The 230,686-nt window shown below is 35.3% G+C and carries 224 protein-coding genes, 4 tRNA genes, 1 other RNA gene and 25 pseudogenes (2 of these 254 only partly in view); 156 read left to right on the top strand and 98 right to left on the bottom strand.

Features of this window, described 5'->3' with window-relative positions; genetic code table 11:
* Positions 1-1,821 carry the 3' portion of a DNA topoisomerase (ATP-hydrolyzing) subunit B gene (gene gyrB, locus AAGD62_RS04980; protein ID WP_155968288.1) on the top strand. 567 nt of this gene lie to the left of the window's left edge, so the window shows 1,821 of its 2,388 coding nt (coding positions 568-2,388); its start codon lies off the left edge, out of view; the stop codon is at positions 1,819-1,821.
* Between the two features lie 458 nt (positions 1,822-2,279).
* Here gyrB and AAGD62_RS04975 read toward each other — a convergent pair.
* Positions 2,280-3,112, bottom strand: a pseudogene (locus AAGD62_RS04975) (IS5 family transposase).
* 51 nt (positions 3,113-3,163) lie between these two features.
* Here AAGD62_RS04975 and terL point away from each other — a divergent pair.
* Positions 3,164-3,619, top strand: a pseudogene (gene terL, locus AAGD62_RS04970) (phage terminase large subunit); the annotation flags it as partial.
* A gap of 449 nt (positions 3,620-4,068) precedes the next feature.
* On the opposite strand, the gene AAGD62_RS04965 reads toward terL, so the two are convergent.
* Positions 4,069-5,118 (bottom strand): class I SAM-dependent methyltransferase, encoded by a 1,050-nt coding sequence (locus AAGD62_RS04965; RefSeq protein WP_007549412.1) that lies wholly within the window; start codon positions 5,116-5,118, stop codon positions 4,069-4,071.
* Between the two features lie 101 nt (positions 5,119-5,219).
* On the opposite strand from AAGD62_RS04965, the gene AAGD62_RS04960 reads away from it, so the two are divergent.
* Both AAGD62_RS04960 and AAGD62_RS04955 read left to right on the top strand, forming a co-directional pair.
* Positions 5,220-5,591 (top strand): hypothetical protein, encoded by a 372-nt coding sequence (locus AAGD62_RS04960; protein WP_155969527.1) that lies wholly within the window; start codon positions 5,220-5,222, stop codon positions 5,589-5,591.
* On the top strand, positions 5,591-5,875 hold the full coding sequence (locus AAGD62_RS04955; RefSeq protein ID WP_010962783.1) for a DUF2610 domain-containing protein: 285 nt from the start codon (positions 5,591-5,593) through the stop codon (positions 5,873-5,875). Before AAGD62_RS04960 ends, AAGD62_RS04955 begins: the two co-directional genes overlap by 1 nt.
* Before the next feature lie 6 nt (positions 5,876-5,881).
* On the opposite strand, the pseudogene dapD reads toward AAGD62_RS04955, so the two are convergent.
* Positions 5,882-6,037, bottom strand: a pseudogene (dapD, locus tag AAGD62_RS04950) (2,3,4,5-tetrahydropyridine-2,6-dicarboxylate N-succinyltransferase); the annotation flags it as partial.
* Positions 6,038-6,092: 55 nt separating this feature from the next.
* Here dapD and AAGD62_RS04945 point away from each other — a divergent pair.
* Positions 6,093-6,440 carry an IS630 transposase-related protein gene (locus AAGD62_RS04945; protein ID WP_155968342.1) on the top strand — a complete coding sequence of 116 codons (348 nt, stop codon included), beginning with the start codon at positions 6,093-6,095 and terminating at the stop codon, positions 6,438-6,440.
* Between the two features lie 19 nt (positions 6,441-6,459).
* Positions 6,460-6,951, top strand: a complete 492-nt coding sequence (locus AAGD62_RS04940) for an IS630 family transposase (protein WP_155968340.1) — start codon at positions 6,460-6,462, stop codon at positions 6,949-6,951.
* 16 nt (positions 6,952-6,967) lie between these two features.
* Here AAGD62_RS04940 and AAGD62_RS04935 read toward each other — a convergent pair.
* Positions 6,968-7,633, bottom strand: a pseudogene (locus AAGD62_RS04935) (2,3,4,5-tetrahydropyridine-2,6-dicarboxylate N-succinyltransferase); the annotation flags it as partial.
* Between the two features lie 74 nt (positions 7,634-7,707).
* Here AAGD62_RS04935 and AAGD62_RS04930 point away from each other — a divergent pair.
* Positions 7,708-8,136, top strand: a complete 429-nt coding sequence (locus AAGD62_RS04930) for an MJ0042-type zinc finger domain-containing protein (RefSeq protein ID WP_155968292.1) — start codon at positions 7,708-7,710, stop codon at positions 8,134-8,136.
* Positions 8,137-8,230: 94 nt separating this feature from the next.
* A complete protein-coding gene (rpe, locus tag AAGD62_RS04925; protein ID WP_155968294.1) occupies positions 8,231-8,911 on the top strand; it encodes a ribulose-phosphate 3-epimerase in 681 nt (226 codons plus the stop codon).
* A 143-nt stretch (positions 8,912-9,054) separates the two neighbouring features.
* On the opposite strand, the pseudogene tnpC reads toward rpe, so the two are convergent.
* From tnpC to AAGD62_RS04910, 3 genes and pseudogenes are all read right to left on the bottom strand, one after another.
* Positions 9,055-10,393 (bottom strand): annotated as a pseudogene (tnpC, locus tag AAGD62_RS04920) (IS66 family transposase).
* A 112-nt stretch (positions 10,394-10,505) separates the two neighbouring features.
* The gene (gene ribD / locus AAGD62_RS04915; protein ID WP_155968296.1) at positions 10,506-11,588 is read right to left on the bottom strand and encodes a bifunctional diaminohydroxyphosphoribosylaminopyrimidine deaminase/5-amino-6-(5-phosphoribosylamino)uracil reductase RibD; all 1,083 of its coding nucleotides are present in this window, start codon (positions 11,586-11,588) and stop codon (positions 10,506-10,508) included.
* Positions 11,588-12,787 (bottom strand): deoxyguanosinetriphosphate triphosphohydrolase, encoded by a 1,200-nt coding sequence (locus tag AAGD62_RS04910; RefSeq protein ID WP_065106726.1) that lies wholly within the window; start codon positions 12,785-12,787, stop codon positions 11,588-11,590. The genes ribD and AAGD62_RS04910 overlap by 1 nt, the downstream gene beginning before the upstream one ends.
* Before the next feature lie 47 nt (positions 12,788-12,834).
* Here AAGD62_RS04910 and AAGD62_RS04905 point away from each other — a divergent pair, with 47 nt between their 5' ends.
* Together AAGD62_RS04905 and AAGD62_RS04900 are read left to right on the top strand one after the other, a co-directional pair.
* Positions 12,835-13,296: a HesB/IscA family protein gene (locus AAGD62_RS04905; RefSeq protein WP_010081891.1), complete on the top strand. Its 462-nt coding sequence runs from the start codon at positions 12,835-12,837 to the stop codon at positions 13,294-13,296.
* A gap of 39 nt (positions 13,297-13,335) precedes the next feature.
* Positions 13,336-14,010 (top strand): ABC transporter ATP-binding protein, encoded by a 675-nt coding sequence (locus tag AAGD62_RS04900; RefSeq protein WP_155968298.1) that lies wholly within the window; start codon positions 13,336-13,338, stop codon positions 14,008-14,010.
* A 238-nt stretch (positions 14,011-14,248) separates the two neighbouring features.
* On the opposite strand, the gene AAGD62_RS04890 is transcribed toward AAGD62_RS04900, so the two are convergent.
* Positions 14,249-14,947, bottom strand: coding sequence for an alpha/beta hydrolase (locus tag AAGD62_RS04890; protein WP_155968300.1), 699 nt, complete (start codon positions 14,945-14,947; stop codon positions 14,249-14,251).
* Positions 14,948-15,102: 155 nt separating this feature from the next.
* Here AAGD62_RS04890 and AAGD62_RS04885 point away from each other — a divergent pair, with 155 nt between their 5' ends.
* The 3 genes from AAGD62_RS04885 (at position 15,103) to tsaD (ending at position 18,966) form a co-directional block, all read left to right on the top strand.
* The gene (locus tag AAGD62_RS04885; protein WP_155968302.1) at positions 15,103-16,239 is read left to right on the top strand and encodes a cysteine desulfurase family protein; all 1,137 of its coding nucleotides are present in this window, start codon (positions 15,103-15,105) and stop codon (positions 16,237-16,239) included.
* A gap of 528 nt (positions 16,240-16,767) precedes the next feature.
* Positions 16,768-17,505, top strand: coding sequence for a hypothetical protein (locus tag AAGD62_RS04880; RefSeq protein WP_213863589.1), 738 nt, complete (start codon positions 16,768-16,770; stop codon positions 17,503-17,505).
* Between the two features lie 453 nt (positions 17,506-17,958).
* The gene (gene tsaD / locus AAGD62_RS04875) at positions 17,959-18,966 is read left to right on the top strand and encodes a tRNA (adenosine(37)-N6)-threonylcarbamoyltransferase complex transferase subunit TsaD (protein WP_155968306.1); all 1,008 of its coding nucleotides are present in this window, start codon (positions 17,959-17,961) and stop codon (positions 18,964-18,966) included.
* Between the two features lie 352 nt (positions 18,967-19,318).
* On the opposite strand, the gene AAGD62_RS04870 is transcribed toward tsaD, so the two are convergent.
* The 3 genes from AAGD62_RS04870 to AAGD62_RS04860 form a co-directional block, all read right to left on the bottom strand.
* Positions 19,319-19,834: a transposase gene (locus AAGD62_RS04870; RefSeq protein WP_155968308.1), complete on the bottom strand. Its 516-nt coding sequence runs from the start codon at positions 19,832-19,834 to the stop codon at positions 19,319-19,321.
* Positions 19,824-20,075: a hypothetical protein gene (locus AAGD62_RS04865; RefSeq protein WP_010081945.1), complete on the bottom strand. Its 252-nt coding sequence runs from the start codon at positions 20,073-20,075 to the stop codon at positions 19,824-19,826. The genes AAGD62_RS04870 and AAGD62_RS04865 overlap by 11 nt, the downstream gene beginning before the upstream one ends.
* A 521-nt stretch (positions 20,076-20,596) precedes the next feature.
* Positions 20,597-22,690: a hypothetical protein gene (locus AAGD62_RS04860; protein ID WP_231115860.1), complete on the bottom strand. Its 2,094-nt coding sequence runs from the start codon at positions 22,688-22,690 to the stop codon at positions 20,597-20,599.
* 138 nt (positions 22,691-22,828) lie between these two features.
* Between AAGD62_RS04860 and AAGD62_RS04855 the strand changes: the two genes are divergently transcribed.
* Positions 22,829-24,184: a phosphomannomutase/phosphoglucomutase gene (locus tag AAGD62_RS04855; RefSeq protein ID WP_155968310.1), complete on the top strand. Its 1,356-nt coding sequence runs from the start codon at positions 22,829-22,831 to the stop codon at positions 24,182-24,184.
* 106 nt (positions 24,185-24,290) lie between these two features.
* Here the strand turns inward: AAGD62_RS04855 and AAGD62_RS04850 are convergent, their stop codons facing one another.
* Positions 24,291-25,142 (bottom strand): Rpn family recombination-promoting nuclease/putative transposase, encoded by an 852-nt coding sequence (locus AAGD62_RS04850; protein WP_155968312.1) that lies wholly within the window; start codon positions 25,140-25,142, stop codon positions 24,291-24,293.
* Between the two features lie 210 nt (positions 25,143-25,352).
* Between AAGD62_RS04850 and ppdK the strand changes: the two genes are divergently transcribed.
* Complete coding sequence (gene ppdK / locus AAGD62_RS04845; RefSeq protein ID WP_196770132.1) at positions 25,353-28,079, top strand: pyruvate, phosphate dikinase; 2,727 nt, start codon at positions 25,353-25,355, stop codon at positions 28,077-28,079.
* A 75-nt stretch (positions 28,080-28,154) separates the two neighbouring features.
* On the opposite strand, the gene AAGD62_RS04840 is transcribed toward ppdK, so the two are convergent.
* Positions 28,155-29,192 carry a hypothetical protein gene (locus AAGD62_RS04840; RefSeq protein ID WP_155968316.1) on the bottom strand — a complete coding sequence of 346 codons (1,038 nt, stop codon included), beginning with the start codon at positions 29,190-29,192 and terminating at the stop codon, positions 28,155-28,157.
* A gap of 128 nt (positions 29,193-29,320) precedes the next feature.
* Here AAGD62_RS04840 and glpX point away from each other — a divergent pair, with 128 nt between their 5' ends.
* Positions 29,321-30,247, top strand: a complete 927-nt coding sequence (gene glpX, locus AAGD62_RS04835; RefSeq protein WP_155969529.1) for a class II fructose-bisphosphatase — start codon at positions 29,321-29,323, stop codon at positions 30,245-30,247.
* Between the two features lie 81 nt (positions 30,248-30,328).
* Positions 30,329-31,696, top strand: a complete 1,368-nt coding sequence (locus AAGD62_RS04830; RefSeq protein WP_155968318.1) for a hypothetical protein — start codon at positions 30,329-30,331, stop codon at positions 31,694-31,696.
* Between the two features lie 420 nt (positions 31,697-32,116).
* On the opposite strand, the gene AAGD62_RS04825 is transcribed toward AAGD62_RS04830, so the two are convergent.
* Complete coding sequence (locus AAGD62_RS04825; protein WP_155968320.1) at positions 32,117-32,611, bottom strand: hypothetical protein; 495 nt, start codon at positions 32,609-32,611, stop codon at positions 32,117-32,119.
* 205 nt (positions 32,612-32,816) lie between these two features.
* Here AAGD62_RS04825 and carA point away from each other — a divergent pair, with 205 nt between their 5' ends.
* The 36 genes from carA (at position 32,817) to AAGD62_RS04645 (ending at position 53,765) form a co-directional block, all read left to right on the top strand.
* Positions 32,817-34,016, top strand: coding sequence for a glutamine-hydrolyzing carbamoyl-phosphate synthase small subunit (gene carA, locus AAGD62_RS04820; RefSeq protein ID WP_010962760.1), 1,200 nt, complete (start codon positions 32,817-32,819; stop codon positions 34,014-34,016).
* A 114-nt stretch (positions 34,017-34,130) separates the two neighbouring features.
* Positions 34,131-34,213, top strand: a tRNA-Tyr gene (locus tag AAGD62_RS04815).
* A gap of 4 nt (positions 34,214-34,217) precedes the next feature.
* A tRNA-Gly gene (locus AAGD62_RS04810) sits at positions 34,218-34,288 on the top strand.
* Between the two features lie 78 nt (positions 34,289-34,366).
* Entirely contained in the window at positions 34,367-35,539 is a 1,173-nt protein-coding gene (gene tuf, locus AAGD62_RS04805; RefSeq protein ID WP_341812695.1) for an elongation factor Tu, read from the top strand.
* A 14-nt stretch (positions 35,540-35,553) separates the two neighbouring features.
* Positions 35,554-35,874, top strand: a complete 321-nt coding sequence (rpsJ, locus tag AAGD62_RS04800; RefSeq protein ID WP_012673184.1) for a 30S ribosomal protein S10 — start codon at positions 35,554-35,556, stop codon at positions 35,872-35,874.
* 9 nt (positions 35,875-35,883) lie between these two features.
* Positions 35,884-36,606 (top strand): 50S ribosomal protein L3, encoded by a 723-nt coding sequence (gene rplC / locus AAGD62_RS04795; protein ID WP_006279218.1) that lies wholly within the window; start codon positions 35,884-35,886, stop codon positions 36,604-36,606.
* A 2-nt stretch (positions 36,607-36,608) separates the two neighbouring features.
* Entirely contained in the window at positions 36,609-37,223 is a 615-nt protein-coding gene (gene rplD, locus AAGD62_RS04790; RefSeq protein WP_012673183.1) for a 50S ribosomal protein L4, read from the top strand.
* Positions 37,220-37,507: a 50S ribosomal protein L23 gene (locus AAGD62_RS04785; protein WP_015589144.1), complete on the top strand. Its 288-nt coding sequence runs from the start codon at positions 37,220-37,222 to the stop codon at positions 37,505-37,507. The genes rplD and AAGD62_RS04785 overlap by 4 nt, the downstream gene beginning before the upstream one ends.
* Position 37,508: 1 nt before the next feature.
* Positions 37,509-38,333: a 50S ribosomal protein L2 gene (gene rplB / locus AAGD62_RS04780; RefSeq protein WP_155968324.1), complete on the top strand. Its 825-nt coding sequence runs from the start codon at positions 37,509-37,511 to the stop codon at positions 38,331-38,333.
* A gap of 3 nt (positions 38,334-38,336) precedes the next feature.
* Complete coding sequence (gene rpsS, locus AAGD62_RS04775; protein WP_006279181.1) at positions 38,337-38,621, top strand: 30S ribosomal protein S19; 285 nt, start codon at positions 38,337-38,339, stop codon at positions 38,619-38,621.
* A gap of 5 nt (positions 38,622-38,626) precedes the next feature.
* Positions 38,627-38,974, top strand: a complete 348-nt coding sequence (gene rplV, locus AAGD62_RS04770) for a 50S ribosomal protein L22 (protein WP_007549821.1) — start codon at positions 38,627-38,629, stop codon at positions 38,972-38,974.
* Between the two features lie 39 nt (positions 38,975-39,013).
* Positions 39,014-39,628 (top strand): 30S ribosomal protein S3, encoded by a 615-nt coding sequence (gene rpsC / locus AAGD62_RS04765; RefSeq protein ID WP_010962753.1) that lies wholly within the window; start codon positions 39,014-39,016, stop codon positions 39,626-39,628.
* Between the two features lie 14 nt (positions 39,629-39,642).
* Positions 39,643-40,056, top strand: a complete 414-nt coding sequence (rplP, locus tag AAGD62_RS04760; RefSeq protein WP_010962752.1) for a 50S ribosomal protein L16 — start codon at positions 39,643-39,645, stop codon at positions 40,054-40,056.
* 11 nt (positions 40,057-40,067) lie between these two features.
* The gene (rpmC, locus tag AAGD62_RS04755; RefSeq protein ID WP_006279350.1) at positions 40,068-40,271 is read left to right on the top strand and encodes a 50S ribosomal protein L29; all 204 of its coding nucleotides are present in this window, start codon (positions 40,068-40,070) and stop codon (positions 40,269-40,271) included.
* Positions 40,264-40,500: a 30S ribosomal protein S17 gene (gene rpsQ / locus AAGD62_RS04750; protein ID WP_007549925.1), complete on the top strand. Its 237-nt coding sequence runs from the start codon at positions 40,264-40,266 to the stop codon at positions 40,498-40,500. Before rpmC ends, rpsQ begins: the two co-directional genes overlap by 8 nt.
* Positions 40,501-40,513: 13 nt before the next feature.
* Positions 40,514-40,873, top strand: coding sequence for a 50S ribosomal protein L14 (rplN, locus tag AAGD62_RS04745; protein WP_006279348.1), 360 nt, complete (start codon positions 40,514-40,516; stop codon positions 40,871-40,873).
* Positions 40,873-41,190 carry a 50S ribosomal protein L24 gene (rplX, locus tag AAGD62_RS04740; RefSeq protein WP_006279347.1) on the top strand — a complete coding sequence of 106 codons (318 nt, stop codon included), beginning with the start codon at positions 40,873-40,875 and terminating at the stop codon, positions 41,188-41,190. Before rplN ends, rplX begins: the two co-directional genes overlap by 1 nt.
* A 6-nt stretch (positions 41,191-41,196) precedes the next feature.
* Positions 41,197-41,730 carry a 50S ribosomal protein L5 gene (rplE, locus tag AAGD62_RS04735; RefSeq protein ID WP_010962750.1) on the top strand — a complete coding sequence of 178 codons (534 nt, stop codon included), beginning with the start codon at positions 41,197-41,199 and terminating at the stop codon, positions 41,728-41,730.
* Between the two features lie 16 nt (positions 41,731-41,746).
* Positions 41,747-42,055 (top strand): 30S ribosomal protein S14, encoded by a 309-nt coding sequence (gene rpsN, locus AAGD62_RS04730; protein ID WP_064124653.1) that lies wholly within the window; start codon positions 41,747-41,749, stop codon positions 42,053-42,055.
* Positions 42,056-42,076: 21 nt separating this feature from the next.
* Entirely contained in the window at positions 42,077-42,472 is a 396-nt protein-coding gene (gene rpsH, locus AAGD62_RS04725; protein ID WP_155968326.1) for a 30S ribosomal protein S8, read from the top strand.
* Between the two features lie 16 nt (positions 42,473-42,488).
* Positions 42,489-43,034: a 50S ribosomal protein L6 gene (gene rplF / locus AAGD62_RS04720; protein WP_007551152.1), complete on the top strand. Its 546-nt coding sequence runs from the start codon at positions 42,489-42,491 to the stop codon at positions 43,032-43,034.
* A 5-nt stretch (positions 43,035-43,039) separates the two neighbouring features.
* Positions 43,040-43,411 carry a 50S ribosomal protein L18 gene (rplR, locus tag AAGD62_RS04715; RefSeq protein WP_006279867.1) on the top strand — a complete coding sequence of 124 codons (372 nt, stop codon included), beginning with the start codon at positions 43,040-43,042 and terminating at the stop codon, positions 43,409-43,411.
* Positions 43,412-43,423: 12 nt separating this feature from the next.
* Positions 43,424-43,936, top strand: coding sequence for a 30S ribosomal protein S5 (gene rpsE, locus AAGD62_RS04710; RefSeq protein WP_010962748.1), 513 nt, complete (start codon positions 43,424-43,426; stop codon positions 43,934-43,936).
* A gap of 3 nt (positions 43,937-43,939) precedes the next feature.
* The gene (gene rplO / locus AAGD62_RS04705) at positions 43,940-44,410 is read left to right on the top strand and encodes a 50S ribosomal protein L15 (protein ID WP_006279863.1); all 471 of its coding nucleotides are present in this window, start codon (positions 43,940-43,942) and stop codon (positions 44,408-44,410) included.
* Between the two features lie 3 nt (positions 44,411-44,413).
* Positions 44,414-45,742 (top strand): preprotein translocase subunit SecY, encoded by a 1,329-nt coding sequence (secY, locus tag AAGD62_RS04700; RefSeq protein ID WP_155968328.1) that lies wholly within the window; start codon positions 44,414-44,416, stop codon positions 45,740-45,742.
* Positions 45,739-46,380: an adenylate kinase family protein gene (locus AAGD62_RS04695; RefSeq protein ID WP_007550178.1), complete on the top strand. Its 642-nt coding sequence runs from the start codon at positions 45,739-45,741 to the stop codon at positions 46,378-46,380. The genes secY and AAGD62_RS04695 overlap by 4 nt, the downstream gene beginning before the upstream one ends.
* A 59-nt stretch (positions 46,381-46,439) precedes the next feature.
* Entirely contained in the window at positions 46,440-46,808 is a 369-nt protein-coding gene (rpsM, locus tag AAGD62_RS04690; RefSeq protein WP_010962745.1) for a 30S ribosomal protein S13, read from the top strand.
* Between the two features lie 24 nt (positions 46,809-46,832).
* Positions 46,833-47,219 carry a 30S ribosomal protein S11 gene (gene rpsK / locus AAGD62_RS04685; protein ID WP_155968330.1) on the top strand — a complete coding sequence of 129 codons (387 nt, stop codon included), beginning with the start codon at positions 46,833-46,835 and terminating at the stop codon, positions 47,217-47,219.
* Positions 47,220-47,240: 21 nt separating this feature from the next.
* Positions 47,241-48,308 (top strand): DNA-directed RNA polymerase subunit alpha, encoded by a 1,068-nt coding sequence (locus AAGD62_RS04680; RefSeq protein ID WP_077188176.1) that lies wholly within the window; start codon positions 47,241-47,243, stop codon positions 48,306-48,308.
* A gap of 7 nt (positions 48,309-48,315) precedes the next feature.
* Entirely contained in the window at positions 48,316-48,744 is a 429-nt protein-coding gene (rplQ, locus tag AAGD62_RS04675) for a 50S ribosomal protein L17 (RefSeq protein ID WP_007550873.1), read from the top strand.
* Positions 48,745-48,767: 23 nt separating this feature from the next.
* Positions 48,768-49,118 carry a YraN family protein gene (locus AAGD62_RS04670; RefSeq protein WP_012673177.1) on the top strand — a complete coding sequence of 117 codons (351 nt, stop codon included), beginning with the start codon at positions 48,768-48,770 and terminating at the stop codon, positions 49,116-49,118.
* Between the two features lie 41 nt (positions 49,119-49,159).
* Complete coding sequence (gene atpH, locus AAGD62_RS04665) at positions 49,160-49,720, top strand: ATP synthase F1 subunit delta (protein ID WP_155968332.1); 561 nt, start codon at positions 49,160-49,162, stop codon at positions 49,718-49,720.
* Positions 49,717-51,258 (top strand): F0F1 ATP synthase subunit alpha, encoded by a 1,542-nt coding sequence (gene atpA, locus AAGD62_RS04660; RefSeq protein ID WP_012673176.1) that lies wholly within the window; start codon positions 49,717-49,719, stop codon positions 51,256-51,258. The genes atpH and atpA overlap by 4 nt, the downstream gene beginning before the upstream one ends.
* Positions 51,259-51,267: 9 nt before the next feature.
* Positions 51,268-51,762 carry a transcription elongation factor GreA gene (greA, locus tag AAGD62_RS04655; RefSeq protein WP_007549342.1) on the top strand — a complete coding sequence of 165 codons (495 nt, stop codon included), beginning with the start codon at positions 51,268-51,270 and terminating at the stop codon, positions 51,760-51,762.
* Between the two features lie 6 nt (positions 51,763-51,768).
* A complete protein-coding gene (ribB, locus tag AAGD62_RS04650) occupies positions 51,769-52,413 on the top strand; it encodes a 3,4-dihydroxy-2-butanone-4-phosphate synthase (protein WP_007549343.1) in 645 nt (214 codons plus the stop codon).
* 71 nt (positions 52,414-52,484) lie between these two features.
* Positions 52,485-53,765 carry a M48 family metalloprotease gene (locus AAGD62_RS04645; protein WP_155968334.1) on the top strand — a complete coding sequence of 427 codons (1,281 nt, stop codon included), beginning with the start codon at positions 52,485-52,487 and terminating at the stop codon, positions 53,763-53,765.
* A 27-nt stretch (positions 53,766-53,792) separates the two neighbouring features.
* On the opposite strand, the gene AAGD62_RS04640 is transcribed toward AAGD62_RS04645, so the two are convergent.
* A complete protein-coding gene (locus AAGD62_RS04640) occupies positions 53,793-54,122 on the bottom strand; it encodes a TrbC/VirB2 family protein (RefSeq protein ID WP_155968336.1) in 330 nt (109 codons plus the stop codon).
* Between the two features lie 88 nt (positions 54,123-54,210).
* Positions 54,211-54,945, bottom strand: coding sequence for a 3-oxoacyl-[acyl-carrier-protein] reductase (fabG, locus tag AAGD62_RS04635; protein ID WP_015589136.1), 735 nt, complete (start codon positions 54,943-54,945; stop codon positions 54,211-54,213).
* A gap of 266 nt (positions 54,946-55,211) precedes the next feature.
* Between fabG and AAGD62_RS04630 the strand changes: the two genes are divergently transcribed.
* From AAGD62_RS04630 to AAGD62_RS04600, 7 genes are all read left to right on the top strand, one after another.
* Positions 55,212-56,732, top strand: coding sequence for an HlyD family type I secretion periplasmic adaptor subunit (locus AAGD62_RS04630; RefSeq protein WP_174516815.1), 1,521 nt, complete (start codon positions 55,212-55,214; stop codon positions 56,730-56,732).
* 142 nt (positions 56,733-56,874) lie between these two features.
* Positions 56,875-57,117 carry a transposase gene (locus tag AAGD62_RS04625; protein WP_155968338.1) on the top strand — a complete coding sequence of 81 codons (243 nt, stop codon included), beginning with the start codon at positions 56,875-56,877 and terminating at the stop codon, positions 57,115-57,117.
* 41 nt (positions 57,118-57,158) lie between these two features.
* Positions 57,159-57,991 (top strand): IS5-like element ISWpi1 family transposase gene (locus AAGD62_RS04620; RefSeq protein ID WP_094189578.1). Its coding sequence is split into 2 segments (ribosomal slippage): positions 57,159-57,528 and positions 57,528-57,991, totalling 834 coding nucleotides; the frame shifts between segments, so codons are not numbered across the junction.
* Between the two features lie 138 nt (positions 57,992-58,129).
* On the top strand, positions 58,130-60,691 hold the full coding sequence (clpB, locus tag AAGD62_RS04615; protein ID WP_155969008.1) for an ATP-dependent chaperone ClpB: 2,562 nt from the start codon (positions 58,130-58,132) through the stop codon (positions 60,689-60,691).
* Between the two features lie 27 nt (positions 60,692-60,718).
* Positions 60,719-65,461, top strand: coding sequence for an NAD-glutamate dehydrogenase (locus AAGD62_RS04610; protein WP_341812782.1), 4,743 nt, complete (start codon positions 60,719-60,721; stop codon positions 65,459-65,461).
* Between the two features lie 4 nt (positions 65,462-65,465).
* A complete protein-coding gene (locus AAGD62_RS04605) occupies positions 65,466-65,762 on the top strand; it encodes a hypothetical protein (RefSeq protein ID WP_341812694.1) in 297 nt (98 codons plus the stop codon).
* Positions 65,734-67,116: a PleD family two-component system response regulator gene (locus tag AAGD62_RS04600; protein ID WP_155969010.1), complete on the top strand. Its 1,383-nt coding sequence runs from the start codon at positions 65,734-65,736 to the stop codon at positions 67,114-67,116. The genes AAGD62_RS04605 and AAGD62_RS04600 overlap by 29 nt, the downstream gene beginning before the upstream one ends.
* A gap of 429 nt (positions 67,117-67,545) precedes the next feature.
* Here the strand turns inward: AAGD62_RS04600 and recO are convergent, their stop codons facing one another.
* Complete coding sequence (gene recO, locus AAGD62_RS04595) at positions 67,546-68,268, bottom strand: DNA repair protein RecO (protein WP_155969012.1); 723 nt, start codon at positions 68,266-68,268, stop codon at positions 67,546-67,548.
* Positions 68,269-68,400: 132 nt separating this feature from the next.
* On the opposite strand from recO, the gene AAGD62_RS04590 reads away from it, so the two are divergent.
* Positions 68,401-68,748 (top strand): IS630 transposase-related protein, encoded by a 348-nt coding sequence (locus AAGD62_RS04590; RefSeq protein WP_155968342.1) that lies wholly within the window; start codon positions 68,401-68,403, stop codon positions 68,746-68,748.
* A gap of 19 nt (positions 68,749-68,767) precedes the next feature.
* Positions 68,768-69,259, top strand: coding sequence for an IS630 family transposase (locus AAGD62_RS04585; RefSeq protein WP_155968340.1), 492 nt, complete (start codon positions 68,768-68,770; stop codon positions 69,257-69,259).
* A 6-nt stretch (positions 69,260-69,265) separates the two neighbouring features.
* On the opposite strand, the pseudogene AAGD62_RS06890 reads toward AAGD62_RS04585, so the two are convergent.
* Positions 69,266-69,356 (bottom strand): annotated as a pseudogene (locus AAGD62_RS06890) (DUF3168 domain-containing protein); the annotation flags it as partial.
* Positions 69,357-69,480: 124 nt separating this feature from the next.
* Between AAGD62_RS06890 and AAGD62_RS04580 the strand changes: the two are divergent.
* Positions 69,481-70,313 (top strand): IS5-like element ISWpi1 family transposase gene (locus AAGD62_RS04580; RefSeq protein ID WP_094189578.1). Its coding sequence is split into 2 segments (ribosomal slippage): positions 69,481-69,850 and positions 69,850-70,313, totalling 834 coding nucleotides; the frame shifts between segments, so codons are not numbered across the junction.
* Here the strand turns inward: AAGD62_RS04580 and AAGD62_RS04575 are convergent.
* The 4 genes and pseudogenes from AAGD62_RS04575 to AAGD62_RS04560 form a co-directional block, all read right to left on the bottom strand.
* Entirely contained in the window at positions 70,293-70,502 is a 210-nt protein-coding gene (locus AAGD62_RS04575) for an ankyrin repeat domain-containing protein (protein WP_341812693.1), read from the bottom strand. The two genes, AAGD62_RS04580 and AAGD62_RS04575, sit on opposite strands and share 21 nt — an antisense overlap.
* 132 nt (positions 70,503-70,634) lie before the next feature.
* Complete coding sequence (locus AAGD62_RS04570; protein ID WP_155969578.1) at positions 70,635-71,798, bottom strand: multidrug effflux MFS transporter; 1,164 nt, start codon at positions 71,796-71,798, stop codon at positions 70,635-70,637.
* Positions 71,799-72,023: 225 nt separating this feature from the next.
* Positions 72,024-73,907: pseudogene (locus AAGD62_RS04565) on the bottom strand (glycoside hydrolase TIM-barrel-like domain-containing protein); the annotation flags it as partial.
* A gap of 8 nt (positions 73,908-73,915) precedes the next feature.
* Positions 73,916-74,296 carry a transposase gene (locus AAGD62_RS04560; RefSeq protein WP_341812781.1) on the bottom strand — a complete coding sequence of 127 codons (381 nt, stop codon included), beginning with the start codon at positions 74,294-74,296 and terminating at the stop codon, positions 73,916-73,918.
* Between the two features lie 99 nt (positions 74,297-74,395).
* On the opposite strand from AAGD62_RS04560, the gene AAGD62_RS04555 reads away from it, so the two are divergent.
* Positions 74,396-74,743 carry an IS630 transposase-related protein gene (locus AAGD62_RS04555; protein WP_155968342.1) on the top strand — a complete coding sequence of 116 codons (348 nt, stop codon included), beginning with the start codon at positions 74,396-74,398 and terminating at the stop codon, positions 74,741-74,743.
* A gap of 19 nt (positions 74,744-74,762) precedes the next feature.
* Positions 74,763-75,254 carry an IS630 family transposase gene (locus tag AAGD62_RS04550; protein WP_155968340.1) on the top strand — a complete coding sequence of 164 codons (492 nt, stop codon included), beginning with the start codon at positions 74,763-74,765 and terminating at the stop codon, positions 75,252-75,254.
* A 35-nt stretch (positions 75,255-75,289) separates the two neighbouring features.
* Here AAGD62_RS04550 and AAGD62_RS04545 read toward each other — a convergent pair.
* The 4 genes and pseudogenes from AAGD62_RS04545 to dcd all read right to left on the bottom strand — a co-directional run bounded on the left by AAGD62_RS04545 (position 75,290) and on the right by dcd (position 78,892).
* Positions 75,290-76,122, bottom strand: a pseudogene (locus AAGD62_RS04545) (IS5 family transposase).
* Positions 76,123-76,265: 143 nt separating this feature from the next.
* Positions 76,266-76,613 carry an IS630 transposase-related protein gene (locus AAGD62_RS04540; protein WP_155968342.1) on the bottom strand — a complete coding sequence of 116 codons (348 nt, stop codon included), beginning with the start codon at positions 76,611-76,613 and terminating at the stop codon, positions 76,266-76,268.
* Positions 76,614-76,661: 48 nt separating this feature from the next.
* Positions 76,662-77,981, bottom strand: coding sequence for a glycoside hydrolase family 113 (locus AAGD62_RS04535; protein ID WP_231115900.1), 1,320 nt, complete (start codon positions 77,979-77,981; stop codon positions 76,662-76,664).
* A gap of 353 nt (positions 77,982-78,334) precedes the next feature.
* Complete coding sequence (gene dcd / locus AAGD62_RS04530; protein WP_006280485.1) at positions 78,335-78,892, bottom strand: dCTP deaminase; 558 nt, start codon at positions 78,890-78,892, stop codon at positions 78,335-78,337.
* A gap of 141 nt (positions 78,893-79,033) precedes the next feature.
* Here dcd and AAGD62_RS04525 point away from each other — a divergent pair, with 141 nt between their 5' ends.
* A complete protein-coding gene (locus tag AAGD62_RS04525; protein WP_155968901.1) occupies positions 79,034-80,050 on the top strand; it encodes a substrate-binding domain-containing protein in 1,017 nt (338 codons plus the stop codon).
* A gap of 76 nt (positions 80,051-80,126) precedes the next feature.
* On the opposite strand, the gene AAGD62_RS04520 is transcribed toward AAGD62_RS04525, so the two are convergent.
* The 6 genes from AAGD62_RS04520 to AAGD62_RS04495 form a co-directional block, all read right to left on the bottom strand.
* Positions 80,127-81,344: a hypothetical protein gene (locus AAGD62_RS04520; protein ID WP_155968902.1), complete on the bottom strand. Its 1,218-nt coding sequence runs from the start codon at positions 81,342-81,344 to the stop codon at positions 80,127-80,129.
* Positions 81,345-81,571: 227 nt separating this feature from the next.
* Positions 81,572-82,564: a DNA polymerase III subunit delta gene (holA, locus tag AAGD62_RS04515; protein WP_155968360.1), complete on the bottom strand. Its 993-nt coding sequence runs from the start codon at positions 82,562-82,564 to the stop codon at positions 81,572-81,574.
* A 5-nt stretch (positions 82,565-82,569) separates the two neighbouring features.
* Positions 82,570-82,749: a hypothetical protein gene (locus AAGD62_RS04510; RefSeq protein ID WP_007548716.1), complete on the bottom strand. Its 180-nt coding sequence runs from the start codon at positions 82,747-82,749 to the stop codon at positions 82,570-82,572.
* 131 nt (positions 82,750-82,880) lie between these two features.
* Entirely contained in the window at positions 82,881-83,690 is an 810-nt protein-coding gene (locus AAGD62_RS04505; RefSeq protein ID WP_049973644.1) for a metal ABC transporter permease, read from the bottom strand.
* A gap of 1 nt (position 83,691) precedes the next feature.
* Entirely contained in the window at positions 83,692-84,048 is a 357-nt protein-coding gene (locus AAGD62_RS04500) for an Mth938-like domain-containing protein (protein WP_155968358.1), read from the bottom strand.
* A gap of 3 nt (positions 84,049-84,051) precedes the next feature.
* Positions 84,052-84,918, bottom strand: coding sequence for a 4-(cytidine 5'-diphospho)-2-C-methyl-D-erythritol kinase (locus tag AAGD62_RS04495; protein ID WP_155968356.1), 867 nt, complete (start codon positions 84,916-84,918; stop codon positions 84,052-84,054).
* 81 nt (positions 84,919-84,999) lie between these two features.
* Here AAGD62_RS04495 and AAGD62_RS04490 point away from each other — a divergent pair, with 81 nt between their 5' ends.
* Positions 85,000-88,350 (top strand): UvrD-helicase domain-containing protein, encoded by a 3,351-nt coding sequence (locus AAGD62_RS04490; RefSeq protein WP_155968354.1) that lies wholly within the window; start codon positions 85,000-85,002, stop codon positions 88,348-88,350.
* 242 nt (positions 88,351-88,592) lie between these two features.
* Here the strand turns inward: AAGD62_RS04490 and AAGD62_RS04485 are convergent, their stop codons facing one another.
* The 5 genes from AAGD62_RS04485 to AAGD62_RS04465 form a co-directional block, all read right to left on the bottom strand.
* Positions 88,593-88,883, bottom strand: coding sequence for a GIY-YIG nuclease family protein (locus tag AAGD62_RS04485; RefSeq protein WP_007549156.1), 291 nt, complete (start codon positions 88,881-88,883; stop codon positions 88,593-88,595).
* Positions 88,884-89,152: 269 nt separating this feature from the next.
* Complete coding sequence (radC, locus tag AAGD62_RS04480) at positions 89,153-89,827, bottom strand: RadC family protein (protein WP_010962534.1); 675 nt, start codon at positions 89,825-89,827, stop codon at positions 89,153-89,155.
* Positions 89,802-89,996: a hypothetical protein gene (locus AAGD62_RS04475; protein WP_155968352.1), complete on the bottom strand. Its 195-nt coding sequence runs from the start codon at positions 89,994-89,996 to the stop codon at positions 89,802-89,804. Before AAGD62_RS04475 ends, radC begins: the two co-directional genes overlap by 26 nt.
* 178 nt (positions 89,997-90,174) lie before the next feature.
* Positions 90,175-90,771 (bottom strand): RDD family protein, encoded by a 597-nt coding sequence (locus tag AAGD62_RS04470; protein WP_155968350.1) that lies wholly within the window; start codon positions 90,769-90,771, stop codon positions 90,175-90,177.
* Between the two features lie 24 nt (positions 90,772-90,795).
* Positions 90,796-90,878 (bottom strand) — tRNA-Leu (locus AAGD62_RS04465).
* A 114-nt stretch (positions 90,879-90,992) separates the two neighbouring features.
* On the opposite strand from AAGD62_RS04465, the gene AAGD62_RS04460 reads away from it, so the two are divergent.
* Both AAGD62_RS04460 and AAGD62_RS04455 read left to right on the top strand, forming a co-directional pair.
* Positions 90,993-92,444, top strand: a complete 1,452-nt coding sequence (locus AAGD62_RS04460) for a replicative DNA helicase (protein ID WP_015589094.1) — start codon at positions 90,993-90,995, stop codon at positions 92,442-92,444.
* Positions 92,445-92,790: 346 nt separating this feature from the next.
* A complete protein-coding gene (locus AAGD62_RS04455) occupies positions 92,791-93,831 on the top strand; it encodes a hypothetical protein (RefSeq protein WP_341812692.1) in 1,041 nt (346 codons plus the stop codon).
* Between the two features lie 73 nt (positions 93,832-93,904).
* Here AAGD62_RS04455 and metG read toward each other — a convergent pair whose 3' ends face one another.
* Positions 93,905-95,542, bottom strand: a complete 1,638-nt coding sequence (gene metG / locus AAGD62_RS04450; RefSeq protein ID WP_155968348.1) for a methionine--tRNA ligase — start codon at positions 95,540-95,542, stop codon at positions 93,905-93,907.
* Between the two features lie 157 nt (positions 95,543-95,699).
* Here metG and AAGD62_RS04445 point away from each other — a divergent pair, with 157 nt between their 5' ends.
* Positions 95,700-96,122 (top strand): TrbC/VirB2 family protein, encoded by a 423-nt coding sequence (locus tag AAGD62_RS04445; protein WP_341812691.1) that lies wholly within the window; start codon positions 95,700-95,702, stop codon positions 96,120-96,122.
* Positions 96,123-96,133: 11 nt separating this feature from the next.
* Here AAGD62_RS04445 and ubiG read toward each other — a convergent pair whose 3' ends face one another.
* Complete coding sequence (gene ubiG / locus AAGD62_RS04440; protein ID WP_015589098.1) at positions 96,134-97,309, bottom strand: bifunctional 2-polyprenyl-6-hydroxyphenol methylase/3-demethylubiquinol 3-O-methyltransferase UbiG; 1,176 nt, start codon at positions 97,307-97,309, stop codon at positions 96,134-96,136.
* Between the two features lie 195 nt (positions 97,310-97,504).
* Here ubiG and AAGD62_RS06885 point away from each other — a divergent pair.
* Positions 97,505-97,591, top strand: a pseudogene (locus tag AAGD62_RS06885) (WPE palindromic element domain-containing protein); the annotation flags it as partial.
* A gap of 617 nt (positions 97,592-98,208) precedes the next feature.
* Entirely contained in the window at positions 98,209-99,948 is a 1,740-nt protein-coding gene (gene dnaG / locus AAGD62_RS04435) for a DNA primase (RefSeq protein ID WP_213863576.1), read from the top strand.
* A 66-nt stretch (positions 99,949-100,014) separates the two neighbouring features.
* On the opposite strand, the gene AAGD62_RS04430 is transcribed toward dnaG, so the two are convergent.
* The 5 genes and pseudogenes from AAGD62_RS04430 to AAGD62_RS04410 all read right to left on the bottom strand — a co-directional run bounded on the left by AAGD62_RS04430 (position 100,015) and on the right by AAGD62_RS04410 (position 104,648).
* On the bottom strand, positions 100,015-100,152 hold the full coding sequence (locus tag AAGD62_RS04430) for a hypothetical protein (RefSeq protein ID WP_341812690.1): 138 nt from the start codon (positions 100,150-100,152) through the stop codon (positions 100,015-100,017).
* Positions 100,145-100,977, bottom strand: a pseudogene (locus AAGD62_RS04425) (IS5 family transposase). The gene AAGD62_RS04430 and the pseudogene AAGD62_RS04425 overlap by 8 nt, the downstream one beginning before the upstream one ends.
* 60 nt (positions 100,978-101,037) lie before the next feature.
* Positions 101,038-101,643, bottom strand: a pseudogene (locus AAGD62_RS04420) (terminase); the annotation flags it as partial.
* 636 nt (positions 101,644-102,279) lie between these two features.
* Positions 102,280-103,854, bottom strand: a complete 1,575-nt coding sequence (locus AAGD62_RS04415) for a penicillin-binding transpeptidase domain-containing protein (protein ID WP_006280388.1) — start codon at positions 103,852-103,854, stop codon at positions 102,280-102,282.
* Positions 103,809-104,648, bottom strand: coding sequence for a polysaccharide deacetylase family protein (locus tag AAGD62_RS04410; RefSeq protein WP_065106681.1), 840 nt, complete (start codon positions 104,646-104,648; stop codon positions 103,809-103,811). Before AAGD62_RS04410 ends, AAGD62_RS04415 begins: the two co-directional genes overlap by 46 nt.
* Before the next feature lie 122 nt (positions 104,649-104,770).
* On the opposite strand from AAGD62_RS04410, the pseudogene AAGD62_RS04405 reads away from it, so the two are divergent.
* From AAGD62_RS04405 to AAGD62_RS04390, 4 genes and pseudogenes are all read left to right on the top strand, one after another.
* Positions 104,771-106,280, top strand: a pseudogene (locus AAGD62_RS04405) (YifB family Mg chelatase-like AAA ATPase).
* Between the two features lie 85 nt (positions 106,281-106,365).
* Complete coding sequence (locus AAGD62_RS04400) at positions 106,366-106,884, top strand: hypothetical protein (RefSeq protein WP_246165607.1); 519 nt, start codon at positions 106,366-106,368, stop codon at positions 106,882-106,884.
* A 245-nt stretch (positions 106,885-107,129) separates the two neighbouring features.
* Entirely contained in the window at positions 107,130-108,326 is a 1,197-nt protein-coding gene (gene ftsZ / locus AAGD62_RS04395) for a cell division protein FtsZ (protein WP_010962790.1), read from the top strand.
* On the top strand, positions 108,326-108,724 hold the full coding sequence (locus AAGD62_RS04390; protein ID WP_077188253.1) for an EVE domain-containing protein: 399 nt from the start codon (positions 108,326-108,328) through the stop codon (positions 108,722-108,724). Before ftsZ ends, AAGD62_RS04390 begins: the two co-directional genes overlap by 1 nt.
* Positions 108,725-108,757: 33 nt before the next feature.
* Here the strand turns inward: AAGD62_RS04390 and AAGD62_RS04385 are convergent, their stop codons facing one another.
* Positions 108,758-108,937 (bottom strand): hypothetical protein, encoded by a 180-nt coding sequence (locus AAGD62_RS04385; RefSeq protein WP_022626337.1) that lies wholly within the window; start codon positions 108,935-108,937, stop codon positions 108,758-108,760.
* A 171-nt stretch (positions 108,938-109,108) separates the two neighbouring features.
* On the opposite strand from AAGD62_RS04385, the gene ybeY reads away from it, so the two are divergent.
* Positions 109,109-109,561 (top strand): rRNA maturation RNase YbeY, encoded by a 453-nt coding sequence (ybeY, locus tag AAGD62_RS04380; protein WP_010082473.1) that lies wholly within the window; start codon positions 109,109-109,111, stop codon positions 109,559-109,561.
* An 86-nt stretch (positions 109,562-109,647) separates the two neighbouring features.
* Entirely contained in the window at positions 109,648-110,436 is a 789-nt protein-coding gene (locus AAGD62_RS04375; RefSeq protein WP_010082472.1) for a succinate dehydrogenase iron-sulfur subunit, read from the top strand.
* Positions 110,437-110,439: 3 nt separating this feature from the next.
* Here AAGD62_RS04375 and AAGD62_RS04370 read toward each other — a convergent pair whose 3' ends face one another.
* From AAGD62_RS04370 to AAGD62_RS04355, 4 genes are read right to left on the bottom strand one after another with little or no spacing between them, the layout of a single operon-like run.
* Positions 110,440-111,576 (bottom strand): hypothetical protein, encoded by a 1,137-nt coding sequence (locus AAGD62_RS04370; RefSeq protein WP_010962793.1) that lies wholly within the window; start codon positions 111,574-111,576, stop codon positions 110,440-110,442.
* Positions 111,577-111,618: 42 nt separating this feature from the next.
* Positions 111,619-112,398, bottom strand: coding sequence for a GNAT family N-acetyltransferase (locus AAGD62_RS04365; RefSeq protein WP_155968998.1), 780 nt, complete (start codon positions 112,396-112,398; stop codon positions 111,619-111,621).
* Complete coding sequence (locus tag AAGD62_RS04360) at positions 112,388-112,870, bottom strand: phosphatidylglycerophosphatase A (protein ID WP_006279290.1); 483 nt, start codon at positions 112,868-112,870, stop codon at positions 112,388-112,390. Before AAGD62_RS04360 ends, AAGD62_RS04365 begins: the two co-directional genes overlap by 11 nt.
* Positions 112,871-112,889: 19 nt before the next feature.
* Entirely contained in the window at positions 112,890-113,873 is a 984-nt protein-coding gene (locus AAGD62_RS04355; protein ID WP_010962796.1) for an NAD(P)H-dependent glycerol-3-phosphate dehydrogenase, read from the bottom strand.
* Between the two features lie 325 nt (positions 113,874-114,198).
* On the opposite strand from AAGD62_RS04355, the gene AAGD62_RS04350 reads away from it, so the two are divergent.
* Positions 114,199-114,969 (top strand): response regulator transcription factor, encoded by a 771-nt coding sequence (locus tag AAGD62_RS04350; protein ID WP_010962797.1) that lies wholly within the window; start codon positions 114,199-114,201, stop codon positions 114,967-114,969.
* Positions 114,970-115,020: 51 nt separating this feature from the next.
* Here the strand turns inward: AAGD62_RS04350 and rnpB are convergent.
* Both rnpB and AAGD62_RS04340 read right to left on the bottom strand, forming a co-directional pair.
* An RNA gene (rnpB, locus tag AAGD62_RS04345) (RNase P RNA component class A) lies at positions 115,021-115,370 on the bottom strand.
* A gap of 157 nt (positions 115,371-115,527) precedes the next feature.
* A complete protein-coding gene (locus AAGD62_RS04340; RefSeq protein WP_231115819.1) occupies positions 115,528-116,118 on the bottom strand; it encodes a hypothetical protein in 591 nt (196 codons plus the stop codon).
* A 166-nt stretch (positions 116,119-116,284) separates the two neighbouring features.
* Between AAGD62_RS04340 and AAGD62_RS04335 the strand changes: the two genes are divergently transcribed.
* The gene (locus AAGD62_RS04335; RefSeq protein ID WP_155968342.1) at positions 116,285-116,632 is read left to right on the top strand and encodes an IS630 transposase-related protein; all 348 of its coding nucleotides are present in this window, start codon (positions 116,285-116,287) and stop codon (positions 116,630-116,632) included.
* 19 nt (positions 116,633-116,651) lie between these two features.
* A complete protein-coding gene (locus tag AAGD62_RS04330) occupies positions 116,652-117,143 on the top strand; it encodes an IS630 family transposase (RefSeq protein ID WP_155968340.1) in 492 nt (163 codons plus the stop codon).
* Positions 117,144-117,178: 35 nt separating this feature from the next.
* Here the strand turns inward: AAGD62_RS04330 and AAGD62_RS04325 are convergent.
* Positions 117,179-118,011, bottom strand: a pseudogene (locus AAGD62_RS04325) (IS5 family transposase).
* Positions 118,012-118,093: 82 nt separating this feature from the next.
* Here AAGD62_RS04325 and AAGD62_RS04320 point away from each other — a divergent pair.
* From AAGD62_RS04320 to AAGD62_RS04280, 9 genes and pseudogenes are all read left to right on the top strand, one after another.
* On the top strand, positions 118,094-119,614 hold the full coding sequence (locus tag AAGD62_RS04320; RefSeq protein WP_341812780.1) for a phage terminase large subunit family protein: 1,521 nt from the start codon (positions 118,094-118,096) through the stop codon (positions 119,612-119,614).
* A gap of 3 nt (positions 119,615-119,617) precedes the next feature.
* Positions 119,618-119,851, top strand: coding sequence for a gpW family head-tail joining protein (locus AAGD62_RS04315; protein WP_010962704.1), 234 nt, complete (start codon positions 119,618-119,620; stop codon positions 119,849-119,851).
* A gap of 40 nt (positions 119,852-119,891) precedes the next feature.
* Positions 119,892-120,152, top strand: a complete 261-nt coding sequence (locus AAGD62_RS04310; RefSeq protein WP_012673197.1) for a hypothetical protein — start codon at positions 119,892-119,894, stop codon at positions 120,150-120,152.
* Complete coding sequence (locus AAGD62_RS04305; protein ID WP_010962706.1) at positions 120,143-120,424, top strand: type II toxin-antitoxin system RelE family toxin; 282 nt, start codon at positions 120,143-120,145, stop codon at positions 120,422-120,424. The genes AAGD62_RS04310 and AAGD62_RS04305 overlap by 10 nt, the downstream gene beginning before the upstream one ends.
* A 102-nt stretch (positions 120,425-120,526) precedes the next feature.
* Positions 120,527-121,069, top strand: a pseudogene (locus AAGD62_RS04300) (phage portal protein); the annotation flags it as partial.
* 52 nt (positions 121,070-121,121) lie between these two features.
* A protein-coding gene (locus tag AAGD62_RS04295; protein WP_094189578.1) for an IS5-like element ISWpi1 family transposase occupies positions 121,122-121,954 on the top strand; the annotation gives its coding sequence in 2 pieces (ribosomal slippage) (positions 121,122-121,491 and positions 121,491-121,954; 834 coding nt in all).
* Between the two features lie 25 nt (positions 121,955-121,979).
* Positions 121,980-122,864 (top strand): annotated as a pseudogene (locus AAGD62_RS04290) (phage portal protein); the annotation flags it as partial.
* Positions 122,861-123,922, top strand: coding sequence for a S49 family peptidase (locus AAGD62_RS04285; protein WP_155968609.1), 1,062 nt, complete (start codon positions 122,861-122,863; stop codon positions 123,920-123,922). The pseudogene AAGD62_RS04290 and the gene AAGD62_RS04285, both read left to right, overlap by 4 nt.
* Positions 123,923-123,996: 74 nt before the next feature.
* Entirely contained in the window at positions 123,997-124,368 is a 372-nt protein-coding gene (locus tag AAGD62_RS04280) for a head decoration protein (RefSeq protein WP_010082142.1), read from the top strand.
* A 107-nt stretch (positions 124,369-124,475) separates the two neighbouring features.
* Here AAGD62_RS04280 and AAGD62_RS04275 read toward each other — a convergent pair whose 3' ends face one another.
* Both AAGD62_RS04275 and AAGD62_RS04270 read right to left on the bottom strand, forming a co-directional pair.
* Positions 124,476-124,958: an IS630 family transposase gene (locus AAGD62_RS04275; RefSeq protein ID WP_231115908.1), complete on the bottom strand. Its 483-nt coding sequence runs from the start codon at positions 124,956-124,958 to the stop codon at positions 124,476-124,478.
* Positions 124,959-124,986: 28 nt separating this feature from the next.
* Positions 124,987-125,334 (bottom strand): IS630 transposase-related protein, encoded by a 348-nt coding sequence (locus AAGD62_RS04270; RefSeq protein ID WP_155968342.1) that lies wholly within the window; start codon positions 125,332-125,334, stop codon positions 124,987-124,989.
* On the opposite strand from AAGD62_RS04270, the gene AAGD62_RS04265 reads away from it, so the two are divergent.
* From AAGD62_RS04265 to AAGD62_RS04225, 9 genes and pseudogenes are all read left to right on the top strand, one after another.
* The gene (locus tag AAGD62_RS04265) at positions 125,333-126,331 is read left to right on the top strand and encodes a major capsid protein (RefSeq protein WP_341812779.1); all 999 of its coding nucleotides are present in this window, start codon (positions 125,333-125,335) and stop codon (positions 126,329-126,331) included. The two genes, AAGD62_RS04270 and AAGD62_RS04265, sit on opposite strands and share 2 nt — an antisense overlap.
* A gap of 97 nt (positions 126,332-126,428) precedes the next feature.
* On the top strand, positions 126,429-126,734 hold the full coding sequence (locus AAGD62_RS04260) for a hypothetical protein (RefSeq protein WP_007550857.1): 306 nt from the start codon (positions 126,429-126,431) through the stop codon (positions 126,732-126,734).
* A 1-nt stretch (position 126,735) separates the two neighbouring features.
* Complete coding sequence (locus AAGD62_RS04255) at positions 126,736-127,257, top strand: phage tail protein (RefSeq protein WP_006280676.1); 522 nt, start codon at positions 126,736-126,738, stop codon at positions 127,255-127,257.
* Positions 127,254-127,730 (top strand): hypothetical protein, encoded by a 477-nt coding sequence (locus AAGD62_RS04250; protein WP_010962732.1) that lies wholly within the window; start codon positions 127,254-127,256, stop codon positions 127,728-127,730. Before AAGD62_RS04255 ends, AAGD62_RS04250 begins: the two co-directional genes overlap by 4 nt.
* Positions 127,717-128,181 (top strand): phage baseplate assembly protein V, encoded by a 465-nt coding sequence (locus tag AAGD62_RS04245; RefSeq protein ID WP_012673195.1) that lies wholly within the window; start codon positions 127,717-127,719, stop codon positions 128,179-128,181. The genes AAGD62_RS04250 and AAGD62_RS04245 overlap by 14 nt, the downstream gene beginning before the upstream one ends.
* 7 nt (positions 128,182-128,188) lie before the next feature.
* Positions 128,189-128,443: a PAAR domain-containing protein gene (locus AAGD62_RS04240; protein ID WP_010082105.1), complete on the top strand. Its 255-nt coding sequence runs from the start codon at positions 128,189-128,191 to the stop codon at positions 128,441-128,443.
* A gap of 2 nt (positions 128,444-128,445) precedes the next feature.
* Positions 128,446-128,781 carry a GPW/gp25 family protein gene (locus AAGD62_RS04235; protein ID WP_007552425.1) on the top strand — a complete coding sequence of 112 codons (336 nt, stop codon included), beginning with the start codon at positions 128,446-128,448 and terminating at the stop codon, positions 128,779-128,781.
* 2 nt (positions 128,782-128,783) lie between these two features.
* On the top strand, positions 128,784-129,575 hold the full coding sequence (locus AAGD62_RS04230) for a baseplate J/gp47 family protein (protein WP_012673194.1): 792 nt from the start codon (positions 128,784-128,786) through the stop codon (positions 129,573-129,575).
* A pseudogene (locus AAGD62_RS04225) lies at positions 129,575-130,531 on the top strand (phage tail protein). The gene AAGD62_RS04230 and the pseudogene AAGD62_RS04225 overlap by 1 nt, the downstream one beginning before the upstream one ends.
* On the opposite strand, the gene AAGD62_RS04220 reads toward AAGD62_RS04225, so the two are convergent.
* The 5 genes and pseudogenes from AAGD62_RS04220 to mutL all read right to left on the bottom strand — a co-directional run bounded on the left by AAGD62_RS04220 (position 130,528) and on the right by mutL (position 134,594).
* Positions 130,528-131,010: an IS630 family transposase gene (locus AAGD62_RS04220; RefSeq protein WP_231115908.1), complete on the bottom strand. Its 483-nt coding sequence runs from the start codon at positions 131,008-131,010 to the stop codon at positions 130,528-130,530. The pseudogene AAGD62_RS04225 and the gene AAGD62_RS04220 overlap by 4 nt on opposite strands.
* 28 nt (positions 131,011-131,038) lie before the next feature.
* Positions 131,039-131,386, bottom strand: coding sequence for an IS630 transposase-related protein (locus AAGD62_RS04215; RefSeq protein ID WP_155968342.1), 348 nt, complete (start codon positions 131,384-131,386; stop codon positions 131,039-131,041).
* A gap of 52 nt (positions 131,387-131,438) precedes the next feature.
* Positions 131,439-131,600: pseudogene (locus AAGD62_RS04210) on the bottom strand (DNA repair protein RadC); the annotation flags it as partial.
* Positions 131,601-131,770: 170 nt separating this feature from the next.
* Complete coding sequence (locus tag AAGD62_RS04205; protein ID WP_213863494.1) at positions 131,771-132,709, bottom strand: helix-turn-helix domain-containing protein; 939 nt, start codon at positions 132,707-132,709, stop codon at positions 131,771-131,773.
* A gap of 67 nt (positions 132,710-132,776) precedes the next feature.
* Positions 132,777-134,594: a DNA mismatch repair endonuclease MutL gene (mutL, locus tag AAGD62_RS04200; protein ID WP_213863493.1), complete on the bottom strand. Its 1,818-nt coding sequence runs from the start codon at positions 134,592-134,594 to the stop codon at positions 132,777-132,779.
* Between the two features lie 664 nt (positions 134,595-135,258).
* Here mutL and ltrA point away from each other — a divergent pair.
* From ltrA to AAGD62_RS04185, 3 genes are all read left to right on the top strand, one after another.
* On the top strand, positions 135,259-136,506 hold the full coding sequence (gene ltrA / locus AAGD62_RS04195) for a group II intron reverse transcriptase/maturase (protein WP_155968744.1): 1,248 nt from the start codon (positions 135,259-135,261) through the stop codon (positions 136,504-136,506).
* Positions 136,507-136,898: 392 nt separating this feature from the next.
* Positions 136,899-139,499, top strand: coding sequence for an ankyrin repeat domain-containing protein (locus tag AAGD62_RS04190; RefSeq protein ID WP_213863490.1), 2,601 nt, complete (start codon positions 136,899-136,901; stop codon positions 139,497-139,499).
* Between the two features lie 95 nt (positions 139,500-139,594).
* Positions 139,595-140,674 carry an ankyrin repeat domain-containing protein gene (locus tag AAGD62_RS04185; protein WP_174516910.1) on the top strand — a complete coding sequence of 360 codons (1,080 nt, stop codon included), beginning with the start codon at positions 139,595-139,597 and terminating at the stop codon, positions 140,672-140,674.
* A gap of 93 nt (positions 140,675-140,767) precedes the next feature.
* Here the strand turns inward: AAGD62_RS04185 and AAGD62_RS04180 are convergent, their stop codons facing one another.
* From AAGD62_RS04180 to AAGD62_RS04170, 3 genes and pseudogenes are all read right to left on the bottom strand, one after another.
* On the bottom strand, positions 140,768-141,250 hold the full coding sequence (locus AAGD62_RS04180) for an IS630 family transposase (protein WP_231115908.1): 483 nt from the start codon (positions 141,248-141,250) through the stop codon (positions 140,768-140,770).
* 28 nt (positions 141,251-141,278) lie between these two features.
* Positions 141,279-141,626 carry an IS630 transposase-related protein gene (locus AAGD62_RS04175; RefSeq protein WP_155968342.1) on the bottom strand — a complete coding sequence of 116 codons (348 nt, stop codon included), beginning with the start codon at positions 141,624-141,626 and terminating at the stop codon, positions 141,279-141,281.
* A gap of 78 nt (positions 141,627-141,704) precedes the next feature.
* Positions 141,705-142,537 (bottom strand): annotated as a pseudogene (locus AAGD62_RS04170) (IS5 family transposase).
* Positions 142,538-142,886: 349 nt separating this feature from the next.
* On the opposite strand from AAGD62_RS04170, the gene AAGD62_RS04165 reads away from it, so the two are divergent.
* From AAGD62_RS04165 to AAGD62_RS04120, 10 genes are all read left to right on the top strand, one after another.
* The gene (locus AAGD62_RS04165) at positions 142,887-150,311 is read left to right on the top strand and encodes an ankyrin repeat domain-containing protein (RefSeq protein ID WP_213863489.1); all 7,425 of its coding nucleotides are present in this window, start codon (positions 142,887-142,889) and stop codon (positions 150,309-150,311) included.
* 120 nt (positions 150,312-150,431) lie between these two features.
* Entirely contained in the window at positions 150,432-151,181 is a 750-nt protein-coding gene (locus tag AAGD62_RS04160) for an NTP transferase domain-containing protein (RefSeq protein WP_213863488.1), read from the top strand.
* Positions 151,182-151,305: 124 nt separating this feature from the next.
* Positions 151,306-152,259: an NAD-dependent epimerase/dehydratase family protein gene (locus AAGD62_RS04155; protein WP_211908264.1), complete on the top strand. Its 954-nt coding sequence runs from the start codon at positions 151,306-151,308 to the stop codon at positions 152,257-152,259.
* The gene (locus AAGD62_RS04150) at positions 152,216-154,543 is read left to right on the top strand and encodes a glycosyltransferase (RefSeq protein WP_213863487.1); all 2,328 of its coding nucleotides are present in this window, start codon (positions 152,216-152,218) and stop codon (positions 154,541-154,543) included. Before AAGD62_RS04155 ends, AAGD62_RS04150 begins: the two co-directional genes overlap by 44 nt.
* Positions 154,504-156,180, top strand: coding sequence for a WG repeat-containing protein (locus AAGD62_RS04145; protein WP_155968452.1), 1,677 nt, complete (start codon positions 154,504-154,506; stop codon positions 156,178-156,180). Before AAGD62_RS04150 ends, AAGD62_RS04145 begins: the two co-directional genes overlap by 40 nt.
* 4 nt (positions 156,181-156,184) lie before the next feature.
* Positions 156,185-157,174 (top strand): phytanoyl-CoA dioxygenase family protein, encoded by a 990-nt coding sequence (locus tag AAGD62_RS04140; RefSeq protein WP_155969548.1) that lies wholly within the window; start codon positions 156,185-156,187, stop codon positions 157,172-157,174.
* Complete coding sequence (locus AAGD62_RS04135; RefSeq protein WP_213863486.1) at positions 157,175-158,968, top strand: ABC transporter ATP-binding protein; 1,794 nt, start codon at positions 157,175-157,177, stop codon at positions 158,966-158,968.
* A complete protein-coding gene (locus tag AAGD62_RS04130; protein WP_265032125.1) occupies positions 158,952-160,001 on the top strand; it encodes a threonine aldolase family protein in 1,050 nt (349 codons plus the stop codon). Before AAGD62_RS04135 ends, AAGD62_RS04130 begins: the two co-directional genes overlap by 17 nt.
* Positions 159,998-161,050: a threonine aldolase family protein gene (locus tag AAGD62_RS04125; protein WP_006280070.1), complete on the top strand. Its 1,053-nt coding sequence runs from the start codon at positions 159,998-160,000 to the stop codon at positions 161,048-161,050. The genes AAGD62_RS04130 and AAGD62_RS04125 overlap by 4 nt, the downstream gene beginning before the upstream one ends.
* A gap of 70 nt (positions 161,051-161,120) precedes the next feature.
* On the top strand, positions 161,121-162,323 hold the full coding sequence (locus AAGD62_RS04120) for an MFS transporter (protein WP_259348915.1): 1,203 nt from the start codon (positions 161,121-161,123) through the stop codon (positions 162,321-162,323).
* A gap of 17 nt (positions 162,324-162,340) precedes the next feature.
* Here the strand turns inward: AAGD62_RS04120 and AAGD62_RS04115 are convergent, their stop codons facing one another.
* The 4 genes from AAGD62_RS04115 to AAGD62_RS04100 form a co-directional block, all read right to left on the bottom strand.
* Positions 162,341-163,597 carry a UDP-glucose/GDP-mannose dehydrogenase family protein gene (locus AAGD62_RS04115; protein WP_341812778.1) on the bottom strand — a complete coding sequence of 419 codons (1,257 nt, stop codon included), beginning with the start codon at positions 163,595-163,597 and terminating at the stop codon, positions 162,341-162,343.
* 98 nt (positions 163,598-163,695) lie between these two features.
* Positions 163,696-164,595 (bottom strand): DMT family transporter, encoded by a 900-nt coding sequence (locus AAGD62_RS04110; RefSeq protein ID WP_155968446.1) that lies wholly within the window; start codon positions 164,593-164,595, stop codon positions 163,696-163,698.
* Positions 164,596-164,865: 270 nt separating this feature from the next.
* On the bottom strand, positions 164,866-166,104 hold the full coding sequence (locus tag AAGD62_RS04105) for an IS256 family transposase (protein WP_341812689.1): 1,239 nt from the start codon (positions 166,102-166,104) through the stop codon (positions 164,866-164,868).
* 147 nt (positions 166,105-166,251) lie between these two features.
* Complete coding sequence (locus AAGD62_RS04100; RefSeq protein ID WP_155968442.1) at positions 166,252-166,449, bottom strand: hypothetical protein; 198 nt, start codon at positions 166,447-166,449, stop codon at positions 166,252-166,254.
* A 775-nt stretch (positions 166,450-167,224) separates the two neighbouring features.
* On the opposite strand from AAGD62_RS04100, the gene AAGD62_RS04095 reads away from it, so the two are divergent.
* The 7 genes from AAGD62_RS04095 to AAGD62_RS04065 all read left to right on the top strand — a co-directional run bounded on the left by AAGD62_RS04095 (position 167,225) and on the right by AAGD62_RS04065 (position 172,606).
* Positions 167,225-167,530 (top strand): hypothetical protein, encoded by a 306-nt coding sequence (locus AAGD62_RS04095; RefSeq protein ID WP_341812688.1) that lies wholly within the window; start codon positions 167,225-167,227, stop codon positions 167,528-167,530.
* A gap of 199 nt (positions 167,531-167,729) precedes the next feature.
* Positions 167,730-168,986 carry a hypothetical protein gene (locus AAGD62_RS04090; RefSeq protein WP_155968440.1) on the top strand — a complete coding sequence of 419 codons (1,257 nt, stop codon included), beginning with the start codon at positions 167,730-167,732 and terminating at the stop codon, positions 168,984-168,986.
* Positions 168,987-169,045: 59 nt separating this feature from the next.
* Entirely contained in the window at positions 169,046-169,552 is a 507-nt protein-coding gene (ppa, locus tag AAGD62_RS04085; protein ID WP_155968438.1) for an inorganic diphosphatase, read from the top strand.
* Positions 169,553-169,951: 399 nt separating this feature from the next.
* Positions 169,952-170,042, top strand: a tRNA-Ser gene (locus tag AAGD62_RS04080).
* Positions 170,043-170,201: 159 nt separating this feature from the next.
* A complete protein-coding gene (locus AAGD62_RS04075; protein ID WP_155968436.1) occupies positions 170,202-171,347 on the top strand; it encodes a SurA N-terminal domain-containing protein in 1,146 nt (381 codons plus the stop codon).
* A 103-nt stretch (positions 171,348-171,450) separates the two neighbouring features.
* Positions 171,451-172,071 (top strand): oxidoreductase, encoded by a 621-nt coding sequence (locus tag AAGD62_RS04070; protein ID WP_155968434.1) that lies wholly within the window; start codon positions 171,451-171,453, stop codon positions 172,069-172,071.
* Positions 172,055-172,606, top strand: a complete 552-nt coding sequence (locus AAGD62_RS04065; protein WP_155968432.1) for a 5-formyltetrahydrofolate cyclo-ligase — start codon at positions 172,055-172,057, stop codon at positions 172,604-172,606. Before AAGD62_RS04070 ends, AAGD62_RS04065 begins: the two co-directional genes overlap by 17 nt.
* A gap of 44 nt (positions 172,607-172,650) precedes the next feature.
* Here the strand turns inward: AAGD62_RS04065 and AAGD62_RS04060 are convergent, their stop codons facing one another.
* A complete protein-coding gene (locus AAGD62_RS04060) occupies positions 172,651-172,830 on the bottom strand; it encodes a hypothetical protein (RefSeq protein ID WP_231115869.1) in 180 nt (59 codons plus the stop codon).
* 70 nt (positions 172,831-172,900) lie between these two features.
* Between AAGD62_RS04060 and AAGD62_RS04055 the strand changes: the two genes are divergently transcribed.
* Genes AAGD62_RS04055 through AAGD62_RS04045 form a run of 3 tightly spaced genes read left to right on the top strand, consistent with a single transcriptional unit; the run spans position 172,901 to position 173,931 of the window.
* Complete coding sequence (locus AAGD62_RS04055; protein WP_155968342.1) at positions 172,901-173,248, top strand: IS630 transposase-related protein; 348 nt, start codon at positions 172,901-172,903, stop codon at positions 173,246-173,248.
* A gap of 19 nt (positions 173,249-173,267) precedes the next feature.
* Positions 173,268-173,759 (top strand): IS630 family transposase, encoded by a 492-nt coding sequence (locus AAGD62_RS04050; RefSeq protein WP_155968340.1) that lies wholly within the window; start codon positions 173,268-173,270, stop codon positions 173,757-173,759.
* 19 nt (positions 173,760-173,778) lie between these two features.
* The gene (locus AAGD62_RS04045) at positions 173,779-173,931 is read left to right on the top strand and encodes a transposase (protein ID WP_341812687.1); all 153 of its coding nucleotides are present in this window, start codon (positions 173,779-173,781) and stop codon (positions 173,929-173,931) included.
* 36 nt (positions 173,932-173,967) lie between these two features.
* Here AAGD62_RS04045 and AAGD62_RS04040 read toward each other — a convergent pair.
* Positions 173,968-174,800, bottom strand: a pseudogene (locus tag AAGD62_RS04040) (IS5 family transposase).
* A gap of 58 nt (positions 174,801-174,858) precedes the next feature.
* On the opposite strand from AAGD62_RS04040, the pseudogene AAGD62_RS04035 reads away from it, so the two are divergent.
* Positions 174,859-175,419, top strand: a pseudogene (locus AAGD62_RS04035) (hypothetical protein); the annotation flags it as partial.
* 51 nt (positions 175,420-175,470) lie between these two features.
* Here the strand turns inward: AAGD62_RS04035 and AAGD62_RS04030 are convergent.
* Positions 175,471-175,887: a GNAT family N-acetyltransferase gene (locus AAGD62_RS04030; protein ID WP_083250453.1), complete on the bottom strand. Its 417-nt coding sequence runs from the start codon at positions 175,885-175,887 to the stop codon at positions 175,471-175,473.
* 8 nt (positions 175,888-175,895) lie between these two features.
* Positions 175,896-176,606 (bottom strand): heme ABC transporter permease CcmC, encoded by a 711-nt coding sequence (gene ccmC / locus AAGD62_RS04025; RefSeq protein ID WP_010962525.1) that lies wholly within the window; start codon positions 176,604-176,606, stop codon positions 175,896-175,898.
* Positions 176,607-176,741: 135 nt separating this feature from the next.
* Here ccmC and AAGD62_RS04020 point away from each other — a divergent pair, with 135 nt between their 5' ends.
* The 7 genes from AAGD62_RS04020 (at position 176,742) to AAGD62_RS03990 (ending at position 179,824) form a co-directional block, all read left to right on the top strand.
* Positions 176,742-177,572: a pyruvate, water dikinase regulatory protein gene (locus tag AAGD62_RS04020; RefSeq protein WP_006280267.1), complete on the top strand. Its 831-nt coding sequence runs from the start codon at positions 176,742-176,744 to the stop codon at positions 177,570-177,572.
* A gap of 49 nt (positions 177,573-177,621) precedes the next feature.
* Entirely contained in the window at positions 177,622-177,750 is a 129-nt protein-coding gene (gene ykgO / locus AAGD62_RS04015; protein ID WP_006279631.1) for a type B 50S ribosomal protein L36, read from the top strand.
* A 49-nt stretch (positions 177,751-177,799) separates the two neighbouring features.
* The gene (locus AAGD62_RS04010) at positions 177,800-178,114 is read left to right on the top strand and encodes an FtsB family cell division protein (RefSeq protein WP_010962526.1); all 315 of its coding nucleotides are present in this window, start codon (positions 177,800-177,802) and stop codon (positions 178,112-178,114) included.
* 79 nt (positions 178,115-178,193) lie between these two features.
* The gene (locus AAGD62_RS04005) at positions 178,194-178,496 is read left to right on the top strand and encodes a transposase (protein WP_213863658.1); all 303 of its coding nucleotides are present in this window, start codon (positions 178,194-178,196) and stop codon (positions 178,494-178,496) included.
* The gene (locus tag AAGD62_RS04000; protein WP_320157090.1) at positions 178,481-178,936 is read left to right on the top strand and encodes an IS3 family transposase; all 456 of its coding nucleotides are present in this window, start codon (positions 178,481-178,483) and stop codon (positions 178,934-178,936) included. Before AAGD62_RS04005 ends, AAGD62_RS04000 begins: the two co-directional genes overlap by 16 nt.
* 29 nt (positions 178,937-178,965) lie before the next feature.
* Entirely contained in the window at positions 178,966-179,313 is a 348-nt protein-coding gene (locus AAGD62_RS03995) for an IS630 transposase-related protein (RefSeq protein ID WP_155968342.1), read from the top strand.
* A 19-nt stretch (positions 179,314-179,332) separates the two neighbouring features.
* Positions 179,333-179,824, top strand: a complete 492-nt coding sequence (locus AAGD62_RS03990; protein ID WP_155968340.1) for an IS630 family transposase — start codon at positions 179,333-179,335, stop codon at positions 179,822-179,824.
* Positions 179,825-179,860: 36 nt separating this feature from the next.
* On the opposite strand, the pseudogene AAGD62_RS03985 reads toward AAGD62_RS03990, so the two are convergent.
* Positions 179,861-180,211 (bottom strand): annotated as a pseudogene (locus AAGD62_RS03985) (IS5-like element ISWpi1 family transposase); the annotation flags it as partial.
* Positions 180,212-180,269: 58 nt separating this feature from the next.
* Between AAGD62_RS03985 and AAGD62_RS03980 the strand changes: the two are divergent.
* From AAGD62_RS03980 to tatC, 5 genes are all read left to right on the top strand, one after another.
* Positions 180,270-181,102 (top strand): IS5-like element ISWpi1 family transposase gene (locus AAGD62_RS03980; RefSeq protein ID WP_094189578.1). Its coding sequence is split into 2 segments (ribosomal slippage): positions 180,270-180,639 and positions 180,639-181,102, totalling 834 coding nucleotides; the frame shifts between segments, so codons are not numbered across the junction.
* On the top strand, positions 181,095-181,235 hold the full coding sequence (locus tag AAGD62_RS03975) for a hypothetical protein (protein WP_341812686.1): 141 nt from the start codon (positions 181,095-181,097) through the stop codon (positions 181,233-181,235). Before AAGD62_RS03980 ends, AAGD62_RS03975 begins: the two co-directional genes overlap by 8 nt.
* Positions 181,232-181,408 carry a hypothetical protein gene (locus AAGD62_RS03970; protein ID WP_155968420.1) on the top strand — a complete coding sequence of 59 codons (177 nt, stop codon included), beginning with the start codon at positions 181,232-181,234 and terminating at the stop codon, positions 181,406-181,408. Before AAGD62_RS03975 ends, AAGD62_RS03970 begins: the two co-directional genes overlap by 4 nt.
* A 367-nt stretch (positions 181,409-181,775) precedes the next feature.
* Positions 181,776-182,864, top strand: coding sequence for a type I glyceraldehyde-3-phosphate dehydrogenase (locus AAGD62_RS03965; protein WP_155969543.1), 1,089 nt, complete (start codon positions 181,776-181,778; stop codon positions 182,862-182,864).
* Entirely contained in the window at positions 182,861-183,622 is a 762-nt protein-coding gene (gene tatC / locus AAGD62_RS03960; RefSeq protein ID WP_012673114.1) for a twin-arginine translocase subunit TatC, read from the top strand. Before AAGD62_RS03965 ends, tatC begins: the two co-directional genes overlap by 4 nt.
* Before the next feature lie 53 nt (positions 183,623-183,675).
* On the opposite strand, the gene AAGD62_RS03955 is transcribed toward tatC, so the two are convergent.
* Entirely contained in the window at positions 183,676-184,122 is a 447-nt protein-coding gene (locus AAGD62_RS03955) for an arginine repressor (protein WP_155968422.1), read from the bottom strand.
* A gap of 125 nt (positions 184,123-184,247) precedes the next feature.
* Here AAGD62_RS03955 and AAGD62_RS03950 point away from each other — a divergent pair, with 125 nt between their 5' ends.
* The 3 genes from AAGD62_RS03950 to AAGD62_RS03940 are packed head-to-tail and all read left to right on the top strand — an operon-like array spanning position 184,248 to position 186,254.
* The gene (locus tag AAGD62_RS03950) at positions 184,248-184,982 is read left to right on the top strand and encodes a substrate-binding periplasmic protein (protein WP_155968424.1); all 735 of its coding nucleotides are present in this window, start codon (positions 184,248-184,250) and stop codon (positions 184,980-184,982) included.
* Positions 184,982-185,629 (top strand): amino acid ABC transporter permease, encoded by a 648-nt coding sequence (locus AAGD62_RS03945; protein WP_155968426.1) that lies wholly within the window; start codon positions 184,982-184,984, stop codon positions 185,627-185,629. The genes AAGD62_RS03950 and AAGD62_RS03945 overlap by 1 nt, the downstream gene beginning before the upstream one ends.
* Positions 185,613-186,254, top strand: a complete 642-nt coding sequence (locus AAGD62_RS03940) for an amino acid ABC transporter ATP-binding protein (RefSeq protein ID WP_065094901.1) — start codon at positions 185,613-185,615, stop codon at positions 186,252-186,254. The genes AAGD62_RS03945 and AAGD62_RS03940 overlap by 17 nt, the downstream gene beginning before the upstream one ends.
* 390 nt (positions 186,255-186,644) lie before the next feature.
* Here the strand turns inward: AAGD62_RS03940 and AAGD62_RS03935 are convergent.
* The 7 genes and pseudogenes from AAGD62_RS03935 to AAGD62_RS03905 all read right to left on the bottom strand — a co-directional run.
* Positions 186,645-187,685: pseudogene (locus AAGD62_RS03935) on the bottom strand (phage major capsid protein); the annotation flags it as partial.
* Positions 187,686-187,695: 10 nt separating this feature from the next.
* Positions 187,696-188,178, bottom strand: a complete 483-nt coding sequence (locus AAGD62_RS03930; protein WP_231115908.1) for an IS630 family transposase — start codon at positions 188,176-188,178, stop codon at positions 187,696-187,698.
* Positions 188,179-188,206: 28 nt separating this feature from the next.
* Positions 188,207-188,554 (bottom strand): IS630 transposase-related protein, encoded by a 348-nt coding sequence (locus AAGD62_RS03925; RefSeq protein WP_155968342.1) that lies wholly within the window; start codon positions 188,552-188,554, stop codon positions 188,207-188,209.
* 52 nt (positions 188,555-188,606) lie between these two features.
* Positions 188,607-188,765 (bottom strand): annotated as a pseudogene (locus tag AAGD62_RS03920) (phage major capsid protein); the annotation flags it as partial.
* A gap of 543 nt (positions 188,766-189,308) precedes the next feature.
* Positions 189,309-190,106, bottom strand: coding sequence for a hypothetical protein (locus tag AAGD62_RS03915; protein ID WP_155968486.1), 798 nt, complete (start codon positions 190,104-190,106; stop codon positions 189,309-189,311).
* Positions 190,107-190,155: 49 nt separating this feature from the next.
* Positions 190,156-190,830, bottom strand: coding sequence for an orotidine-5'-phosphate decarboxylase (gene pyrF, locus AAGD62_RS03910; protein ID WP_155968488.1), 675 nt, complete (start codon positions 190,828-190,830; stop codon positions 190,156-190,158).
* A gap of 30 nt (positions 190,831-190,860) precedes the next feature.
* Entirely contained in the window at positions 190,861-192,117 is a 1,257-nt protein-coding gene (locus AAGD62_RS03905) for a hypothetical protein (RefSeq protein ID WP_341812685.1), read from the bottom strand.
* 109 nt (positions 192,118-192,226) lie between these two features.
* On the opposite strand from AAGD62_RS03905, the gene AAGD62_RS03900 reads away from it, so the two are divergent.
* Together AAGD62_RS03900 and AAGD62_RS03895 are read left to right on the top strand one after the other, a co-directional pair.
* The gene (locus AAGD62_RS03900; RefSeq protein WP_155968342.1) at positions 192,227-192,574 is read left to right on the top strand and encodes an IS630 transposase-related protein; all 348 of its coding nucleotides are present in this window, start codon (positions 192,227-192,229) and stop codon (positions 192,572-192,574) included.
* Positions 192,575-192,593: 19 nt separating this feature from the next.
* On the top strand, positions 192,594-193,085 hold the full coding sequence (locus AAGD62_RS03895) for an IS630 family transposase (RefSeq protein ID WP_155968340.1): 492 nt from the start codon (positions 192,594-192,596) through the stop codon (positions 193,083-193,085).
* Between the two features lie 228 nt (positions 193,086-193,313).
* Here AAGD62_RS03895 and AAGD62_RS03890 read toward each other — a convergent pair whose 3' ends face one another.
* The 3 genes from AAGD62_RS03890 to AAGD62_RS03880 all read right to left on the bottom strand — a co-directional run bounded on the left by AAGD62_RS03890 (position 193,314) and on the right by AAGD62_RS03880 (position 199,196).
* Complete coding sequence (locus AAGD62_RS03890; RefSeq protein WP_341812684.1) at positions 193,314-194,432, bottom strand: hypothetical protein; 1,119 nt, start codon at positions 194,430-194,432, stop codon at positions 193,314-193,316.
* Positions 194,433-194,603: 171 nt separating this feature from the next.
* Positions 194,604-196,580 carry an AAA family ATPase gene (locus AAGD62_RS03885; RefSeq protein WP_341812683.1) on the bottom strand — a complete coding sequence of 659 codons (1,977 nt, stop codon included), beginning with the start codon at positions 196,578-196,580 and terminating at the stop codon, positions 194,604-194,606.
* Between the two features lie 63 nt (positions 196,581-196,643).
* Complete coding sequence (locus AAGD62_RS03880) at positions 196,644-199,196, bottom strand: valine--tRNA ligase (RefSeq protein ID WP_155968495.1); 2,553 nt, start codon at positions 199,194-199,196, stop codon at positions 196,644-196,646.
* Between the two features lie 251 nt (positions 199,197-199,447).
* On the opposite strand from AAGD62_RS03880, the gene AAGD62_RS03875 reads away from it, so the two are divergent.
* Together AAGD62_RS03875 and AAGD62_RS03870 are read left to right on the top strand one after the other, a co-directional pair.
* Entirely contained in the window at positions 199,448-199,741 is a 294-nt protein-coding gene (locus tag AAGD62_RS03875; RefSeq protein ID WP_155968497.1) for a hypothetical protein, read from the top strand.
* A gap of 73 nt (positions 199,742-199,814) precedes the next feature.
* Positions 199,815-200,693: a hypothetical protein gene (locus AAGD62_RS03870; RefSeq protein ID WP_231115876.1), complete on the top strand. Its 879-nt coding sequence runs from the start codon at positions 199,815-199,817 to the stop codon at positions 200,691-200,693.
* A 40-nt stretch (positions 200,694-200,733) separates the two neighbouring features.
* Here AAGD62_RS03870 and AAGD62_RS03865 read toward each other — a convergent pair whose 3' ends face one another.
* Positions 200,734-201,249, bottom strand: coding sequence for a gamma carbonic anhydrase family protein (locus AAGD62_RS03865; protein WP_155968499.1), 516 nt, complete (start codon positions 201,247-201,249; stop codon positions 200,734-200,736).
* A 144-nt stretch (positions 201,250-201,393) separates the two neighbouring features.
* Here AAGD62_RS03865 and secG point away from each other — a divergent pair, with 144 nt between their 5' ends.
* The 4 genes from secG to AAGD62_RS03845 all read left to right on the top strand — a co-directional run bounded on the left by secG (position 201,394) and on the right by AAGD62_RS03845 (position 203,983).
* Complete coding sequence (gene secG / locus AAGD62_RS03860; protein WP_007548880.1) at positions 201,394-201,714, top strand: preprotein translocase subunit SecG; 321 nt, start codon at positions 201,394-201,396, stop codon at positions 201,712-201,714.
* Entirely contained in the window at positions 201,714-203,318 is a 1,605-nt protein-coding gene (locus AAGD62_RS03855) for a CTP synthase (protein ID WP_155968501.1), read from the top strand. The genes secG and AAGD62_RS03855 overlap by 1 nt, the downstream gene beginning before the upstream one ends.
* A gap of 25 nt (positions 203,319-203,343) precedes the next feature.
* Complete coding sequence (locus tag AAGD62_RS03850) at positions 203,344-203,754, top strand: nucleoside deaminase (RefSeq protein ID WP_015588966.1); 411 nt, start codon at positions 203,344-203,346, stop codon at positions 203,752-203,754.
* A gap of 64 nt (positions 203,755-203,818) precedes the next feature.
* Complete coding sequence (locus tag AAGD62_RS03845) at positions 203,819-203,983, top strand: hypothetical protein (protein WP_213863513.1); 165 nt, start codon at positions 203,819-203,821, stop codon at positions 203,981-203,983.
* A 242-nt stretch (positions 203,984-204,225) separates the two neighbouring features.
* Here the strand turns inward: AAGD62_RS03845 and AAGD62_RS03835 are convergent, their stop codons facing one another.
* Positions 204,226-205,431 (bottom strand): MFS transporter, encoded by a 1,206-nt coding sequence (locus AAGD62_RS03835; protein WP_012673120.1) that lies wholly within the window; start codon positions 205,429-205,431, stop codon positions 204,226-204,228.
* Positions 205,432-205,620: 189 nt separating this feature from the next.
* Between AAGD62_RS03835 and AAGD62_RS03830 the strand changes: the two genes are divergently transcribed.
* The 3 genes from AAGD62_RS03830 (at position 205,621) to AAGD62_RS03820 (ending at position 208,904) form a co-directional block, all read left to right on the top strand.
* On the top strand, positions 205,621-206,214 hold the full coding sequence (locus tag AAGD62_RS03830) for a hypothetical protein (RefSeq protein ID WP_155968505.1): 594 nt from the start codon (positions 205,621-205,623) through the stop codon (positions 206,212-206,214).
* A gap of 458 nt (positions 206,215-206,672) precedes the next feature.
* The gene (locus AAGD62_RS03825) at positions 206,673-207,665 is read left to right on the top strand and encodes an ATP-binding protein (protein ID WP_341812682.1); all 993 of its coding nucleotides are present in this window, start codon (positions 206,673-206,675) and stop codon (positions 207,663-207,665) included.
* 240 nt (positions 207,666-207,905) lie between these two features.
* Positions 207,906-208,904 (top strand): pyruvate dehydrogenase complex E1 component subunit beta, encoded by a 999-nt coding sequence (locus AAGD62_RS03820; RefSeq protein ID WP_155968509.1) that lies wholly within the window; start codon positions 207,906-207,908, stop codon positions 208,902-208,904.
* A 48-nt stretch (positions 208,905-208,952) separates the two neighbouring features.
* Here the strand turns inward: AAGD62_RS03820 and AAGD62_RS03815 are convergent.
* Positions 208,953-209,195: pseudogene (locus AAGD62_RS03815) on the bottom strand (TrbC/VirB2 family protein); the annotation flags it as partial.
* Positions 209,196-209,253: 58 nt separating this feature from the next.
* On the opposite strand from AAGD62_RS03815, the gene AAGD62_RS03810 reads away from it, so the two are divergent.
* From AAGD62_RS03810 to AAGD62_RS03800, 3 genes are all read left to right on the top strand, one after another.
* Positions 209,254-210,086 (top strand): IS5-like element ISWpi1 family transposase gene (locus tag AAGD62_RS03810; protein ID WP_094189578.1). Its coding sequence is split into 2 segments (ribosomal slippage): positions 209,254-209,623 and positions 209,623-210,086, totalling 834 coding nucleotides; the frame shifts between segments, so codons are not numbered across the junction.
* Between the two features lie 78 nt (positions 210,087-210,164).
* Positions 210,165-210,512, top strand: coding sequence for an IS630 transposase-related protein (locus AAGD62_RS03805; protein ID WP_155968342.1), 348 nt, complete (start codon positions 210,165-210,167; stop codon positions 210,510-210,512).
* 19 nt (positions 210,513-210,531) lie between these two features.
* Positions 210,532-211,023 (top strand): IS630 family transposase, encoded by a 492-nt coding sequence (locus AAGD62_RS03800; protein ID WP_155968340.1) that lies wholly within the window; start codon positions 210,532-210,534, stop codon positions 211,021-211,023.
* Between the two features lie 536 nt (positions 211,024-211,559).
* Here AAGD62_RS03800 and AAGD62_RS03795 read toward each other — a convergent pair.
* The 9 genes from AAGD62_RS03795 to pgsA all read right to left on the bottom strand — a co-directional run bounded on the left by AAGD62_RS03795 (position 211,560) and on the right by pgsA (position 222,665).
* Positions 211,560-212,273 carry a hypothetical protein gene (locus AAGD62_RS03795; RefSeq protein ID WP_341812681.1) on the bottom strand — a complete coding sequence of 238 codons (714 nt, stop codon included), beginning with the start codon at positions 212,271-212,273 and terminating at the stop codon, positions 211,560-211,562.
* A 652-nt stretch (positions 212,274-212,925) separates the two neighbouring features.
* Positions 212,926-214,722, bottom strand: coding sequence for a translation elongation factor 4 (lepA, locus tag AAGD62_RS03790; RefSeq protein WP_155968515.1), 1,797 nt, complete (start codon positions 214,720-214,722; stop codon positions 212,926-212,928).
* 75 nt (positions 214,723-214,797) lie between these two features.
* Positions 214,798-216,201, bottom strand: a complete 1,404-nt coding sequence (locus AAGD62_RS03785; RefSeq protein ID WP_155968517.1) for a malonyl-CoA decarboxylase — start codon at positions 216,199-216,201, stop codon at positions 214,798-214,800.
* A gap of 1,452 nt (positions 216,202-217,653) precedes the next feature.
* Positions 217,654-218,565 carry an SPFH domain-containing protein gene (locus AAGD62_RS03780; protein ID WP_155969550.1) on the bottom strand — a complete coding sequence of 304 codons (912 nt, stop codon included), beginning with the start codon at positions 218,563-218,565 and terminating at the stop codon, positions 217,654-217,656.
* Between the two features lie 7 nt (positions 218,566-218,572).
* Positions 218,573-219,511 carry a M23 family metallopeptidase gene (locus tag AAGD62_RS03775; RefSeq protein ID WP_155968521.1) on the bottom strand — a complete coding sequence of 313 codons (939 nt, stop codon included), beginning with the start codon at positions 219,509-219,511 and terminating at the stop codon, positions 218,573-218,575.
* Positions 219,508-220,242 carry a YebC/PmpR family DNA-binding transcriptional regulator gene (locus tag AAGD62_RS03770; RefSeq protein ID WP_155968523.1) on the bottom strand — a complete coding sequence of 245 codons (735 nt, stop codon included), beginning with the start codon at positions 220,240-220,242 and terminating at the stop codon, positions 219,508-219,510. The genes AAGD62_RS03775 and AAGD62_RS03770 overlap by 4 nt, the downstream gene beginning before the upstream one ends.
* A 59-nt stretch (positions 220,243-220,301) precedes the next feature.
* Complete coding sequence (locus AAGD62_RS03765) at positions 220,302-221,009, bottom strand: outer membrane protein assembly factor BamD (RefSeq protein WP_155968525.1); 708 nt, start codon at positions 221,007-221,009, stop codon at positions 220,302-220,304.
* 60 nt (positions 221,010-221,069) lie between these two features.
* Positions 221,070-222,011 carry a hypothetical protein gene (locus AAGD62_RS03760; RefSeq protein WP_155968527.1) on the bottom strand — a complete coding sequence of 314 codons (942 nt, stop codon included), beginning with the start codon at positions 222,009-222,011 and terminating at the stop codon, positions 221,070-221,072.
* A gap of 111 nt (positions 222,012-222,122) precedes the next feature.
* Complete coding sequence (pgsA, locus tag AAGD62_RS03755) at positions 222,123-222,665, bottom strand: CDP-diacylglycerol--glycerol-3-phosphate 3-phosphatidyltransferase (protein ID WP_155968529.1); 543 nt, start codon at positions 222,663-222,665, stop codon at positions 222,123-222,125.
* Positions 222,666-222,799: 134 nt separating this feature from the next.
* Here pgsA and AAGD62_RS03750 point away from each other — a divergent pair, with 134 nt between their 5' ends.
* Positions 222,800-224,122 carry a malic enzyme-like NAD(P)-binding protein gene (locus AAGD62_RS03750; RefSeq protein ID WP_155969552.1) on the top strand — a complete coding sequence of 441 codons (1,323 nt, stop codon included), beginning with the start codon at positions 222,800-222,802 and terminating at the stop codon, positions 224,120-224,122.
* A gap of 14 nt (positions 224,123-224,136) precedes the next feature.
* On the opposite strand, the gene AAGD62_RS03745 is transcribed toward AAGD62_RS03750, so the two are convergent.
* Complete coding sequence (locus AAGD62_RS03745; RefSeq protein WP_080717615.1) at positions 224,137-225,009, bottom strand: P44/Msp2 family outer membrane protein; 873 nt, start codon at positions 225,007-225,009, stop codon at positions 224,137-224,139.
* Between the two features lie 164 nt (positions 225,010-225,173).
* Here AAGD62_RS03745 and AAGD62_RS03740 point away from each other — a divergent pair, with 164 nt between their 5' ends.
* Together AAGD62_RS03740 and grxD are read left to right on the top strand one after the other, a co-directional pair.
* Entirely contained in the window at positions 225,174-225,398 is a 225-nt protein-coding gene (locus tag AAGD62_RS03740) for a BolA/IbaG family iron-sulfur metabolism protein (protein ID WP_015588949.1), read from the top strand.
* 9 nt (positions 225,399-225,407) lie between these two features.
* On the top strand, positions 225,408-225,731 hold the full coding sequence (grxD, locus tag AAGD62_RS03735) for a Grx4 family monothiol glutaredoxin (RefSeq protein WP_006280013.1): 324 nt from the start codon (positions 225,408-225,410) through the stop codon (positions 225,729-225,731).
* Between the two features lie 194 nt (positions 225,732-225,925).
* On the opposite strand, the gene fumC is transcribed toward grxD, so the two are convergent.
* The 3 genes and pseudogenes from fumC to AAGD62_RS03720 form a co-directional block, all read right to left on the bottom strand.
* On the bottom strand, positions 225,926-227,320 hold the full coding sequence (gene fumC / locus AAGD62_RS03730) for a class II fumarate hydratase (protein ID WP_155968531.1): 1,395 nt from the start codon (positions 227,318-227,320) through the stop codon (positions 225,926-225,928).
* Positions 227,321-227,477: 157 nt separating this feature from the next.
* Positions 227,478-228,310 (bottom strand): annotated as a pseudogene (locus tag AAGD62_RS03725) (IS5 family transposase).
* A 41-nt stretch (positions 228,311-228,351) separates the two neighbouring features.
* Entirely contained in the window at positions 228,352-229,416 is a 1,065-nt protein-coding gene (locus tag AAGD62_RS03720; RefSeq protein ID WP_246484397.1) for a hypothetical protein, read from the bottom strand.
* Positions 229,417-229,596: 180 nt separating this feature from the next.
* Here AAGD62_RS03720 and AAGD62_RS03715 point away from each other — a divergent pair, with 180 nt between their 5' ends.
* Positions 229,597-230,686: the 5' portion of an adenylosuccinate synthase gene (locus tag AAGD62_RS03715; protein ID WP_155969533.1), read on the top strand. 188 nt of this gene lie beyond the right edge of the window; only the first 1,090 of its 1,278 coding nucleotides appear in the window; it begins with the start codon at positions 229,597-229,599; its stop codon lies beyond the right edge, outside the window.

The following is a 230,686-nucleotide window of genomic DNA, read 5'->3' as shown; positions in this document are numbered from 1 at the left end:
CGTATAAGAGAATTAGCATTTTTAAATTCAAATATCGACATTACTTTACGTGATCTGCGCAATGAACCATATACAGAATCTCATTTCAATCAGAGCAATCAATCTAAAGACAATTTTGGTACAGCAAATTTTGTGCAGTATTTAGATAAGAATAAGACACATGTAACTAAAATTGCCAGTATGAAAGGAGATGCAGAAGATCTTGGCATCAGCTTGGAAATATCGATGGAATGGAATGATTCCTACTATGAGAATATGTTGTGTTTCACTAATAATATACGGCAACGAGATGGTGGTACGCATTTGGCAGGATTTAGATCTGCACTAACTAGATGTATCAATACCTATGCAACTAATGAAGGGTTTTTAAAGAAAGCAAAAGTAAATTTAACTGGAGAGGACGTTAGAGAAGGTTTAACTTGTGTTTTATCTCTTAAGATGCCTGATCCTAAGTTTTCTTCACAAACAAAAGATAAACTAGTTAGTTCTGAAGCACGTGCAGTTGTAGAAAGTATAGTTTCTGATAAATTGAGCACAATCCTTGAAACTGATCCCAAATTGGCAGCAAGCATAGTAGAAAGAGCAATCAGGTCAGCAAAAGGAAGAGAAGCTGCAAGAAAAGCGCGCGAGCTAGTTAAAAGCAAAAACAATATTGATATTGCAACTCTGCCAGGAAAGCTTGCTGATTGCCAGGAAAAAGCCCCTGAGTTATCGGAATTATTTATAGTAGAGGGTAATTCAGCAGGTGGTACTGCAAAGCAGGGGCGTAATCGTAAAACACAAGCAGTGCTTGCCTTAAGAGGAAAAATTCTAAACGTAGAACGTGTAAGTTTAAATCGTATTTTTTCATCTGCAGAAATAGGCTCTTTAATCACTGCAATTGGTGCTGGAATAGGGAGTGAACACTTCGATATTGAAAAAGCTAGATATCATAAAATTATCATCATGACAGATGCAGATGTTGATGGTTCACATATAAGAACTTTGATTCTAACTTTCTTTTTTAGACATATGCGTGAAGTTATTGAAAAAGGTTACTTATACATAGCACAGCCACCCCTCTATAAAGTTACAAAGAATGCCAAAGACACTTATATTAAAGATGACGAAACTTTTGAAGAGTATATAATAAACTCAGCAGTTAAAAGATTAACACTAAGTGGTACAGCTACAGAATTTAACAACTTACGCCTTATTTTGAATAAATGCGTTAGCACTTCTAATATTAGCAAAAATTATGATAGAGAAATACCACAAAATCTCTTAGAGTCATTGCTAATTTTAAGTAAAAAGAATGCTCTATCATCGGCTGATGAGATATTAAAGTATTTGAAGTTAATGTACAGCGAATACACTTGGGAAGTGGAAATAAAAGATGAAGAAAAAGAAATTCATATCTCTAAATTGTTTCAAGGATTGGCAGACAAATATATATTTGCACTTAGTATGCTTGAAGGCAAAGATATGCAAAACATATTAAGTTTGCTTGATGGTATAAGTAATTTATTTAATGGTGATTCATTTTTAAAGTCACAAGAAACTGAAATAAGAATCACTTCTCCAAGTACGCTTGCAAAAATAATAATGGACTATGGTAAAAAAGGTTTAACTCTGCAGAGATTTAAAGGTCTTGGTGAAATGAATGCTGATCAGCTATGGGATACTACGTTAAATCCTGAGGCTAGAACTTTATTAAAGGTTGAAATAAAAGATTGTGAAGAAGCTGATTCCATATTTTCAATATTAATGGGTGATATAGTTGAACCACGCCGTGATTTTATTAATAGCAATGCACTTAATGTGCATGATGTTGATATTTGAACTTTTAGCAAAATGTACGAACGTTACGGGTTTAAGCAAAGACTGTGTCATTCAAGTAGCTGACACTGGTTCCTTTATAACGGTGTCATTCCAGTGCTTGACACTGGAATCCAGGTTGCTCACAAGCAAACTAGCATAGAAAGTGGTTACAACGTTTTCGATGAGATTGCAGAAAGGCTGGATTCCAGTGTCAAGCACTGGAATGAAAGCAGTCCTACGTCATGCCGCGATTCATTCGCGGTATCTCTAGATCCCGCTAACAAGCAGCGGGATGACGGTTGTCAGGGTGTCATCCCACTACCTTCTCCTGTCATCCCAGTGCCTCCCTCCCCTGTCATCCAAGTAGCTTGACACTTGTATCTTTATGATGTGAGGCATTAGAGCTAAAATACCTCACAGGGAGGGTGAAGCTGATGCAACGCTAATGCCATTAAGAGGTTGTCCGGAAACTAGTAAATTCAAGCATATTCCCTCTTTAACATAACCCTACTCATAGCTAGGTATATGAAATTCTCAGTGGATGTTGTGAGTAAATCATACTCCTTCGATAGCCTTCTATTCCTATTAACCCAAGCAAAAGTCCTTTCTACAACCCATCTTCTTGGCTGTACTTTAAACCCTTGTTCTCTTGTTGGTAGTAGCTCAGGTGGCGTATCTTTGTGCACCCAAAATCTACATGGAGGCCTTTTAACAATTTCAATATCTATGTCATATTCTTCCTTTATGTGATTCTTTAAATTTCTTCCTTGGTATCCCATGTCAGCCCACATTTTTTTAACTTTAGTATATTTTGTTCTCATATTGTTTAATGCTATTTTAATACCATCTCTATCATTTTCGTTAGCAGCGCCTACGTAACAACCTAGTATAAAACCCTGAGTGTCTGTAATTATATGCCTTTTTCTACCCTTTACTTTTTTACTTCCATCATAGCCTTTGATCCTCCCTTTTCTGTAGTCTTTACAGATTGACTATCTACTATACAGGCACTCGGCTGCTCATTCCTTCCTATTTTTCTTCTACTATATTTTGTAATTTCATAATTCATTTTCTCAAAAATTCCCTGCTTCTTCCATTGCCTGAACTGCTCATACACAGTCTTCCATAGCGGAAAATCATTTGGTAAATACCGCCATTGACACCCTGTACGCAATACATAGAAAATTGCTTCTAATATTTCTCTTTTGCTATACTTTGGCGGCCTTCCTCCTTTCTTGTATGATACTCTGAAGTGTTTTTCTATTCTTGCCCATTCCCTTTCGCTTAGATCTGTTGGATACTTTTTTCTCATCTTTACCCCGTACTAAAATTTCAGATATTATAGCCTTTTACTTATTTCCGGACAACCTCTAACATGAGCAACTTTAGTGTCTGCACCACCTGGGCAAAAATAGATAATAAATTCTATTTACTCGACGTATATCGCGCAAAGCTTGAGTATCCAAAGCTTAAAGAACAGGTTTTGTCACTAGCTGCAAGATGGACGCCACACGCAATTTTAATCGAAGCAAAAACAAGTGGTCAACAATTGGTGCAAGAGCTAAAGACAAACAGTGATTTACCGATTATTGAAATAGTGCCACATGATGACAAGCTCACTCGATTTCATCAAATTGTTCCGATTATAGAGTCTGGCAAGGTTTTTCTGCCACATCAAGCAGTATGGCTGAACGATTTTGAGTATGAGATTTTAATGTTTCCTGAAACTCGACACGATGATCAAGTAGATAGTACCGTGCAATATCTCCAGTGGGTGAGAAACAGTACCTCCAGGGTTGCAGCTATACGAGCATTGTGATTTGAGTCTACCAGTACTGGGATGACAGCTAGGAGACAACCGTCATCCCGCTACTTATTAGCGGGATCTAGAGATACCGCGGCGGTATGACGTAGGACTGCTGTTATTCCAGTGTCTGGGCACTGCCGTCTTGGATGGAAAGGCTGGATCCAAGTAGTCAGCTACTCGTATGACATCTTTGTGTTTGAGGCAAAACCAGCTATAACATTTCTTCGCGAACAAATGTTCGTACAGTTGTGGGTCGTGCACAACTCTATTCCTATAGTGAGTAGCTCCCTCCTATCTTATTTATATCATATTTTTAACTTACCCAATAACATAAATTACTTTAGCTATGCTATAGCTAAAGTGGCTTAGGTTTACTTACAATTTGAAAAACAACAAATTCGTCATTCCGCTACTCGTTAGCGCTGCGGCGGTATGATGTAGGGAAACCTTTCTTGGGTTAGCTATATCAATAGCATTGCTTTAAAAAGAGTGCCCATATTTTCAGTCAACCTTAGGAATTCACTAAAGATCCTATTCTTTTGTTCATCACTTGCGCTTTTCATTAAAGCCTGGGTTCTTTCTTTTATGCCAAAAAGATATAAAAATTCCCTTTGAGTTAAAATCTCACAATCTACATGCTTTAATGAATCTCTTAACGCTTGAAAGTTCACAAGTGCGGTAATATCACTATTACCAACATTCTCAAGAAAATTAGCATACTTATGTTGTTTTATCGATTGCAAAGTGCTCTTATATGCGGGGTATACATAACCGTAATCTACAATCAAAGCAGCTCCTTTATTATTATATATCTTCTTCTCAAGTTTTTTTAATATTTCAACCCCAACTGAACATATTTCCACCACTGCACCATTAAAAAATTTTCCATTTGTCATCTGAGTAGCTGACACTGGAATCCATGATTCTTTTTTTCTGGATTCCAGTGTCACGCACTGGCATGACACCAAGAGACTGCCATCATCTTGTTTTGTCACCATATTTTCATACCACCCCTCATCATGATATACAAACTGATCTATCGGAAGAGCGTCAAAGAACTCATTTGCTAAAAAAATGGTTGGTTGTTCTGGTAGGTTGTCAATATTTTTGTGCCAATTAACATCTAAGCTTTTTAATTTTTCCTTTTGTATCTTCCGTAAAGTAGGGCTTATTTCAACTAAGTGGATCAACATTGAATTAAAAAAGCTGCTGTATTTTTTAGTGACTCTTATTATATCGTGAATGAGTGTTCCTTTGCCTGGCCCAAGTTCAACTAGAGAAAATTTTGATGGCTTTCCTAATTTTTCCCATGTATGCATTATCCAAACTGCAATTACTTCACCAAATAATTGGCTGATCTCAGGTGCGGTAGTAAAATCACCATCCTTACCAAGCGGTAATTTACTTGTATAATAGCCGTATTTTTCATGGTACAAAACGGCATTCATGAAATCACTGATGGATATTGATCCTTGACTTTTGTCAATTAATTCGTGTATATAAGTGAGCATGTTATTAATAAATGTTTAACTATAGCGTGCCATAATATAAAATAGTAGAGTATTTATATATATAGTATAAACTTAAGTTTGTGAGTAATAGTGCTTCAGTTATGGACGACAAAAACACCGATTATGTTGCCCTTATACCTCAAGATGATAGTATTGAATACAAATTTGAAGAAGCTGTCAATTTTATAGAAAACAAGGTTATAAATGCTGATGGACTAACTTTAGCGGAAGTGTTTCAAGTGCTAGTTCAAATGCTAGATGGTGATCTAGCATTGGTAAAAAAAGTACTAGCATGTGCTAATATTATGGCAAAGCATGGAATGAAGGTAGCAAAAGAGTCGCAATTAAGCAGAGCTGATGTTCGCCGAGCTTTGGAAGGTAGAGAAAGTGTTGTCAATAGACAAGATTTTATAAAGAAACCACCTCTTCCACCTGCTATAAAATCGACCAAAAAGAAAAGTAGAGGTCTTTAATGGCCGAATCTATAAAAAAATTTACTGTACAATGTGACTTCAAAGGGCAAAGTTCACCTTTTGCAATATACATAGGAAATCCAAAAAGTGATGCTCATCCAATTCATCATCAAGATTCCTGGCTTGTAAAAGAACGTGGAGGGAATATTCCTAATAAAGTAAAAGAAAGTCTACAAAAATTATATAAACTATCTCAAGAAAATGGAGTCTCTTTCTCAGAGTTATGCGCGTATGCCATTACTGTGGTTAGTAATAATGATAAAAAAAGTGACGACAAGGAGTAAGATAGTTTAATCCCTCAATATTTCATTTATAGAGATTTTCGATCTCGTCTTTTCATCCACTTTTTTTACTATGACTGCACAATAGGTTGAAATATTATTTTTAGATGGAATAGACCCTGGTACCACTACAGAATAAGGTGGCACTTCGCCGTAAAATACCTTGCTATAGTACTTCCCAAAGTAAATGATAAAGGTATAATAAGCTATTTGAGTTATAATGGCGTATAGTGTGGATTTAAGGGAAAGGGCAGTATCGATGATAGAAAAAGGGAAGTCAAAGGTTGAGGTGGCAGAGCTTTTGGAGATAGGAATAGCAACTCTGTACCGCTGGTTAAGAAAGAAAGCCGCTGGTGAAAGCCTAAGGCCATCGAAAAACGGCAGCTTTATTCGAAAAATAGACCCAAAAATACTCGAAGAATATGTTAAAAAGAATCCAGATCATACGCTGGCAGAGATGAAACAAAATCTTGGATTTGGAATAAATTCAATTTGGTATAGGCTGAAACAGCTAAGAATTACTTTAAAAAAAAGTTACACTATATCAAGAGCGCAATCAAGAAGATAGGCAGCGATTTACCGATAAAATCTCAAAAATAGACCATTCCAGCATCTTATATATAGATGAAGCAGGAGTTGATAATAGGTTATACCGAGAGTATGGACGTGCTCCAATAGGAAAGAAAATTTATGCAGATATTCCAGGAAGAAAACGAGAGAGAATCAGTATAATAGGCGGGTGGATTGGAAAGAGATTTATTGCACCAATGACTTTCAAAGGTGGGTGTGACAAAGAGGTATTCAATACATGGTTAGAGAAGATGTTATTACCTAAATTGCCACATGGTACTACAATAGTTATGGACAATGCCACATTCCATAAAACTCCCAAAACAAAGGAGTTAATAGATAATGCTAGATGCCGTTTGCTCTATCTACCAACATATTCACCAGATTTGAACCCTATAGAGCATTGTTGGAATACCATCAAAAGCCGCCTCAGACCTTTAATGCATAAATATACAGACTTACAACTTTTGGTTGGTAATACCATAATGGAAATTTATCATTCATTTTAGAAAATACTATAGTTTCTCTATCAATAATCTTTGTTGATGCCCCAATAAACACGCCTATGCCAAGGACTGATCCTTCTCTCACTACCACACCCTCGGCCACTTCGCTACGTGCTCCAATAAAGCAATTATCTTCTATAATGACAGGTGAAGCTTGAATAGGCTCAAGAACTCCACCTATTCCCACTCCACCGGAAATATGACAGTTTTTTCCTATTTGCGCACAGCTACCAATCGTTGACCAGGTATCTATCATTGTTCCTGAATCAACATATGCACCAACGTTGATAAAACTTGGCATTAGAACAACATTTGTACCTATATAAGCAGATCGGCGGACAAAACACCCAGGAACTGCTCTAATTTTTAACTGGCGAAATTTCTCCTCATTCCATTCACTAAATTTGTTACCGATCTTGTCAAACCAGCAATTGGTATTGTCTATTATTTTGTTTTCTTCAGTGAGAAAATGTAATAATATTGCTTGCTTTATCCACTTATGTACTACCCATTCTCCACTTGATAGCTTTTCTGCTACTCTAATTTTGCCACTATCAAGGAGCTCAATTACCTCTTTAATTGCTATTCTTGCTGTTTTCTTTAGATTACAGTCATTAAATTTTTCTCTATTTTTCCAAATATCTTCTATCTCACTCTGTGCTTTTTTTAGTTGCAAACCTTCCATTTGTTATATATATATTGATATTAAATTTGTAGCTCGTATCATTTGGGCTTGTTACTACTTTATACGTAAGTACTATGAAAATACAATGTTATAATTGTACTAAGACTTATTTAGTATCTCACGAGCAAATAGGTGCATCTGGAAGAAAGGTAAAATGTACGAACTGCAATCACATATGGTATGAATATCTAGAAGAAGTGTCAAACAAACAGCACTCTGCTAATATACAGGAAAAAAAAGTTAGTGGAAGGAATTTTTTACAAAATCTAGCATTTACCACTCTAGCTTTTGCAACAGCTACAGGGTTATGCGTCGTAATTGCTAACGGCATCTTTCCTAGAGAGATGAACAAAGCATACAAAACGATCAGTTTATACAAGGATTCAATAAGCTATAAATTAGGGTACAAAAAAGAACAAACAGAAAGTCCAAATGTAAAAAAACTTGCTGTAAATAAGTTTTATCAAGACTACCTTTTTTTATCTAATTTAAGATCTAGTTAAATAGGCATACCGATATCGGTCTCTAGCTACTCAGATGGTGCTTAGGGTGACAGAGTTTTAAAAATAAGTTATTTTTTAGCAAAAAAGGCAGCTCATGAGTATTAAAATTGCACCTTCTATACTTTCAGCAGATTTTGCAAAATTAGGGGAAGAAGTAAGAAAAATTAGCGATTTAGGTGTGGATTACATACACATAGACGTTATGGATGGGAATTTCGTTCCAAATATTACAATTGGTCCTAGCGTTGTTTCTGCAATACGTAAATATAGCAATCTTCCTTTTGATGTGCATTTAATGGTCAAATCTCCTGGTAACCACATTGAAAGCTTTATAAATGCTGGTGCTGATATTATCACTGTACATGCAGAAGCAGAGATACACCTTGAGAGGTTGATAAGAAAGATAAAGTCATACAAAAATGTAAACGATGCAAAAAAACCGATTCAAGCTGGAGTCTCAATTGTTCCTTCAACTTCCCCAAGTGTGCTTGAATATATAATACATGAGCTAGATATTGTGCTGATTATGACAGTCAACCCTGGCTTTGGAGGGCAGGAATTTATTCATTCACAGTTGAACAAGATATCTACTATAAAAAAAATGATACAAGAGCGTAACCTTAAAACACAAATTTCAGTAGATGGTGGAATTAACTTTTCTAACGCAGCTGATATAATAAAAGCAGGTGCAGATATTTTAGTTGCGGGATCGGCGATATTCAAGGCTGAAGATATTAAGAAGGCCGTAAACGATCTTAAAAATCTATTGTTGTGACCCTATATAGCTAAAGTGGCTTAGGTTTACCTACAATTTGAAAAACAACAAATTCGTCATTCCGCTACTCGTTAGCGGAATCTATGCTGAGATACCGCGGCGGTATGACGTAGAAAAACCTTTCTTGGGTTGTATCCGTTCAGCTAAGCGGTGTGAGAGATGATAGATAAGAGGTTTTGGAAAGCCCATTTGTTTCCATGTCAAGTATAATGAAATTATCCGTTCAAGTTCCCCACTTCGATTGGGTAAAATATGAATTTTTGCGATAAACGACATAATGCCGTATCTGCTGTTCAGCATGGTTGTTTGTCAGCGGAATGTTTTCTGGGTCATCTAAAAAATTCCACATTATTCTTTCAGATTTCAAAATATTTTTTGCAACTCGAGAAGCTCCAATTGCTTCAGGTAAACGGCTTCAAGTAATACCTTGTACGTTTTTGCAACTTTCTGGCACGTCTGGTAAATCTAAAAACATCTATCTCATTTTTTAGCAAGGCCTTTTTTAGTGCAAATAATTCAGTGGCTACGTTTCTTAAGTAACAGCCCAGAACTTTAACTTCAACTATGTGCTAATCTTTCAAAATCTCTTGATAAATGTGCCCAACAGATTTGCCTGTTCTTATCGGCAAAGTAGTTGTATGCTGCGTACCTGTCGTAAGCTATTGCGATTGCAGAACTTACTATTTTGTAAAACCTTCATTCCTCTTGACTCTGTCAATTTTATAAAACTTGCTGTATTACTGGCAAACATCCAGCACCAACCAAGTTTACCTTTGTTATAATGGCTCGTTTCATCGATATGCAGAACTTCACTTTTACTTACTTCTTGCTCGATTTGCTCATATGCTTCTTGGCATTTTTCTGCAACTCTAGCCTCGCTATTTGACACGCTACCAACACTGATGTCCAGGTTGAAAATATTTTTTATAATATTTGCTACTTCTCTTTTCGAGTTCTTGTAAAATCCGCTCAGCGCCGCAATTGTTGACTTAACTTTTGGACCAAATGTATCCGCAGTAACACCTTCTGGTAGCCTGCTACTTTTTCTTTTTCCACACTTGCAACAGCGGCCATTGGTATTCCACAACATAAGCTGGCAAATCAACTTTTTGATGAATGTATGGCTCTTTCGATATCGCAATTTCTCCTCCGCACTCGCAAGAACTCTATTTTCACCACTTCATCTGCTTCCATTTTGGGGCGATACTTTCCTTCATGCCCAATCTGTGCCCCTATTTTCCTGTCACTTTTTTTCTTTTTCTTCTTTAGCTTGTATAACTCTTTTGAGCTCGGTATCGATGAATTTTGTGAATTCAGACCTAGTCTTTCTTTCAATTCAGCATTTTCGATTCTTAGCGCCTTATTCTCAGATCTAAAATTTTCGTTTTCTATCTCTAACCTCTTTATCTCTGCTTTTAGTTGCTCTATCTCTATTTTAAAGCTTTCACAGAGCTTGAGAAGACTAGCTAGTAGATCAGACATATTTACCACAAATACTACTTGTGATATTATGTTTTTAGCACTCCTTGTCTACTTTTTATTTTACCGCTCCGCTGAACGGATACCTTTTTTTTACTGTTTGAGTATGTAAGGATTATGACGACCTATCCCAAACCTCAACTATATCCTCACTAAACTCTATTATCTTTGTTTTTTTAAACTGATAACAGTTGTTAATGAATTGAATCCCTAAATCTCCTACAAAAGGAGTGGCATCATTGCCTAAAATTTTACCACTGCGGCATATTATCAACCTGTCGATTAAATTACACTTTAATAGTTCTGTGATTAACACTCCTCCACCTTCAACTAATAATCTTGTTATACCAATTTCTGAAACAAGTTTTAATGCCATGTCCTTTAGGCAAACCTTACCTGCGTTGCTTGAATTAACTACTAAGTAGTTAATGTTTTTTATTTTTTTCTCTACTTCTTTATTTGTGATGACCCAAGTTATTACTTTGTCTGCAGTCTTTGCAATGTTATGCTCTTCCTTTAATCTCCCTTGGCTATCTATAATTAGCCTTATTGGCGATCTACTTCCAAGTCCTGGTAATCTGCAAGTTAAGAGTGGATCATCATTAATAAGAGTATTGCTGCCAATCATAATTGCATCATATTTCGTTCTGAGCTCATGCACCCAGTTTCTCGTATTTTCACTTGTTATCCATTTGCTATCGCCTGTAAATGTTGCGATTTTTCCGTCAAGAGTTGTTGCGACTTTGCAAGCTATAAATGGTCTATGTAATTCTTTAGTGGTGAAAAAACCGACATTCAGTTCTTTTGCCTCTTTTTGCATAATACCTTGCTCAACTTCAATTCCTGCTTCTTTCAGAGCTTTCATGCCTCTGCCTGAAACTCTACTATCTGGGTCAATAGTTGCAATTACTACTCTTTTTATGCTAGCTTTTATGATTTTTGCAGTGCAAGGCCCCGTGACTCCGTGATGACAACATGGCTCAAGAGTGATATATATAGTTGCGCCATGAGTTGAATCTTTAGCGTTTTGCAAAGCGACTACCTCCGCATGCGGACGCCCACCAATCCCTGTGTATCCCTCACTAACAATTGTACCATCCTTTACAATAACACACCCGACAGCAGGATTTGGTGCAACATTTCCAAGATTTTTTTCTGCAAGCCTTAATGCAATTGACATGAAATGATCATCATTCATTAGAAAGAAGTCATTTCGTATGAGGTATCAAAAATTCTTCTGTGCTCGTGTATAGCAAATCTATCTGTCATACCTGAGATATAGTCACATATTATTACTGAACGCTGAGATTCACAAGCGAGTTTGCTCCACTCTGTGGGAAGTAATCCTGGGTTTTCATAAAAACATTGAAAGAGTTCCTGTATTATGCGTTTTGCTTTGTTCATCGTTCTACTCAGTTTATAGCTTCTGTATATTTTCTCCATGTTGAATCTTTTCATTTCTTTTGTAGCATTCGCAACTTCTGGTGAAAATGTGACTAGCATTTTATTTAGACTTCTTACGTCTTCTACGCTTTTTATTTTGTGATCTTCAATATTTCTTTCAGTCTGAGAAACAACATCACTTATCATAGTTCCTATAGTTCCACTCAGTGATTCATGTATGAGTTTGCTCTGAGGCAATTCTGAATATCTGCTCCTTATGTCTTTAAACATTTTTTCAATTAAAGGAACATTCAGCAAATCTTCGATGGTTACTAAATTCGCCCTGAGTGCATCATCAAGATCGTGAACACTGTAAGCAATATCATCGGCAATTGAAGCAACTTGCGCTTCAATGCTTGAAAATTCTTCAAGTTTTAGATCATATTTTTTGTTGTATTCTAATAACAGCTGATTACTTGTAGAAGACTCCGCGTTTTGACCAAGCAAGGGACCGTTATGTTTTGCAACTCCTTCAATCACCTCCCAACTTAGATTCATACCATCAAAATCAGCATGTTTTTGTTCAAGATAAGTTAAAATCCTTATAGCTTGAACATTATGATCAAACTCATACTTCTCATTATCAAGATTCAAATCTTGAACTGATTTCTTTAGAGCATCTTCACCTGCATGACCAAATGGAGGATGACCAAGATCATGTGCGAGCGCTATGCATTCAGTGATATCCTCATTTAAGCCAAGTCTACGCGCAATGGACCTTGCAATTTGTGCAACTTCAAGGCTATGAGTAAGCCGAGTGCGATAGTAGTCGTGCTCATAATTGATAAAAACTTGTGTTTTGTACTCCAATTTTCTAAACGCATTAGAGTGAATGATACGGTCCCTATCACGCTGAAAGCAGCTGCGATTCTCATCTTCTGGCTCTTTGAAGTATCTCCCTTTTGTTTTGCTTGGAAAACATGCATAATTTAATAGAAAATTATTGTTTGACATGTAAAATTTCTACTATAATAAGTTATCAATAATAAACGGTGGTTACTATGTCAACAAATTACAACATCAACTTAACTGATAATGCACTAAAAAAAATCCACTCTCTTGCAGAGCAGGAAGGGGATAAGAGTTCCATTTTACGGGTTGCAGTTTCAGGTGGTGGATGTTCTGGCTTCAAATACAATTTTCTTATGGATCAAATGAATAAAAATCTATCTTTGGATGATGAAGACGATGATTACGATGATGAGTTTGATGACGAAGACGAAGATGATGACTATGAAGAAAGTGAGGACTATAGAAGCCACTCCAGTTTTAGCGAAAAAGGTAAAGATATAGTAATTAATGATGAAAATGGAAACCCTGTATTAATGGTTGATAATTGTTCAGCAAAATTTTTAAATAACTCAGTTATAGATTATACTGAGGATCTCAGTGGTTCTGGTTTTCAAATAAAGAATGCCTTTGCTAAGTCTCAATGTGGTTGTGGTAACAGTTTTTCGGTTTAATTATTACTAAAACTTAGATGCCTTCTGGATCTTTTAAACATGGGTGGTAATGTAGCACTAGAACTAACTTCCGTAGATAAAAGCTTCAAGAACAATTCTGCTGTTGTAAAGGATATCAACTTAAGTGTCACAAGAGGGCAAGTAGTAGCGCTGATTGGCGATTCAGGTGCAGGGAAAACAACTATATTGCAAATCGCAGGCTTGTTGGACAAGCCAACTTCAGGTATAGTTACGATAGATGGAATAAATTGCGCACAAGCCAGTAATAAGCATAAAACTCATGTAAGAAGAAATTTTCTTAGTTTTGTTTATCAATTTCACTATTTGTTACAAGAGTTATCGGTGTTGGAAAATATTATGCTTCCTCAACTCATTGCAGGAAAAAGCAAAGCTGAAGCAAAAAAAAATTCGCAAGCAATGTTGGAAAAATTTGGTCTGGAAAACAAAGCAAGTAGCATGGTATCTGAAGTTTCGGGTGGGGAAAGGCAGAGAGTTGCAATTGCAAGAAGCATTGTAAATTCTCCAAAGCTTTTACTTGCAGATGAGCCAACAGGAAACTTAGATCCAACAAATTCTTTTAACGTGTTTTTACTGCTACATTCATACGTAAAGGAAAATAACAGCTCTATGCTTATAGTAACACACAATCATCTCCTTGCAGAAAAGGCAGACTGCATTTTCCAATTGAGAGATCGATCATTAGTGAAGTTGTGAATAGGAAAAATAGCACAATTTCTATGCCTTATACTTATCTAACCAATGATCATTAACAGAGTACAACTCGCATGAAATGCTTTCATTGCTTTTTATACACGGACTTTTTAACTTACGCTGTTTACTTAGGGAACACCCCGATAACATAAACACAGCTAAAACAAAAAATAATAGCTTTTTAAACATAACAAAACCTTTTCATTTATATTACTACACTCATTTCTCTTGTTTGTAAAGATTAGGCATATTCTTTTACCCTTACCTCTTTTTTGACCTTTTGAAAAGAAATAGTTGCACTATTCAAGCGCAGTTTTATATAATTGTCCACGATTTGAGTCACTTCCTCTTCTTTATCCTTTAGAAAGTGATTAGTATCATCTATTATATGGTATTTCATGTGATCACTTCTTACTGAATTTATCAACCTTTTTGCTAATTCTGTTACATCGCTTTCTTCTGAGATTGTATCATTACTGCTTTGTATTATAAGCCCAGAAACTGGACAGGGAGAAAGAAAAGAAAAATCGTACTTAGTTACCGGAAGAGAAAGAGCAATAAAACCCACTATCTCAGGGCGGCGCATTGTTAGCTGCATAGCCACCCATGCTCCAAAAGAAAAACCAGCGATCCAAATTGGAACATTGCTAGGATTATGTTCCTGAAGCCAATCAATGGCTACCGCAGCGTCAGTTAATTCTCCTATACCCTTATCAAAAGTTCCGGTAGATTTTCCCACACCACGAAAGTTAATCTTCAATGCAGAAAAATTGTTATCGATAAAAGACGTATATGTACTATGTACAATTTTACTATCCATATTACCACCATATTGAGGATGATGATGTAAAACCAGCACAACCGGCGCGTTGGCATCTTTGCTTTGGTGGTATTCACCTTCTATCTTTCTTGTTGGATTATTCAAAAAAACTTCAACCATGGTAACCCCTAATAAGAACCCGCTTGACAGGTATTAATGACGTGAGTTATTAATTATGTATTAATTTCGCTGTTTTTGCAATAAATTTTTTATCGTGTTAAAGCTAACGTACATAGTTATGGCTATAGTTGATGGTAAACTTATTTAAGTGACAGATGAGTCCATTCTCTTTAGAAAATAGTGGTTGCGTATATGCTGATTACAATGCAACTGCTCCAATTAGTGAAAATGTAAAAAAAAGTATATTTGAGGTCTTGTTAAAACAAACGCTCAATCCATCATCACTACATAAAAGAGGACAAGAAGCGAGGAAGATTCTTCAGGATGCAAGAGATAACGTACGTGGTGCTATTGGCGTCTCAAGTGATAAAGAAATAGTTTTTACGTCTGGTGCAACTGAAGCGAATAACCTTGTTATGAGAGGAATAGCAGGCTACCTGCATATAATTTCAGCTATAGAGCATCCTTCAATTCTTAATTCTGCATGTAATCCATATATAATACCTGTTAATCAGGAGGGCATTGTTGACTTTTTAGAGCTAGAAAAAATTCTAAGCGAACTTAAAGGAAACAAAGCAATAGTTTCAGTTATGATGGCAAATAACGAAACCGGAGTTATTCAACCTATTGAGGAAATAGCTAAAATAGTACACAAGTTTGGAGCAATTTGCCACACTGACACTGCTCAAAGTGTTGGGAAAATTAAAGTTAATATGGAAGATCTAGGAGTGGATTTACTCACTTTATCCGCCCATAAATTTGGCGGTGTAGCAGGCAGTGGAGTTTTAATATTCAATAAAGAACTTGCGATAGAACCTATTATAATAGGTGGTGGACAAGAGAAGGGATTTCGTGGTGGTACGGAAAATATTGTTGCGATTGCAGGCCTTTCTGCTGCACTGCAAAATATTCCAGACCTTCTATCAAAAATGGATGAAGTAAAGGAGCTACGTGATCAATTAGAGTGTGAATTATTAAATCTTGCCAGTGACATAAGAATCTTCGGTAAAAACTCTAAGAGGCTGCCAAACACAAGTTTTATTTATATGCCAGGAGTAAAGAGTGATGTGCAGCTTATGCATTTTGACTTGAATCATATTGCAGTTAGTAATGGCTCCGCATGTTCTTCTGGAAAAGTTGAGCCTTCCCATGTTTTGCTTGCAATGGGGGCAACAAAAGAGCAAGCAGAGTGTTCAATTAGAATCAGTATAGGTCCAGAAACTAAACCACAAGACATAAAAAAAATAGTGGATTGTTGGTATAATATCTACAAGCAGAACACCTTGGTATAGATAATACGTGGTATCATGCAGGCACTGGCCGAGCATTAGATGTAAAAAATTACTTTACAACCCCGCGGTATCTCTAGATCCCGCTAACAAGCAGCGGGATGACGGTTGTTAGGCTAGCTGTCATCCAAGTAGCTGACACTGGTTCCTTTATGACGGCAGTGCCCCTATGGTGTCATTCCAGTGCCCTGACTACTTGGATCTAGCAAGCTTTGCTTGCAAATAAGTCTAATACGTGTCGCGTTTTATGCCAAAACACAATTGGAGTTATATGCAAAATAGATCCCAGACTGGGATGACAAAAAAAGAGCACTGGAATGACACCATTTGCTGTGCAATTTACCTTCAAAAATGAATGTTCGTACAGCTATGGATTCATTCGCGGTATCTCACCATAGATCCCGCTGACAAGCAGCGGTATGACGGTTATCAGTAAACATGAATTACTTTAGCTATGCAATCAGGCTTCCTAAAAACACTTTGTAGCCAATCAATTCTTGAGTATAAAAAAAATTCCTTTAATAATAAGGTATGCTAATCAGGAATTTAATAAAACAAGCAACTCAAGTAGGAAGCAGTGAAAATGCAATACGGTATGTCGAATATCTCTATCAATTTGAGAAGTTCAGGAACACATTAAACCTCACTTTATCACTAATAAAGCAAAACAGGCTCTCATTTGAAATATACCAAGAGGGATTAGTGGATATGGAAGAGGGAGTGTGTAAGACAATCAGGTCTTCCGGTGTAAATAGATATGTTATTGTGCTAAGAAGGTCAAACCCATATATTATAGTGCATGAACTTTCACATATGGTTGAAAATGAACTGAACTTAAGTTTAGAACAGGAATTTCTCCATAAAGTTTATCAAGATATTGAGCAGAACCTAAAGCAAGCAAATATTCTTGTGCAGAAAATTATCGGCCAAGTTATATTTAAGGAGATACAGGCTTATCAAACTGCAAAATCACGTGCATCTGAATTATTTGCACGCTATTTTGAGCTATTTGCTTGGGCGCAGGAGGTTTACCCTAAAGATAAAGAATACTTAATCCGCACTCAAGACTTAAACAAAGTGTTCCTTGCTACTGGCCAATGGAAAAAGAGCTACCTTGATTCACAAATGATGGAGAGAATAGATAAGGAAATCAAGGAATACAGCAATAAAACTGCCACTAAAGACGTAACCAAAGTGCAAAGCAGTTGGACTAATAAATTTTCTCCTGGGGGCAAAAAAATTAGCTCTATATTTGGAGATGATGATTAGCTTATAGTGCAGGCCAGACGTCATACCGCCGCGAATCGTCATACCGCGATTCATTCCACAACTGTACGAACGTTGTAGTTTGGGAGCAATTCCTACCAGTGGGGTGTCATCCCAGTGCCCAGACACTGGGATCCAGGAATTTTATTAAGTTGGTAAGCATAAAAATAGCCATTTTATGTAAAAATACAACATTTTGATGATTATGAAAAAGCTGGATCCCAGTGTCAAGCACTGGGATAACATCATAGAGGCACTGGAATGACACCTTCCTAGTGGAAATTGCTCTCAAATCACAACGTTCGTACAGTTGTGGATTCATTCGCGGTATAGATCCCGCTAACAAGCAGCGGGATGACGGTTGTCGGTAAATCTTTTAGCTGTAGAAGTTAACTTTGCAGTTAACTTCTACAGCGTTTCAAGATATAGTTTTGATAATAAAGTGCTCGAATATACATGAAAACCATTTTAGCTGTTGAAACAAGCTGCGACGAAACTGCAGTAGCGATTGTAAATAGTGACAAGCAAGTCCTTGCTCACGAAATTCTCTCCCAAGCAGAACACAAAAAACGTGGTGGGGTGATCCCTGAAATAGCTTCACGTGCTCATATGAAGCATTTAAGTGGTCTAATAAAAAGCGCCGTGGAAAAATCTAACCTTAACTTTTGTGACCTCAATGCAATTGCAGCAACATCAGGACCAGGACTCATAGGTGGATTAATAGTTGGTACAATGATGGCTAAAGCAATTGCGCATGTAGCACAAAAACCGTTCATTGCAGTGAATCACTTAGAAGCGCATGCATTGGTTATTAGGTTACTGCATGAGGTAAAATTTCCATTTTTAGTCCTACTAATATCAGGTGGTCACTGTCAATTTTTAATTGCACAGGATGTAGGTAAATACATTAAACTTGGAGAAACGCTCGATGATTCACTAGGAGAAGCATTTGATAAAGTTGCTAAGATGCTGGGTTTAAGCTACCCAGGAGGCCCATTAATTGAAAAGTTGGCTAAAAAAGGCAATGGCACAAGATTCAAACTGCCAAGGGCAATGATAAAACGTTCTGGATGTAACTTTTCGTTTTCTGGGATTAAAACAGCAGTAAAAAACTTAGTACAAGAACTTAAAATGAGCGAGCAAGATGTGTGTGATGTATGTGCTTCGTTTCAAGAGTGTATTAGTGACATACTGCTGGACAGGGTTAGTAATGCGATTATTATGGCCGAATCTTTAAATATCAAAATCAATGACTTTGTGATTACCGGCGGAGTTGCAGCAAATAATTTCTTGAGAGAAAAATTAAAACAACACATAAACTTAAACATATTTTTTCCTCCCAACAACCTATGTACAGATAATGCAATAATGGTTGGATGGGCAGGAATTGAAATGTTACAGAAAAGCTATATAGATTCTCTCAATTTTGCACCAAGACCTAAGTGGGAGTTAGAGAGTTATTAAAAGCTCTCAATTCTGAATTATAGCTAAAGTGACTTAGGTTCTCTAATTGCACATAAGTCAACAATAATTTTCACACAAATCAAAACAGCATATCTTCTCCATAATCCTTGGTAATTTTACATAAGTTAAAAGTAGCATATGGTTCTCTCCGCGGTCTGAGATGACAATAAATTTGTCAAGCCGCATTATACTTGTTAGGCGGAAGTGGACGGCAACATATTTACCACGAAGTCTAACTAAGTTCTTGCTTGTCCCTTCCATCGGCATTGCTATCTTTATTTTCAATAAAATTATTGTCCTATGCTCTTTTGATGTTTATTGATAATAAAATTCTGTTTTATCAACCAACATCCTATGCATAATTACAGCTAATTTTCTTGCTACTGCTACAATTGCTTTTTTCATTCCTTTTTTCTTCGCAACCCCAGTTTTTTAATTTAAATGTCCTCTTGGTAACTGTAAGCATTGTTTGTGCAGCTTCATATAACATACTTCTACATTCCGCTGGTCCCATCTTTGATATGCTGCCATGCCGATCAACTTCTCCAGAAGAATATTGCCTTGGTGTCAACCCTATATATGCTCCAACTGTATCAGATTTCTCAAACCTATGTGGGTTATCAATTGCAGCTTTATACGTCATTGCTACTATAATCCCCACTCCTGGAACAGCAGTTAACAATTTACAATCATCGTCTTTTTCACCTTGTTCTGAAAGCATTTTGTCAAGCTTTCTTAATGACTTTTCTATTGCTTCCAAACTACAAACTAACGCTTCAATTGAACTCCTACTGATTTCATCCAAATTATTTATTGCCTCTTGTATTCTTAAAGCGAAAGTTTCAAATTTTGATCCTTTATCGACCATGTATCTTCAACAACCCTCTTATTGTTCCAATAACCTGCTGTTTGCTACACATTAGCTGTCTTCTGCTTCCAAGCGCTATTTTAATTTGACAACTGATTTTACTAACACTTCTCATCATCTGCGCTATACCCCTCGCATCGTTTTTATCATTCTTATTGATTCTTGCAGACAACGCTGCTGCCATATGCCTTGCATCTACACAAATTACTGGTAATCCAAAACTCCTTAACTCTTTGCACATTGATATTGACAACTATCCACTTTCTATTCCTATGGGTTCGTATTTTTTGCCTTGGCTAATCTGCTATTGCCTTACTTTCGCTTGCAACAACTTCTTCCTTAACAACTTTTCCTTTCTCATCAACGATACTTATAAAAGTTTCTTTTAATGAGATCGCTATAATATTTCATGACCTACTGTAAAAGTTTAAATTATTTTTGAAGAACCAATTCATTGAATTTGTTACTTCGTGCTAAAATAATGGAGTATGTCTCTCCATCATTCAATAGCAATTACAGTATGTTTAGCTATAATTTGAAAAACAAAAATTCGTCATTCCGCTACTAGTTAGCGGGATCTAGAGGTACCGCGGCGGCATGACGTAGGATTGCTGTCATCCCGCTGCTTGTTAGTGGCTAAGAGATACTGTGAATAAATCACGGTATGACGGTTAAGTATCCCGCTACGTGTTAGCGGCTGAGATAACGCGAATAAATCGCGGGATGACGTGTTGCTTGGGTCAGCTATAGAAGCAAAACTCATCATTTTGAAAGAGGAGGAGATTTTTCCGGACCCTCAGCAGGGATTGATTTTGGATCTGATAATTCTGTATTTACCTTGATTGGCTCTAATGGAGTTTTCTGCTCTTCCGGTTTATCATCTGGAATTGGAACAGGCCAATCCATAATGTTTTGCGGTATAACTTCTGCTTCTTTAGCTTCTTTTTGACCTGTTGAAGATGATGCATCAACTCCTGCATTTTTGGTAACTTCTTGTTTTAGTTGTTTATTTTCTTCTTGCAGTTGCTTTAAATTTTTCTTTAACTCGTCAATCTCTCTTATTTTTTGTTTTAATTGTTCAGATATAGTTAGTTTGTCTCTAGTCAATTTTTTGTTTTCTTGTCTTAACCCACTAGCTGTTCTGCTTGAGTTGTTGTTTACAGCTTGTATACCTTGGTCTTGCTGCTGCATGCTTGTTCCTCTACTTTCATATTCAACTTCAGTTTGAGTTGATGTAGCTGCCTGACCTTTTTCCTGCTGTAATATGTTCTGCAGTTGCTCTAGACTCTCTTTGACAGATGCCAGCTCTTCCTGTGTACACGTTAACATCCCTTCCTTTTCCTTAAGTTGATATTGAAGTTTTTCTATTTCCCTCTTCGTATTTTCTTCGCTTAGCTCATCTGCAAGTGATCTTCCAGGTTCAAGTTGTCGAATTTCCCTCTCTAAATCTTCCTTTTCTCTCTGTAATTCATTTAATTCTTTAGACAATTGGCTCGCCGTTTCAGCCAATGTATTGTTTTCCTTTTTTGTTTCCATTAACTGTTCTGCCAACTGCTTTTTATGATCATCCTTTAAACCTTCCACTATTTTCTTCAGGTCATTCTCCAAATTTGCATTCTTTTCCTTTAGTACAGTTAAATTAGCTTCACTTTGCTTCAATTTTCTCTGTAATTCTTTATTTGCCTCATTTGTTTCACCTTCCTTATCTTTCAACTGATCATTTAAGTTCTTTATTACATCATTTTTATCCTGTAGTTCTTCCTCTTGTTCCTTTATTCTTTGACCTCTTTCAAATATCGCTCGCTGTTGTTCATTGACTTTATCTCTCAAGGAGTCACGTTCTAATCTTAGATCCTCAAGCTGCTTTGCCTGCACTGCAAAATATTTAGCAAATGTTTCTTTTTCTTCCTCTAATTCCTCAACTTCATCTTTTAATCCTTCTTGCTCATACTCTTCTTCATCACCAGACATATCATCCTCAAATATTTCATCTTCATCACTAAATTCACTGCTGGTGGATATAGAACTTCTACGTGAAGAAGGTGTGCTAGGAGAGGAATACCCACTGCTGCTTGGTGTAGGTGACTGTGGTGATATATGTAGATCTTTTGTAAATATTTCCTCTGCTGGTACTTGCTGATCGTCTACACTCTTGGATATGCCAGTAAAAGCTTGATACAGAGTTTTTCCGTTGATAAAAACTTCTTTATTTTGTCCAACTAACTTTAATACTTCTTCTGAACTCGTTATTCCTCCAAATTTTGGCTCACCAATAACACTCTGTATACCACCAGAATCCAATTTTACGGTCATGCTACAGTCTATGCTGTTACCTTCAGAATCCTTAGCCTGCCAATTAATGGTCATTTCACATGAGCTTGAACCAGTAAAATCATAGTGCCTTTCGCTGCCTTTTTTGGTTGCAGTTATTTGACTATCTTTCCCTAAAGATATGTTATAAACCTTACCTTCACTGCTAGCTCTTAAAATATTGCTAATTTCTATTGGTTTTTCTTCATTTTCAAATCTAATTTTGAAGTCATCATCTTTTGTTGAATACGCTAAGAAATTTTGATTTGGTAAAGATGCTTCAAATTCTCTATGTGTTTCATTTATTGATTGCTCAAATTTTTGGAACTCCTTTTCCCACTTTAAATTTATCTGTCCTGTAATGTTCTCATCTTTGCGTAAAGGGCCAATAAAATACCAGATTAAATTTTTTTCCTCCAATTGTTTTATAGTCTCTTGAAAGCTGCTACAAGATTCAATCACATCTAAAATATCCTTTTTCTGCTGTTCATCTACATCTAAACTTTGACTTTCAGCTATAAATACATTTTCGTTCTCCCATGGCATAATTTTACATTTTTAGAAAATATACTATAATACTAACAATTTTAATTAAAAAATCAACTAATTATGTGGGTAAATAAAGAAGAAATTTGAACACTTGTCCATTATGTTATATAGTAGTTACTCCTTAAGCAGTGCAGTATGGACAATACCATTATAAGAAAATACGATATTAGAGGTATAATAGGCAAAGACTTGCAGATTAATGATGGGTACGAGATAGGTAGAAAGTTTGGCCAAACCGTAGTTAGTGTTTGTGTCGGCTACGACAGCAGAATAGATTCACCAGGTATAGAAAGAGAATTAATTAGGGGCTTAACTTTATCCGGTGCAAATGTTATACGCGTTGGACTATGCTCTTCACCTATGCTTTACGCTGCAACACAAATCACACAGGCGGATCTTGGTATCATAATAACTGCCTCTCATAACCCCAGCGAATATAATGGCTTTAAATTTTTTAGTAATAAAAAAGTCTTCTCAGATCAAGAAATGAAGGAAATTATAAGCAGTCCAATTAAAAACAGCACAAGAATTGGAAGCTTAATTAACATAAATATATATAGTGAGTACATTAGCATATTGAAAAGTGCAGTGAAGAATAATACTACACAGAAATTAAAAATAGCCTGGGATTGTGGAAATAGTCCAGCAAGTGGAATTATAAGGTATATTGAAAAGATCTTGCCTGGTCATACGCACATCGTAACCAATAACTCTATAGATGGGGCATTTCCACTGCATGATCCAGATCCCATAGAGGAAAAAAATCTTGCTCAATTAATTGACATTGTGAAGGAATATGGATGTGATCTTGGCATTGCGCTAGATGGCGATAGCGATAGGGTGCGCTTAATTGATAATAAAGGCAACGTTGTTTCCAATGACCATTTATTTATAATTTTTGCACGTGAAGTGTTGGAGGAATATCCAGAAAGCAAAGTTATTGCTAACGTAAAAATGAGTATGAAAGTGCATGATTTTGTTAGCAAGTTAGGAGGGCAAGTTATCACCTGTGCTACTGGACATTCACTAGTTAAGAAGAAGATGGTAGAGGAAGAGGCAAAGTTTGCTGGTGAATTAAGCGGGCACTTCTTCTTTTCTGAGCTAAGTTTTGATGATGGGCTATATTCTGCTGTTAAAGCAGTTGACATTTTGCTTAAGAAAAACCAAAGCCTATCTCAGGTGATTGAGGATTTACCGAAGTTATATATCACTCATGAAGTGAAGATTGTAGTGAAAGATGAGAAAAAGTTTCAAATAATTGAGTCAATAAAGAAAACACTGGAGCAGCAAAATATTGTATTTTCAGATCTTGATGGTGTTAAGGTAACCGATAATAAAGGTTGGTGGCTTCTTAGGGTATCAAATACGCAAAACTGCATTACAGCAAGATGCGAAGGAGAGACTTTAGAGGGTTTTGAACTTACTAAAAAGGTTTTGTTCCATTACATTGATGAAGCAAGGTCTTTAAATTGTAGCTACTCACAGAAATAAATTTGATTTATAAAATTGACATGAAAGTATAAAGATAAATAGGCTAAATGTACTTATCATCTGGTCAGGCTGCAGCATTATTTCGTGTAACCGTTTGCGGGTCCACTTAATTCTGCAATTCTTTGATCTCACTCATGGAGAGGCCAGTAAACTTAACAATAGTGGTGACATCAACATTATTAGCTAGCATTGTTTTTGCAACTTCAATTTTTCCTTCCTTTTTAGCATCATCAAGTTTTTGTTCAAGAACAGCCCGTTCATCACGAATACGTTTTATTTCCTGTTCGTAGGCAATAAATTCTTTCTCTGACCAGTTGAATCTATTTAGTTCTTCATATGCCTTTTTAATTATTACATCACTACCTATTATCTTTTCCAATTCTTCTTCGCTAGTTTCATCTGCATATTTAAAATAATAGATCCATTTTTCAACTATACTCTCCAATTGGTCTTCTTTAGTTTTAGGAAATTTTGGTAACTCAATAAATGTAAAATAAAAATCTTTTAAATCATGTTCATAGCTATCTTTGTCTAACATTACATGATCTGACTTATACTCAGATTTATTAGGAAAGAGAATACAATCAGCAATAGCTATAAAAATGATTTCTTTAAGATCCTGATATTGATCACCTTTATCAGCTTGCCTTGAATAAGCTTTAGCAGCGTAATATTGAGCGCGTTTTTCAAAGCCTTTAGTTTTGGCAACTTGCATTTCGACTATTACTTGCACCCCATTTTCATCCCTGCAAAGAACATCAACGATACTTTGTTTTTTAGAGCCAATTTCAGCATCTTGAATAGTGCTGAGGAATTCTATTTCTTTTATTTCATCTTTGCCAGTGAACCCCAAAATATCATTGAGAAAGTGAATGAGGATGTCTTTATTTTTTTCAGTACCAAAAATACGCCGGAACGCAACATCATTCTTGGGGTCGAGAAATTTAGAAAGAGCCATAAAAAAATTTTTAAATGTATCTTTATATTATATATTCTTATTGATAATAATTCAATAATTTGTCATCTTTTTTGTTAACTTTACTGATGTTGCCAGAAGGAACGTTGTTGCCAAATTTTGTAAAATTTATTATCCTAAGGTTTCAAGTTCTCACAGGTTTATTGGAGCTATATGTACAATGTGTTTATCACTGAAAATCCGGAGAAAATGATGGGGGAAAAGTTAATACATTACTTTAGCCAGGGTAAATGCGAAGGCAATGCAGAAATGAAAAATCTGCTGGGAGGAAAGGGGGCAAATTTAGCAGAAATGTGCAATGTTGGCATTCCTGTTCCACCTGGTTTCACAATTTCCACCTCTGCTTGCAAAGTCTATTATCAAGACAATAGATCTTCTGTTATCCAAGTAGCTGACTACTCGGATCCAGAAAAAAATGTGGTCACGCACTGGAATGACATATGTAGTGGAATTAAAAACTACATGACGATGCTCGAAAATGACATCGGTTGTAAATTTGGGGATTTAAATAATCCCTTATTAGTTTCAATACGCTCTGGTAGTGTTAGTTCAATGCCGGGCATGCTTGATACTATTTTAAATGTTGGTCTAAATGATGAAACCGTTGTTGGGCTTGCAAAAAAAAGTGGCGAACGTTTTGCTTACGATAGCTACTGCCGTTTCATCATGATGTACTCCAATGTTGTACTACAGCTTGATCATCACCTATTTCAAGATGTTGTTGATAATAAGCAGCAAAAGAGTGGAGCAAAAAGCTTAGCTGATCTTGATGTTGATGTTTTAAAAGAAATTGTTAACAATTTCAAAAGGATAGTACATGAAAAAATAGGAAAACATTTTCCGCAGAACGTTGAAAAGCAATTGCTCAGCTCAGTGAATGCAGTATTTGCTTCTTGGAAAAATGATAGGGCTGTTTCCTATAGAAAAATACATAATATTCCTGAAAACCTTGGAACAGCGGTCAACGTGCAAGCAATGGTTTTTGGTAATTTAAATGATAATTCTGCAACTGGTGTGATATTTACACGAAATCCTTCAACTGGAGAAAAAAAATACTTTGGTGAATTTCTGATTAATGCTCAGGGTGAGGATGTGGTTTCTGGTGTTTATACTCCTATGCCAATTGACGGAGAGCAAAAAAACACCATGGAGAAGTTGCTGCCAAGTGTCTACCGAGAATTATGTGTGGTATGTGAAAAACTTGAAAGGCATTATAAAGACATGCAGGATATCGAATTTACTGTACAGGACGGTAAATTATGGATTTTGCAGACTAGGTCTGGCAAGCGCACGGCTGAAGCTGCTATTCGCATAATAGTTGATATGGTAAACGAAGGAACGATTACAAAAGAAGAAGGAATATTGAGAATTGATCCAAAAACCTTTGACAATTTATTGCATCCAGTTCTTGACGTTGAGAGTGACCAAAAAGTAATAGGGAAGGGGCTACCTGCTTCTCCAGGTGTTGCTTCTGGATATGTAGTGTTTAGTGCAAGTGATGCTGAAAAAGCTGCAGAGCAGGGTAAAAAAGTGATTTTAGTAAGGTCAGAAACGAGTCCTGAAGATATTAATGGAATGAATGCTGCAAGCGGCATAGTAACAGCACGGGGAGGGATGACCTCGCATGCTGCTGTTGTAACCCGTGGAATGGGTAAGCCATGCATTTGCAGTGTAAGTGGACTTTATATCGATAAAGATGGAATTTTCTTTTCTGTAGGGGATACAAAAGTAAATAAAGGTGAACCAATTACCATCAACGGAGGAACAGGGGAGGTTATGCTTGGCATTCTTCCTACAATTTCGCCTGAATTATCGCAAGAATTCAAAACGATAATCAACTGGATAGATGAAATCAAAACGATCAAAGTGAGAGCGAACGCTGATACTCCAAAAGATGCAAAAATTGCAAAAGAATTCGGTGCAGAAGGTATAGGCTTATGTCGCACAGAACATATGTTTTTCGCTAGTGATAGAATCGAATTCATTCAAAAATTGATAATAGCTGACGATGAAAATGAAAGGGCAAATGCGCTCATTAAACTAGAAGAAATGCAAAAGTCTGATTTCAAAGAAATATTTTCTATTATGGAGGGCAAGGAAGTCACTATACGGTTGCTTGATCCACCTTTGCATGAATTTTTACCCAATGATCAGTCTACTATAGAAAAAATTGCCAAATCACTTAGTAAGTCAGTTGAGTCAGTAAAAAATAAAATAGCACAGTTATCAGAAAAGAACCCAATGCTTGGCCATCGAGGTTGTAGACTTGCTATTTCTCATCCTGAAATATATAGCATGCAGATTAGGGCAATACTTAGTGCTGCAAGTGAATTAAAGAAAGAAAAGAAGATAGAAGTGGAACCTGAAATCATGATTCCTTTTATCATGAGTGAGAAAGAGTTTGTTCTGATATGCGAGCTAGCAAAGAAAGAATCCTCTGTCATCTCACAGATGCAGATTCCAGCGTCACGCGCTGGAATGACATCAGACAAGGCGTACTCAATTGGAACGATGATAGAACTACCAAGAGCAGCACTGATTGCTGATAAGTTAGCAAAACATGCAGAGTTTTTTAGTTTTGGCACTAATGATTTAACGCAAACAACCATGGGACTTTCAAGAGATGATTCAGTTAATTTCCTCGATTCTTATAAGGAAAGCAACATATTTGACAATGATCCATTTGAAGTGCTGGACATCGAAGGGGTAGGGGAGTTAATCAAGATAGCCATTGAAAGAGGCAAAAAAACCCGAAAAGAAATAAAACTGGGTATATGTGGAGAGCATGGAGCAGATCCAAAATCTATAGAGTTTCTCATCGAATCAGGGGTAGATTATGTTTCATGCTCACCCTATAGAGTACCGATTGCAAAGTTAGTGGCAGCACAGTTTAGTGTTAGATCTAAATTTGCTAGGTAAGTATAGTGGCAGTGTTGGCTACTCATATGGTTTGAGCCCACCAGAGGGTGTCATTCCAGCGCGTGACGCTGGAATCTAGTTTTTATTATGACTTCTGGATCCCAGTGTCTGGGCACTGGGATGACATCCTGTTACACGTTCAACTTCATTCTCTCTCATCTCCCTATAACTTGGTAATGTAGAATTTTTTACATGCAACCCGGTATATATTGCAATCAAAGCAGCTATGACACTGCAAACTACTGCACCAGCTACAAATGGAACCATCACAGCAGCAGTAATGAATAATCCTGTAATAACAACTCCAACAACATCTTTTGTCAATGAGGTGTAAAAATCCTTTTTGCTCTCTTTATATTTAGTTTCTTGTTCATTTGGCATAGAAAATTGAGAATTTGTGAAGACATTTTTATTATTATCACAATCTGATATAGTAGTTTTGCCGGTATTTGTTTCTATTGTTAATACAGGCGTTTCATTTTCGTTACTATGACCTGGCTGATCATTAACACTACTTGACACAGGTTGGTTAGCATTTGCTTCTGTTACTATAGGAGGTGCTGGTACTATATTTTCTTCTACATTGGATGTTTCTGGTGTAATAAAATTTAATAGTATCTGAGTAATTTCTTCAACTTGTGTAGTTTGTTCTTTATCCATGGCCACCTTTAAAGCCTTTTGCATGTTTTCATCATTTACATGACCTAACAATAATTTAACTCCCTGGACATACTTTTGAGTAACAGCACAGAGCAAAGCGTTAAATTTTTCTTCTTCATTAAACTTACCACTATCCAGGAGTATTCTTACAACATCAGCTTGCTTAGTCGTTATAGCTTCGCTCAATCCAGCTTTTACATGTTTGAATTGACCAGTATTGCCTTCAGTTTTCAACTCTGTGAGTAATTTAATAATGTGTAGAAATATAGCACGATCATTGGTGTTGTCTGTAATATTAGGTCCCTTTGAATTAACAATATGCCCAAGTAAAGTATAATGATATTTATTTGTTTTTTTTATGTTTATCCTATTTTCTTTGAGCTTCTCACTAAACTCCTCAGCAGTTATATTAGGATTGTTAGTTACAATTTCCTTTATCTTTTCATAAGTCATGTCAAATTTTACCACTATTACTATCTAATTTATTATAGCAACTTTCCCAAAACCAGTCAAGGCATATTGCAGTTTCAAGCAGCATGATATATCATGATACATATTGAATATAGTTCTTAAAGCAAATGATGGAAGATTTAGCCTATAAATTAGTTAAAGTGACCGAAGCTGCAGCACTTGCTGCATATAAACTAGCAGGCTTCGGCGATGAAAAAAAGGCTGATCAGGTTGCAGTTGATGCAATGCGTACAGTATTAAATTCAATGGAAATAAATGGTACTATCGTAATTGGTGAAGGTGAGAGAGATGAAGCGCCGATGCTATATATTGGCGAGAAGGTTGGCACTGGAAATGGTCCTGAAATCGACATTGCCGTTGACCCACTTGAGGGCACTACGATTTGTGCTCATTACAAACCAGGGGCAATGTCTGTTCTTGCTGCAACGAAAAAAGGTAATTTTTTACATGCACCTGATGTTTATATGGAAAAAATAGCGGTAGGAAAAAATCTTCCAGAGGGTGTAGTCTCACTAAAAAATAGCATTGAAAAGAATCTAGACAATTTAGCCAAGGCAAAAAAGTGCAAAGTGAATGATCTCGTGGTAACTGTACTTAAACGTGAAAGGCATAGTGAATTAATAGAGAAAATCAGGAAATTAGGAGCAAAAATTAAACTAATAGATGATGGTGATGTTGCGGCCATAGTTTCACTAGTAAATGGCAATCATGATATGTATATCGGTATAGGAGGAGCACCAGAGGGAGTGCTTGCGGCTGCAGCGCTAAGCTCTATCGACGGACAGATGGAGGGAAGATTAGTACTTGATACGGATCAGTTAAGAGAAAGAGCAAAAAATTTAAATATTGATGACCCAGAAAAAGTCTACGCCGTAAAAGATATGGCAAGAGGTGAATCAGTGTTCATTGCAACTGGAGTAACAAGCGGAGAACTTGTGGATGGAGTTAAATTGAATCATAATACCTATTCAACTAATTCTTTAATAATTCTGCCTAATAGGCTGATAAAGCTGCAAACAATGCAGAACTTATGTTAGCTTTTTTAGTTTCTAATTTTAGCTTTACAACATTTAGCATTAAGATATAATCAAGTTTACTTATAACAATAGAGGTGTGAAATGTTTTCTAGTATTATAAATCTATTTAATGGTTTGTACAAAAATTCGAGTACCAAGGAAAGTGAAGAAAAGTTGACTCTTCTATCTCCTCAAGCAAATCTTCAATTCGATGAGACTCAGGTACAAAGTGTGCTCTCAGATTTTGAGGAATTGGAGTTTAAGGATAATAAGTGTTTTGACAAAATAGCAGACGATTATGAAAAGAAGGGGGAGAGTGCCCTTTTTAACTATGTAATATTGAATAAGCGGAAAGAAATAATCGATATATTAGATAGGAATCTTCCTCTCCTCGAAGAACAGGAGGAGTTTAGAAAGAAATATGGTCAATATGTTCTTCAAATTGACAAAGGAATGAGTTATGGAAAAGAACTTCAAGATGGACTTCGGTCTTTTGAAGATAGGGCAGAAAAAGTATTATCAGATTTTGAAAGATTGAATTTTGATTTTAAGGATAATAAGTGTGAAGATTCTTCTGATTTCGTAAATTATAATAACGGTTGGCCGGCAGATCCATTTGACAAGATAGCAAATTATTATCGAGAGGATGATATTTTCCTTTTCAATTATGTGGTATTGAGTAAGCGAAAAGAAATAATGGGTATATTGGATAAGAAGCTTACTTCTAAAGATCAGGAGGAGTTAAAAGAAAATTTTAAAAAGAGGTTGGGTAGATATCTTATTCGAATTGGTGAAGGAATGAGCGATGGACAAGAATTTCTAAAAACTGGTAGTGCAATTGCTTTCTTTGATGGGTGTTATGTGCCATTTCCATATGCAAACCGTCTTCTTAATCATTATGACCATCTTAATATCAACATTACTAAACCTGAACAAAGTTTAGAAACCAGTCGTCTTTTCACTGAAAAAACTAAAAGAATGGAAGAAGAGAAAAGCGAGGTAAAAAGAGCAAAAATATACAGCAATGGTGAAAGAATAGTAACAATTGAGAAGAATGAGAAACAACAGAGGAACTACTCCTTTACAAAATTTGCAATATGTGACATCGAAATTAGTTGGGGTGCAAAAGATGAATCTGGAAAAGACCTTAACTGTACTGTTGTTCTAAATATAAATTTAGGTCAAGTTAGTATTAAAAAATCAACTATTGACGGTAAAGATGTTGAACCAAAGAAAATTTTAGAGTTAGCTAAGCAAAACGAGGCTGTGCTTATAAAAGGTAAAGCTTTACATGAAGTTTTAGCAGCACATTTCATTAAGCAAACACCATGTGAGGAAAAGAAGGATATGCAATCGCACGAGAATATCGTTGTACCTGGTTCCGGTGCACCTCGCTCTATTAATGAGGAAATAACTGTAGAGCATCCGTTCGGGAAAGCGGCAAATAAAGATAATCATAGAGAAATGTGAGTTTACAACAAATGGTGCCATGAAAGTAGCTGATACATAACTGTACGAACGTTTGTTTGCGAAGAAATGTTATAGCAGGTTTTGCCTCAAACACAAAGGTGTCATTCCAGTGCTTGACACTGGAATCCAGCCCTTTTACGCAGTCCCATTAAAAACGTTGTATTTTAACGTAGGATTAGCTACTTTTATACTCACCAATTTAATCTCTAATCAAAATTCCTGGATCCCAGTGTCTGGGCACTGGGATGACATCCTCCCTAGTGGATTCAAATCACAATATTCGTATAGTAAGCACTGACCACTTTTGCTTCAATATTTGCGATGCCCCTGAACAGATACAATTATTCTATTATCAGGAGGATGCCATTAATCGCTTTATATAATGCTACTTGTAACACTTATGCCCTGAACGGAGACAGTTTAGGCTGTTATGCCTGGCGGCTTTGTTGGAATAAGTTTTTCAACACTGCTAACAATAAAATTGATTGTATCGTCAGCTACCTTATCGAATTTATCATTTATCTCTTTTCCTATTTCTTGATTTTTAACATATTCGTGTAGAGCTAAAGCAGTTATAGCTGCACATGCTGCAATTAAGCCAGTTTGTGCTATAATGAATAGTGATAATCCTCCTACGAATATAGATGTTAATCCAATAGCCAGGTTTATAATTTTACTTTGTGTTGTTTGTTGCGTCGCTTGGCTTTGATCTGCCTGTTTATCCTCTAAAGCATTCGATATTGTTTTTAAGGCAACTTTTATCGCTATTGCTGCAACTGAAACCATAATTAGCCCTATAGCTATTTTTGCTAAAAGAAGAATCGACGGTAGCATCATTACAAATAATAGCGCGCCAATTCCTCCAGCTAACCACTTCTCATTTATTTTTTTTGATTGATTTGTACCAATGTTCATTATTACCCTCCACTTTACTTATGATTTACCTATATCTAATACGAAATATGAAGGTAGTCAACTATATATTTTATATGAAAGATTGTATTAAAAGTTTTTCATGTTATTTTTTGCTGCTTCGTGGTTAAATTTGGAATTTTAGAAAGAGTTACGTATTATTTGAAATTCTTGTATACTGTTTTGAATCAGTTAAATAGATAATGAAGTGCAGGACGCAGTTTTAATTTTACAAGATGGCAAGTGCTTTTGGGGAAAATCAGTAGGTAAAAAAGGCAAGTGCATAGGCGAGGTTTGTTTTACCACTGGTATGACCGGTTATCAGCATACTATAACTGATCCTTCTTTTGCCGATCAAATTATAACGTTCACTTTTCCTCATATTGGTAACATTGGAATAAACCATAAAGATAATGAAGGAAAGAAAATTTTTGCAAGTGGTGTGGTTATGCGTGAACTTTCTTCTATGTCCCACCCTTCTTCATATATCAGTTTAAATGATTGGTTAGAGAAAAATAACGTGATTGGGATATCAGGAGTTGATACTAGAGCTTTAACAAGACATTTGAGAGAACATGGATCTCAAAATGGAATGATATGCTCATCGAGTAAGGCGCATGCATTAGACAAATTGAAGGAATACAAACCTGTAAATGGGATAGAAATAACTAATAAGGTTAGCTTAAATAACAGTTTTGAAAATAATAGACTAGCGGAGCACTTTGTCATCCAAGTAGCTGACTACTCGGATCCAGCAAAAAATATATGGATTCCAGTGTCACGCACTGGAATGACATCAGATAGAGCTATTGACCTTAATGCAAAATATAGGATTGTAATCGTTGATTTTGGCGTAAAAATCAGTATAGTTTCACGCTTAATAGAACTTGGTTGTACAGTTGAATTAATCAGACCAAGCACAGGTTTTGCTCAAAAAGTGTTGAGTATGAATCCAGATGGTATAGTGCTTTCAAATGGTCCTGGTGATCCGCAAGAAATAGGAGAAAGTGTAGTTTCAGAAATAGACATTATTATAAAATCTAAAATACCAATTTTTGGCATATGCATGGGCCATCAATTACTTGCGATTACTTTGGGGGCAAAGACCATCAAGATGGATATAGGTCACCGAGGGAGTAACCATCCAGTTTATGATGTAATTAGTGGAAAAGTTGAGATCACTAGCCAAAATCATGGTTTTGTTGTTGATTCAGCTTCTCTTCCAAGTAATGTTGAAATTACTCACATTTCTCTATTTGATAATAGTGTAGAGGGAATAATGATGAAGGATTACCTAGTCTTTTCTGTGCAATATCATCCAGAAGAAGCGCCAGGTACGCATGATTCGCATTATTTGTTTAGGCGTTTTATTGGCAATATTGTGTTGTATAAAATGAAATCTGCATGATTTTAATCAGGGTAGGTTTTATTGCTTGATTTTTTAATTTTAGGCGTTTAGTATTAAATACAATAAGAGCTTAAGTTAAGATGCTAAAATAGTATTCTCTTAACAAATTTTTGCGGAGGAGTGACCGAGTGGTTAAAGGTAACAGACTGTAAATCTGTCCGCGTGAGCGTACGTAGGTTCGAATCCTACCTCCTCCATTGTGCGGGTATAGCTCAATGGTAGAGCTCTAGCCTTCCAAGCTAGTGACGTGGGTTCGATTCCCACTATCCGCTCTTTTTTTTGTTGTATTTTTATAAAATCAACATATTATTTATTGATGTATTTGTATTTTAGGTAGAAAAGTTTAAATTATGACAGCAATAGTGGAAGCATTTGGAAAGCCGCATGTAAATGTGGGAACAATGGGACATGTGGATCATGGGAAGACAACGTTAACAGCAGCGATAACAAAGCATTATGGAAATTTTGTAGCGTATGATCAGATAGATAAGGCGCCAGAAGAAAGGAAGAGGGGGATAACGATAGCAACAGCGCATGTTGAGTATCAGACGGAAAAAAGGCATTATGCACACGTTGATTGTCCTGGACACGCTGACTATGTAAAGAACATGATAGTAGGTGCAGCACAGATGGATGCGGCGATATTGGTAGTGTCGGGGGTTGATGGGCCAATGCCACAAACGAGAGAGCATATATTGCTGGCGAAGCAGGTAGGTGTTGGATATATCGTGGTGTATATAAATAAAGCTGATGTTGCTGATGCTGATATGATAGATTTAGTAGAAATGGAAGTGAGGGAATTACTGAGTAAATACGGATTTCCAGGGGATGAAGTGCCTGTGGTGGTTGGTTCAGCGCTCAAGGCGCTGGAGGATGACAGCAGCGAATATGGAAAGAAATCAATAGACAAATTGATGGAAAAGTTAGATGAATATGTAGCGATTCCACCAAGGCCTGTGGATTTACCATTTTTATTGCCAATCGAAGATGTATTTTCGATATCGGGGCGAGGAACAGTGGTAACAGGAAGAATAGAGAAGGGAGAGATAAAGACGGGAGAAGAGATAGAGATAATAGGTCTGAAAGCGACGCAAAAGACGATATGCACAGGTGTAGAAATGTTTAAGAAGTTGCTGGATAAGGGAAGTGCAGGACTCAATGTAGGAATATTGTTAAGAGGAACAAAAAGAGAAGAAGTAGAGAGAGGGCAAGTATTGGCAAAACCGGGGACGATAACGCCGCATAGAAAGTTTAAGGCGGAGGTTTATATATTAAAGAAAGAGGAAGGAGGAAGGCATACACCATTTTTTGCGAATTACCAGCCACAGTTTTATTTAAGGACAACGGATGTAACTGGGAGCATAAAATTGCTAGATGGGAAGGAGATGGTAATGCCAGGAGATAATGTGAGTGTAGAAGTAGAATTGCAAGTACCGATAGCAATGGATAAGGGATTGCGTTTTGCGATAAGAGAAGGCGGTAGAACTGTTGGTTCTGGTGTTGTTTCTGAAATTTTGGAGTGAGTGTAGTAACTAAGATGAAGCAAGATATATATATTAACATTAAGGCTTTCGATTGTTCTTTATTGGAGGAGTGTGTTCGAAAATTTGTTGATGAATTAAAGCGGTCCAGTGCAAAATTATCTGGTCCGATTGCGTTGCCAAGGAAAGATTCTAAATTTATTGTTAATAGATCTCCTCACGTTGATAAAAAATCTCGTGAACAGTTTGAAATGAGAACTTCTAGGCGTTTGATTGTTTTACATGATCTTACTCCTACTATGATGCAGATGCTTACAGGTTTATCTTTTTCTGCTGGCGTAGAAGTGGATTTAAAAGTCAAGGAAGTTAAGGTTTAGGAGAAGGAAATGAAGAGAATAAATTCGCTGAGGAGAATTGGTTTACTAATGATGAATATTGGTCATACTGCTATGTATTCTGACAATAGTCGCATGGCTGTAACTTTATTGCATCTCAGCGAAACTTATATTATTGATATAAAAGGACAAGATAAATGTGGCTATAATTCAGTCATTTTAGGCACAGGAGATTTTAAAAATATAGCAAAACCTCAGTTGGAATATTTAAAGAAAAAGGGTATAAATAATAAATGTAAGTTATACGAAAGTAGATTAAATGACCTGTCGGGAATAGAATGTGGTAAAAAAGTGGGAATCAATCATTTTGTGGTTGGTCAATATCTTGATATTACGGGTTATTCTATAGGTAAAGGATTTGCTGGTGTGATGAAGCGGCATAATTTCAGTGGGCTTAGGGCATCTCATGGTGTTTCTATTGCTCACAGATCACAAGGTTCCACTGGCCAATGTCAGGATCCTGGTAGAGTATTCAAAGGAAAGAAAATGGCTGGTCATTTAGGTAACAGCAGGATAACTGCACAAAATATGAAGATATTATCCATTGATCATGAAAATAGTATAATTGCTGTGAAGGGTAATAATGTTCCTGGGTTTAAAAATTCCTATGTTTTTGTAAGAGATGCAGTTAAAAAATCTTTACATAAAGATGTTCCTTTTCCGGTAGGTTTACTGTTAGATGTAAATGATGATGCTAGTAATTTGGTGAGTTAGTTATGGAATGTAATTTAGTTAATCTATCTAATGATAATGTAGGTACTGCTCAGCTTAATCCTTTGATATTTTCTGCTAAGCAAAAATTGAGTATTTTGCATGATATAGTGAGATGGCAATTAGCGAAGAGAAGAGCTGGTACTCATAAAACAAAAGGTATTAGTGATGTCTCTGGTACAACAGCTAAACCTTATGGTCAAAAACGTACCGGTAGGGCAAGACAAGGGAGCTTGCGATCTCCTCAATTTAGAGGTGGTGGGATTATTTTCGGCCCTGTTGTGAGGAGTCATACTTATTCTCTTAATAAGAAGGTACGCAAATTTGGTTTAAAAATTGCTTTATCTCTAAAGTATTTAAATAATCAAGTAATTATTCTGGATAATTTAAATATTGATGTGAAGAAAACGTCTGAAATGTGTAAATGTATTAAAAATTTTAAATTTTCTTCCTTTTTGATAGTTGGTGATTATGGAGATGATTTGTTGCGTGCGGCTAAAAACTTGCACTATGTAGACTTAATCAAACCTATTGGGTTAAATGTTTTTGATATATTGAATCACGAATGCGTGATGTTGACAAAGGATACTTTAAAGCATCTTGAAGGTAGATTGTTATGATCAAATATAATAATATAATAAAATCTCCTATAATTACAGAAAAGGCCTCTTTTTTGAGGGAGAAGTTTAATAAATATTCTTTGTATGTTTTTGTAAATGTAAATAAGCGTCAAATAAAGTTGGCAATAGAGTCTCTATTTGATGTTAAAATTTCTTCTATAAATGTTGTTAGAATTAAGCCTAAATATAGGCGTTTTAGGGGTGTGATTGGTTGTGAAAAACAGAAAAAGAAAGTTTATTTTTCTTTGATGGATGGTCAAAAATTAGATATAATGAGCGTTTAGTATGGGTATGAAATTTTTTAATCCTGTTACTCCGTCTTCTCGTGGGACTGTGTTAGTAAGTAAAGTTGGTTTATCAAAAGATGAGCCAGAAAAGTCTCTTACATCCGGTAAAAAGTCCAGTGGTGGAAGAAATAATCATGGTAGAATTACAACTCGTCATAGGGGTGGTGGTCACAAAAAGAAGTATAGAGTGATAGATTTTAAGCGTAATAGAAGTGGTCAAGGTATAGTTGAAAAAATAGAGTATGACCCAAATAGAAGTGGGTTTTTGGCGTTAATATCATATAAGGAAGATGATATTAAGTCTTATATATTAGCTCCTCAAGGTATGAAGCCAGGTGATGTTGTTACAGCTGGGAATGATGCTGATATTTTGCCAGGGAATTGTTTACTACTCAAGCATATACCTGTTGGTTCTTTCGTTCATAATGTTGAGCTGAAGCCAGGTAATGGTGCTGCGATTGCTAGAGCTGCTGGTTGTTATGCACAAATCGTTGGTCGTGATGGCCAATATATTTTATTACGACTCAGGTCTGGTCAAATTAGGTTGATTTTATCTTCTTGCAAGGCTACTATTGGTGTAGTATCTAACCCTGACCATAAGAATAGAAAGTTGGGTAAAGCTGGGAGAAGTAGGTGGCTTGGGATTAGACCTACTGTACGTGGAGTTGCAATGAATCCGGTTGACCATCCTCATGGAGGCGGGGAAGGAAAAACCTCTGGTGGTCGTCATCCTGTTACTCCTTGGGGTGTTGCAACAAAAGGAAAGAAAACTCGAAGGAGAAATAAATCTAGTGATAAGTATATAAAACAATTGAAAGGTTAGTTTATGAGTAGATCTGCATGGAAGCCTCCTTTTTGTCATCCTTCTATATTAAAGTCGGTGAATAATGCTTTAAATAAGGGGTTTGTTAACATGGCTATAAAAGTTCATTCCAGGGCTTCTGTAATTCTTCCTAATTGTTTAGGTTTAAAGTTTGCTGTTTATAATGGTAAGGATTACATTCCTGTGAATGTTAATGATCAGAATATGATAGGTCATAAGTTTGGTGAGTTTTCACCCACTCGTAAATTTACTGGGCATAGTGGTGATAAAAAGGCGACAAGAAGGTAATTGATATGAAAAACAGAGATGTAATAGTTAAAGCTGGTTCTAGGGTTTTAAAATCAACTCCTCGTAAATTGAATTTGGTTGCTGGTTTAGTACGTAATAAAAAAGTTTCTTTTGCCACTGTGCAATTAAGATTTTGTGAAAAGAAAGCTGCAGGTCTTATAAGGAAGGTATTAAATTCTGCGATTGCTAATGCTCAAAATTATGGATTGGATATCGATAATTTATATATAAAAGAAATTTTAATAGGTAAGTCTCTTACTTTGCGTAGGGTATGTCCAAAAGCTATGGGTAGAGCTAATAGAGTTAGTAAACGTTATAGTAATATAACTGTAAAATTGGGGGAAATTATATGATTCATAAAAATAGAAAATTAATAAGGAAAGTGCAAAAATATGGGAAACGTTAATCCTAAAGGATTTAGGTTAAAAATAATTAATACTTGGTCATCTATTTGGTATGCTGAGAAGGGTTATAAACAAGGGTTGCATCAAGATTTATCTATTCGCAGTTATATAAATGAATCTTTTAAGCATGCTGGTGTTTCTAAAGTAATTATAGAGCGTACGATCGATTTGGTATCTGTAATAATACATTCTTCTAGACCTGGAGTGATAATAGGTAAGAAAGGCTCGGATATTGAGAAGATAAAGCAAAAGATAGCTGAAAAAGTAAAAAATAATGTGGAAGTGAATGTAGTAGGGGTTAAAAGGTCTGAAATAGATGCAGTTTTAATATCAAACAGCATTGCACAGCAGTTAGAAAAAAGGGTTTCATTTAGAAGAGCGATGAAAAAAGCTATTCAAAGTTGTTTGAGGATGGGTGCTAGAGGTATTAAAGTAAGTTGTTCTGGGCGCCTTGGCGGAGCTGAGATAGCTCGTACTGAGTGGTATAAAGAAGGCCGTTTGCCTTTGCATACTTTACGTGCTAATATAGATTATGCTTTTGCTGAAGCAAAAACTATATATGGCATCATAGGAGTTAAGGTCTGGGTTTATATTGGTAACTAATTAGGTATATTGAAATGTTTATTCCTAAAAAAAGTAAATATAAAAAAGTATTTAAAGGACGAATTAAGGGTAACACGAAAGGTGGTAGCACATTATCTTTTGGAGATTATGGTCTAAAGGCTATGGAAGCAGGTAGGATTCAATCTAAGCATATTGAAACTGCAAGGCGTGTAATATCTAGAACATTAAAACGCTCTGGTAAAGTGTGGATAAGAATTTTTCCTGATACCCCTGTTAGTAAAAAGCCGGCGGATGTGCGTATGGGTAAAGGGAAAGGTAGTGTTGAGTTTTGGGTATTTAAAGCTAAGCCCGGTAGAATGTTGTTTGAAATTAGCAGTGATGTTCCCATGCATTTAGCAAGATTGGCGCTTGAAAAGGCAACTGCTAAGCTTCCTATGAAGTGTAAATTTGTATCTAATCATAATTAAATGGAGTTGCAATGGATATAGCTGACATTGAATCGAGGTCCTCGCAAGAATTGCATGAAATTCTTGTGAATTTGAGAAAAGAGTTTGTTAATTTGGTTTTTCAAAAGAAGCTGGGCCAGTGCAACAATATTTCGCGTTTTAGCTTAATAAGAAAGAGCATAGCTCGTATTTTAACTACATTAAATAAAAGAAGAAGAGAGGAAAAGAATGCCTAAAAAGGTTTTTTGTGGTACTGTAACTAAGGCTAAGTGTGATAAGACTGTAAAGGTTTCGGTATTACAAGTGTATAAGGATGAGCTGTATAAAAAGGTTATAAAAAAATACAAGAAGTATACAGCACATGATGAGAATAATAGTTGTAAAGAAGGGGACAAGGTTTTAATACAAGAACACAAGCCTATTTCTACTACTAAAAAATGGGTTATTGTTAATAGCTCACATTGAATAGGATATTTATATGATTCAAAAAAATACATTGTTGGAAGTAGCTGATAATTCTGGCGCGCGTGCAGTGCTTTGTATTGGTTTATTGGGTGGTAGAAAGTCTGCATCTATAGGTGACACAGTTATTGTATCTACTAAATCTATTACTCCAAGAGGGAAAGTTGAGAAGGGAAAAGTATATAGAGCAGTTGTGGTGAGGGTGAAAAGCCCTATTAGAAAATCTGATGGTTCTGTAATTCGTTTTTCTAGCAATGCTGTAGTTTTGATTAACGATCAAGGTGAACCACTTGGCACTCGGGTGTTTGGTCCGGTAAAAAAGTTATCATCTGGTTCTTTTATGAAGATAATGTCATTAGCTGTTGAGGTTTTATAATGAGTGCTAAAATAAAAAGTGGTGACGACGTTATAGTTTTAACTGGTAAAGATAAGGGAAAAATTGGTAAGGTAATCAAAGTTATAGCACGTGATGCTAAAAAGAAAGTAATTGTTTCTGGAGTGAATGTGCATAAGAGACATACTAAACCAAAAGCTGGTAGTAGTGGTGGTATATTAAATAAAGAGTTAGCTATTGATATATCCAACGTTGCAACATTGGACCCTAAATATAAAACTCCAACTAGAGTGGGGTTTAAGGTTATAGACGGTAGAAAAGTGCGTTTTGCAAAAGTTTCTGGAGAAGTGATAGATTAGGTTGATATGTTTAAAGAATTGTATAAAGATAGCATAGTAAAGTCCTTGAAGGATAAGTTTAATTACGGCAATATAATGCAAGTGCCTAAACTTGTCAAGGTGTGTATCAATATGGGCGTTGGAGATGCTGCTACAGATAGTAAAGCAATAAATGAACCACTTGATAGCCTATATTTGATTGCTGGGCAGAAGCCTTTATCAACTTTTGCAAAAAAATCTATTTCTGGCTTCAAGATCAGAAAAGGTGCTACAGTAGGTTGCAAAGTAACTTTGCGTAGAGATAAAATGTATGAGTTTTTAGAAAGATTGATATATATTGCTTTGCCAAGGGAAAAAGATTTTAGAGGATTTAGTGTGAAGCAATTTGACGGTAATGGTAATTTTTCCTTTGGTATAAAGGAACATATCTCGTTTTTAGAAATAGACTATGATAAAATAAGTAAAATTAGAGGTATGGATATTAATATTATAACAAGTGCAGTTAGTGATAAGGAAGCAAAGGAATTATTACTGGCTCTTAAATTTCCTTTTTTTGATTAATTGAGAGGAGAAATATATGGCAAAAAAATCTATGATAGAAAGAAATCTTCGCAGAATAAAGTTGTGCGATCAATATAAAGAAAAAAGAGAAAAATTGAAATCTATAATAAATAATAAGAATTTGTCTATTGTAGAAAGGTTTACAGCTCAAAATAAATTAATTAAAAAATTGCCTAGAAATTCTTCTAAAACCAAAATTAGAAATAGGTGTGCTTTAACTGGGAGACCAAGAGGAGTATATAGAAAATTTGGTTTATGTAGAATTGTTTTGCGTGATTTATGTTCTTTTGGGCAAGTTCCAGGAGTTACAAAGTCTAGTTGGTAAATATAATATAAGGAGTATATTGTGGCGTTATCTGATAGTATTGGTGATTTTTTAACAAGGATACGTAATGCTCAATTGGCAATGCATAGGGCAACAAGGGTACTATTTTCTAAGATGAATTCTTCTATATTGGAGATTTTAAAAGAGGAAGGGTATATCCTTGATTATGAAAAGCAAGTTGTAGGTAATTTACCTTCTTTCATTGTAAAATTGAAGTATTATGAGAAGTTACCTGTAATTAGTGACATAGTTAGGGTGTCAAAGCCTGGTTGTCGTCGTTATTCTAAGTATAAGGACATTTCTAAAGCATATAATGGTCTTGGTATTTTTATTATATCGACACCCAAAGGAGTGATGACTGATTATAATGCACATAAGTTAAAGGTTGGTGGAGAAGTTTTGTGTCGTGTGTTTTAAATAATAGGAGAAATTCATGTCTCGTATAGGTGCTGCTCCTATCAATATTCCTGCTGGTGTTTCAGTTGAATATAATAATGGTAGTATGTTAATAAAGAGTGCTAAGGCTGAAAAGGAAGTTAGCTTGATCAGGGATGTTGTGTGTCAGATTATTGATAATCAGCTATTGCTTTCTGTTGATCAAGATAAAGATAATTATGATAAAATAAAGCCTATGTGGGGCACTTATAGGAGTAATATTAATAATATCATTAACGGCATGGTTGATGGTTTTTCTGTTAATCTTGAGATTAACGGTGTGGGATATAAGGCAGAGTGTGATGGTAAGTATTTGACTTTATATCTTGGTTATAGCCATAATGTTAAATATAAAGTGCCTAAAGATGTTGAGATTAAGTGCATAAAGCCAACTCACTTAGTAGTTAGTGGTATGGATAAGCAGAAGGTCTATATGGTGGCGTCTGATATATGCAAAATTAGAAAATATGATCCTTATAAAGGTAAGGGTGTTGTAATAAAAGGCAAATTTATGCTGCGTAAGGTTGTAAGTAAAAAGAAGTAATAAAAATGAAAAGATCGTATAATTTTTTAAGTAATTCTGAAAAAAGGAAGTTACGTAATAGAGCGAAGCTTGACAAGAGCGCTGAACGTTTACGTATATCCATATTTAAATCTAATAGGCATTTTTATGTCCAGTTAATTAATGATGTAAAAGGAATAACTCTCACTTCAGCTTCTACTTTGGATGCTAAAATTAAGGATGTATGTAAAGGGAAAGTCAACGCTGAAACTATAAAACAGGTTTCTTCTTTAATGGTTGAGCGTCTGTCTGGCATGAAATTAGAGCAGCAGCTTACGTTTGATCGTGGAGCGTATAAATACACAGGATTAGTTTCTCAATTTGCTGAGGCTTTAAGAAGTTCTGGATTTGAATTTTAGAAGGTTTTGAATATGGCTATAAAGAATTTACAAAATAATAATGATTTATCAGAGCTTTTAGTTTCGGTACGAAGAGTGACAACGGTTACCAAAGGTGGTAGAAGATTTTCATTTTCAATTTTGGTTGTTGTTGGCGATGAGAAGGGTAGGGTAGGGTGTGGAATAGGTAAGCACGCAGAAGTTGCTGAAGCAAGAGTCAAAGCTGTAAATGCTGCAAAGAAATCAATGATTAGAGTGTACTTGCGTGAAGGTAGAACTTTGCATCATGATATTAAAGCTAAATTTTGTTCTGGTGAGATAGTTTTAAGAACCGCAAGAGCCGGAACAGGTATTATTGCTGGTGGAGCGATTAGATCAGTTTTTGAGGTGTTAGGTATAAAGGATGTGGTAGCTAAATCCACTAGATCAAATAATCCTCATAACGTTATATGTGCGGTGTTTAAGGCTTTTGATAGTATGTTATCTCCTCGTCAGGTAGCAAGCAAAAGAGGCAAAAAGATTAGCGAGATAGTTGGAAACAGGTAAAGTATGAATAATGCTGTAAAATTAAACTCTATATTTACTAAATTATCTAAGAAAAAGAAGCCTAAGTTGCTGGGTAGAGGTATCGGTTGTGGTAAAGGTAAAACATCCGGTAGAGGGCATAAAGGGCAGAAGGCTAGAAGTGGAGTTTCTATAAATGGTTTTGAGGGTGGACAACAGTCTATATATACTCGTTTGCCTAAAAGAGGTTTTAAGCCTATACGTAGGAGCATATACTCTATAATTAATGTTGGCGATATACAGCGCTTAATGGAAGCTAAAAAAATAGTGAAAGACTCTGTTATAGATAAGGAGAGGCTGTATAAATTAGGTTTTATAAAGTCTATTAAGGATAAAATTAAACTTCTTAATAAAGGTAAGTTGAGCGAAAAATTTGTGTTTCATGTTGATTTTGCGTCAGAAGCTGCAAAAAAATCTGTAGCTTCAGTTGGTGGTAGTGTGGAAATACTATCGTAAGTCATGGGCAATAAATCAGCATTTAATAGCTTGGATCCTACGTTGTTATATAAAGGCGATTTATTAAAGCGTATATTTTTTACGCTAATAGCTTTAATTTGCTATCGCTTGGGTACTTATGTGCCTATTCCTGGAATTAATCTTGATGTAATTAATGATATATTTCCCAAAGATGGCTCAGGCGTTTTTGGAGTATTTAATTTATTTTCTGGTGGTGCATTGGCTAGAATGACAATTCTAGCATTGAACGTTATGCCATATATAATGGCTTCTATCATTATTCAGTTACTTTCTTCTGCGATTAAAGGAATGAAGGAAGTTAAGAATGATGGAGAGTCAGGCCGTAGAAAGATGAATTCTTATATACGCTATCTGACCATAGTAATTTGTGTATTTCAATCAATTCCAATTTTGGTTGGATTGGAAGGGATGAATAGGGAAGGGGTATTGGTTGTAATCGAACCTGGTGTTATGTTTCGTACAATAGGTGTTTTCAGCCTTTTAGGTGGAACTATGCTTTTAATATGGCTTGGTGAACGAATCAGCGCTAGCGGTATAGGCAATGGTATCTCATTAATCATTTTCACGGGTATAATATCAGAGTTACACAGCGCTTTGTCATCTTTGTTAACGTTAAATAAAAACGGTAGCGTATCGTTATTTATTATCCTTTTTGTTTTGGTATTGTTTTTTTTGCTGCTACTCTTAGTCATTTTTGTAGAGTCTTCTTATAGAAAGGTTATTGTTCAACATCCTAAAAAGCAATTTAAAAGATTACATAATGAAGATTTTACTTATATTCCATTGAAGATTAATTTATCTGGTGTAGTACCAACCATTTTTGCTAATGCAATTTTATTGACACCTATTTCAATTGCAAATTTCTATAAGGGGCACGCTTTTTCTGATTTTATTTTGAATTACTTTATGGCAAATAAAGTAGTATATATTGTAGCCTATTTGGTGCTGATAGTATTTTTTAATTTTTTCTATACCAATTTTATATTTAATCCAGAGGAAAACGCAGATTTTCTTAAAAAAAATGGTGGTTTTATACCTGGTAGAAGGCCTGGGAAACATACTTCTGATTACCTTCAAGATATAGTTTTTAAGTTGACATTCATTGGCTCTGCGTATTTGGTAGTCATATGTACTGTACCTGAAGTTATGAGATATTATTATGATATACCATTTATTTTTGGTGGGACGAGCTTACTGATTATAGTGAACGTTATTACTGATACTATTATGCAAATACAATCTTATATTTTTTCAAATAGGTACGACAACTGGATAAAGAAATATGAGTCTAAAACGAGGAAAGTAAGATGATCATTACGATTTTTGGTCCTCCAGGTTCTGGTAAAGGTACTCAGTCAAGCTTGTTAATAGCAAAATATAATTTAAAATTAATTTCAGTAGGGGATTTATTAAGGAATATTATATCTAGCAGTAGTGAGTTAGGTAAAAAAATAAAGGGTACCGTGGAATCTGGTAATTTAATTCAAGATGAAATTATATGTGGATTATTACGTGACCAGCTTGCATTAGTGGATGATAATTGCTTATTAGATGGTTTTCCGAGAAATTTAAACCAGGCTCATTTTTTGACTCAAGTTTTGCAAGAAAAATATAATAGGGATGTTGACATTGTAGTTGAGCTGCAGCTTGACGATAATATTGCAATCGATAGGTTAAAAAATCGTCTCGCGTGTTTGGACTGTAAAAGCATATATAGTGTATCTTCTTTTAAGAGTACTACTTGTGCTAAATGTAAAAGTACGAGGTTAGAGAAAAGAATTGATGATGCTGATATGTCTGCAATTAATAAGAGAATAAGTGAATATCACCTTCAAATGAAAGGTTTACGCGAGTATTATAAAGGCAAATTATTAACAATTGACGCTAATTTGAGTGTTGATGAGGTAACGCAAGAGATTGAAAGTAAAATTTCTTGTAATTTGGTTTGACTCTGAGTTGTTTTATGGTATAAATTAAGAGTTGTTATTAATAAAGTATCGAGGTACCAGTGGCACGTATTGCAGGCATAAATATTCCAGTGAGGAAATGTGTTCCTTTTGCATTAACTTATATATATGGTATAGGTATTGCTACTGCGAATGTAATTTGTCACGCTTGCGAAGTTGATAAGCGCAAACGTGTTTCAGAATTACGAGATGAAGATATAGAAAAGATCAGCGGTTTCATTAGACAAAATTATGTTATAGAAGGTGAGCTCAGAAAAGAAGTGGCTATGAACATAAAATCTTTAGTGGAAATGGGATGCTATAGAGGGGTGAGACATAGAAAAGGTTTACCTGTGAGAGGGCAAAGGACTCATACTAATGCTAAGACTCGTAAAGGTAGATCTCGGTTGCCTATTGCTGGGAAAAAATAAAATTTATTATTATTGTGAGTTTTAATGAAAAAAGTCAAAACGGTTAGTAAGAGTAAGAAGGAGTTTATTACTGGTGTTGTCCATATTCGTGCAACTTTTAATAATACTTTTGTAAATGTAACTGATGTTCATGGTAATACGCTATGTCAAACTTCTGTGGGTGCATGTGGTTTTTCAGGTTCGAGAAAATCCACACCTTATGCTGCAGGTAAGGCTGCGGAGGCTTCTGCGAAGAATGCAATAGAGAGATTTGGTATGAAGGTTGTCTCTGTAATAATTCGTGGTCCTGGCTTTGGTACTGAAGCTGCGGTTAAAGCACTTCAGAGCTGTGGGTTGACTGTGACTTCAATTGCAGATAAAACCGCAATTCCTCATAATGGGTGCAGGTTAAGAAAAAAAAGAAGAGTATAGGATATTTGAAAAGGTTGTTTTATGTATTATAATAATGATGTGTCTCTCTGTAGCAATTTAGATAAATTGATTAAACCTAGTTCAGTTAAGGTAATATCAGATGATTCAAGTGAAAAAAGTGATATAGTGCTAGAACCGTTGGAAAGTGGTTTTGCTTTAACATTAGGTAATGCATTAAGACGTGTAATGTTATCTTCTCTTAAAGGTAGTGCTGTTTATGGAATAAAAATTGAAGGTGTAACTCATGAGTTTACTTCAATTCAAGGGGTGAGAGAAGATGTAACTGATATAGTGTTAAATATGGGCATGTTGAGGTGTAAATTAAATGGTGCTTCTAATAAATGCTTAAATTTAAACGCTAAAGGGCCTTGCCAGGTATTAGCTGGGATGATAGAAACTGATGATCAATGCTCTATTGTTAATAAGGATTTATTAATATGTACGCTGGGGCAAAATGTAGAGCTTAACATGACCATATATGTGGCTAGCGGAAAAGGTTATCTTCCTGTAATTAAGTATAAAGAAAACGAACTTTTGAAGCTTATGAGTGAACAGGATTTAATTGGTTTTATTCCAGTTAATGCTTTGTATAGCCCTGTCAACAGGGTTTCGTACAGGGTAGAGAACAGTCGTGTTGGCCAAGTGACTGATAAGGATAAGCTGATATTGTCAATTGAAACTGATGGTACAATTTCTCCGAGTCAAGCTGTTGACTCTGCTGCAAGAATATTACAGGAGCAACTTCAGCCCTTTATTAGTTCTGATGTAAGTTATAAAAAATCGCAGGTTTCTTCGTCTAGTGGTGCTAAAGATTTGGGTTATGACCCTGTCTTATTGCGTAAGGTAGATGAAATGGAATTATCTGTCAGGTCTCATAACTGTCTGAAAAACGAAAACATCACTTATATAGGTGATCTTGTGCAAAAGACAGAAGGTGAAATGTTAAGAACTGCTAATTTTGGCAGGAAGTCTTTGAATGAGATTAAGGCAGTTTTGACTAATTTTGGCTTATCTTTGGGTATGAATGTGCTAAACTGGCCACCTAAGGATATAGATGAGTTGGCTAAACAACATACTGATGAAGATTAGGTGATATATGAAACATGGAATAAAAAAACGTAAACTATCTCGTTGTACTGAACATAGATTATCGACGTTAAAGAATCTATCTATCTCATTAATTAACCATGAGCAGATTGTAACTACTTTACCAAAAGCTAAGGAACTTCGTCCATATGTCGAAAAGTTTATTACAATTGCTAAGAATAAGAATACTTTACATGGTAGAAGACTTTTGCTTTCACGCCTTCATAATAGTAAGTTAGCAGTTGATAAGTTATTAAACGTCTTAGCCAGCCGTTATCAAGATCGTAAAGGTGGGTATTCTAGAATAATAAAATTTAGCACTCGAAAGGGTGATTGCGCTTCAATGGCAGTGATAGAACTGGTTGATAGGGATATTGCAGCAAGAGGTAAGGTTTATAGTAAAAATAAAGAAGGAGGCAAAGTAGTTACACAAAGTTAATTGTTATCATAATTGTTCTTCTTGTGGTAAGTAGGTTACGCTACTTTGTAGGTTACTTTGGCGAGTTATTAGTTTTAGTATATTTAAAACTGAAATGGTATAATGTTATAAAACGCCGTTACCGTTGTAAGTTCGGTGAAATTGACTTAATTGTATCTAAAAAAAAGGAGCTGATTTTTATAGAAGTTAAAACAAGTTTACTTGGAAAAGAAATACCGATATCTCATCTTCAATGTCAGTCTATTATAAATTCTTCTAAGTATTTCTTAAGTAAAAACCTTAGTTTTTTAGATTATTCAGTCAGATATGATTTATATTTTCTTTCCTTAAAGAGAAGACCTGTTTATATAAAAAATGCTTGGATTGAAGAATGAAAGATTTGTAGCTGAATTAATTTAGATTTACTGGATTTAATATGAAAAAGACCCAATACAATAATTTAGTTTCATCTTACGCTAGAGTGCTATTTCATGTCTCAGGAAGCAGGTTAGGTATTATAAGGAAAGAAGTAGAATTTTTGTTGGCTTTTTTTAAGGATCAACGTGATGTTTTTGTGTACCTATCTCATCCTATGATTTCTTTTGCACACAAAAAAGAAGTGATGCTTTCTATAAATGAGCACTTGAGTGAGAATTTAGTAAAATTTATTATGGTTATATTTGCAAATAAACGCTCTAGTTTATTGATCCTTATATTAGAAAAATTCTTAAGTCTTGCAAGAGAAAATGAAAATGAATTCGAAATTAGTATAAAGTCAGCAGAAACTTTAAAGGAATCTGATATAAAAATAATTACTGAATCTTTGAGCTTTCTTGGTAAAATAATAAAAGTAAGCAATGTGGTTGACCCTTCTATACTAGGTGGCTTCGTAGTTAGGTATGGTTTTAATTTGATCGATGCTTCGCTAAAAAGTTACTTGGATAGGTTAGTTGACTTAAGTAAAATGGAAATATTAAAAGTAAGGAATTTTGTATGAAGAACAGTATGAATGTTTCTGAGATAGCAAGTATAATAAGAGAAAAGGTTGAGACGTTTGATAATCCTATAAAGCGGGAAAATATAGGTGAAGTAATTTCAGTAACAGATGGTATCGCATTGGTTTATGGGCTGGAAAAAGCAAAATTCGGTGAAAAGGTATTTTTTGCAAGTGGTGTAGAAGGAATAGTTCTCGATTTAGATCATGATACGGCTGGAATAGTTGTGCTTGGTAATGACCGTGATGTGAAAGAAGGGGACGTTGTAAAATGTAGTGGTGATGTTGTGCAGGTGCCTGTAGGGCATGAATTGTTAGGGAGAGTTGTAAATGCGTTGGGCCATCCTATGGACGACGGTGGGGAAATTAGAGCCAAAAACAGAATGGATATAGAATCTAAAGCGCCAGGCATTATTGATCGTAAGTCTGTGCATGAGCCACTGCAAACAGGAATTAAAATTATAGATTTGCTAATTCCAATAGGTAGAGGGCAGCGTGAATTAATTATTGGTGATAGACAAATTGGTAAAACTACTATTGCGCTTGATACTATTATCAATCAGAAGAAGATTAACGATGAGGTAAACGAAAATCAAAAAGTTTACTGTGTTTATGTTGCTATTGGGCAAAAAATTTCAACAGTAGCAAAAGTGGTAAATAAGCTGAAAGAAAGCGGAGCATTAGAGTATACAACTGTAGTTGTGGCTAGTGCATCTGACTGCGCGCCTATGCAATTTTTAGCACCTTATGCTGGTTGCACTATTGGGGAATTTTTCCGTGACAATGGAATGCATTGTTTGATTATATATGATGATTTATCTAAGCATGCTGTGGCATATAGGCAGATGTCTTTATTGCTCAGACGTCCTCCTGGTCGTGAAGCTTACCCTGGAGATATATTCTATGTACATTCTCGCTTGCTTGAAAGAGCTGCTAAAATGTCTGATAAAAAAGGGCAGGGTTCTTTAACTGCTTTGCCAATTGTCGAAACTCAAGCTGGTGATGTATCTGCATATGTGCCAACAAATGTTATTTCAATTACCGATGGGCAGATCTTTCTTGAGTCTGAATTATTTTATAAAGGATTTCGACCTGCAGTAAATATAGGTTTGTCAGTTTCACGGGTTGGTTCTGCTGCACAACTAAAGTCTGTGAAGAAAGTTGCTGGTTCTATAAAGCTAAGCTTAGCTCAGTATAGAGAATTAGAAGATTTTGCAAAATTTGGTTCTGATCTTGATGCTAGTGTTCAATTATCCTTGAATAAGGGTAAATATCTTGTCGAGTTATTAAAGCAAAAACAACATTTACCTATGTCAATAGAAGAGCAAGTAGTGCTGATGTATATTTTTTCTAACCTATATAATCAGTTAAGTAAAATACAAATAAGTTACATTAATAAATTTGAACATGATCTTATTAATTATTTTCATACTGTACACCCTGGGGTTTTAAAAAAGTTGTCAAATGACATGAGTGATGATATAAAAGGTGATATTTTTAACATTGTGAGTAATTTCGTTACTCAATTTAATTGCGTTTAGGTGGTGATTATGGCTTCATCCATTATTAATAAATTTCCTATGACGAGGGAAGGTTTTGAGAATATGCAAGCCGAACTTGAAAAATTAAAGGAAGAAAAACCTTCTGTGATACAGGCTATTTCTGATGCTCGTGATCAAGGTGATTTGTCTGAAAACGCAGAGTATCATGCAGCACGGGAAAGGTTAGGTTTTATTGAAGGCCGTATAATGGAGATAGAAAGTAAGCTCTCACATGCGGAAGTAATAGAAGTAAAAAATTTGTCTGGTGATTCAGTAATGTTTGGTGCAACTGTGACATTAAGCATGTTAAGTGATAATAACGGTGAAGTGGAATATGTTTATAAGGTTGTAGGCGAATATGAAGCTGATGTTTCAAAGCAGTTAATATCTACTAGTTCACCACTTGGGAGTGCCTTAATCGGCAAAAAAGTCGGTGAATATGTGGAAGTGACAGTGCCAAATGGAGAGAAATTGTATAAAATAGTTAAGATTGAATTTAAGTAAATTATTATGGTACAGGCCACTTATGCTTCAATGAGTCTACCAGGTATTTCTTCTGTGGAAGATGTATTAGAGGATGCTCGTTCCGGTAAATTATTCATTTTAGTTGATGATGAAAATAGAGAAAATGAAGGCGATTTGATTGTCTTAGCTGAGAAAATAAAGCCGGAACATATGGCTTTTATGGTTAGGTACGGTACAGGGGTTGTTTGCTTAGCAATGACTAAATTTCACATGAAAAGGTTGGGCCTTAATTTCATGGAAAAGAAAAATATTGGTGAAAATCATACCGCATTTACTACATCAATTGATGCACGTTATGGCATTACAACCGGTGTTTCAGCAGAGGATAGAACGAAAACTATACATGCTGCTATCAACAAGGATGGTACTCAGGATGACATCATAACTCCAGGTCATGTTTTTCCTGTAATTGCACATAAAGGTGGGGTGGCACAACGTGCTGGTCATACTGAAGCGAGTGTTGAAATGGCGAAGTTAGTAGGGTTTGATCATTCAGCAGTTATTTGTGAATTAGTGAATGATGATGGCTCTATGATGCGCTTACCTCAGTTACTTAAATTTGCTGAACAACATAAAATTAAGTTAACTACCATCGACAAACTTATCAGTTACGTTAAAAATTTAAACTAGCGTTTATAAATTTGTATAATTTAAGTGTTAAAATATAGAATTTCTATAAATTATACAAGCACAGAATTTTCATGTTTAGAGTTGCTAAGTTTTTGACCTTATTGTTCTTTTTTGCATATTGTAATAATGCTTACTCTATTAACATTATTAGAGATAGTGAAGTGGAAGCAATAGTGAAAGAGCTAGCGCAACCTTTATTTTCTGCTGCGGATATTGATCATGAGCAAATAAAAGTTTTTATAATTAATGACAATTCGATTAATGCTTTTGTAATTAACAATAACAGTATTTTCATTCATTTAGGACTTTTACAATATTCGGCTAAACCTTATGTCCTGCTTGGTATATTAGCACATGAGATTGCTCACATATCTGCTGGTCATATATTGCAAATGAGTAGTGCTATGGGTTATTTTCAATCGATAGCAATGATTAGTTATATGGTAGGATTAGTTTCTAGTATTATCATTAACCCTCAGGTTGCTGGTGCAATTTTGCTTAGTGGTGTAGCGTTTAGTTCAAGGCTATTTTTTAACTATTCTCAAGAGCAAGAAAGTGTAGCAGATAGCTATGCTTTAAGGTATCTTGATGAATCTGGCTATGATAATTCAGGTATGAAAGAGATTTTTGATTATTTTAAAAGTATTGAGCATGAGAACACCGAGGAATATTTCCGCACTCACCCACTTAGTGAGAAACGTATATTTGCTGTACAAAATTATAAGGTTAAAAACAACGTAAAACCAATTTTTGCGGATAAGTTACTAAAGTTTGAGCGTGTGGTTGCCAAGCTAGACTCTTTCTTTGCTCCTATTCATGTGTTATCTAATAAATATGAAAATAATTCTGAGTATGTAAATGCTATAGTTTGCTATAGGCAAGGAAAGATAGAAGAGGCTATTGCTAAAGTTAATTCATTGATTCAAGAGTCACGCAATGACCCATACCTATATGAATTAAAAGCAGAAATGCTATACAAGGCCGGAAATTTAAGTGAAGCAATAAAAATGTATGAGGAATCGCTTAGGTATTTATCTGAGAAAAACAGTTATTTAGTGAAACTTGCATTATCTCATACTTTATTATTACACGGTGATGCAAAAAAGGCGATTTTTTACCTGGAGCAGATTTTGAATGTAGAACCAGATAACGCTTTTTTCTGGAAGTATTTAAGCATTGCATATAAATGTGAAGCTGATACGGCAATGCATTATTTTGCCTTGACAAAAAAGGCTTGTATTGAAGGTGATTTAAAGCAATTTACAAAATATGCTGAGCTAGCTGTTAAAACTTTACCAAAAGATAGCCCTTATTTGTTGCAAGTTGAAGATATGAAGCGGTTTAATGGATAACAAAAAAGCATTTCTGCACTTTTTGGATTATTTTTGTCCACACTTTTCCAACATAGTTTTTGCTTCATCGCTTACGTTGGGCATAATTTTCGTTATGATAGTTTTAGCGCCAAAAAATACACCACAGAACATGCCAAGAGCAAAGAGGGCTGGCCACGGCATCCTGCCAAATATTGCAAGCAAAGCTGCACCAATTATTACTACCGTCATAAGTGGACCGCCTATCCCCCAAACATAACCAATAATATTGCATATTACTTTAGTTGTGTCATCCATATCAGGGTCAGCTGCATAACCTGAGAAAGAGAAAAGCAATACTACGCAAAAAACACTAAAAAATTCCATTATAGAGCTCATTTTTTTGCCTCTAAGTAATAAATTAACCTAAACCTACACATTTTTTATTTTAAAGTAAAAATTATAATTTGTCCATACATAAGTGTTGCTACATAAATAACCCACCATTAATATTGAGCACATGCCCTGTTATATATTTTGCTTCATCACTTGCTAAAAACAAGACCCCTGCTGCTATTTCTTCCCCTGTTCCCATTCTTTTCATTGGAATATTATCTAATATTTTTCCCTTTTGTCCTTCATTTAAAACTTCAGTCATTTTAGTATCTATAAACCCAGGAGCAATACAATTTACTGTTATATTACGACTTGCAACTTCTTTTGCTATGGATTTGCTCATAGCTATTATTCCAGCTTTAGACGCCGCATAATTTGCTTGCCCGGCGTTTCCTGTCAGCCCTATTATTGAGGAAATATTTATAATTCTTCCCCAATTATTCTTAATTAGTTTTCTGCATGCTTCTCTACTCAGCTTAAATGTAGAGCTCAAGTTAATATCAATTACTTTTTGCCATGCTTCATCTGTCATTCTCAATAATAAACTGTCTCGCGTAATACCCGCATTGCATACGAGCCCGTCAAAGCCTTCCATCAGCTCACTTGCTCTATTTATTAGTTGATTTACTTCCTCAGCATTTGATAAATCACAAGGGAGTACATGCATGTTTTTTTCATATTGTTTAGCAACTTCTTCGAGCACTTCTTTTTTTGTGCCAGAAATACATAAAGTTGCTCCGGCTTTGTGCATAATTTTTACAATTGCTTGCCCTATTCCGCCTGATGCGCCAGTAATCAGGAACTTTCTGCTTTCCAATTTAAGCATAATAACTTTATATTATCTTAATTCCTAACAGAATATTGACTAGTTGGCAATAGATTTCTTACATAATATAAGTAACTCAGATATTCACAAAATAAAGAAAAAGTTATAATAAAGTTAAACGTCAAAAAATTTTAAAAACATAGTTGATGCAGGAATTGTTACTAAATAGTTTATTCTGGTGCTCTACAGTCTAAATGGAATGCTTAAATTATAGATTCTTTGTTTTTGTGTGTTATCTTGAGTTAACACAAATTCACAGTAGTATTATGATAAGTAAGTTAAAAAAGCTTAGCGCTGGATTTTCTTTGACAGGCTTGATTGGCCATGGTGATAATATAAATATGCAAGGAGCAAAAAATAAAAAGAAGAAGTACCCAAAATTTTTGGATAAGACGTTTGCATTGATTGATGCAGTGATAAATTTTATTTTAAAACGCGAAAGTAATAACGTAAATGAAGTCCTGAAAGTAACATGGGGACCACTATTTTTTGGTCTGGTAGTAATACTCATCTTTTTTGGGATAGGTGGTATTTGGTCGGCTATAGCTCCAATTGACGGTGCGGTGCATGCAAGTGGAGAAGTTATTGTATCTTCAAATAGAAAAATAGTTCAACACTTGGGCGGAGGAATAATAAGCAAAATTTTAGTAAAAGAGGGTCAAGCAGTTAAAAAAGATGAGCCTCTAGTTTTGTTGAGTGATGTTAACGAGAAGGCGAATTTAAGTATCATCAAAGAGAAGCTCTTATCATTTTTAGCAACAGAAGCAAGGCTTCTTGCAATCAGAGTAGATTTGGACACGCTCGAGTTTCCTGATGAGGTTAAAAAATTATCTCACGATGAACTTGTAAATAAAGCGATAAAGAATCAAGTAAAGTTGTTCAACTCTCAGAGAAAGAGCATATTGGGAAAAACAGACATACTGCAACAACGTATAAAGCAGTTAAATGATGAATTAGCGGGGCTAAACTTTCAACTAAATGCAGCTCATAAGCAATATGACTTGATAACTGAGGAGTTGGAAACAAAAAGACAATTACTTGATAGTGGCCATATAAGCAAACCACACATTTTAGCTTTAGAAAAGCAGTTTGCTGAAATTGAAGGCAGAGTTGGACATTACCGTTCTGCAATATCTCAAGTGCAGCAAAAAATTGGAGAGAACGAATTAGAAATTATAAACGTGAGAAATGATTCTCAAGAAAGAGCAAACGCTGAACTTAAGGAAGTTAGTACGTCTATTGCAGACTTGAAAGAGAGACTGATGGTTGCTGAAGATTCATTAGCACGTACAATAATTAAATCGCCTCAAGATGGGATAGTCACAGATATAAGATACCATACTGAAGGTGGTGTTATACAATCTGGAGTTCCGATCATGAGCGTAGTGCCATCGGATGATGACCTAATAATAGATGCTAAAATTCAGACCAGAAACATAGAAGAGATACTGTCAGCACAAAAGAAAGATAGCAACATAGTCTCTATTGATGGGCTAGAAGGGCTAAAGGTTAAAGTTCGTTTAAGTGCTTACAGTGCACGTCGTTTAAGTTTAATTAATGGTATAGTAAGCAATATTTCTCCCGATGCCCTTGATGATCCAAGGCTAGGGCGTTATTATTCAGTACGTGTAGTGATACCAAAACCAGAGCTTGCTCAGTTTAAAAACGTATACCTATACCCTGGTATGCCAGCAGAAGTGTACATAGTTACTCAATCTCGTACTCTTTTATCATTCTTGTTTACGCCTATAATTGCAACAGTCGATAGGTCTTTTATAGAAAGGTAGCTCACTCGTTAAAGTAGTAGTGAAAGTGCCGTAATAAAATTTAGGTACATAATTAGACAATAGGCTTCTTGACCTTACCCAGAAAAAGTGGAGAGAAAGAAAGGAGTTTTTTCGGGTAAAATAAAATTTTGGAGGATTAGAAATGGCAAGAGAATATACGGCAGAATTCAAATTGGAAGCTGTTAAGCTGGCAAATGAACAAAGAAAGGCAGGTCAAACAATTACAAAAATAGCAAAGGATTTAGGAATAAAGGGTGGTTTATTAGGAAAATGGATAAAGAAACACAACGAAAAAAAGTCAGCGGCAAATGCATTTCCAGATGTAGCACCTTATGACAAAGAGAGATTTGATTTACAGAAAGAGTTAGAGGTTGTCCGGAAATAAGTAAAAGGCTATAATATCTGAAATTTTAGTACGGGGTAAAGATGAGAAAAAAGTATCCAACAGATCTAAGCGAAAGGGAATGGGCAAGAATAGAAAAACACTTCAGAGTATCATACAAGAAAGGAGGAAGGCCGCCAAAGTATAGCAAAAGAGAAATATTAGAAGCAATTTTCTATGTATTGCGTACAGGGTGTCAATGGCGGTATTTACCAAATGATTTTCCGCTATGGAAGACTGTGTATGAGCAGTTCAGGCAATGGAAGAAGCAGGGAATTTTTGAGAAAATGAATTATGAAATTACAAAATATAGTAGAAGAAAAATAGGAAGGAATGAGCAGCCGAGTGCCTGTATAGTAGATAGTCAATCTGTAAAGACTACAGAAAAGGGGGGATCAAAGGCTATGATGGAAGTAAAAAAGTAAAGGGTAGAAAAAGGCATATAATTACAGACACTCAGGGTTTTATACTAGGTTGTTACGTAGGCGCTGCTAACGAAAATGATAGAGATGGTATTAAAATAGCATTAAACAATATGAGAACAAAATATACTAAAGTTAAAAAAATGTGGGCTGACATGGGATACCAAGGAAGAAATTTAAAGAATCACATAAAGGAAGAATATGACATAGATATTGAAATTGTTAAAAGGCCTCCATGTAGATTTTGGGTGCACAAAGATACGCCACCTGAGCTACTACCAACAAGAGAACAAGGGTTTAAAGTACAGCCAAGAAGATGGGTTGTAGAAAGGACTTTTGCTTGGGTTAATAGGAATAGAAGGCTATCGAAGGAGTATGATTTACTCACAACATCCACTGAGAATTTCATATACCTAGCTATGAGTAGGGTTATGTTAAAGAGGGAATATGCTTGAATTTACTAGTTTCCGGACAACCTCTAGTTCCTTTTTTAAGAAAGTTTTAAATTTCATACCTAACAATAAACAACTTTAGGTTTAAATTTATGAAATCAATTGTTATATACATCAGCAAATACGAATTTAACTGGTGTTATGGACTTAAATAAATTTACCGAAAAAGCAAAAAGTCTAATTCAAAGTGCTCAAATGAAAGCGTTGGGAGCTGGGCATCAGATTTTTATGCCTGAGCATTTACTAAAAGTGATGCTTGAAGATGAATCAGGTTTAGTTCAGGATTTGATAAACGCTTGTGGTGGAAGTGTGCAAAGTATTTCTGATGCTGTGGATAGCGCAATAAAAAAGTTGCCAGTAATTGAAGGTCCAGGAAGTGGTGGCCTTCAACTTTCAAGAGAAATAGCAAAAGTTTTTGAAGATTCAATTGGTATTGCAAGAAGAAATAAAGATTCATTTGTTGCTGTTGAGCGTTTACTACAGGGCCTCACTGCACAAAAAGATGATACTGTAGGCAAAATTCTGGCAGAGAATGGTGTGACTCTACAAAAACTGAACTCAGTTATTGCAGAAATGAGAAAGGGCAGCAGTGCGGACTCGCCAAACAGTGAGGAAAAATTAAACGCGGCAAAGAAATATACAAAAGATGTTACAGAGCTTGCTATGCAAGGAAAGCTTGATCCTGTAATTGGTCGTGATGAAGAGATCAGAAGAACTATGCAGGTATCACTGAGGCGGACAAAAAATAATCCAGTGCTGATCGGTGAACCTGGTGTTGGAAAAACTGCAATAGTTGAGGGGCTTGCAAATAGAATTGTTGCAAACGATGTGCCACTTGGTTTGCATGATGCAAAGGTCTTAGCTTTGGATCTTGGAGCACTAATTGCTGGCACTAAGTTTAGAGGAGAGTTTGAGGAAAGGTTAAAAGCAGTGATTAATGAGATTTCGAGAGCGGAGGGAAAAATTATATTATTCATCGATGAATTGCACACTTTAGTTGGAGCAGGAGCAACAAGTGGTGCAATGGATGCCTCGAATCTGCTGAAGCCTGCTCTTGCGCGTGGAGAAATTCGCTGTATAGGAGCCACAACTTTAGATGAATATCGTCAGCATATAGAAAAAGATCCTGCACTTGCAAGGCGTTTTCAGCCTGTGTTTATCTCTCAACCAACTGAAACTGATACCATTTCAATACTCAGGGGTTTGAAGGAAAGATATGAGGTGCATCATGGTATAAGAATTACAGATGGTGCAATAATTGCTGCTGCAACGTTGTCCAATAGATATATAACAGATAGGTTTTTACCTGATAAAGCAATTGATTTGATTGATGAAGCAGCAAGCAGGGTGAGAATTGAAATGGATAGCAAGCCTGAAGTTATTGATGAACTTGAGAGAAAGGTTATACAGCTAAAGATTGAAGCAGAGGCTTTAAAAAAAGAAAGTGATGAAAATTCTAAACAGCGTTTAAAAAAGATAAATGAAGAGATCGAAAATCTAAATAGTAAATTTGCTGACTTGAACAGCAAATGGCAGATGGAAAAGAATAAAATAGCTAGAATACAAGAAACAGCCGAAAAATTAGATAACGCTAGAAAAGAGTTGGAATTAGTTCAGCGTAGTGGGAATTTGGGAAGAGCAGGAGAGCTGATGTATGGTGTGATTCCTCAGCTTGAGAATGAATTAAAAAATCAGGAAAAGGTTACTGATAGTTTCTTAAAGAAAGAAGTGACTGGAGATGATATTGCAAACATTGTTTCAAAGTGGACAGGAATTCCAGTTGATAACATGATGCACAGCGAAAAGGAAAAACTTCTCAACATGGAGAATGAAATAGGAAGAAGAGTAATAGGGCAGAAAGATGCAATAGAAGCGATAAGTAATGCAGTTAGGCGCTCTCGCTCTGGTGTGCAAGATACTAATCGACCTTTTGGTTCATTCTTATTCTTGGGTCCAACCGGAGTTGGAAAAACAGAATTGGCAAAAGCCCTTGCTGAATTTCTGTTTGACGATCAATCAGCGCTTTTGCGTTTTGATATGTCAGAATATATGGAAAAACATTCTGTTTCAAAGTTAATTGGCGCGCCTCCAGGGTATGTTGGCTATGAACAAGGTGGCAGATTAACTGAAGCAGTGAGGAGAAGACCATATCAGGTAATCTTATTTGATGAGATAGAAAAGGCAAATCCAGATATATTTAATCTATTGCTGCAAATCTTGGATGAGGGGAGACTCACTGATAGTCATGGCAAATTGATTGATTTTCGCAATACCATACTGATTTTAACTTCTAATCTTGGTGCTGAGATAATGCTAAAGGGGATTGCTGAGTCTGTAAAAGATGAGGTAATGCAGATAATTAAATCAACATTTCGTCCAGAATTTTTAAACAGACTGGATGAAATTATTATATTTCACAGTTTAACCAGAAATGACATCTATAAAATTATAGATGTTCAATTTTCTTATTTACAAAAAACACTTGCTAAGCGTAAACTGAGTATAAGTTTGTCGCAGGAAGCTAAAGAACTAATAGCACAAACTGGCTATGACCCTGAATATGGAGCAAGGCCCCTAAAAAGGGTGATACAAGAGTGTATTCAAAATAATTTAGCTAAATTAGTTTTATCGGGGGAAGTAGTAGAAAATGATGAACTAATAGTGTACGCTCTTGATAATGAAATCTTAGTTAAAAAGGTTTAAGTTCACTGTGTATTTTTGTTAAAAAAAATGTGTATAGATCATAATGTTGACACTGAGTCTTTATTTAAGTTAGCTGATCAAGAAAATCAGCAAGATAAAGAAAAAATTAAAAAATTTATTAAGTATTTTTATAGTTTTGTTTATAAAAGCGACCTAAAAGCCAATGATAAGTTTTTGCTATATATTGTAAACGATGCTTACAATTTTGTTTCTCAAAAAGAGAAAGATGAAAGTAAGTTAGTAGTAAGTAATATAGATGATATACCAGGAATAGAAGGCGATTTTACCACGATTAAGATAACAAACGATGATATGCCATTTTTGGTTGACTCCGTTATTACAACTATTAAGTCGCACGATTTAACCATATGCTATTACAGCAACAGCATAATTAACATTAAAAGAAAAGATGGCCTAATAGATGAGATTTACCCTTTGGAAGAAAGTAATGGAATAAAAGAGTCAGTTATATATGTAATTATCAAAGGTATAAGTGACAGTTTTGTTGATACATTAAAAGAATCTCTACAAAAAACGCTGAAAGCAGTTAATTGTGTTGTGAAAGATTGGCACTTAATGCTTAAGAAACTTGATGAGGCAAGTCTTTCTGTCATCCCAGCTGGGATCCAGGAAAAGGACACGTGGATTCCAGTGTCACGCACTGGAATGACACCAGACCGAAATCAAGAGCAAAAAGATTTTCTAGTTTGGTTAAAGAATAATAATTTTGTATTTCTAGGTTATCAAGAATATATTGCTGGTAAAGATGAAAAACTCGTCTGTGATGGCAAAAAGGACCTTGGCCTGATGAGAGTAGGTCAAAGTACGTTGATTCCTTCTGCAAACCTTGATTCCCTATACATATTGAGATCAGATCTAATCTCAATAGTCCATCGGCGTACATACATGAATTGTATAGGAGTAAAAGAATTTGATGACCAGGGTAATGTAGTAAAGGAACGGCGTTTTTTCGGGCTATTTACTTCTGTAGCGGAGGTCCAAGATATTCGAACTATTCCAATAATAAAAGATAAAGTTAAAGTTATAGAAAAAAATGCAGGATTTGTAACCGGGGGCCACAACAATAAAGCTTTGATTTCTATTTTGCAAGTGTTCTCTTGTGATGAATTATTCCAATCAAATGAAGACGAATTATTTAAAATTTGCATTTCGATCATGTCTCTTGCGATTAGGCCAAGGGTCAGATTATTTTTAAGAAGAGTCGGGGATTTTATTAGTTGCATAGTGCTGATACCGATGCGTTATGCTAGCGCTAGGCTAATGTTCAAGATACGTGACATATTGAAGGATGAGACAAGTGCAGGAAGTTCAGATATTTATAACAATCACATTATCAATGAATATGATTTGATGAAATTGCATGTAGTGCTAAAGACCAAAAATGCTAGCGTTCTTGATGATGAAGTTTTGCGTATCGAAAACAAATTAAGAAACATTACAGAAAAGTGGGAAGATCGTTTTATAGACAATTTATACAATACTTTTAGCACTGTTGAGGATATATTCATCCGTTATTGCAAGGCATTTCCAATAAGCTATCAAGAGAGTTTCGAACCTCATGACGCATATTACGATATGAAAAAATTGGAGATAGTGAGGAAGAAAGGAGTTAGCGAGGTCGATTTAAGACTTACTCGTGATAATCTTAATTATCAATTAAAGGTTTATACTCCAAACAATGGAGGCCTTGAATTATCGAAGATATTAAGGATCACTAAGAATTTGGGAGCTAAAATTCTATCTCATAATGGCTATTACATAGAAATTAACGGTGGAATATGGATACACCATTTTGTGTTGTCAAGAGTCGATGAATTAATAGACAACATTACTCTAAAAGAGCAATTTGAAATAACACTTGCGAAAGTGTTTAGCAAGGAAATTAAAAATGACTATTTCAATAGTTTGATCATTATTGCTGGGCTCAAGTGGAAGGAAGTGCTTCTGATTAGAGCGCTAAGTGCCTATCTAAAGCAGACGTCATTTAACTACAACCCAGAATATATCCAAAAGGTAGTCTCAGAGTATCCAAAAGTAGTAAAGTATTTGATACAACTATTTCATACAAGATTTGATCCTAACATAGACATTGATAGAGCAGAAACTACGGACATTGTCAGAGAAAAAATTGAGGAACTTCTAAAAGAGATCAGCAATGTTTCACATGATTACGTTTTGCGCTCGATATTTAACTTGATAATGGCTATTTTAAGGACCAGTTATTATCAAGACGATAAACCATATTTATCTACAAAATTTGACTCAAGTAAAATAAATGGTTTGCCTGATCCTCGTCCGTATCGCGAATTGTATATTTATTCAAACCTTTTTGAGGGAATACATCTAAGAGGAGGGAAATTAGCCCGTGGTGGCTTAAGGTGGTCGGATAGGACGGAAGATTTTCGCACTGAAGTTTTGGGGCTCATGAAAGCTCAGATGACAAAAAATGCGGTTATTGTCCCTGTTGGCGCAAAGGGTGGGTTTGTAATTAAGCAAGTTTATAAAGACAAAGATACTTTAAGAGAGAAAAGTGTTGAGTGCTATAAGAGTTTTATTAGAGGAATGCTTGATATTACTGATAACGTGGTTGATGGTGAAATAATTCCACCAGAGAATGTGATTAGGTATGATGAAGACGATCCATACTTGGTAGTTGCAGCAGATAAAGGCACTGCTTCATTTTCTGATTATGCCAACCAGATAGCCTCTGAATACAATTTTTGGCTTGGCGATGCATTTGCATCTGGTGGATCAGCAGGTTATGATCACAAAAAAATGGGTATTACAGCCAGAGGTGCATGGATTGCAGCACAGAGGCATTTTTGGAAAATGAATAAGGATATTTACCAGGATACAACTGTTATTGGAATTGGAGATATGGCTGGCGATCTATTTGGAAACGGTATGCTGCTTTCAAAAAATATACATTTAATCGGCGCATTTAACCATATGCATATTTTTGTTGACCCAAACCCTGATGCAGAAAAGAGTTTCACAGAGCGTAAACGTCTCTTTGAGTTACCATTTTCAACTTGGATGGATTATAATAAAGATTTGATTTCTAAGGGTGGAGGAGTATTTGAGCGTAGCAGTAAGCAAGTAAACATTTCTCAAGAAATAAAAAAGTGCTTTGATATAACAGAAGATATGCTACCTCCAAGTGATTTGATTAGATATCTATTGAAAGCAAAAGTGGACTTCATATGGAATGGAGGAATCGGCACGTTTGTTAAGGCAAAGAGTGAAAATCATAGCATGGTCAGTGACAAAGCAAACGATGAGTTAAGAGTGAATGGTAAAGATATTAGAGCTTCTATGTTTATAGAGGGTGGAAATCTTGGTTGTACACAGTTTGGAAGAATAGAATATGCTGAAAAAGGTGGATATATCAATGCAGACTTTGTTGATAATTCAGCCGGAGTGATATGTTCGGACCTTGAAGTTAACATTAAGATTGCATTTGTTTCAGCTATGAAAGCAGGGGGTATTTCTTTAGAAAAAAGGAATGAAATACTGGCAAGTATGGTGGATGAAGTTGCATCCAAAGTGCTTGAGAACCACAACAAAATTGAAACAAAAGCATTACTTCTTGAGTGTTTGCAAGCTAAAGAGAGATTGGAGCAGCACCACAGGTTACTGCTCAGTTTAGAAAAATCTGGGCTGTTAAACCGAAGCGTAGAATTTCTTCCAACTGAAGAAGAGATAGCAAGGATGTTAACTGGTGCAGAAGGTTTCAGTTCTCCTCAGCTCTCTGTTCTAATGTCTTATGCTAGAACAGCAATAAAAAATGAAATTATACATTCCGATCTGTCTGAAAAAGATCTTATATCTCATGACTACTTGCTAGGTTATTTTCCTAAAAAGATGGTAACAAAGTTTAAGGATTTCATATTAAAACACCAACTTCGTAGAGAAATTATCTCTACTTGCATTGCAAATGATGTAGTGAATAGAATGGGCTGTATATTCATCAATAATTTGGCTGAGAACACTGGAATTAAGATACAAGAAGCGGTTAACATATATATTGTTGTTAACCACCTGTATGATTTAAACAGCCTGTGGCAGAAAATTGATGAATTGGATGGAAAAATTGATGTTAACTCATACTTACAAATAGTGAGGAACGTGCAGAAATTTATTGGCAGAGTATCATTTTGGCTAGTGAAAAATCTTGGCAAGCTTAGCTTTGTAGAATTGGATGATGTTACAAAATTTAAAGATGCAATTGAAACTTTAGGCCAGAACTTAACTGATGTTTTAGATGAACACCTATTAAAGATCTATAGCCATGGATCAACTTCTTTAGTAGAACTTAATATAAATAAAGATCTAGCAAAAAAAGTTGCTGATCTATGCGTTCTTGCTTATGCACTGGACATTATATCTGTTGCTGAACAGACATCTTTGTCCATTCTTGATGCTGGTAAAATATACTTTGAGTTAAAGTCGCTGTTAAGATTCGATCTGATTAGAACAATTGCCATCAAGATGAAAAGCCGCTCTTCTTATTGGGATCGCAGCTTAGTTAATGATTTATTGGACGATTTAAGCAATTACCATCACAAGCTAGCTGTTAAAGTCATAAAAGCTACTGATAACCCCGAAGATAAGGTTCAAACCTGGGCTTGTGATGATAAGGACTACATAGAACGTTATAATAGTTTTTTAGATGAGATGGTTGCTTCTAAACTTGATTTAAGCAAATTAATATTTATAATCAGAAGGATTAAAGTACTTGCTTCATAGGAAAATGTTCAATATAGGTCTTTCAGAAATTTTAGTTGTAGCTTTAGTGAGCATAATTGTTCTTGATAAAAATAAGGTACCTGTATTTATTGATTTTATTAAGACTATATATAGGTATTTTACAATTGTAAGGTTAAAAGCCAGAAGGTTATTGAAGGATGCCGGAATTGAAGACTTATATAAAGAGTGTAATACTGAGAAAGTAAATTACATAGTTGGTAAAAATGGTAAGCTTTATCCTACTTACGATATAGATAATACACCTAAAGATAATGACAGCGAAGATTCTGGTAGTAGATGATGTACTATCTAATGTCAAGCTTTTAGAAGCTCGACTAAAAGCAGAGTACTATACGGTTATCGTAGCTCATGATGGTGAAGAAGCTATAGATTTAGTAGCAAAGCAGCAGCCTGATATTATATTACTTGATATCATGATGCCAAAGATGAATGGCTTTGAAGTTTGTAAGGAGCTAAAGAGTGATCCCTTGACAACCCATATTCCAATAATTATGGTAACTGCGCTGCATGATACTCATGATAGAGTGCAAGGTATTAATGCTGGCGCGGATGATTTTCTGACTAAACCAATAAACGAAACTGCTTTATCTGCACGAATTAAGTCTCTCACACGCTTAAAGATGATTATCGATGAATTGCGTTTGAGAGGAGAAACTAACGCTGAGATTGGTGGAGTCGCAGGAAACAGTATTATGGATTATTCCAATCAGATTTTTGATGCTAACATACTTGTTATAGATGAGGATGTTCATCAAGCAGAGCAGATATATAATATATTAAAGCAACGCTTTAGGTCAATTAAAATACTGAGTGATCCAATGGAAGCATTGAAGGTTGGTATTGAGAATGGTTACGACCTGATCATTTCTGATATGCAATTTTCAAAAACTGACGGCTTGCGTTTGTGTTCTGAGTTTCGTAGTAAGGTGGAAACACGTTATACACCAATTCTGATTCTTTCTGAGGATTATGATAAAAACAATTTAGTAAAAGCACTTGATGTAGGTGCTAATGATTATTTAACAGTACCTTTGGATGAGGGTGAGCTAATAGCAAGGGTTAATTCGCAAGTAAAACGCAAAAGATATCAAGATGCCTTGAGAATGAATTTATTTAATAATGCGGAAATGTCTATAAAGGACCCATTAACTAACTGTTATAATAGAAGATATTTTGATGCACACTTAAGAAACATTGTTAAGGACTCTGTGGAAAAGGATAGAAGGTTGTCTCTTATGATACTTGATATAGACTATTTTAAGATGGTGAACGACAGTTTTGGGCATAGTGCTGGAGATGAACTTTTAAAGCAAATACAGAGAAGAATTTCTGAAAATATTAGAGTGACAGATTTGTTAGCTAGATTTGGTGGTGAGGAATTTGTTGTTGTAATGCCAGATACCGATACATCAGATGCGTATACTATTGCGGAAAGAATACGCAAAATTATTGCTAAAAAACCTTTTATACTTGCGGATAAAAATACAACCCACGATGTAACTGTGAGCATTGGAATTGCAGAAATGCAAGAATCTGACCTTGACAATATTAAAGAATTTATAGTACGTGCCGACAAATATTTATATAAAGCAAAAAACAGTGGTAGAAATAGAGTGGTTACTGGCTATAGCTAAAGTGGCTTAAGTTTGCCGACAACCGTCATTCCGCTACTAGTTAGCGGAATCTATGCTGAGATACCGCGAATGAATCGCGGTATGACGGTTCGCGGCAGCATGACGATAAGGTTTATACCTTGTCATTCCAGTGCTTGACACTGGAATCCAGTTTTCCATATAATCTCATCGAAAACGTTGTAACCACTTTCCATGCTAGTTTGCTTGTTCACAAGCAAACTTTTCTGGATCCCAGTGTCTGGGCACTGGGATGACACCCTGACAACCGTCGTCCCGCTGCTTGTTAGCTGGATCTATGCTAAGAGATACCGTGACGGTATGACGGTTCGCGGTGGCATGACGATAAGTTCATCATCCCGCTACTTGTTAGCGGGATCTATGCTAAGAGATACCGCGAATGAATTGCGGTATGACGTAGGACTGCTAAGATTAAAGCGACAACATGAGGTTTCTCAGCTCTGGAAATTTCACGTTTAACTGCAAAAATAGATACTTATTTAAAAAATATCCTGTGACTTTCAGTCCTAACTGAAATTCTTGGAATGAGTAGCTGTTTTGTAGGTTATTATTGTATACATCATGTAATATTTGTGGAAAAGGTAGGAGTTTATCTGCATAATAATCTCCTGCTTTTTTTGACACTGCTCTACCAGTTTTTGGAGAAATAAATTGTAAATTTTCCTTAACACCTGTTACAGCGCATTTGGATAAGTCTAACTTGAATCCCAATTGCGTAAGAAGCAGAAGCTCTAAGTTAAGATAATGGCTTTGCCAAGACTGATTGTTGTGTTTAATTACATCGATGAAATATCGAAAATTGTCATACAGCATGGCACAGGGTTCACTTTCTGGAAGCACTTTTTCTAAAATAGAGGAGAAAGAAACAATAGTAATGCTTTTTAACCTATCTTGAAAGAAATGATGGAATGGAGATTCGATTAATTCGCACTTAAAAAAACCTAGATTTTCAGGTAACTTAGCACTCCATTCTGCATGTAATAGATTACTTATCTGAAACTTATAATTGCTATTGTTTGTTAGCTTAGTTAATCCCCTGCGCTTTCCATGATTTTTTGTAAACAGAGAAAGAATTAAGTTTTTATCGCCGTATTTTTTAGCAGCTATAATGATGCCTTCATCTTTCCATCTCATTTAGAGTATATTGACCGTATGATATTATAGGATAGTACACCTAGAGCTTGTAATCCATAAAAATCACTTACTCCGTTACTATAGTACTTCCCAAAGTAAATGATAAAGGTATAATAAGCTATTTGAGTTATAATGGCGTATAGTGTGGATTTAAGGGAAAGGGCAGTATCGATGATAGAAAAAGGGAAGTCAAAGGTTGAGGTGGCAGAGCTTTTGGAGATAGGAATAGCAACTCTGTACCGCTGGTTAAGAAAGAAAGCCGCTGGTGAAAGCCTAAGGCCATCGAAAAACGGCAGCTTTATTCGAAAAATAGACCCAAAAATACTCGAAGAATATGTTAAAAAGAATCCAGATCATACGCTGGCAGAGATGAAACAAAATCTTGGATTTGGAATAAATTCAATTTGGTATAGGCTGAAACAGCTAAGAATTACTTTAAAAAAAAGTTACACTATATCAAGAGCGCAATCAAGAAGATAGGCAGCGATTTACCGATAAAATCTCAAAAATAGACCATTCCAGCATCTTATATATAGATGAAGCAGGAGTTGATAATAGGTTATACCGAGAGTATGGACGTGCTCCAATAGGAAAGAAAATTTATGCAGATATTCCAGGAAGAAAACGAGAGAGAATCAGTATAATAGGCGGGTGGATTGGAAAGAGATTTATTGCACCAATGACTTTCAAAGGTGGGTGTGACAAAGAGGTATTCAATACATGGTTAGAGAAGATGTTATTACCTAAATTGCCACATGGTACTACAATAGTTATGGACAATGCCACATTCCATAAAACTCCCAAAACAAAGGAGTTAATAGATAATGCTAGATGCCGTTTGCTCTATCTACCAACATATTCACCAGATTTGAACCCTATAGAGCATTGTTGGAATACCATCAAAAGCCGCCTCAGACCTTTAATGCATAAATATACAGACTTACAACTTTTGGTTGGTAATACCATAATGGAAATTTATCATTCATTTTAGAAAATACTATAGTAACATATTTCCTTAAATCAGAGTTTGCTTTTAGTGCTTCATAAATGCTACTGTACAACTCGTTTATAGCTTGAATTTTTTTCATAATTAACCCTCGAAAGATATATAGAAACTCGTCATCCCGCTGCTTGTTAGCGGGATCTATGTTAAGAGGTTGTCCGGAAATAAGTAAAAGGCTATAATATCTGAAATTTTAGTACGGGGTAAAGATGAGAAAAAAGTATCCAACAGATCTAAGCGAAAGGGAATGGGCAAGAATAGAAAAACACTTCAGAGTATCATACAAGAAAGGAGGAAGGCCGCCAAAGTATAGCAAAAGAGAAATATTAGAAGCAATTTTCTATGTATTGCGTACAGGGTGTCAATGGCGGTATTTACCAAATGATTTTCCGCTATGGAAGACTGTGTATGAGCAGTTCAGGCAATGGAAGAAGCAGGGAATTTTTGAGAAAATGAATTATGAAATTACAAAATATAGTAGAAGAAAAATAGGAAGGAATGAGCAGCCGAGTGCCTGTATAGTAGATAGTCAATCTGTAAAGACTACAGAAAAGGGGGGATCAAAGGCTATGATGGAAGTAAAAAAGTAAAGGGTAGAAAAAGGCATATAATTACAGACACTCAGGGTTTTATACTAGGTTGTTACGTAGGCGCTGCTAACGAAAATGATAGAGATGGTATTAAAATAGCATTAAACAATATGAGAACAAAATATACTAAAGTTAAAAAAATGTGGGCTGACATGGGATACCAAGGAAGAAATTTAAAGAATCACATAAAGGAAGAATATGACATAGATATTGAAATTGTTAAAAGGCCTCCATGTAGATTTTGGGTGCACAAAGATACGCCACCTGAGCTACTACCAACAAGAGAACAAGGGTTTAAAGTACAGCCAAGAAGATGGGTTGTAGAAAGGACTTTTGCTTGGGTTAATAGGAATAGAAGGCTATCGAAGGAGTATGATTTACTCACAACATCCACTGAGAATTTCATATACCTAGCTATGAGTAGGGTTATGTTAAAGAGGGAATATGCTTGAATTTACTAGTTTCCGGACAACCTCTATCTCTGCATCGCCATTCGTAGCAGCATAATGTAAAGGAGTGTTGTTATATTCATCTACTGCATTAACCTTAGCTCCTTCACTTATTAGACGCTTTACTTTATTAGTATTACCTTTTATAACAGCAGAAAACCAATCATTATTTATACTTTGTAAATTACTCATCCCATACCTCCTGTAAAACTATATTGTTATGATAAAGTCGTTAATAATCTATGAGCTCTCACCCCCTGTAAAATTATATTATCATGATAAAGTCATTAATAACCCATGAGCTCTGGATCACGCAAATAATGGTTATTCCCTGTGTTTTTCAGTACATTTGAGCTGGCTGTACATAAGAATTGCAATTGTAGAGCATGCTATTGTTAATAGTAAATTTGGTAAAATACCATAGCGAAAAAATTTTCCTACTATATATATTCCAATAGCCCCAAACATCATATTGCAGAATGAGAGGACTGCACTACCAAGCCCTATACCTTTGATCGTTTCTAAAGCAGAAGTTACGTTATTGCTTATTATTAATGCAAGTCCGATATTGGCTGGAATCCAAGCAGTTTGAAGAATGAATATATTCAACTTGTCCGCGAAATAAAAATATACCAATAAACTATCGGATATTATCGGTAACACCAAACCTATTATTAGCATTTTGCTAACCCCTACTTTTGGTACATACCTTCTATTAATTAAAGTTCCAATTATGTAAAATATGACTATGATCGATATGAGGTAGCCAAAATACTGTACTTCAATGCCCATTGATTCAAATATGAAAGGATAGTTAGCAACGTATGCCCAAAGCCACATGAAAGTTAATCCATGAATGGCTGAAAACCCAAGGAAACGATAATTTCTAAATATTGATATATATTGCTTGAAGATATTAGTAGTTATGTTAGTTATACTGGTTTCATTTTTATTTATAGTGAGTGTTTCTTGTAACTTAAAGTAAATAAAAATAAGCATAGCAATTGCCGCGAGTGACATAATAAAAAACAAAAATTTCCAATGATAACCATGTGAAATTATATAACTGCCCACCACTGGAGCTATCCCAGGTGAGAGTGCCACAACCATATTTAATTTTGAAATTACTCTCGAGTATTCACTACCCGAGTACATATCCCTTATTGCTGCATACCCAACAACACCTGCAACACCAGCCCCTGTTCCTTGTATGAAGCGAATTAGTATCAAGAGCGCAATGCTGTCGGCTATATAACACATGACACTTGCCAAAGTAAAAATTGTCATACCAATCAGCATCATTGGACGCCTACCATAATGGTCCGATAATGGACCATAAATTAATCCAGATACCGCAAATCCAACTAGATTCAAGCTAATTGTAAGCTGCACTACACTGCCTTCTACTTTAAAATAATTGGCAATGCTTGGTAGTGCAACTGAGTATAGGTCAGTTGCCATATCGACAATTGCTACAGACAATATCATAATAAGAGAAATGATATTTTGCGAAAGAGCTGTTTTCACTTAATGATTTACTGGATTAAATATACTTAATTATAATGTATTTTTTTCATTAGTATAAGTACAATGTTACATAGTAAACGATGTCATTCGAGTAGCGGACACTGAAATCTTAAGCTAAAATCATGAAAAGCACGAATTTCAATACCTTATCTTCAATTATTCACTTTAAGCTTTAAATATTGAGCATCAATTGTTTAGGACCTTCGCCTCCGTATTGTCCAATGAATCACCGTAAGTCACTGCTTTTAGGTAAAACTTTTTTCCCCTTTGCACTTCGAAAGATATTATTGAATCATCAAGTAGAACAAATTTTTCACCTGTGGCATCTTTAGTGCCCTCTTGCCCTCTAATTAGGTTGCTAAGCTTATATTTATTTTTATCTATAAGTTCAGCACTCTGGAATTTCACTATCTCTTTTCCGATTAATGCTGAATTTGAATCGATAATTCCTCGCAGCTTACCAAAACGCAACACTACTGTAATTCCCTCATTTGTTAATTCCATTACATATCCGTAAGTAGACTGCTTATTTGTGCTTGCGATAGGCTTATAATCCTTATCGTTGTACGAAACAAAGAGTGTTGCTCCCTTCCAATTCCTTTCCTCAACAATTAAAGTAAAGCTTGCAATATTATCTTTAACATGCGGTAAATCTATCATTTCTACGATGGTTTTGCTGATATGAGAAGGAGGGTATTCCTTCAGCATAAGTGATCTTGTTGAAGGAAAAGAAAGCTTATATATAGAGTGATCATAACCAACGCCAATTGCTTGAATGGACATGCTTTCAAATTTTGTTTTTATAATTCTCACCGTATGCTTTTTCTCACCGTCTAAAATCGTTATTACATCACTTGGCACAAGCCACGCATATTTTATCGGCAGCTTGAAATTGTATATATTTCTCTCTTGCCACGAAGAATAAAGTAAAACCTCAGCTATATTTTGCGCCTCTCCCTCCTCCATAATGAGCGGTATTTCAACTGTTATAGCAGTGCCTTGCTTTGGCAACTCAGCATATTTAACATCAATTGGATAGCCAAAATTGCGGTTAAAGTAAACGATGTTAACTTTATTGTTTAAATCCAGTTGACTGATATTAGCAAGTTTTGAATTGTTACTGAAAACCGTTTCACCAATTGGCATTACAGTTGTAACTCCCCTGCCCTTTTGGACAAATTTCAGTTTAGAGTCCTGTTCAACCACATCAAAAAAATAGCAACTTTGCAGCATTTTAATAATTGAACGTACGGGTTGCTGGTCGTTTATCACATATCCAGACAATAACCCTTTGACGCCACCTGTATCAAACTGATCGCTTTTTAAACCTGCTTTTTGTAATAGATCCGATAAAACATCGGAAATATTAAGCTGTGAAAGCTTTCCCTGAATCCAATGGCCTGTCTGCCAATTATGGCAGTCAGTCCACATATTACACAAATTGGGGAAATAAGGAAATGGCCTTGCATCCCACGCCCAGAGAAACATTTTTTCTACCATTTCCGAGCTTTGCCACTTCTTTAGCGTTCCTTCAATTGCAATTTTTTGCGAAAGAAAGCTCACCTCTCCGTTTGAATATCGTGGATATTTGCTCTCTATGCTGCCTTTGTCAACAAACACATTTGGCTCATTAGTGCAGCCGTTCATACTGGGAAATCCATACTCAGTAAACCATATTTTTTTCATTTTTGGTTGCCATTTCGTTTTACTACCACCTGGATTTATGTGAGTTTCACTCCACCATTTTGCTATGTTTTTCCACGCATACCTGCTGTCGTTATACTTTACTCTTTCAGGCTCACCCTTTGAGTAATCATAGAAATAATCATACCCCACTCCACTGCTCCAACCACCCATTACATCTTCCGCGGAATAACCAAAAGGAGGCTCTGGACCATCAGTCAGTGGAAAATAAGCATCTATGCCAACAACGTCGATGTACTCTGAAGACCACAGTTCATCCATATTATACCAACCATCATATGAATGGTATTCACTCCAATCAGCAGCGTAAGTTACCGTTACTTCTTTTCCAAGCTGAAGTTTTATTCGCTTTGCAAGCTTAACTATAGTATTTTCTAAAATGAATGATAAATTTCCATTATGGTATTACCAACCAAAAGTTGTAAGTCTGTATATTTATGCATTAAAGGTCTGAGGCGGCTTTTGATGGTATTCCAACAATGCTCTATAGGGTTCAAATCTGGTGAATATGTTGGTAGATAGAGCAAACGGCATCTAGCATTATCTATTAACTCCTTTGTTTTGGGAGTTTTATGGAATGTGGCATTGTCCATAACTATTGTAGTACCATGTGGCAATTTAGGTAATAACATCTTCTCTAACCATGTATTGAATACCTCTTTGTCACACCCACCTTTGAAAGTCATTGGTGCAATAAATCTCTTTCCAATCCACCCGCCTATTATACTGATTCTCTCTCGTTTTCTTCCTGGAATATCTGCATAAATTTTCTTTCCTATTGGAGCACGTCCATACTCTCGGTATAGTACTTCCCAAAGTAAATGATAAAGGTATAATAAGCTATTTGAGTTATAATGGCGTATAGTGTGGATTTAAGGGAAAGGGCAGTATCGATGATAGAAAAAGGGAAGTCAAAGGTTGAGGTGGCAGAGCTTTTGGAGATAGGAATAGCAACTCTGTACCGCTGGTTAAGAAAGAAAGCCGCTGGTGAAAGCCTAAGGCCATCGAAAAACGGCAGCTTTATTCGAAAAATAGACCCAAAAATACTCGAAGAATATGTTAAAAAGAATCCAGATCATACGCTGGCAGAGATGAAACAAAATCTTGGATTTGGAATAAATTCAATTTGGTATAGGCTGAAACAGCTAAGAATTACTTTAAAAAAAAGTTACACTATATCAAGAGCGCAATCAAGAAGATAGGCAGCGATTTACCGATAAAATCTCAAAAATAGACCATTCCAGCATCTTATATATAGATGAAGCAGGAGTTGATAATAGGTTATACCGAGAGTATGGACGTGCTCCAATAGGAAAGAAAATTTATGCAGATATTCCAGGAAGAAAACGAGAGAGAATCAGTATAATAGGCGGGTGGATTGGAAAGAGATTTATTGCACCAATGACTTTCAAAGGTGGGTGTGACAAAGAGGTATTCAATACATGGTTAGAGAAGATGTTATTACCTAAATTGCCACATGGTACTACAATAGTTATGGACAATGCCACATTCCATAAAACTCCCAAAACAAAGGAGTTAATAGATAATGCTAGATGCCGTTTGCTCTATCTACCAACATATTCACCAGATTTGAACCCTATAGAGCATTGTTGGAATACCATCAAAAGCCGCCTCAGACCTTTAATGCATAAATATACAGACTTACAACTTTTGGTTGGTAATACCATAATGGAAATTTATCATTCATTTTAGAAAATACTATAGAGGTTGTCCGGAAACTAGTAAATTCAAGCATATTCCCTCTTTAACATAACCCTACTCATAGCTAGGTATATGAAATTCTCAGTGGATGTTGTGAGTAAATCATACTCCTTCGATAGCCTTCTATTCCTATTAACCCAAGCAAAAGTCCTTTCTACAACCCATCTTCTTGGCTGTACTTTAAACCCTTGTTCTCTTGTTGGTAGTAGCTCAGGTGGCGTATCTTTGTGCACCCAAAATCTACATGGAGGCCTTTTAACAATTTCAATATCTATGTCATATTCTTCCTTTATGTGATTCTTTAAATTTCTTCCTTGGTATCCCATGTCAGCCCACATTTTTTTAACTTTAGTATATTTTGTTCTCATATTGTTTAATGCTATTTTAATACCATCTCTATCATTTTCGTTAGCAGCGCCTACGTAACAACCTAGTATAAAACCCTGAGTGTCTGTAATTATATGCCTTTTTCTACCCTTTACTTTTTTACTTCCATCATAGCCTTTGATCCTCCCTTTTCTGTAGTCTTTACAGATTGACTATCTACTATACAGGCACTCGGCTGCTCATTCCTTCCTATTTTTCTTCTACTATATTTTGTAATTTCATAATTCATTTTCTCAAAAATTCCCTGCTTCTTCCATTGCCTGAACTGCTCATACACAGTCTTCCATAGCGGAAAATCATTTGGTAAATACCGCCATTGACACCCTGTACGCAATACATAGAAAATTGCTTCTAATATTTCTCTTTTGCTATACTTTGGCGGCCTTCCTCCTTTCTTGTATGATACTCTGAAGTGTTTTTCTATTCTTGCCCATTCCCTTTCGCTTAGATCTGTTGGATACTTTTTTCTCATCTTTACCCCGTACTAAAATTTCAGATATTATAGCCTTTTACTTATTTCCGGACAACCTCTATAACCTATTATCAACTCCTGCTTCATCTATATATAAGATGCTGGAATGGTCTATTTTTGAGATTTTATCGGTAAATCGCTGCCTATCTTCTTGATTGCGCTCTTGATATAGTGTAACTTTTTTTTAAAGTAATTCTTAGCTGTTTCAGCCTATACCAAATTGAATTTATTCCAAATCCAAGATTTTGTTTCATCTCTGCCAGCGTATGATCTGGATTCTTTTTAACATATTCTTCGAGTATTTTTGGGTCTATTTTTCGAATAAAGCTGCCGTTTTTCGATGGCCTTAGGCTTTCACCAGCGGCTTTCTTTCTTAACCAGCGGTACAGAGTTGCTATTCCTATCTCCAAAAGCTCTGCCACCTCAACCTTTGACTTCCCTTTTTCTATCATCGATACTGCCCTTTCCCTTAAATCCACACTATACGCCATTATAACTCAAATAGCTTATTATACCTTTATCATTTACTTTGGGAAGTACTATAGCTCTATAACGGCAGGGTAATTACCTTGTTCATCTCTAATTTTGGTAAGCCGCACAAGTTCAGAACCGATGATAAACCCTTCCACTTTAGTTTGTTTGGCAATGCTTGCATAATGCTCTATAAATTTGTTATATTGATTCTCAAAAAAATCACTTATATCCCCAGGAGTCGCGCTCAATTTTCCTCGCCACTCTTTGTTCTTTGTGTCAAGCAAGGGCATTGGATAGAGCATCACCTTGTAGCCTCTGCTGTGTAGCTCTTCTATATATCTTATTAGCGCTGCATCACTAACTGTGCCACCATACCTTGGGTTTCCACTCGCATCTTTTGAAATTAGCTGAGCATTATCTCTGGTTACACCCCCTACTTGCCAATCATCAGGTAATATTGCGGAATCATCTTGAAATTCAACTGCAGGATATATTTTACAATCTTTAATGTTCAGATCATTCACAAACCAATTGACTACTACCGATACCCACTCAACATTTGGTAAATCTCCCTTTAATTGATCCAAAGAAAGCACTGCATCGCTCTTTTTAGTGTGGTTGTTATGATTTACCCTTTGTGCCAGCCCATATGGGATATATTGGTTGCTGCTTATTTTCTCTTGCGCGATTTTCTTCTGTATTTTTGTATCATATACAAACTCTCCTGAGCCTGGTATTATATTGATATTCCGAATATTTTCTGCTATTGAAAATCCACTGGGTTTTAATGCAGTTCGCACTTCAAATGTAAATATCGGGACGCGATTGTTATAGTCTGCTAAAGGAAAATTCTTGATAACTATGTAAGATATTCCCCTATAAGCCGGCACATTCCCCTCTCCTTCAATTGATGACATAAATGGATCAGGATTTTGGTCTTCTCTGCCGCTGTAAAAAGTATAATCTATTTCATCAAAGCTAAGTGATGTTGTATCTGCCCAGATTCTGTTTAATTTTTCTACTTTCCCCTTGCAGATCGCAATTGCAAGCGTTGCGTAGTAATTATATGTAACGTTCATACCTCTTCCAATTTTGCTTTTGGTGGTTATCGCCTCTTCTTTTATTGGCTGTGACCAAATAATGTTCCCTGCAACACGAGCAGTGCCATAGATAATTGGAATCGTTCTGCCGTAGGTTGAGGTTTGAACTTGCAGATTTTTTAGTCTCGCACCATGCGTTACTTTTTGCTCAGCATCAAGGCTAAACATCGCACCATCAAGCTGCGCACCAAGAAGAGCACCGAGCTCTGAACCGATAATCCGGCCAATTGGCCCAAAAATGCTGCCTGCTTGACCAAAAATTGATGATAAAATTATTGTAGACATAATGATCCTCCTTTTTGTTTCTATAGCTAATGTAGGCTCTACGTCATGCCGCAGCGGATAGATCCCGCTAACAAGCAGCGGGATGACGAGCTTATCGTTATGCCGCCGCGAACCGTCATACCGCGATTCATTCGCGGTATCTCTTAGCATAGATTCCGCTAACTAGTAGCGGAATGACGAATTTGTTATTTTACAGCCACTTGGATGACAATTTGCTACTAAATAGTAGCAAATTCAATAATTTACAATAAATAATTGAAGTTTTTAATTAAGAAAAGCACATGATGTAGCTATAATTATTGTAAGCAACAATGAAAAAGTACGGAAGTGAAAAATTACCACTCTCATGGCAATCACTTCACCAGCGGCAAAGTGATACCATGCTGATTCATATATTTTCCTTTCATATCATCATATGATTTCTCGCATTCACTTTCGCCGCTTAAAAATACGAATTGGCATGCGCCTTCATTAGCGTAAATTTTCGCAGGAAGCGGAGTGGTGTTTGAGAATTCGAGTGTGACATGACCTTCCCATCCAGGTTCTAAGGGAGTAACGTTTACTATAATTCCACATCTTGCGTAAGTTGATTTACCAACACAAATGACCAGTACATTCCTTGGTATACGAAAATATTCCACTGTGCTTGCAAGTACGAAACTATTTGGTGGAATTATGCATACATCTGTTTCCTTATCTATAAAACTATTCTCAGAAAAATTTTTAGGGTCCACGATAGCTGAATTAACGTTAGTAAAAATTTTAAATTTATTATCCACTCTTGCATCGTAACCATAAGATGATAGTCCGAAAGATATAACACCTTTGCTGCTTTTGTGGTTCACAAAAGGTTCTATCATTCCAAAATTTTCAGCTTTTTCTCTTATCCATTTATCTGGCATAACTGCCATAATTGCCCCTTAAAGTTGTGTAATACTTACAATAATATAAAATAAAATTTAAATGTAAACTGTAGCTTTTGTCATGCAATTAAAGCTTTTCAGTTTGATTTTTTGTTACAATAATTAGATTTATGTTCTTAACTAAAAATAATGCTTAGAAACTTTCTCCTGATTTTTGTATTCGTATTATTCATGCCGCTGTCAAATGCTGATGCCAGGAAATACATCAGAATTGTTGGGTCTTCAACTGTTTTTCCTTTTATCTCATTTATAGCCGAGGAGTTCAATCGTGTATTCTCCTTTAAGACTCCAGTTGTGGAATCGATAGGAAGTGGATCAGGATTCAAAATGTTTTGCTCAGGAATAGGGGAAGACACTCCAGACATCACCACTTCATCTCGCCCTATGAAGGAAGTAGAAAGAGAACTATGTAAAAGAAATAAAATTAATGAAGTGATAGAGATCATCATTGGCTATGATGGAATTGTCATTGCAAATTCAAATCAAAGCCATAGATTTGATTTCACAAAGAAGGACTTATTTGAAACTTTATCTGTATATTCTCAAGAAAATGATAAATTAGTAAAAAATAATAAGAAGTTTTGGTCTGATGTAAATCAAGCCTTACCAAAAACAGAAATTGAAATTTATGGTCCACATCAAAATACAGGCACATACGAAACTTTGGTTAATTCTATTATGCTTGATCAATATTCATGTATGAACTCGAAAATTTTTAAAGAGAATTATAAAGATCAGGAAGAAAGAAAGAAAGCATGTGGTAATATAAGGGATGATGGAAGGTATATAGAAGTTGGAATTAATGAAAATATAATAATACAAAAATTGAAAAGTAACAAGAACGCCTTAGGGATATTTAGTTTCAGCTTTTTAATGAGGAATCAAGATAAAATACAAGGGAGCACAATTGCAGGAATTGAGCCAACTTACGAAAATATATCATCGGGAAAATATATATTAGCAAGACCTCTATACCTTTACATAAAGAGGGAACACTTGGATACTGTTGATGGATTAAGAGAATTCGTAAAAGAAATTATAGATTCAATCGGTATTGAAGGTGGGTACCTATCTAGGCTTGGTCTAATTCCACTTTCAAGTGAAGATATAAAGAAAGCTTCAGCAAAAGTTTATGATATAACGTGACGGCAACACTTCTTTTATATTCTTTGTTCTAGCGTAGTCAGACCCAGCACGGCGCGCTGGGATGACATTATTAACGTTATGCTTTTTGTTGTTGTGTAAACGTTTTTTCTACACTTGGATCTTCTAAAACCTTAGCAATACCAGCACCCATTAATATAACTGCTGCCAAAACTGTTAAAGCCAGTGCAACTACAGGATACGCTAGCATATAGGCTGCAACAGCACCAGCTACGCATAGTCCAGTAACGCCTAGAGCGATCTTCCCTTTGTGTTCACTCCAGAAGTTTGTATCGTTTTTTTCTGGGGTTTTGTTGTCTGCAGTTGGTGCAGAGTTTACGGTGTTTTGATCTAGATCAGTGTCATCTATAAAGTTAAGATCATCATTCTCAGACGGATCCTGATTGATTTCTTGTGAAAATCGAGTCGCATACTCTTTATCCCATGCTATCTGATCATCAGTCTTGGCATTATCTAGTTCATTTTTACTAAGTTTTTCCTCAAATTCTTGAATCAAATCTTGAAAGCATTGCTCACCTACTCCAGGTATTTTAGCAAAACGTTTTTGTGCACATGTAAGTTTATCCATTACATAGTTATTTTCATTGGGCTCGAACCCAAGGAGCCCTGGAGAAGCAGCATCAAACATTAATTTAAAGCTTTCTTTTATCTTTTCCACATCTTCTTGGTTCAATTCTCTATCATAGTTAACCAGCAGAGGATAAACTAAAAGGGCATCTACGCTTCCATCATCCCAATATACACATCGCTCTAAAACCCTTGCTGCATCTGCACCACAATTCTCTAATACTGCTTTAACTCGATTAACATCAAGGTCTTCTATTGCTTCTTGTAAGTTGGAATCAAGACCCATTACCCTCTTGTGCTCTTCCATTTCTTGAATAACTTCTCCAAGAACAAATCCGTTATTAGAATCGTTGGTCCTTCCTTGCCCTTGCAGGTCTCTAAGCATATTTATTGTGCTAACACTACCACCTTCTGCTGAATCGTATTCTGCACTACACAAAAAATCACGAGTTCTTTGATCAGCTTTCTGCCAAATTAGTTCAATGATCTCTATAGCTTTCTCTTGATCTTGAATGTTATAAGAGTCAATAGCAACCCTTAAAACGGTATTTCTGAGTTCATTAGAAATCCACTCAAGTCTCAAAATTTTTTGTATATTACTATCTTCACTATCTTTGAACATGTTCTGGACTTCTAGAAGATTGCCACACAAGATTGCTTGTATTAATGAGTTTTGAATGTTTGTTTGTATATCAGTTAATTCAACCATATCTTACCTCTAATTTTAACATTTCAGGTGTTATTACAATTTTTGAAATGTCAAACATATCTGTATTTTTATCTAGTTATATTCAATTATATTCGAAAATATCCTATTAGCAAAGAATACTTGTGAGACACACACTAAAGAATGAATTTTGGTAGGCATAAAAGCAGCTATTTTATGTTAAAATACAACATTTTGATGAAATTATAAGAAAGGCTGGATCCGAGTAGTCAGCTACCCGTCAGTGCATGTTGAAAAATCATTTTATGATCTAAATCAGTTTTTTTACAGGTAACTTCTAAGCTTATCAATTTTTCCAAGATCTTCTTAAGTTCTGAAAGTTGCAAACTTTTCAAATGAGATTTAAAACTCTGCAATTGTTTAAAAAACAATGGAGGGCTTAGCTGATCAATCGCAGCCTGCTCACTCATTCCACCTTGCACTGACAGCAAAACGTTTTCAAGGCGTAGGAAATAATTTGATATAATGCGAATTAGTGCTATCGGTGAAAAATTTTCTTGCGATATCAATGCATCAGAAATTCTAATGAAACGCGACATATCTTTACTTGCTATGGCAGAGCATAGATCATCAAGTGTAGCATAGTCGTTGCCGGAAGTTGAAAAGCATAATTCTATATCAGTAAGTTTTAGGTCTTTTCTCTCCCCTAAGTATAAAACTAACTTCTCAAGTTCTGAACATATAGGCAGCTTGCTATGATTAAAGTAAGATTGCAAATGGTAGATTATCTCATTTGTGCATTTTATATCATTTTGTTTTAAGTAACTTGATATAATATCATAAAGATTGCTGTTGCTGTCTTTATAGCAAGCAATCACACCAAAAATTTTTGAACTCTCCATATAACTTTTAGTCGCAGAATTATATGGAAGATCATTTGCTACCATCATTACATAATGACCACTTGCGTTATAATCCAATACATTTTTTAACTCCTTGGATATACCTCCACTCACATTTATCAGCTTAATTAATTTTTTGCTGGTAAACATCGAAACGTTTGCCAATTCAGAAAACAGTAAACTGGGTGACTTATTCACTATTGCAAAATCCATCACCTGAACTGAATACTCACCCAAATTAGCAATTATTTCTTGTACATAAAAATCAACCCTACTGTTATCACTTCCATGAATTAACACACCACGTAAAGCATCAGGTTTCTCTAGGAATCTTTTAACTTTGGATGGTGTAACCCTCATGCCACCTATATGATATCATTCTCATTTGATTGTACATGAGTGTCCAAAGACTCTGAGCTTTCTTGTACAATATCATCTGCCGTACTCTGCACATTATCCGACTCTTCTGTTTTTCCTGTAATATAATTATAAAATTTTTTCACAGGTTGAGATATATATTTGGAAAAAAATCCTTCTTCGCTCATATTGCTTACTCCATAAAATTAACAACTTATCATTAGCATATAAATAATAGTATAGCAAAAACTATTTTGTGCTAAAATAGTGATATTTTATAATGAGTATATTACAAAATTATTAACATTCGAGATCAAAATTAAGCCAACCTGCTTAATACTAGCCTTATAAAATAAGCGATAATTAAATATACCGCTGCAACAAGTATAATTGCAGGTCCAGTTAACAAATCAAAACTTGCAGATAACATGAGACCTGATATCCCAGAGATCACAGAAAAAACTGTTGCAACAATAATCATCTGCATTGGAGTTTTCGAAATGAGCCTTGCAGATGCTGCTGGTATTAGCAAAAATGCAGCAATGAGTAATATTCCTATTAGTTGGGCAGCAATTGCTATAAATATAGCAAGAGTGATTAAAAATTCTAGTCTAACAAAGGTAACATTAATTTTTTCAACTACTGCTAAATCTTGATTAATTGAAATCATTAACCAATAACGCCATCTAAATATTAATATCAAAGTAACTACTGCAGAGGTTAAAAAAATCAATACTATATCACTTTGATCGAGCGTTAATATATCACCAAACAGTGAGCTAATAATACTATTATTGCCAGATGGAAGAAAAGACATAAGTATTAAACTCGATGATAAAACTACATTGGTAACAATGTTCAATATCGTATCAGCAGAATATAATCTGTTAAAATTAAGAGAAAGTAGTATAGCAAATGTAATTGCAATGAGCATTATGCTAAGCGATGGGCTAATCTTAAAGATTAAAGCAAGTGCAACACCAAGCAACGAAGAATGGGACAAACTATCACCAAGATAAGATAACCTTTGCCATATCATAAACGATCCTAAAGCGCCTGTTACTAGGCTAATTACAACTACTGCAACTAGACTATTGATGAAAAAGTCCTGGGTAAACATTTCAAACATGCTATATGGCTATTAGATAACTGACAACAAATCTATCTTCGGATATTAAAACGTTATGGGTTCTGCATGCTGCACCGGTTGTCATAAATTCAAAATTTAAACCTTTTTGTTCCATAAGATAGGACTTCACTGAAGAACTTGGTATATTGCGTGTTTTACCAGTACCTATTATCAAAATTTCTATTTCCTCTGTTAAAAAAGATTTAAAATGTTCCTTGCTATTTATATCACTTTCTTTCAATTTAATCACCTTTTCAGGAAAAATTATAATTGAGCCGCAATATTCTCTATTATTCACCAAAAATTTTCCTTCCCTGTAACCATTTATAAGATTTTTATTCTCGGAAATTAAGGGCATAAGTCAAACTATTAATTGAGTGTCACATACCCACCATTCTGGTTGCTTTTTTCCGATATTAACTGCAGCAGCTTTTGCATTTTCCTCACTATCGAATATTCCAAAACATGATACACCACTGCCTGACATGCGAGAAAGTATAGAGCCTTCTTGTGACTCAAGTGTTGATATCACATCCTTAATTTCAGGTACAAAGCTTATTGCTATTTCTTGAAGATCGTTTCTCGTCTCTTTAAGAAGCTTCAACAAATCCTTTTCAGCGTCATCGCTCCATTTAATTGGCTCAGAAAATTTTCCTTCATGTTTGGAAAATACCTCTGGTGTACTCAAAAACCTTTTTTTCGGTTTCACAAGCACCACATTTGTAGGTAAAGAGAATTTTTTAATGTGGCATAATTCTTCGCCAATACCTCTAACAAAAACTGGCTTGCTATCTACGCTTGCGGGAACATCAGCACCAACGTTTAAGGCTATTTCATTTAAAATCGTCCTATCAATCTCCCACAGCTTCCCTAGCGTACGTACCACAGCTCCAGCATCTGAGGATCCGCTACCAAGTCCTGCAGCAATTGATATGTTTTTTACAACCTTTACAGTGACTTTAGTGCGTACAGGAGCATGCCTAAGCAGCAGATTAACCGCTTTCATTACAGTGTTATATTGGTTATTTATTTTAGACTCGGAGTTTATAAATTCAACTGTAGAGTTATCGTATCTAGAATCCTTCTCACCTACTTTTATTTCCAAAAAATTAGAGAGATTAGCAAAGACAAATAAACCTTCAATCAAGTGATACCCTGTTTCTTTTTTGTCTACAACATGCAAAAAAAGATTGATTTTTGCAGGCGCCTTTACACAAAAACTTTTCATTATATATCTTCACTAACACTATTTTTACATTATATGTATAATGCTATTCTAGTCAACTTTTATAAGGTTCTCGCACTTCTGATGAGATCAAATGCCATAAATCCTAATTTCTCTGTGTGGGTAAATGCGTCCGCTGGTACAGGCAAAACAAAAATCTTAATAGACAGAGTATTGAGACTTTTATTAGAAAACAAAAGAAATATTCTTTGCTTAACATTCACCAATGCTGCAGCAAACGAAATGGAGAATCGCATTCACAGCATACTCAGTAAGTGGGCAATATGCTCAGAGAGTGAATTAATAATGGATCTGGAACAACTAGACCTCTTGCATTTAAGTGAGGAATCGGTGTCATTCCAGCGCGTGACGCTGGAATCCAGAAAAAAGGAAGAATGGATCCCAGTGTCAAGCACTGGGATGACAAAGGAGAGTGCTGGGATAACGGAGGGATCCAGAAAAAATGAAGCACTTGATCGTCACTTAACAAGAGCAAGAAGGCTTTTCTCTGAACTGGAAAATCTTGGTCTAACTATACAAACCATACACGCTTTCTGTTACAAATTAATCTCCAGCTTTCCTATAGAAGCTGGCATTGCTCCAAATTGTACACTGAGTGAATGTAAAGAATTACATTCCATCATATTCAATAAAGTGCTTCATAACGAAACTGTGCAGGATGATATCAATCTTATTGCAACTGAAATTGATGAAAATAAATTACGCGATTTGCTTTATACTTTATGTGTAAAAAGATCAGCGTCAGCAAATGATTCGAAATATATCAAAGATAAATTGAGCGCCCCAGATGAAATTCATGACTTACAGAGTGAAACAATTGAGCACGTGGAAAGACTAGCCGAGATATTAAGTGAAGGCAGTAAAAGAGATCAGAGTTATAGTGCAATACTTTATTCTACTGTCATTCCAGTGCTTGACACTGGAATCCAGAAAAAAAGAACCAGTGTCAGCTACTCGGATGACACCGGAATAAAGTGGAATGACACCAAAATAGAAAACCTAGCCAAGGTATTTCTAAAATCAGAATCGCACGAAAAAAAGAGCATATCATCCATTGCAACAAAAAGTATTTTGGAGAAATTCAAAGATGCAGAGCAAATAATAGAGAGCGTTCAGAATGTAGTATTTACCCATATAAGAGACATGAACTCTTATCAAATATTCAAGAGAACCAGTAGCTTACTTGGTATATTTAAAGTATATGTTGATCTATACAGTAGCGAAAAATCAAAAAATGCACTGCTTGACTACAATGATATAATTGGCTTAGCAACAAATCTTCTCAGCAATCCAAACTATAAAGATTGGATATTGTTTAACTTGGATCAAAAAATAGATCACATCCTTGTTGATGAGGCACAAGACAATAGCATCAGCCAGTGGAAAATTATAACAAATCTCTGCGATGAATTTTTTGCCGGTAATGATGAAAAGCGAACCTTATTTGTAGTTGGTGACGTAAAACAATCCATATACAGATTTCAAGGAGCAAATCCCCATCTATTCAACTATATGCAACAATACTTTCATACGAAAACTGGTGGCAGAGATTGGGTATCATGCCAACTTGAAAAGTCATTTCGTTCAACTCCAGAAGTTTTGATGCTTGTAGATAGAATATTTAACAACTTCCGCGCAGAAATATCTTTTGTTGATAATGAAATAAAACATGTTCCACATAGAGAAAATGATCAAGGATATATTGAAATTTGGCCAGCGTTACCAAAGTGTAAAGAGGAAGAACAGCAAGCTTTACAAATTCCTCTAACATGCAAGGAAGGTTATACAATAGCAGATCGATTACTTGCTCAAACAATAGCCAACAGAATTCACAATTGGTTAAACGAAGGGCGGATTTTAGTCGCTAAAGATCGCCATATAGAGCCAAGAGACATTATGGTTCTGGTACGACAACGAAACGTGTTAGTTGATTACATAATAAGCGAACTTAAAAAAGCAAACGTGCCAGTTGTAGGCCGAGATTATTTTAGAATTATGGACTATATAGCCGTGCAGGACTTAATAGCTTTGGCTGAGTTTTTGCTCCTTCCAGCAAATGATTTAGCTCTTGCAAATGCTTTAAAATCACCGTTATTCAATTTTACCGAGGATGATTTATTTAACATTGCATACGACCGTAAAGAGCATTCACTATGGGAAAGAATTCAGGATTATTCTGTGGTTATCTATAGTGAATTAAACTATCTCATTAACTTATCTCGCATAGAGTCTCCTCTTGCACTATTTACACATATATTGCGCACAGGTAAGAAGAAATTTGCTGCAAGGCTAGGTCTTGAGTGCTTTGAGGTCCTAGACGAATTTATGAACCTCGTGTTGCAATTTGAAAACCCATCTCTTCAAGCGTTTGTTCAATGGATCAAGGAGAATAATCCGGAGATTAAGAATGATATGCAATCAGAACGCAATGCTGTGCGAATAATGACAATTCACAAATCAAAAGGTCTGCAAGCTCCCATAGTATTTTTGGTTGATACAAACACAGTGCCAAGAAACAGTGAAAGCATTATCTTTGATGGAACGGAAGCACCATTTTGGTGTGGAAAAAACAACAACGCTTATTGCGATCAAGTAAAAAGAGAGAAAAAACTAGAGGATTATAATGAATATTTGCGTTTATTATACGTAGCACTCACGCGTGCTGAAGATGAGTTATACATCTTAAGTAAAGAGCCAGTGCAAAAGGGCTCTTGGTATGATCTAATCACTAAGTATGGAGAACCATATGAAAAGAAACAAAGGGGTTTACGGCCAATATTTAAAGAAAAAGTTGAAGTATTATGCGTGAATGCAAACTACCCTTACATTTATAAAAAACGTGATTACTTTGACGTTCCGGTCATTTCCCTTCCACCAGCTTTAGCCCACTCTTCGGTGTCATCCCAGCGCGTGACGCTGGAATCCAGTGAAAAAGAAGGAGCAGAATGGATCCCAGTGTCAGCTACTTGGATGACAGATGGTTATACAAGAGGCCTAATAATTCACAGCATATTGCAGTATATGCCCAAGATAGAAAAAGAAAGGAGAAAAAATTGGGTCAGAAAATACCTTGATAACATCAGCGAAGATAAGGATGAAATTTACAGTAAAATATTAGCCTTTAATGAAAAATATGGCTATTTGTTTGACTTGGAAGGCAAATCAGAGATTACACTGAGTGGAACAATTGATGGCAAGTCAGTATTAGTACGACTAGATAGGCTATGCATAACGCAAGATAAAGCAATCATAATTGACTACAAATCACACCGTAACGTTTCTGTTTCCTTATTAAATGAAATAAAAAAACAGATGTTAATCTATAAAACCTTAGTACAAGAAATATATCCAAACAAGCAAGTAGAGTGCGTGGTTATTTGGGTGGAAGATTTAACCATTCAATCTGACTTTTAACGAAACTTGATTGCAAGAAATAGCTACTACGTCATACCACCGCGAACCGTCATACCGCCACTCCTTTCTCGTCATCCCGCTACGTGTTAGCGGGATCTCAGCATAGCTATCTTAAAGCTAAGTAATATAAGTCAACCCAGCTAGGATTCTTTTGGACGAGCTTATCGTCATGCCGCCGCGAACCGTCATACCGCCACTCCTTTCTCGTCATCCCGCTACGTGTTAGCGGGATCTCAGCATAGCTATCTTAAAGCTAAGTAATATAAGTCAACCCAGCTAGGATTCTTTTGATTGATCAAATTAATTTTCCACTGCCTTGGCCATTCTTTCAGGCGCCTTTCTCTTGCAATAGCTAAACTTATATCTTCAAACTCTTCAAAATATACAAGTTTATTTACATTATATCTTGATGTAAAACCTGAAACAATTTTGTTTTTGTGTTCCCAAATCCTCTTGATCAAATTTGCAGTTACACCAATATATAATGTGCTATTAGCTTTATTTGTAAGTATATAGATATATGATAACTTCATCTTAATCGTTTATAGCTAAAGTAACTGAGGTTTATCAACATTATACTACACCATCATGCCACAATAAATCTTACCGTCATACCACCGCGCCGCTAACACGTAGCGGGATGACGAGTTACTATACCGCGGCGGTATCTCAGCCGCTAACAAGCAGCGGGATGACAGCAATCTACGTCATACCGCGATTCATTCACGGTATCTCTTAGCCGCTAACACGTAGCGGAATGACGATTGTCGGTAAATCTAAGTTACTGTAGCTATAAAGGCTTTCACAACAACCTATTTTCCTTGAAACTAAAATAGCTACTGAATGTAATAATAATGTGGTCTATTAATTCTATTCCTATACTTTGGCAAGCTTCTGCTAGTTGTCTAGTGAGAGATATATCGCTATTTGAAGGTTGTGTATCTCCGCTTGGATGATTGTGAGATATTACAATGGATGTTGAACCAATCAAAAGTGCGCGCTTGATGATCTCTCTGACATAAAGAGGAGTTTGATCTACTGTACCAATATTTTGCAGGTCTTCCGCTATTAGACGATACTTTTTATTCATATAGATGACACGAAAATTTTCCTTATTGAGGCTTCCTATACTTATTCTTAAATAATCAAGCAATTTTTCCCAGTTATCGATTACAGGCAGGTTTTTTATTTCTTCTCTTGCAGAACGAACAAAGGCTTGTTTTACACAAAAGATGGCAGATATCGCTGCATTGCTGACATCATCAACGTTTTGCAGCGCTTCCAGGTCAGCATTAAAAACTTTATTTAAGCTGCCAAAACTTTCTATCAAACTCTTTGCCACCGGTTTTACATCAATTCTACTATATGCTGAATATAAAATGTGCTCTAAAACTTCATAATCAAGTAATGATTGTCCATTATCTAAAATAATTTTCTCTCTTAGGCGCTTTCTATGCCCCTTTTTGTAATTTTTCATCATCAATGAATTGCTTATCTCTTGTATAATAAGAAATTAGATTTTTAAGTAAAATATTTAATAAAGCGCATGACGCACAATTGTAAGAACATTCATTTTTAAAGACAGCAAATGGTGTCATGAAAGTAGCTGAGACACTGTCCTCCTTTGTCATACGAGTAGCTGACACTGGTTCCTTTACGACGGCAGTGCCCAGAGGTGTCATCCCAGTGCATGCACATAGTGCAAAAAATTAAAAATAAGACGCCAATACGTAATACTGTTGTCGTTTAATCTGCACAGATTGAAGATAAATGAATACCTTCAGTATCATGATAAAGGGGCTGGCGAAGGGTGTCAAGTAGTTTTTAGCTCTGCCTTCTAAGGCTTTTACTCGTGACAACCACTGTGCCTGCGATCTTATCGTGCCAAGTTTGACAGCGTTTGTTGAAATTTGACCATAAAAAGCCCAAGAACAATGGTGCAATTGACAATATAAAGGAAAAAAATCTCTTTGTTGCTTGTTTTAGGGTCATCTTTTCGAAAGTTTGTGCATCCACAACTCTAAGCCCAAATAATAGTTTTCCAGGTGTAGTAGCAAACTTTACCCACATATATGTAACATAGCAAAAGAGCATAATAAATTGGACTATTTGATTTAGGATCCATAGTTTACCAAGTCTACTCTGCGTTGTCTTTTCTTCTATAGACAGTGGCACTTGCATTTGGTATTTTGCAGCAATTTGACTTAATATTTTGCTATCCTCTGAGTTCATAAAGAGCTGATTTAAGGCTTGGCTGCAAAACTGCAAGAACAAAACGATAATAATCAAATCAAGCAATACTGATATATAGCGCCTGAGGCCCGTTACATAACATATCCCATTTTCATCTTTCTTTACCTTTTGAATAACATTTATAGAAGAAAAAATAGAAAATAAACGATTAAAAAATTTATGTAACATATATATACTTTCCAATATTTAACGTGCCCCTGGCCGGACTTGAACCAGCATGCTTTTGCAAGCAACAGATTTTGAGTCTGCCGTGTCTACCATTCCACCACAGGGGCATTAAGTTTTAATGCTATAGGCAACACGGAATTAGTCAAATTTTTTTGCCTTTACATCTTTCAAATGAGGACTAAATATTCTACAATAATCAACAGTTACTCTCAAAACTTAAAATGAATGAATTAGCCAATCTCCTCAGTTCAAGAAGTGTAGACAAGGAAATATGTAAATTACCGCATAATCTAGAAGCTGAACAGATGCTTATTGGTGCAATGATTCGTGATAATAGAATCTGTGATGCAGTTGAAGACACAATTACAGCAGAAAATTTCTATGATCCACTGCATCAAAGTATTTTTACGCAAATATCTAAAACCAGGAAACACGGTATAGTTGCCAATGAACTGAGCCTCAAAATGTTTTTTGAGAACGACCAAGCGTTTACCGAATGTGGTGGGGTAGAGTACTTAGCAAAGCTTGCAGCGAAGGCAAGTATTGCACTTGATATTTATAGTTTGACTAGAATAATCCGTGATACTTACTTAAGGAGATGTTTAATCAAGCTCGGGCAAGAAATAGTTGGTGATAGCTACAACTACGATATTGAAAATCCTGCACAGGCGCAAATTGAACAAGCAATGACAAAATTGTTCAATTTGGCAGTAAAAAAACAAGGTGAGAAAACATATATAAAACTTGCAAGTTCAATTAAAGATGTAGTTGAGAAGATCAGCACACTGAAAAATAATCCAGAAGCGCTAGGCGTTACAACCGGACTTCAAGATCTAAATCAGCTTCTTGGTGGTCTACAAAAATCTGATTTATTAATTTTAGCTGCAAGGCCTTCTATGGGTAAAACAGCATTGGCGCTAAACATCGCACTTAATGCTTGTAAGATGTTGCAAAAAAGAGCAGATAAGCAACACTATGTAGCGTTTTTCTCGCTTGAAATGTCAGCAGAGCAATTAACTGCAAGGCTGATCACTATAGATTCAGGAATTAGTTATTATAAGGCATTAACCGGGAGAATTAGTGATTTTGAATTGCATGAATTTATCAATACTAGTACAGAATTATCTGAACTGCCTTTCATCATAGATGACACCCCTGCGCTATCAATTAGTGCCCTTCGCACCAGAATACGCTTGCTGTATCAATTATATAATGTAGAAGTGGTATTCATTGATTATTTGCAGCTAATCAGAGGAACAACAAAAAGGAGTAATGAAAATAGAGTGCAAGAAATCTCGGAAGTGACGCAGGGTTTGAAAGCAATTGCAAAGGAGCTAAATATTCCCATTGTTGCACTATCTCAGCTCTCTCGTTCTGTTGAGCAGAGGGATGATAAAAAACCACAACTTTCTGATTTACGTGATTCAGGGAGCATAGAGCAAGACGCAGATATAGTAATGTTTCTCTATAGAGAAGAGTATTATGAACTAAGAAAACAGCCAAATGAAGGAAACAATAAACATCGGGAATGGCAAGAGAAAATGGAAAAAATTAGAAACATTGCAGAGCTCATTATTGCAAAGCAGAGAAATGGACCAATTGGCAGTGTGAAGCTATATTTTGACTCTAACAGAGGTGCATTTAAAGATTACACGGAAAGGCATAGTTCATAGCTTGGCAGCAATCTTCTTGTTCCCAAGTTTATCAAATTTTTTTTATGTAAAGATAGCTTGACAACTTCTTAAAAATCCTTTTATAATGGTATTATATTTTATAATACGTGAGATGATGAATAAAAACAATGTACCCTATTATATAGCTGGAACTCTGGCTACTTTCACTTTATTAGCATCTGGAGTGTTTGCTGCAGCTCCTTATATTGGTTTCTTAGCTCCAGTTGCAGCATTAAGTGTTGGCCTTCCATTTATTATTGGTGGTGCTGTATTTTCTGCTGTAGCTATTGCACTTTCGTATGCAGCAGTTAGTAAGAACAAAACTATTTCTGAGTTAAAAAATGAAATGAAAGCTCAAGAGCAGGAAATTTCTGAGTTAAAAAATCAAGTACAAACTCAAAAGCAGGAAATTTCTGAGTTAAAAAATGAAGTAAAAGCTCAAAAGCAAACAATTTCTAAGAAAGATGATCAACTCGCTAAGCAAGTGGAAGAGATAAAAGGTAAAGGCAAAACTATTGTTGAGCAAAAAAAACTTATCACAGAAAAAGATAAAAAGATAGAAGAAGACGCATTAAAAGTAGCGGTTGTTGATAATGCTGTACATGGTTTGAACACTGCTGGGAACGCATCGTATCGGCTTGTAAAAGAAACAGTTAATGGTGTTTTGTATTCTAGCAAATATATTTACAATCATATACCATCAACTAAGTCAGTGAAAGAAAAGCTTAGTAATGCTTCTAATGCTGTTGGAAATAGCTTAAAAGGTGTTTATAATGCTATGCCATCAACTAGAATAGGATTTTCATGGGTTTCAGAAAAATTTTCATCATACTGGGATAGTGCTAAAAACTTGATGTTTGGTAATAAGGCAGATCAAGCAAGTGGTGCTAGTCAACTTTCAAGTGAATCTCAAGGTAATGGTATTGTTATTCCAGAGGGGGCAAAGCTAGAGCTTTCTCCAATATTATTTGATTTTTTGTTTAGAGAAAAACAGAAGATGGTAAGGCAATTTTTAAGAGAGCAAACTGATGAAAAAAAGAATGTGGCTACACAAGAAAATTTAAAAACTGAGACTCCTAGCCAGGAAAATCAGATGAATATTGATAACGTTCCTAAGCAACCTGATCATTTAAATGTTGATGCTGCTAAAAGGTATTTAATGAGTCTTTCTGAGGATCAGGATGTATTTTATGATGCAGAATCTGGTGATGAAAAAGGTACTGAGATTTCTAGCCCAGAAAGTCAGCCAACTAAAGAAGAAAATGGTCAAGGCTGGTTTGCATGGAGCCTAGGAAAGGTTAAGTCGGCAATTACTGAAGTAGTAGTGATAGGTGCTGATGTTACTAAACCATATTGTGCTAAAGTAACTAAGGCACTTGCCACCTAACTTGAATATGTAGACAGCGGTGTGCACCGTTGTTAACTAAAGATAATCCCATCCAGGAGAAATAGTTTTTACACTATTTCTCCTCTTTAGCATCAACCCTCAAAAAAACCGGCGTAGGTTTAGGCAGCGTAATGCCTAAGCTTACGCATGCGTTGCACAGAGATTTTAAATCTCGTTGTTCTTTCGGAATTTGCAGTTGATCAAGTATCATTTCCGCTGACCTCGGGACAATTGGCTGCAATAAAATGCCTATTATCCTGATATATTCCAGTAACTTGTAAATTACTAAATTCATGCGCTCTCTGTCAGTTTTGCTTAGTGTCCAGGGTGCACTTTTGTCTATGTAGGCATTTGCTTCAGAAGAGATGTTGATGATTAGAAGTATGATATGGTTAAATTCATACTTTGATAGGTGATTCATCACTTGATCGAGTATAGCTTTGCAACCTGGAAGACTTTCTTCACCTTTAAGTAGGCTTTGATCGATTGTTGGTACAATTCCAGAACATTGCTTGTGTAAAAATGAAATTGTTCTTTGCACTAAATTGCCTATGTTGTTTGCCAGTTCTGAATTTATCCGGCTGATCATATTTTTCTTACTAAAGTTGCCATCTTGGCCGAAGCTTGCTTCCCTGAGGAGAAAATAGCGTAGCTGATCAACACCAAACTCTTGAGCGAGGCCAATTGGATCTATGACATTACCAAGGGACTTGGATATTTTCTCTCCCTCGTTCAACCACCAACCATGAACTGCAATTTGTTTTGGCAGTGGCAGGTCTGCTGCAAGGAGAATCGCTGGCCAATATACAGCATGAAAGCGCAATATGTCTTTACCGATTACATGAACGTTGAAAGAGTTGTCAGCTAGGTTTGCAGCGCTTGACACTGGAATCTGCGTTTTCCCTTGGTTTGGTGTCATTCCAGTGCTTGACACTGGAATCTGTGTTTCTGGTTCTGCCCAAAACCTCTTATATTCCTCACCTTCAGTACTAGGGAAACCTATTGATGTAAGATAATTGGTTAATGCATCTATCCAGACATAGATTACGTGTTTGTCATTACCTGGTACTTTTATTCCCCAGTTAAAACTAGTACGAGAGATTGAGAGGTCAATGAGCCCTGATCTTACAAACGATATCACTTCATTTCTTCTGCTCTCAGGAAAGATAAAACTTGGCTGATTTTTATAGAGTTCCAGTAATTTGTCTTGCCAGTTTGACAAGCGAAAAAAGTAGCTCTCTTCTTTTATCCACTGAACTTCTGCGCCTGTTGGTGCTTTGCCATCTATCAGCTCTGATTCCTGATAAAATGCTTCATCACGAACTGAATACCAACCCGAATAGGAATCCAAATATATTTGCCCTCTCTCTTCAAGTCTATTCCATAAAGCTATAACTGCTTTTTTGTGACGTTCCTCCGTAGTGCGAATAAAATCGTCATACTCAAAATTCATGAACTTAGCCAATTCTTTAAATGAAACGCTCACTTCATCTGTAAATTCTTTTGGCTGCATTTCCTTTGCTTTAGCTGCTTTTTCTATTTTTTGTCCATGTTCATCTGTACCGGTGGTAAATTTGACATTTTTCCCAGCTAGTTTCATGAACCTTGCCACCACGTCACACAAGAGAGAAGTGTATGCATGACCAATATGCGGCTTATCGTTTACGTAATATACTGGCGTGGTGATGTAAAAGTTCTCGAATTGTTCCATGGTTTAGCATTTTGATAAAAATCAACTGAGTTAATTATAGTATTAAAAAGGCAGTAATAAATAAATATTGATTGGGTTAAGCATAATTTTTGAAAAAAGCTATTTACTGAAATTTTATTAAAATAAGAAACAATCAGGCATGATTATTGAAAGAACAATGGGAAATTTTCTTGTAATTCTATTTATAGTTTTCTATGCATTTGATGCACACGCTGATGGAGCAACAGATGTAATGTGTAATGTAATAGGTTACGTTCATGGAATAGGTGGACCAATGATTACAGTGGTAATAATTGGTTCAAGCTTACTTGCAATATTTGGCAGAATGCCTTGGCCTGCACTTTTCGCACTGGGTATGTTTGTTGCTGTGTTTTTTGGTGCTCCTCAAATTGTAACAAAGGTAACAGAAAAAGAAGTTTGTTGTCTTTTTAAAGGTCAAACCTTGGAGAATGGAAAGTGTGTTGCTGCTCCTGGATATGAACGTGTAGGTACAGGTTATGCTTATCGTTCCGGTTGGGCGCTAACTAATAAAGGCTACTGTATAAAAGCTGGCCAAGATCCTTCAAAGTATTGGAAGTGAAAATGGTGCTTTTATAGAGTTAAATCTAACAAACCGCAGAGTATATAATTAACATCCACGCCTTTAGTTAGATTCCACTCACGCTTTATTACGTTGTACTCCATGCCAGCCATGTTTTGCAGCGTTACATTATTTTCTCTTAAGTGATTTGCAATTTCTGACGGCTTGAGAAATTTATTCCAGTTATGTGTACCTTTTGGCAGCCAATTTAATATGTACTCTGCACCAATTATTGCAAGACAAAAGGATTTAATAGTTCTATTTATTGTGGATATAAAGATTAACCCCTCCGGTTTTAGCAGTTCTATCGCTTTTTTCATGAAAAGCTCTAAATTATCCACATGTTCAACTACTTCCATCAACAGAACCACGTCGTACTTCTTGTCATTGCTTAGCTCTTCAATGCTGGTGTGTATATATTCTATATTTAACCCTACTTTTTTTGCATGTGAATGCGCTACTTTTATGTTTTCTTCACATACATCTATTCCCACAACGTTAATGCCAACGCGTGCCATTGACTCTGACAAAATGCCACCACCGCATCCAACATCAAGCAATGATAATTCTTTCAAATTGCATTTTTTTAACTCTTTTATTTTCTCAATAATGTAAGATACTCTAACAGGATTCATCATGTGCAATGGTTTGAATTTGCCGTTCTCATCCCACCACTGGCCTGCCATTTTAGCGAATTTTGATATTTCATCTTCGTTATAAGTTTTTGTTTTTTTTTTCTTAGAGGTTATATTGCTGAGTTTATCAAGGCGTTTTTTATGTCTGCTTTCTTTTGAAAATTCTGTTTCGAGGAATTGTTTGACTATGTCTTTTGCTAATCCACTCGCAGTAAATCCTGCACCAAGACACAGTACATTTGCGTTGCCATGCTCGCGAGCTAATTTTGCGATTTCAACACTATTACACAAAGCAGCGTAGATTCCTTCAAAACGATTTGCCACAGTACTCATGCCCAAACCTGTACCACAAATTAATATCCCATAATTTGCTTTTTTGCTTGTTATATCTTCTACAACTTTAACAGCATAGTTTGGGTAATCTACACACTTTTGCTTAGCAGTGCAGCCTTGATCTACTACTCTGTAACCTAGGGCTTCCAGGTAAGGTTTTATTTCTGATTTTAATTCATAACCAGCATGATCTGAGGCAATTGATACTATACCTAACATATAAGAAATAAGGACATTTTATATGGGTTTGAACTTTCTGTCAAGTCATTCAATGCTTCTGACCTTTTGGGAGTTCTAAAGCTATAGCTAAGGTTTTCCTACGTCATACCGCAATTCATTCCACAACTGTACGAACATTGTGATTTGAGAATAATCTCCGCCAGGAAGGGTGTCATCCCAGTGCTTTGGCACTGAGATCCAGAAAACTTAATTTTAAATAAGTACACCAGATAGCTGTATAATAAGAACTGGATTCCAGTGTCAAGCACTGGAATGACACCTTCTGTATAAATATTAAGAAATTTACCAAACGAAAAAAAAGGCAAAAGAAGCCCCGTGGTTGGCTAATTACTTACATTATACTTTCAAGTATGGCGTTTTTTTATTCTAAACACTTAATAACCGCGATTTAGCTGCTTTTAAGCCGCAACTAATCTAAATTATAAACGTTAAGAAATTTACTAAACAGAAAAAAAGGCAAAAGAAACCCTAGGGTAGCTAGTTATTCACTATCCATTTTTTAAGTTGGCGTTTTTTAATGTTTTAAATGCTTTATAAGCGTATTTCAGCTTGTGTAGGTAAAAACCCAGAAATTTGATAAAGACATAGAGTACACATAGTGCAAAAAATTAAACATGAGACGCCAGATACGTGAGTTTTTTTGTCATTTAATCTGTACAGAGAAGATAAATAAATAGCTTCAGTTTCATGATAAGGGCGCTGGCGAGGTTTGTCAAGGAAGTTTTTTGTTTCTGTGGGCTACCTGGATGACAGGATTGCTCTTGAATTTGTATAGCTACATTGTCGGTAAATCTAAATTGCTTTAGTTATAGAAATAAATTTCGAGTCAGATGTGTATAAATTCTATATAATTTTTATCCTACTACTAATTTAACAAGATGGATCATATAGATATTATAAAATCAAAATTATTATTATCCGACCTAGTAGGTAAAAAAGTCAGATTAATAAAAAGAGGAGATAGTTTTGTTGGGCTCTGTCCATTTCATAACGAAAAAACCCCATCTTTTTCGGTGAGCAATACTAAGGGGTTATATTACTGTTTTGGTTGCTTAGCTAGTGGTGATGCATTTGAATTTATTTCACAAACTGAAGGATTAAGCTTTAAAGAAGCATTGGAAAGATTAGCATCGGTTACAGGTGTTGAACTGCCCAAAAGTCTTAGTATTACAAAAGAGAACAATAAACTATTTTTAGCGCTTGATTTAGCTGCAAATTGGTTTGCACAAAAAAATCAAAGTGTTGTAGATTATTTAAAGCAGCGTAAGATTTCACCTAAAATCATAGATAAATTTAAGATAGGTTATGCACCAAGCTCTGGTTTGAAAGAGTATTTAAACTCTTCAGGTATTGAAGACAAAATTTTAATTGATATTGGATTAGTAAACAAAAATTTTCATGATTATTTTTATGACCGGCTGATATTTCCTATACAGAGCATTGCAGGGAGAGTTATTGGTTTTGGCGGACGTGCGCTAAGTTCTGAGCAACAGCCGAAATATTTAAACAGTCCAGAGAGTCAGCTCTTCAAGAAGAGGGAGAATTTATACGGATTAAACTTTGCTTTAAGCGAAATACGTAAAAAACAGCACATACTCGTTGTTGAAGGATATATGGACGCTATAGCGCTACATCAAGCAGGAATTAGTAATGCAGTTGCTCCGCTTGGTACCGCAATTTCTGCAGAGCAGATAAAAAATCTATGGAGATTTGCTAAAGAAATCTCCATCTGTATGGATGGCGATAGTGCTGGACGTCATGCTGCTACTCGAGTTGCAGAACTTGCTCTGCCAATATTAGAGCCTGGATACACGTTAAAATTTGTGACTTTGCCGAGTAATAAAGATCCATACGATATATGTAACGAACTGGAATACAAGAAAGAAGACGTATTGACTGCTCTTGACCATTCAACAAAACTGCATTCTGAATATTTATGGCATCACATAATCGATAGCAATTTGCAAAATTATGAAAAACTTGCTCCGGAAAAATATTCAATTCTTGAGCACAAGTTCATGGAATATGTAAATACTATTAGCAACAGCAGTATTAGAAGGTATTACAGAGATTATTTTTACAATAAGGCTAGTGAACTAAGAAGTAGCTTCAAAAAACAGATTTTTAATAGTAAAACTGGAGCAACAAAAGGTGAGTATCTTCATAACAAATCTCCAGAGCTAATTGAAGCAGAGCAAAATCAGGCCGTAATTTTGCGTATAGCCGTAGAATTTCCTGAAATCTTGAACCGTCCTATATTTTTTGAGCAATTTTCTCATTTTGAATTTACTAATGAGATGAAAAGATTACAACAGCGTATAATTGATGTAATAAGTAACAAAAGCAAACTCGATAAAGAGCAAGAATTAAAACAGTGTAACGTTATAAAGTATGTATTTGAAAAAACTAGTGTACTAAATAGCCAACTGAACGAGAGAAAATCTGCAGAAATTGTGTGGAATAATATAGTGTTACTAAAAGAGTTAAATGCATTACGAAAAGAAAGAACCGAAGCGAGGCTGAGCGGTAATCTTGACTTAGAAGAAAGGTTAATAGAACAAATAGAGCAAATAGAAAGTAGTATACAAGAAATGCAAATGGAGTTTATTGAAAAGTAGATATCGTCTCGTTAGTCAACAAGAAAATTACAAAATAAGACAATATTTTACATAAGATTGAAATTTTTAACTAATTAAGCCTTCCTCTAACAGCTTTGCCCTGTAGTTTTTGATATGGTTAGGATCACTTGAAAATGTATAATTTTTGTAGTTAGCTCTGCTATGCATATAAGAGGTTGTCCGGAAACTAGTAAATTCAAGCATATTCCCTCTTTAACATAACCCTACTCATAGCTAGGTATATGAAATTCTCAGTGGATGTTGTGAGTAAATCATACTCCTTCGATAGCCTTCTATTCCTATTAACCCAAGCAAAAGTCCTTTCTACAACCCATCTTCTTGGCTGTACTTTAAACCCTTGTTCTCTTGTTGGTAGTAGCTCAGGTGGCGTATCTTTGTGCACCCAAAATCTACATGGAGGCCTTTTAACAATTTCAATATCTATGTCATATTCTTCCTTTATGTGATTCTTTAAATTTCTTCCTTGGTATCCCATGTCAGCCCACATTTTTTTAACTTTAGTATATTTTGTTCTCATATTGTTTAATGCTATTTTAATACCATCTCTATCATTTTCGTTAGCAGCGCCTACGTAACAACCTAGTATAAAACCCTGAGTGTCTGTAATTATATGCCTTTTTCTACCCTTTACTTTTTTACTTCCATCATAGCCTTTGATCCCCCCTTTTCTGTAGTCTTTACAGATTGACTATCTACTATACAGGCACTCGGCTGCTCATTCCTTCCTATTTTTCTTCTACTATATTTTGTAATTTCATAATTCATTTTCTCAAAAATTCCCTGCTTCTTCCATTGCCTGAACTGCTCATACACAGTCTTCCATAGCGGAAAATCATTTGGTAAATACCGCCATTGACACCCTGTACGCAATACATAGAAAATTGCTTCTAATATTTCTCTTTTGCTATACTTTGGCGGCCTTCCTCCTTTCTTGTATGATACTCTGAAGTGTTTTTCTATTCTTGCCCATTCCCTTTCGCTTAGATCTGTTGGATACTTTTTTCTCATCTTTACCCCGTACTAAAATTTCAGATATTATAGCCTTTTACTTATTTCCGGACAACCTCTAAGAAGGTGTCCAGTTAAGTCCTCCTGGTGTAGCCTGTGCATTACAAGAACGATGACTCCTTTTTTTCTATCGTTCAGCCTGGTTACTAAAGTCTGATCAAACCAGTTTGTGGCACGCTTTCTAAGCGTTTCACTCAAAGCTTGAGCAGAACTGAGCGGATCGTCCACAATGATAAAATCACCACCTTCACCAGTTAGTGTTCCACCAACTGATGTTGCGATTCTGTATCCTCTCTGCACTGTTTGAAATTTATATTTTGTATTCTGGTCTTTGGATAGTTCTATCTCTGGAAATAGCGCTCTATACCAACTAGACTGCATCACGCACCTGGTGTCGAGCGAGTGCTTTTCGCTGAGCCGCTGAGAATAACTTGCAACTATTATTCTCGCAGTTGGTTGGTTTCCCAGTATCCATGCGGGCCACGCAACGCTTATGCACATGGACTTCATCGAGCGCGGAGGCATATTGAATATTATTCGTTTCACTTCACCAGCGCTCGCCGCTTCCAGCCTATCTGCTATGACTTTTATATACTGATAATCGTTATACTCACACCCCGGCACTACCGTTTGAAAGCACAGTTCAATGAATTTTAGAAAGTTCATGATATAATGTTGAAACCAGCGCGTGACGCTGGGATGACAAAAAAAGGAGCACTGGAATGACACCCTACTTAACCGTCATACCGCCGCGGTATCTCTTAGCCGCTAACACGTAGCGGGATGACGGTTGTTGTTTAGCTATAAATATTAAGAAATTTACCAAATAAAAAAAAAGGCAAAAGAAGCCCCGTGGTTATTATCCGCTTTAAAATATTGGCGTTTTTTATGTTTTAAACGCTTGACAAGCGAGATTCAGCCGCTTTTAATTGCAACTAACCTACGCTGCAAACGTTTAAGAAATTTACTAAGCAGAAAAAAAGACAAAGAATCCCCGAGTTAGCTAGTCTTTTACTATCTCTGTCGAGTATTGGCATTTTTTGATGTCTTGTAACGCTTTATAAGCGCGTTCAGCTTATTTAGATAAAAATCTAGATGTAGATGAAGTTTTGTAAAGACATACAGTATCTATATACTGCAAAAAATTGAACATAAGACGCCGATACATTAAGTAATCCTTACCTTTTAATCTGCAGATTGGCGAAAGCAAATACAATAGCTTCAGTTTCATGATAGGGGGGCTGGCGGAGTTTGTCAAGTAAGTTTTTTCGTTTCTATTTCCAATAAAAGTTCGTTATATGGTTATGCAAGAAGTTTAATACTCATAGTTTCAAGCATATACTGAAATATCTCATTAGCAATTGCAACATCTTGGCGTGGGGCTTTGCCGTGTTCTATAAACACAGAGATTGCATAGCGCGGGTTATGGTAAGGGCCATAGGCGATAAATAACTTATGACTTTCGCCCTTAGAGTTTATTTCTGGTGTACCGGTTTTGCCAGCAATTTGTATACCGCTTAGCCCTTTCTTATAGGTTCCAGTTTTAGAATTCACCACATCAAACATAGCTTTTCGAACTATGCTAAGATGCTCACAATCCACATCAATATCGGGAAAATCTTGTATCGTTTCATTCATCTTAATGCGGGGAATTACCTCTTTTCCTGTTGCAATCCTCGCTGCAAGAACTGCAAGCTGTAGTGGTGTTGTAAGCATATACCCTTGTCCTATAACTAAGTTGATAGTGTCACCTAAATACCACTGCGAATATAGCTTTCGTGTACGCCAATCTCTATCTGGCAACAACCCTGGAGCTTCTTCTTTAAACGTTCCAATCAGTGGCCCACTTCCAATACCAAATTTTCTGGCCATTTCTACTAGAGAGTCTACACTTATTTTTTTCCCTATATTATAAAAGTAAGTGTTGCATGATAATGCCATTGCTTCATTTAAAGATACATATCCATGGACTTTGCTTTTCAGGCAACGAAATTTCCGCTCACCTATTTTCATATAGCCCTTACACGAGAATTTTTCTTCTGGTGTGATTATTCCGTCTTTTAAACCCGCAAGCGCAACTATTACTTTAAATATTGAACCAGGTGGAATTTGATATGATAACGCACGATTCACGAGCGGCAATGAAGGAGCATTCAAGCTCTCCCAAGTCTCATTTGATAGCCTGCTAGCAAAAAGATTATTATCGTAAGAAGGTGAATTATATAATGCTAAAATTTCTCCATTATTTACATCAATTACCACTGCGGAGCCTTGGTGATCTTTAAATACCTCTGCGGTTTTCTCTTGCAGATTAATATCAATTGTCAGTTGTACATCTTGTCCGTCTTGTTGTGGTATGCTTGATAATTCTTTTATGACGCGTTTTTTAGAATTTATTTCCTGCTCAGATTTTCCTGACTTGCCTTTCAATATATGATCATATGTATATTCAATACCGCTGATTCCTACTTCGCTTATGCCTTGCTGTCTTTTTGTATATCCGATTACATGAGAACACATTGAACCAAACGGGTAATAACGTTTATAAAGAGCAGTTATTTTTTCTGACGATTTTGCTATCTTAGACTCGACTTCTGATAATGTCTGCAAATCAACTTCCTTACCAGAACCATCAAACAAAACAACGTACGAAATTTTGTTTACCGCAAGTTCAATGCTATTCCTATCTAAAATTTTGCCCCGCTTAGGCATAATAGTAGCAACTCTTATTCTATTACTATTAGATAGTGCTTCGTACTTTTGTCTGTTTCGTATTTGTAAATTATATAACCTGCAACTAAAAACCGCAGAAATGGTAAGCTGAATACCACCTAATATGAATGCTCTGCGGTTAAAGACTTTGTTTTTTGTCCACATAACATTCCTTCAAAACACACTTTTTTCCCCTCTTTTATTGTTACACTTCTGGCTTTTACCGTATTACAAACCCTTTTTTCCCACTCACTTAAGGTCACAAACTTATAACCTGATTTTTTTAGTATTTTAATAATATGAGGTAAAGCTTCAATTGTGTTTGACCTGTTATTGTGATCATGAAACAGTATAACTGCTCCATTATGTACATTACTTAAAACTCTTTCAACTAAAGTTTCTGGCTTATCACCTTGCCAATCTAGCGAATCAACTGTCCATAATATTGAATACATATTTAATTGATCAGTATTTTCAATCAGATTATCGTCATAACATCCATATGGCGGACGAAACCATTTTACATCTTGTTTTATTGCATTTTTAATTGCTGTATTTGTCTTTTCCAATTCTTGCAATTGTTCCTCACTTGAAAGTGATGTCAACTTCCTATGCGACCAAGAGTGATTGCCTAACTCATGACCTGATTCATGAATTTTCTTTACTATTTCAGACGTTTTTTCATTTATACGTTCACCAAGCACAAAAAATGTTGCTTTTGCTTCATAGCTTTCCAGAACATTAATAATATCGTTTATTCTATTGTTGGAAGGTCCATCATCAAACGTAAGCGCAACAAACTTATCGTCGTTATTCAATAATTTTTTTATATTACTTAAATTTCTATATGATAGATCTAGATTACAACTGAGCCCACAGTATGGTAAATTAAAATTACAATCACTACAAAAAGCCGTACTTGAATATAGTAAGAAAAAAGTGATTATCCTTATAAACATTTGTAATCAGCAAAGTGATAGAATACTACACTTTTTTGCTAAGTTAAGCCATCTTTAATTGCTGTAGCCTTTACTTCATCGCTTCTTTAATATATTGTATTAACAATTTTATATAATATATTATGATTGCAAATATAAATACCGTTGCGCTTCAGGGAATTAGCACAGTAAATGTCAATGCACAAATTCATATGGCAAATGGTATTCCAGCTTTTAATATTGTTGGCTTGCCGGATAAAACTGTTGCAGAATCCAGAGAGCGCATCAGAGCAGCGTTAAATTCAATCAATCTACTACTACCTCCAAAAAGAATTACAGTTAATCTCTCCCCTGCGGATTTGCTGAAAGAAGGCAGTCATTATGACTTGGCTATTGCTATTGGACTACTTGTTGTAATGAATGTGATACCAGTTGAAAAAGTTCAGTCTTATATAATCATGGGTGAACTGGCTCTTGATAGCAGAGTTATTCCAGTTTTAGGTGTGCTGCCAACAGCAATTAATGCAAAAAAGGACAATATAAGGAGTAATTTGCCCGAGAGGAAATGGTGTAGAAGCTGTATGGGTGAAGAATGTTTCAATTCTGGCTATAGAGAAATTAACTGATATTATCAGACACTTTAAGGGTGAGCAATTAATTCAGCCAGTAATTTTTAATTATAGTGATGCACCCAAAGAAAAAAGATTGGTTCCCGATATGAAGGATATCAAAGGCCAAGTTGTTGCAAAAAGAGCAGCTGAAATTGCAGCAGCAGGTGGGCATAATATGCTTCTTGTTGGCCCTCCTGGTACTGGAAAGTCAATGCTTGCTAAACGCTTTATAGGGTTGCTGCCTGATTTGACCGAACAGGAGATGATTGATGTTAATATTATTTCCAGCATAACAAAAACTGGTAACGAAATATTCAAAGTAACTCGTCCCTTTCGTGAACCTCATCACTCATGCTCTATGCCAGCAATGATAGGGGGAGGAAAGAATGCAAAACCTGGAGAAATTACCATGGCTCACAATGGCGTGTTGTTTCTTGATGAGTTACCTGAATTTCCAAGACTCGTGCTTGATTCTCTGCGCCAACCACTTGAAGATAGAAAAGTTACCGTTGCAAGGGCAAATGCTCACATAACCTACCCTGCCAATTTTCAACTGATAGCTGCAATGAACCCTTGCAGGTGCGGTTATTTAGGTGATGCAAGCAGATCGTGCAACAAAGCTCCAAAGTGTGGCACAGATTACAAAAACAAAATATCAGGCCCATTGCTTGATAGAATAGACATATGCATTGAAATGCCAAACGTTAGCATACTCTCTCCTGAAATCTCTGTGGAGGGAGAAAGTACTAAAATCATAAGAGGAAGGGTGATAGCAGCGAGAAAAATTCAAACTGAGCGTTATAGTAAATTGAATGTTCGTTGTAACGCAGAAGTAAGCGGTGAAGCATTTAATAAATTTACTGAACCAGATCAGGCAGGGTTAGAATTGCTAAAATACGTACTGAAAGAAAATTACATTTCCAATCGAGGCTATACACGTGTATTAAAAGTTGCAAGAACCATTGCAGATCTTGCAAAAACTGAAAAAGTAAAAAGAGCACACATTGCTGAAGCGCTGAATTACAGAATCAGATTATACTAATAAATTAAATTACTTGACAGGCAGCTTTTTTTTACTATATATTATTCTTAATGAAATTTTAATATTCTATTTAAGGAGTAGAGTTATGGCAAGAATTGAAGTAATAAAACAGAAATATAGTCAAGAGGGCCTTTGGTCAGCAACTAAAGAAGTTCCTGTGCAAGGTTGGAATCTTGTAAAAGAAAATCCATACAAAACGGCCGCGACTTTTGTAGCAATTGCAGCAGCAATTTCGCTTACAGCTGCTTATTTTTTGAGCCCAGCTTATGCGGCTTTCGTTGGTACAGTTGGAACAAAAGCTGCAACACTCGTTAGTCCTGCTATTACTGCAATGTCTACATTTGCAGTTGCTCATCCGCTAGTTGCTAGTTTGATAGTTGTTGCTGCGGTGGCGGCTTTAATAGCTGCACCTGTGTATGCATATAAGAATAGTAGTAAGGCAAATCAAATTGATGCAGTGAAAGAAGAGATTCTTAAGGTCTGTGAAAAAGATGGTGATAAGCCTAAAATTGATAATGATAAGCTAAAATTTATTGTTAGTGATGTATCAACATCCTTGAATGATGTTGCGGTAGCAGTTGGATTGGTACCAGCAAAAGCATAATAAAGTAGCTTAAACAGAATAAAAAGGGATAGTCTCTGTCCCTTTTTATAAACATTTTCTATTTTTTTGCATCAGTAGAATGATACCTTCTAAAAATATAAAGTTATTATCTGTTATTTTAAATGTTATTAAGAATAAGTAAATCCCGTTTACTGTTTACGCCTATAGAAGTGAAAAGTATTTGCATATTATTAAAAAAGCAGTAACTTATTATCAAGTGAATTCGCTAAATTTGAGTAATTTAAATGTCTATTGATCTTAGTCTGCCGGAGTTACCTATATTACACCCAAGGATTACCGTTGTGGGAGTGGGTGGTGCTGGTGGAAATGCTGTGAATAACATGATCCAATCTAATTTGCAAGGAGTGAATTTTGTTGTCGCAAATACCGACGCTCAAGCACTAGAAAAGTCGTTATGTGATAAAAAAATTCAGCTTGGCATTAATTTAACTAAGGGTCTTGGTGCTGGTGCTTTGCCTGATGTTGGCAAAGGTGCAGCAGAAGAATCAATTGATGAGATTATGGAGCATATAAAAGATAGTCATATGCTTTTCATCACAGCAGGAATGGGCGGTGGTACTGGAACCGGTGCTGCACCGGTAATTGCAAAAGCAGCCAGAGAAGCAAGAGCCGCAGTTAAGGATAGAGCGCCAAAAGAAAAAAAGATATTGACTGTTGGAGTTGTAACTAAACCGTTCGGTTTTGAAGGTGTGCGCCGTATGCGCATTGCAGAGCTTGGACTTGAAGAACTGCAAAAATACGTGGATACACTTATTGTCATTCCAAATCAGAATTTATTTAGAATTGCAAATGAAAAAACTACATTTTCTGATGCATTTAAACTTGCTGACAATGTTCTGCATATTGGCATCAGAGGAGTAACTGACTTGATGGTCATGCCAGGGCTTATTAATCTTGACTTCGCTGATATAGAAACAGTAATGAGCGAGATGGGCAAAGCGATGATTGGCACCGGAGAGGCAGAAGGAGAAGATAGAGCAATTAGTGCTGCAGAAGCTGCAATATCCAATCCATTGCTTGACAATGTATCAATGAAAGGTGCGCAAGGAATATTAATTAACATTACTGGTGGCGGAGATATGACTCTGTTTGAAGTTGATGCTGCAGCCAATAGAGTGCGTGAAGAAGTAGATGAAAATGCAAATATAATATTTGGTGCTACTTTTGATCAAGCGATGGAGGGAAGAGTTAGAGTTTCTGTTCTTGCAACTGGCATTGATGGTCGCAATAATAAATCAGAAACTTCACCTATAAGTCAGAGCGAAGACTCAGAGAAAGAGAAATTTAAGTGGCCATATAGTCAAAGTGAAAGTACGCAAGACAAAACACTGGAAACAAAACCAGCTGAACAGGTAAGCGAAGGAGCTAAGTGGGGCAGCAATATCTATGATATACCAGCTTACTTAAGAAGAAAAAAATAATGCAATTTTGGCTACTCAAGTCAGAGCCAAGTGAATACTCATGGCAAAAAATGGAAAAGGATCAGGTAGTTGAGTGGGATGGTGTGCGCAATTATCAAGCTCAAAATTACATGAAAATTATGAAAGCAAGCGATCTTGCGTTTTTTTATCATACAGGTAAAGAGAAAGCAATACTTGGAATCGTTGAAGTATTTAAAGAGTATTATCATGTTAATGATCCCAAGTTCGGATTAGTGAATGTAAAGTTTTTGAAACCTTTAAATAACCAAGTAACGTTAAATAATATAAAACAAAACCCACTTTTGAAAAATATGACTATATTAAAACAACCACGTTTATCAATTGCCCCAGTTTCGGAAATTGAATGGAATGAAATAATAAGGATGAGTGATGTGTAATACCTGTCATTTCAGTTCCTAAATGATGTCATCTCAGCACACAACGCACAGCTGTATGAATATTTGTCTCGAAGGCAGTGCATTAAACGTTATAGCCGATTTTGCATCAAACACAAAGGTGTCATTCCAGTGCTTGACACTGGAATCCAGCCTTAATGCAACCACATTAAAGCCGTTGTGTTTTAATATAAGATTAGCTACTTTTATATTCACTAACTTGATGTCTAATCAAAATTCCTGGATCCCAGTGTCTAGGCACTGGGATGACATCCTTCTAGTGTACAATATTCGTACAGTTGTGTACATGACACAAGGGTCTATAACTCTTCTTTTTTGGATTCCAGTGTCAGCTATTTGCATGACACCCTTACTGATGTGTCACTCATGTTAGAAGTAAATATTCTTGACAAGAAATGGTGCAGCATTATAGAAAATCCTAAAAATTTTGTATTAGGTGTCATCAATGCTTCTCTAAAAGAATTAAAAATAGACCACTATAAACCAAATATATCAATAGCTCTGGCTGATGATGACTTGCTACATCAACTTAATTTAAAATTTAGAGAAATGGATAAGCCAACTAACGTACTATCATTTCCGTATGAACAATTGTCTAATGAGTGCGATTTAGGAGACATAGCAATTTCAATAGACACAATAAAAAGAGAATCGCATGAGTATTATATACCCATTCTTGCTCACATTGCACACATGTTAGTGCATGGATTACTGCATTTACTTGGTTATGATCACCAAAAAAAAGATGAAGAAATTATAATGAAAAATCTAGAAAGAGAGATTTTAGCTTCGCTTGGCTACAATATGTGTGCGATTTAAAAGGAATTTAATAAAAATATAGTAGATGATAATAAAATATGTTATCTACAAAGGGTTTTAGCTATAAACAATAAAAGGTAAGTGATATGGTTCAGTTTTCTTTGCCAAAGAATTCTAAAATTAATCAAAAGGGCAAAATTTATCCTATTCCTGCTAGAGCAAAAAACATCAGAAGATTTCAAATTTACCGTTGGTCTGCTGATGACGAGAAAAACCCTAGAATAGACACATTTTTTATTGATATGGATAGTTGTGGCCCTATGGTACTTGATGCATTAATAAAAATAAAGGATGAAATAGATTCGACTTTAACTTTCAGACGTTCTTGTAGAGAAGGCATATGTGGATCTTGTGCCATGAATATTGACGGAACCAATACTCTTGCATGTACTAGATCTATACATGATATAAAAGGTGACGTAAAAATATATCCATTACCTCACATGTATGTAATAAAGGACCTAGTCTCGGATTTGAGCCAATTTTATGAGCAATACAAATCAATTAAACCTTGGTTACAAGCAGATAAGCCTGCCCTACCAAATAAAGAATACTCTCAATCTTCTGAAGATAGAAAAAAATTAGATGGCTTGTCCGACTGTATATTATGTGCTTGCTGTTCGACTGGTTGCCCAAGCTACTGGTGGAATAGTGATAAATTTTTAGGACCAGCAATACTATTACAAGCTTACAGATGGATTGCTGACAGCCGTGATAATAAGACAGGTGAAAGACTTGATGTTTTAAACGACCCATTCAAGTTGTATCGTTGTCATACAATAATGAATTGCACAAAAACTTGTCCTAAAGGACTTAATCCAGCAAGAGCAATAGCGAAAGTAAAACAGCTCATGGTAGAGAGAGAAGGAGTTTAAGTATTATCTTTTGCATTCTTCGTAAGAGAACAGCAAACCTTCCGAAGCGTAGGGTATTGTTAATACCCTGAACGCTTTTCCGTTTGTGAAGTGCATCGTATCATCGTACGATTCAAATAATTTTTTGAACAACTCATGTCTTTGGTTACTAATAGTTTGAAAATCCTCTTTTTCTAAAAGCTTTTTAGATTCGAAGAGGTAAAGCATAACTTCGTGATAAGTTGGGTAAGATGCCAAAAATTTTGGGTCAAATTGAAAGGTTTTTATAAAAGCATTATTATAAAATTTTAGCTTTTGATTCTTACTATATATTACTATAGCAACCGGTAACCTCTCAAGCAAATTTTTCTGTGTAGCTAAATAACTGTTTAATTCAGTATATAATTTCTCTGCATCACTAACATCTTTCCCATACATTACTATGCTACCAGAACCTTGTATTGGAATTTTAACAAAATCGAAAACCTTAGGTTCGTTCTTATAAGTTATGACATGTCTTCCTGGTTTTGTGCTATGAGCGCTACCGGTAATAGCAAATTTCTTAGAACCATCTACATATTTATCATAAAACAAGTTATAAAATTCCACCTTTCTACTCTTGTTATATCTTAGTATTGGAAACGGTAAAGAGTTGAAAACGTTTTTATAGCTCTCCACTTCCTGTGTAAGCTTACTATTTTCTAACTCAAGTCCGTTAGCCTTTATCTTACAGTCTGAGACATTCCTTATCCATAACAGCACACCTATCACATTGTTAGAATCATCTATTATGCTTCTACCGTAACATATGCAATAAACCTCACTGTCTTTTGACTTTAAATCTAGAGTAAAAGATTTATTTATTTCCTTTGCCTCAACAAAATTTTTGATTAAGCTTTCTGATTGCTCAAAAAAATTCACAAACTCATTAAATGAGTAAAAAACAGTATTAAGCAAAATTAGTAAATTGGGAGAGAACTTTTCTATACGTTTTTTTGCATCCCAAATATAAAACCCATCATTCACAGTATCAATTAAATTATTTATGATAACATTTTGATGCTGTAAGTTCTTAATCTTATTACTAATTTTTAATTTAGAATAAGAGAGAAAGAATAATATTAGAATCAATATTAAAACCACTTCATACAAAAAAAACATAGCACTTTTAAAACAAATGTAAAAATTTGTAACCGCTCAGAATTATGCTGAAGAGGTATATAAGTAAAGATTGCCTAACATTTGAAAGCCCAATCTCTTATAAAGGTTCACAGAAGATTTCATACAATGTGCTACTATATATTTGCATTCAAGCTGTTTAGCTATCTTTATTCTTTCTAAAACCATTTGGGTACCTATTCCACGATTCCTGTAAATTGGTAAAACTCCATCACTATAAAAACCAGCTACGCTATCTTGAACATAAAGACCGCATGTCCCAATAATTTCATTATTTAGTGTTACAAGAAAAAATCTTAATCTTGAGTTCTTATCATCATAATTTGATAATCCGCGAAAAAATGTGCTGACAATTCCAACGCCATGATAAAAAATTTTAGAAGTGTGTAGATCTAACTGTTCTAAGAGGTTGCTACCATTCACAGCATTTAACCTCAAGTTTGGAATAACATCAGCAGGTAAAAAGTAATTTTTCATATTAAGTAAAGCTTTTTTTGGTGTGCTAACGTGTTTTATTTCACACTTTTCTAAAATCTCTCTTATTTTCATATGTGAATTTATTACCCATGTTGCTTCTATATCTCTTGTTCTGAGATAATCTAGAGTTTTTTGTATAGAAAGCTCGGTACATTGATCTCCACAGAACACAAAATTAAATAATGACTCCCTGGTACCATTTATTGTAAATATGATGTTATCAAATTCATCGTGTACTTCCCACTCAGATAAATTCGCTGTGTACAGTATATAATCCTTTAGATTTTGAACAATTAAGCTTGAATAATAAATTTTTTTATCCTGCATACACCAACAATAAACAATAAAAGGCTCCTATAAGAACACAGGCTAAAATTGCAGCTATAACGTCATCTAGCATAATACCTAAAGGACCTTTGGTATTTTTATCGATTAAATTTATAGGCCACGTTTTTATTATATCAAAAAACCTAAAAGAAAAAAAGCACAACAACAATGAAGAACAATTCATCTCTTGGCTTAACAATATCGAAACTAAAAGTATCGTCAGCAATTGACCAACCACTTCGTCAATTACTACCTCTTTTGGATCACATGAAGTCTTGTAATGTTTTATATAATTACCTGTAGACCATAATCCAATTAAGAATAAAAAAGAAATAATTGCTGCACCTAAAATTTTGTTGCTCAGGATTACAGGAACAAGCGGAAAAGAAGCCAAACTACCCACAGTACCTGGCATTTTTTTTACTGTTCCAGACAGCCACCACGTTGATATTAATTTATATAAAAATTTCACAATATATCCAAATACAAAATTAACTTATAAGAACAGAAAGAGTATCCTCTATAGAGGCGCTTTCATACAATAATCTATAGACCGCTTCACATATAGGCATTTTTATCTTTAGCTTTCCTGCTAAATTAAATATGGACTCAGCAGTGCTAAAACCTTCAATCACTGACTTGCCTTCTGACAAAATCTGCTGAACATTAAAGCCATTGTCACTATTACCTATTTTAAACCCAAAAGATAAGTTTCTTGAATTCAAGGATGTGCATGTCATAATTAGGTCACCCAGACATGCTGGCCCAAGTAGTGTATTTATATCCACACTACCGTCACCAATTTTTGCTGAGTATAAAGCCTTAATTTCGCTCATACTTTTCGTAATCAATGCTGCATGAGCATTAAACCCAAGTTTACTACCTAGAACAATCCCACACGCTATAGCAAAAACGTTCTTTAACGCTGCACAAATCTGTACTCCTATAATGTCGTTACTAAACTCCAATTTAACATTTTCTTGTTGCAGCTCTGATACTAGCTTTGAACCTAATGTGTTATTTTGGCATGCAAGAACCATTGAATAGGGTAATTTTCTTGCAACTTCTACAGCAAAGCTAGGACCTGAAAAAATAGCAATAGGATTGTTAGGTAAAATTTCATTTACTATTTCACTAGGTAATTTTAATGTAGACTTTTCTATTCCCTTACAAGCTAAAATTATTGCTACATCTTTTTTCAGATTACAATTATGCAATTGCTGACATACCTTCCTCAGAGACTGAGTGGGAACAGCGAGGATTGTTACTGAAGCATTAATTATGTCTTCAATAGCCAATTTTACTGACACATTATCAGAAATTCGACAACCGGGTAGCTTGTCACTTTCTCTTTTCCCGTTGATTGATTCAAATGTAGTTTCATTGTGAGTCCACAAAATCACATCTTTCTTACTACCTAATGAAATTGCGATTGCTGTACCCCATGCACCAGCACCTAAAATTGATATTGCCACACAATATTCCTGAAAATATTACTTATACTTTAAAATAGTAGGATAAGTAAATTAAAAATATAACACAGACATATAGAATAGTTAAATATTTATTAACCGAAGTATTCTTTTAATAATAGTAACTTTAATTCAATATTTACTAAAAATATTATTACTATCATGGTATGTCTATTATATTTTAGATCTATTTATATAACTTTGGAACAATATATTTACTATTAATTAATAAGTGTAATTTTGATCATTTGTTAATAAAAATTTGATTTATTACTTTCCTTAGTTATATATATTACTAAAATTATAAATTATTTATGGGGTGTAAAATATGCGTATATTATTAATTGAAGATGATCAAGTAAGTGCAAAGACTGTAGTTAACGCCTTAACTTCTGATGGACACTTCTGTGACGTTGTTACTTCTGCACAAGATTATAACAATAATATGGTTTCCTCAAACGGAGATTACTATGACCTAGTTATTTTAGATATACACTTACCTGGTGATATTGACGGATATGATATATTGTTAAGACTAAGAAGTGCAAAAATCAAAGTTCCTGTCTTAATACTTTCATGCATATCCGCTGTCAATCACAAAGCTAAAGGACTCGGGTATGGTGCCGATGATTACTTAACCAAGCCATTTCATAAAAGCGAGTTATTAGCTCGAATTAAGGCCATAGTGCGTCGTACTAAAGGCCATCCTGAATCGGTGATAAAGATTGGTAATATAAATATCAATTTTGATCACAGGGTTGTTGAGGTGAAAGGTAAAACGGTTCACCTTACTAATAAAGAGTATTCTATGATAGAATTGCTAGCACTGCGTAAAGGAACAGTACTAACAAAAGAAATGTTCTTAAATCATCTTTACAATGGCTTGGATGAACCTTCAGATAACAAGATAGTTGATGTTTTTATGTGCAAATTACGTAAGAAACTTGAAAGTGCAAATGATGGAAAAAGCCACATAGAAACCGTTTGGGGCAGAGGGTATGTTCTGAAGGAGTATATTGATGATGATGAATATTCTAATGTTAATGTAGGCGAAAGTAGTGATGGCTATCAAGCAGAACAAGTGAAGGACAACGCATGAAATGCCTACACATTTAAATATAGCATGGCTTATATCGCACGTATCATGTGAACGCCTAGGTGAAATATAAGCCGAGTTCTGTTTATGTAGCTATTTATCTGGAGTAAATGTTACCATTTACCGCATGCGATTTACCCGAGTAGATATGAGGAAAACATAAAATCTACTTCTATTTAATCTTGCTCCTAGTGTTGGTTACTCGACTACCAATGTTGCCATTGCCATGGTGTGCTCTTACCACACCTTTTCACCCTTACCTAAAAATATTTTAGGCGGTAATTTTCTGTAGCCCTATAACTGGAGTTACCTCCGGCGGGCATTACCCGTCACTATTTTTCCTTGGAGCCCGGACTTTCCTCTGCTATGTTTATCACACAACAGCAGCTACTTATTTCACCTAGGAATTATACTTTAACATGAAAATCACAAAAGCAAAAGACAATTTCCTAACAGTCTACATATTAAAAACATTTAGACAAATAGCTAAAGGTGATATTCCGGCACATCATCACTATCCCAAGATAAGCTTTTTTCACTTTTAGACTCCGCTTCAGTTAGTCAAGAGCCTGGTCCACCGCTTGAAGACGATGAGCTACTTCTTGATCGACTACTACTTTCTACTGATATACTATTTAGCACTGTTTCAGATTGATATATAGTTCGCATTCTGTTACCAGTGGTAAAAATTTCTTCATCGCTACTTGAAGATGATCGCCTTCTATAACCCAAATCAGTTAGTTCTAATACAGGAGCAGCATTACGACCCTTAACATATCTATATGCTATGAATCCTATAATTCCAACAATACCTATTGCTCCAACCAAAGATCCCCCTATCATTCCTGCCTTATTAGACCCTATAGCAAGTTGAGTAGGTTGTGGTGAAGAAGTAGACTGAGGAAGTAAAGTCGTGGTGAATATAGGAGTTGTTGACTCTTTTGTTCTAGTACTTGGTATACTAAATACTGTTTGTGTAGTTTTCTCTGAGCTTGTTGTTGGCGCAGTTGGTTCCACTGTTACTGTGCTTGTTTGAGTCGTTGACTCTGTTGAAGGTTTATTCGTTGTAGAAGTAGGTGCAACGGCTTCTGTTGTTGGCTTCACTGTTACTGTACTTGTTTGAGTCGTTGACTCTGTTGAAGGTTTACTCATCGTAGAAGTCGACGCACCAGTCGCTGCTGTAGGTTTTACAGTACTTGTCTCAGTCCCTGAAGTTACTATCGGCACACTAGTTGACGTTGTAGCAACCGTGGTCGCTTGTGAAGTATAGTACTTCCCAAAGTAAATGATAAAGGTATAATAAGCTATTTGAGTTATAATGGCGTATAGTGTGGATTTAAGGGAAAGGGCAGTATCGATGATAGAAAAAGGGAAGTCAAAGGTTGAGGTGGCAGAGCTTTTGGAGATAGGAATAGCAACTCTGTACCGCTGGTTAAGAAAGAAAGCCGCTGGTGAAAGCCTAAGGCCATCGAAAAACGGCAGCTTTATTCGAAAAATAGACCCAAAAATACTCGAAGAATATGTTAAAAAGAATCCAGATCATACGCTGGCAGAGATGAAACAAAATCTTGGATTTGGAATAAATTCAATTTGGTATAGGCTGAAACAGCTAAGAATTACTTTAAAAAAAAGTTACACTATATCAAGAGCGCAATCAAGAAGATAGGCAGCGATTTACCGATAAAATCTCAAAAATAGACCATTCCAGCATCTTATATATAGATGAAGCAGGAGTTGATAATAGGTTATACCGAGAGTATGGACGTGCTCCAATAGGAAAGAAAATTTATGCAGATATTCCAGGAAGAAAACGAGAGAGAATCAGTATAATAGGCGGGTGGATTGGAAAGAGATTTATTGCACCAATGACTTTCAAAGGTGGGTGTGACAAAGAGGTATTCAATACATGGTTAGAGAAGATGTTATTACCTAAATTGCCACATGGTACTACAATAGTTATGGACAATGCCACATTCCATAAAACTCCCAAAACAAAGGAGTTAATAGATAATGCTAGATGCCGTTTGCTCTATCTACCAACATATTCACCAGATTTGAACCCTATAGAGCATTGTTGGAATACCATCAAAAGCCGCCTCAGACCTTTAATGCATAAATATACAGACTTACAACTTTTGGTTGGTAATACCATAATGGAAATTTATCATTCATTTTAGAAAATACTATAGAGGTTGTCCGGAAACTAGTAAATTCAAGCATATTCCCTCTTTAACATAACCCTACTCATAGCTAGGTATATGAAATTCTCAGTGGATGTTGTGAGTAAATCATACTCCTTCGATAGCCTTCTATTCCTATTAACCCAAGCAAAAGTCCTTTCTACAACCCATCTTCTTGGCTGTACTTTAAACCCTTGTTCTCTTGTTGGTAGTAGCTCAGGTGGCGTATCTTTGTGCACCCAAAATCTACATGGAGGCCTTTTAACAATTTCAATATCTATGTCATATTCTTCCTTTATGTGATTCTTTAAATTTCTTCCTTGGTATCCCATGTCAGCCCACATTTTTTTAACTTTAGTATATTTTGTTCTCATATTGTTTAATGCTATTTTAATACCATCTCTATCATTTTCGTTAGCAGCGCCTACGTAACAACCTAGTATAAAACCCTGAGTGTCTGTAATTATATGCCTTTTTCTACCCTTTACTTTTTTACTTCCATCATAGCCTTTGATCCTCCCTTTTCTGTAGTCTTTACAGATTGACTATCTACTATACAGGCACTCGGCTGCTCATTCCTTCCTATTTTTCTTCTACTATATTTTGTAATTTCATAATTCATTTTCTCAAAAATTCCCTGCTTCTTCCATTGCCTGAACTGCTCATACACAGTCTTCCATAGCGGAAAATCATTTGGTAAATACCGCCATTGACACCCTGTACGCAATACATAGAAAATTGCTTCTAATATTTCTCTTTTGCTATACTTTGGCGGCCTTCCTCCTTTCTTGTATGATACTCTGAAGTGTTTTTCTATTCTTGCCCATTCCCTTTCGCTTAGATCTGTTGGATACTTTTTTCTCATCTTTACCCCGTACTAAAATTTCAGATATTATAGCCTTTTACTTATTTCCGGACAACCTCTAGTTGTGCAGCCAACAGTTGAAATGGGAAAGCGTTGGTCAAAAGGAAGATTTGCGCCGTTAATAGAGAGTACGCCATGTTTAAAGAGTAAAGTAAAAGACCCAAGGTCAAGAGACTCAGGCAATACTGTACAAAGTAAGGAATTTCCAGGTGGAATAGTAGTAATAACTGGAGCAAACAGCAGTGTAGGACTGAGGTCTATGCCAGTAAAATATCTCTTTCTTGATGAAATAGACGCCTATCCAGGAGATTCAGGTGGTGAAGGAGATCCAGTGCTGCTCAGTATTGCTCGAACTAATACATTTGCACGGCGAAAGATTTTTTTAGTATCAACACCAACGATTCATGGAATAAGCAGAATTGAGAAAGAATTTGAAGCAACAGATAAGCAGTACTTTTTTGTACCATGTCCGTATTGTAATTACTATCAAGTTCTAAAATGGTCACAAATTAAATGGGAAAACAACGACTCAAGAACAGCACATTATGTCTGCACTGAATGTAGCGGCAAAATAGAAAATCATCAAAAGACAGAGATGCTTGAGCGTGGAGAATGGAGACCTACTAATAGAGTAAAAGGTGAGAAAAAAGGATTTCATCTTTCAAGTCTTTATAGTCCAGTAGGCTGGTATAGCTGGACTCAAGCAGTAGAAGATTTTCTTCATGCAAAAGAAAGTGAACAATTACTAAAAGTATGGATAAATACTACGCTTGGAGAAACCTGGGTAGACAAAGGAGAAGTACCAGATTGGAAGCAATTATTTAACAGGAGAGAATTTTTTCCCGTAGGCACAGTACCTAGGAGAGAAGTGGTGCTTACTGCAGGAGTAGATGTCCAAAAAGATCGTTTAGAAGTAGAAGTTGTAGCATGGGGAAAAAGCCGCGAAAGTTGGTCAATAGAATACCGAGTATTTGAAGGTGATACTGGAAGAGGAGAAGTATGGGGAAAACTCTCTGAGCTCTTAAATCATCATTTTATCGGTGAAAATGGTCTTGAATACATGATAAGTATGATGGCGGTTGATGCTGGGTATGCGACACAAGAAGTATACAATTGGGTAAGAGGTCATCAAGGCTCTGGAAGAGTAATGGCAGTGAAAGGTGTAAATAAAGCTCTAGTACCACTTAGCAGCCCAAGTAGAGTAGATATAACAGTTGGTGGTCAAAAGCTAAAAAGAGGAATAAAGCTCTGGCCAGTGGGAGTATCGATTTTAAAGTCAGAACTTTTTCAATTACTTAATGTTTTAAAGGACGGTGAAGAAGCTCCAGCAGGATACTGTCATTTTCCCGAGTATGCACCTGAATATTTTAAGCAGCTAACGGCAGAGCAATTAGTCAGCAAAGTAGTAAAAGGTTATACCAAACAAGAGTGGCAAAAGGTAAGAGAAAGAAATGAAGTATTAGACTGTAGGATTTATGCAAGAGCAGCATCGATAGCACTGGGAATAGATAGATGGCCAGAGAGTAAATGGAATAGTTTAAGTGAAAAACCAGAAAGTAAAAAATCAAAGAAAATAGTGAAAAGCAAATGGATCAGCGAGTAGTAAATGTATAACGAAGATTATCTAATTCAAGTCGAAGAAGCGATAAAGAAACTACAAAACGGAGAGCGAGTAGTATCAATTGCATATGGTGACCATGTTGTAAGATATGCTGAAGTAGATATAAATGATTTACTAAGCTTAAGACAACGTATTAAGGCTGAATTGAAAATTGCAGGTATGAAGCCAAAGAGAAAAATTGTTTTTTCAACAAATAAAGGGGTTGACAAAATTATGTAAAAATGTTATAGTTTAGAGTTGATATCTTACAGTGAATAATATGGATCAAAGTCAAGGAAGGCTTAATGTTAATGTAAATTTTGAGGGGGAATTTGCTCAGTATCTTACAGAAATGGCAAAAGTTCAAAATAGAACTATTGAAGAAATTGTAAAAGATCTAGTAGAAGAAGAACTTGAGGTAAGTAAACTATCTGAAGGTGACGAAATGGATGAAGGAGAAATAGCTCTACTTGAACTTGCTGCTAAACGTAATGTTCCTGGAGCAAAAATAATTAGACATGAAGATATCAAGTGGGAATAATTTACCAAATTGGTTATTTAGAAGGTGTAGATACCGAAGATCTTCCTTCTCTTCCGAAAACAATACGGTTAAGGGTGCAAAAAGCTATAGAAAAACGTCTCACAATTATTCCTGATAAAGTAGGTGAGGCTTTATCGCATAAATGGGTAGGCTACTTTAGGTTGCGTGTTGGCGATTATCGAGTCATATACTTAATAGATAACTCAGAGCACATGGTCAAAATTGCAGCAATAGGACATCGAAAAGAAATTTATAAACGTAGTCCAGAGTAATGACTCTCTACATACAATCTGTTGACCAAATTCTCTAGCAACTTGCTATAATTTTTCAATGTCAAATTGTGCAACAACTTGTTGCATAATCAAAGAGGCAAAATGTTATTAAAATCATTCAAACAACTATTTAACAAACCAAAGATAAAAAGCTCAGCCTGGGATGCTGCAGGCTCAGGAAGAAGATTTTTTCACTTTCAACCAGAGTTAGGAAGTATAAACAATTTGCTGTCTCAAAACCTTGAAACTTTACGTAGTAGATCACGTGATATGGTGAGAAAAAATCCATATGCAGCAAATATTATTGATACAATAGTAAGTAACTCTATTGGAACAGGAATAAAACCGCAATCAAAAGCAAGGGATGGGGAATTTCGAAAGAGGGTGCAAGAATTATGGCTAAGATGGACAGATGAAGCAGACAGTAACGGAGTAAGTGATTTTTATGGATTACAAGCTCTAGTATGCAGAAGTATGATAGAGGGAGGAGAATGTTTTGTACGTTTAAGAACGAGAAAGCTGGAAGATAGATTTTCTGTGCCATTACAACTGCAAGTACTTGAGTCTGAACATTTAGATAATAAAACAAATCAAACTTTAGGAAATGGTAATGTAATAAGAAACGGGATTGAGTTTAAGAGGTTGTCCGGAAATAAGTAAAAGGCTATAATATCTGAAATTTTAGTACGGGGTAAAGATGAGAAAAAAGTATCCAACAGATCTAAGCGAAAGGGAATGGGCAAGAATAGAAAAACACTTCAGAGTATCATACAAGAAAGGAGGAAGGCCGCCAAAGTATAGCAAAAGAGAAATATTAGAAGCAATTTTCTATGTATTGCGTACAGGGTGTCAATGGCGGTATTTACCAAATGATTTTCCGCTATGGAAGACTGTGTATGAGCAGTTCAGGCAATGGAAGAAGCAGGGAATTTTTGAGAAAATGAATTATGAAATTACAAAATATAGTAGAAGAAAAATAGGAAGGAATGAGCAGCCGAGTGCCTGTATAGTAGATAGTCAATCTGTAAAGACTACAGAAAAGGGAGGATCAAAGGCTATGATGGAAGTAAAAAAGTAAAGGGTAGAAAAAGGCATATAATTACAGACACTCAGGGTTTTATACTAGGTTGTTACGTAGGCGCTGCTAACGAAAATGATAGAGATGGTATTAAAATAGCATTAAACAATATGAGAACAAAATATACTAAAGTTAAAAAAATGTGGGCTGACATGGGATACCAAGGAAGAAATTTAAAGAATCACATAAAGGAAGAATATGACATAGATATTGAAATTGTTAAAAGGCCTCCATGTAGATTTTGGGTGCACAAAGATACGCCACCTGAGCTACTACCAACAAGAGAACAAGGGTTTAAAGTACAGCCAAGAAGATGGGTTGTAGAAAGGACTTTTGCTTGGGTTAATAGGAATAGAAGGCTATCGAAGGAGTATGATTTACTCACAACATCCACTGAGAATTTCATATACCTAGCTATGAGTAGGGTTATGTTAAAGAGGGAATATGCTTGAATTTACTAGTTTCCGGACAACCTCTAACAAGCTTGGGCAAAGAGAGGCATATTACTTATTTAGAGAACATCCAGGAGAAGGTTCGTTTGGAGAGTCAGTGAGAGTACCAGCAAACGATGTTTTACATATCTATAGACCACTAAGACCTGGGCAAATTAGAGGGGAGCCTTGGCTTTCGAGTATACTTCTGAAACTTTATGAGCTTGATCAATACGATGATGCAGAATTAGTGAGAAAAAAGACAGCAGCAATGTTTGCAGGGTTTATTACAAGACTTGATCCTGAGGCAAATATTTTAGGAGAAGGCGAAGCGAATGAGCAAGGAGTAGCATTATCAGGTTTAGAGCCAGGAACAATGCAGCTTTTAGACCCAGGAGAAGACATAAAATTTTCAGAACCGTCAGATGTTGGAGGAAGTTATGAAGCGTTTATAAGACAGCAACTGAGGGCAATAGCAATAGGAACAGGAATAACATACGAGCAACTAACAGGAGATTTAACCGGCGTTAATTATTCATCCATTCGAGCAGGGCTGATAGAGTTTCGCAGAAGGTGTGCAATGTTACAGCATAACGTGATAGTGTTCCAGTTTTGTAGACCTATTTGGAATAGATGGCTAGAATTAGCAGTACTCTGTGGAGAACTGAGTATAGATAAAAAAGTAGCAAAAGCAGCGAAAGAAGAAGTAAAATGGATACCACAGGGATTTGATTGGGTGGATCCTTTAAAAGACCAGCAAGCACAACAAATGGCAGTAAGAAATGGATTTAAGAGTCGATCAGAAGTGGTTTCAGAGCTAGGTTATGATGTAGAAGAAATAGACCAAGAAATTGCAGAAGATCAAAGACGTGCTAGTTCCTTGGGTTTAAGTTTTGATTCCGACGTTACTACTAATCAAGAGATAATATGAAAAACCAAGCGATATGGCTAAACAGATGTGTAATGGTAGAACCAAGGAGTTTTGAATTACTGTCACTACAAACAGGAAAGCAGCCTATCTTTAAAAATATAAAACATGCGGTAAGAAATAGTGAAAGAGGAATAATACCAATACATGGAATCTTGACGAAAAAGTCAGAAGTTTTTGATGATGTATTTGGGATGACATCGTATGAGAAGATAAGTGAAGAGATAGAAGAAGCTTTAATAGATAAAGAAGTAGAAACAATAATTTTGGACATAGACAGCCCCGGAGGAGAAGTAAACGGTTTATTCGACCTTTCCGACTTTATTTACCAAGCAAGGAGAAAAAAGAGGATTGTGGCAATAGCAAATGATGATGCGTATTCTGCGGCGTATGCAATTGCATCAAGTGCTGAAAAAGTATTGGTAACTAGAACTTCAGGAGTTGGAAGCATAGGAGTAATAGCAAGTCATATAGATCAAAGTGGGTTTGATGAAAAACAGGGAATAAAATATACGACAGTATTTGCAGGAAGTAGAAAAAATGATTTAAATCCACATGAGCCAATAACTTCTGAGAGTTTAGAAAGCCTAAAAAGCGAAGTGAATCGTTTATATGGAATGCTGGTTGAGCTAATAGCACGCAATAGAAACCTTTCTGTAGAGGCAATAAAATCAACAGAAGCAGGGCTATATTTTGGCGAGAAAGCAGTAGAAATAGGTCTTGCAGATGGAATTACAATTCTTTCAGAGTTTAAATCTATTAATAAAAAAGGGGATATTACTATGAATGAAAAAACTACAAATGACCTAGAAACTGACAATTTAACTAAGTATCGTACTGAAGTTCTTGAATTAATACGTTTATGTAACTTATCACGAATGCCAGAAAAGATAGGAGAATTTATTGAGCAAAGCGTAAGTGTTGAGCAAGCCAGGGAAGTTTTAATGGAGTTACTTGCAGAGCGAACGAAGAAGACAGAAATACTAAGTGCAATACCACAGAATTCAGGAGAAGAGTTGATGATGCAGGTAGCGAAAAGTCGTGCGCAATCAAACATTTAAAGTATGTGTATAACCGCCGTGTATAACAACCACAAATATGGCGGTAAAAAAATAAAAAAAGGAGAGAAAAAGACATGATAAGTATAACTGAAGGAAATAATTTAGGCGATCTTCTGAAATATGAAGTGTCCAACCTATATTCAAGAGATCAAATAACAGTAGCCAAGGGACAAAATCTAAAGCTGGGAAAAGTAGTTGGTTATGATACTAAAGATGGTTTTATTAAAGCTTTAAATCCAACTGCCACAGATGGGACACAAACGGCTATAGGAGTGATAGCAAGCGATGTAAACGCAAAGGAAAATAGTAAAGGAGTAATTATTGCTCGTGGTGCAATACTAGCAGATCATGCAGTTGTATGGCCAGCAAATATCATTGAAGAGCAGAAAACTGCAGCAATAAAGCACCTTGAAGGACGAGGGATCATTATCCGCAAGGGAGCTTAAAAAAACTATTAAAAATACAAAAGGGGGAAAAGAAAAAATGCAAAATCCATTTACAAATACAGCATTTAGCATGACGGCACTAACAAATGCGATAAATATAGTATTTTCTAAAATGAATGATAAATTTCCATTATGGTATTACCAACCAAAAGTTGTAAGTCTGTATATTTATGCATTAAAGGTCTGAGGCGGCTTTTGATGGTATTCCAACAATGCTCTATAGGGTTCAAATCTGGTGAATATGTTGGTAGATAGAGCAAACGGCATCTAGCATTATCTATTAACTCCTTTGTTTTGGGAGTTTTATGGAATGTGGCATTGTCCATAACTATTGTAGTACCATGTGGCAATTTAGGTAATAACATCTTCTCTAACCATGTATTGAATACCTCTTTGTCACACCCACCTTTGAAAGTCATTGGTGCAATAAATCTCTTTCCAATCCACCCGCCTATTATACTGATTCTCTCTCGTTTTCTTCCTGGAATATCTGCATAAATTTTCTTTCCTATTGGAGCACGTCCATACTCTCGGTATAACCTATTATCAACTCCTGCTTCATCTATATATAAGATGCTGGAATGGTCTATTTTTGAGATTTTATCGGTAAATCGCTGCCTATCTTCTTGATTGCGCTCTTGATATAGTGTAACTTTTTTTTAAAGTAATTCTTAGCTGTTTCAGCCTATACCAAATTGAATTTATTCCAAATCCAAGATTTTGTTTCATCTCTGCCAGCGTATGATCTGGATTCTTTTTAACATATTCTTCGAGTATTTTTGGGTCTATTTTTCGAATAAAGCTGCCGTTTTTCGATGGCCTTAGGCTTTCACCAGCGGCTTTCTTTCTTAACCAGCGGTACAGAGTTGCTATTCCTATCTCCAAAAGCTCTGCCACCTCAACCTTTGACTTCCCTTTTTCTATCATCGATACTGCCCTTTCCCTTAAATCCACACTATACGCCATTATAACTCAAATAGCTTATTATACCTTTATCATTTACTTTGGGAAGTACTATATATTGCCGATAAATTATGGACGAGTTGAAAATTTAAATTTGTTTCCAAGTAGGTCAGTAAGATTTAGACATATTACGATAGAAGAACACAACGGAGTGTTAAGTTTACTACCAACGCAAGTACCCGGAGCACCAGCAACAGTAGGAAAAAGAGGAAAAAGAAAGGTAAGAACATTTACGATTCCGCACATTCCGCATGATGATGTAGTGCTGCCAGAAGAAGTACAAGGAATAAGGGCATTTGGATCAGAGAGTGAACTGAAAGCATTGGCAGATGTAATAACTGATCATTTGCAGCTAATGAGAAATAAACACGCAATAACGTTAGAACATTTGAGAATGGGAGCGCTGAAGGGAATCATTCTTGATGCTGATGGGTCGGAGTTATTAAACCTTTACAACGAATTTGAAATTACACCAAAAGTAGTAAATTTTGCATTGGGGACTGCGACAACCGATGTAAAGCGTAAGTGTCTGGAGGTATTGCGCCATGTTGAGGACAATTTAAGTGGTGAATATATGACGGGGATTCATGCACTGGTAAGTCCAGAGTTTTTTGATGCACTAATTTCGCATAGTAAAGTGAAAGAGGCATATGAAAGATGGCAAGAAGGAGCAGCGCTGAGGAATGACATGAGATCAGGATTTACGTTCTGTGGAATAACATTTGAAGAGTATAGAGGGCAAGCAACCGACCCTGAAGGAACCGTAAGAAGATTTATAGAAAGAGAAAGTGGAAACTGTTTTCCACTAGGAACAGCGAGCACATTTACAACGTATTTTGCACCAGCAGACTTTAATGAGACAGTAAATACTCTTGGACAGCCACTTTACGCGAAACAAGAGCCAAGAAGATTTGATAGAGGGACCGATTTACATACTCAGTCAAATTCTCTGCCAATGTGCCATAGACCGGGAGTATTAGTAAAAGTCGTTGTAACATAACAACACAGGTAGAGCAACTATAAAGTGGTGAGGCAGAAGAATGCTTTACCTGTGTGCCCCTTCTTAGCATGTAAAGGTTAGTATATAGCAGAAAAATATGCAAGAAAATATTAAGAGATTATTGCAAGATTGTTTTGCCCATTTAGGAAAAGTAGCTTTGTATGAATCAAAGGATAAGTCATATATGGTACAAGTACTAAAGCAACAGCCAGATAAATTATACGAGATTGGTGAAGGACAATTTGTAGGAGAAATTTTATTGTTGGAAGTAAGTGTGTTTGATGTATTAAAGCCAATGGTAGGAGATACTTTTTCCATAGGTAGTTGTAGATACAGAGTACACACACCACCACTTAGAGATAATTCAGGAATGGTATGGAAAATTCAAGCATCGGGGGTGTAAAATGTCTATTAATATAGAAGTTACCGATAATATTAATAAGGTAATTGAAAATGTAAATGCTGAAAGGAAAAAAGTGGAAAAAGCAGCGGTGAGGGCATTGAACAAAACAGCACTATGGTTAAAAACGCAAGCAGCTAAGGAAATTAGTGAGGAAAAGAAGATAAAATTAACGGTAATGAGAAAAAGGCTAAGAATTTTTAAGGCTAAGACAAGTAGGTTAGATGTATTAATGAGAGCAAATTTATATGATATTAGGGTATCAGCAATTGGCAAGATGAGACAAACAAGAAAAGGAGCGAAAGTAGGAAAACATAAGTTTATAGGAGGATTTATGGCAACAATGCCAAGAGGAAATAGTGGTGTTTTTAGGCGTGAAGGAAGAACAGCTTTGCCAATACAAGAGGTAAAATTAGGACTGGAACCAGAAGCATCAAAAATAATAAAGGAGCTAGTTAATTATGAAACAGAAGGGATATTTGAGAAATATTTTGAGCGTGAATTAAACTATATTGTAAAAGTATGATTTTAATTGAGTTGCACAAAGCAATTTGCAGAATGTTGAAGAAAGAAATACCAGCGATACAGACATGTGAAATATATCCAATGATAAGAAGGGAAATAGTAGCACCAGCGGTATTTGTGGAATTGTCAAGTTTAGAGCAAGGAAAAGATTCAGGAACAGAAGAATTAGCCCTGAAAGCAAGATTTGAGGCACGAATTGTGATTGATAGCACAATAGAGAATGCAGCTATTATTGTCAGAGAATTAGCTGCTGAGGTTGCGAGAGTAGTAAATAAAAATACTTGGAACGTAAAAAATGTTTCGCCAGGTGAATTTATATCAGCAGAAATTGACGGATTTAGGCCAGAATTAGACGCGTATTTAGTGTGGATGGTAGACTGGGTGCATGAAGTACACTTGGGTCGATCTATTTGGGAAGAGGGAAAATTTATGCCACACAAAATAGAAATCGGTGAAATAAATGTTGGAAAGTAATTTTGCTATTTCAGAGTTGCAAAGAAAGTTAGCTAACATTGTACGTATTGGGCTTGTGAAAGAAGTAGATTATGAAAAAGCGAGAGTAAAAGTGCAAATAGGGGAATTTTTAACAGATTGGTTGCCATGGATAACAAGTAAAGCAGGAAAAGATAGAAATTGGTCTCCTCCAGATATCGATGAACAGGTTATTATACTTTCTGCGCTAGGAGAACTATCATTAGGGGTGGTATTAGCAGGAATATATCAGGAAAAATACCCTGCACCAGAGAATAAAAAAGAAATAAATAGTGTAAAAATTCAAGATGGGACAAGATTGTTATATGATAAAGAGAAGCATCATTTAGAGATTGAAGTAGTGGACAAAATAACATTGAAAGCTGGGGAATCAAGTATAGAGATGACAAGGAGCGAAATAAAACTGAAAGCAGATAGAATAGAACTTAATTAATTGGAAAATGAATAAATCAGTTGTGCGAGTAGGAGATTATTGTGGAGAAGCAACACCACATTTTTGCATTAGCGGCAGTAATAATGTTTTTGTAAATGATTTCCCAGTCTGTAGGAAAGGAGACAATTTTAACGAAGGAAAAGTAATGATTCAAGGATCAAAAACAGTGTTTGCAAATGGTCATGGTGTAGGAAGAGTAGGGGATTCAGTATCTTGTGGGTTAAAAGTAATAAAAGGCAGTAAAAGCGTCTTTGCAAAATAGAAATGAAGGGTATGGATGGTAAAACAGGAAAAGCGTTAGAAGGAATAGAGCACTTAAAGCAATCAATAATTGATATACTTACGACTCCTATAGGATCACGAATTATGATGAGGAATTACGGGTCTAGGCTATTTGAATTATTGGATAAGCCAGTTAATCGTGATTTAACACTAGAAATTTACGCAGCAACTGCAGAAGCTTTGGAAAAATGGGAAAAAAGGTTTAAATTAGAAAAAGTAAAAATGACAGAAGTAAAAGAGGGAAAAGTAACGCTTGACCTGGAAGGGTTGTACGTACCAATGGGGAAAAAGATTCGCTTCGATGAGGTTGTAGTATAAAGATGCAGCAGACTAACATTATTGAGCCACTGAACTTCGAAGAAATCTTTTCACGTATGAAAGAAGAATTAATAAGTCGAGATGAAAGTTTTACGGCATTAGTAGAAAGTGACTCAGCGATGAAGGTATTAGAAGTAGCAGCCTGGAGAGAGCTTTTGCTGAGACAAAGGATAAACGAAGCAGTAAAGAGTAATTTACTTAAGTTTGCGACAGGAGAAGATCTTGATAATTTAGCTGAATTTTATGGAGTGGAGAGGCAGAAAGAAGAAGATGACGAACGTTTTAGAAAAATAATTAAAGCAAAGATAATAGGCTGGAGCACGGGAGGAAGTAAAGAACACTATCGATATCATGCACTGTCAGCAGATAGTAGAGTAAAGGATGCATTAGTAGAATCACCTATACCAGGGAAAGTACAAGTTTCAATCTTATCCACAGAATTATCCACACTGCAAGAAGAATTACTAGAAATTGTCAAAAATCAGCTAAACAGGGAGGATGTGAGGATTTTAACAGATACAGTTGAAGTGGTAAGTTGCAATATGATAGAAATAGATATCCACAGTAAAATTAGCATTAAAAGACCAGATATTATTGAAACGGTGAAGAAGAAATTTATCGAAAAATTTGGAACAACGAAAAGATTAGGATGGAAGGTAACAAGATCATGGATAATAGCCAATTTGTTTATGGAAGGAGTAGAAAACGTGGAATTAATAGAGCCAAGAGAAGACATAGTTGTGAAAGGAAATGAGTGCGCTTTCTTAAAAAGTTTAAATGTTGAGTTAAATTAATGCTATTACCGCCAAACGCAACAAAAAAGGAAAAATCGCTGGTTGATGCAATAGATTACAAAGTAGATCCTGGTTGTATCAGAGGGTTTAAATTTAGCCAAGGGGAAAAAGTGTTGCCATGGATAATAGAGGAATATGGGCTAGGAGAAATCCTACATTGGGTAAAAGACAAAAGAAAGGCGATAAAAAAAGGGATAAAATTTCAGCGTTTAAGAGGAACACCTGCTTCACTGAAAATAGCACTAAAATGGGCAAATATAGAAGATATTACAATTATCGAAGAACCATCTGGCAAGCACTTCTTTGAACTGCAGATAGGGATAAAAGATGTTCCGAATGACTTCTTCGTTGATGCAGTAGTAGAACTAGCAAAACTATCATTGCCTGCAAGATCGAGGCTAATGAGGATTTTTAACGATTATTACAACATTAGCAGGTTCATATTGGATGAGAGTTTTTTCGGAAGTTTATTATCGGATTATTCCGGGGTAAAAATAGAAAAAGATGGGCCAGTTTTATCATTTGGAAGAGTAAATTTTTTCAGGTCTCATGGTCCGGTTATTAGGATTGTAGAAAACTATCTACGCGATCATTATGAATGAGCTTTAAGCAATGACATATATCGCTTGGATGTAGCAATACTTGGAGAAACCGAGCCTCATACTAAGAACTACAACGGTATTTATGAACGAAATCATGTGTGGTATAACTTCAAAGCGCTATATCCGCTACCACAGAGCTTATTACCTAAGATTAAGTTTGCTAAAGCGCAGATAGTATTATCAGATAGCTGGAACTTAGGAGAAATAAACGCGTGTTTTCCGGTTACGAGTGGAGAAGAGAAAGGAAGTAAATTTTTACTAGGAAGTGATAAACTATCTGAACAACTGTGGAATTTAAAACACAAGCCAATTTTAGAAAGGTTTAGCGTTACTCACCACTATAGTATTTTCTAAAATGAATGATAAATTTCCATTATGGTATTACCAACCAAAAGTTGTAAGTCTGTATATTTATGCATTAAAGGTCTGAGGCGGCTTTTGATGGTATTCCAACAATGCTCTATAGGGTTCAAATCTGGTGAATATGTTGGTAGATAGAGCAAACGGCATCTAGCATTATCTATTAACTCCTTTGTTTTGGGAGTTTTATGGAATGTGGCATTGTCCATAACTATTGTAGTACCATGTGGCAATTTAGGTAATAACATCTTCTCTAACCATGTATTGAATACCTCTTTGTCACACCCACCTTTGAAAGTCATTGGTGCAATAAATCTCTTTCCAATCCACCCGCCTATTATACTGATTCTCTCTCGTTTTCTTCCTGGAATATCTGCATAAATTTTCTTTCCTATTGGAGCACGTCCATACTCTCGGTATAACCTATTATCAACTCCTGCTTCATCTATATATAAGATGCTGGAATGGTCTATTTTTGAGATTTTATCGGTAAATCGCTGCCTATCTTCTTGATTGCGCTCTTGATATAGTGTAACTTTTTTTTAAAGTAATTCTTAGCTGTTTCAGCCTATACCAAATTGAATTTATTCCAAATCCAAGATTTTGTTTCATCTCTGCCAGCGTATGATCTGGATTCTTTTTAACATATTCTTCGAGTATTTTTGGGTCTATTTTTCGAATAAAGCTGCCGTTTTTCGATGGCCTTAGGCTTTCACCAGCGGCTTTCTTTCTTAACCAGCGGTACAGAGTTGCTATTCCTATCTCCAAAAGCTCTGCCACCTCAACCTTTGACTTCCCTTTTTCTATCATCGATACTGCCCTTTCCCTTAAATCCACACTATACGCCATTATAACTCAAATAGCTTATTATACCTTTATCATTTACTTTGGGAAGTACTATATCTATTAGCTTTCTAGCAATAATTCGAGCTTCTTCCCTGTCATGCACTGCACTTAGAAACGTTTCTATTACTTCACGATCAAGTAGTGCTTTACCGTTGCTTTCTAATGCTCTGAATTCTATTTCTTCTCTACGATCTTTACTGTTTTCCTTATTATTCATAAAAATTACCCTTCACTAATAACAAAATGTTTTTATATATTTACTGCTGTTTTTTTGTCAGCATTGGCATAAGGCCATAGCTTTTGAGTGAAGTCAAATCAATTTTTCAATCTTTTTTACTTATTTTTTCATCAAAAAGTAAAGATATTAATAGATAATGATTTTTTATTTTAAATTTGTTGAATTTCGTCCAAAGAGATGTCTACTGTTTTTAAAATAATATTGATAGAAATTCCTTCCTTAACTAAATTCTTTGTAATTTTCATCTTTTCTACTCTCTTCACTTTCTCTTTGCAAACTTGTATGCTTTCAAACAGAGATTTTATTAGTACATTACGTAGTTCTTGGCTTTTAATCTTTTTGTATTCTTCTATTAACCTTGATAGTTCCACTTCACTATTCTCATTTTCTGTTGTTTCTGGAAGTAGGTCTGTAATACTAATTAATAGTACCTTTGCTATTTCATCTAACATTTCAAGTGAAACACCAGCTCGTCCTTGTTCATATTCATATATTCTTTGATTTATTATACCCACTTTACTTGCTAAATCTTCTTGAGTGTATCCTCTTCTCAACCTCCATTCTTTTATTCTTTGACCTACTTTATACGGAATGGAAATTTTTTTCTCATCATTATCATATTCATCAATAGATAAACTGGTCGTTTGAGAGATAACATGAGCAGAAACTCCTTCCTTAACCAAACCCTTTGCTACTTCTATTTTTACCGCCTTTCCACTTTCTTCCTCACTAATACGGATGAATTTAGTTAATAAATAAAACGTTTCACGTAATTCTTGATCCTTAATCTCTCTATGTCTTCTTACTAGATTTAATACCTCTTCTCCCTCATACCTTCCCTCATTTGATACTTCTTGTACGCAAGCTAGATCTCTAGCAGTTGTTGATAATGCTTCTGCTAATTCATATAACTTCTTAATTGAAATTCTGCGTGTTCCTTTTTCATATTGCAGTATTACCTGATATGTTGTATCGATTTTTTTTGCTAAATCTTTTTGAGTATATCCCTTTGCTAACCTACGATTTCTTACTTCCTGTCCTATTACTTTGTAATCTAAAAAATTAGAGCATTTATTCTCTTTTTTCACATTTTATACTCATAATCAGAAGAGCCGTTACGTATACTTAATTGGGAACCTTTTTGACAAACTGAACTCATCTCCTTTCAAACAATTTTTCTATATCACTTAGTTTCATTTCTATATACGTTGGTCTTCCGTGATTGCATTGCCCAGCATACGGTGTTTCCTCCATTTGTCTCATCAACTCATTCATCTCCTCCAACTTCATTTCCCTTCCAGCTCTAATTGACCCATGGCACGCAATGGTAGCTAGTATCTTGTTCACTTTTTCTTCTATAGGTAGCGTATCTCCTATCTCCATTAATCTATCAACTATATTCATCACCATCTCTTTCACATTTATTGTTCCTAAAATTGCAGGTATTTCTTTCACCCTTACTTTATCTTCTGATTCTATTTCAATACCAAAACCCATTTCGAAAAGCTTATCTTTATACATTTCAACCATCTCCATTCCTGCTTGGTTTTTAATCTCAACTATTTCAGGAAGAAGAAGCTTTTGCCTTTTTATGCTTGATTTTTGTTTTAAGCACTCATAGATCAACCTCTCATGAGCTGCGTGCTGGTCTACTATAATTAATTTGCCTTTAGCCTCAGCAATAATGTAAGTATTGTAGACCTGACAGCGTGAATATCCCAGAGGATAATCCTCTATTAAATCAATTTGCTTCCTTTCTAAAACCATCGTTCCCTTTTGGGGTGGAGATTCTCCATATTTAAACGTTTCTGGTAAGCTTTGCCTTCTTTCATCTGGTGCATTGAATTCTTTCATTAGACGATTTTCTAAAAGACTTGGTCTCTTTTCATAAAACTCTTTTTGATCTTTTTTCTCTTGACTATCAACCTGCTCTTGGCTTTTACTATCATTAAAAATTAGCTCCTCTTCAATACCTTGATCACCCGCTGCAAATCTCGTTGATAGTGTTTTTATTATCCCTCTTCTCACTATTTCATATATTAGCCTTTTATTCTGAAATCTTACTTCCGATTTATTTGGATGCACATTTACATCTACTTGGTCATATGGTACTTCTAAATGCAACACTGCAAAAGGATACCTATTGTTTGGAATAAAATCGTGATACGCATATCTAATTGCACCAACAAGTAGATTGTCTTTTATTGGCCTTCCATTAACAAACGTATAAATCTGAGTTGAGTTGCCACGATTGACATTAGGTTTACAGATGTGTCCCTTAAGTTTGATGCCTTCTTCTTCCTCTTTAACTTCCAGTGAATTGCTTTGAAATTCTTCTTCTATTTCACATAATCTGTTGAACAGCGAAGTTTGCTTAACATATTTTAAGAGCTTTTTATTACCAGAAGTGAGAGTAAACCCAATACTATAATTAATCATCGCTAAGTTATTCACAATATCAACAATACTTTGTGTTTCTGCCCTTTCGGTTTTTAGAAACTTTAGTCTATTTGGTGTAGCAAAAAATAAGTCACGAACTTCAATATATGTACCTTGCAACAAAGAACAAGGGGTAATCTCTCTTATTTTTTCTCCTCCCTCATACCTTATAGACCATGATTCCTTTGCTCCACTTGCCTTAGACGATAATTTCATTCTGCTTACTGCTGCAATTGAAGGTAAAGCTTCTCCCCTAAACCCAAGGTGCTTGATTTCTATTAACTCACTATCGCTTAATTTTGAAGTGGCATGCCTCATAAATGCTAGTTCTAAGTCGTCCTTTTCTATTCCATTTCCATCATCTGTCACAGTTATAAGGTTACGTCCACCACTTTCTATTTTGATCTCTATCTCTGAACTTCCAGCATCTATTGCATTTTCTACTAATTCCTTTACTACACTCGCTGGCCTTTCTATTACCTCTCCCGCTGCTATACGATTTATAGTTTTTGTGTCTAAAAGAATTATTGCCATATTTTCAACTCTCAGTCTGATCAGTTTAATATCAATTAAAATCAGATTGTCTATTAAATTCTATTCTAAGCCCTTTCATGAAGATCATTAGAATTATGTATAATTATTAATGCTTTTTGTGTGCCGTAGAGATACAAGGAATGTTCAGGAAAGAGCAAACTAAGTGCGAAAGCTGCACAATAGATGAGGGTGGACCCCTCGGAGCCGGTTTACAAGAGCAGGCTTCAAACAACCATAAGCTGCTTTGGTAAAGAGCCAAGGTAGTGAGCGTTATGGAAAAGGCGTAATTATGCGTCATGTGTGAAATAGAGAGATGAACGCAAGTGAACCACTGATTACACGTCGAAAGGTAATGCGATGATGTCAAAACCAGGGGAGAAAAAGTAACTTGGGATAAGCCTATCGGGAACTTGTCTACTGGGTAGGTGGCATCCGGCATATAGGTGGCATGAACCTATTTCAGGCTATTGTGTGGAACTACGGGAACCTGTCGTTTCGATGATAAGGGAGAAGTCCAAGGAGCTGAACTCTAAGGAAGAGAGTACTGATGCGAAAAACAGGGGCGGATTAGCTTGTAGTAGTGAAGAAGTTTTTGTAATGGAAATGGAGCGAAGGGGCTGAGTTATTTAGTTTTAATTATTTATCAACCGAAAGGGAAGAGTTAATGAATAAAACAAAATCTTTTGACATACCAAAGCAACTGATTTGGAAAGCTTATAAACAAGTATCCAAAAACAGAGGTGCGGCAGGTGTAGATGAGGTCTCGATAACAAAGTTTGAAGAAAATCTAAAAGATAATCTATACAAACTGTGGAATCGGATGTCATCCGGAAGTTATTTTCCAGAATCAGTAAAAGCTGTTGCGATACCAAAAGATACAGGAGGACAAAGAACTTTATGTGTTCCTTCAGTATTCGACAGGATAGGGCAAACAGCAGCTACTATGTATCTCGAACCGTTAGTAGAGCCGGAATTTCACGAAGATTCATATGGTTATAGACCAAACAAGTCTGCACTGGATGCGGTAAGTACAGCGTGTAAGAGATGTTGGAGAAGTGATTGGACGATAGATCTTGATATTTCTGGATTTTTCGACAATCTGGATCATGTGTTAGCACTGCAAACTATCAAGAAGCATACAGATTGCAAGTGGGTCATACTGTACGTGGAAAGGTGGATGAAAGCCCCGATTCAACTAGCAGATGGCAGTAAGGTAGTTAGGAATAAGGGAGTTCCACAAGGAGGTTCTGTAAGCCCAATCATTTCTAACATATTTATGCATCATGCATTTGATATGTGGATGAGGCAAAACTACCCAACAATACCGTTTGAGAGATATGTAGATGATGCAATGGTGCACTGTAAAACCCAGAAACAGGCAAAATTCATAAAAGACAAGATCGAAGAAAGATTGGCTGAGTTTAAGCTAAAATTACATCCTGAAAAGACACAAATAGTGTACTGTAAGGATGACAATAGGAGAGATGAGTTTCCAATACAGAGCTTTGACTTTCTGGGTTACACGTTCAGACCTAGACTGGCAAAGAACAATAAAATAGGAAACTATTTTGTCTCATTTCTACCTGCAATTAGCAACAAAGCCAAGAAGAAGATCAACCAAACCATAAGGTCATGGAAAATACGTAGGCAAACATATACAACACTAGAGAAAATATCAAAGAAAATAAATCCTATAGTCCGAGGCTGGTATCAGTACTATGGCAGGTTTTATAAATCAGAGATGTATCCATCTCTCAGAAATGTAGAGTGGCACCTAGTAGGATGGGTCAGAGCCAAATATAAGAAACTTCGAAATCATAGAAGACTAGCAAAGCAATTTCTAGCAAAAGTGAGAAAGAGGTCTCCAAATATTTTCTATCACTGGACACTAGGATTGGGATCAAAAGGCTGAATAACGGGAGCTGTATAAATTGAGAGGTTTACGTACAGTTCTGCGAGAGACTGGTGGGGAAGCTCCGCCGGTCTACTCTCCAAGTGGATTTCCTATTGTTCTTTCTAAGTTCCTTGGTGCACGTAACGATTATTCTTTAAAAAGAATATTGGCTACTGAGAAGAATGAAGACATCTTCATCAGAAAAAAAAGGGGCAAAAACAGAGAAAATTGACGTAGCTACTTAAGGCAGGTGTCTCTATTGCAGCTGAGACAACTGATCTACTCATGATCAAATGAAAAAGTTATAAGCATACAGATTGGATTACAGTATCTTTTTTAAGAAGAAGATTTATCTTGCTTAAAAACTTGTAGATACTATATTTTACATACATTCTTCATGCGAGGCCTTTATGTTTACTAATAGAATATCTAATAATCTGGATCAGCTGCAATTTTTTGTAGAGTTTTTAAATGAAAATTATGAAATTCAGAAACATCTTAGTCTTACACCACTACATTTAGCAGCAGGAAATGGTCAGTTGGATTTAGTCAACACTTTATTAGGAGAAGGTTTAGATATTAATTCAGAGATTAAGTACGATGGCTTTACGCCACTGTATTTTTCAATTGCAAAAAATCGCTTAGAGATGGTTAACTTTCTTATTGCTCATGGAGCAGATGTAAACCATAAGACCATTCTAGGCTTTACACCTTTAAGTTTTGCATCCCAGCAAGGATATTTAGATATAGTCAACACCTTGATTGCAAATGGAGCAGATCTTAGTACTAAAACAGATAAACTTAATACACCTTTACACCTAGCAGCAGAGAATGGTCATCTAGATATAGTAAATGTTTTTATTGAAAAGGGATTAGATGTTAATGCTGTAAATAATGATCGAGCAAGACCTTTGCATTCTGCAGTACAAAATGGTAACCTCGAAGTAGTTAAAGCTCTTATTTCACAAGGGTCTAATATTAACGCTGGATCTTCAGGCATAGGTAATCATAAAGTTGATGCAAACATTACACCCTTACATCTGGGAACACAAACTGGTAGGTTAGATATAGTTAAAGTTCTGCTTGAAGCGGGAGCAAACGTTAATGCAAAAACAGATGATAAGATTACACCTCTACATTTAGCGTCTCAAAATGGCTTTTTAGAGTTAGTAGACATTTTACTAAAAGCAAAATCTAATGTTAATGCTAAGGATTATGAGAATCTTACACCTCTACATTTAGCAGCAGAACGTAATCACTTTGGAGTAGTTAAGTCTCTTCTTCTCGTAAGGGGAATTGATGTTAATGCTAAGGACCACGATAATTCCACAGCTTTACATATAGGATCTCAGAATGGTCACTTAGAAGTAGTGAAGCTACTAATAGAGAAAAAAGCCAATGTTAATGCTAAAAAAAACGAAGGTTTTACACCTTTGCATCTAGCAATTCAGCAAAGTCATTTCGAGGTGAGTGATTTTTTAATTAAAAATGGAGCAAACATTAACACCGTGGATGATCAGAATTGGACTCCTTTACATAATGCAGCATATAATGGTTTTTCTTTAAAAATAGTAGAGAGCTTAATTGCAAAAGGAGCAAATATAAATGCAAAGATGGATGATGGTAGAAGAGCTCTACATTTGGCAGCAGAACATAATCGCTTGGAAATAATGAATTTCTTGATTGAAAATGGAGCAGATATTAATGCTCTAGATAACAGAAGTTGGACTCCTCTACATTGTGCAGCATATGATGGTAATTTAGAAGTTGCTAAATCTTTGCTTGATAAAGGAGCAGACATTAATGCTAAAACAGTTAAAAGTACTACACCTCTACACTTTGCAGTAGACCATGATCATTTAGAGGTGGTTGAATTGCTCTTAGAAAAGGAAGCAGATATTAATGCTTTAGATCACACAAATTGGACTCCTTTACATTTTGCAGCAGAAAAAGGTTATGATCAGATAGCAACCGTTCTATTGAAACATGGTGCTGATGTAAATGTAAAAGAAAATCAAAATAAAGGCACAGCCCTACATCTTGCAGCTCAATATGGTCATCCTAAGGTAGTTAAAACTCTTATTATAAATGGAGCGGATGTTAATGCAAAAATGGATAAAAATGCTACGCCTTTACACTTAGGGGCACAAATTGGTAATTTAGATATAGTTAGGTCTCTACTTATGAGCGGAGCATACTTTAATGCTAGAGCTGAAGGAGGTAGATATGTTTTACCATTACACTTTGCGGAAAGAAGAGGAAACCCAGAAGTAATAAAATTACTAAAATTGGTTGAGAAGTTATTTAAGGCTATAGAAGATAATAATTATTTAGGAATTGAGAGTTCCATTAGAGATGGAGCAATCATTGATTCGAAGAACGTGGATGGAAGAACGCCATTACATTATGCTGTTAATAATGGGCACATAAAAGTTGTAAATATCTTGCTAGCAAATGGAGCTGATGCTACTAAAGTTACTAACAAGGGTAATACACCATTACACACTGCTGCTTCCAAAGGTCATAAAGAAATTATTGAAGCTTTGTTACAACGTGTAAGCCACAATAAATTGAGTGATTTTATTAATGCTAAAACAATAGTTAAAGGCACTACATCGTTGCATGTTGCTACTGAAAATAGCTTTTTCGAAGCTGTAAAATCTTTGTTGAAACATGGTGCAATTTATAACATCAAGAATAAAGAAGGTAAAACACCACTTGATCTTTCTCGAGACCAGAATATTACTAACCTATTGAAATTAGTAGAAGAGCTATTTGAAAATGCAAAAAATGGTAATGTTGAAATTATCAGTAAGCTGAGAGCAATAAAACCCGATGAGCGCGTAGCTGTAACAAATGCTCGTGATGATCAAGGCAAGTCATTAGTCCAGGTTGCAGTAATCAATAAACACTCAAACCTTGCAAGTAGATTATTAGAAATATTAAAAAGTCCAGATCAGAGTTTACAAGATGTCAGCGTAGAAAATCGAGTAAAGAGTTTAAAGTTATAGCTCTCTTAAATGAAACTCTAATGAGGGTGCCAAGGTCTAGAAAATATACAAAAATTTTGTTACAAAATAGTGAAATTTAGGAGGATTTTAAAAATATGCTAAATAATAATATTAACAAAGAATTAGAAAAAGCAGTCTATGAACGAAACTTAGAAAAAGTTAAAGCTCTTTTGTCTGCAGGTGCTAATGCTAACCTTAGAGTAGAAAGGAATAGAGATACGTTACTTCATACTACTAGTAGTGTAGAAATTACTAAAGAGCTTTTGTTAGGTGGTGCGGAAGTCAATTCAAGAAACATGTATAGTGAAACTCCACTACATTCTGCTATAACACTGGGGAAGGAATTAGAATTAGTTAGAGAACTTCTGAAACATGGTGCTGATGTAAATGCAACAAACCGTAAAGGCAATACTGCACTGAACCATGCTGTAAAAAAAAGTGGTAAAAATCTGGAAGTAGTTAAAGAACTATTAGAATATGGAGCTGATATTAATATAAGAAATCGTGAACGACGGCTTTATGATAATTGTTCCACATCTTTAGATAACGCTGTAAGTGATCTAGCATGCGCTAAATTGTTGATTAAATTTACTTTAGTAAGGAACTTCAATAAGGATTACGGAAAAATTATTGACTTATCTCCTTATAAAGGATGCAGTAATTACAGTAAATTATCAAGTTATCTAGATGACTGTGTTTGTGAAATTCTTCAAATGAAAACAGATGAAATAAAAGATAGCCTTCCACTATATGAATTTGTTACAAATAACTTCAACATACATGTACTATATAATAATCAATTATCTGTAAGACTAGCAAAAATTGATTATTCCATACGCTATCCTATATATAATGATATCATATTAGATAAGGTAAAACCTTTTTTAGAAAGAGCAGATTTGTTAAATAAGTTAAGTAAGATACAATTTTATACTAAATTAGATGTGGCAGATCAAGATGCCAAAGAAAAGAAAATTATTCTGGATCATGATTCTACATATAATATAACTGAATATCTATCTAATGATAACTTGTTAAACTTTATAGTAGCGTTTGATGATTCCAATAAACGTACTTTTCAATCTTTAAGTTCCTTAAATAATCTCGTAGAGCCTGGTACAAGACTTTATGAAACTTCTATAAGTAATGATACCAAACGTGCAAGATTAGAATAAATACATTTTTTGTCAGTACTAGAGTTTTTTATGAACAACAATTAGTCGTATGGTTCCAGAGAGGTGATACATAAGAGATTGCTATAGTATTTTCTAAAATGAATGATAAATTTCCATTATGGTATTACCAACCAAAAGTTGTAAGTCTGTATATTTATGCATTAAAGGTCTGAGGCGGCTTTTGATGGTATTCCAACAATGCTCTATAGGGTTCAAATCTGGTGAATATGTTGGTAGATAGAGCAAACGGCATCTAGCATTATCTATTAACTCCTTTGTTTTGGGAGTTTTATGGAATGTGGCATTGTCCATAACTATTGTAGTACCATGTGGCAATTTAGGTAATAACATCTTCTCTAACCATGTATTGAATACCTCTTTGTCACACCCACCTTTGAAAGTCATTGGTGCAATAAATCTCTTTCCAATCCACCCGCCTATTATACTGATTCTCTCTCGTTTTCTTCCTGGAATATCTGCATAAATTTTCTTTCCTATTGGAGCACGTCCATACTCTCGGTATAACCTATTATCAACTCCTGCTTCATCTATATATAAGATGCTGGAATGGTCTATTTTTGAGATTTTATCGGTAAATCGCTGCCTATCTTCTTGATTGCGCTCTTGATATAGTGTAACTTTTTTTTAAAGTAATTCTTAGCTGTTTCAGCCTATACCAAATTGAATTTATTCCAAATCCAAGATTTTGTTTCATCTCTGCCAGCGTATGATCTGGATTCTTTTTAACATATTCTTCGAGTATTTTTGGGTCTATTTTTCGAATAAAGCTGCCGTTTTTCGATGGCCTTAGGCTTTCACCAGCGGCTTTCTTTCTTAACCAGCGGTACAGAGTTGCTATTCCTATCTCCAAAAGCTCTGCCACCTCAACCTTTGACTTCCCTTTTTCTATCATCGATACTGCCCTTTCCCTTAAATCCACACTATACGCCATTATAACTCAAATAGCTTATTATACCTTTATCATTTACTTTGGGAAGTACTATATGAGGTTGTCCGGAAACTAGTAAATTCAAGCATATTCCCTCTTTAACATAACCCTACTCATAGCTAGGTATATGAAATTCTCAGTGGATGTTGTGAGTAAATCATACTCCTTCGATAGCCTTCTATTCCTATTAACCCAAGCAAAAGTCCTTTCTACAACCCATCTTCTTGGCTGTACTTTAAACCCTTGTTCTCTTGTTGGTAGTAGCTCAGGTGGCGTATCTTTGTGCACCCAAAATCTACATGGAGGCCTTTTAACAATTTCAATATCTATGTCATATTCTTCCTTTATGTGATTCTTTAAATTTCTTCCTTGGTATCCCATGTCAGCCCACATTTTTTTAACTTTAGTATATTTTGTTCTCATATTGTTTAATGCTATTTTAATACCATCTCTATCATTTTCGTTAGCAGCGCCTACGTAACAACCTAGTATAAAACCCTGAGTGTCTGTAATTATATGCCTTTTTCTACCCTTTACTTTTTTACTTCCATCATAGCCTTTGATCCTCCCTTTTCTGTAGTCTTTACAGATTGACTATCTACTATACAGGCACTCGGCTGCTCATTCCTTCCTATTTTTCTTCTACTATATTTTGTAATTTCATAATTCATTTTCTCAAAAATTCCCTGCTTCTTCCATTGCCTGAACTGCTCATACACAGTCTTCCATAGCGGAAAATCATTTGGTAAATACCGCCATTGACACCCTGTACGCAATACATAGAAAATTGCTTCTAATATTTCTCTTTTGCTATACTTTGGCGGCCTTCCTCCTTTCTTGTATGATACTCTGAAGTGTTTTTCTATTCTTGCCCATTCCCTTTCGCTTAGATCTGTTGGATACTTTTTTCTCATCTTTACCCCGTACTAAAATTTCAGATATTATAGCCTTTTACTTATTTCCGGACAACCTCTATAATGCCAAAACACTAAACTTAGTGCTTTTTTATGTAAGTTGATCATCATTTCTCTTTGTTGTTTTCAAACGGGTTATTATTAGTAGGTGTTACTAAAAATTTAAACAACCAACACATTTCCCACACCCAAAATCAAATGTTGTGAAGGCTTTTCGTCCTGAAATTGCAGGATTAGTAGATATTCTCTCAAAAATATTTTATTAACAAAAGATGCTATTTTAATTTTTGCCATATTAAGTAAACTTTGCTATTCTAATAATGGTGTAAATATATCTCAGAGAGGGTTTATGCATGTACCTAAACAACAAACCAGTTTTTATCAAGAAGATAAACAGTTTTTATCACGTTCTTACACATCAAAAGAGGAGTTTATTAGAGAATATAAAAAGCTCTACCGCAGAAAAGCAAAAGCTGAAGAACTTTATCTCCTGGTTTTAACTGAACTCGAAGAGGCAATATCAGATGGTAATGTCGACAGCTTAAAAAAATTAAGCAATTTTATTGATTACATAAGTGATGCAGAAGATCAAGTAACTTTGAGAGACTATTATGATAATGCTAACAATCCTGTTAAGAGTACTAACTTAGTTATCTTAGCTTGTAAACACAATAAGGTAAAGATTTTAGAATACCTACTTGGCAATAATAGTAAAATTCTCAGTAATTTATCTGTTGGCATCAGAGAAACTACTATATTACCAGATGATGAGGATGAAACATGCCATAATGCGTTTTATTATGCTATACGTTCAGGTAATGTTGAACTTCTTGATACACTCATTAATAAATGGCTAGGTAATTATTTTGCTGTTCATTTCAGGGAATTAGATGAAATTCTTTCACGAGCTTATGAGGAATTAAAACTAAAGAACGTATTCTTGTCAGAAGAGATAGAAATTTTTGTTGAAAATAAGTTGATAAACCTCCGTTTTTTCTCTAGTGCTTCTGGACAAGATCAGAATGTGAAGAGTTATCTTAATAACATAAGAGAGCGGATTGAGTTAGTACTTCAAAATATTAGCCTGTTAAAGGCAGAGTATTCAAACACAGAAAAAGTAGATGAAAAGTTTTTATTCATAGCAAAATTTATTGCACAAAATATTCATATATTAAAGCGGCAGTTGAAATCAACCTACGATAGACTACCTTGGGAAGAAATGGAATTTTGTTTGATCAGTTTTGTTTCTTCTCACATAAAACGACAGGAAATGAATCTATTCTATAATGCCACATTGAATAAAAGTAAAATACTAGACCACTTGGAAAATTTTGCAAAGAAACTTAAAGAAGAAAAAGATATTATAGAAGGTGTGGACATTGGTAAATTTGCTGATCTCCCGAAGTTAAAACGTGAGAGGGTTGTTGCAGAGATCGTTAGCAATTATCCTCAATTTGGAGAGTTGTATAGCGATTATCAACAAATTAGGGATATTCATTCTTTAGAGAAAATAAGTGATTATATAAAGTTGGCATTATCAGCTAATCCTAAAGAAAGGGAAGGACAGTTAATTATTACAAGGGTTTTACAGGTTATTGGTGAATATTTAAAAAACACTCTAGAATCTCCCAAGTTATCTAGCACTACAAGCGAGCTTCTTCTACTATCATTACCAAAGAACACAAGAGAAGTCATTATAGATTTACGTAATTCACTATCACATGCTTACTCGCTCTCTAAAAGAACAGAGATTGAGGAAAATACAGATGTTAACTTTTTTATTGGTGTTCAAAATGATACTAAAAGAATCGATAATGTAATTACTGATATTCTTTACAATAACAAGATTAAAATAGTCATAATGTTGCTAAAGAAAATTACCAGTAGTGAAAACTTAGACGAGATAAAAGAAGTTGCTGGAATATTTAGTAACGTTGAATTAGATGAAATGATTACAGAGAGTTTTAAAGTGATGGAACATGATAAGCTTGAAAAACTCATAAAAGAATTAAGCAATAATATAACTGAAAAGACGAATTATGAAAAGGAGCTGTTTAATAAAATTGATAACATAATCAATTTTGCAAAAACTAAATCAAAAAATATCAGAACTGATTATGTTACGGCGTTTATATCATTAAAGAGCTTAGATGTTGGTTTGAATGACAATAAGATTGACCATAATGTTATTAGAGGAATAAAATTCTTTGCTAATAAAACACTAGAGAATATTCCTTCCCAAATAGAGTCTCACAATCTTAAAGAAATAGCCGAACTATCAATGAAAATTTCTCATAGTGTTAGGTCAAGAATACAGGATGACAACCTTGATAAAGTAAATAGATTAACTTGTGAGATTTTTTACATTGCTGAACTTGGAACAGGTGACCTTAAATGGATTGAGGAATTAAGAAACAAGTTGAATGAGAAAGGTTCGTTTATTCCTATACATAAACAAAGGAAGGCTTACAACATAACAGAAGAAAAATACAATAACCAGCTTGAACTGAAGTTATCTGAACTGAAAAGTATTTTGAGGAATAACGCATTAAGTGGCAAGTTAACTGAAAAGCTTCCTTCCTACAAGAGGAATAAAAAGTTGCAAGCAGTAGTAGAAATGCTTGTTCTGGATATAATGTCAATTTTAGGTAGATCAGAGAAGCATCTAGAAAACAATCTACTTTTTTTAGATGATAACACTCCTTTATTAACTGGAAAATGTTTGCGTAATCATTTAGCACATGATAATACCTTAGTTGATGTATTGTTATCTGATCCCTCAATAGCAGTTATCTTGAATGCTAAAAAACTTATTTCAGAAAATGTAATAAAAAGTAAGAAGAAAATTGGCAAGTCGGTAAGAGATGATCCTTCCAAGCTGAAAGATAAATACGATCAAAACCTTATCACTATTACTAATCAGGAAAAAATGTTTGCTGCGTTGGAAGAAGGAAATCTTGAAGACTTAAAGAGTTATCTCAAAAAAGGAGCAGACATCAATGCTAGAAGTATTAACTCATGGACTACATTACATTTTGCTGCTAAGGGACCTAGTCTTGAAATTATAAAATTTGTTCTTGATCAAAATTTAGACGTTAATGTTAAAGATATTAATGGTCAAAGCCCACTACATATTGCTGCTGCATATGGAAGGAAAAATATTGTGGAATTTTTTATAGGAAAAACAGGTGTATATGTTGATGATCTAGATAATAGTGGCAAAACATCACTACATATTGCAGCTAAAAATGGTCACAAAGATGCTGTTGAAATTCTACTAAAAAATAATGCTAATACTAATACCAAAGATATAGCTGGTTTTTCACCTTTACACTATGCAATAAAAAACAATCATATTGATGTTGCTAAGATTATGCTGGAAAAAGAAGCGAATGTTGACATCAACGAAACTATGGGTGGCTTTACTTCACTACATATAGCTGCAGAAAGTGGTTATCTAGGGCTAGTTAATTTTTTACTGAAAAATGAGGCAAATGTTAATGCAAGAAACGATAAGGAGGGAATACCATTACATACAGCAGCACTAAATGGCCACCTAGAAGTAGTGAATGCTTTAATTCTCAAAGGAGCCGATGTTAACTCCAGAGTTATAGATGGTTGTACACCATTACACTATGCAATAGAAAACGGTCATGAAAAGATAGCTAATATTTTATTGAAGCATGGAGCTAATGTTAATGTTGTTGACAAAACCTATAATAACACACCTTTGCACTATGCAGCAAAAGATGGACATGAGAAAATTGTTAAGGCTTTACTGACAAATAAGGCAAATGCTAGTATTGCCACTGTGGAAGGTATAACCCCACTACATTTTGCAGTGCAGAGTGGCCACTTGAAGATAGTTGTTGCTCTTCTCGAGCATGGGGTTAACGTTCGCGCTAAAGATAAAAATAATGCTACGCCATTACACTATGCAGCAGAGAGTGGTCATAAGGCAGTTGCTGAGCTTTTAATAAAAAATGGAGTAGAAATCAATGATAAAGCCAATAATAATCTAACACCATTACATGTAGCTGCTCTGAAAGGTCACAAAGATATTATTGAACTCCTAATAAGAAATAAAGCTGAAGTTAGAGCTCAAGACATTAAGGGTAGTACACCATTACATGCAGCTGCGATGAATGGTAGCAAAGATATTATTGATCTTCTAATAAAAAATAAAGCTGAAGTTGATGCTAGAACTAATGATGGCATGACGCCATTGCATGTAGCTGCTCTAAGTGGACATAAAGACGCTATTGCTTTTCTAATCAAAAGTAAAGCTGAAGTCAATACTAGTGCTAATTATGGTCTTACACCTTTACATGCAGCTATTGTAGGGGGTCACAAAGATATTGTGAACCTTTTAATAAAAAATGAAGCCAAAGTTAATATGGAAGGTATTGCAGGTAGTACACCATTACATGTAGCTGTGGAGGAAGGTTATAAAGAAATCGTTGGAATTTTGGTAGCAAATAGAGCCAATGTTAATGTTAAGAGTAACAACCTAACACCATTGCTTTCTGCTATTAAGCATAATCATAAGGAAATCGTTGAAGTTCTTGTAGAAAATGGAGCTAGTGTTAATGTAGAAGGTGGTGAACCTTTATTACTCGCAGTTCTTGCTGGCTACAGAGATATTGTAGAGATTTTGCTAAGAAATAAAGCTTATGTTAACACAAAAGGTCCTGAAAATACTACACTATTGCATTTGGCTGCTAAAAGAGGTCATAAGGAGATAGTAAATGCTCTGATAACAAAAGGAGCTAATGTTGATGCTATGACTATTAATGGTACAACACCGTTATATCTTGCAGCACAAGAAGGTCATGGGGAAATTGCTGAAACTTTGATAGCAAATAGGGCTAATGTTAACATTGTAAATGTTGAAGGTGCTCCGCTACATATAGCTGCAGGACACGGCCATGATAATGTTGTTGAAGTCCTATTAAGTAATGGAGCAAAAATTAATGTTAAAGACAATAAGAGTAGAACATCTTTAGAATTAGCAGTGTCACATGGTCATTTGCAAGTGGTTAAAATGTTACTGCAGTATAAAAAAGTAGATATGAATGCTAAAGGCAATGATGATTGGACTATACTGCACATTGCTTCACAGGAAAGTAACTTGGAAATGGTAAAATGTCTAGTAGATGAAGGGTCTAATATTAATGCTAAAAATGCCTCTGGATCAAAGCCTATACACATTGCAGCTAGAGAAGGTTATAAAGATACCGTAGAGTTTTTCCTTAGCAAGGGGTTGAGTATTAATGAGCTTGGTACAGCTAACCAGACATTACTACACTATGCTGCAATGAAAGGTCGGTTAGAAGTTGTAAAGTATTTGATAGCACAAGGTGCTGACGTTAATGCTAAAGATACTAATGGCTTAACCCCTATGCATATTGCTGCTAATTTTGGTTATAAAGACGTTATTGAAGTTTTATTAAAAAATGGTGCAGTTTATAACGCTGTTGACAAGCTTTGTAGAAGACCATTAGAAATGACTAACGATAAAGACGTTATCAATCTATTAGCATCAACTGAGAAATTATTTGAGGCTGTAAAACGTAATAGCTCTTCAGAGATTGAGAATTACATTAAAGCAGGAGCGTTTGTTAATGCCAAAAATGCTGATAGTGTAACACCATTATATTATGCTGCATGGAAGGGCTATGATGGAGTTGTCAATATTCTATTACAAAATAAAGCTAATCCTAATGTGGTTGGTAACAAGGGGTTTACTCCTCTGCATTATGCTGCTAAGTTCTCTCACTTAAAAGTTGTAAAGGCCCTATTGTCTAATGGTGCAGTATACAATGCTGTCTCTGACAGTGGGAAAACACCATCAGATTTTACTGTGGATAAAAGTATAACTAGCTTATTTAAACTAGTCAGTGAATCATTTAAAAAGGTTAAAGATGGTAATGCTCAAGTTATTAATGACCTAAATAAGATAAAGGATATTGATACAGTAAAAGCAGTGATGAGTGCTCGTAATAGAGAGAACAAAACGTTAGTAGTTGCTGCAGTACATAGTAACTTTTCAAAAGTCGAGCAGTTGAAGCAGATATCGCAAAGTGACGTATCCGCTCAGATTGATACAGCTTTAGTGCTCTTGAATCAAGGCAATTACCAAAAAGCCTTAAGTATTTTCAGAAGCGCATTTGAAAGAAGAAAAGAAATACTAGGAACAGACAATCCTGGTACTTTAGATATTCAGACATATATAGCCAAAGTGCTATATAAGCAAGGAATTTACCAAGAAGCTTTAAATATGCTTGAAGAGATTTTTCAGAAACAAAAAGAAATGCTGGGTTTAAACGATAAGGATACTTTAAGTACAAGAAGTACAATCGCTTTAGTGCTGCATAGACAGGGGAAAGATGAAGAAGCTTTTAATATTTATCAAGAAGTCTATCAGAGACAAAAGGAAATACTAGGGTCAAATCATTCAGATACCTTAAATACTCAGTTTCACATGGCATTAGTATTAGATAAACAGGGAAAATATGAAGAAGCGTTAAATATCAATAGGGCAGTTTTTGAAAAGAGGAAAGAAACACTAGGTACACATGATCTAGCCACTGTGAGTGCCAAAAATAATATAGCAATGGTACTAGCTAACCAAGGTAAATACGAAGAGTCCTTAAAAATCTATAAAGAGGTTTTTGAAAAGAAGAAAATAATTTTAGGTATTAATCATGCTGATACCTTGAGAACGTTACATAACATTGCTGGGGTACTCTTCAATCAAAATAAATATCATGAAGCCTTGAAAGCTTTTCAAGAGGTTTTAAATATACAGAAAAAAGCTTTACAACAAAATCACCCAGAAGCCTTGAATACTCAATACAACATAGCAAATGTACTTTTTGCTCAAGGGAAATGGATCAGCGCACTTAAAGTCTACAGAGAAAGTTTTGATCAAAGAAAAGCTGTTTTTGGACCAAGTCATCCGAGTGTTTTAGACATTTTAAAAAAGATAGAGATGATTAATTTTAGATTTAAGCTTGAGGGTAGCGAAGCATCAGAGGTTCTCCAGCATCTGCAGAAAGATATCAACATTGCTGCTAGTAAAGGTGATATACGAACTGTTCAGCGTCTGTTAAAAGATGGAGCTGATGCCAACGATAAAGATATTGATGGAAGAACACCGTTGCATTACGCTGTTAGCAATGGACACATAGATATTGTAAACATCTTACTAACAAATGGAGCTAATGTTAGTCAAGTTACTAATAAAGGTAATACACCATTACACACTGCTACTTCCAAATGTTACAAAGAAATTGTTGAGGTTCTGTTACAACATATCAGTCGTGATAAATTAAATGACTTTGTTAATGCTAAAACTACTTCTAGTGGTACTACATCACTTCATGTTGCAGCTAAAGGTGGCTCCTTGGAAGTTGTAAAATCTTTATTAAAACATGGTGCAATTTATAACATCAAGAATAAAGAAGGTAAAGCACCACTTGATCTTTCTCGAGACCAAAATATTACTAACCTATTGAAATTAGTAGAAGAGCTGTTTGAGAATGCAAAAAATGGTAATGTTGAAATTATCAGTAAGCTGAAAGCAATAAAACCCGATGAGCGCGTAGCTGTAACAAATGCTCGTGATGATCAAGGCAAGTCGTTAGTCCAGGTTGCAGTAATCAATAAACACTCAAACCTTGCAAGTAGATTATTAGAAATATTAAAAAGTCCAGATCAGAGTTTACAAGATGTCAGCGTAGAAAATCGAGTAAAGAGTTTGAAGTTATAGCTCTCTTAAATGAAACTCTAATGAGGGTGCCAAGATCTAGATCATTTAGAAAATTATAGTGGGCTTTACATCTTATTAATTATAAATTAACTTACTATCTAATCAATCCCTAAGTCATGTATGAGTAACATTTTGATAATATTAGCAGCAGGAAAGAGCAGTAGAATGAATTCTGAATATTCAAAAGCGTTGCACCAAGTGGGAAATCTTACTCTTTTAGAACATATAATTTCTAATGCAAAATTGCTGAGTCTAAAAAGCTTATCAATTGTTGTTAACAACTCCATTCTAAAAGATTTAGAAAACTTTGATACCCTAAAAAGTATAATCGATCAATACAATATAAAACTAATAATGCAAGAAGATATTACAGGTACTGGCACTGCAGTTAAAATTGCTCTAGAAAATCTGGAGGAGTTATCTGATCAAGACATAGTTTTAATACAGTATGGAGACACTCCTTTTATATCTAGCGATACAGTTATGAAAATGACTGATTGTTTAAAGTATAATAATTTAGTTCTTCTTGGATTCAATAGTCAAGATGAACAATATGGAAGATTAGTAATTGATAATTACGGAAATGTTCAAAAAATCCTAAAAAATGGAGATAAAATGCTTCTTGCAAACTCTGGAATAATGGTTTCATATGCTAAAGATCTCTTTACCTTAGTAAAAGAAATAAAATTTAATAATTCGACCAATGAATATTGTCTTAATGATATAGTGCCCATTGCAGCAACCAATAACTTGAGTGTAGGTTATGTAGTTTCTGATGAAAGAGAAGCAATGGGAGTAAATAATAAGGAGGATTTGATTAAAGCCGAACACTATTTTCAAGAAAGAAGGCAGCCAACTTTTCTTTCATAACTACATTTTTTTATTCATTAATTTAAGTTGACATTTGTTTTATACTGGTTTTATAATACCCTTTAATTCTTACTTGTAAGATAATTGGTATGACAAATTTTCCTAGTTGTAGTAGAGGGTATACATGGGGATATTAATAACAGGTGCTGCAGGTTTGATAGGGTCAACCTTGGTGAAAAAGTTAGAAAACCAAGGCCATGAAGTAATAAGCTGCGATATTAGGTTTCGCGATAATCCACTCAGTTTTTTTTCAGAAGATATAGTACCACTACTTGCTCAGTGTACAGGAATCATTCATCTGGCTGCAATTTCTAGAGTTATACATGGTGAACTTTATCCTACACTGTGTCAAAAAATTAATGTTGATGGTACAATGCGGTTTTTAGGGTTATGTAAGTCACTTCCAAATAAACCATGGTTTATATATGCAAGTAGTAGGGAAGTCTATGGAGAGCAGAAGGAACTGCCAGTTACAGAATCTGCTAGTATCGATCCAATAAATAATTATGCAAAAGGTAAAGCATTTATTGAGGAACAAATAACAAGTTCAAAAGATTTTAATGTAGCAATATTACGCTTTTCAAATGTATACGGTGGTTTACTAGATCATAACAGTAGAGTAATTCCTGCACTCTGTATTAATGCATTAAGAGGTGATCCAATTAAAATAGAAGGTAAAGAATGTGTTTTTGATTTTACCTATTTGGATGATGTTATAGAGGGTATATGCTTAACTGTTAAATATTTACAAAGCGAAAAATCTTCTCTTCCTGCTATTCATCTTACTACTAATAGCCCATGTACTTTAGAAAACTTAGCAAAAACAATATTAAAAGTCACGAAAAGTGATTCTAGAATTGATTTTTATCCTCCAAGAAATTTTGATGTAACTAAGTTTCATGGTGATTTTACTAGAGCTAAAGAGCTACTTGGTTGGTCTCCAAAACATTCATTAGAAGTAGGATTAAGTAAATTTATAAAAAGTCTACAAAACAATACACAAGAATATCCTAACAATATAGATATGGTAATATATGAAAATATTAAAAGTTATTCATGGTTACCCTCCTTATTATAGTGCTGGTTCAGAGGTTTATAGCCAAACTCTTGCTCATGAACTAGCAAATAACAATGAGGTACAAGTATTTACTAGGTATGAAAATAGCTTTTTACCTGATTTTTATTACACTACAGTCCTAGATAGTAGTGACTCTCGAATCTTACTGCATTTAATTAATATACCCACAGCTAAATATCGTTACAAATTTATCAATGAAGAAGTAGATATACAATTTAAAAGAGTAATAGATAACTTTCAGCCAGATCTTATACATTTTGGTCATCTTAATCATCTATCAATTACTTTACCAGAAATTGCTTTTAAAGAAAATATACCTACAATTTTTACGCTACATGACTTTTGGTTAATGTGTCCAAGAGGAAGGTTTATTCAACGCAATTCTGAAGATTTGTTACGGCTTTGTGATGGACAAAAGGATCAAAAATGTGCAACTCAATGTTACAAAGGATATTTTACAGGAGATGAAGAATTCCTGAATTTAGACATAAATTATTGGGAACAATGGGTTGCAACTAGAATGAAGCACACAAGGAAAATAATAGACTATATAGATTACTTTATTTCCCCATCGAAATTCTTGATGGATAAATTTACTCAGGATTTTTATGTTCCGATAAACAAAATTTCTTATCTTGATTATGGTTTTGATCTCAATCGTCTTAAGAATAGAAATAGAGCACAAGAAAAAGAGTTTATTTTCGGTTATATTGGTACTCATACTCCCGAAAAAGGTGTTAATCTATTATTGAAAGCTTTTTCTCACTTATCATCTAAAGCAAAACTTAGAATTTGGGGAGCAGCAAGAGAAGAAACTAAAGCTTTAAAAGCGATTGCCGATCAGTTTTCACCTGTTGTTAAAGAAAGAATAGAGTGGATGGGAAGTTATGATAATAAGAATATAGTTACTGACGTATTTAATAAAGTTGATGCAATAGTCGTTCCTTCAATTTGGGGTGAAAATTCACCATTAGTAATACATGAAGCACAGCAACTTAGAATACCAGTTATAACAGCCGATTATGGTGGTATGGCAGAATATGTAAGAGATGGACTATTATTTAAGCACAGAGATGCAAGTAGTTTGTCAGAAAAAATGCAAGTCCTATCTACAAATCAGGAATTATACAATAAACTTACCCAAAAAGGCTATCCTTATACTGAAAATGGGAATATACCTTCTATGAGTGAGCATATTGAGAAACTTAACAAGATTTACCGTAATGCTATTGAAAAGAAAGGCAAATCAGTAGCTGTGAAACCCGGTCCTTGGAGAATTACTTTTGATACTAATCCAGATTACTGCAATTTTGCTTGTATAATGTGCGAATGTTTTTCACCATACAGCAAAGTTAAAGAAGAAAAGAAAGCTAAAGGAATAAAACCTAAGATACTGTCGATAGAAACTATCAGAAAAGTAATTAAGGAAGCAGCTGGAACACCTTTAAGGGAAATCATTCCTTCTACTATGGGTGAGCCTTTAATGTATAAAAGCTTTGATGAAATAATCAATTTGTGCCATGAGTTCGGTCTTAAGCTTAACCTCACAACCAATGGTTCTTTTCCCATTAAAGGAGCTAGAAAATGGGCTGAACTATTGGTACCAATTTTATCTGATGTTAAGATTTCCTGGAATGGGGCAACTAAAGAAACTCATGAAAGAATCATGAAAGGTTCAAAATGGGAAGTAGTGACAGAAAATTTAAAAACTTTCCTTGAAGTTAGAGATAAATACTTTAGCGATACAGGTGAAAGGTGTACCGTTACTTTACAATTAACATTTTTGGAAAGTAATTTACATGAACTCTATGACATAGTTAAGATGGCCATAAAAAACGGCATAGATAGAGTTAAAGGACATCATCTTTGGGCACATTTTGAGGAAATTAAGGATCTATCTATGAGAAGAGATGAGTTAGCAATTAGTAGATGGAACACGGAGGTGAGAAGGTTATACGAACTTAGAGATAATATTCTATTGCCAAATGGTAAAAAGATAAAATTAGAAAATTTCACAATCCTTTCTCAAGAAGGTATTAAGGATTTGGCTCCAGGTGGTCAATGCCCATTTTTAGGTAAAGAAGCATGGATAAACAATAAAGGAAAGTTTAGTCCTTGCTGTGCTCCAGATGAACTCCGTAAGACATTAGGAAATTTTGGTAATGTTAATGAGATTAAACTCGAGGAAATATGGCAGAGTAGTGAGTACCTAAGCTTACAAAAGAATTATTTAAATTATAAATTATGCAAAACATGCAACATGAGAAAACCTTTGATCAATTAATCAAAGATAATCTTAAATCTATTAAAATTTCACCGTGTGAGAGGTTTCACGAGTTGCTAGGAAATCCTTTGTATGAAAATAGGTTTATAAAGGTTGGTAAATTTCATGAGCCTGGTCTTGCACCGGTTTATGATCAGACAGGTGCTTATCATATCAATGTAAGAGGAGAAGCAGTTTATCATAATAGATTTCTGAAAACTTTTGGATTCTACTTTAATAGAGCAGCCGTAGAAGATGATACAGGGTGTTACCATATTGATCCATCTGGATGTAGAGTATACAAACAGTCTTATCAATGGATTGGAAATTATCAGGAAGATGCTTGTGTAGTTAGAAGACATGATAAATGTTTTCATATTAATTTAAATGGCAACAGAATTTATCAGGAGGAATATGATTATGTTGGAGATTTTAAGGATGGTATCGCTGTAGTCTACAAGGATAGTAAAGCTACACATATTAATCATCATGGAAAGTTAGTACATAATAAATGGTATAAAAAACTTAATGTTTTTCATAAAGGGTATTCTATTGCAGAAGATCAACATGGTTGGTTTCATATAGATATTAATGGTGATCCTATTTACCAGCAGAGATTTAAAATGGTAGAAGCATTTTATAATGGGATGGCAAAAGTTGAAACTTTTGAAGGTGTGTTAGAACAAATCGATATTACCGGAAATGTAAAGTTTAGTATTTTTGATTTAGGTAAAGAATCTCAAGTGCATAGGATTTCTGCAGAACTTTCAGCCTTTTGGAAAACTTACCTAACAAGCGTTGCTATTGAACTTGATTTGTTAAATATTTTACCTGCAACTATGCCAGTTTTATCTAAAAAGTTAAACATTATCGTACCAAATCTAGAAAGGCTGTTAAGGGCGTTGTGGGAAATAGGGTTTATTGATTACGATAAGGACAAGGACTTATGGCAACTATCATCAAAAGGTAAGTGTTTTAAGGAAATACCATTTTTGCCAAAAGCAGCAACGATGTGGGCAAGAGTTGCCGCTGAAAAGAATTGGTTAAAGATTGCCGATATACTAAAACAGAAGTCCATCTCTTCATTTGAATCTTTTAAGGAAAGAGAAGCATCAGAAGATAAGAAAATAGCGTTTTACCAAGCATTGCTAGGATATTCTAGGTTTGATACTAAAGAGTTTAATTCTAGGATTAATATAGATGGTGCTAAGAATATATTTCTATTTGGTGTACACTCTTTATTTCTTGCTTATTCTGATATACACAATAAAGGTTCTATAGGCCTATATAACGAACATAAAGTACCAAGACAGTTAGTAGAAAATTTAAAAGTCAAACTTATAACTCAGGAAGAACTATCAGTTACAAATTATGAATTAGGTGTCTTTTGCCGCTTTCTGCAGCATTATGATGATGATAAAGTATTATCTTATTTAAAATTGGTCAAAGGAATATCTCGTATTTTATTGATAGAAACTATTTTAGATTACCGCTCTCCAACTGGAGGCTCTGTAGATATTAATGTAATGGTTGAAACAGGAGGTAAACTAAGAACATTAAGCGATTGGGAAAAAATATTAAAACAAGTAAAAGGATTCAAAATTTTTGCTGTTGTGCCTTTAACAGATTACTTATCAGTCATTGATGTCAGGTATTAATCATATGGAAATACTACAAAAAAATGGTTTTTTTATTATCAAAAATCTGGTTCCTTTAAAGCTAATAACTCAGTCTTTAAGTGATATAACAAATAAGATATCAGAGCTATCCCAAGAACTAAGTGTTTCAACTTCTGACTACTTAAACTGTACCGGCAGATGGGGCACGTCATCTCAAGTAACTAGAATTATCTCTCAAGCATTAGATGAAATTATTAAAAATTACCTTGAAAAGTCACTTCAGTGTCAGATACTGCAGAAAAAATCAAATGTTATATGTAAAACTGCTGATTTAATAGATGCAGTTCCCTTCCACCAAGACATCTCCTATAGTTTCAATGATCCTTACCACTTTTCTGTTTGGTTAGCTTTGAATAATGTAAGTGAAACTTCAGGTGCACTGCAAATTATAGAAAACAGTCATAAATGGGAAATACAGCCTTTAGTTGATTTTTGGTACCCATATTTTTTTGATCAGTACTCAAATAATCGGGAAAATTACAAAATCAAGTCATTACCTATTTCAGCAGGAGATGCAATAGTTTTTGATTCACGGTTATGGCATGGTAGTGATAAGAATACAGATGCTAAAGATAGATTTGCTTATGTAACAAGGTGGATTATAAAAGATCAAGATCTTCCCTATGTGCCAAAACCTCAGCCTTCAGTTTTTGGTATACTCAATTGTGGTGAGTTAACAGAATCTGTACTGAGAGAATGCTTGTCATTGTTTGGCTACCAGGAAAGTGTAAAAGCAAAAAACATGGAAGAACTTATCAAGAGCTGGTTAGCCTTTATTACAGACACAACTACAAATATTTCTGAGATCGACACTACTGAGGCTAAGCGAGATTTATATAAGCTACTTATTCTGAATCGAGCATCAGCACTACATGATGCTGGAGACATCTCAGGAAAAATATACAAAAATTTATGGTTTTCACTACTTGTATTTCTCAATAAAAAAGTCAACGTAGTGGAGCTAGCATTGTAAATGAACAGAAGTAGAGTTGATAGCTTCAAATGTGTATTGATGTTCATCTTGAATATAGTATCTAAATTCAAGCTTAATGTACTTATAATGTCTTTAGTTGCCCTGGTAGTAGCTGTTGATTTGTCTTTTAGAAAGTATTTAGTAAAAAATATTCTAGATACAGCTGTAAAATATCAGGAAGGTAATGTAATTGAAAATCTTTTATTACCTGTAAGCGCTTATCTTGGTATGGCATTACTTATCACTACTGCTTTTAGATTCTATGGCTATTTTGTTGACATTCGAATGTTTACCTTAATGCGTCAAAAAATAGCTGATATGTCTTTTTGTAGGCTACTCCAACAAGACCATTCCTATTATCAGAACAATTTATCCGGAAGTTTAGTACATAAGGCCAGTAACTTAATGGATAGTGTGATAGAGTTAATAAGATTGCTTATAGATTGTTTTTTCGGTTACAGCATAGCATTAGTCTTAGCTATTTATACCTTATCATTAGTAAACATAAAATTTGCAATCGCTACATTCACTTGGGTAAGCATTTTTATTTTAGTATCGATTTTCAGCTTTCGTGTACTTACTGAACTAGCTGATAATTACTCTAAACAAAATTCACAAGTAATAGCTAGTATAGCAGATAGTATTTTAAATGTTATATCAGTAAGGCTATTTTCTCAGCAAGCACATGAGAGACACAAATTTTTTCAAATATGCAAGAAAAGAACTATTGCAGAGAGAAAATTACAATGGGCATACTTTTGTCTTTGGTTTATATATGGCTATTCATTTGATATACTCCAAGCAGTAAACTTGTACTTTTTAATTTATGACTATCAATTGAACAAGATCGCAATAGGAGATATAGCTCTTGTACTTGGAATTAATATATCGATTATAGAGTTTCTTAACCATCTAACTAGGAATCTTACCCAATTTTCTACTCATTTCGGCAAAGTTTCAGATGCATTGCCAATCTTAACTACCGTACCAGAAATTCAAGATAAGAAAAATGCTAAAGAATTAAATTTATTAAGTGGAAAAATAACGTTTAATAATGTTTCTTTTTCTTATGAAGGTCAGGAGTCATTATTTCAAGATTTCTCAGTTACCATTAATCCTTGCGAAAAAGTAGGTCTAGTTGGTTGTTCTGGAGGTGGTAAATCTACTTTTATAAACTTAATCCTAAGGCTATTTGATGTTAAAAAAGGTAATATACAGATTGATAATCAAATAGTATCAGAAGTTACACAGAGTTCTTTGAGGCAACAAATATCTGTAATACCTCAAGACCCATTGTTATTTCATGATACTATTTTAGCAAACATCATATATGGTAGACTTCAATCTACTATCGAAGAAATAATGAGAGCTGCAAAGCTGGCTGGTATTCACGATTTTATTATGACTCTACCAGATCAATATGGAACTACAGTTGGAGAAAAAGGCATCAAGCTATCTGGAGGAGAAAGACAAAGAATAATAATAGCAAGGGCATTTTTAAAAAACGCTCCAATATTATTTCTCGATGAACCAACTAGTCAGTTAGATTCTATAACAGAAAAAACAATTCAAATGAGTTTATTCAAATTGATGAAAAATAAAACTACGATTACTATAGCACACCGTATTTCTACACTTTTACACATGGACCGAATTCTAGTATTTAACAAAGGAAAAATTGTCCAAGATGGTAAACACGCTGAACTAGTTTCTAAGCAAGGTCTTTACAAAGAACTTTGGAATGCTCAAATTGGTTGTTTGAATGGCAAAAAAGAAGATGGAAAAAATTATTGATCTGAGAAGTGACACTACAACTCTGCAGAGCTCCAAGGTTATACATGCAATAAGTAATGCAACTGTTGGAGATTTTGCTTATGGTGAAGACAAAAGCTGTAATGACTTATCAGAATATTGCAAACAATTATTCAAGATAGAAGAAGCATTATTTGTAACCAGCGGTATGCTTGCAAATAGATTAGCCATTGCCAGTCAAATAAGTCCTGGTGATGAACTAATAACTCATTATAATTATCACGTTAATTTTTTCGATAGTGCAGGCAATGCAAAAGTAAATAATATCGTATTTAATTGTATTAGAAATAATAGCGGAATCTTAGATGTTGCTGAAGTAGAATATGCTATTAATTCTAAGCCAAGGTACAAAATTTTTGCTCAGGTGAGTCTTGTTTCTATAGAAAATAGTATAAACGGGTTTAATGGTAAAATTTATCCTTTTGAAAAACAAGTCGAGTTATATCACTTTTTAAAAGCTCACAATGTAAATCTTCATTTAGACGGTGCAAGAATATTTAATGCTCATGTCGAAACAAATATTGCTTTAGCAGATTATGCTAAATATGTGGATACAATGAGCTTTTCTTTTACCAAAGGACTTGGAGCTCCTTTTGGTTCAATGCTTATGGGTAAAAGAGAGATAATTGAAAGGGCTAAAAAGCTACAGGTTTGGCTAGGTAGTGGTTATCATCAGATAGGGTATTGTGCTAATGCAGCAAAGTATGTACTACAGAACAATATTTCTAGGCTTAAAGAAGACAATAAACTCGCCAAACTGTTTGCAGACAAGATTAAGGAAATTCCACACATAAAACTGGTACTACCTTATCCAGAAACTAATATAGTAAGCTTTAGTATAAAAGCACTAAATGTAACTAATGAGGTTTTCTTGAGTAAGTGCCAAGCTTATGGTTTATTGCTTTTTCCTTGGCTCGAGTCTCATATAAGAGCAGTTACCCATCTTGGCACAAAGGAAACAGACATCATGAAAGCTGCTGAAATTATAAAGGAGGTTGTGTTAAATTTAATATGAGAGTAAAAATAGATTTCTTTAGCGATTCAAACACTGACCCTTCAGCTAAAATGAGGGAAGCGATGGCTAAAGCAAAAGTTGGAAACGAAGCTGCATGTGAAGATCCAACTGTGAACGAATTAGTGGCAACCGCATGTAAAATATTAGGTAAACCTGCAGGAATCTTTTTGATTTCAGGAACGATGTCCAATGTAATTGCTTATAAAGTACACATTCAAAGACCTGGTGATTACTTGCTGCTTGATGAAACTTCACATCCACTCATAGTACAATCTGGCTTGATCGCAGCCCAGGCACATGCTACTCCTTTGCCCATCAAAGGTACAAGAGGAATATTTACTGGAGAACAAATTGTTGAGTTTATTACTCGTCCTAGTTTAAGAAATATTCCGAGAGTTGGGCTTGTTTCTATCGAGCAAACGACAAATTTTGGTGGTGGAGCTGTGTGGCCTTTAGAATATATTCAAGAGATCTCAAGTCTCTGCAAAGAGAATGACGTATTCACTCATTTAGATGGAGCAAGACTGTTCAACGCTTGTGCTCATACTAAAATATCTCCAAAGGAGTATGCAAGTTATTTTGATTCGGTATTCATTGATTTTAGTAAAGGATTAGGTGCTCCAATGGGCGCAATATTGCTTGGAAGTGAAGATTTTATTGAAAAAGCTTGGTACTATAAGTTTCAAATTGGCGGAGGTATGCACCAAGCTGGCATTATTTCAGCTGCATGTTTATATGCTCTACGTAATAATGTAAATTCTTTAGAAGAAGATCATAAAAAAATGCAGCACCTTATAGAAGGCCTAGACTCCATAGATCAAGTTATAATTGATATCGACCTGTATAAAACTAATATAGCGTATTTTTCATTACGTACTAATTGTATATCTACTCAAGAATTAATAAACGTACTAATGACAAATTATGGAATTAGAATGGCTAACATCAAAGGTAAAATCAGAGCTATAACACATAGAGATATAAGCTATGAAGATATTAATACTACTGTATCTGCTATAAGAAAGATACTAAGTAATTTTCTGCACTAATTGTTTGCAAACTTCTTGTCAAACAATATTATACCAATATAGTATTATGCTAGCATCTGCATAGAGCTATTTGGGAATAGGTGTGAACTTTGTCTTCTTTCAATATTTACTATTCTTCTGTGGATATATGCTGCTTTATTTATCAAGACAAAGTATACCAATTGCTCTACCACTGTTAATAGATACTGACCATGTAAAATTAAGCTATTTTTTTGCCTGCTTTTCTTTTTTTTATGGAGTATCAAAATTTGTTAATGGAATAATCATGGACTCCAAAAATAATCCATTATTTATGTTTGGGCTATGCAATATTGCAACTGGATTATTAACCATTGGTATAACTTTATCATATAATAATCTAACTTTATTACTGTTAACATTAATATTATTAGCTTGGACACAAGGGTTAGGTTGGCCAGCTATTACCAAGTTTATGGTTACAAACTCTAGCATCTCTTCAATTGCATCATCATGGGGAGTTATGAGCGCATCTCAGCAACTTGGTTCTTGTATTACTTTAATTGTATTACCAAGTATAATTAAAATATATAATGCAAAAAGTGCATTTTTGTACTCTGGTTTCTTATGCTTACTTTTTGGAATTTATATAATATTAAAGGCATATTACAAAGAAAGTGCCAACTTTACTACCTATTATAAGGTGCAGAAATCTCAAATAGGTATCAAGGTAACAAGTTCCATATGGTTTCTATGTTGTGCTACTTTTTGTGCTTATATTATAAAAATGGGAATCTTCTTTTGGTTTCCTATAATTTTAAAGAATAAATTACAAATTTCTCTTGTACAATCCTCACTAATAACAGGCGTATATGATTTAGGTGGAATCCTTGGAACTTTAATAACAGGAAGAATTAGTGATATGTACTTCTTTCAAAATAGAAGCTTGCTGGCATCACTTTATATGTTGGGTATAGCACTCACTTTTATTGCAATGAACTTTGGTCAAAACATAATTCTTATGAACCTTTGTGCAATCTTATCAGGATTCTTTATATTTGGAGTGCAAGTACTGACAGGTGTTATAGCTGTAGAAATTGCTCCACAAAATAATGTATGTGCAATTGTAAGCTTAACAGGATTATTTGGGTATATTGCAAGTTCAATATTTTCATGCGTGCTCTTAGGAGTACTTGTTAAGCACTGTGGTAACAGTATTATGTTTTCATTTTTTTCCATTTGCTCTGTTGTTGCACTCGTTTGCTTTTCCATACTATCAAGCAAAGATCTAAAAAAACTAAGTAAAGCGGTGTAAAAAAAATTTCTCAACAGTTAAACTTTGTAGATAGATTTTTTACCCAAGGAATAAACATGGTAACCATATCTTAGTAATAGCTCGCTATCTAATAAATTACGGAAATCAAAAACATTAGGTGCAGCCATAATACTCTTTAAACTTGCAAAATCTTGATTTTTAAGTTCTTTCCACTCCGTTAACAATAACAAGGCTTCCGCGTCCCTTGCAGCCCCTATAGCATTGTCCGCGTATTCTATATCCTTTAGAACTTGCCTAGCATTATCCATCCCCATTGGGTCATATGCAGTAATTTTAGCCTTGTTATTCACTAACAATTGTGCAATATCTATAGCTGGGCTATTTCTTACATCATCAGTACCAGACTTAAAAGTTAGCCCCCATATTGCTATTTTTTTATTTTGGACTCCATTTAATACATATTCTACCTTTTTAGCAATGTTTGTTATATGATTATAGTTAGATTCCTTAACTGAATTTAAAATTTGTAGCTTGACATTGTGATCTTCAGCAAGCCTTATTAAAGCTGACAAATCTTTAGGAAAACATGATCCTCCAAATCCTGGACCAGCTTTGAGAAATTCCTTACCTATTCTATGGTCCATTCCCATACTGTTAGCTAAAAGGTCAATGTCTGCTCCTAATAGCTCACATAAACCTGCCATCTCATTGATAAAAGCAACCTTTGTTGCTAGAAAAGCATTAGAAGCATATTTAATCATTTCAGCAGTAACTGTATCAGTGACTATTAACGGAATATTCTTATCTATAAATGATCTATATATAACTTCTAGTTTTGCTCTAGCTAGCTTAGTTTTTACTCCTATTATTATCCTATCTGGGTATAAAAAATCTGATACTGCAGAGCCTTGCTTGAGAAACTCTGGATTAACCCCCAAATCAAAGTTATAGCCCTTATTAGATAAATAATTATATATATTTTCTGCAGTACCAGGAGGAACAGTTGACTTTATCACTATTAAGCAATCTTGATTAACTCTCTCAGAAACTTCACTTACTGCATTATATACATTCTGTAAATTTGCATTTCCTAGGGAGTCTGATGGAGTATCTACAGTTATAAATACTACTTCTGTATTGGGATTTATTTGAAAATACGAATCGAAAAATCTTATCCTTTGTGACTTTATATTATTCTCTAAATAATCTGCTAATCCAGGTTCATATAGAGGAATTTTCCCTGATTTCAAAAGTTCAATCTTCTCAGTATTTATGTCAATGCAATCAACTTTATGGCCCTGCTCCGATAACATTGTACCAGATACTAATCCTACATACCCTACTCCTATAATAGTTATGTGCATTTTATTATCACCTTAAAAATATAGCTTAGCATCTAAAATAAATACCATTAACAATTATAAACTTTTATTGTTACATTATTTTTCTTAATTGCCTTACCTTCCGAATAAGCTATAAATAAGGTTGATAGTATTAATATCAAAGTACCATATAAAGCACTTTTATCAGGTAATTCATTAAATATAATGTATGTTACTATTGCAGAAATTATTAGCTCTATGTATCTATAAGGTGCAAGTGCAGTAGCATCAGTAAGAGTAAAAGCTTTTAACATAAAGAGCAAAATTAGATTTGAATTAATTCCCAAAATCAGCAGTAATACTAATTCCAACAAGGAAGGCACACGCCAACAAAATAACAAAGGTGGAGTAGAAAAAATAGTTGTCATTAGAGCTGAATAAAATAACATACTTATTACTGACTCTTTTATTACAAGTTTCTTATTAAGTATGTCTAATATAGCAAAGATCAATGCAGATACAATAAAAATAAGAATTTTAGGATTAAAATCTTCACTATGAGCTTTGGTAGTAATAGCAATACCAACAAAGCCAATAACAGTTACTATCCATCTTTGCCAAATTATATTTTCGTTTAGCAAAGGGATTGCAAGAAGTATAACAAATAATGGTATAGAAAAACTTATAATCGTTGCAGTTACTATGGGGAAAACAGTCAACCCGTAAGTCCATAAGGTCATTCCACAAAACAACAATCCACCCCTGGTTATTTGAGTAGATATTTGACTTGTTTTAAAAGTTTCTATTCCATAGTAAAACATAAAAGGTACAAGGGTAATAGTGGTAAACAGAAAGCGGAAAAAAATTATTTCAAAACTCTGAAGATGTAAACTTAGATATTTTGATATAGTATCATTAGCTACACTACTAAGTAAGCTAAGTATAAACCAGATAACCCCAAACAAATAAGCTCTCAATCTGTAATCCATAAAGCTTCTGATTTAATAGATACGATGTACTCATATAATTTTACTACAAAACTAATAATATAAAAGTTTTCTGATGTACGTCCCCAGAATGTGATCGTAAGGGTCCATTATAAATAATTCGGGAAATTTCGTCTCTGTAGACATATTAAGAGCTATGTAACGAACGTTTGTATTTGTGAGTAATAGTAAGGCTCAAGGTAAGGAAAATGCTAGTGAGGTAAAGTAGAATAACGTTGGGGAGTGTTAAATAAACTGTGTCAAACCGCATTTTCAGTTCAACTCAATTTTTAACCTGCCAGGAAAAAAGATATCAAGTTGAGACATAGTTAAAGCCCAATCATGTATAGGCATAGTCCATTTCTCTCCTGCCTTCTTTATAGCACAATATACCTGTTTATACAAGGCATTTGTGCTAGTAAATGAGCCCTTGGTTTTAGTAAATTTTCTGATCTGTCTATGTAGTCCCTCAATAGGATTTGTGGTATAAATTAACTTTCTCACAGGGCCAGAATATTTAAAATAACTAGACAAATTTTCCCAATTATTCTGCCAAGATTTCACAACTAACGGATATTTTTCTCCCCATCTTTCCTCCAGTTCAAGTAAATAATTTACGGCTATTTCTTTACTTGTAGCACGATATATTTTTTTCAAATCATTCATGAAAACTTTTACATCTTTGCTCGATACATATTTTAGGGAATTCCTTATTTGATGTACGATACATAGCTGTACTTCTGCATTGGGAAATACACTATTTATAGCTGTGGGAAAGCTTTTTAGACCATCAACACAAGCTATTAGAATATCATCAACTCCTCTCTCTTTTAGGTCATTTAGTACTCCCAACCAGAAATTAGCTCCTTCACTTTCAGCCAAATAAAAAACCAAAACTTCTTTTCTGCCATTTTGATCTATACCTAATATGTTATACATACATTTGCTTACACAATGCCCATCCTCCTTGACCTTAAAAAACATGCCATCCATGAACACTATTGGATATACAGATTGCAGCGGACGACTGCGCCATTCGTTGATTATCGGTAACAATTTGTCAGTAATACTTGATATCTCTGCTGCAGATATTTTATGGTCATACATTTCTTCTACATGCGATGCTATATCTCTATATCCCATGCCACTGGCATATGTACTTAAAACCTTTGCTTCAAGTTCGGGATGTAGGCTTGTTTGCCTTTTTCTGACTACTTGTGGCTCGAAACTTCCTTCCCTATCTCTTGGTGTCAATAGTTCAAATGAACCTGCACTTGTCCGTAAAGTCTTTGAATTTCTTCCATTTCTTCGGTTGTTTTCTTCGCTTTCAGCCGACAAATGATTTTCTATCTCACCTTCCAGGCTCACCTCTAGCAGTTTTTTTATAAATGGTGTTAATGTACCATCTCTTCCCGTCAATGGTCTTCCTTCTCGTATAGATGATAAGATATTTGTTTCTAATTCTTTATAGTCTACCAAACCGGTAGTTCTGTTTGCTATTTTTTGACTCATTGTCAAACCTCCATTTTTTTATCAATTTACTACTTTACTTCTCGGTTTGACACAGTTTATTTAACACTCCCTAACGTTGATTTGATAATTTAAGCTCATTCCCTCTTGCTACATCTCTCTTTAAATATCTCCTCTTTTGCAGCAGGTCTATAGAATTATACAGAGTATTTTATCTTCCAATACAGGCAATCTTGACGTTCTTCCATGGCATTTCTTCTGTTCTTGAACTTTTTCCCACTCTGGGCGCACTTTTTCTACAACCTTTTCGAATTCTTCTATTTTCAAACCTGTTACATCTCGAAAATTTCTCGGATGTTCTTTTAGATTATGGTAGTTTAAGCTCATCTTCCCTCTCTATTCTCTTGCTATACCTCCCTATTTTATAACCATTCCTACTCTTTTGCAGCAGGTTTAAAGAAATACTAAAGGCAAAAGATACGCTTGCGTAGTTCGAAAGCTTTCTATAGGATAAGTCTCACCTGATTTACAAATAGAATTGTTATGTTAGATGTTTGCTATTTATTCTTAAGCTCATTTTAACAGCATTTTGCTTTTTTTAGTATGTAGGGGTTTTCTAGGAATTATCCTATTGAATTCTATGATATTATTTTTTGTAACATTGTTATACATATCATGAAACTGAAGCTATTTATTTATCTTCTCTGTACAGATTAAATGACAAAAAAACTCACGTATCTGGCGTCTCATGTTTAATTTTTTGCACTATGTGCACTCTATGTCTTTATCAAATTTCTGGGTTTTTACCTACACAAGCTGAAATACGCTTATAAAGCATTTAAAACATTAAAAAACGCCAACTTAAAAAATGGATAGTGAATAACTAGCTACCCTAGGGTTTCTTTTGCCTTTTTTTCTGTTTAGTAAATTTCTTAACGTTTATAATTTAGATTAGTTGCGGCTTAAAAGCAGCTAAATCGCGGTTATTAAGTGTTTAGAATAAAAAAACACCATACTTGAAAGTATAATGTAAGTAATTAGCCAACCACGGGGCTTCTTTTGCCTTTTTTTTCATTTGGTAAATTTCTTAAATATTTATGGCTAAACGACAACCGTCATCCCGCTAGCGGGATCTCTTGTTAGTGGCTGAGAGATACCGCGAATGAATCGCGGTATGACGGTTCGCGGCAGCATAAAGATAAGTCTCGTCATCCCACTGCTTGTTAGCGGGATCTGGAGATACCGCGGCGGTATGACGGTTCGCGGCAGCATAAAGATAAGTCTCGTCATCCCACTGCTTGTTAGCGGGATCTGGAGATACCGCGGCGGTATGACGGTTCGCGGCAGCATAAAGATAAGTCTCGTCATCCCACTGCTTGTTAGCGGGATCTGGAGATACCGCGGCGGTATGACGGTTCGCGGCGGCATAAAGATAAGTCTCGTCATCCCGCTGCTTGTTAGCGGCTAAGAGATACCGCGAATGAATCGCGGTATGACGGTGTAGATAGTATCCCGCTGCGTGTTAGCGGGATCTCTTGTTAGTGCCGCGGCGGTATAGCTATACCTTTTTCTACTTAGTTTGGGTTATGCAAGAAGTCTAATAACATTTATTGCTATTTTGCCATGTATCCCTTATACTATAAAGTAGAACATAATAGGTTTCAGCAATGATAAAAGAAATTGAAGAACTAATAAAAATTGTTGGTAAGGGTAATTTATTAGAGACGTTATTTATTTTTTTAGGTAGCTTTCAACATGCTGACTTAGATCGTTTTATGGATCACAGAAATCATTTTGGTTTGTCTGAATTCATTAGAAAAAAAGAGGAACCATTAGATAAATATTTTAACTTAAAATTTAGTCTACAAGGGCTGTTTTTAATTTATGCTCAAGCTTATAAGATACTTAGTGAAAACAATAACCTGAATACTAAAGATGTCATAGATAAAATATATGAAGTTATTAAAGGGTCTGAGTTAAATGAATATATAAATGAAGTAGTAGATGGAAGAAAATTAGATTTACTTAACATCTTAGCAAATCCAAAGAGAGAACCAATATTTAAAACAGAAAAAGATTTTGAAAGTAAAGTACTCATTGGTGTTAGAAAGGTGCTAGATGAAGAAACTACATTAAATAAATACGATAGAGAATTTGCATTAAATAAGTGCGTTATCAGCAGCTATTATTCTATTCATCAAGACATAAAAGTAGACAAGGATGTAGTGTTGTTATTTTCTATACTTGTCGACTATCATAAGCTTTCTGAACATCACAAAGAGTCGATAAAAAAAGAAAATTTACCAATAATAGATAACGTGGTCTTTCTCACATATATAACGAATTTAGCTGGATTACTGCAAAGTATTAATCTGAAAGATCAAAATAGAGCCACTAAATATACGCTGAATCGCGAAAAGATAGGTAGCCTAAACAGAACATTTAATATGTTGGCAGATCAAAATAATCAAAATTTTCCAACCTTTAAAAGCATTGGACCAACCTTGAAGCAATTGCTAAAAAACCAGAATAGTGATGAATTTGAACAATTAGTAACAAACCCTAAAAATATATACTACTCAGTGCCACAAAAAGAGAATAAATGTAGGTCAAATTTCATTGTCAGCAAGAAAAAAGAAAAGAACCATAAAAATACAGCCTGTAAACTTATTTTGGGTATGTTTGTATTATCTGTTGGGTTATCTGTTGCTGATTATTTCCTTATGGAGCAAAAATTATTTAATCCAATAAAAGGTGTCCTACCACAGGATAATTTTGCTAATCTAGTAATTGCTGCAGTGCTTACTATCGTAATAGTATATGCTTTATTTCAATTATCACAGGAACCACCACTTTCAACAGTCAATAAGATGACGAATGAAAATTTAGGACAGCCCGTGCAAAACAAGCTTAGAACTACATAAATGTAGCAACTTAAAAGCATATATTGTATAATGCTTATTCTTAAGTTAAGAGATGATTTATGGATTTAAGTAAAATAACAGCGGTACCAAATGCGGTGAATGTGGTAATTGAAATAAGTGCGAATGCTGAACCTGTAAAGTATGAATTTAATAAAGAGCTTGGGTTGTTACAAGTTGACAGATTTTTATCTACCTCAATGACTTATCCTTGCAATTATGGATTTATACCAAATACCTGCGCAGGTGATGGTGACCCTGTGGATGTTTTGGTGCTAACTCAATTTCCCTTAGCATCTAGTGTTTTAATATCGGTACGTCCAATAGGCGCATTACTCACTAAAGATGAAAAAGGAGAAGATGAGAAAATATTAGCAGTGCCTGTTTCCAGTGTTGATAGCTATTATGACAATATAAAGGACTATTCTGACTTATCTAAAAGCCTACTAGATAAAATTACTCATTTCTTTTCTCATTATAAAGATCTAGAAAAGGGAAAAACGGTAGCAGTTGGAGAATGGGTTGGTGTGGAAGAAGCAAAGAAAATCATTGAAAAAAGCAGAAATTAGTTTTTATTGATTTATAGCTAAAGTGGCTTAGGTTTGCCCACAATTTGAAAAACAACAAATTCGTCATTCCGCTACTTGTTAGCGGAATCTATACCGCGCACAACTGTACGAACATTGCAATATGGCACATAGTAAACGATGTCATTCCAGTGCGTGACACTGGGATCCAGACTTTCCGTAAAAACGTTATATTTTAACATAACACTTATATGCTCACCAACTTAGTGCTAATCAAAATCCTGGATCCCAGTGTCTGGGCACTGGGATGACAAGAAAGGGAGCACTGGAATTTTTGTTTCAGCATTAGCCATGCATCTGAACAGATACAAATATTGCAATTAAAAGCATTAGACAGGTGGTAGAGGTCTTGGTATTATATAATCTTTAGGTTCTAAATTTGGAAGGGTGGCCGAGCGGCTGAAGGCGGCGGTTTGCTAAACCGTTATACGACCCAAAAGTCGTATCGAGGGTTCGAATCCCTCTCCTTCCGTATACTGTTTTTAGCACGGTTTAAATTCGCTATATTAGCCTGTTTACCTGATCTTATTGTAATGTTTTTTTTATTTCCATCTTTAACTATTAAAAAGTTGGCTAGCATTGACTCAGTATTTATTATAGAATTGGTCATTAACTAAACAACTTTGCTTGTATGTATAGAATACTAATTTTACTGTTAATAGTGTTGCCACTTAGGTTGCTTGCAACCGAGATTGAAATTGTTGCAGATGTAAATGGTGAACCAATTTCAAATTTAGATATCGAAAAACGCATCAACTTTATAAATTCATTGTTTGGCACTCAAAGTGTTAATCAAAAAGAAGCAAAGCCTCAAATTCTTAGGGAGCTAATAGACGAAATTATCATTATCAATGAAGCACAGAGGCTGAATATAAAATTGAGCAACGAGGAGTTAGATAATGCTATTATGTTATTTTTAACCCAAAGTTTTAAACTTAAGGCTAATGAAGTTGATCAATACATAGAGAAGCATAATATAGATCTTGGTATTTTAAGAAAACAAATAAAATGTCAGTTACTGTGGAGCAAAATTATTGAAGTAAGAATTGTGCCATTTATTAATATAAGCGATAAAGAAGTAGATGATGTAAAAAGGCAAACAGAAAAGCCGGATTATCTTATCACGTTCCAAGAGTTTATAATTCCTGATCAAAAAGACAAGGACGTTTATGGTATAGCTGAAGATTTAGTAAAAAAATTACGCAACAGTAATAACCCAGAATCTCCAATAAAGATGCGTAAAGCAACAGTTAATTTAAGTCAGCTAAAAGGAAAACTCAAGAGCGTTTTAGAAGGATTAGAAACCAGCGACATAGCAGGTCCATTCAGTTTCAGTGAAGGTTACTCCGTTATAAAAGTAATAGATAAAGTACAACTTAATCATGCACTGCTGGAAAGCACTTTAAAATTAAAACAGATTGTGGTTGAAGGTTCAGAAAGTTTATTAGATAATCTCAAGGAGCAAAAAGTTAATTGTTTAAATTTTGATAAATTAGCAGATAATTTTAAGCTGCCAAACGCAAAAGAATTTGAAATAAAAATGCGAGATTTAAATCCTGATTTACAGATTTTATTTAGTAAAACAAGTGTGAATGAAATAGTAGAATTGAGAGAAAATGGCACTGCAAAGTTGATGATGTTGTGTGATATCAAGAGTAATGTAGCGGGTATAGAAGCAATCAAACAGAAAATGTACCAACAAAAGATTATGATACAAAGCAACTTGTTATTAGATGATATGCGTAAAAATGCAGCTATCAGTTATCGGTATAGTTGAAGTCAGAGAGTGTCCTTGTCTCTGTCTTTGTGTATAGAACTATATAAATTACTTTGTTCTATAAAATTTCAAAAAATTTGAACAAATGTAGTTAAAATAGCACATGAAGAATATAATGCTAATTGGTGGTGGAGTTGGAAATGCAGTGTTATTTTCGATAGGGAAGGCATGTCTTGAAAATAATAACAAGGTTTTGTACTTCGCTGGCTATAAGAAGTTAAGTGATGTATTTAAACGAGCACTGATAGAGCGTGCATCAAATGCAGTAGTTTGGGCATGTGAAGAAGGATTGATAGAAACAAGCAGAGATCAAGATAAATCCTTTCATGGTAATATAGTTGATGCAATAGTCTCTTATCAACAAGGAAGATTAGGTATTAATTTGAACGTTATAGATAAAATTATCACTATTGGTTCTGATAAAATGATGAAAGCTGTGAATGAAGCTAGAAAAACAATTTTAAAGCCATATCTGAAGTCAAGTCATATAGCAATATCGTCAGTTAATTCTCCTATGCAGTGTATGATGAAAGAAATCTGCGCTCAGTGTGTGCAGCAGCATATAAATGCGAAAACAGGAGAAAGGAGTTTTGTTTATAGCTGCAGTAATCAAGACCAGGATATGGAATTTATTGACTTTGATTTTTTAAGTGAGCGCTTGAAGCAAAATAGTTTACAAGAAAAACTTACTGCGAAATGGATAGATCATGTTCAAAGATATTAAACAGCACAAAAAGGAAATAAGAGAGCAATATAGAGCTATAAGAAAAGATATTGATGAAAGTTATTCCAGTTATGCGGCAAATTCCCTTATTAATCTCTTTAATCAGAACTTAAGCTACGTTAAAGGCAAAACAATAGCAGCTTACATTCCAATGGATGAGGAAATAGATGTTGTGCCTTTGATGCATAGTTTACTCGATTTAGATTATAAAGTAGCAATTCCTAATAAAAATAAGTTACTAAAATTTGAGGAATGGAACGAAACAAATGAAGATGTAATTCCCGACACAATCATTACTCCTGTTATTGCTTTTGATGATCATTTTAATAGATTGGGTTTTGGCGGTGGTTGGTATGATACAATGATAGAAAAACTGCGGCCGCTTGGAAAAATATTTATAGGTGTAGCCTATGAGAAACAATATTGTAAAGATTTACCTGTAGAAAAACATGATCAAAAATTGGATATTATAATCACTGAGATGTGTGTTAGATGTGGAAGTGGATTGCTCAAAAAAGTGGATAAAAAGGAGTAGCGTAACCCCACTTTCTGATAGTAATTTTTGCGTAAAAAAATGCATCAACTCGGTCCTGTGATTCCTCCTTCACTAACTCGTGCAGCACTTGAAATACCTAAGTGAGAATTTGGCTTCATTTCCTGAGCTTTCTCATTAACTTTTTGTTCTACCTCTTTTATGTCACTACCAATTGCCATAATTGCAGGTTGAAATTCGCTCATAAAATCTACAAGTTTCTCCATGTCTTCCTCATGAGTACTATAGTACTTCCCAAAGTAAATGATAAAGGTATAATAAGCTATTTGAGTTATAATGGCGTATAGTGTGGATTTAAGGGAAAGGGCAGTATCGATGATAGAAAAAGGGAAGTCAAAGGTTGAGGTGGCAGAGCTTTTGGAGATAGGAATAGCAACTCTGTACCGCTGGTTAAGAAAGAAAGCCGCTGGTGAAAGCCTAAGGCCATCGAAAAACGGCAGCTTTATTCGAAAAATAGACCCAAAAATACTCGAAGAATATGTTAAAAAGAATCCAGATCATACGCTGGCAGAGATGAAACAAAATCTTGGATTTGGAATAAATTCAATTTGGTATAGGCTGAAACAGCTAAGAATTACTTTAAAAAAAAGTTACACTATATCAAGAGCGCAATCAAGAAGATAGGCAGCGATTTACCGATAAAATCTCAAAAATAGACCATTCCAGCATCTTATATATAGATGAAGCAGGAGTTGATAATAGGTTATACCGAGAGTATGGACGTGCTCCAATAGGAAAGAAAATTTATGCAGATATTCCAGGAAGAAAACGAGAGAGAATCAGTATAATAGGCGGGTGGATTGGAAAGAGATTTATTGCACCAATGACTTTCAAAGGTGGGTGTGACAAAGAGGTATTCAATACATGGTTAGAGAAGATGTTATTACCTAAATTGCCACATGGTACTACAATAGTTATGGACAATGCCACATTCCATAAAACTCCCAAAACAAAGGAGTTAATAGATAATGCTAGATGCCGTTTGCTCTATCTACCAACATATTCACCAGATTTGAACCCTATAGAGCATTGTTGGAATACCATCAAAAGCCGCCTCAGACCTTTAATGCATAAATATACAGACTTACAACTTTTGGTTGGTAATACCATAATGGAAATTTATCATTCATTTTAGAAAATACTATAGATGCCGTTTGCTCTATCTACCAACATATTCACCAGATTTGAACCCTATAGAGCATTGTTGGAATACCATCAAAAGCCGCCTCAGACCTTTAATGCATAAATATACAGACTTACAACTTTTGGTTGGTAATACCATAATGGAAATTTATCATTCATTTTAGAAAATACTATATGAGGTTGTCCGGAAACTAGTAAATTCAAGCATATTCCCTCTTTAACATAACCCTACTCATAGCTAGGTATATGAAATTCTCAGTGGATGTTGTGAGTAAATCATACTCCTTCGATAGCCTTCTATTCCTATTAACCCAAGCAAAAGTCCTTTCTACAACCCATCTTCTTGGCTGTACTTTAAACCCTTGTTCTCTTGTTGGTAGTAGCTCAGGTGGCGTATCTTTGTGCACCCAAAATCTACATGGAGGCCTTTTAACAATTTCAATATCTATGTCATATTCTTCCTTTATGTGATTCTTTAAATTTCTTCCTTGGTATCCCATGTCAGCCCACATTTTTTTAACTTTAGTATATTTTGTTCTCATATTGTTTAATGCTATTTTAATACCATCTCTATCATTTTCGTTAGCAGCGCCTACGTAACAACCTAGTATAAAACCCTGAGTGTCTGTAATTATATGCCTTTTTCTACCCTTTACTTTTTTACTTCCATCATAGCCTTTGATCCCCCCTTTTCTGTAGTCTTTACAGATTGACTATCTACTATACAGGCACTCGGCTGCTCATTCCTTCCTATTTTTCTTCTACTATATTTTGTAATTTCATAATTCATTTTCTCAAAAATTCCCTGCTTCTTCCATTGCCTGAACTGCTCATACACAGTCTTCCATAGCGGAAAATCATTTGGTAAATACCGCCATTGACACCCTGTACGCAATACATAGAAAATTGCTTCTAATATTTCTCTTTTGCTATACTTTGGCGGCCTTCCTCCTTTCTTGTATGATACTCTGAAGTGTTTTTCTATTCTTGCCCATTCCCTTTCGCTTAGATCTGTTGGATACTTTTTTCTCATCTTTACCCCGTACTAAAATTTCAGATATTATAGCCTTTTACTTATTTCCGGACAACCTCTAGATGGTACAATATCAACCACAGGATCAGATGCAAATGAAGAATTTATCAATCTTTTAAGCGAAAATCTCAGAGAGAGGTTATTGGGGTCAGGAGTTGCTCTAGAAGATGAAGATGTTGATGATGTTGTTGAAGTCAGAGTATCTACCGTTATAGATCTATTGAGTGATTATGCTAAATTGGAAGATAATAAAGAACACAGAGAGTTATTAATAAGTAAAGTAGCAGATAATTTAGGACTTTCCACTCAAGATAAAACAGCACCAGAAGTATTGATGGAATTAGGCTCTTTACCTTCTTTGACAAAAGGTCAGGTTAATCATAATCAAGTGCAGTCTGTTGTAAATACTTTTATTAAGTTAATTATTGAAGGGAAAAGCGAAGTATACAAAAAAGGAGGTGCGATTAATGCAATTGATGCAATTCATAAGGAGATAGATAAGGCAATTGTTGAGCAAGAAAAAAAAGCAACCAACAAAAAAGATATAGAAAATGATAAATGGACAGATAGAATCAAAAAACAGAATTATTCTGCGGAATCACATGAACATTTACCTTAAAGATATTAGTAGGCTCTTTAAATATTTTAGAGTTCATGGTTACAACGGTTGCTATTTTACAGTGCATCTCACAACACTTTCTTCAAAAATATACATGTTAACATACCCTGGACGTACAAGATCACACTTATACCCAAGCTTTTCATAAAATACTTTCGCTTTTTGAAAATTCATGGTTGCAACGGTTGCTATTTTACAGTGCATCTCACGACCATAATCATGAACTTCTTCCATTAGCTGCTTTCCCATACCTTTTCTTCTATAATCAGAGTGCACCCAAAGCAAGTCAGTGTAAATTGAACCATAGATAACAAAACCGCTACAACCTACAATAATTTGTTCAGTATCATCGCGAATAAAAAAAGCAAATGGGTTACACGTACCTTTATCAACGGTTTCTTCATTAATCTTTTTGAGTAGGAATTCAATGTCTTTGCTACTTGGTGATGTGGTGTGTTCTATTTTCATCTCTCGGCCTAATACCGCATACTGATTTCTCTCTTTATCTTATATAAATTAATTAAGTAAAGTGAATACAGTATCCACACTACTAAAAAAAATGTGGCACAAAACATAAACATTGCAACCAGTGGCAACAGCAGGGAACTTTCTATTGCTATTCCACCTTTTCTCAAAATGCTTGCTGGCTGATGGAGAGTGGACCATAAATTCACGGAAAATTTTACTATAGGAATATTTATAGCACTAAAGATGGCAAATACTGCTGCTGATTTTTCTGCCCTCGCTTCATTATCAAAAGCGCTCCACAATGAAAGGTAGCCAACATATAGGAAAAATAAAATCAGCATTGAAGTAAGCCTTGCATCCCATACCCACCAAGTGCCCCAGGTTCCTTTTCCCCAGATGCTGCCTGTGATTAAGCATATTGCCGAAAAGACTGTCCCTGCAGGAGCAGCAGCATGTGCCAAGACACTAGCAATGCTATTGTTCCATACCAATGAAATGAAACCAAGTGATGCAATTAATCCATATATTCCAAGAGCAAGCCATGCAGAAGGCACATGAATGTACATGATTCGTACAATTTCTCCTTGTTTATAATCTTCTGGAGAGAAGAATAACGCCAAAGACATTCCAATTAAAAAACATGCGAAACAAATAACCCCAAGCCAAGGTAGAGCTTTCTTAGAAAAATAAGAGAAATTTGTAGGCTTTAATAAAAACATTCGTTTTGAGAATAATTGTGTTAAGAATTTACCAATTAGTTTGAGTTTTATCAACAGGATAGTTTTTCTATATTTACGTAGGTCAACAAATTAGCATAATTTCAGTAGCAGATTGCTAGCTATTATTTTTAGTATATGACCCTTAAAAAGCTTAATCTACACTTAGTATCAGATTCAAGTGGTGAAACTGTTATATCAGTTGCAAAATCAGCTCTGAAACACTTTCGTTCTGTAGAAACGATCGAATATGTTTGGTCTTTTGTAAAAGGAGAAGAGCAGATTGACAAAATTCTGGAGGAAATTAATAGGAAAAGTGATGAGCATAATTTTGTTATATGCACTATTACTGATGATGAGCTAAGAAAATATCTAAAAGATAACTGTATAAAGTTGAAAATTCCCTATAGAGCAATATTATCACATATTATTAGAGAAATTTCGTCTTATCTTGAAATTGAAAAAGACGAAAAGCTTGACTTGCATACTGAGATAAATAACGAATATTTTCAGCGCATTGAGGCAATAAACTACACTATTAATCATGATGATGGACAAAATATTCAAGATATTGATAAAGCAGATATAATTTTGGTTGGAGTTTCACGTACATCAAAATCTCCCACCAGTACGTATTTAGCTTACCGAGGCTATAAAGTTGCAAATATTCCTTTTGTTAGTGGAGTACCCTTTTATGTTGACTTGGCAAAATTAAAAAATAAACTAACGATAGGGGTAACAATAGACGTAAGTAGGCTAATAGAAATACGCAAAAATAGACTTACTTCAATTAACAACGAAGATAATAATATATATGCTAACCCTGAGAAAGTAGAAAAGGAAATTAAAGAAGCAGAGGAGCTCTTTAAACAGAATAACTGGCCAATTATCGATGTCACGCAAAAGTCGATCGAAGAAGTATCAGCAACAATTATACAATATTTTAATAAAATGTTATCAATTGACTAACTCTTGATAAGTGATTATAATGTAAAGTAATTTAATTCTTACTATAGATATGAAAGTCAAAGGGTCGCTAAAATCTCATCGTAACAGAGATAAAAATTGTAAAGTTGTGAAAAGGGGTGGTAAGATTTACATTATAAATAAGGTAAAGCCAAGGTGTAAAGCGCGTCAAGGTTCTTAGCTTTTTGTTCACCTTTTCATGTTATATATTTTTTATATGTGAAAGTACGGTGCTTATATCTAAAAAGAAGCAAAAGTTACTGTGTTTAAGCGCAGCCTTACTCATTTCTTCCCTTACATTATATTTCAGCATTAGCACAATTACAGGTAAACGTGGCTTATTGACGTTAATCGATTTAAAAAAAGAAATCGAGTACAATAAACTTTTGCTAAAGGATGTCTCTTCTGAAAAGGAAAAGTTGGACAACAAAGTATTTGGCTTATATGAAAAAAGCTTAGATTTAGATCTGCTTGATGAGCAAGCAAAAAATGCTTTAGGTTATGTGAACCCTAATGAACTTATGGTTGTTCTTGACGTGGAATAGCAGTAGTGACCTTACCCAGAAAAAGTGGAGAGAAAGAAAAGAGTTTTTTTGGGTAAAATAAAATTTTGGAGGATTAGAAATGGTAAGAGAATATACAGCAGAATTCAAATTGGAAGCTGTTAAACTGGCAAATGAACAAAGAAAGGTAGGTCAACCAGTTGCAAAAGTAGCAAGAGATCTAGGAATAAGGGATAGTGTATTAGGAAAATGGATAAAGAAACACAACGAAAAAAAGTCGGCAGCAGATGCATTTCCAGGTAGAGGTAACATGGCTCCTTACGACAAAGAGAGGTTTGATTTACAAAGCAAGAGTAACAAGGGAAAGAGACATTTAAAAAAAAGCCCTGGCCAGTCAAAAAGAGTAAAATATTTTTTTATATAGTAACTGCTATAAAGTACAGGAATTATGTAGGATTTTCTGCTAGTGGCTACTATAAGTGGACCACAAGAAAAATAAGCAGTAGAGAATCAGCAAATAAAGAGCTACTCGAAGCTATTCAAAAAATATATCAAGTTTCTAAATGTAGATATGGAGCTCCTAAAATTCATGCTGAATTGAAGGCTTTGGGTAAAAGTTGCAATTTGAAAACGGTGCAAAGTATTATGCAGAAAAATGACATCAGGGCTATACTGAGAAGAAAGTTTAAAATTAAAAAACAACAAACAGATAATAGAGCTGTAGCTCCCAATATACTAGATCAAAACTTTATTGTTGATCAACCAAATAAAGTATGGGATTACTTACATCAAAACCAAGGAGGGATGGCTATATTTGGCAGCAATAATTCTCACGTATGGTATAGTACTTCCCAAAGTAAATGATAAAGGTATAATAAGCTATTTGAGTTATAATGGCGTATAGTGTGGATTTAAGGGAAAGGGCAGTATCGATGATAGAAAAAGGGAAGTCAAAGGTTGAGGTGGCAGAGCTTTTGGAGATAGGAATAGCAACTCTGTACCGCTGGTTAAGAAAGAAAGCCGCTGGTGAAAGCCTAAGGCCATCGAAAAACGGCAGCTTTATTCGAAAAATAGACCCAAAAATACTCGAAGAATATGTTAAAAAGAATCCAGATCATACGCTGGCAGAGATGAAACAAAATCTTGGATTTGGAATAAATTCAATTTGGTATAGGCTGAAACAGCTAAGAATTACTTTAAAAAAAAGTTACACTATATCAAGAGCGCAATCAAGAAGATAGGCAGCGATTTACCGATAAAATCTCAAAAATAGACCATTCCAGCATCTTATATATAGATGAAGCAGGAGTTGATAATAGGTTATACCGAGAGTATGGACGTGCTCCAATAGGAAAGAAAATTTATGCAGATATTCCAGGAAGAAAACGAGAGAGAATCAGTATAATAGGCGGGTGGATTGGAAAGAGATTTATTGCACCAATGACTTTCAAAGGTGGGTGTGACAAAGAGGTATTCAATACATGGTTAGAGAAGATGTTATTACCTAAATTGCCACATGGTACTACAATAGTTATGGACAATGCCACATTCCATAAAACTCCCAAAACAAAGGAGTTAATAGATAATGCTAGATGCCGTTTGCTCTATCTACCAACATATTCACCAGATTTGAACCCTATAGAGCATTGTTGGAATACCATCAAAAGCCGCCTCAGACCTTTAATGCATAAATATACAGACTTACAACTTTTGGTTGGTAATACCATAATGGAAATTTATCATTCATTTTAGAAAATACTATATGAGGTTGTCCGGAAACTAGTAAATTCAAGCATATTCCCTCTTTAACATAACCCTACTCATAGCTAGGTATATGAAATTCTCAGTGGATGTTGTGAGTAAATCATACTCCTTCGATAGCCTTCTATTCCTATTAACCCAAGCAAAAGTCCTTTCTACAACCCATCTTCTTGGCTGTACTTTAAACCCTTGTTCTCTTGTTGGTAGTAGCTCAGGTGGCGTATCTTTGTGCACCCAAAATCTACATGGAGGCCTTTTAACAATTTCAATATCTATGTCATATTCTTCCTTTATGTGATTCTTTAAATTTCTTCCTTGGTATCCCATGTCAGCCCACATTTTTTTAACTTTAGTATATTTTGTTCTCATATTGTTTAGAGGTTGTCCGGAAATAAGTAAAAGGCTATAATATCTGAAATTTTAGTACGGGGTAAAGATGAGAAAAAAGTATCCAACAGATCTAAGCGAAAGGGAATGGGCAAGAATAGAAAAACACTTCAGAGTATCATACAAGAAAGGAGGAAGGCCGCCAAAGTATAGCAAAAGAGAAATATTAGAAGCAATTTTCTATGTATTGCGTACAGGGTGTCAATGGCGGTATTTACCAAATGATTTTCCGCTATGGAAGACTGTGTATGAGCAGTTCAGGCAATGGAAGAAGCAGGGAATTTTTGAGAAAATGAATTATGAAATTACAAAATATAGTAGAAGAAAAATAGGAAGGAATGAGCAGCCGAGTGCCTGTATAGTAGATAGTCAATCTGTAAAGACTACAGAAAAGGGAGGATCAAAGGCTATGATGGAAGTAAAAAAGTAAAGGGTAGAAAAAGGCATATAATTACAGACACTCAGGGTTTTATACTAGGTTGTTACGTAGGCGCTGCTAACGAAAATGATAGAGATGGTATTAAAATAGCATTAAACAATATGAGAACAAAATATACTAAAGTTAAAAAAATGTGGGCTGACATGGGATACCAAGGAAGAAATTTAAAGAATCACATAAAGGAAGAATATGACATAGATATTGAAATTGTTAAAAGGCCTCCATGTAGATTTTGGGTGCACAAAGATACGCCACCTGAGCTACTACCAACAAGAGAACAAGGGTTTAAAGTACAGCCAAGAAGATGGGTTGTAGAAAGGACTTTTGCTTGGGTTAATAGGAATAGAAGGCTATCGAAGGAGTATGATTTACTCACAACATCCACTGAGAATTTCATATACCTAGCTATGAGTAGGGTTATGTTAAAGAGGGAATATGCTTGAATTTACTAGTTTCCGGACAACCTCTTATAGCCTTTTACTTATTTCCGGACAACCTCTTAACATAGATCCCGCTAACAAGCAGCGGGATGACGGTTGTCGTTTAGCCATAAACATTAAGAAATTTACCAAATGAAAAAAAAGGCAAAAGAAGCCCTGGGGTTATTATCTGCTTTAAAATATTGGCGTTTTTTATGTTTTAAACGTTTGACAAGCGAAATTCAGCTGCTTTTAATTGCAACTAACTTACGCTGCAAACGTTTAAGAAATTTACTAAGCAGAAAAAAAGACAAAGAATCCCCGAGTTAGCTAGTCTTTTACTATCTCTGTCGAGTATTGGCATTTTTTGATGTCTTGTAACGCTTTATAAGCGCGTTCAGCTTATTTAGATAAAAATCTAGATGTAGATGAAGTTTTGTAAAGACATACAGTATCTATATACTGCAAAAAATTGAACATAAGACGCCGATACATTAAGTAATCCTTACCTTTTAATCTGCAGATTGGCGAAAGCAAATACAATAGCTTCAGTTTCATGATAAGGGCGCTGGCGGAGTTTGTCAAGCAAGTTTTTAGCCCTGTCTCCTTGCTATAATGTTCATATCGATAGAAAAGCAAAAGAATAGAATGAAATATCAAGTGATATCCTCTATAATTAAATTTTTTGAATGAAGAGATGACGGTTCGCGTAGGAATTAATGGTCTGGGTAGAATAGGCAGAGGCGTATTGCGTGCTATTTTCGAAATAGAAGAATATAGCAAACAAATAGAAGTTGTAGCTGTCAATGGATCGCTCGGTGCTGAGCAGCATGCACATTTGATTAAATATGATTCTGTTCATGGCAAATTCAGTGGTGATATTGATTTTAATGAGTCTCAAAATTGGATTTCTATAAATGGCAAAAAGTTTTCTTTATATAGAGAACGGAATCCTGAAAATATTCCTTGGAATGTTGATGTAATACTTGAATGTACTGGTGCATTCAATAAACGTGAAGAAGCAATAAGGCACAATGCAGAGAAAGTAATTGTCTCTGCTCCAGTTCCGGATGCTGATGTCACTATAGTTTATGGTGTGAATGACGATATGCTCGAAAAAGAGCATAAAGTGATATCAGCAGGTTCTTGCACTACAAATTGCCTTGCTCCGATTGTGAAAGTCCTACACTCCAGTTTAGGTATAAAAAGCGGTTTTATGACTACTATACATGCCTACACGAATGATCAAAATGTTCTTGATGGTAATCATAAAGATTTGCGTAGAGCAAGGGCTTGCGGATTATCTATGGTGCCAACTACAACCGGGGCAGCAAAAACAATCGGTTCTGTAATTCCTGAATTAAAGGGAAAGCTAGATGGCACTGCCGTCAGAGTTCCGGTTAGCAATGTTTCTATGGTTGATTTTACATTTACGACTGATAAGAAAGCGACCGTTAAAGAAATCAATGAAATGTTTAAGGATGCAGCTCTCTCCTCTACGTCATTCCAGCGCGTGACGCTGGAATCTAATCCAGTGTCAGCTACTCGGATGACATCAGAGGGTACTAGGATGACAGAGGGTTATCCAATGTCAAATGTACTTTCTATATGCGAGGAACCTTTAGTCTCAATAGATTTTGTGCATAACCCTTATAGTGCAATTGTGGATTTAACTGGTACATATGTTACAGGTGATATATGCAGGGTTGCAGCGTGGTATGACAATGAGTGGGCTTTTTCGCTGAGAATGTTAGACATAGCATTATTGAGCTATAGTAAAGTATGAACTGGAACTCAAACAAATACGCCTCATTTTATGAGCACTTTGCGGAACTCAGAAAAAGAGTTATCTTTTGCTTTCTATTTTTTTGCGTTGCTTTTGGTTTTTGTTATTACTTTAAGGAAAATATATACCGTTTTTTACTCGCACCTTTAATAGAAGCAACAAAAGGTAGCGAAGGTTTTTCTTTAATTTACACAGACTTAACAGAGGCATTTTTTGTGTATCTCCAAGTTGCAATAATGAGCGCACTTTTGTTTTCTTTTCCTGTGTTTGCATGGCAATTTTATATGTTCTTAGCACCTGGGTTATATAAAAGTGAAAGGGCAGTGTTGTTGCCATACTTGATTGCAACACCGGTTTTATTTGTAACGGGAGCTACTGTAGTCTATTACTATATATTTCCTTTAGCCTGGAAGTTTTTCATCACTTTTGAACATAGTGGGAAATCTTTCGGTATACCAATAGAGTTTATGCCATCAGTTAGCGAATATTTAGACCTCGTTCTCCAATTTATGTTTGCTTTTGGCACTGCATTTCAAATTCCAGTAATACTCACATTAATGGTGAGAGTAGGGTTACTCACTACACAAAGTTTGTCAAATAAACGCAGAATCGCGATAGTGGTAATTTTTATTATCGCTGCAATCTTAACTCCACCTGATGTATTAAGCCAAGTAGGGCTTGCAATACCTATGCTGATTCTATATGAATTGTCCATTCTGATATGTAGGTATATTGAAAAAAAGAAGACAAAGATTTAAACAAAGGAATCCCTCTTATCTCCTTTATATCACATTTTTAACTTACAACATTCTTATTCAGGACTTAAATATGGAAATGTTTCATAAATTGATTGTAATACTTTGTTAAGTTCAGCCTTACTTTTGATGATCAATAATACTGTATCATCACCTGCTATAGTTCCTATAATTCCTATGTTGTTGCTACTATTTAGCACATACTTCTTATCTAAAAAGTAAGCTAGACTGCTAGCTTGTCCTGGTTGGGTATGTAGTACTATTAAACCAAAATCCGAAATTTGCATATTAAGTATCAATGGTAATTGATACTGGTTGATATCGATTACTTTATATACACCAGCAACTTTGGCAATTTTAAGTTTTTTTAATTTCCTTGATAAAGTAGCCTGAGGAATGTTGTGCCCTCTTTCTTTAAGCAAGGTCTGTAAATCGCTCTGCTCTAAAATTTCATGATTTTGAATAATATTTAAAATATGTTCACCTAGTGTGTTGTCATGCATTATGCATTTTCCTCATATTGAATATGTAATAAGTATATTTGAAATTATATTCATTATTTCTTGACTATTCAATTTTTAATGTCTATATTCATAAGATGAATAAAATATGAATATAAATTAGTAATATGAAAAAATATATTTTAAATGCTATTATAGTGATAAGTATTCTATTAACAGGATGCAAGGAAGATAAACACGATAATATCATTAGATTTGCAATTTCTGCAGATTATCCACCTTTTGAATATTATGAAAATGGTAAATTTACTGGCTTTGACATTGAGCTTGCTCAATTAGTAGCAAAAGAGTTAGGTAAAGAAGCAATGTTTAAAGATATGCAGTTTAGTGCTATATTTGCAGCATTACAAAGTAATTCTGTAGATGCTGCTATATCTACTATTGGTAGTACAGAAGAGCGTGAAAAAAATTTTGATTTTTCAAATAGTTATTATACAGGGGAATTTGGTATTCTATATCACAAAAATAAACCCATAGCCGGTATAAACAATTTAACTCACAAGAAGATAGCCGTTCAACTAGGAACTGTCATGGAAATTTGGCTAAAAGAGCATGTTCCTACAACAGCTCAAATTATTGCTATAGACAATAATAATCAAGCTGTAGAAGCATTGAAGTCTGGTCATGTTGATGGCGTCCTAATTGATGAATTCCAAGGTAAAGTATTTAGCAAAAAAAATCCTGGTCTATCATGGTCAGCCATCGCTAAGTCAGATAATGGTTATTCTATTGCTGTGAATAAAGGATCTGATTTAAAGGATAAAATAAACGAGGCGTTAAAAAGTTTAGAAAGTAAAGGTGTAATACAAAAGATAGCAGAAAAATGGCTAGGAGATAACTGATGCAAGAATTAATTTCTAATTTCTTGTTTGTTGGAACAGGCCTTGCCTTGACTTTAAAATTATTGATTGGAGGACTGCTTTTAGGTATGAGTCTAGGAGGGTTATTTTCAGTACTCAGATATAATAAGATCTGTATTCCATTAATTAATGGAATTATATCTGTAATACGTGGCACCCCCCTTATATTACAGTTAAGTGTTGTTTATTTTATGACTCCAACCATTGCAGGAATTAAATTAAACATATTTAGTGCTGGCATTATAGCATTTGGTCTAAATAGCTGTGCTTATATTGCTGAGATTTTACGAGCTGGTATTGAAACTATATCAAAAAACCAGTTTGAAGCAGCTAAAACTTTACAAATACCTAGTTTCTATATGTGGAGAGATATTATATTACCACAAGTTATTAAAAATATTCTTCCTGCAATGATAAATGAGATCATTGCACTCCTTAAAGAAACGGCATTAATCTCTACTATTGGTGGTGTTGATATTATGCGCTCTGCGCAAATGCTTGCAGCAGAACAATTTACTTATTTTATACCACTTTGTCTTGCTGGGGCTTATTATTACGCTCTTGTATTACTAATTGAATATATAGGCAAAAAGATTGAACAGAAAGGTATATATGATAAAAATGCATAATGTTTGTAAATTATTTAATAATGTTCCAGTACTTAATAATATTAACCTGATTATAGAACAATCTATAGTTGGTCTTGCTGGTCCTTCTGGTAGTGGTAAATCAACATTGTTACGTTGTATACAAAAACTCGAAGTTTTAGATTCTGGTAGCATTGAATGCAATGATAGTACTGGTTTTGTATTTCAGGATTTTCAACTTTTCCCACATATGACTGTCTGGGAAAATCTTACATATGCTCCCAAACTTAAAAACAAAACTCAGGATCAAAGTGATTCACTACTTGAGTCTTTGGGTATTGCCTCTAAAAAAAATGATTACCCTAGTAATCTATCCGGTGGGCAAAAACAGCGGGTTGCGCTTGCCAGAAGCTTAATGATGAATCCAAGGATTCTATTATGCGATGAGCCAACGTCTGGTTTAGATGTAGCAACAATAGTCGACGTTGTGGAACTATTACAATCAGTTAGAGATATGGGTATTACTATGATTATCGCTTCTCACAATTTGGATTTTTTAACAAAAATATCAGATCGGATTATTCTGTTAAAAAACGGAAAAATAATTGTAGATATCAATCCTAAAGAAATTGATGAACCAACAAACTATTTAAAAAATAATTATTAAAAGAGAATCACTCATATCATACTGAGAGCTATAACAGATTTTAGCATCGAAAATTACATAATATACATTATGGAAAACAAAATTACATAATGTAAGAAGCAATGCTAAAAATAAAATCACATAATATAGCAAACTATAGCTAACCCAAGAAAGGTTTTCCTACGTCATACCGCCGCGATATCTCAGCATAGATTCCGCTAACAAGTAGCGGAATGACGAATTTTTGTTTTTCAAACTGTCGGTAAATCTAAGTCAGTTTAGCTATATGTGTCAAGCACTGGGATGACACCCTCCTGATGGGCCAAAATCACAATGTTCGTACAGTTATGGAATGAATCGCGGTATGACGTGTTGCTTTGATCAGCTATAAAGATGATGCTGCGGAAGTTTTTAGTACTTGCTCGCAACTTTCAACAATTTAATAGCACTGGTGTTTACAACCTCTCCGCCGACACGCTTAGTGACAAAAAACCTCACATAAGGTTTATTCGTATAAGGGTCTCTTAATATTCTCATTCCTCTGTTATCTACAATCTTATAAGCTTGTTTAAAATCTGCCATCGCAATTACTGGTAGCTGATTGTTTGGCACTGGTGGCATATCGGCAGACTGGTATACTGGCACTCCCATTAAGGTATCTGGAGCTTCAAGCGACAAACTTGGTTGCCAAAGATATTGACCTGTTTGAGATTTTAGCAGCCTAATGTCCTTCAACGTACTCCTGTTCATCAAAAATGATGCATTTTTGGAATAATATTCATCCAGAGAGTAATACAACATCATTATTGAATCACTATCTAATTTTTCAGTTTTAACTTGCTCTATTTTATTATAACTGTTTCCATTTTCATAAGCTAAAATTCCTTTTGGTTGAAAAGTGCCCTCACCCTTAATGAAGGCTTCGCTTTCTTCCTTACTAAAAGTCTCGGCAATCTTTTCCACCAGCCAACTCTCAACATCGACAAACGCATCATCGAGTAACTTTTGTGATATTTGTGGTTGAGCATATAACTCGTAAGTTGTGACGGAAATCTTTTGGATTTTGGGCGTGTCCGTATCTTTTGCAAAATCATACTTAGACTTATTGCCACCATCCTCATCATCTACTGTTTCACTGCTCCAACCTGCACCGGCGCGGTCAAAATCTTCTATAATGTAATCCAATGTTTCAGTAGAGATTCTTTGACTGGAGCATATTTGTCGCATTGGGGACGAATCAGTTACGCGCTTGTTTATGCGTTTTACAATATGCGGAGTAACTAGATACCCCCCGATATCACTGTTATCTCCACTGAGGGTTTTGTGTGATAAACCGCTTTCCATTCCCTTGCGGATATAATCAGAAAAATATTTATCGCTTGTGCTAAAATCTGTATTTACTTCTGGACGTTGAGCTGCAGTTTCGATCAAGTCTAAACGCTCTTTGCAACTATAGTATTTTCTAAAATGAATGATAAATTTCCATTATGGTATTACCAACCAAAAGTTGTAAGTCTGTATATTTATGCATTAAAGGTCTGAGGCGGCTTTTGATGGTATTCCAACAATGCTCTATAGGGTTCAAATCTGGTGAATATGTTGGTAGATAGAGCAAACGGCATCTAGCATTATCTATTAACTCCTTTGTTTTGGGAGTTTTATGGAATGTGGCATTGTCCATAACTATTGTAGTACCATGTGGCAATTTAGGTAATAACATCTTCTCTAACCATGTATTGAATACCTCTTTGTCACACCCACCTTTGAAAGTCATTGGTGCAATAAATCTCTTTCCAATCCACCCGCCTATTATACTGATTCTCTCTCGTTTTCTTCCTGGAATATCTGCATAAATTTTCTTTCCTATTGGAGCACGTCCATACTCTCGGTATAACCTATTATCAACTCCTGCTTCATCTATATATAAGATGCTGGAATGGTCTATTTTTGAGATTTTATCGGTAAATCGCTGCCTATCTTCTTGATTGCGCTCTTGATATAGTGTAACTTTTTTTTAAAGTAATTCTTAGCTGTTTCAGCCTATACCAAATTGAATTTATTCCAAATCCAAGATTTTGTTTCATCTCTGCCAGCGTATGATCTGGATTCTTTTTAACATATTCTTCGAGTATTTTTGGGTCTATTTTTCGAATAAAGCTGCCGTTTTTCGATGGCCTTAGGCTTTCACCAGCGGCTTTCTTTCTTAACCAGCGGTACAGAGTTGCTATTCCTATCTCCAAAAGCTCTGCCACCTCAACCTTTGACTTCCCTTTTTCTATCATCGATACTGCCCTTTCCCTTAAATCCACACTATACGCCATTATAACTCAAATAGCTTATTATACCTTTATCATTTACTTTGGGAAGTACTATATCAATGGCATTATTTACCTTGCATAGCTGCTCAATTGTTGCAGAATCAGCACGCCCTTTGCTTTCAATTTCTTTTAGTTTGCGATCATTTATTAATTTAAATTGCTCCCATGATGAAGCGAGTTCATTGATACGGTGAGCGATATCGGTGAGTGACATAATAGCCTCCTTTGAAAATGAAATGAAAATGGAAATAAGGTAATAGGAATGGTACTCATAGATGTTTCCCTACATCTGTACGAACATTGCAGGTGGCAGATGCAAGTAGCTGCACTGGAATCCCAAAAAAAGGATGATGTCATCCCAGTGCTCCCTTTCTTGTCATCCCAGTCTGGGATCCAGATTGGGCACTAAGTTGGTAAACACGAAAGCGCTTTACAACGTTTTTGATGGAATTGTGCGAAAGCCAGTGTCAAGCACTGGAATGACATCATCTGTTGTCTTCAAAAATAAATGTTCGTACAGTTATGTGCCCAGGCACTGGCATGATATCATTTGTTTATCTGTTGAAAATGTAAACCGAAAAATAGCGTGGCACAAAGTGCCACGCTTAGTACTGTAAGCTTAATCCAGTAATTAAATTAAGCGAGGTAAAATAAAAGATAACAACACTATATAATGTTCGTTCTTTTATGTCAAGCACTTTTTTGAATTTTTTTGGTGATAATTTTTATCCAGTTATTTTATTATTGTAGTATAATTTCAATGCCAGATACTATCATTATGATCACTATCTAAATTTAAATCGTAATTATCATCAAATTTATATATCCCCTCCATCTCTTCTCTATGCAATTCATGTGAATCACCTAAAGCTTTTTGATTAGAAACGTCAACACAATACTGTAACAGTGCTCTTAATGCTCCAGCACTATCTTGATCTAAATTAAAATTGCTAAAATCAAATTTCTGCATATTCTCCACATGTCCTTCTCTACATAACCTACATATCTTAGCAAAAGCCCTTTCACTTTCTCGACTCCAAGCATTAAGAAAGTAAGGATCTACTACTTTGCTAAATTGTTTCTCTATCTCTTCAAGAGAGCTCTCTGGATTAAGTTCTAATATTACTTTGAAAATCCCACTGCCATGGAATCTATAAAATTTACTAGATAAGCTATCTTTTACAAAATTAACTGCATCATCTATTGTAACACCAGAGCGAGATTCAAATATCATCTCAAATGCTCCATAACAACTATCAATACCAAAATTAATTATTTTTTCCATAAAATCAATTACCTCTTCTAAGGAAATTTGTGGCTTATTCCTCAAGATAACTTCTAAACTCTTGACAAAATTATGCCCATGCTGACCCATAGCATGGGTTTTCCCATTTATTGTATAATGATATAGCTTCTTATTTTCTATTATATGCTTATTGCACTGGTAGATATGTAGCTTATTCAATTTGCCAGAATATTCCTCTATTTCCTTATCTGGTAATTTTGAGCGGAATTCCTTGATTACTTCGCGTATTATTCTATTGATATTACTCATGCTTATTCCTAATTAATATGTTAGTATTTTTATAAATTAAGTTATTATATTAAAATTCTTTCATGGATTTCAATATTAGCTCCGCACTACTTGTAGTTTTTGTAATGGGTCTGCCAATGACGATATAATCAGCTCCTGAATTTATTGCTTCTTTTGGTGTTGCTGTTCTTTTTTGGTCGTCATGACCTGGATCTATACGAATTCCTGGATTAATAATTTTAAAGTCTTCACCGCACTCTCGGCGCACTTCTTGAGCTTCTAGTGCAGAACAGACTATTCCATGGAGTCCAATCTTTTTTGCAAGCTTTGCAAGCAAAATTACCTGTGATTTTGCCTCTCTTGCTACTCCAAGCTCGTTTAAATCCTCATTGCTCATACTAGTTAGCACTGTCACTCCAATCAGCTTTATTTTTGTGCCTTGCACTACACTTAGCGCTTCTTCAAGCATTTTTGTTCCACCGCTGATGTGCAGAGTTAACATTTCAATGTTCAGAACTTTTATTACTTCAACTGTTTTGGCTACAGTGTTTGGAATGTCATGCAATTTCAGATCTAAAAAAATTGGTACATTGCATTTTGCAACTTCTTGCACTCCAGAAAGACCTTGAGCAGCAAAAAATTCTAATCCCAGCTTTACCATGCCAACTTTACCACGCAGAGCATTAGCTAGAGAAATAGCCTTATTTAAGTCTTGTGTATCCAGTGCGCATATTATTGGGTTCATTATCTTGCATGATTTATCTTATAATAAGACTCATTGTTGTGTTTTGCAAATACTTTCACTCTGATTACGTTCATAAGATTCTGTCAATAGTGAATTTGGCAATTTGATCGGAGTGGATGAGCGACTTGCATATCCAAGATCCTCCAGTAAACAATCAAACGTTTCCTCTGATGGTGATTCACATCTAGAATCTTCACCTAGCGTGAATTGCATAATTTCCTTCAATATAAACTTTATTTTTTGAGTCTCCTGTAATATTATTTTTCTACTACGATCTCCGATCGCTTCATTATTGTTTACCAATTTTTCTACCTTGTCTACCACAGATTCTAACATTTCCGGTAAATAACCCTTTTTCTCTTCTGCATTTCTCAACAAATCTTCTTCAAGTTGTTCTATTTGACTGTCTCGCTCTAAAAGTAAATTTTTTAAACCTTTTACCTCATTGTTACAATCTTTTCTTATTCCGTCTAACTCAAAAGACTGATTTTCAATTAAACCATTTGCTTCATCTAACTCGTCAAATTTCTTTTCCAATTTTTTAGATAAATTTTCCTTTTCTTTATTGATTTTTCTGATTTCACATTTTAGGTCATCTAATTTTGTATGCAACTTTTTTTCTTCCTCATATAATATATCTCTTTCTTTATAAAATATGTCTTCTTTCTTACGTAATATATCTCTTTCTTTATAAAATTTGTCTTCTTTCTCGTATAACTCCCTTATTTCTTTACGTAATTTTTCTACTTCCTCATTCAATTTTTTATTTTCTAATTCTTTGCATTGATTATTGTCTATTTTCCCTTTCAATTCTGTTATACGTTCTTCTTTTTCTTGTAACTGTTCACGTAAACACGAGATTTTAAGATGTAATTCTTCTTCTCGTGCAACAAGCTTATCTATTTCCTCTTTTGTTTTGTCCAATTCATTGTCTATTTCAAACGTACGATTCTTTGCTGTTTCTAATTTTTTCTCTAAAGATTTTTTTTCTTCAAGAAGAGATTCTCTCTCAACTTCTGACTCATTTACTTTCTGATCCAATCTTTTTGCTCTCTTGTCTAAATTTTGCTTCTCTCTAGTTAATTCATGTAATTGATTCTTCACTTCTTTGTTTGCAGCTTCTTCAGCTTCTTTTTCCAGAGTTATTTTATTTTCTAACTCTTGCTCTTTCTGAGCGAATTTATTTCTCTCAACCTCTATTTTTTTATTATTACTAATTATTTTATACGAAAGTGCAAGCACCAAAATAGATAATGTAGCTAAAGCAAGAATTAGAGGAAGAGGCACATTAGAAATTACAATAAGCGCTAAAGATGTAAGTAACGTAAGAGTAGCTAAGGAACTATAGTACTTCCCAAAGTAAATGATAAAGGTATAATAAGCTATTTGAGTTATAATGGCGTATAGTGTGGATTTAAGGGAAAGGGCAGTATCGATGATAGAAAAAGGGAAGTCAAAGGTTGAGGTGGCAGAGCTTTTGGAGATAGGAATAGCAACTCTGTACCGCTGGTTAAGAAAGAAAGCCGCTGGTGAAAGCCTAAGGCCATCGAAAAACGGCAGCTTTATTCGAAAAATAGACCCAAAAATACTCGAAGAATATGTTAAAAAGAATCCAGATCATACGCTGGCAGAGATGAAACAAAATCTTGGATTTGGAATAAATTCAATTTGGTATAGGCTGAAACAGCTAAGAATTACTTTAAAAAAAAGTTACACTATATCAAGAGCGCAATCAAGAAGATAGGCAGCGATTTACCGATAAAATCTCAAAAATAGACCATTCCAGCATCTTATATATAGATGAAGCAGGAGTTGATAATAGGTTATACCGAGAGTATGGACGTGCTCCAATAGGAAAGAAAATTTATGCAGATATTCCAGGAAGAAAACGAGAGAGAATCAGTATAATAGGCGGGTGGATTGGAAAGAGATTTATTGCACCAATGACTTTCAAAGGTGGGTGTGACAAAGAGGTATTCAATACATGGTTAGAGAAGATGTTATTACCTAAATTGCCACATGGTACTACAATAGTTATGGACAATGCCACATTCCATAAAACTCCCAAAACAAAGGAGTTAATAGATAATGCTAGATGCCGTTTGCTCTATCTACCAACATATTCACCAGATTTGAACCCTATAGAGCATTGTTGGAATACCATCAAAAGCCGCCTCAGACCTTTAATGCATAAATATACAGACTTACAACTTTTGGTTGGTAATACCATAATGGAAATTTATCATTCATTTTAGAAAATACTATAGCTACAAAATAAAATGCATTAGCCTCACTAAGCAAATTGCTCATTACTCCCCTCCCACCACGGACAAAACTCCAGCAGTCTTGTATATATTTATTAAAATTCTCTTATCTGTGGAGGAATTATAGTGCTGCACCTACAACAAACTTTCCTTTTTCAGTCTACTAGCTAAAAATGGCTAAGGTTTTATGTATCCAGTGTACAACTGTACTCAAAATGTCTAGTGGCTATTGATCGGGGTAGAACATCCACTGGTATATCCAGGATCTTCCACAAATGAAGGAACAGACGTTTCGCCTGGCAAATATTGTGCAGCTTCTTCTACTAACACAGACTTTGTTGCTTGAATCACTTGTAATATTACTTTTTTATCATCATCTCTGATCACTTCATTTTCCCTTACTAATTTTTCTACCTCATCTGTTACATATTCTATCATCCGTTGCAAAAAAAGCACTTCTTCTTTTTTCTTTTCCAATAAAGCTTTTTGAAGTTGTTCTATTTGAGAGGATTGCTTCAAAAGTGAACTGTTTAATTCTTTCACCTTATTATCGCGATCATCATTCACTGTTGTTAATGTGTTATCAGATTCTTTCTCTTCTTTTTGTAAAGATAATGACTCCTTTTCCAGCTCCTTAATTTTAGATAAGTACTCTTTCTCCTTTGTACACAATTTATCAACTTTACTTTCAAGATCAGTGCGCTTTTGACGTTCATCACTAACTTTACCTTCTAATTCTTTCTTTTCCTTTTCCGACTGGCATAACTTCTTCTCTAATTCTTCTATGTCGCTTTCTGAGCTCTCATGTTGTTCTTCCGATTCTAAAGTTTTTAATTGTTTTACTTCTTCTACTTCTACTTTTTTTCTTAACATAGTTAATTGAGTACGCAGAGAAGAAGCTTCCCTACTTTTATGTTCTAATTCCAAGTTTAATTCATCTTCATATTCCAATCTTAAGCGTAACTCATCTTCATATTCTGACTTTAAACATAACTTATTCTTTTCACTTTCTAATTTGCATTGACACAATTCCTCCATTAAAGAATCCACTCTTTCATTCAATCTTGTATTTTCATCACGTAACTCTTGGTGTTCAAGAGAAAGCATCTCCTCCTTATGTTCTAACTGACCTTTTACTTTTGCTTCCAATTCTACATTATTACTAATTATTTTACATGAAAGTGCAAGCACCAAAATAGATAATGTAGCTAAAGCAAGAATTAGAGGAAGAGGCACATTAGAAGTTACAATAAGCGCTAAAGATGTAAGTAACGTAAGAGTAGCTAAGGAACTAGCTACAAAATAAAATGCATTAGCCTCACTAAGCAAATTGCTCATTACTCCCCTCCCCCCCACGTTCAGCAGTCTTGTATATATTTATTAAAATTCTCTTATCTGTGGAGGAATTATAGTGCTGCACCTACAACAAACTTCCCATCTTCAGTCTGCTAGCTAAAAAATGACTTAGACCTTGTGTATCGAGTGTACCATTGTACTTATAATGTCTAGTTAGCTATTGATCAGGGTAGAACATATACTGGTATATCCAGAATCACATAAAGCGTCATTCAGCTTATGTGATGGTCTGGATGTGTATTGCTGTGATTCTCCTATAGAATTTTCAATTTTCCTGTTAGTCTGCTTATTCGACACCTTTTTAATATTATGAGTCCTCTTAAAACTTCGACAAATAGCCGCAGTCTTAGTCTTGTCACGTACTTTACTTGCACAACCTTCTATTTCCTTTAATAAACTAATCAGATTTGCTGGTGAAAAATCCTCACTAGTATTGTTTAAAATTGTATGAGCGATACTTTGCAAATTTTCCTTCTGACAATACTCGTTGATTATTTTTTTACGCGTATCTGTACCTAATGTAGGAATCTCAATGTGATTGCATAAACGACCTCCCCTAACAAGTGCCTTATCTAAAATACCTATATGATTAGTTGCAGCAATCACCGTCACACCTTTTACATGGTCAGAGCCATCAATTTTAGTTAAGAAATGTTTTAAATATCGTATATTATCATCAGAACTATACGCTTTGCCAAAGCCTTCAATTTCATCTATAAAAACTATACAAGGAGCGTTTTCTTCTGCTTTTTTAAAAAGATCATTTATATTTTTTATATTAAACAAACTAGAACCAGAAACACTTATAAATGCAGATGTATCTTTAGTTTCACTCGCAATTGCCTTAGCAATCATAGTCTTACCAGTTCCTGGTAGACCATGCAAAATGTATCCTTCTCCTTTTTTTAGAGCCGCATCTGATTCTTTTTGTGATTCATAAATCTCTTTCAGCTTTTGTTTCTTACCATTTGGAAGTATAACATCATCAAATGTTGTCTTATATCTTTTTTTACCTTTTTCATAAAACTTCATCTGCAGCTCTTCTTTTACTTCAACTTCCTTTATGAGACTACTAAGCCTTTCTTCCACTGCATCTTCTATTAACTTTTTCACTTCATCTTTTGCAGCACCATTAAGCCCTGCCATTAGCTCTTTCTTTAGCTTTTCCACTGCATCTTCTATTAACTTTTTCACTTCATCTTTTGTTGCAGCATTACCAATCTTTACCTCTAGCTCTTCCACTGCATCTTCTATTAACTTTTTCACTTCATCTTTTGCAGCACCATTAAGCCCTGCCTCTAGCTCTTCTTTTGTTGCAGCACTAGCAAACTCTCCTCTTAGCTGTTCAACTTCATCTTTTGTTGCAGCATTAGCAAACTCTCCTCTTAGCTGTTTAACTTCATCTTTTGTTGCAGTACCATTAAGCCCTGCCTTTAGCTCTTCTTTTGTTGCAGCGCTTGTCCCTAGCTCTTTCACTTCATTGTTAAGCTTATTTAGCTCCTCTTTTGTTGCAACACTAGCAATCTTTACCTTTAGCTCTTCCACTTCATCTTTTGTTGCAGCACCATTAGCTTGCCTTGAAATTTCATCTAATTTTGTTTCGAGATCACTAACTTTCTCATTTAGCCCTTCTTTTGTTGCAGCGCTTGTCCCTAGCTCTTTCACTTCATTACTAAGCTTATTTATCTCTTCTTGTGTTGCAGCACTAGCAATCTTTGCCTTTAGCTCTTCCACTTCATCTTTTGTTGCAGCACCATTAGCTTGCCTTGAAATTTCATCTAATTTTGTTTCGAGATCACTAACTTTCTTATTTAGCCCTTTGATTTGAGGTTCTAAGCTTTGTATTGTATTTTCTTGCTCTGCAGCTAATTCAGTTTTTTCATTAAGCTCCGCTCCTTGAGCAGCTAATTTTTTATTTCGACTAATCATCTTGCATGAAAGTGCGAGTATCAAAGTAGATAGTATAGATAAACTCAAGGCAACAGGAAGAGCTACATTAAAGGCTGCAATTGGAGATAAGAATGCAACATAAAGAGCAACAGCAAGTGTCCCAGACGCAAGCAATACCAAAGTAGCAAGAGCACCAGCTATAAGATATGGTGCATTGGTTTTACTATACAAATCCCTCATTATTCCCTCATACTAATAATGATTACAATAGCATGGATATTAAAGGAAGTAAAGCTATAAAAATCAGTATAAGTCTATATTCACTATGTATTTTCCGTCTTCAGTTTCAAGCTCAGACTGCATCCACTCTATCGTTTCCGCATTGCAAACTGCCTGCAAATCATCCTGTGCAGATTGATTCAATTTATCCTCTCGTAGATCTGCTTTTATCATCAACTTTTTTATCAGATGCTTAACTGATACATTATTATCTGCCTTTATCTTTCTGATAATGTTTAATATCTGAATAACATTATCTCCCATTTCCTCTGAATATTTATCGTAGATAAGTTCTTCTTTGCTCGGCCAATTGCTTTTATTGTGTACAGAATTATAACTATACAATTGGTGGTATATCTCTTCTGTAATGTAAGGCAAGAAAGGTGCAAATAACCGCAAAATAATATTCAGTACATACGCCAAGCTTTGTTTTGCACTTAAACTGCTTCCGTACGCACGTTTTTTTACTAACTCCAAGTAACTATCACAAAAATCCTTCCAAAAAAATTCCTCTATTACGCCCAAAGCTTCGCAGTATTCAAATTGTAATAGGTTGTTCGTTGCTCTTTCTATAACTTTGTATAACTTAGACAATATCCACTTATCCATTGTCTCGTGAGCAGAATTTATGCTCATCACTTGATGCTTTTCCATGAACATGGAAACGAACTTGCTAGCGTTCCAAAGTTTTGTAACGAGGCGCTTGCCAATTTTGAATGTATTTTCAGAGTAGACTGTATCAACTCCAAGCCTTGAGTTCGCTGCCCAATAGCGCACTACATCAGCTCCATAAGTTTCAAGTATTACATGAGGAGTAATGATGTTACCCTTTGATTTACTCATCTTTTTCTTATCATCTGCTAAACACCAACCGCTGATCATAATGTTTTTCCAAGGTAAAGAATTTGCATGATAATGTGCCTTTAAAATAGTATAAAAAGCCCAAGTTCTTATTATCTCATGGCTCTGGCTGCGCAGATCTGCAGGAAATATCGTATCATAGCGATGATTTGGTAAGCTAAACTCACTGTTTACTGCTAGTGCACTTAGTTGAGGAGTAATTGAACTTGTGGCCCAGGTATCCATTACATCTTGATCTGGGATAACCTCTTCTTTGCTATACCCTTTTGGCAAATCTTTCAATGGATCTATAGGCAGGTCCTTTACTTCAGCTAGAATAATTTTACCTTCTTCTCCCTTACGTTTGGAATACCATGCTGGAAATGGCACACCAAAATAGCGCTGCCTTGAGATACACCAGTCCCAATTTAGCCCTTCTATCCACACTTCCATGCGTTTACGCATATTGCTTGGATACCAATTGCATTCTTTTACTTTATCTAATACTTGAGCTTTTTGCTCTAAGGTCTTGATAAACCATTGATAAGTAGGCAATATCTCAAGTGGTGCACCAGATCTTTCTGCACACTTAACAGAATGAGAAATGTTAGTGCTTTCTACCAAAAGTCCTTTTTCAGTTAGGATTTCGATTATCCGCTTTCTTGCTGCTGTAACTTTCAATCCATTTATTTCATTTAGTATATCGTCTGTCATCCGAGTAGCTGACACTGGGATCCATTCTTCTTTTTTCTGACCATACGCTGACATGATATCTTCCTCTGTCATCGCTGGCATTGGCTCTTTTTCCTGGATTCCAGTGTCAAGCACTGGAATGACATCATCTAGGTCCATCCTTCCATCCTGATCGATGATAATTTTCATCGGTAGATTATGCTTTTGCTGCCAATATATGTCGAGTTCATCACCGAATGTACAACACATAACAAGCCCAGTGCCTTTATCTATTTTAACCTTATCATCTGCTATGATTGGAACTTTTTCCTTTGTTATTGGCACTATGGCTGTTTTTCCGATCAGATGAGTGTAGCGCGCATCCTCTGGATGACAAAAAACTGCAACGCATGCTGGAAGTAGTTCAGGTCGCGTAGTCGCAATATTGATCTGCTCATTTTCTTGAGTAGAGAAAACTATCGTGTTTAAGGATGACTCAAAAACTTTATCTTCTATTTCTGCTTGCGCAATTGCTGTTTTATCAACCGGGTCCCAAAGGATGGGCTGCATTTTTCTATATGCATACCCTTTATTATATAGATCAATAAACGACATCTGTGAAAGCGTCACAGTTTCCTTGCTGATCGTGTGATATTCCAAATCCCAGTCATAACTAATGCCAACTGATTTAAATAATTCCTTGAATTCTTGCTTTGATTTCTCAATAACCTCATGGCACATCTCTATAAATTTTTCTCTGCCAACTTCTTTTGCACGGGTTTTATAGGTTTGTTCAACCAATCTTTCGGTGGGAAGCCCGTTATCATCAAACCCAATCGGATAGAAAACATCTTTTCCCAGCATGCGTTGAAACCTTGCAATAAAGTCCGTGTGGCAATAGCTAAATATATGGCCAATATGCAATTTACCCGATATTGTCGGTGGAGGTGTGTCTATAGTGAAAGTGTTATCCTTTTCACCATTCCATTTATAAACTTTACTGCCTTCCCATAATATGTTGCATTTGTCTTCAACTTCTTTAAAGCCGTATTTTTCTTTTAACATAAATATTTCTCAATTTTAAACCTTAAGCTAGCAACGTTATACCGCCGCGGTATCTCTAGATCCCGCTAACAAGCAGCGGAATGACGATGGTCGGTAAACCTAAATTACTTTAGCTATAGCACAATTACGGCAATTTTACGCCAAAATTTTTTGTTTACGAACATAAATTTTCTATGCTATGATAAAAATATTACTTGACCTTAGGTTCTAAGGGTATTATGTAACGTTTATAGTATATATTGAGGTTTAATATGTCAGTAGAGATTAATGGTGAAATAAAGTTAGTTGGTGAAGAAGGTGGTCAGAAAATACAGCTTATCATTCCAGAAAACGATCGTGAAAAATTTAAAGAGTATAAAAATATAGATCAGAATGGCAAAGTAATTGAAGGGCATTATGCAAGCTTTTGCTTAGAATTAGAAGATGATAAAGAAGTAACATGTGTTGCTACTAGTGGCAAAGATGGTAAGTTTTTCATAGATTCAGTTAAAAATGAGAGTGATAAACAATCTACAAGTGTAATAGAAGAAAGGATTAGATCTTGAAGAGAATTTTAAGGGGAAAGCAAAATGCCTAAAGGAGCAAGTTCAGCCGCAAGAAATAAAAGTAGGTGATAATTTGCAAGAAGCAATAGCAGCAAAAATGAATCCATTGAAAGCATTACACAGTGATATTATTGATGGGCTAGAGAAGGGAATACAAGATAAAATGAGCACATTAGCTAATACAAGTAAGGCAGGATTAGAAGAGAAAATGGGCACACTAACTGATATTAAGAGTTTAAAATTTGAAGGTGATCAAGGTATTAATGAGCTCGAAGGAAAAATGGAAGAATTCTCTGCATCAGGTATAGTAATGTCGGGATTAAAACATAAAGTAAATGAAGCACTTATTGTGCAGCTAGAGAAGGAAAAACAAGACTTAGAAGCTGAAGTGGAAAAACTAAAGGCAATAGATTCTACAGCGTTACAGCAGCAGTTAGAAGAGAAAAATGCTAAAATAACAGAATTGGAAGCATTAGATGCTGTGGCGTTACAGCAAAAGTTAACAGAGAAAGAGAATGAAATAACAGCATTAAAAGCTCAACCAGATGCTGCTGTTACGAAGTTAGAGGGTGAAAAAACAACACTAACAAATAAAATAAAAGATTTAGAAGCACAGTTAAGCAACCGACCAGATGCTGCTCAGTTAAAAGATAAAGAGGATAAGATAAAAGAATTAGAAGCTAAAAACAAAACAACTGAGCAACCAAAACAAGGCAATGGAGCACGGTACACTGCTACTGTTGGTATGGGTCTTGCTGCTGGACTGATAGCATTTACTGCACTTGAACGTACAGTGAGATTAGATATTTGGGTAATGGTTGGTATAGCAGTAGTATCTACACTCGCAGTTGGTAGTATTACATATGCAGCATTACCTAGTACTCAAGTGAATGGAGCGGAAGTGCAAGGAGTAAGTGGGGGAAAAACAAGGCAGCTTGACACAATTTGTTGAGCTGAGACGTACGTGTCAAGTAAAACACTTGACGCGAACTTCAGTTTTTGTATTCCTTCATTAGCATAATATAATTTTGTGCTGATTGTGTAATATGTTTAATTTCTTCATTCGACATCTTTTTGAAGAACTTTGCTGGCCTACCAGCCCATATTTCTCCACTTTTTATCACTTTTCCGTGTGTTACCAGTGAGCCAGCAGCTACCATAGCTTCAGGCTCCACAACTGCATGGTCCATCACGGTAGAGCCCATACCAATAAACGCCTTATCATGCACCGTGCATGCGTGCAACACACAAAAATGTCCCACTGTTACCATGCTGCCAATAATTGTGTCACCACCTGGGTTTCTATCCACATGAATTACCGTTCCATCTTGAATATTTGTTCCATTACCTATTTTTATTGATCCAACGTCCCCTCTGACCACACAATTAAACCAGATGCTTGCATCTCTTCCTATTTCAACCTTGCCTATGATATGCGAACCACCTGCGATGAAAGCACTTTCGTCTATTTTTGGTTCATAATCTTTGTATTTTAAAATGTGATACATATTAAGCCCAAAGTCTTATGCATATGTTAATCAAAATAAGGTAGGCAGTAAATACATACTTAGATTTCAAACTACTTGGGTGACAGATGTTCTTGACTTACGTGCTTTGTACTGCTAAAATTTTTATTTTCAGCCCTATCTATAATGTCAGTAGCGGTATTAAGTATATTTCAAATAATATTGGTTGTTGTGTTAGTAATTTTAGTGCTCTTGCAGCCGCCTGGAAGTAGTTCGTTAAGTGGTTTTAGTAATACACAACAGGGGGTCAATTCGATGATTCCGGTGAAATCTTCTGAAAACCCGCTCAGCAGAATAACGGCTATTGTTGCTGGATTGTTTATTATAAACACATTGCTATTGTCAGGATTATGTTCAAAAGACGTACATAAAAAATCGATCGCAGAAAAAATTATATTAGAAAAAAAGCAAGAAAGTGAATCTACTTCTGTTCCATTTGAAAATTAATGAAGGAAGCTAAATTTATCTTTGTCACAGGTGGAGTTGTGTCATCGCTTGGTAAAGGCTTAGTTGCTTCGAGTGTTGGTGCGCTTCTTCAAGCTCACGGTTTTAAGATCCGTATCAGAAAACTTGACCCGTATCTCAACATTGATCCTGGGACAATGAACCCAACTCAGCACGGAGAGGTATTTGTTACCGAAGATGGTGCTGAAACTGATTTGGATCTTGGGCATTATGAGCGTTTTACTGGAATTAAAGCAACAAAAGATGACAATATAACAACTGGTAAGATATATCATGAGTTATTGAAGAAAGAGAGGCGTGGTGATTATCTGGGCAAAACTGTGCAAGTCATTCCTCATGTAACAGATTTGATCAAATCGTTCATTTTTAATGGTACGGAAGGTTTAGATTTTGTAATATGTGAAATAGGTGGAACTGTAGGTGACATTGAAAGCCAACCATTTTTGGAGGCTATACGCCAAGTTAACTACACATTAGGAAAACAAAGAGTTATCCTTATTCACTTAACTTTAATACCATATCTTACCGCAGCGCAAGAATTAAAGACAAAGCCAACGCAGCATTCAGTTCGAGAGTTAAATTCCGCGGGGTTACAACCAGATATTATATTATGCCGCAGTGAGAAAGAAATTTTCGATAATCAAAGAGAGAAAATAGCTAAGCTTTGCAATGTTTCTTTATCCAATGTGATACCTGCTCCTGATGTGAGTCATATATATGAGTTACCGGTGTTGTATAGCCAATGTGGGCTTGATACGCAAATTTTGGAGCACTTTCATTTAAGTAAGCCAAAACCAAGCTTGACTGAATGGGATCAAATAGTGCATTCCATAAGGCACCCAACACAGGAAGTTACTGTATCTATAGTGGGAAAATACACCGAATTCCCTGATGCGTATAAATCACTAGTTGAAGCATTAAATCATGGTGCGATTAGTAATAAAGTCAAAGTAAGGATAAATTGGGTTAACTCAAGAGAGAAGGAAGAAAAACCTATAAATGAAAAACTTATAGGAGAGAAATTACAGAATTCTCATGCAATCCTTGTTCCAGGGGGGTTTGGTGATGACGGAGTAGAGGGTAAAATATTAGCAATAAATTATGCCCGTACAAATAATATCCCATTTTTCGGAATTTGCCTTGGTATGCAGCTTGCAATTATTGAATTTGCTCGTAATGTTGTTAAGCTTGAAGATGTACACTCTGAAGAATTTCGTAACTGTAAACATCCAATCGTTAAGTTAGCTGGCGATCAAGATGACGATCTTGGTGGAACCATGAGACTTGGGGCATACAAATGTAATATAAATGCAAACTCTAAAATGATGGATGCATATAGTAACACTACTATTTCAGAAAGACACAGGCATAGATACATAATCAATTCAGATTATAAAGATGATTTGGAAAAAAATGGGCTGCTATGCAGTGGCATATCAGAAGATGGAACGTGCATAGAGGCAGTGGAGTTAGAGAGTCATCCGTGGTTTATTGGTGTGCAGTTTCATCCAGAATTTCAATCAAAGCCGTTTTCTCCTCATCCTCTTTTCGTGTCGTTCGTTAAAGCAGCAATTGATAAGAAATAAGTGCCTAGTGTTTAAGTATCAATATATGGAGCTTGCCATAGAGCAAGCCAAACTCGCTCAAAAAAATGATGAGGTGCCCATAGGTGCTGTAATAGTGAGTGGAGACAATATCATTTCTTCTGCACACAATATATCCAGCGATCCAACTGCACATGCAGAGATGTTAGCGATCAGACAAGCATTTTCAACTCCCACGCTTTGTGATGCTGATATGTACGTAACATTAGAACCATGTCCGATGTGTGCTCAAGCCATTTCCTTTGCCAGAATTAAACGATTGTACTTTGGAGCTTATAATCCAAAAGGTGGAGGAATTGAAAATGGTGCTAAGATATTTCAATTTTGCAGCCATATACCTGAAGTTTATGGTGGAATATTAGAAACAGAATGCTCTTTTTTGTTAAAGGATTTTTTTGAGAAACTAAGGAACATTTGATAAATCGTCATGCTACTTGTTTTCCGATACAAAATCGTCATCCCGCTACTTGTTAGCGGGATCTATGCTAGGAGATACCGTGACGGTATGGCGGTTAAGTAATTCGTCATTCCAGCGCGTGACGCACAACTATACAAACATTGTCCACCAGCAGGGTGTCATCCGAGTAGCTGACACTGCCCTCCTTTGTCATCCCAGTGCCCTGACTACTTGGATCCAGAAGACTTAATTTTAACCAAGTGGCTGCATAATAAAGGCTGGATTCCAGTGTCAAGCACTGGAATGACATTACAGGGACACTGGGATGACATCATCCTTTTCTCTGGATTCCAGACTGGAATGACAGCAGTCCTACGTCATACCGTCACGGTATCTCTAGATCCCGCTAACAAGCAGCGGGATGACGGTTGTCAGGGTGTCAGCTACTTAGATGAAACCCTTTCCCGGTCTATCAAATCACATAGGAGAAAACTAAGACCAATCAAATTTCTTATCTTGCGGTTTTATTTGCAATATTGCTACCAGGCTGACCAATAAGCAAAAGACTACATAAAGCCCAGCGGCAAAGTTTACTTGAGGAAATGTTATAGTAAACCAAGTGCATATCATAGGAGTAAATCCTCCATGTAACGCATAAGAGATGTTACGTGATAAACTCACTCCACTAAATCTAACATTGGTAGGAAAAAGTTCAGCAGCAACTATTCCTATAGGATTTATACCCCTTTCTATTATAGAAAGAGCCATTACACCAAGCATAATTATAAGATAACTTTTATAGTAGTATGCAGTAGATAACACAGGACAACACAGTACCATTGTGATCACTGTAAATAAGATTGTAGTGCGCTCTTTTCCTACTTTATCAGCTAACATTCCGAGCGCTATTGAAGATACCGGCATTAATATACTGGTTATAATGAGCACAATTTCATTGACATATGTTGTTACATACGTCTCAACCGACACTATTTCTTTTGCAATTGTTCGAAGAAATATGGTAAATCCAACAACAACATTAACAGGTACAGATATTAAAATAGCAAGTATCAGAGCTCTCTTGTAGCGTTTTATAAGCTCTATTATTGGCAAATCAGATAAATTCCTTTGTTTTCGATTTTCTTCATATGCTGGAGTTTCTCCTAATGTGTATACACTATATGCGCTGATTAACCCCAAAACAAATGAAAAAGTAAACGGCAACCTCCAACCCCAAGCGTTAAAATCAGTGTTTTTTTTGCAGATGATCACTACAATCACAGAGAGCAAGATACCAATGGAGCGACCAAAACTTATTATTCCAAAAAACATTCCTAGTTTTTTCTTATTAGGTAAATGCTCTATGAGATAAACAGAACTGCCTCCTTGTTCAGCGCCAAGCGCAATCCCTTGTGTCACATGGATTGCAAGAAGCAATATAGTAGAAGTTATACCTATTTTGCTATAACTTGGAATAAACGCAACGAGACTAGACGGAATCGATATTAGCAAGATAGCAATCGTTAATGCCATTCTCCTTCCATACCTGTCACCAATGTGACCAAATATGAATGCGCCAAGTGGCCTTACCATAGCACCCAGTCCTGCAATTCCAAACAATTGCAGTATTCTGTTGTAAACATCTTTTGCACAACAAAACTCTCTACTAATTATGTTAACCAGATCGATAAAGAGCATATGGTCATACCATATTGCGATTCTGCAGAGAATAGCTGATATCAACACCCTTGTTTGCACTAAATTTAATTTGTAAATGTTTGCTTATTTCATTGTGGCTGCTTTTTGGGATTTTGCAACCTAAGGTGTGGGTTGACTTTTTTATTATGGTGTGTGAAACTAAAATGTTATTAACATAGGGACAAAGTTATGGTGGGTGTAATTTATTTAGCGATGCTGGGCGTGGCAGCAATAATAGGAGCTATAATAGGCACTTTAATAGGTCTCTTACTAAGTTTCACTAGTCTTTCACCTCTGATAATAGGCGGAACTGTTGGAGCCATCTATGTAGTGCCATTAATTGCAGCTTTCATAACAATTCTTTTGTATCCAATTCCATATGAGCGTCATAGCGGGTTAACATTAAAAGAAACTGCGTGTCTAGCTGGCTTGTTTATTGGAAGTGTTGCAGCCGGAGTTGGCCTTGTTGCATGTGGCTTGACTCCAATAATTAAAGTAGATTCTTTATCGTCTTTATCAACTACAGTTAGTTCTTTGTTAGCTATGGGAGCTACAATACCAGTACTTCTGATTGCAACTGCAATTGGAGTAGCTATTGTAATCGAGCTCGCTAAGCAAGCTAAGGAGTACATATCAGGTAAAATAATGCAAGCAGAAAAAGAACCTGTGACTGATACACATGAAGAACCAGGCTCTAAAATGGAAGAAGCAAAAGAAGAAAAAACTGCTAGAAATAAGCAGGCAGTACGGGAATGTTCAAAAAACTCACCTCAACCTGGTTAAAATTTTCCTTAAAAGACAAATACAGAAAAACAAGAATATCAATAGCTTATTGTTTTAGCATTTACGATAAAGCAGTAAGCATTTTAAGACTAGTTACTAATTTAGTAAAATTCAAGACTTTCAATAATTTACCTAAAATCTAATCCAGAATTCGGGTTAATAATAAAATCTTGTTTTTTGAAAATGAATTTGGTAAACTTTAAAGATGTATGTGACAATATGGTGATATATTGTTTTTAGTATTTAATAAATTAAAGTACGTACTTGATAATTTTTCTGAACGCTCTAATCAAGCTAAAATAGGTAAGCTAGATAAAATTATTCTTAGTTTAAAATTGGTATAAGGTATTAAGATGAAAAAAATTGAAATTTCAGAATTACTAAAAAGAATTTCAATCTGTTTACTATGCGTGGCAACTATTGTCTCTATCGCTTTTTTGTTTGCCTATATGCATACAATGTTGCTTAGTAAAGGGTATGAGTTAGCTGCACATTATGTTAGTGAAGCTATGCCTTCTGTGTTACTTGTCGTTCTCCTTTTTATTGTTTGGTTTGTATATGATCAAGTATTCAGCAAACTAAAGGAAGTAGAGCTGCCTATATCGATAGAATTAGCTAATTCAGATGATAAAAGAATAACATTTGCTGATGCTATAATTGATGACTCCTTAAAACAACGGTTGCAGATGATTTGCTGTGACCAAATGACAGAAGAAATGCGCAAGCTGTTTGGAAATAAAAGTATTAATTCACTAAGAGGTTACATATTATATGGCCCTCCTGGAAATGGTAAAACACTTATCGCTCGTGCAATTGCAGGTGAATCAAATATGAATTTCATAAGCATCTCAGGTCCTGAACTTATTGGAGTATATATTGGTCATGGTGCACATGCTGTACGCGAGCTTTTTAAAATAGCAAAAAAATATTCTCCTTGTATAGTCTTTATAGATGAAATAGATGCAGTTGCTCAAAAAAGAAGTACCGCTAATAACTCAGCTTACCATTGTCGAGAGAGTTTAACACAGTTGTTAACTGAAATAGATGGATTTAAGAGCAGAAAAGATATAATAGTAATTGGTGCAACTAACCTTATCGGTGGTATAGATCCAGCACTTATTAGACCTGGACGTTTAGGTCAGAAGGTTTATGTCCCTAATCCAAACATAGAGGTGAGACAAAAGATATTGGCACTTTATATGCGAGGTACAAAAACTGATGAAAAGCTAAGCCTCCAAGACATTGCAGACAAGACTGAAGGCTATTCTGGGGCTGAATTAGAGCAATTAGTGAATGAAGCAAAAATTAGCGCTGGTGCGCAAAGACGGCTTATAGTGAGTGAGGAAGATTTCAGTTACGCGCTTCACAGGTTAAGTCCAGAACAAGAAAGAGATAGAATAAGGTTAGTTTCAAACGTGAAGACACAGACAGAAGTATCTTATTCTATTTAGAGTATAAAACTATCATAAATTTTTCTGTTATTTCCAAATAAATTGCTATTAATTTAACAACATACATTACTAAAAGCTTAAATAATCCAGCCATTTCCAGCAACAAAAAACAGCAAGCGTGAGAAGATTTTTTTTTGGAATGAGTTGGTCATGATGTTTGTAAAACTTAATTTGTACACTTTACTTACCCCCAGTAATTCTGATATAGTTACTTTAGTTAAAGTCTATAAAAGTTTATAAATGGCAACCTTAAGTGTAAGAGAAGCTTTATGCACAGCAATTAGAGAAGAAATGCAAAACGACTCTGATGTGCTTATCATGGGTGAAGAAGTTGCAGAGTATGATGGTGCTTATAAAGTAACGAAAGGATTACTGAAAGAGTTTGGAGAAAACAGAGTAGTTGATACACCTATTACCGAACATGGGTTTGCTGGCCTTGCTGTTGGAGCGGCATTTGCTGGATTAAAGCCAATAGTCGAGTTTATGACTTTTAATTTTTCTATGCAAGCTATTGACCAAATTGTGAATTCCGCAGCAAAAACAAATTATATGTCAGGCGGACAACTTGGATGCCCTATAGTATTTCGTGGACCAAATGGCGCTGCAGCAAGAGTTGCTGCACAACACTCTCAATGCTTTGCATCTTGGTATTCACATATACCGGGGTTAAAAGTAATAGCACCTTACTTTGCCTCCGATTGCAGAGGTCTGCTTAAAGCTGCAATTCGTGACCTGAGTCCGGTAATATTTCTAGAAAACGAAATAGCTTACGGACATGAACATGAAGTTTCTGATTCTGAGCTATCAAACAAAGATTATCTACTTGAGATAGGCAAAGCTGCTGTTATACGGGAAGGAAAGGATGTAACTATCACTGCTTTCTCACTGAAATTAATGGATGCCTTAAATGCAGCAGATTTACTTTCGAGTAAAGGTATAGAAGCTGAAGTTATTGACCTCAGAACCTTAAGACCACTTGACACTCAAACTGTTATTAACTCTATTCAGAAGACTAATAGGTTAGTTAGTGTAGAAGAAGGATGGCCATTTGCAGGAATAGGAGCAGAGCTGTCAGCCGTTGTCATGGAACAAGGATTTGACTACCTTGATGCTCCAGTTATGCGCGTAACTGGCAAGGACATCCCCTTACCTTATGCTACAAATCTAGAAAAAAAAGCATTACCACAAGTGGAAGATATAGTTGAAGCGGTGCATCAGGTCTGTTTTAGAAAAAAATAAGTTTTAATTTCCAATACGATAAAGAAAGCAACTTATTGACAAAAGGATCTATTTCTTTTTGTCCACTCCACATTGGTCCATCAAAGAAGTATTTCCAGTGCCGCCTATACCACCCATTACTTTTGTCACAATAGTTTTAGCACCGAAAAATACAGCACAAAATACACCGAGTGCAAAAAGAGCTGGCCATGGCATTCTACCAAATATCGCAAGCAAAGCTGCACCTATTATCACTACGGTCATAAGCGGTCCACCTATTCCCCAAACGTAGCCAATAATATTACATATTAGAGGTTGTCCGGAAATAAGTAAAAGGCTATAATATCTGAAATTTTAGTACGGGGTAAAGATGAGAAAAAAGTATCCAACAGATCTAAGCGAAAGGGAATGGGCAAGAATAGAAAAACACTTCAGAGTATCATACAAGAAAGGAGGAAGGCCGCCAAAGTATAGCAAAAGAGAAATATTAGAAGCAATTTTCTATGTATTGCGTACAGGGTGTCAATGGCGGTATTTACCAAATGATTTTCCGCTATGGAAGACTGTGTATGAGCAGTTCAGGCAATGGAAGAAGCAGGGAATTTTTGAGAAAATGAATTATGAAATTACAAAATATAGTAGAAGAAAAATAGGAAGGAATGAGCAGCCGAGTGCCTGTATAGTAGATAGTCAATCTGTAAAGACTACAGAAAAGGGAGGATCAAAGGCTATGATGGAAGTAAAAAAGTAAAGGGTAGAAAAAGGCATATAATTACAGACACTCAGGGTTTTATACTAGGTTGTTACGTAGGCGCTGCTAACGAAAATGATAGAGATGGTATTAAAATAGCATTAAACAATATGAGAACAAAATATACTAAAGTTAAAAAAATGTGGGCTGACATGGGATACCAAGGAAGAAATTTAAAGAATCACATAAAGGAAGAATATGACATAGATATTGAAATTGTTAAAAGGCCTCCATGTAGATTTTGGGTGCACAAAGATACGCCACCTGAGCTACTACCAACAAGAGAACAAGGGTTTAAAGTACAGCCAAGAAGATGGGTTGTAGAAAGGACTTTTGCTTGGGTTAATAGGAATAGAAGGCTATCGAAGGAGTATGATTTACTCACAACATCCACTGAGAATTTCATATACCTAGCTATGAGTAGGGTTATGTTAAAGAGGGAATATGCTTGAATTTACTAGTTTCCGGACAACCTCCTATAGTACTTCCCAAAGTAAATGATAAAGGTATAATAAGCTATTTGAGTTATAATGGCGTATAGTGTGGATTTAAGGGAAAGGGCAGTATCGATGATAGAAAAAGGGAAGTCAAAGGTTGAGGTGGCAGAGCTTTTGGAGATAGGAATAGCAACTCTGTACCGCTGGTTAAGAAAGAAAGCCGCTGGTGAAAGCCTAAGGCCATCGAAAAACGGCAGCTTTATTCGAAAAATAGACCCAAAAATACTCGAAGAATATGTTAAAAAGAATCCAGATCATACGCTGGCAGAGATGAAACAAAATCTTGGATTTGGAATAAATTCAATTTGGTATAGGCTGAAACAGCTAAGAATTACTTTAAAAAAAAGTTACACTATATCAAGAGCGCAATCAAGAAGATAGGCAGCGATTTACCGATAAAATCTCAAAAATAGACCATTCCAGCATCTTATATATAGATGAAGCAGGAGTTGATAATAGGTTATACCGAGAGTATGGACGTGCTCCAATAGGAAAGAAAATTTATGCAGATATTCCAGGAAGAAAACGAGAGAGAATCAGTATAATAGGCGGGTGGATTGGAAAGAGATTTATTGCACCAATGACTTTCAAAGGTGGGTGTGACAAAGAGGTATTCAATACATGGTTAGAGAAGATGTTATTACCTAAATTGCCACATGGTACTACAATAGTTATGGACAATGCCACATTCCATAAAACTCCCAAAACAAAGGAGTTAATAGATAATGCTAGATGCCGTTTGCTCTATCTACCAACATATTCACCAGATTTGAACCCTATAGAGCATTGTTGGAATACCATCAAAAGCCGCCTCAGACCTTTAATGCATAAATATACAGACTTACAACTTTTGGTTGGTAATACCATAATGGAAATTTATCATTCATTTTAGAAAATACTATACTTGAGCAGTTGTATCAGTATTAGTGTCAGCGGCAGCACTCCCAACATGAGAAAAAGAAATAAATAATACTATAAGAAAAATATTGAAAATTCTCTTGATTGTAGGGTTCATCCCTATACCTTAGATTTAGATATTGCAATTATACCTAAAATACTATAATTTTTAGTAAAACTAGCATAAAGATTGAATAACAAACGGTGCCACAAAAGTAGTTGACACACAACTGCACGAACATTGTGCTACCAGGAGGGCAATGCTTCCTTCTCCTGTCATCCAAGTGCCCTCTTTTTGTCATGAAAGTAGCTGACACTGGTTTCCATCCAAGACGGTGTCATCCAACTCCCCTGTCATCCCAGTACTTGACACCGGGATCCAGCCTTTCTGCAATCTCATCGAAAACGTTGTAACCACTTTCTATGCTAGTTTGCTTGTGAGCAACCTGGATCCCGGTGTCAGCTACTTGGATGACAAAAAAAGGAGCACTGGGATGACAAGAAGAGGGCACTTGGATGACATCTTTATATTTAGGGCAAAAGAGGTACTTTCCGCTCATTTTTAACATTTCCTTCTTTTGCTTCATCCACTTTAGAGTCTGGTTCTTTATGTGTATCAGTCACAGATTCTTTTTCTGCTTGCATTATTTTACCTGATATGTACTCCTTAGCTTGCTTAGCGAGATCGATTACAATAACTACTCCAATTGCAGTTGCAATCGTAAGTGCTAGTGCATGTATTCCTACTGCAGGTAAGGACTCTAGTGCTGCTGATAAAGATGATAAGGAATCTACTTTACATATTGGAAAAACACCACTTGCAGCGATAAAAGCTCCAGCTATGATGTTTCCAATAAACAGTAAAAGAGAAGTTAAGAACAAGTGCTGATAATTTTCAGGCTGTTGAGACAATCCTTTCGATGTTATTGAAAGCAAAATGTAAGCTACTATTAATGGTATTATGGAAATAGCACCAACGATACCACCTACTATACCTACTACCAGAGGTGACGGAGTAGTAAGGCTTAATATAATAAGTGGGAGAGATATAATTGATAGTATTATAGAAATTACACCTACTGTTTTCAGAAGAGATAGAAATCCTTTTGAATCTAAGAGTTCTTCAATTCCCTTAAATAATATAAAGAAAACGCTTATACACATTATAGCACAAAGTATTACTGCTGCTATTTTTATTATAGCTGCTGATATAAGTGCTGCTAAATAGGCTATATCCATTATCATTTTACCACTAAACTTAATAACACTGCAATTATCACATACCATAATAAAAAAGTCAACTCTATAGCTAACCCAAGAAAGGTTTCCCACGTCATACCGCGATTCATTTGCGGTATCTCTAGATCCCGCTGCGGGATGACGGTTGTCGTTTAGCCATAAACATTAAGAAATTTACCAAATGAAAAAAAAGGCAAAAGAAGCCCCGTGGTTGGCTAATTACTTACATTATACTTTCAAGTATGGCGTTTTTTTATTCTAAATGCTTAATAACCGCGATTCAGTTGCTTTTAAACCGCAACTAATCTAAATTAGAAACATTAAGAAATTTACTAAACAGAAAAAAAGGCAAAAGAAACCCTAGGGTAGCTAGTTATTCACTATCCATTTTTTAAGTTGGCGTTTTTTTATGTTTTAAACGCTTTATAAGCGCGTTTCAGCTTATGTAGGTAGAAGTTTGATAAAGACATAAGGTGCACATAGTGCAAAAAATTAAACATGAGACGCCAGATACGTGAGTTTTTTTGTCATTTAATCTGTACAGAGAAGATAAATAAATAGCTTCACTTTCATGATAAGGGGGCTGGCAGAGTTTGTCAAGTAAGTTTTTTCGTTTCTAACGGTTGTTGCCAAAAACTATACAAGAAGTCTTTTAAGATCAATCACTTATCTTCAAGGCTTGAATAAAAGCATTCTGTGGAATATTTACGTTCCCTATAGAATGTAACCTTTTTTTACCCTTCTTTTGCTTTTCAAGTAGTTTCATTCTTCGCGTTACATCTCCACCATAGAGTTTAGCTGTTACATCTTTTCTGTATGGGTTAATCGTTTCTCTGGCAATAATTTTTCCGCCCACTGCCGCTTGAATCGCGATTTTATATTGCTGACGTGGTATTAGATCCTTCAAGCGTGCGCATATTTCACGCCCCCTTTTTTCTGCCCTACTTTTGTGAACAATACAAGCCAGTGCATCTACGGGCTCTCCATTAATTAAAAAGCTTAATTTATCTATTTGGCTTACCAGATAGCTGGAAATTTCCCAATCCAAACTTGCATATCCTTTGGAAATTGATTTTAATCGATCATAAAAGTCAAAAACAACTTCAGACAGTGGTAATTTATATCTTAACAATGCTGTTGTTGTGTTACCAATGTAAGATAAATCCTCCTGTTCTCCCCTCCTTTCTTCACATAGAGATAGAATCTCTCCCAAGTATTGGTCAGGGACCATTATGGTTGCGATAATCCATGGTTCTTCCACAATTTCAATTTTCGTTGGATCTGGCATATCACTTGGGTTATGAATATTCAAAATTTCACCACTTCGTGTTGTAACCCTATATATAACACTCGGTGCAGTTGCTGTTAGGTCTAAATCAAATTCTCTCTCGAGCCTTTCTTGAATAACTTCAAGATGCAACATTCCCAAAAAACCACAACGAAATCCATAGCCTAGTGCATTTGAAGTTTCAGCTTCGAAGGTAAAACTTGCATCATTTAAATGTAACTTCTCTAGAGCTTCCCTTAGATATTTAAAATCATCCGTTTTGTGAGGGAAAATGCTACAAAATACCACAGGATGCACTTCTTTAAATCCAAGAAGTGCTTCACTACAAGGTCTCTTTTCCTCAGTGATAGTGTCTCCTACCTTGCAGTCTGCTACTTCCTTCATTGAAGCAGTTATAAAACCAACTTCACCCGCTGAAAGTTCACCCGTCATCACTTTTTTAGGGGTGAAAATACCGATATTATCTATCTGATATGTAGCATTATTAGACATCATAACAATTCTCATGCCTTTTTTTAGCACTCCATTTTTAACTCGCACTAAAATTACTACTCCTAAGTAAGTGTCATACCAACTATCAACCAAAATTGCTTGCAATGGAGCATTTACATCACCTTGAGGAGCTGGAAGTTTTGCTACTATTGCTTCCAGTACATCTTTTATTCCAAGTCCAGTTTTTGCTGATATTAAAACTGACTCACTTGCATCAATACCGATTATTTCCTCAACCTGGAGTTTTACCCCTTCTGGATCTGCAGCAGGAAGATCAACTTTATTGAGCACAACTATTATTTCATGGTTGTTGTCAATAGCTTTATATACATTTGCAAGGGTTTGTGCTTCAACGCCCTGGCTACTATCTACCACTAAAAGCGAACCTTCGCACGCTGCTAAGCTTCGACTTACCTCGTAAGAAAAGTCAACGTGACCTGGGGTGTCCATGAGATTTAGGCAATATTGATTACCGTCGTTTGCCGTATAATTGAGTTTTACCGTCTGTGCCTTAATTGTAATCCCACGTTCGCGTTCTATATCCATTGAATCGAGTATTTGATTGGTCATTTCTCTTGCTTCAAGGCCGTTACATTCCTCTATTAAACGGTCAGCAAGCGTTGACTTACCGTGGTCTATATGCGCTATTATTGCAAAATTTCTTATGTTGTTCATTTATGGCTATTTTACTTAAGTAGAACCATTTTACATTTTAAGTGTTGTGAGGGCAATCCTTTATTAAGAGACTATTTACTCCTTCAACATAGACGACACTTTTTTCGAGCAGGAAATCACTTTATTAACCATATAGTTTTCATGATTATTATCTATTTTAGGCAACTCATATAGATAATTTACCATCATCCCGGCTGACTGACTAATACCCTTTTCAGAAGTATCCGCCATCCAGTTTAATTGTTTTATTGATGCGCCATTGCTTAAATGAAAATGCGCCACCGGGTCATAAGTATTTCCATTACTATTATTCACTTTTAGTAAATAATATGCACATAGTTTAAGCATGTATTGTTTAGTTTCATTTGTACATTCAACATTAGTTTTTAATTGCTCTGCACTTTCTAAAATTTCTGCACTAGATTGTTTTATATTTAGTTTGCCCAATAAAGTGACATCTTGGTTTAGATTGTTTTTTAGCCATTTCGTAAAGCCAGGTATTGGAGAAAGAGTTGCATATGTTTTTATACTTTTAAACTCCTGTGATAGCTTTTCTACAACCCTTTTGATCAAAAAATTACCAAGGCTGATTCCAGATAACCCTGCTTGAGTGTTTGATATTGAATAGAATATAGCAGTGCTTGCATTACTCGGATCATTTAAAGGTACTGACTCATCTAAAAGGTGTTGAATGCTATCTGCAATCTTATCCACCAATGCAACCTCTACAAAAATTAGAGGTTCGTTTGGTATCTTGTAATGAAAAAAAGCAAAACAGAGACGATCAGAATCTAGTCTGTTTTTTAGGTCGCCCCAAGAGGAAATTTTATGCACAGCCTCATATTTTATAAGTTTTTCTAACAATGATGCAGGTGAATCCCAGGTGATTTGACGAAGATCAAGTAGATCAACATCAACCCAAGTATAGAGTATATTTTTTAATTCGCTTTCTAGTGGATTCAAGCTTCTATATTGGTTCTTTAGCTTAAGCACATCAGAACGCATATCAACAATAAACTTAAGGCCTTCTGGTAAAGAAATAAATTGCTTTAATATTTTAGAACGCGGTGATTCAAGAATTTTTATTAAATCCTGTTCAAATTTATAGTTTAACTCGGGATCTTGGTTTTTCTTATACTCTCTAATTTTCTCATCTATTTCCGCTTTATTCGGATTAAATTTTTCTGCCAGGGTTTGTAGAAATTTTATTTTACCTTTCTCTGATAAGCTTAAGTACAAGTTACCAAGAGATACAGCGTTTTTACGTGCTGAAACCTCCCCTCCCTTTGGATTTAAGCACTCGTTCATCTTCAAGACTAAACTATCGATATCGCGACTGTTGCTTAAATCAGGACTGATGTTACCAATCCACGATCTTACAGCATCTGCCACTCCACCTAGTATTTTAAAAAAGCTTCTTACCGCCTTTTTGTCTTCAACTTTCACTATATCAGTTTTTACCAATGATTCTTTTGTCATAGATTCCCTTTATTATACATAGCTAATGCAAGTCAGGGTCATACCGCCGCGGTATCCCGCTAACAAGCAGCGGGATGACGAATTTGTCGTTTGTCAAATCGTCGGTAAACCCAAGTTATTTTAGCTACATATAGCTTAAGTTAAAGGAAAATTTTAGCTACATAGCAGGCACTATTACTGAATTATTAATAATTCAGTAATACAATAGACTTCTTGCACTACCTCCCAAGCCACAACTGTCATTCAGTAGAAACGAAAAAACTTGCTTGACAAACTCCGCCAGCCCCCTTATCATGATAGTGAAGCTATTGTATTTGCTTTCGCCAATCTGCAGATTAAAAGGTAAGGATTACTTAATGTATCGGCGTCTTATGTTCAATTTTTTGCAGTATATAGATACTGTATGTCTTTACAAAACTTCATCTACATCTAGATTTTTATCTAAATAAGCTGAACGCGCTTATAAAGCGTTACAAGACATCAAAAAATGCCAATACTCGACAGAGATAGTAAAAGACTAGCTAACTCGGGGATTCTTTGTCTTTTTTTCTGCTTAGTAAACTTCTTAAACATTTGCAGCGTAGGTTAGTTGCAATTAAAAGTGGCTGAATCTCGCTTGTCAAGCGTTTAAAACATAAAAAACGCCAATATTTTAAAGCGGATAATAACCACGGGGCTTCTTTTGCCTTTTTTTTCATTTGGTAAATTTCTTAATGTTTATGGCTAAACGACAACCTTCATCCCGCTGCTTGTTAGCGGGATCTATGCTTTGAGATACCGCGAATAAATCGCGGTATGACGGTGTAATGATGGTTAAGTAATTCGTCATCCCGCTGCTTGTTAGCGGGATCTCTTGTTAGCGCCGCGGTGGTATGACGTAGGATTGTTGTCATTCCGCTACTTGTTAGCGGGATCTATGTTAAGGTATAGTAGGGGATCTATGTTAAGAGATACCGCGAATGAATCGCGGTATGACGGTTCGCGGCGGCGTGACGATAAGCTCGTCATCCCGCTACGTGTTAGCGGGATCTCTTGTTAGCGCCGCGGCGGTATGACGGTTCGTGGCGGTATGACGGTTAAGCAATTCGTCATCCCGCTGCTTGTTAGCGGGATCTCTTGTTAGCGGATGAGATACCGTGAATAAATCACGGCATGACGTAGGATTGCTGTCATCCCGCTACGTGTTAGCGGGATCTCTTGTTAGCGCCGCGGCAGAATGACGGTTCGTGGCGGTATGACGGTTAAGCAATTCGTCATCCCACTACGTGTTAGCAGCTAAGAGATACCGCGAATGAATCGCGGTATGACGGTTCGCGGCAGTATGACGAGGGAAACCTGACTTGCATTAGCTATATCAAGCTTAAAATGTTGATAATCTTAAATTTCTTTACTAAATTATAATAATAACATAGTTTGGCCTATCAACCAAAAAGAATTAAAAGTATACCTAAGCTAATTATTATCTAAACTAATCGTTGGTTGTGCATCTTGCTCAGAGATTAGGGCAACCAACAAATTATTTATCAATTGAACCTTTTGCTTGCCATCTAATTGTAAGCTTTTGTTTTTTTCAAAATGAGCTATTACTTCCTCGACAATTCCTATTGCATTTTGCACTATATGCCTTCTTGCCGAAGTGATAGCATGTGCTTGTTGACGCCTTAACATTGCTTGTGCAATCTCGGACGAATACGCCAAATGCGATATTCTTGCTTCTGTAATCTCAATTCCTGCAATATCTAATCTTTGTTGTAACATTGACCGCAATTCATCTGAAATTTTATCAGAATTTTTACGTAAAGATTCCTCATTGCTCTCGCTGTCATACGGATAGTTACTAGCTAATTCTCTTATTACTGAGTCACTTTGTACAAAAACAAATTCGTGATAGTTGTTAACATTATAATACGCCTTTGCAGGACTGCTCACTCTCCAAACAATTACTGCAGAAATCTCTATTGGACTTCCATTTGCATCATTCACTTTTATTTTTTCTGTGTTGATATTTTGAAATTTTAGAGAAATGACATGTTTGTTTGTAAATGGGATTGTGATAAACATTCCTGGTTTAAAATAAGTTCCAATATAATGACCAAAAAATTCTATCACTCTTGATTCATTAGGATGATTGATAAAAAACCCTGTAGGTAAAATTATGAATAGGATCACGAATAGGATCACAAATGGGATTATTAATACTAAAGCAGTACCATCCATTGAAACCAGGCTATTGTGTATTAAAGCCAGAGTATCATACATCGCAAGTAGTGATAACGGTATTGCCATTAGTATTACCGCTAGTATTAATGCAGGAAAAAACCGAATTTGACTCAAATTTCTATCGTTTATCGTATTCTTATCCATATTGTCTTTAAACTTCTTTTTCACTTGAACCCTCTCTGTTGATCGTTTTATTTATCTTATTTACAAATAGTTTAAACTCTCTTAATTCATGATCAGGCAATTTTACTTTAGTTTTATGTGCTATCGTAAGCGGATCGATGTGTTTGCCGTTATATATAACTTCGTAATGTAAATGGGGTCCTGTTGCAACACCAGTGCTACCAACATAAGCGATGATCTGCCCCTGCTTTACTTTAGAGCCTAACTTTATATCGCCACTAAATCTACTTATATGCGCGTAACAGGTTGAATATTCATTTTTGTGTCTTATTTTGATGTAATTTCCATAGCCACCATTCTTTCCTATATATTCTATCACACCCTCTGCAGCAGCGTATATGGGAGTGCCAAGTTTAGCTGCATAATCCACTCCTTTGTGAAAAGCAATTTTACCGCGAACAGGATGCTTTCTATTGCCAAATTTTGAGGATATGCGATAATCTCCATTTAAAGGATTTGCAAAAATTTCGCCATTTTTTAAGCTTATTCCTTCTTTATTAAAATATCTTTCTTTGCCGTCTTGCGATTTATAATGATATAAACTAATAGCTTTCTTGTTTATTGTCAGTGAAGCATATAAAATTTTTTCTTCAGTCTTCTGATTATTAGGCAATCTCTCAAAAAGAACCTCCAATTTACTCTTCGGCACAATGTCTTTTTTAAAATCAACACCGAAATCTTTATATATGTTGATCAATTTCACCACTGTATTTGGCGCCAACCCTTCCGTGGCAAAAAAGGAAGATTTTATGGTACTGGATATGAATAACAACTTTCTATCACTTTCTGTCGTCAAAGTAGCTTTTTTTTTTCTGATTCCATGCTGGAATGGCTGTGCAAGATCTGTTGATGTTTCAGTAGCATATGCTGGTAAAATACAAAGCAATACAAATATTACCAGCCTCATAGCTTATCAACAAAAGTAAAATTACCTTCCACATACTGTACATCGTCGTTATCTTCTAGCTCTTCAACCAATGCAGATAATTTATCAATCAACTCTTTATCGCTAATTTCAATCAGATCTTTTGGCTGCCATGAAAGACGAGCAAGTTCTGGTTCTCCGAATTTTGCATAAAAGGCATCGCGTACTTTACCAAAATCTTTTATTTCACAAGTTATAACGTGTAATCCTTCTTTGTCATTTTCCTCAACATTCAATACTTCTAATTCGATTCCATGACTGAATAAATCGTCAAAATTCATACCCTCTGCTTTATAGACGATTAAGCCTACATGATCGAAAAGGTAACTAACACTTCCTGTTTCTCCTAAATTTCCACCTTTACGAGAAAAGATATAACGTACCTCAGAAGCAGTACGGTTGCGGTTATTAGTCAAGGCATGGACAATGAGTGCAGTACCAGAAGGCCCATGACCTTCATATTGTATTTCCTCGTAATTTTCTCCAGCAACGTTACCAGTTGCATTTTTTATTGCTGTTTCTATTTTATCTTTTGGTAGATTTTCCTTGCGTGCAGCAAATATAGCAGAGCGAAGGCGCGGGTTGAGTTCGGGTAGCCCTTGCTTTGCAGCAACTGCTATTTCTCTAATCAGCTTCGTAAATTTTTGAGAGCGCTTTGCATCCTGAGCACCTTTCCGGTGTTTTATATTTGAAAATTGTGAATGACCAGCCATATTCAAATAGTTAAAAACCTAATTATATATCAAAGCATAGAAAAAGCTAAAGCAAATTTTCAAGCCTCTGGCTTGGCATCTTGCAGGTTTTCTGCTAATAACATACTTTCATACTGCTCAGCTTCTAAGTCAAGGCCAAGAGCTGAATGGGCTGCTACTAAATAGTTAATAGACTTAGAAAAATATTTAGAATCCTTATAGCTTGCCATATTCTGGAAACGCTTAATTGCTGCTAAATATTCACCACGCCTCAGGTAAAATTTACCGATAGAATACTCTTTTGTTGATATATGTTCTGTGATTAATTTTGCTCTTTCCTTTATCTCGTCTACATATTCGCTGCCTGGAAAGAGATTAATGTACTCAGTGGCTAGCTCTAAAGTTTTATATGCAGTTTGCTGTCCAAGTTGCACTTTATTAATTTGCATGTAATAAGATAATACTCTTAAGTAGTATACATATGGTAAATCTTCACCATTTGAATAAACATATATATAATCAGCCATATCACTTGCAGCACTGCTATAGTTACCCATATTATAGTGAGAGACCCCAGATAATAATTTTGCTTTCATTGCCCAATAAGAAAAAGGATACAAATCCTCTATCTTATGAAATGCCCTAATAGCTTGTTTATATTTTTTCTGGTCAAAAAGTTCAACTGCTTCTTCATATAGTTCAGTTTCAGTTTTTTCAAGATCATCCGCATACGATTGTGTAAAGGAGCAAATTAGGAAAATAAAGCACGTGATTAAAGTCTTATACATAAGATTTTTTTCGATCAAAATAAAGTATAGACCTAAATATTACTTAAATAAATAAATTTCTTAGGCAATAGCCGGTCCTTCTTCTTTATAACTACGGTCAGAACTACCTGCATTTCTTGATTCACCTCGTCCTTCCACTTTTGGATCTTTCAGCGTCTTACTGTAGGAATGTATAGTTAAGACCTGTACAGCCATAAAAATTGCAATACCTACCAAGCCTAAAGTAGGTCCAACAGCAGGATTTAAGGACGATGCTAATGCTATTAACATTATCCTTCTTATTAAAAATACAGAAGAACCAGCAAGCGCCAATCCGGCTACAGATATATTGCTAGTTTTCTTGCTAGATTTCTCATCAAGATCAGACTTTTCTGTTTCCTTTTTCTTATTTTTTTCATGCTTATCAATATAAGAAACAAGAGTTGCAAGAAAAGCAATTGCATTGGCAAGAAATAAAATTGCATCCTCTGCTGCTTCAAGTGAAGATGTTTCACCCATTATCATACCTACAATAACCAGTGCAGTTGTTATAGCCTCAATATAGATCAAACACTGACCTATATCAGAAATATTGTGCTCTTTTTCCTTTACTTCCTCTCCATTTTCAATAATCTCCAACTCTCGTTCTTTTTGTGCTATCTTCCTATTATTGTAAATTAAATATAGCGTACAAATAAGAGATAAGACTGTAAAAGGTAATATAGTGTGGCTTAGCGCGCCACTTATCACGCCAAGTAATACCTGATCGCTATATGTTTTTTCCAGTTCAATCGCCATCAGCAATGTAAATGGGACCATTGTTGCCAATGATGCACATTTTCTATATAGCTCTCTTTTTTTTAGTGCTAATAGTTCTTGTTCTAGCCTTTCTCTTTTGACTTCTTTATCAACTGTTGGCCAAAAATCCCAAAAAAACTCTTCTAATGGTTCAAAATCTCTTTTTTTCTTATTCTTTCCTGGAACCTTTTTAGTAGAAGAAAATTTGCAACTAGGTATTTTCATAATATTAACCTAATTAGTTGTAAGTTAATATAATTATACACCTTTTTGCTTTCTGAGTCAATATCACTAAGATATTAACTACTCTTGTCTATTAACTATTTCCTAGGAGATTTAACCAATCTGTTTGATGCCGGCTAGGATATAATTATAGCCTGACCACACAGTTACAATAGCTGCAACCCATAAACAAATCGCACCTGTATATTGAATCATATAATAATCGTTCATTATTAGCGCTACTACAGCAACCATCTGCAAAAATGTTTTAATTTTGCCAGCTTTGCTTACAGGTAGACTAACATTTGTAGCTATCAAAAACTCCCGCAAACCCGAGACTAATATCTCCCTACAGATGATGATAATCGATGGTACTATTGTAAAATCATTTATCTTCTGCTTATAAACTAGCATAATTATCGTTGAAACCACTATTAATTTATCAGCAATTGGATCAAATAGCTTGCCAAATTTTGATTGGACTTTCCACGCACGCGCCAAGTAACCATCAAAAAAATCCGTAATGCACGCAAATACAAAGATTGATATTGTTATCAGGCCTGCATATTTATTTTCTATATAAAAACTTAATATTATTGCTGGTACTGCAAGCGCACGAGAAATTGTAAGCAAATTAGGCACGTTTTTCTTAAGCATGTAATACCATTCTACGTAGTAGGTAAACTTATACAGAAGTACACCAGAGTTCACAAGCTAATAGTTTACAATTGAACATTTATAAAAACTCCATATACTTAAAAAATACAAGCTTAAAATATAAGGATGTAATGATGAACGATGATTTAGATAGTACCACAAAACAAGAGGCACTTAATTATCACAGTAGAGGTGGTAAACCTGGTAAAATTTCAATCATGCCAACAAAACCTTTATCTACCCAGTATGATTTGTCACTTGCTTATTCCCCTGGCGTTGCAGCTCCGTGCCTTGAAATAGCTAAAAATCCTGAGGTTGTTTATGATTATACGGCAAAAAGCAACTGTGTTGCTGTCATTTCAAATGGCACTGCAGTGCTTGGACTTGGTAATATCGGTCCTCTTGCTGCAAAACCTGTCATGGAAGGCAAAGCTGTTTTATTTAAGCGTTTTGCTGATATTGATGCAGTTGATATAGAAGTTGGTACAGAAAATATAGAAGATTTTATCAATGCAGTAAGGTACCTTGGGCCAAGTTGGGGGGGGATAAATTTAGAGGATATAAGATCTCCCGATTGTTTTATAATAGAGAAACGTCTGAATGAACTGATGGATATTCCAGTGTTCCATGATGACCAGCATGGAACTGCAGTGGTTGTTGCAGCTGGTATAGAAAATGCTCTTGATATTGTCGGAAAGAAATTAGAGGACGTTAAGATCATTATGAATGGTGCTGGAGCAGCCGGTATTGCATGTTTAGAAATACTAAAGTCCATGGGCGCTAAAAATATAGTGCTGTGTGATAAGCAAGGAGTAATATACAAAGGTAGAAACGAGGACATGAATGAGTGGAAGGAAAAATATGCAATTGATACTTCCGAACGTTCTCTACTTGATACAATAAAAGGCGCTGATGTATTCATCGGACTATCTGCAAAAGATGTGTTAAATGAAGAGATGTTAAAGAGTATGGGCAAAGACCCGATTATTTTTGCTCTTGCCAATCCCGATCCAGAAGTAAGGCCTGAGTTTGCAAAATCTGTGAGGCCAGATGCAATAATTGCAACTGGTAGGTCAGATTACAACAACCAAGTCAACAACGTAATGGGTTTTCCTTATATATTTAGAGGGGCACTTGATGTACATGCAACAACAATAAATGATGAAATGAAAATTGCAGCTGCAGATGCAATAGCAAAGCTTGCCCGTGAGCCAGTACCAGGTGAGATATCTGCAGTCTATGGCGGTCGTAAAATGGGCTATGGACGTGAATATATAATACCTACTCCATTTGACCCAAGATTAATTTCTATAGTAGCTCCTGCTGTTGCAAAAGCCGCAGTTGATTCAGGTGTTGCAAGAAAGGCAATACAAGATTGGAGTAAATATGAAAATCAATTAAAATCTCGTCTTTCTAATGTTCTCAGTACGCTGAATTTACTATCTTCACATATGTAATTTATTGGATAAAGTTAAAAGTGATAAACCAACCCAAACTCTAAGCCATATATGCCAAACCTATTGGTAATGGTTGCAGTTGTTGATTCAACACGTGCAGTTTCATCAACTTTACTTCCTCCACCGGCAGGAATATATCCTTCACCAGCTAGTATCTTTATTCCTGGTACAATATCTTTAAATTGGTTATCAAGGATACCAAAATAGCGTAAACCAGCAAATGCTTGAGTTTGTGCTGTAAGTTGGTGATTGATACCAAGTTTTGCTTGGTAAGCCAAGGCATATCTGGTTTTTCCTAGAAATTTAACCCTAGTTACACCTGCACCAATACCAACATATGGGGTGAATGGCATTTTTGCTATATTAAAATCACGATATACATTGACCATTCCAGCTAAGTTATTAAAACCTTCATTTTTCATCTTAAATGCAGCTCTGAACTCTGCTTCAACACTACAATTTTCTTGAATGTGAATATCAACCTTTCCACTTCTCCAAGGTGAATTGCATTCCGCTCCAGTAGACGCATCATTGTGACGACGAAGTTCAATATATCTTGCTTTTTTCTTATCTGAATAATCTTCATCATACAAGTTAGTCTGAGAATATAAGCCTTCAAACTCAACTCTCATATTTTTGAATAAATACCCTATTGCAGCACTACCGGCAAACCCTGGAACATATTTAGGACTGTATCCAGCTTCAATTCGCTCCTTCTTATTAAAACTAAAAACCCCCTCTGTTATATTGTCACCTGCATCTTCTTTTCCTTCTAGAGAACCTATTGCATTGAAGAATGCTCCAAAATAGTTAGCTTTGATGTAAACATTCTCTAAGTTATTTATTTTATCATCGTAAGATAAGCACCTAAATGAAAAAGTTAGCAAAACCAAAGATATGTGAATTTAAATCTTTCGCCCACCACAAAGCCTCCCTGCATAACTTGTCATTCCATTATTATAGTATGCTTCTATTTTTTATGATAGCAACTTTTTATTGCGCTCAATCGTTTTAGATTTATAATGAAAGTATTGTAATTTAAAGCAAATCAATGACTATTGCAATTCACGAATTAGAGAGGATCATCAAACAATCGTTCCCCGACGCTGATATAAAGATTCATGATCTTGCTGGAGATGATGACCATTATCATTTAAAAATAAACTCCAAGTGTTTTCTTGGAAAGACAAAAATAGAACAGCATAAAATGGTATATAAAGCTCTGGAAGGTCAGTCTATACACGCCTTGCAACTGGAAACTAATACTTTAAAATAAGGTGAATTTATGAGCAATTTTGAACAAATAAAAAAAGATATAACAGAAAATGATGTGGTATTGTATATGAAAGGCACTTCTGATTTTCCTCAATGCGGATTCTCTGGACTCGTCGTGTCAATCCTAAAAAAATTGAACGTGAAGTTTAAGTATATTAACGTGTTGGAGAATGATGAAATACGTGAATCTATAAAAAAGTTTTCTGATTGGCCAACAATTCCACAATTATATATAAAGGAAGAGTTTATTGGTGGTTGCGACATCACTCGCGAGATGTACGAAAAAGGCGAACTGCAAAGTTTATTGAAGGAAAAAAAAATTATTGCGGAATAAGTACCAAGAAACCAGTGCCCAGACGCTGGATAACGTAGTATTGCTATGAAAAAGGATCTTATGTCTTAAACCGTATCCGTTCAGGGGAGCGGCAAAATAAGGTAGACAAAGCAAGATAATAATGTTGATGTTAACACTATTGTCAAGTTTACTGGCCTTTCTATTAGTGAAATTGAAGAATTAAGTGTGAGCGGTTACAAATAATTTACCATTTCTTCTGGTTTCACTATCCTTTCAAACTCTTCCTCAGTGAGCAGTTGAAGTTTTGCTGCTGCTTCTTTTAGAGTGATATTTTCTTTATAAGCAAGCTTCGCTATTTTTGCTGCATTGTCGTACCCTATATGCGTATTTAATATAGTGACCAACATCAACGACTGATTCAGTAAATCTTTTATCCTCTCTTCATTTGCTTTAATACCAATTACACATTTTTCTGTAAAATTTAAACTTGCATCAGCTAAAAGTCTTATAGACTGCAAAACATTGTAAATTATCACTGGCTTAAACACATTCAATTCAAAATGACCGTTTGAACCACTAATGGTTACAGCAACATGATTTCCCATAACTTGAGTGCATACCATAGTCACCGCTTCACACTGAGTTGGATTCACTTTACCTGGCATAATTGAAGAACCAGGCTCATTTTCCGGTAACATTATTTCCCCAATTCCGCATCTTGGACCAGAACCAAGCAACCTTATATCATTTGCAATTTTCATTAAACTGACTGCTACTGTATTGAGTGTTCCACTGAGCTCAACTAAAGCATCATTTGCTGCTAGCGCTTCAAATTTATTGCCTGCTGAAGTAAATGGAAGGTTAGTAATTTCTGCAACTTGGCTTGAAAAATCTTCAGCAAAACCCTTTTTAGTATTGAGTCCCGTGCCAACTGCAGTGCCACCTTGTGCAAGCTCATATATATCACTTAAAGTTGATTTTACTCTTTCTATCCCCTTTTTAATCTGGACTGCATAGCCAGAGAACTCCTGTCCTAGTGTTAGGGGCGTTGCATCTTGCAGATGAGTACGTCCTACTTTTATTATATCTTTAAATTCCTGAACCTTATTATCCAGCACCTTATGCAATTTTTCAAGATTTGGAATAAGCAAGCGGTTTATCTGGTCTGCTGCTGCTATATGCATTGCTGTTGGAAAGGTGTCATTTGACGACTGACCATAATTCACATGATCATTTGGATGTATTGGAGATTTACTACCCAAATTACCACCTAAAATCTCTATTGCACGATTGCTGATCACTTCATTCATATTCATATTAGTCTGCGTTCCGGATCCGGTTTGCCAAACAACAAGCGGAAATTCATTATTAAATTTGCCATCTATTACTTCCTTTGCGGCTGCGCAGATTGCGTCCCCTACCTTATTATCTATGCTACCCTGCTTCATGTTAACATGTGCTGCTGCAAGTTTTACTATTGCTAATGCTTTAATCAGAGGCTCTGGCATTTTTTCTGTGCCAATCTTAAAATTTTCTAAAGAACGCTGAGTCTGCGCTCCCCAGTAATGTTCACTTGGTACTTTTACTTCCCCTAAGCTGTCTGATTCTATTCTCGTCTTTCTATCCATATTTTCCTCCTGGTGTTATGCAAACTGGTTCACTACATAATTTTTTCATGCCTACTTCTTGGTTAATTAAATCATACTAGATCCAAGTAGTCAAGTGTACGAACATTGCAATTTTCAGGTAACTTGCATTGTAGAGGTTGTCCGGAAACTAGTAAATTCAAGCATATTCCCTCTTTAACATAACCCTACTCATAGCTAGGTATATGAAATTCTCAGTGGATGTTGTGAGTAAATCATACTCCTTCGATAGCCTTCTATTCCTATTAACCCAAGCAAAAGTCCTTTCTACAACCCATCTTCTTGGCTGTACTTTAAACCCTTGTTCTCTTGTTGGTAGTAGCTCAGGTGGCGTATCTTTGTGCACCCAAAATCTACATGGAGGCCTTTTAACAATTTCAATATCTATGTCATATTCTTCCTTTATGTGATTCTTTAAATTTCTTCCTTGGTATCCCATGTCAGCCCACATTTTTTTAACTTTAGTATATTTTGTTCTCATATTGTTTAATGCTATTTTAATACCATCTCTATCATTTTCGTTAGCAGCGCCTACGTAACAACCTAGTATAAAACCCTGAGTGTCTGTAATTATATGCCTTTTTCTACCCTTTACTTTTTTACTTCCATCATAGCCTTTGATCCTCCCTTTTCTGTAGTCTTTACAGATTGACTATCTACTATACAGGCACTCGGCTGCTCATTCCTTCCTATTTTTCTTCTACTATATTTTGTAATTTCATAATTCATTTTCTCAAAAATTCCCTGCTTCTTCCATTGCCTGAACTGCTCATACACAGTCTTCCATAGCGGAAAATCATTTGGTAAATACCGCCATTGACACCCTGTACGCAATACATAGAAAATTGCTTCTAATATTTCTCTTTTGCTATACTTTGGCGGCCTTCCTCCTTTCTTGTATGATACTCTGAAGTGTTTTTCTATTCTTGCCCATTCCCTTTCGCTTAGATCTGTTGGATACTTTTTTCTCATCTTTACCCTGTACTAAAATTTCAGATATTATAGCCTTTTACTTATTTCCGGACAACCTCTAAATAGTTACTTTGAGCACCGAAGCCATGCTCTATTTGTATTTTTGTCTCAGGTTTAAATCCTAATTTTGCACAGAATTTCTGAAAATATTCTTTAATAATGTCAAACAAGCTCTTGCCATTATCTTTATAATTTTTTAACTCTTTAGGAATAGTAAGTGACAATTTACCATCTCTGTATGTTACAAAGTCTTCACCATTGTGAGATTCAATTGTAAATTCCAATGAACTAGACAGATTACATATCTTATCGCCATGCATAACTTGATTTTTAACAGAGAGTATTGGTAGCCTCATATCAGATCTAATTCTCACATTATTTTGGTTAGCACAATCAATATTTATTACTTTTTTAGGATTTTCTACTATGAACGACTGTCCAAGTGCAAGTTGGGTTTGTATAAATGGAGCAGCCTCATACCCTGCTTGATTACAATTGGTAACTAGCTCTTCTAAAATAGCATCACTTGGAACTTCTGCCCCAGCGTATCTGAACATTTTTTTGAAAACTTCTTTTGCAAAGGAACGGTAATCCTTGTTTTCATCTTTCTCTGTTGGTAATAGATGGATATACCTTTGGCCAGCATTGTAAAATTCTTCAAATTCTTTCTTATATGAATCGGTTTTTTGATGATTGGCAGTTTTGGAATTTTCACAGTGATTTTTCCATAGCTCACCCAATGCATTACTTACAAGCTCTTTCTCAATATCTTCGAGTACTGAAGCAACAAAAGCTTTGCCATGATCCGTATCTATTTCTCTTGTTCCTTTTTTGTTAAATATTTCGTCATTATATATATCATCACTATTAAAAAGTTCGCTTTTGCGGTGCTTAGCTCCTTCCTTAAATGCAATAATAAGATTTTTATCTATTTCTTTTCCGTTAATAATAAAATTCATCCTTTGAAAATCTAAGAACATTGTTTCACCGTAATTCGCTAATTTATTATCTTGATCTGCTCTTAATTTACTAAAATTGAACTCTTTAGCTGTGGCCTTTAATCTAACTACTGGACTCTTATTATTTTTTCCTTTTGTCTCTTTCATAAATAACACCTTACTGTAAATATGCTGTAAGTTATATCATATAATGATGAATAATTTGGTAATATATTAAGAAAATCGACAGTATATTTCTTTATTTAAGGGGTGTAGGAAAGGCGTAGATTTCTCTTTCCATTTGTAGCGTACTGCATTAATATTTATGTATTAATCTAGAAAATAATGATGAATAACATTGTAATTGTTGGTCTGCAATGGGGTGACGAAGGCAAAGGTAAAATAGTAGATTATCTTTCTGAGAATTCAGATGTAGTTGTGAGATTTCAGGGAGGAAATAATGCAGGGCACACTATAGTAGTAGATGATGAGGTTTATAAATTAAATTTACTGCCCTCTGCTGTTTTGAGGCCAGGCAAAATATCTATCATAGGAAATGGCGTTGCTCTTGATCCACACGCTCTAATCTCAGAAATAGAGTCATTGAAAGTTAAAGGAGTAGACGTAAACTATAACAACTTGATGGTATCCGAGAGCTGTCCATTAATACTTAGCATACATAAGGACAAGGAAAAGCTATTTGAAGATTTAAATGGAAATCACAAAATTGGTACAACAAACAAAGGGATAGGGCCATGTTATGAAGATAAAGTTGGAAGGAGAGCTATACGCCTTTGTGACTTAGAAAACGCAGATGAGCTCAATAAAAGAGTGGATACTCTTTTGAATTACCACAATGCTATCAGGAAAGGCCTTAACTACCAGGTGGTTAAAAAAGAAGAAATATTAAAGGAAATTCAAGAGATTTCAGAAAAAATTCTTTCATATAAAAAACCTGTGTGGAAGATATTAAATGACTTGATGAAAGAAGGTAAGAAAATAATATTTGAAGGTGCCCAAGGCGCATTTTTAGATATCGACCACGGAACTTACCCTTTTGTTACTTCAAGTAATACTGTAGCATCGCAAGCAATAACAGGCTCAGGGTTATCCTCCAATGCTTACATTATTGGTGTGGTAAAAGCTTATACAACAAGAGTGGGCAATGGCCCATTTCCTACTGAGCAGAAAAATGAAGTAGGAGATAGCTTGTTTACTATAGGTAAGGAACTTGGAACAGTGAGCAATAGAAGAAGGCGTTGCGGATGGTTCGATGCAGTTTTAGTGCGCCAGGCCGTACAACTCTCTGGAGTTTCAAGCATTGTATTAACCAAATTAGATGTGCTTAATTCTTTTGATACAATTAAAATATGCACTGGTTACAAGTATAGCGGAAAAATGTATGATTATTTACCCGCATCGCATTCAATACAAGGGG

Origin of the sequence: Wolbachia endosymbiont (group A) of Eristalinus aeneus, from assembly GCF_964026915.1 — a bacterium.
In the GTDB taxonomy this organism is placed as follows: Bacteria; Pseudomonadota; Alphaproteobacteria; order Rickettsiales; family Anaplasmataceae; genus Wolbachia; species Wolbachia pipientis.
This window is presented reverse-complemented; position numbering and strand designations above follow the sequence as displayed.

Coding starts and splice junctions, on each gene's coding strand:
- AAGD62_RS04965 (WP_007549412.1), bottom strand. CDS start 5,118: ATGCTCACTTATATACACGAATTAATTGACAAAAGTCAAGGATCAATA.
- AAGD62_RS04960 (WP_155969527.1), top strand. CDS start 5,220: ATGGACGACAAAAACACCGATTATGTTGCCCTTATACCTCAAGATGAT.
- AAGD62_RS04955 (WP_010962783.1), top strand. CDS start 5,591: ATGGCCGAATCTATAAAAAAATTTACTGTACAATGTGACTTCAAAGGG.
- AAGD62_RS04945 (WP_155968342.1), top strand. CDS start 6,093: ATGGCGTATAGTGTGGATTTAAGGGAAAGGGCAGTATCGATGATAGAA.
- AAGD62_RS04930 (WP_155968292.1), top strand. CDS start 7,708: ATGAAAATACAATGTTATAATTGTACTAAGACTTATTTAGTATCTCAC.
- rpe (WP_155968294.1), top strand. CDS start 8,231: ATGAGTATTAAAATTGCACCTTCTATACTTTCAGCAGATTTTGCAAAA.
- ribD (WP_155968296.1), bottom strand. CDS start 11,588: ATGAATGATGATCATTTCATGTCAATTGCATTAAGGCTTGCAGAAAAA.
- AAGD62_RS04910 (WP_065106726.1), bottom strand. CDS start 12,787: ATGTCAAACAATAATTTTCTATTAAATTATGCATGTTTTCCAAGCAAA.
- AAGD62_RS04905 (WP_010081891.1), top strand. CDS start 12,835: ATGTCAACAAATTACAACATCAACTTAACTGATAATGCACTAAAAAAA.
- AAGD62_RS04900 (WP_155968298.1), top strand. CDS start 13,336: ATGGGTGGTAATGTAGCACTAGAACTAACTTCCGTAGATAAAAGCTTC.
- AAGD62_RS04890 (WP_155968300.1), bottom strand. CDS start 14,947: ATGGTTGAAGTTTTTTTGAATAATCCAACAAGAAAGATAGAAGGTGAA.
- AAGD62_RS04885 (WP_155968302.1), top strand. CDS start 15,103: ATGAGTCCATTCTCTTTAGAAAATAGTGGTTGCGTATATGCTGATTAC.
- AAGD62_RS04880 (WP_213863589.1), top strand. CDS start 16,768: ATGCTAATCAGGAATTTAATAAAACAAGCAACTCAAGTAGGAAGCAGT.
- tsaD (WP_155968306.1), top strand. CDS start 17,959: ATGAAAACCATTTTAGCTGTTGAAACAAGCTGCGACGAAACTGCAGTA.
- AAGD62_RS04870 (WP_155968308.1), bottom strand. CDS start 19,834: ATGGTCGATAAAGGATCAAAATTTGAAACTTTCGCTTTAAGAATACAA.
- AAGD62_RS04865 (WP_010081945.1), bottom strand. CDS start 20,075: ATGTGCAAAGAGTTAAGGAGTTTTGGATTACCAGTAATTTGTGTAGAT.
- AAGD62_RS04860 (WP_231115860.1), bottom strand. CDS start 22,690: ATGCCATGGGAGAACGAAAATGTATTTATAGCTGAAAGTCAAAGTTTA.
- AAGD62_RS04855 (WP_155968310.1), top strand. CDS start 22,829: ATGGACAATACCATTATAAGAAAATACGATATTAGAGGTATAATAGGC.
- AAGD62_RS04850 (WP_155968312.1), bottom strand. CDS start 25,142: ATGGCTCTTTCTAAATTTCTCGACCCCAAGAATGATGTTGCGTTCCGG.
- ppdK (WP_196770132.1), top strand. CDS start 25,353: ATGGGGGAAAAGTTAATACATTACTTTAGCCAGGGTAAATGCGAAGGC.
- AAGD62_RS04840 (WP_155968316.1), bottom strand. CDS start 29,192: ATGACTTATGAAAAGATAAAGGAAATTGTAACTAACAATCCTAATATA.
- glpX (WP_155969529.1), top strand. CDS start 29,321: ATGGAAGATTTAGCCTATAAATTAGTTAAAGTGACCGAAGCTGCAGCA.
- AAGD62_RS04830 (WP_155968318.1), top strand. CDS start 30,329: ATGTTTTCTAGTATTATAAATCTATTTAATGGTTTGTACAAAAATTCG.
- AAGD62_RS04825 (WP_155968320.1), bottom strand. CDS start 32,611: ATGAACATTGGTACAAATCAATCAAAAAAAATAAATGAGAAGTGGTTA.
- tuf (WP_341812695.1), top strand. CDS start 34,367: ATGACAGCAATAGTGGAAGCATTTGGAAAGCCGCATGTAAATGTGGGA.
- rpsJ (WP_012673184.1), top strand. CDS start 35,554: ATGAAGCAAGATATATATATTAACATTAAGGCTTTCGATTGTTCTTTA.
- rplC (WP_006279218.1), top strand. CDS start 35,884: ATGAAGAGAATAAATTCGCTGAGGAGAATTGGTTTACTAATGATGAAT.
- rplD (WP_012673183.1), top strand. CDS start 36,609: ATGGAATGTAATTTAGTTAATCTATCTAATGATAATGTAGGTACTGCT.
- AAGD62_RS04785 (WP_015589144.1), top strand. CDS start 37,220: ATGATCAAATATAATAATATAATAAAATCTCCTATAATTACAGAAAAG.
- rplB (WP_155968324.1), top strand. CDS start 37,509: ATGGGTATGAAATTTTTTAATCCTGTTACTCCGTCTTCTCGTGGGACT.
- rpsS (WP_006279181.1), top strand. CDS start 38,337: ATGAGTAGATCTGCATGGAAGCCTCCTTTTTGTCATCCTTCTATATTA.
- rplV (WP_007549821.1), top strand. CDS start 38,627: ATGAAAAACAGAGATGTAATAGTTAAAGCTGGTTCTAGGGTTTTAAAA.
- rpsC (WP_010962753.1), top strand. CDS start 39,014: ATGGGAAACGTTAATCCTAAAGGATTTAGGTTAAAAATAATTAATACT.
- rplP (WP_010962752.1), top strand. CDS start 39,643: ATGTTTATTCCTAAAAAAAGTAAATATAAAAAAGTATTTAAAGGACGA.
- rpmC (WP_006279350.1), top strand. CDS start 40,068: ATGGATATAGCTGACATTGAATCGAGGTCCTCGCAAGAATTGCATGAA.
- rpsQ (WP_007549925.1), top strand. CDS start 40,264: ATGCCTAAAAAGGTTTTTTGTGGTACTGTAACTAAGGCTAAGTGTGAT.
- rplN (WP_006279348.1), top strand. CDS start 40,514: ATGATTCAAAAAAATACATTGTTGGAAGTAGCTGATAATTCTGGCGCG.
- rplX (WP_006279347.1), top strand. CDS start 40,873: ATGAGTGCTAAAATAAAAAGTGGTGACGACGTTATAGTTTTAACTGGT.
- rplE (WP_010962750.1), top strand. CDS start 41,197: ATGTTTAAAGAATTGTATAAAGATAGCATAGTAAAGTCCTTGAAGGAT.
- rpsN (WP_064124653.1), top strand. CDS start 41,747: ATGGCAAAAAAATCTATGATAGAAAGAAATCTTCGCAGAATAAAGTTG.
- rplF (WP_007551152.1), top strand. CDS start 42,489: ATGTCTCGTATAGGTGCTGCTCCTATCAATATTCCTGCTGGTGTTTCA.
- rplR (WP_006279867.1), top strand. CDS start 43,040: ATGAAAAGATCGTATAATTTTTTAAGTAATTCTGAAAAAAGGAAGTTA.
- rpsE (WP_010962748.1), top strand. CDS start 43,424: ATGGCTATAAAGAATTTACAAAATAATAATGATTTATCAGAGCTTTTA.
- rplO (WP_006279863.1), top strand. CDS start 43,940: ATGAATAATGCTGTAAAATTAAACTCTATATTTACTAAATTATCTAAG.
- secY (WP_155968328.1), top strand. CDS start 44,414: ATGGGCAATAAATCAGCATTTAATAGCTTGGATCCTACGTTGTTATAT.
- AAGD62_RS04695 (WP_007550178.1), top strand. CDS start 45,739: ATGATCATTACGATTTTTGGTCCTCCAGGTTCTGGTAAAGGTACTCAG.
- rpsK (WP_155968330.1), top strand. CDS start 46,833: ATGAAAAAAGTCAAAACGGTTAGTAAGAGTAAGAAGGAGTTTATTACT.
- AAGD62_RS04680 (WP_077188176.1), top strand. CDS start 47,241: ATGTATTATAATAATGATGTGTCTCTCTGTAGCAATTTAGATAAATTG.
- rplQ (WP_007550873.1), top strand. CDS start 48,316: ATGAAACATGGAATAAAAAAACGTAAACTATCTCGTTGTACTGAACAT.
- atpH (WP_155968332.1), top strand. CDS start 49,160: ATGAAAAAGACCCAATACAATAATTTAGTTTCATCTTACGCTAGAGTG.
- atpA (WP_012673176.1), top strand. CDS start 49,717: ATGAAGAACAGTATGAATGTTTCTGAGATAGCAAGTATAATAAGAGAA.
- greA (WP_007549342.1), top strand. CDS start 51,268: ATGGCTTCATCCATTATTAATAAATTTCCTATGACGAGGGAAGGTTTT.
- ribB (WP_007549343.1), top strand. CDS start 51,769: ATGGTACAGGCCACTTATGCTTCAATGAGTCTACCAGGTATTTCTTCT.
- AAGD62_RS04645 (WP_155968334.1), top strand. CDS start 52,485: ATGTTTAGAGTTGCTAAGTTTTTGACCTTATTGTTCTTTTTTGCATAT.
- AAGD62_RS04640 (WP_155968336.1), bottom strand. CDS start 54,122: ATGAGCTCTATAATGGAATTTTTTAGTGTTTTTTGCGTAGTATTGCTT.
- fabG (WP_015589136.1), bottom strand. CDS start 54,945: ATGCTTAAATTGGAAAGCAGAAAGTTCCTGATTACTGGCGCATCAGGC.
- AAGD62_RS04630 (WP_174516815.1), top strand. CDS start 55,212: ATGATAAGTAAGTTAAAAAAGCTTAGCGCTGGATTTTCTTTGACAGGC.
- AAGD62_RS04625 (WP_155968338.1), top strand. CDS start 56,875: ATGGCAAGAGAATATACGGCAGAATTCAAATTGGAAGCTGTTAAGCTG.
- clpB (WP_155969008.1), top strand. CDS start 58,130: ATGGACTTAAATAAATTTACCGAAAAAGCAAAAAGTCTAATTCAAAGT.
- AAGD62_RS04610 (WP_341812782.1), top strand. CDS start 60,719: ATGTGTATAGATCATAATGTTGACACTGAGTCTTTATTTAAGTTAGCT.
- AAGD62_RS04605 (WP_341812694.1), top strand. CDS start 65,466: ATGTTCAATATAGGTCTTTCAGAAATTTTAGTTGTAGCTTTAGTGAGC.
- AAGD62_RS04600 (WP_155969010.1), top strand. CDS start 65,734: ATGACAGCGAAGATTCTGGTAGTAGATGATGTACTATCTAATGTCAAG.
- recO (WP_155969012.1), bottom strand. CDS start 68,268: ATGAGATGGAAAGATGAAGGCATCATTATAGCTGCTAAAAAATACGGC.
- AAGD62_RS04590 (WP_155968342.1), top strand. CDS start 68,401: ATGGCGTATAGTGTGGATTTAAGGGAAAGGGCAGTATCGATGATAGAA.
- AAGD62_RS04575 (WP_341812693.1), bottom strand. CDS start 70,502: ATGAGTAATTTACAAAGTATAAATAATGATTGGTTTTCTGCTGTTATA.
- AAGD62_RS04570 (WP_155969578.1), bottom strand. CDS start 71,798: ATGATATTGTCTGTAGCAATTGTCGATATGGCAACTGACCTATACTCA.
- AAGD62_RS04555 (WP_155968342.1), top strand. CDS start 74,396: ATGGCGTATAGTGTGGATTTAAGGGAAAGGGCAGTATCGATGATAGAA.
- AAGD62_RS04540 (WP_155968342.1), bottom strand. CDS start 76,613: ATGGCGTATAGTGTGGATTTAAGGGAAAGGGCAGTATCGATGATAGAA.
- AAGD62_RS04535 (WP_231115900.1), bottom strand. CDS start 77,981: ATGTCTACAATAATTTTATCATCAATTTTTGGTCAAGCAGGCAGCATT.
- dcd (WP_006280485.1), bottom strand. CDS start 78,892: ATGGCAGTTATGCCAGATAAATGGATAAGAGAAAAAGCTGAAAATTTT.
- AAGD62_RS04525 (WP_155968901.1), top strand. CDS start 79,034: ATGCTTAGAAACTTTCTCCTGATTTTTGTATTCGTATTATTCATGCCG.
- AAGD62_RS04520 (WP_155968902.1), bottom strand. CDS start 81,344: ATGGTTGAATTAACTGATATACAAACAAACATTCAAAACTCATTAATA.
- holA (WP_155968360.1), bottom strand. CDS start 82,564: ATGAGGGTTACACCATCCAAAGTTAAAAGATTCCTAGAGAAACCTGAT.
- AAGD62_RS04510 (WP_007548716.1), bottom strand. CDS start 82,749: ATGAGCGAAGAAGGATTTTTTTCCAAATATATATCTCAACCTGTGAAA.
- AAGD62_RS04505 (WP_049973644.1), bottom strand. CDS start 83,690: ATGTTTGAAATGTTTACCCAGGACTTTTTCATCAATAGTCTAGTTGCA.
- AAGD62_RS04500 (WP_155968358.1), bottom strand. CDS start 84,048: ATGCCCTTAATTTCCGAGAATAAAAATCTTATAAATGGTTACAGGGAA.
- AAGD62_RS04495 (WP_155968356.1), bottom strand. CDS start 84,918: ATGAAAAGTTTTTGTGTAAAGGCGCCTGCAAAAATCAATCTTTTTTTG.
- AAGD62_RS04490 (WP_155968354.1), top strand. CDS start 85,000: ATGAGATCAAATGCCATAAATCCTAATTTCTCTGTGTGGGTAAATGCG.
- AAGD62_RS04485 (WP_007549156.1), bottom strand. CDS start 88,883: ATGAAGTTATCATATATCTATATACTTACAAATAAAGCTAATAGCACA.
- radC (WP_010962534.1), bottom strand. CDS start 89,827: ATGAAAAATTACAAAAAGGGGCATAGAAAGCGCCTAAGAGAGAAAATT.
- AAGD62_RS04470 (WP_155968350.1), bottom strand. CDS start 90,771: ATGTTACATAAATTTTTTAATCGTTTATTTTCTATTTTTTCTTCTATA.
- AAGD62_RS04460 (WP_015589094.1), top strand. CDS start 90,993: ATGAATGAATTAGCCAATCTCCTCAGTTCAAGAAGTGTAGACAAGGAA.
- AAGD62_RS04455 (WP_341812692.1), top strand. CDS start 92,791: ATGAAAGCTCAAGAGCAGGAAATTTCTGAGTTAAAAAATCAAGTACAA.
- metG (WP_155968348.1), bottom strand. CDS start 95,542: ATGGAACAATTCGAGAACTTTTACATCACCACGCCAGTATATTACGTA.
- AAGD62_RS04445 (WP_341812691.1), top strand. CDS start 95,700: ATGGGAAATTTTCTTGTAATTCTATTTATAGTTTTCTATGCATTTGAT.
- ubiG (WP_015589098.1), bottom strand. CDS start 97,309: ATGTTAGGTATAGTATCAATTGCCTCAGATCATGCTGGTTATGAATTA.
- dnaG (WP_213863576.1), top strand. CDS start 98,209: ATGGATCATATAGATATTATAAAATCAAAATTATTATTATCCGACCTA.
- AAGD62_RS04430 (WP_341812690.1), bottom strand. CDS start 100,152: ATGCTTGAATTTACTAGTTTCCGGACAACCTCTTATATGCATAGCAGA.
- AAGD62_RS04415 (WP_006280388.1), bottom strand. CDS start 103,854: ATGTGGACAAAAAACAAAGTCTTTAACCGCAGAGCATTCATATTAGGT.
- AAGD62_RS04410 (WP_065106681.1), bottom strand. CDS start 104,648: ATGTTTATAAGGATAATCACTTTTTTCTTACTATATTCAAGTACGGCT.
- AAGD62_RS04400 (WP_246165607.1), top strand. CDS start 106,366: ATGGCAAGAATTGAAGTAATAAAACAGAAATATAGTCAAGAGGGCCTT.
- ftsZ (WP_010962790.1), top strand. CDS start 107,130: ATGTCTATTGATCTTAGTCTGCCGGAGTTACCTATATTACACCCAAGG.
- AAGD62_RS04390 (WP_077188253.1), top strand. CDS start 108,326: ATGCAATTTTGGCTACTCAAGTCAGAGCCAAGTGAATACTCATGGCAA.
- ybeY (WP_010082473.1), top strand. CDS start 109,109: ATGTTAGAAGTAAATATTCTTGACAAGAAATGGTGCAGCATTATAGAA.
- AAGD62_RS04375 (WP_010082472.1), top strand. CDS start 109,648: ATGGTTCAGTTTTCTTTGCCAAAGAATTCTAAAATTAATCAAAAGGGC.
- AAGD62_RS04370 (WP_010962793.1), bottom strand. CDS start 111,576: ATGTTTTTTTTGTATGAAGTGGTTTTAATATTGATTCTAATATTATTC.
- AAGD62_RS04365 (WP_155968998.1), bottom strand. CDS start 112,398: ATGCAGGATAAAAAAATTTATTATTCAAGCTTAATTGTTCAAAATCTA.
- AAGD62_RS04350 (WP_010962797.1), top strand. CDS start 114,199: ATGCGTATATTATTAATTGAAGATGATCAAGTAAGTGCAAAGACTGTA.
- AAGD62_RS04340 (WP_231115819.1), bottom strand. CDS start 116,118: ATGAGTAAACCTTCAACAGAGTCAACGACTCAAACAAGTACAGTAACA.
- AAGD62_RS04335 (WP_155968342.1), top strand. CDS start 116,285: ATGGCGTATAGTGTGGATTTAAGGGAAAGGGCAGTATCGATGATAGAA.
- AAGD62_RS04320 (WP_341812780.1), top strand. CDS start 118,094: ATGGGAAAGCGTTGGTCAAAAGGAAGATTTGCGCCGTTAATAGAGAGT.
- AAGD62_RS04315 (WP_010962704.1), top strand. CDS start 119,618: ATGTATAACGAAGATTATCTAATTCAAGTCGAAGAAGCGATAAAGAAA.
- AAGD62_RS04310 (WP_012673197.1), top strand. CDS start 119,892: ATGGATCAAAGTCAAGGAAGGCTTAATGTTAATGTAAATTTTGAGGGG.
- AAGD62_RS04285 (WP_155968609.1), top strand. CDS start 122,861: ATGAAAAACCAAGCGATATGGCTAAACAGATGTGTAATGGTAGAACCA.
- AAGD62_RS04280 (WP_010082142.1), top strand. CDS start 123,997: ATGATAAGTATAACTGAAGGAAATAATTTAGGCGATCTTCTGAAATAT.
- AAGD62_RS04270 (WP_155968342.1), bottom strand. CDS start 125,334: ATGGCGTATAGTGTGGATTTAAGGGAAAGGGCAGTATCGATGATAGAA.
- AAGD62_RS04260 (WP_007550857.1), top strand. CDS start 126,429: ATGCAAGAAAATATTAAGAGATTATTGCAAGATTGTTTTGCCCATTTA.
- AAGD62_RS04255 (WP_006280676.1), top strand. CDS start 126,736: ATGTCTATTAATATAGAAGTTACCGATAATATTAATAAGGTAATTGAA.
- AAGD62_RS04250 (WP_010962732.1), top strand. CDS start 127,254: ATGATTTTAATTGAGTTGCACAAAGCAATTTGCAGAATGTTGAAGAAA.
- AAGD62_RS04245 (WP_012673195.1), top strand. CDS start 127,717: ATGTTGGAAAGTAATTTTGCTATTTCAGAGTTGCAAAGAAAGTTAGCT.
- AAGD62_RS04240 (WP_010082105.1), top strand. CDS start 128,189: ATGAATAAATCAGTTGTGCGAGTAGGAGATTATTGTGGAGAAGCAACA.
- AAGD62_RS04235 (WP_007552425.1), top strand. CDS start 128,446: ATGAAGGGTATGGATGGTAAAACAGGAAAAGCGTTAGAAGGAATAGAG.
- AAGD62_RS04230 (WP_012673194.1), top strand. CDS start 128,784: ATGCAGCAGACTAACATTATTGAGCCACTGAACTTCGAAGAAATCTTT.
- AAGD62_RS04215 (WP_155968342.1), bottom strand. CDS start 131,386: ATGGCGTATAGTGTGGATTTAAGGGAAAGGGCAGTATCGATGATAGAA.
- mutL (WP_213863493.1), bottom strand. CDS start 134,594: ATGGCAATAATTCTTTTAGACACAAAAACTATAAATCGTATAGCAGCG.
- ltrA (WP_155968744.1), top strand. CDS start 135,259: ATGAATAAAACAAAATCTTTTGACATACCAAAGCAACTGATTTGGAAA.
- AAGD62_RS04190 (WP_213863490.1), top strand. CDS start 136,899: ATGTTTACTAATAGAATATCTAATAATCTGGATCAGCTGCAATTTTTT.
- AAGD62_RS04185 (WP_174516910.1), top strand. CDS start 139,595: ATGCTAAATAATAATATTAACAAAGAATTAGAAAAAGCAGTCTATGAA.
- AAGD62_RS04175 (WP_155968342.1), bottom strand. CDS start 141,626: ATGGCGTATAGTGTGGATTTAAGGGAAAGGGCAGTATCGATGATAGAA.
- AAGD62_RS04165 (WP_213863489.1), top strand. CDS start 142,887: ATGCATGTACCTAAACAACAAACCAGTTTTTATCAAGAAGATAAACAG.
- AAGD62_RS04160 (WP_213863488.1), top strand. CDS start 150,432: ATGAGTAACATTTTGATAATATTAGCAGCAGGAAAGAGCAGTAGAATG.
- AAGD62_RS04155 (WP_211908264.1), top strand. CDS start 151,306: ATGGGGATATTAATAACAGGTGCTGCAGGTTTGATAGGGTCAACCTTG.
- AAGD62_RS04150 (WP_213863487.1), top strand. CDS start 152,216: ATGAAAATATTAAAAGTTATTCATGGTTACCCTCCTTATTATAGTGCT.
- AAGD62_RS04145 (WP_155968452.1), top strand. CDS start 154,504: ATGCAAAACATGCAACATGAGAAAACCTTTGATCAATTAATCAAAGAT.
- AAGD62_RS04140 (WP_155969548.1), top strand. CDS start 156,185: ATGGAAATACTACAAAAAAATGGTTTTTTTATTATCAAAAATCTGGTT.
- AAGD62_RS04135 (WP_213863486.1), top strand. CDS start 157,175: ATGAACAGAAGTAGAGTTGATAGCTTCAAATGTGTATTGATGTTCATC.
- AAGD62_RS04130 (WP_265032125.1), top strand. CDS start 158,952: ATGGAAAAAATTATTGATCTGAGAAGTGACACTACAACTCTGCAGAGC.
- AAGD62_RS04125 (WP_006280070.1), top strand. CDS start 159,998: ATGAGAGTAAAAATAGATTTCTTTAGCGATTCAAACACTGACCCTTCA.
- AAGD62_RS04115 (WP_341812778.1), bottom strand. CDS start 163,597: ATGTTATCGGAGCAGGGCCATAAAGTTGATTGCATTGACATAAATACT.
- AAGD62_RS04110 (WP_155968446.1), bottom strand. CDS start 164,595: ATGGATTACAGATTGAGAGCTTATTTGTTTGGGGTTATCTGGTTTATA.
- AAGD62_RS04105 (WP_341812689.1), bottom strand. CDS start 166,104: ATGAGTCAAAAAATAGCAAACAGAACTACCGGTTTGGTAGACTATAAA.
- AAGD62_RS04100 (WP_155968442.1), bottom strand. CDS start 166,449: ATGAGCTTAAACTACCATAATCTAAAAGAACATCCGAGAAATTTTCGA.
- AAGD62_RS04095 (WP_341812688.1), top strand. CDS start 167,225: ATGAATCGCGGTATGACGGTTCGCGGCAGCATAAAGATAAGTCTCGTC.
- AAGD62_RS04090 (WP_155968440.1), top strand. CDS start 167,730: ATGATAAAAGAAATTGAAGAACTAATAAAAATTGTTGGTAAGGGTAAT.
- ppa (WP_155968438.1), top strand. CDS start 169,046: ATGGATTTAAGTAAAATAACAGCGGTACCAAATGCGGTGAATGTGGTA.
- AAGD62_RS04075 (WP_155968436.1), top strand. CDS start 170,202: ATGTATAGAATACTAATTTTACTGTTAATAGTGTTGCCACTTAGGTTG.
- AAGD62_RS04070 (WP_155968434.1), top strand. CDS start 171,451: ATGAAGAATATAATGCTAATTGGTGGTGGAGTTGGAAATGCAGTGTTA.
- AAGD62_RS04065 (WP_155968432.1), top strand. CDS start 172,055: ATGTTCAAAGATATTAAACAGCACAAAAAGGAAATAAGAGAGCAATAT.
- AAGD62_RS04060 (WP_231115869.1), bottom strand. CDS start 172,830: ATGGAGAAACTTGTAGATTTTATGAGCGAATTTCAACCTGCAATTATG.
- AAGD62_RS04055 (WP_155968342.1), top strand. CDS start 172,901: ATGGCGTATAGTGTGGATTTAAGGGAAAGGGCAGTATCGATGATAGAA.
- AAGD62_RS04030 (WP_083250453.1), bottom strand. CDS start 175,887: ATGAAAATAGAACACACCACATCACCAAGTAGCAAAGACATTGAATTC.
- ccmC (WP_010962525.1), bottom strand. CDS start 176,606: ATGTTTTTATTAAAGCCTACAAATTTCTCTTATTTTTCTAAGAAAGCT.
- AAGD62_RS04020 (WP_006280267.1), top strand. CDS start 176,742: ATGACCCTTAAAAAGCTTAATCTACACTTAGTATCAGATTCAAGTGGT.
- ykgO (WP_006279631.1), top strand. CDS start 177,622: ATGAAAGTCAAAGGGTCGCTAAAATCTCATCGTAACAGAGATAAAAAT.
- AAGD62_RS04005 (WP_213863658.1), top strand. CDS start 178,194: ATGGTAAGAGAATATACAGCAGAATTCAAATTGGAAGCTGTTAAACTG.
- AAGD62_RS03995 (WP_155968342.1), top strand. CDS start 178,966: ATGGCGTATAGTGTGGATTTAAGGGAAAGGGCAGTATCGATGATAGAA.
- AAGD62_RS03975 (WP_341812686.1), top strand. CDS start 181,095: ATGCTTGAATTTACTAGTTTCCGGACAACCTCTTATAGCCTTTTACTT.
- AAGD62_RS03970 (WP_155968420.1), top strand. CDS start 181,232: ATGAAAAAAAAGGCAAAAGAAGCCCTGGGGTTATTATCTGCTTTAAAA.
- AAGD62_RS03965 (WP_155969543.1), top strand. CDS start 181,776: ATGACGGTTCGCGTAGGAATTAATGGTCTGGGTAGAATAGGCAGAGGC.
- tatC (WP_012673114.1), top strand. CDS start 182,861: ATGAACTGGAACTCAAACAAATACGCCTCATTTTATGAGCACTTTGCG.
- AAGD62_RS03955 (WP_155968422.1), bottom strand. CDS start 184,122: ATGCATGACAACACACTAGGTGAACATATTTTAAATATTATTCAAAAT.
- AAGD62_RS03950 (WP_155968424.1), top strand. CDS start 184,248: ATGAAAAAATATATTTTAAATGCTATTATAGTGATAAGTATTCTATTA.
- AAGD62_RS03945 (WP_155968426.1), top strand. CDS start 184,982: ATGCAAGAATTAATTTCTAATTTCTTGTTTGTTGGAACAGGCCTTGCC.
- AAGD62_RS03940 (WP_065094901.1), top strand. CDS start 185,613: ATGATAAAAATGCATAATGTTTGTAAATTATTTAATAATGTTCCAGTA.
- AAGD62_RS03925 (WP_155968342.1), bottom strand. CDS start 188,554: ATGGCGTATAGTGTGGATTTAAGGGAAAGGGCAGTATCGATGATAGAA.
- AAGD62_RS03915 (WP_155968486.1), bottom strand. CDS start 190,106: ATGAGTAATATCAATAGAATAATACGCGAAGTAATCAAGGAATTCCGC.
- pyrF (WP_155968488.1), bottom strand. CDS start 190,830: ATGAACCCAATAATATGCGCACTGGATACACAAGACTTAAATAAGGCT.
- AAGD62_RS03900 (WP_155968342.1), top strand. CDS start 192,227: ATGGCGTATAGTGTGGATTTAAGGGAAAGGGCAGTATCGATGATAGAA.
- AAGD62_RS03890 (WP_341812684.1), bottom strand. CDS start 194,432: ATGAGCAATTTGCTTAGTGAGGCTAATGCATTTTATTTTGTAGCTAGT.
- AAGD62_RS03885 (WP_341812683.1), bottom strand. CDS start 196,580: ATGAGGGATTTGTATAGTAAAACCAATGCACCATATCTTATAGCTGGT.
- AAGD62_RS03880 (WP_155968495.1), bottom strand. CDS start 199,196: ATGTTAAAAGAAAAATACGGCTTTAAAGAAGTTGAAGACAAATGCAAC.
- AAGD62_RS03875 (WP_155968497.1), top strand. CDS start 199,448: ATGTCAGTAGAGATTAATGGTGAAATAAAGTTAGTTGGTGAAGAAGGT.
- AAGD62_RS03865 (WP_155968499.1), bottom strand. CDS start 201,249: ATGTATCACATTTTAAAATACAAAGATTATGAACCAAAAATAGACGAA.
- secG (WP_007548880.1), top strand. CDS start 201,394: ATGTCAGTAGCGGTATTAAGTATATTTCAAATAATATTGGTTGTTGTG.
- AAGD62_RS03855 (WP_155968501.1), top strand. CDS start 201,714: ATGAAGGAAGCTAAATTTATCTTTGTCACAGGTGGAGTTGTGTCATCG.
- AAGD62_RS03850 (WP_015588966.1), top strand. CDS start 203,344: ATGGAGCTTGCCATAGAGCAAGCCAAACTCGCTCAAAAAAATGATGAG.
- AAGD62_RS03845 (WP_213863513.1), top strand. CDS start 203,819: ATGCTAGGAGATACCGTGACGGTATGGCGGTTAAGTAATTCGTCATTC.
- AAGD62_RS03835 (WP_012673120.1), bottom strand. CDS start 205,431: ATGCTCTTTATCGATCTGGTTAACATAATTAGTAGAGAGTTTTGTTGT.
- AAGD62_RS03830 (WP_155968505.1), top strand. CDS start 205,621: ATGGTGGGTGTAATTTATTTAGCGATGCTGGGCGTGGCAGCAATAATA.
- AAGD62_RS03825 (WP_341812682.1), top strand. CDS start 206,673: ATGTTGCTTAGTAAAGGGTATGAGTTAGCTGCACATTATGTTAGTGAA.
- AAGD62_RS03820 (WP_155968509.1), top strand. CDS start 207,906: ATGGCAACCTTAAGTGTAAGAGAAGCTTTATGCACAGCAATTAGAGAA.
- AAGD62_RS03805 (WP_155968342.1), top strand. CDS start 210,165: ATGGCGTATAGTGTGGATTTAAGGGAAAGGGCAGTATCGATGATAGAA.
- AAGD62_RS03795 (WP_341812681.1), bottom strand. CDS start 212,273: ATGATAATGGATATAGCCTATTTAGCAGCACTTATATCAGCAGCTATA.
- lepA (WP_155968515.1), bottom strand. CDS start 214,722: ATGAACAACATAAGAAATTTTGCAATAATAGCGCATATAGACCACGGT.
- AAGD62_RS03785 (WP_155968517.1), bottom strand. CDS start 216,201: ATGACAAAAGAATCATTGGTAAAAACTGATATAGTGAAAGTTGAAGAC.
- AAGD62_RS03780 (WP_155969550.1), bottom strand. CDS start 218,565: ATGGATAAGAATACGATAAACGATAGAAATTTGAGTCAAATTCGGTTT.
- AAGD62_RS03775 (WP_155968521.1), bottom strand. CDS start 219,511: ATGAGGCTGGTAATATTTGTATTGCTTTGTATTTTACCAGCATATGCT.
- AAGD62_RS03770 (WP_155968523.1), bottom strand. CDS start 220,242: ATGGCTGGTCATTCACAATTTTCAAATATAAAACACCGGAAAGGTGCT.
- AAGD62_RS03765 (WP_155968525.1), bottom strand. CDS start 221,009: ATGTATAAGACTTTAATCACGTGCTTTATTTTCCTAATTTGCTCCTTT.
- AAGD62_RS03760 (WP_155968527.1), bottom strand. CDS start 222,011: ATGAAAATACCTAGTTGCAAATTTTCTTCTACTAAAAAGGTTCCAGGA.
- pgsA (WP_155968529.1), bottom strand. CDS start 222,665: ATGCTTAAGAAAAACGTGCCTAATTTGCTTACAATTTCTCGTGCGCTT.
- AAGD62_RS03750 (WP_155969552.1), top strand. CDS start 222,800: ATGAACGATGATTTAGATAGTACCACAAAACAAGAGGCACTTAATTAT.
- AAGD62_RS03740 (WP_015588949.1), top strand. CDS start 225,174: ATGACTATTGCAATTCACGAATTAGAGAGGATCATCAAACAATCGTTC.
- grxD (WP_006280013.1), top strand. CDS start 225,408: ATGAGCAATTTTGAACAAATAAAAAAAGATATAACAGAAAATGATGTG.
- fumC (WP_155968531.1), bottom strand. CDS start 227,320: ATGGATAGAAAGACGAGAATAGAATCAGACAGCTTAGGGGAAGTAAAA.
- AAGD62_RS03720 (WP_246484397.1), bottom strand. CDS start 229,416: ATGAAAGAGACAAAAGGAAAAAATAATAAGAGTCCAGTAGTTAGATTA.